The organism is Hymenobacter sp. YC55 (assembly GCF_029433095.1).
In the GTDB taxonomy this organism is placed as follows: domain Bacteria; phylum Bacteroidota; class Bacteroidia; order Cytophagales; family Hymenobacteraceae; genus Hymenobacter.
The window spans coordinates 57138-287823 of sequence record NZ_JARNTX010000003.1; the positions used below are offsets into that span (position 1 = coordinate 57138).

A 230686-nucleotide genomic window follows, 5' to 3' on the forward strand; every position below is an offset into this window, starting at 1 on the left:
ACCACGTAGCGAGCGGTAGCACCCTGGCCTTTCAGCGCGGAAAAGTACCGCTCACTCTGAATCGGGAAAGTGCCTTGGTTGTTGTCGGCTTCGCCGTGAATGAGCAGCAGGGGGGTCTTCATTTTGTCGGCGTAGTTGAACGGCGACATGGCGTTGTACACCTCGGGCACCTGCCAGTAGCTGCGCTCTTCGCCCTGGAAACCATAGGGCGTGAGGGTCCGGTTGTAGGCGCCGCTGCGAGCAATACCCGCTTTAAACAAGTTGGAGTGCGACAGCAGGTTGGCCGTCATGAAAGCCCCGTAGCTGTGGCCCATCACGCCTACCCGGTCGGCATCCACTACGCCCAGGCGCGCCCCTTCGTCGATGGCGGCTTTGGCGCTGCTCACCAGTTGCTCGATGTAGGTATCGTTGGGGTCTTTGCTGCCCTCCCCTACTATCGGCACGCTGGCATTTTCCAATACGGCGTAGCCCTGGGTAACCCAAAATACCGGCGAGCCCCCACCCAGGCGGGTGAAGGTGTACGGGGAGCCACTCACCTGGCCGGCCGTGTTTTTATCTTTGAATTCCAACGGATAAGCCGACATGAGCGTGGGCAGCGGGCCGTCGCTTTTCTTGTAGTTCGGGGGCAAATAAAGGTTGGCCGTCAAGTCCACCCCGTCGGCGCGCTTGTACTTCAGCACCTGTTTGGGAAAGCTGCCGCCGAACGCCGCGTACGGGTTCGGGAATTTGGTTACGGCCGTGAGCTTGTCTTTTTTGGTGGCGTCGCGCAGGTAGTAGTTCGGCGATTGGGTGAGCGACTCGCGGCGGGTGAGCAGCTGTCGGTTTTTGCCGCTGGCATCGATAATGGCCACGGGCACCTCGTACACGGGGGCTTGGGACCGCCACCAGCGGATGGTTTTCTTGCTGCTTAAATCCAGCTCGTCCACGAAAGGCCGGTCGCCTTCGGGCGAAGCCCCCGCGCCCAGCAGATACAGGCTCTGGCCCGTGGGCCCGCCCGTAAGCAGCACCGATTTGCCCTGGCCATTGCGGTGCTCGTACGGCGTGCCCGGGTCCTTATATTTATCTTCCGACGAGCCCTCGAACAGCACGGTAAGCGGCGCAGTGGGCTTGCTAGGATTCAACTGCCAGGTGGTTTCGTGGCGGTCGGCCCAGCGGTAGCCGCCCACCAAAGCCAGCTGGCTGGTGCCCCAACTCAGGCCACCAAAGCGCAGGGGTAAAGCCGCCAGTTCCTGGGGAGCGCCCGTAAACGGTGCCTCCAAAGTGTAGAGCTTGTCGCGGATGTCGGCTTTGGTTTTGGGGTTGCCGCCGTCCTGGGCCTCCACGTAGTACAGCGTAGCCGGCACATCGGCCCGCCACGCGTGATTACGCGGACCGGTGGGCGCCGCATCGTTGCCGATGGGCACGGCGTCGGCCAAGGGCAAGTCAACCACCGATTTCACCGCCGCGCCGGTGGTTAGGTCCAGCACGTCGATGCGCTGCGGAAACCGGCTGATGGGCAGCGTGTAGGAATACGGCCGGTGGCGAGTGCGCAGCAGTACGTACTTGCCATCGGGCGAGGGCGAGGCCGTTTGAATCAGGCCGGGCTGGCCCAGGGGCTGGGTGTTGCCATCGGCTACGTTCACTTTCACGAGCTGGGAAGTGGCGTAGTAGTCGAACAGCTTTTCGTCGGCGGGGTTTTTCAGCAAATCCGGGTAGGTACGGGCCGCCGTTTTTATGCCGCCGCCGCTTTCCTGCACCGCCGGGCCGGTGGGCGCTGCATCGGCAGCGGGGGCAGTTCCCCGGCCGGCGGGTACGGTGCAAGCCAAAATCGTCTTGCTATCGGAAACCCAATCAAAGGAGTTGCCAAAGGCGTCGTTGAGGGGCGTAGCCAGCAGGCGGCGGGCCGTAGCCCCGGCCACATCGGCCACCCAAAGTTCCACGCGGCCGTCGGTGCCGGAGCCGGGCACGGTCAGCGCGAAGGCAATGGTCTTGTTATCGGGCGACCAGTTCACGTCGCTGATGCGCGCCTGGGCTGGCAAACCTTTCACTTCGATTTCGGCACCGTTTGGCAAGGTTTTCAGCTTGATGCCCACGGCGTAGCTCACCCGGCTCTGCCCGTTGGTGCGCGGATTTATGCGCAGGCCGGCAAGGCGCAACTCGGGCTGCGCCAGCTCGGCCACGGTAGGATAATCCTGCACTTGCAGCAGGGCCATGGTACGCCCATCCGACGCGAGGCTGACGCGAGGGGTGAGCGGCGCCAAGAGCAGATCCTGCAGGGCTTTAGGGGGGGTCTGGTACTTGAAATCCTGGCCCTCAGACGCGACAGCAACAAGTAACAATGTGGTGGAAAGAAGAAGTTTTTTCATACGCCGAAGTGGAAAGGAAGCTATTGTGGCACGCTGCCATGACTGGTAAGGTAACAAGGAAACAAATTCCGAACCGTGCCGGGCCAGAAAATAAAGGCGATGGTCGAGGTAATTTAGTGCCTAGCAACTAGGCGCATAGCCCTTGCTTAGGTGTTGCCCAACTCGGCGCAGTGCCTGCGCCGAGGCAGTCCTGTGCTCGTGAAAAAGTTGAATCAATGGCTTTGTTAACGCAGTACCGGTTGCGCGGCAAGCCCGCCTGCCTGCCACACGCAAAGTGCTTGCGTTGGCGCCGTATTCAAGTACGTTAAGTAGTAGCATTAACATTGGCAAGAGCAACCCCGCAGCCAGCCGGTGGGGTTGCTAAAGGCTGGCCTAGAAGTAGTTCTATGGCCAGCCAGTAGTAAACACCAATAGTAGCAGAGCCTCTGAAACGCGGCTGGCCTCCTGGCTCCGCAGCGGCGTCCTAGGTAGGAGCTTGCAACTAAAGCCTAAATGCGGTGGCGCTCCACGGCCTCCCGGAAACTTTTGGCGTAGGTGGTGCTCACGGGCAGATACCGCTCGCCAATCTGGACCTTGTCTTTGTGCACCACGTCTATGGCATCCAGGGCCACAATGCAGGAGTGGTGAATGCGCACAAACCGGTCGGCGGGCAGTTGCTGGGTGAGGGATTTGAGTTGCTGCAGGGTGACGATTTTGCGCTGCCGGGTGTGGAGGGTGACGTAATCGCGCAGGCCTTCCACGTACAACACGTCGGCCCACCAAACTTTAATGAGCTGGACGCCGTCCTTCACGAACAGGTAAGCGGGGTCAGCGGGTTTAACCGGGGTAGCGCTGGCAACGCTGGCGGGTTCCCAGCGGGCGTAGGCTTTGTGCACGGCCCGCAAAAACCGGTCGAGGGTGATGGGCTTAAGCAGGTAATCTATTACGTCGAGGTCGTAGCTTTCCAGGGCGTATTCGGAGTAGGCGGTGGTCAGAATAACTAGCGGCTTGCGCGGCAGCAGGCGCAGAAAAGTTAGCCCGGTCATCTCCGGCATCTGCACGTCGAGAAATAGCACGTCCACCGGGTGTTTGGCCAGGGCCGCAAACGCGGCGGTGGGGGTGGCGCAGGCGTCGATTAGCTGGAGGTAAGGCACTTGGCCGACGTAGTCGGTCAGCAGCTGGCGGGCCAGGGGCTCGTCCTCGACTAGCAGGCAGGAAAGCTGGTTCATAAGGTCAGGCGTAAGCAAATACGATACTCGTCGGGCAAGTCTTCCACGTGCAGCTCGTGCCGGTTGGGGTAGCTCAGGGCTAGGCGGCGGCGAACGTTGGGCAGGCCCGCGCCGGCGGGCCCCGGCGGCGGGGCGGCAGCGGGCAGCTTGCTGTTGGCCACGGTGAAGCAGCAGTCCGGGCCGACCAAATCGAAATGCACCCGCACCCAGGCGGTGCTCGTGGTGGTGCTCACGCCGTGCTTGAAGGCATTTTCCAGGAACGCCATGAAAATAAGCGGGGCCACCAGCCGGCCGGCCGGCTGCCCGGCCACGGTCAGGGTGATGGGAATGGGGTGATTGAGGCGCAGCTTTTCGAGCTGGATGTAGCTGCTCAGGTAGTCGATTTCGCGGCTTAGCGCCACGGCCGGCCGGTTGGCTTCTTCCAGCATGTAGCGCATCATTTGGGCCAGGGTGGCGACCACCTCGGGGGTGCGCTCCGAGCGGCTATAAGCCAGATAATAGAGGTTGTTGAGCGTGTTGAAAAGGAAGTGGGGGTTGAGCTGCGCCTTGAGGTAGCGCAGTTCGGCGGTCAGGTTCTCGTTTTCCAGGGCCTTGGCGCGGGCTTCGAGGGCAAACCAGTGGACAGCGAAATAAAGCAGGGCCACGAAGGCCGTGACAAACAGAACCCCAATTGCTACCGACCAGGTGTGGGCCGTGGAATACAAGTAACGGTGGTTGACGGCCGTGGCTAGCAGGTGGCGGTCGGCCACGACACGCAAGGCGACCACGGCCGCGTAAGGGCCGGCAAAAAGCAACAAATAGCGGCCCACCCGGCGATTACGCAGTAGGCGGGGCAGCAAGTAAAAATAGTGCAGGTACGCCAGTGCGGCGTTCAGTACGAGCGCCGCCAGCAGCCCCAGCACCACTTGCCGCCGCGGATACTCTTGCCCGAACTGATAAAGAAAAAAGGAAAAGTAGATACTCCAGTACGAGAGGTGCAGTGCCGCGGCTCGGTAGCGAGGAAAAACAGATTTCATGGCCAGGTAGTAAGCAACGGCTCGCTGGGCAAGCAAAGAAAATGGCGTGGGCAACCCCTTGGCTTGGTATTACCCGCGGCGACGTTTCGACGCGGCCCGCCCTGCAAATGGCCGCTGCTGAAAAAGTAAACATACCGGTTTGCAACCGGCCTTCCGGCACGGCTGGGGCTTTTTTCGACCGTCCGGGCTGATTTTTCGACCATCGTCGAAAATTCCGCTAAACAGCAACGGCCGATAAACCACCTCGGGTGGCCGAAAAAAGCCCGGCAAGCGTCTAATAACTCCACAAGGATGAGGCAGCGGACCTTGCTTTGCCGGCATTCTCCTTCCTTCACTGCTCTTGCTTATGGCCCTCTTTCACAAAGCTCTTGGGTTAGTCCGGCACCTCGCTACCCACCCAGCCACCCAACCCAGCCGAACCCGCAGTCTAACGGGTAGCCTTTGGCGCGCCTTGCTCGGCGGGCCGGGGCTGGCCGCCCTGCTCCTGGTCCAGCCCGCCGCCGCTCAGCAAACCGATACCATTCGGGTGGGCGACCGGCGCCTGCGAACGGCCCGTGTCAAACCGGGCACCCGACAGTACCTGGTGTATTTTCTGAATCCGGCCCAGCCCAAGATGCTGGGCTTCTGGCTGTGGCGGCGCGAGCTGCAAATTACCCAGCTGCGCGGCGAACCGGCGTTTCAAATTAGCCAGCACTGGTACGGCAGCGACACGAGCAGCTACCGCGAAGTTTGCTCGCTGGTACGGGCCGCCGACTTTGCGCCGCTCTACCACGCCGAAACGGTGAAGGGCCGGCGCAAAGTCTACAATTGGAGCCCCACCGGGGTGGCGGGGGCCGACAGCGTGCCGGGCAACTCGGCGCAGGCGTACCAACTGGCGTTCCGGCACCCCGCCTTCAACTGGAACCTCGATATTGAAACCTTCGAGCTGCTGCCCCTGGCGGCCGGCAAGCGCTTTGCCATCCCCTTCCACGACGCGGGCAGCAACCCACCCACCTACGTGGTGTACACCGTGACGGGCTGGGAGGAGCTGGCCGTGCCAGGCGGCCGGCCGGTGGCTTGCTGGAAACTGGTAACGCAAGGGCTTACCCCGGCCGGAGCTCCCTACACGCAAACGTTCTGGCTCAGCCAGCGCGACCAGGAATTTCTAAAAGAGGAAGACCACTACCCCGGTGGGCTCTTTCGCTACAAAATCAAGACCGGCACCGTGCCCGGCACTTTTCCCAAACGCAACCTGCGTGGGACACCGTAGCTGGTGGTTTTTCTCGCCTAGCTCGGGGCCGCTACGGGCTAAGACTCGCCTAACTGACCGGAGCGCCGGCTCGGTTTACTTAGCGTAGAAGGCAAGTAGTTATTGGACTCAATGGCTCATCGAAGTCCACTGCTCAAATCAACAGCAGCGAAAACAGTTGCCAACGTATCACCTGACCTACAAGCACTTAATAAAGCAACTGTAGCAAACCGCTCTGAATCAAGTTTTAGCGGCCATTCCAGTCAAGAAAGCAACTATATGCAACCGTTGAACCTGGTCACGAATGCTGCTCGAATGCTGCTCGGCTATAAGGCCTCCTTTCCTAGCTAAATGTTAGCTGGTTGAAGGTAATGGTTCGTGGGGGCCTGGCAGTAGCTGATTATTCTCTCTATTTTATATTACATATCTTTGATAAACACTGTCATCGTTTCAGGCTTAGGAGGATAATGCAAGGGCTTGACTGAGAATATTCTAAACAGATTACTATGGTGCCTGGCACCTCTCATCCTACTAAGTGCCTGTAGTGGGCCAACCAAACCCCGTACTTACCGCATTGGCTTCTAGCAGTGCAGCACGGACGGCACTTGGCGGCAGGCCGTCACGGCGGGCATGGATCGGGAGCTGAGCTTCCACCCCGAGCTGCAGCTGCGCATGACGGACGCACGCAGCAGTAGCCAGCTACAGCAGCAGCAAATTCGAGAGCTGCTGCGCGAGAACATTGACCTGCTCATTGTCTCGCCGCAGGAAGCAAGCACCCTGACCCCGGTCGTGGCGGAGGCCTACCAGCGCGGCATCCCGGTGGTGCTGCTCGACCGGCGGATTGCCTCAACCCAATACACCGCTTTTGTGGGAGGCGACAACTTGCAAACTGGCAAAACCGCCGCCCGCTACGCCGCCCGCTTGCTTAAAGAGCGCGGCAGTTTGCTGGAGATTCTCGGCACGGCCGAGTCGCCGGCTACTAAAAACCGGCACCTAGGCTTCAGCCAAGGCTTGGCCGAGTTTCCCAACCTGCACCTGGTAGCCACGGTGAATGGCAACTGGAGCCGAACGGCGGTGCAACCGCCCCTCACGGCGGCCCTGAAAGCGCATCCCGAGGTGTCGCTCATTTTTGCGCACAACGACGCCATGGGCCGGGGGGCCGCCGCCGTGCTGCAGCAAATGGGCCGCACCCGGCAAGTGCGCATCATTGGTGTCGACGGGCTGGACCCGGTACTAATCCAGCGGGGCGAGCTGACGGCTTCGCTGCTGTACCCGACCGCGGGCGAAGATGCTATTCGCTTGGCAGCTAGGATTCTAACCAAGCAGCCCTTCAAGCGGGAAAATGTCTTAGCTACACTAGTCGTCGACTCGACCAACGCGGCTACAATACGGCAGCAGACCGATAAAACGGTCAGACAGCAGCGCGATATCGAGCGGCAGCAGGGCATCATGCAGCAGCTACAGGACGCCTACACCGCGCAGCACCGGGCCGTGTTCGGGTTGCTGGCCTCGCTGGTGGTGGCGCTTGCCCTAGGGGCCTTGGCGTGGCATTCAGCCCGCAAGAACCGGCAGATAAACCGGCAGCTGGCCCTGCAAAACGCGGAAAACGATAAAATCAACAAGGAGCTGACCAGCCGCAACGAGGAGAACGACCGCATCAACCGCGAGCTGGCCAGCCAGAACGAGGAAATTATGATGCAGCGCAATCAGCTGGAGGCCCTGGCCCAGCAAGCGCGCGCCGATATGGAAGCGAAGCTGCGGTTTTTCACCAACCTTTCGCACGAGCTGCGCACCCCGCTCACCCTGCTGATGGGGCCGGTAGAAGAGCTGCTTACCAGCGGCTCCACGCTGACCAAGGACCAACGGCAGGATTTGACGTTGATGCGCCGCAACACCCGGCGGCTGCTCCAGTTGGTCAATCAGCTCCTGGATTTTCGAAAAATTGAAGTGGGCAAAATGGCCGTGCGGGCCACCCGGGGCGACTTGGTGGCCTTCGTGCGCGAGATTGTGGAAGTGTTCGAGAAGCCGGCGCAGCTGCGCGGCATCGAGCTGCAACTGCTGAGCCCCGAGCCCGAGTTGCTGGCTTCCTTCGATACCAATCTGCTCGACAAGGTGTTCTTCAACTTGCTTGCCAACGCGGTGAAGTTCACGCCCGACCGGGGCACGATTACCATCAGCCTGCAACCTGCCGACGAGGGGCGGTCCGTGCAGGTTAGCATCGCCGATACGGGGCGCGGCATCTCGGAGCAGGACCGGGCGCACATTTTTGAGTGGTTTTACCAGGGCGACCAAAGCGGGCTAGGAACCGAAACCAAGGGCTCCGGCATTGGCCTGGCGCTGGCCCATGGGCTGGTGCGCCTGCACCAGGGCGAGCTCACCTTCAGTAGTTTGGCGGGGCGGGGTAGCACATTCACCGTAACGCTGCCGCGCGAGTTGCCGGTCGAGCTGCTGGCCACTGATGCCGGGGAGGAGCCGGCGGCCGGCTGGCTCGAGGAGCCGGAAGGCATGCTGCACGACTTGGCGCCCGAGGCCGAGGTAGCAGCCAACGCCGACAGCGAAACGTTGGTGCTCGTGATTGAAGACAATCCGGAGGTTAATGGCTTTTTGACGCGCAAGCTGAACACCGATTTTCAGGTGCAGAGCGCTACTGATGGTCACACCGGCTTCCGCTTGGCCACCGACCTGGTGCCGGACCTCATTGTGTGCGATGTGATGATGCCGGGCCTCAGCGGCTTGGAAGTTGTCACGAAGCTGCGGGCCGACTGGCGCACCTCGCACATCCCGGTGGTGCTGCTCACGGCCCGCGGGGCGGCCGAGCAGCAGGTGGAAGGCGTGCAAGCCGGCGCCGACCTCTACCTGACCAAGCCCTTCAATCCCGCGCTGCTGCTCGAAAGCGTGCGCACTCTGCTGGCCAACCGTGCCCGCCAGCGCGCGCATTTCCGCCGCGAGTTTCGCTTGGACGAAGCCGCGCTGACGCCCGACCAGCAGTTCGTGGCCAACCTCACGGCCACCGTAGAGGCGCACTTGAGCGACACCAACCTGAGCGTGGAGGACGTGGCCCGCCACTTGAACCTAACGCGCATGCAGCTCTACCGCAAAGTGAAAGCGGTGCTAGGCATGGGCGTCACGGAGTTCATTCAGGGCCTGCGCCTGACCAAGGCCGGCGAGCTGTTGCGCGACGAGTCCCGCACCATCACCGACGTGGCCTACGAGCTAGGCTATTCGACGCCGTCTTACTTTTCCAGCAGCTTCCGGGCCCGCTATCAAGTCTCGCCCTCCGAGTATCGGGCGCAGTACGCACCCCACTAAAACTATTGTAACAGTGGTGTTTGAAAATTGAAACCGAGCCCTACGCAGGCTCGGTTTTTTTATTCACAAATACTTGATTGTCAATACAAAATCAAAAAATCATGCAATGAACACGTTTTGTCGAAAATCAGACAAAGCAGCGGCCTAGCTGCGCAGACTTTTGCACTGTTCAGGCTTGCCACGAGGCGCCTGGCAGCGGCGCAGTAGTGGCCGCCATCACCTAGCCACAAGCAGGCTGGCGGCACCGTGCTGCTAGCCTGTAACACCCGCCGCACCTAGGTTTTTCCACCCCTGCTCACGGCACAGCCTGTCACCAACACCCCCCCAGAGGGGGTAGGCGAAACGTCTGGAGGTCTCTGTTCTAACCACAACACCCCTGACTCCATGCTAACGAAGCAACATACGTCTGCCGACCCACCAAGCCGCCTTCCGCCGAGCGCTTAGCGAGTACGTTACGAACGCGCTCAACTCGGCCGGCAACGTCATGGCCCAAGCCTACACCGAGCTTGACAAACCCGACGTGTTTTGGCTGATGGAGCGGTGGCGCAACCAAGCGCAGCGGGAGGACCACCAAAAAAGCAGCCCAGCCACCGCCGTGGCTGGCCGGGCTGGACCGCCTCTGGTTTACACCAACACGCTACGGGGGGCAAGAACGGCTGCCCATCTACCGGGTGCGCACCCTGGTCGGCATCGTGCCCCCGCTCAATTCGCACCTGAGTTTGGTGCTCAACACCGAGCCCTTCGTGTACCGCGCTGATGCCTGGCTGCAGGAGGTCCGCTCGCAAGCCGGCTTGCAATTCGCCTCTAGGTCGGGTATCACGGCGCAGGCGCTCTACTGGAACTGGTGGGCAGGCTATGAGCCGCGGCGCGTGCGCTGGCAGCATACGGTGCTGCTCACGGCCACCTTTCACCTTAACAAAATGCCAGTGCACGAACATCGCCAGTAATTGGCTACAGCTTGAGTTACAAGCTAAGAAAGCCTTACTAGTTCGAGCACCTGGTAAGCTCAACGCCTTTTCGGAGCACTCCCAAGAGCTGACGTGCTCCTGTGGTAGCCCGCTAACCCCTTGTGCCACGGGGGCTTTCTACTCTCAACTATCTGCCAAGTAGTTGGAGTCTCGAATTTACTTTCCACTGACCAGTTAGGCTGGTCGTAAATTCATTTCTGTTGAAGCCACTTACTCTCCTGCGCTCCGTCGGCGCAGTACTCGGCGCCGCGAGCATACTCGCGGCTTGCCAAGCCAACTCCTCTACTACTCCAGGCACTGCGGCCACTACCAGCGGCTATTTCACATCCCGTAGCACGGGCGTGCAAACGGGCGGCGTGCAGGTTGTTCCCATCACCACACCCAAGGGCACGTTCAACGTCTGGACCAAGCGCTTCGGCAACAACCCACGCCTCAAGGTGCTGCTACTCAACGGCGGCCCCGGCGCCACGCACGAGTACTTCGAGTGCCTGGAAAGCTTTCTGCCCCAAGAGGGTATCGAGTTCATCTACTACGACCAGCTCGGCTGCGGCAACTCCGACAACCCCAAGGACACCGCTATGTGGAGCCTGCCGCGCTACGTAGAGGAAGTCGAGCAGGTGCGCAAAGCCTTGAACCTGAACAAGGATAACTTCTACCTGCTCGGGCACTCCTGGGGTGGCATTCTAGCGGCCGAATACGCCTTCAAGTACCAGCGAAACCTGAAAGGTCTCGTCATCTCGAATATGATGATGAGCGGCCCGGCCTACGGCAAGTACGCCAACGAAGTGCTGGCCAAGCAGATGAAGCCCGAAGTACTAACTGAAATCCGGCAGCTAGAAGCCAAAAAGGATTTTGGAAATCCGCGCTACATGGAGTTGCTGCTGCCTAATTTTTACCAGGAGCATATCTGCCGCATTCCCCTGGCCAAGTGGCCTGAGCCGCTGAACCGTTCTCTGGGAAAAATCAATCAGTCGCTCTACGTGACCATGCAGGGGCCTAGTGAATTTGGGCTAGCCGGCAAATTGACGCATTGGGACCGTACCCGCGACCTAGCTCAGCTCACCGTGCCGGTGCTCACTATCGGTGGCAAGTACGACACCATGGACCCCGAGCATATGGCCTGGATTGCCACGCAGGTTCAGCAAGGCACTTCGCTTATATGCCCCAACGGCAGCCACATGAGCCTCTACGACGACCAGCAAACCTACATGGCCGGCCTAATCAAGTACCTGAAAGCAGTGGACAACGGCTCATTCCAGTCCGGCACCAAATTGTAGTCCTCTCTCCTACTGGCGGCTGCTCCCCCTCTTCTCTTTTCCCTTTATCAGCTTAGTGAAGCGTGCTATTTTCAATCCAGTTCAGCAGGACACGCTCACCTTTGTGCGAACAACGGCCGAGACGGCCGGGCAACTTAGCGAGCTGGAAATCACCCTACTACCCGGCGGCGGTAACGCCTTGCACTACCACACCACCTACACCGAAACCTTTACTGCCATCACTGGAACGCTAGGGCTCGAACTTGACAAGAAACGCAAGTTCTTATTGGCTCCCGGCGAATCCTACATGGTCAAGCTCGGGGAGGCACACCGTTTTTTCAACCCCGGCGATACGCCTATCACCTTTTAAAACCTTGTGCTACCAGGGCACGAGGGATTTGAAAACACCTTACGCATTCTCTATGGCCTAGCCGTCGACGGCCTCTACAACGACAAGGGTTTGCCAAAAAGCCTTGTTCATCTGGCCGTGTGCGCTATCATGAGCGACACGCGCCTACCAGGGCTGGGGAACCTACTCACGCCCGTGTTTCAATTGCTAGCTGTTTTCGCCCGTCGGCAGGGCATCGAGGCGCAATTGCTGAACCGGTATTGCCACTGCGCCCAAGTTCTTCCCGTTGGCCATAGTTGAAAGGTTGATTTAAAAGTTAGTTGACCTTGGCGCAGCGGCAAGCCACCATCATTGCTCTGCTTACCACCACACTGCTGGTCAAGGACTTATACTGCATCCAGCGCCTACCCATTACCGGCATACTCGACAAGCTCCTCACGATGAAAAAAATGCGTTCAATCCTCGACCACTATTTTCCTTCGGCGCAAGGCAGAGCCTAGCCAGCACTCATCAACTGCTAGCCGCTCACGGGCGGCGGTACTTTACGCTTAACCGATAAGGGAAGGTTGCTCGGCAAGAAATGTGACTGGAGAGGCCCGCCTTACGCGCCGAGTTCAAAACGAGTAACTATCAGTTCGTAGATAAGCCAACAAAAAAGCGTCTTCTGCTAAGACAGAAGACGCTTTACCACGGAGTTACTATTGGCTTACGGGTTTACCACCACGCGAATTGATTCGTATTGTCCGCCTACCGAAAGCTGACAGTGATACACTCCCGCAGCCAACGAACGCGAGTTAAGTGGCAACTCGTACAATTTTTGCGGCTGCACCACGCCCTCGTAGAGCGTGGCAACGAGTTGGCCGAGTTGATTGTACACGCGCACTTGCGCGGAACCACCGCGAACCGGGCGGAACCGAAGGGTGGCCCGGTCAGTGACCGGATTCGGAAACACGGCCAACTCCGCTGCCACGCTGCCGCGCGGGGTCTGGGTGGCCATCACCGAAGTCGGACTGTATTTGACGGTGGCATAGTCCAAGCCCGTTCCAAGGCCCGGCGAGCCACCCGTTACGTACACGTTGCGGGCCGCATCGACCACCACCTTTGTGGCTTGATCGTAACTATTAGCGGGTCCATTATAGCGCGCTTCCCATACCCGCTGGCCCGTAGGCGAATACTGCAGCGTCGTGTAGTCCGCATTAGTTTCACGGCCCGTCGAGATGCCCGTAACTATCACATTGCCCGCCACATCGACAGCCAAGCTAGTGGCTGCATTATAACTTAACTCCGGCCTAGTATACAAATCAAACCACAGTGGCTGTCCTCCTGCTGCAGAGTATTTGAGCGTCAAGTATTGGGAGCTAGTTACCACAAATAAACCTGTCACGAATACATTGCCTATCGCGTCCATCCCAATGTCGCTAGAGCGGAACTGCATATCCGACGAATTCCCAAAAAAGGCTTGCCAGAGTGTCTCTCCCGCTGGCGAATACTTGAGCGTGACGATTCCGGCGCTGTTAATACCCACCACGTTCACGCCGGTTACTGCCACGTTGCCCGCCGCATCCACGGCCAAGCCCCGTGCCTCTACATCGCGAATTAGGTCGTAAGTGACCACCCAGAGTTGTTGACCGGTAGTGGAGAATTTAAGCGTGGCTATGTCCGACGTGTTGCCGTTGATGACGCTGCCCGTCACGTAGACGTTGCCGGCCGCATCCACGGCCATATCCGCCACCCCAGACCCACTGCGGAAGCCCGTGCCGCGGTAGCGCGCTTCCCACACCCGCTGGCCTGTACTGCCTGCGTACTTGAGAACGACGTACTGGCTGCTATTAAGATCCGGGGGCGAGCCGGCCACATATACCTCACCCGCCGCATCTACGCCCACAAAGGCCCGGCCCGCCAGCGCGAAACTGGCTTGCCAGCGGAGCTGACCGTTGCGGCCGTCGTACTTGGTGGTCCGCCCACTCCCGGTTACAACGACGTCGCCCGTGGCATCAACTGCCAGTGCAGTGCCCCCGGGCGCCGACCAGAGCAGCTGCCCGCTGGGCGCATACTTGAGCGTGCGAGAACCGGTGACATACACGTTGCCGCTGGCGTCCACGGCCAAGTCCGTGGCCTGCTCATCGGCGGCGGGTCCGTTGTAGCGGGCGCTCCAGCGCGACTGCCCGCTCGCCCCGGCGTATACCAGGGTAGCGTAATCGGTCTGACCCTCGCTGTCGGCGGCGTACCCGGTAACGATGACGTTGCCCGCCGCGTCCACAGCCAGGGCCGCGGCGGCCTGATCCCCAACGGCGGCATTGGGCGAGCGGCTCGCCCACAGGGCTTGGCCGCTGGCGGCCGCGTACTTGAGCGTGGTGTATTCGCTGCGGCCGTCTCTGGTGTAGGAGCGGCCCGTTACGTAGGCGTTGCCTTGGCTGTCCACGGCCACGTCCCGTGCTTCCTCGAAGCCATTGGCCGGCCCGTTGTAGCGCGCGCTCCAAAGCGTTTGCCCGCTTAGCGCGGCATACTTGAACGTGACGTAATCCCAGTTTTCGGCGCCGGCATCGGCATACCCCGTTACCAGCACGTTGCCGGCCGCGTCCAGGGTTAGGGCCGTGGCCTCGTCGTAGCCGTCGCCCGGGCCGTTGTAGCGGCTTGTCCACTGCACTTCTCCTAGGGGCGAGTAGCGCAGGGTCGCGTAGTCGTAGCTGCGCGCCGTCTCACTCGTGCCGGTCACTGCCACGTTGCCGGCCGCATCAACGGCTAGATCCCGCGCCAGCTCATAGCCGTTGGCGGGACCATTGTAGCGCCTCTCCCATTGCAGCTGCCCACTCGACGTGTACTTGAGCGTAGCATAGTCACTCTGGCCGTTCGCATACGAGGAGCCCGTTACGTACACGTTGCCGATTTCATCCACGGCTGCGGCCGCGGGCAGCTCATCTCCCCCCGCAACCATGCCACCGTAGCGCGCCTCCCAGCGGATTTGGCCATTGCTGCCGTCGTAGACCAGGGTGCTGTAGTCGTAGCCGTTTTGCGCGTTCTGGTAGGCGGTACCCGTTACCACGACTTGGCCCTGGGCGCCCAGGGCCAGAGTCGCGGCCAGGGCGTCGCTGCTAACCGGGCCGTCGTAGCGCGTGGCCCAGAGTTGCTGCCCGCTAACCGAATACTTGAGCGTGGCGTAATCGTAACTGCCGTCTAGCCCCCGGGAAGAACCGGTCACGTACACATTACCGGTTGCGTCCACGGCCACTGTGGTTGGGACGTCATCACCGGTAGAGGTGCCAGTGTAGCGGGCCTCCCAGGCAAGTTGACCAGTGGCCGTGTACTTGACCGTAACGTAATCGTAGCCGCTGTTGCCGAGCGAATAGCCCGTTACATACGCGTTGCCCGCCGCGTCGAGTACGACGTCCACCGCCGCGTCGAAGCTTGCGTTGTAGCGAGCAACCCACGCTTCCTGCACGGGGCCGGAGGTGCTGGCCGGGCGCGCGGCGCTAGTAGCGGACTGCCTGGGGTGGGCGGGCAAGGGGCGCGCTGGCCCCGCCGGGATACTACGACTGGCCGTTGCCCCACTCAGCGCGGGTAGGTCGTGCACTACAGGCCGCGCCCCGGCCGGCAGCAGCATCTGAGGTGGCAAAAGCGGGAGGGTGCGCGGCTGCGGGGAATTGGTTTGAGCCGTAGCCGACGGGAGTTGCAGCAACCCGGTGGCTACCAAGGAGAATACTAGCGTAAACGTTTGTTTCATAGGTACCTGGAAGAGAACAGATAAGGTAACAGAGCCTATTGGCTTATAAACCGACCGGGGGAGCAGCAATACTTGCCATTTGCTGTTTCCCTCCCCTCCTGTCGGCAGCCCGAATTTATCAGTAAGAAGCAATAAAAAACTGAAATACTTCTATTATCAATTTGTTGTATTGCCGTCGCGCTTCCTTGCCAGTGTGCGCTGATCTTACCTGGGTTTTAAAATTCTCTGCGCAAGAGCTTCAACTTTTTCTGGTTGGTCTTTTGCGCAGAAGTACTCGGCTTATTCGCAACGGCAACGTACTTCCTCGGCATCATTGCTTACTTCTCCCGGCCATTTCCTTTGCGGCCCCCTGCCACTGCGCAGCCGATACTATTATTACTCTGACGCTGGGATGGCCCGTTTGCCGGACCAGTAAGGCGTAGGCTCGCGCCGTGCAGCATTCAAAGGAAAGTGCTGAAAATCGCACGTTGCTATGTAACGAAGTGTTCGACGCCTGCCCTTGCACGAAGCGCACGGTAAGCACCTTGCCAACAGGGTAACCTCCCAACGGCGAAACCCCAACCGTTGGCTCGGTCGGGGTTTCAAGAAGTAAGTCGGCAAGCCCCTGTACTTTCCAGCCATAAAAGGGCGAGCACGAGCGCAACGTATTGCCGTATTGGCAGCATCGAGTGATTCAGGATTTCTCTGGAGTTGCATAAGACGGCGCTAGCGGGGGCAATTCGGGCGGTACGCGCCCACGGGCTCGGATAGCCGGAAAGAAAGTGGCGGTTAGGGCTTAGGCGCAGGTTAGTTGCTCAGGGAACTAGGTAAGGGCGGCCACGTTTCCACTGCACTTCTACCCGCGACAGGTACCAGGTCCGGCCCTGATCGTTGTTGCCTTGGTAGAAGAGGTAGGTGCGGCCGCTAACGGGGTCCTCGAAGATGGCCGGGTGACCCGACTCGCTGCTGTTCCAGCTTCCGGCCGGGCCGTTGGGCAGCAACGGCTGCGTGGCTAGTCGCTGCCAGCGCAGCCCGTCGCGGCTGCGCGCTACGCCGATTTGTTGCGGCTCGTTGTTATAGGCCCCGGCGTAAAACAGGTATAAGTACTTGCCCCGCCGCACACACGAAGCGCCTTCCACGCAGTTCTTCTCCCAGGGCAAGCTCGGCACCAAGATGGGCCCCTGACCTTGCTGCTGCCAGGCGCTTTGGCCAAAGCTGGTCGTGAGCGGGGCCGTGGCCGCGCCCTGTAACTGCACTTTGTAACTCGGGTCGCGGGTGGCATAGTACAACCAGTACTGGTCTTTAAAGGCAACCACTTCGGCATCGATGGCGCGGCCCACGGTCCAGGCGCCGGTGGGGCGAAAGATGGGGTTGGACGCATCACGGCGAAAGTGCACGCCGTCGGTTGAGACGGCGTGACAGAGCGCATCTTTGGGGCCGTTGCCGTAGGTTTGATAGAACAGATGCACCGTGTCGCCGCGCACCAGGGCCCCCGGAGCGCACAGCCCTTTTTGCTCGTAGGAAGCGGCGGGCGTGAGTTCGCCCACCTTTTGCCAATGAATCAGGTCGGTGGAAGCTGCGATGCCAATGCCCCAGCCGGTAGTCTGGTTTTCGGGAATGGAATAGTAGAGCAGGTACTGATTGTGGAAGCGCACCACGCACGGGTTTTTGGCCACGGGCCGCCCTAGCCGGGAGGAATCGCTGAAATACATGGCTGGCCGGGGCTGGGCGTGACCCGCGGAAGCAAGGGCCAGGAAAAGCAAGACAAGCTGCAGAATACGCATGGCAGGGAACAGGTGGGTGAAAGAGCGAATGGGCTGGCCTAATCCAAGGAGAAAACAACGCGCCGGTTCGAGCGGCAGTTGTTCGCAGCAGGCGCCCCTCAGAAGCGAATGTTACCTGAAATCGGTGGATTGGTTTTCCCTTTTCGAATGATCAATCTGCTACCGAACGGCGCTAAGACGTACTGATCAGGTGAATTGCCAAGGAGTAGATGCTGGCGATGGGCCACCGAAACTGAACCATTTACTTTCTCGGTCTCTCCTCCCGATGGTGAAGAAACAAAATCTCGCCGGCATGCTCATCACTGAGCTTCTAATGGCGGCTCGATTTTCCTTTTGGAAGTGCTTGCTAAAACGATTTACCTTATCTTAATTATTGGCTTTTTTCGGGTCTCCCCCCGTGAAGGGGTGTCTAGGTTCTGCCCCGTAGCCTTATTCCTACCTCTTCTAGTCCGGCACTTCTGTTTCTCCTCCTCAAACGCCATGCTTCAGACAACCCCCACGGCTCTGGCTACGCAGACCACTCCTTATTTTGATGTCTTGGATGGCTTGCGCGGCATTGCGGCCATTGCGGTGGTGCTCTTCCACTTCATGGAATTCGCCGTTCCCGATTACGCGGATAATTTTATTGCCCATGCCTATTTAGCGGTCGACTTCTTTTTCTGCCTTTCCGGCTTTGTCATTGCCAGTGCGTACGACACGCGCTTGGCGAAAATAGGGATCCGCTCTTTTCTGCAGCGCCGTTTAATTCGCCTCCATCCCCTAGTGCTCATTGGTTCCGTGCTCGGGTGGCTGAGTTTTCGGTTCGACCCCTTTAGCGACTTGTATAGAGCGTACGCCGATAAAAGCTTCCTGCTCTTTTTGACTTCGTGTTTGCTGATTCCGTACCCGCTCGTGCCCGAACGCTACTTCAATCTCTTTCACTTGAATCCGCCTACCTGGTCTTTGTTCTGGGAGTATGTGGCCAATCTGGTGTACGCGCTCGTCTTGGTGCGGGTGCGCCTGCCCCTACTCGCCTTCTTAACGGGGCTGGCGGCCATCGCCCTCTGCTACGAGGCCCGCACGGCCACTTTCCTTGGGGTGGGCTTTGGTGGGGATACGTTCGGGGCCGGCGCGATTCGCATGAGCTACTCCTTTCTGATTGGAATCGGGATTTACCGGGCCCGGTGGATACACTACTCCCGCCTTGGGTTTCCAGTGATGGGGCTGCTGCTGGCTGCGGCCTTCGTTTTGCCTTTCTCCAAGCAAGTGAACTGGCTTACGGATTCGGTGGTCGTGCTTTTCTATTTTCCTTTTCTGGTCGGGCTGGGCGCCGGGGCGCAGCTTACGACGCGCTATGCCTTGCTTTGCCGCTTTCTAGGAAAACTCTCGTATCCGCTCTATATGGTGCACTACCCCTTCTTATGGGTGTTTCTGAGCTACGTAGAAAAATACAAACCTTCTCTGAGTACGTTCGCCTTCCTCATTCCAATCGGTATGTTCTGCTTGCTGCTGCTGGCCTATGGCACACTCGTGCTGGTGGACAGTCCGCTGCGGGCCTACTTGAGCAGCAAACTAAGGAGTGGAAAGCCGCTCGAATAAAGGGATTTGGGGGAGGTTAGCTACCTGTAGCCCGAATAGGGTCTTGATATTTTGCTTGCTTTCGTCTATGTTCAACCGCAACCTCATTTTATTGAAAACCAGCCTATTGGGCCTGACGAAGGCACGCTTTAGTAGGTAGCTTTTTCGTTGTAGAGCTAGCCCCAGGTATTTGGCCGGCGCATAGCTGAGCATTTCCGTTACGACGGCCGCGTTAGCGCCTGATGAATAGCCACGGCAGTGGGCAAATTAGCTAAGAAGGGCCCAGGCGTCGGAGTCAATTGATACTCGGGCCGACCAATCGGGCTCATGCCGACTTACTAGAAAATCAGCGTGAGGTTTTGCGGCCGAGCTAGATCAAGCCAACCAACAGCGAAAAACGCTGCAACTAAGCGGCTCGGTTGCGAAAGTGTCACCACCGCTTTCTTGCGCCACCGTCGCCGACGCGCTGGGGCTTTTGATTATTTGATAAGCACCCTAGCGGTGCTGCTGATCGTAATAGTCATTATCGTAATAACGATTACGCTGGTAACGAATTTTTGATTTAGAAGTAATGCCCCCCAGCCAACCAAGAGCTGCAAGAAGCAAACCCCAGTTGGCAAGATATTGGCCCCAGGTAGGAGCCCAAGAGCTATGCAGGAAGAAGAATAAAGCACCGAGGACAAGGAATGTACGCATAAGAGTAATAGTTAGTATGCTTCACAATATAGAACAAGCTATGCCCTTGCTACGCAAACAGCTTGCCTTTTTGTTGCAGTTTCTACAACATTATTGCACGGCATTTGGCAGATAAACAAGCAGATAGTTTCAAAGTGCAGTATTGAGGAAGTAGAAAACTTCCTTGTTAGCGATAGTGCCAGCCATCTACGCGCCACCAGTTACTGACTGCGCTACAACACCCAACGGTACACGTTGAGTAGGCTAGTCTGGTATTGCTATCGTCAGGATGGCCTTGATTTCGGCATCGCTGCCTTCTTGACCCTTTACATGATAGCTGCAAGCCTACCTGCTGCTCGGCCTACTCTCGTCACTTTTCTCAACCCCACGAGCGCGGCCTTCACCGTACACGGCCCACTCGGCACCCCCGTACTATTTACTCAACCACCTCGGCCACATGGTGCGTACTGGCCAGGTTTCGCCCCAACTGCTGGACGTACATACGTTGCCGGTTGGCCTATACTGGCTGCGCGACCTGACGAGTGGCCGTATCACGAAGCTGGTGAAAGAATAAGAGGGCAGCTTGCTCTTTACCACTAGTCTAGACATGTCCTAGTAAGTCAGCAACGCCATACTTTTGAGAGCGTTGATTTCATGGACGACACATTTGGACGAGCATATGCTTGGAACTCGATAATTAGACGGGTAGCCATAAGCTATTTTTCCTTCCCATATAACGCTCGAATAGTGGGGCGGACAAGACACCGAGCGCGCTGCACTAACAGCTGGCCTCCTCTCATCCCGGGCACTTCCCTGCTTTGCTCGGGCGCCTAGCCGGCCCATGGTCGTGTCAGAACGCAAAATAGCCCTTTGTCTAAGACACCCTCACGCGCACGCTCCTTTAAGATGGTCGTTTCTATTTAGTAACGATCACCGGCGGCAAGTTACTAGTGCCGGTCGCGGCCGGGCAGATGCGCGAAGATACGTTCCAAGGGCAGCAAGTAGAAGGCTGCGATAAAGGCCAGCGCCACTTCTTGACGGTCTCGCTTAATAACCATATCGACAATGACATCGAGTGGAGGAGAGGGGCTATGATTCTTTGGCCAACACGCTGAGCTATCGGTGAGAAAGTGAGCTGATTCCGAGCCGCAAGCAGCACAAACGGGTGGTAACGCTGCTCGATTCGGATCGCTATAGGGAAATATAGTACGACCAGCACTGTGGGCAGACGGTGAAGCGTCGCGGGTTGCGCTACAGCCGCGTCAACCAAAGAACAAATGGGCCGACCAGGTAGCCGCTGATTCTTAATTAGCTTGCGCACGGGCAGGGAGCCAAGTGAAAAGATGCTACAAGCAGCCGGACCTATAACCGGATAAGTAGCCCCGTAATCAAGTGCTTAAGGCGGCGGCACTAAAACAAGTTACTAAAGCGAGCGCACCGGTCCCTTCCCTTGTCGGGTAGCTCCCCAGCCTCAACGCTAGTGTTGATGGACTCATCGATTCACGCGATTAGTCACCTGCGTGCAAGCGGGGTTTAAGCACCATCGTTATCTAGAACTGCCAGTGCGGCTAGGCCTTCCTGGTATAGTCCGATAACCCATCCGCCAGGCAGTTGCAGGTGACAATAGCGTAAACCTGAGCATACCTCCTCGGGCCCCGCAACTACGTGCAGCCCAGCCACCTGGGCCTGTTCTACCGCCAGCTTCAGGTTGGCAACCGGAAAGCTCGCTACTAGGGGGCTGTGCTCAAATAAGTGGGGCGGGTAGCAGGCGCCGGGGCCGTAGAGTTCGAGCAGGCTGCCACTGGGCAGCTGGCAAGCGGCTAGGCCGGGCTCCTCATGCACTCTCTGTGCCCCAAGGACTGTCGTTACGAAGGCTTGAAGGCAGTCCAGGTCAGGACGGCTTCCGTGAAAGGCTAGCTTGTAGGGTATGGAATGAGGCATGGCTAAAAAGTGAGGGTAGGGCCGCCGCTGCCAGTAGTAGACTCCTATGGTAGCAGACTACATTTTTCGCCGAACGCGGCTCAGCGTTTCCGTTGTCATGCCCAGGTAAGAAGCGACCATATGCTGGGGAATACGCAGGGCGAAAGCAGGATATTTTTGCAGAAAATCACGGTATTTTTCCTCGGCTGAGTAGCTGATGGCCGCGTGAATCCGACTTTGCGAAGTCAAAAAGCTGTTTTGCAGAATCGTGTTGACCACTTCATTGAGCGTGGGTATGCCGTGCAGGAGCTGGTTGAAGTCTTCGTGCTTAATGAGCAGCACCGTTGCGTCCTCCACCGCGTCGATGTTATAGGTGGAGGGCTGGCCGGAGGTCAGGCTCTGGCGGTCGCCAATCCACCAGTTCTCCACGGCGAAGTTGAGGATGTGCTCGGCTCCTTTGGCGTCAAGGGTATAGGTACGCAAGCACCCACTGGTCACAAACGCATGGTAAGCCCAAACTTCGCCAGCGCGTAGTAGAAACTGGCGCTTGGGCAGGCTTTTGAGGACGCTTACGGCCTGGATTTGCTGGATTTCGGCACGGGTAAAAGTTGCCTTACTACCTAGATACTCTTCAAATGCAGCAAACATAGATTCGGAATTGAAACGGGAATGGCGCAAAGTAACGCCTTCTATCACCGTAGTTCCAGGTTTATTTAGCCGCCTGAGTTACCTCTCCATCCACCAAGCCGTACAGTGTTTGCCCCTTTCCCTAGTGTTTAGTCAGGTGTCGCCGGTGTGGCCGGTCGGCGTTTGTACCTAGCGAAAGATGAAAGCCCACGGCGACTCCCTACCAGTCGCTTTACCTGCAGAGGGGAGCTAACGCGGGCGCGGCAAAAATGCTTTGGCCGGGGTTGCGTTAGCGCTTCACTAAAACCAGCTGACCACCGTGGTGAAATAAGTGGCCGGTGCGGCTCAGCAACAGGTTGAGCTTGTTGCGGTGCGGCTCGCGGGCAAAGTCCTCGTCGCTGACATAGGCATGCTTCGTAAGCCAATCGGCCACGGTCAAGGTGGCGAAGCCCGCCCCGAGCTCGGCGTTGACTTGTTGCCAAGCTCCCAGCAACTCCTGGTAGGCGGGATACGTCGAGCCATTTTGCTGCGGCGCCAAAAACAGGCTGTCCCACTCCGGGTGCAGCCGTTCGCCTAAACTCAACCCTTCCAGCAGCTTATCGTGCACGGCTACCAAGTGGCCCAGCAGGTAGCCGACGGTATTACGGTCCGGGGCCACTGGTAGCTGGGCAGCCTCGGCCCCCAGGGTAGTAAATACGGCACTGGTTTGCTGCACTTTGCCTTCGAATTGATTTACAACCAAGTCGACAATCGTTTTTTCGTGGTTCATGAGTAAGGTAGCCGTAAGAAGCTACTAATTAGATTTATACCTGATTGTTAGAATCGTCGATTAACACAATCGTTCTTTCTATATTTTTAAGGCTAACTGCTAGTGCGTTTGCCGCCGGCTATCAGGTAAACTTCGGATTAACAAACACATACAAGGCGGCGATTTGACCCTCTCGCTCGATGATGACATCGAGGCCGGTATAGGCGGGGGCCTCTTTACTCGGGCCCGAACCCCACGCCAGGATGCCGCCGTTGTGCAGCGCCTGTGCTTCGCCGTGGGGGGTATAGGCGAAGTGCGGATGGGTAGCGCGCAACTCGCCGGCGAATTGGTCGAGCGCCTCCCGGCCCACGAAGATGCCCGGGGGGACGTAGAGAACGCAGTCTTCCGTATAGAGCTCGGCAATGGCTGCCCGACGGCGAGTGGCATCGCCCTCGCCGAAGACCTCCTGCAGGTTGCGATAAAGCAGGTCGTTGATGGGGTCAGTTGGCATGGTGATGGTTTATAGGTGAGGAATTAAATTATTAAGTAAGCCAGACCAGGGTATCGACAGGTGTCGACAGGTGTCCGTGAAGCGTTGGTAGCGGGCCCGAATTGGCGAGCCTTACTGAAAGCACAAAGGTTCAGCCCGGGGCCGTGCCGAACCTTTGACATTTATCAAAAAATAAAAGGGTTTAGCTAGGCAGCGCTGCCCGCGCCCTACAGAGGTGGTCTGGGCTAGACGGACAGAGGCAGCACGTATAGTTCCGGAGCTACGCCCCCCCAAAACAGTAAATCCACGCCAGCGAAACGGCTCAGCTACGACGTTGCTTTCCAAGCTGAGCTGCTGCGCTTGGCCTCGCCATGCTTACTACCGGCCTTCTGCTCTTTACGCGTCCCCCGCTTCGCCGCGTGCAGGCCGCAGTGTTGCCCAAGAGAACTTTCGTAGCCGGGGCTAGCGCTGCCATACCGGCCTGTACTAAGCAAGACGTGGGGGCGCACTTACCGGAATTTAACTTCTACCTCACGCGCCCCAGGGAGCACGTTTTTTGACAAATATCAAAGGAGCGAGAGGGAGTGGGGCGAGACCTTTGTAGAGGTAGATGAGGCTAGCCAATCGGCTGCTTTCTCGCTCGCAAATTCTCCACCCCTTTTTTCAATGAAAAAGCCCCTATTTTCCCTGCTGTTTGCTACTACGCTGCTAGTAGTTCCCACTTACGCCATAGTTTCCGGCGCACCTTTTCCTCGTTCGGCTGCTTCCAAAGCGGCTACGCCTTATAAGCTGCAGCCCCAGCTAAGCACCCTCGGCTGGGAGGCCAAAGCCGTCACCCACGGCCACAACGGCACGGCGCAATTCAGCGCTGGCGAGCTGCTAGTAACTGATACGCAGCTAGTGGGCGGCACCGTGACGGTGGACATGAAAACAATTAAAGCCACCGATATCACCGATGCGGAAACGTATGGCAAGTTCATGGGTCACCTCACGTCCGACGACTTTTTCGCCACGGCCAAGCATACGACGGCCAGCTTCAACATCACGCGTGTGACGCCCATCAAAGGCGCCGCGGCCACGGCCAACAATGCCACCATTACGGGCGAGTTGACCATCAAAGGCATTACCAAGCCGCTGAGCTTCCCGGCCAAAGTAGGCGTGAAAAACGGCGTGGTCGCCGCTACGGGTACAGCCACCGTCAATCGCACGCAGTACGATATCAAGTACGGCTCGAAGTCCTTCTTTGATAACATCGGCGACAAAGCCATCTACGACGATTTTACGCTTAGCTTCAACGTGATAGCGAAGCAGTAAGCGCTCAGTAGCCCCACGCGACTTACCGAATGCCTAGGGCAATTTCTAGAATTGTCTTAGCGAGAGCGTCCCACCGCCAGGACAACTGCGCCCATACCGGCTATAGCACCAACCTCACTCCTTCACGCAAAAAGGAAAAGCTGCGATGGTCCGCACAAGAAATGCGGTGTGCACCAGTGTCCCGGCAGGGCAAACTCGAGGCTGCTACCCTGCTCCAGCCTACGCGCTTGGCTTTAAACGCTACTTTTTTCTCTTTCCCCAACTTGTTTTTTGCTGCTTACTATCATGAGCAATTCCTTGCAGATTCCACCCACTGAGGGCGTACGCAAAGTAGGTCGCGGCGCCGGCGAACATTTCGAGATAGCCAATTCCCACTTTACCTGGAAAGCGAAGACCGCTGATACGGGGTATGATTTTGCCATTTACGAGCTGCCGCTGGAGCCCACCAAGGGGGTGCCGCTGCATGCGCATCCCTACGCGGAAGTATTCTACATCCTGGAAGGTCAAGTGGATTTTATGCGCCTAGTGCAGGGCCAACTGGAGTGGGTGAGTTGCACGTCGGGCGATATGCTTATCGTGCCGCCAAATGCTTTCCACGGCTTTGCCAATCGGACCAAACACCCGGCCCGGCTGCTGAGTACAGCCAATGGACTGCATCAGGCTTATTTCGAAGAGGCTGCCCGCACGGTAGTGGCGTCAGACCCCCTGCCGACTGGCGAGCCGGATATGAACGAGCTCATGCGCGCCCTGAGTTTGGCCCCCAAATACAACCTGTTTTTCGCGCCACCAGCAACTGAAACGTCTGCGTAGTCAGCTCGCAACTGCTTTAGCAATAACTAGTGCGGCTCGGCTTTGTCTCTTATTTCCACTAAGCATCAGTTGTATGAGCAAGTAGGGTCGCTGAAGAAGCGGTAGACCTAGTTGATTCATCCCGGCAGTAAGTCTGCTTTTATCATGGTGGCTATCTCTCGTTCGGGAATAGGTCTCTCTATCCGCTGGCCGTTAGCCGAAGGGTGCTAGGGACCAGCAGATAGAGAAAATTAGGCTTGTACAAATAAAAATCTCATGGACTTTACGAATAAAACCGTGCTTCTCACTGGGGGAGGCACCGGGATTGGCTTGGCCTTGGCGCAGCTACTCGTTAAGCAGCGCAATCGGGTAATTATCATCGGCCGCCGGCTGGACAAACTACAGGAAGCCCAACGGCTAGTGCCTGCTTTACAAATAATTCAGTGCGACGTAGCCCAGCCAGAAGCCATCGACGCGCTGTTTACTGCCCTGCACTCGCAAGGCATCGTGCTCGATGCACTGGTCAATAATGCGGCCGTGCTGGAAATGTGGGACATCCTGAAGCAGACTATCCCATCGACCGAAATTTTCAACCGCCTGAGCATCAACCTGGCAGGCCCTATTTGCCTGACACAATGCTTCCTCCGGCAGGCTGACTTGAAACGAAAAAACTACATAATCAACGTCACGACCGAAGCCGCCATCATGCCGGTGCCCATTTTGCCGCTGTATTCCGCGTCCAAAAAAGGATTGAGTGTGTTCACGCAGAGCCTGCGGGTGCAACTCAAAAACCAGCCATTTGTAGTGATGGAGGTGATGCCACCGCCCGTGGAAAGCCCCATGACAACGCAAGACTTGCGCAACTCGGGCCCCTTAGTGCTGGCCGCCGATTTTGCCGCGGGGCTAGTGAAAGAAATAGAGGCCGGCAAACACTACTATGCCCCCGGCGCCAACGCCTGGCAGTTACGCCTAATTCGCCGCCTAGCCCCCAACAGGGGCCTGCACTTGGTGGATAAGCTTAGCCGCCAGCAGCTGCACGCGGTGTAGCCACGCGCGCCTCGCCTGGCATAATGCGGCACGCAAAGGCCCTGCCTTACAAAACGAGGCGGCCACGGTGTGCAGCCTTTTATTCGACTTAAGGCCGGTCAGTAAGCGGATTAACTACGGCCCGCCTTTGCACTTTTTAGGGCCTGACATTTCCTACTATGCTGCGCCCCCTAGATGCAGCAGTCCGCGCCAGCACGCTTCTTAAGTCCTGCCAGTTTACGCCGGCTACTAGTCCAACTTAGTCTATCGAGATAAGCCAGCGCGCGTACTTCACGCCTCCACGGTGAACTTACAGACGGACTGCGTCCAACTCATTCCGATAACAATTCCCAATGACAAGTTCAACGTCTGGACCAGGCGTATCAGCAATAACCTGAAAAGGAAGGTGTTGCTGCCCAGCGGTGGACCGGGGCCCTTGCACGAATATGTTGCAGATAGGCAAGGCTATCTGCCGCAAGAGCGGTAGACTTTAAATAGTCAGTAACATAAGTGTATTCAGCGGGTATTTGTCGGCCAGTTTTTTTGACAAATATCAAAGGAGCGAGAGGGAGTGGGGCGAGACCTTTGTAGAGGTAGATGAGGCTAGCTAAACGGCTGCTTCCTCGCTCCCTGAGCCGGCGAAACCCGCCACCCTGATTTACCCGTCAAACCCATTTTTCGCTCTTTGTTATGAGTAACAACCAGAAATTAGCCGGTAAAGTAGCCCTGATTACGGGCGGTACCACGGGCATTGGCTTGGGCGCCGCCCAGCGCTTTGTGGCCGAAGGCGCCTATGTCTTCATCACCGGCCGTCGGCAAGCCGAACTGGATGCCGCCGTGCAGCAGCTCGGCACCAACGTTCGAGGCATCCGCAGCGACGTGACCAGTCAAGCCGATCTTGACCAGCTTTTTGCCACCATCCAGGCCGAAAAGGGCCACTTGGATGTCCTGTTCACGAACGCGGGGGGCGGCGAGTTTAGCGCCATAGGCGGCATCACGGAAATGCACTTCGACAACACCTTCAACCTGAACGTGAAAGCTACGCTGTTTACGGTGCAGAAGGCCCTGCCCTTGCTGCGCGATGGCGCCTCAATTATCCTAATGTCGTCCACGGCCGGGTCGCAGGGGGGCGCCAATTTCAGCGTGTATAGTGCCTCCAAGGCTGCCGTGCGCTCCTTTGCGCGCACCTGGACGGCTGACTTAAAAGACCGCAAAATCCGGGTGAATGCTATCAGCCCCGGCCCCATTGACACCCCCGGCCTGAGCGGCCTCGCCGCCGATGCCGCTCAGGCCGAGCAAATCAAGAACTACTTGGCCAGCACCGTGCCCCTGGGTCGCCTGGGCACACCGGATGAAATCGGGAAGGCCCTGGTGTTCCTGGCTTCCGACGACAGCAGCTTTGTCACTGGTACGGAGCTGTTTGTAGATGGGGGTGCTGCACAGGTGTAACGCGGCTGTTTCCGGCCGAGCTGCCCTAGTTACCGGTGGCGTGCGAGGACGTGGGCACCGACATCAGCTGCGAACTTGCGGCGCTCGGTGCCCACGTAAGCGGGGAGTTCGGGACGAGCGAAAAGCGAAAGAGGCCGCTGCTGGATTGCGTGATCCGAATCCTGCTGCCTAGAGGTTGCAACTCGACGTCACGAGACACAAAGACCGGCAAGCCTCCTGGTTGTCGGTCGCCCAAGCACAGGCAGGTTGGACACCTCGGCTAACAGCGCCGGCACGCTAGGAAAGCCTAGTATCTATTAGCAACTACATGAAACGTTCCGACTTCCTTCGAAAAGGGTTAGTGCTGGGCATAGCGGCCCTAGCACCTTATGCATTTAGAATCAACAAAACCGCTGCCCAACCCATTGACCTAAACAAGAGCAACACCATGAGCGCTACCAACACTGCAAAAGAATTACTACTGGGGTATTTGGAAAACATCCATGACCCAAGTAAGGCAATTGAATTATTTGCTGATGATGCCACGATTGAGCTACCCTACCTCGCTAGCTTAGGGTTGCCTTGGCAATGGCAGGGCAAAGAAACTATCCATAAGTTTTTGGTGAATCTGCCGAAAACTTTTCCTGGATTTGGATTCAGTAATATCAGCATACATATCGATACCCCCGACCAAGCATTTGGAGAGTATGATGCCCATTGTAAAGTGGCATCCACTGGCCGTGCTTACAATCAGACGTACATGGGGCGTCTGGTAGCGGAGAATGGAAAAATCAAGTTGCTGCGTGAGGCACTAGATATGGCCCAAGTAGCAAAAAGCATGTTCCCGAACGGCGTAGCTGATTTAGGGGAGAAAAAGGATTAAGTGGAATAAATCAGGAGCTCTAATTATAGTATAATAGGTTAAAAGAAGGTCAACATAACCAAGGTTGTCCTGAAATAAGTAAACCACTTGCTACCGCTAGCTTAATGCAGGACGGACGGATTAATTTAGTGGTCCTGAACAAGTTGGTTTTGGATGAGCTGGACCAGAAGGACACCATGGAGTTGCCGCATTGCACTGTTGCCAGTTGACATGCGCCTGCTATTTCGATAGCCAACCTACTGGCGTATCAATTACCCTCAATAAGGGGCCCTTATCACAGCTCTAAGCTTGCTCAGGCATCATACAGAGCAAATTTGGAAACTGTTCCGGGCTCTTACTTGCGCAACAGGCAGCCTACGGTGAACGCAGTCGTAAAAAAGCTCCCAACCGAAATGGGACTTCTCATACTAAAAACCGATTTCTTTGCTGTTCGCCCCCATTCCCACGGTTGTCTTACCTTGCGAAACGTCCACCCCTCGTTCGTAATGCCGCTGTTTCCCCTTTCCGCATCTGGCCAAGAAGTGCTGCACGTCCATGGCGCCATGCTCCTGCTCTTGGGCGCAATCTATGGGGGTAGTTGGCTGTTGCAGAGTGTAATGCTCTCCTTCCTCTTGGTTGCCGTGGCCCTACTTTGGGGCTTGTTGGACCTTATGCTCATGGGGCGCGCGCTGGCCATTGGCCAGCTACGGCTAGCCCTGGTATACGGCATTTTGACCTTGGGTATTGCTTATGGGGATTGGTGGCTCTTACAGCAGTTTCAGTAACGCTATGTGTGCCGTTCCAAAAAGCTCCCTATTTCGAACACTTTTCGCCCCCGGCCTTACGCCTTCGAAAACGCAGTTTTCCGGGGTAGTTTTCGATAGGTAATTCGAACACCTGCTTTTACCTTGTTCTGGTAAACACAATTCGACTTGTCGGACATGATGATGATCCACAAAGTATGGGGGCTTGGACTGCTTTGCATTTCGCCGCTTTACCTGCGTGCCCAGTCCACTTTTCCGGAGGGGCAGATTCGCTACCAAGCCGATACCGTGCGCCGACTCGAACCGCACCCGGCTGCCTATATCGCTACCCAACTCGTGGTGTATCGCAAAGCTGGGGCTACGCGCTTGGAAGTATGGCGGGTAAATCGACATAATGCCGCCGATACACAAAAAGAGATTCAGGTGCGCAACCTGGCCGGCACCTACACGTGGGTTGACTACTCGGATCGCACCCGGGCGGCCCAAGGCAACTTCGTCCTCTTTGTCAGTTATCAAGAAGAACAGCAGCTGCAACAGGCCCCGGCGCTGGCCCGGTCGAGAGGCGGGTATCAGGCGGCGAATGTGCTGCAGCAGCTGCACTGGTTGGGCTTGCCAGCGGAACGAATCGCGCTAGCCGAAAGTCCCCACAATGGATCGGAGGTCGTGGTGACGAAGGCGATTGACTTATCCTTGGAGGCCTTCTTTCCGGCTTTTCATTCGCTACCAGGTACCGCCTTGCAGTTTACGTATGGCGAAAGAGGCTGGCTGACCCACTACACCGCGAAGGCCCTCACGGCCCAACCCGTGGCTGATGCGCTTTTTACTGTAGATCCGCGCTTACAAGTGACCAGCCTAGCCGAAATAGGAAAGCTACTTTCTAATTTTGAGTAGGCCTTCAGTAAAGTATAAACTGCTCAATTAAAACCCTTTGTGATAAGGGTAGAGATTCTTGGTTTTATCACTCAACGTAATGCGACATATCGGATAGGGGGTGAAGCATCATATTATGTTTCTAGGCGTCTTTTAGAACAAGACACATGAACAGGTGGGAATGGACGGGCCATCTCCCACTCGGTGTGCTCTGCGCCGGCTTATACTTTTACCTACCTGTCTCCTCGTCCTGACCCTTGTCGCAGGGGCCGTCGTCGGTACACCTGTTCCGAGTCAGGCACAACCGAGCCCGACGCCAGAGCCACTCTATCAGTTTTCGTACGTGATCCGGCAACGGCTCCAGGCACCTGCTTCGGCCCAACCTGCTCAGGCCCAGGAGGCGGCCGTCGCGGCCTCGTTCATCGGCGATTATGCCCTGGCCCTAGAGTGCATGGATAGCTTCGCAACGCCGCTGCCGCGCCTGTCGCCCGCCGATAGCCTCTACTTCCGGCGCTTTGCGCCGCGCAGCGCCCACGCGTATATCATCGAGCGGGCCCGACACGAGCGCATCGTCCTGCTCAACGAAGCGCATCATGTACCGCTGCATCGCGTCTTTACTTTGTCCTTGTTAGCCGACTTGTATGCGCAGGGCTATCGCTACTTCGGGGCTGAAACGCTGAATGGGGACGATCGGACGCTCATGCGGCGGGGCTATGCCGCCACGACACTAACTGACTACTATCTCAATACGGGCTATTACAGCGCCGAGCCCCAATACGGTAACCTGATCCACGAGGCCCTGCGCCTAGGCTTTACGGTCTTCGCCTACGAGGCCCAGTTTAATGCCCAAACGCCCCTTTCCGCCCGGGAGCGCGAAATGCAGCAAGCGCGGCACATCCAGCAAATTCTAGCCGCCGATCCAACGGCGAAAGTGGTACTTCAGGCCGGCTATGACCATATCCGGGAAGATTCGGTGGAGGGCTGGGGCAGAGCCATGGCCGGGCGCGTGCGTGAGTTCACGGGGATCAACCCGTTCACCATCAATCAGGAAAAACTAACGGAGAAAAGTGCGCCTCGCTGGGAGAATCCCTACTACCGGCTCGTGCTTGCCCAAGAGCCGAGCGTGTTGGTTGATGCGCAGGGACAGGCCTTTTCCGGTCCGCCCGGCACGGCCTATTTTGATGTGCGGGTGTATCACCCGCCCACGCGCTATGAATACGGCCGCCCGCACTGGCTGCAACTCGCAGGCCGACGCAAGCCCTATTTCTTGAAGCGCCTACCCCCTTCCCTAACCTACCCGTGTTTGGTGTTTGCCTACCGCGCCCAAGAAGACGCGCGGCTTGCGGTGGCCGCTGATATCATAGAACTAAACACGGCAACGGAAGGCAAAGCCTTGCTCTTAGAACCGGGCCCGTATCGGCTCCGCCTACAGAGTAGCAACGGCACCAGCACCTACCAAAAGATAAGAGTTAAGTAACTAGGTAGCCGATAGAATGATTGGATTTACTTGTTCTCACCCATAAAGTAATTGCCTGCTCAATTCTTAGATAAGTTGCTTTACATAATCCTTATTATACCAGCACTCTTGGAAAAGTGGTAGTTTAACATTCACTAATCTCGGCCTAAAATTATGGTACTTTGATGGAGCCACTATTGCTTCTAACAAACTCATGCTTTGACTTTCTAGGAGCAAATTGAGGGCTTGCTACTAGCTTCCTACTAGTTTGACGAAAGGAGGATAACATTATCCACGTAATCCAAGGGCGGAGTATGCGTCTCATAACTGTTTGCCTGGTAGGAGCCGTCGCAACCATGAATTCCCTCACCTCTTGGGGGCAGCCTCCCCCAACCTTTGCTGCCTATCCCGCCCCGGCAGTGTATACAGGTCGACGTCATCCCCCGAAGTTGTACCCCCACACCGCTGCCTGGAGGTTTCGAACCCGCATCCGGGAAGTGGCGCAGCAACGCCCCAATTTTGCGGGTCATTACGTTTTGGCCACGTGGGGCTGTGGGGCGGAATGTTTAAGCTACGTAATTGTGGATGTCACCTCGGGCCACGTGTATTTCAACGATGTCACCGTTTGTTGCTGGGGCGGCCTGGTGCCTGACTCGTTTCAACCCATCCGTTTTCGCCTCACGAGCCAGCTGATCATCTTCCAGGGACTCTTAGGAGAAGAAGGCAGTCAAGGGCCACACTATTACAAATTTCACAAAGGTCGCCTGATTGCCTTATCTTAACCTCTACCTACCAGAGCGCTCACCTAAATCTCTCAGGTAGAAGCTTGTCACTTTACTTCAACCAACTAGCAAGAAAAGTGACAAGCACTACATTTCGAAATGGATCTGTTAGTTAATGTTAGTGTGTGGGTTTTTCACGGCATGGGTGGCCGATTTACAACGGGGGTCTTTACGAGTCGGCAACAAGCGGAGCAATGGATTCAACAGCATCGACTGAGCGGAATGCTAACCAATTACCCATTAAATAGGGGGGTGTATGACTGGGCAGTGCAGCAAGAGTTCTTTCGTATTACCAAAGAAGAACAGACAACAGCAGAGTTTATTCAACGGTTTACGAGTGCTAGCCAAGAACACTACCACTACGAAAACGGGGAGCTGGATTAGCTCCGTCAACCTTAGTTAGAATTCTATAATTGACGCTACCTAGCCCAGTAATATCCGTTGAACGGAGCTCTATCAGACGTTAAGGGCTGGTTGGAAAGTTGTTAAATGCTCAATTAGGAGACGTTGTGAGCCAATTGTCATTATACAAGAGCCGTTCATAAAATGACAATTAGTATAGTATATTTTTAATATATAGCCTGTAAACCAAGTCTTCCCCTAAGCAAAGAGGTTTCTAGTGCCGTAGAGTCAGCGTTATGAGGCTGTCTTTTCGGTTGCCTAGCGTATCCCGCAAGTGAAGGCGTACGTGCTGGTCGGTGGTGCTAGATGCTACCAGCTTGGTATAGCCGGGAAAGAACCCGACTACTACTTCTTGGCCCGCTCGCACTTCGCGGACTTGAATGCCGTTCGGCACGGTGGCGTTTGAGGCAATCGTATAGAGGGTGAAGCGCTGCTGTGTCTTGGGAAGATCGACCTGCCTCAGCAACTGCGGAGGGTTGGTATCAAAAATGGAAAAAGTGGCCAGCTGGTAGACAAGTACGCCCAAGAGAACGAGGAGCGAGGCAACGAAGAAAACTGCTTTTCTTTTCATGGCTTGCTTTCTTTGACGGACCGTTCGTAAAATGCCAATTGTGTAGGAATGCCTACTGAAGGGCCGTTCAACAACTGTTACGGAACTCTTAATCCCGTATTGTAGATCCTCTATGCCAGTCCTACTTCCATTGTGGGGTTAATCTCGCTGCAGAATCTGCTCCAACAGATCCAGCCAGCTACTGCGTGGGTCTTTCTGGGGAGGCAGAGACTGTTCTTCTGGTAATCTTTCCAGCTCAGGAATTTCCGCTTGCCGTTGATCATCCCGAATATGGTAAGATTTGCCACTATATGGCAAGTAGACGAGAATATAGTAACCCATCTGATGGGAGCTACCGGAACGAAAGGCTGGTGTTGCGGATAAGGTATCGAGCCGGTAGCGCGTATAAAAGCTAAACAATGTATCCAAGGAAAGTCCATCGCGTGCCTTGCTCGGTAGTAGTTCACATCCTTGGTAGGCGCGCAGGTGCCGCTGTCCTGCATGCTGCCACACCACATAGGAGCGGGCGGTGGGGAGCGTGCCATTATCGTAATCGTAGCGGAAGCTCAGCACGCTATCCACTCCTTGTTGGCGTAACTGCGTTAGCCAACTGGCAGCGTCCAAACAGACCCGTTTTCCTGTGGCCGCTCCTTTATTTTTTAGGCGTTGTCCTACGACTGGTTGCGTCAAACAGAGGCTAAGCGCAAGAAGCCGAAAGAACAGTCGCATAGAGAGGTAGCCTTTACTTAGAACAGGCATGTAGACAAGTAAAATACTACTTGATTTGCTTTGCGATAATACGCTGCCGATTAGAATTTTTCCTAGAGGTGTCCGAGAATAATTTATTATGTTTATCAACTATTCCTAGAATCAATGCTAACTCCATAGAGGCATTAAGACTAGATTTTGTCTAACTCATAAAGGTGCAAGGCATAGTGTTTGACTGGTGTAATCTATGGCTAAAAATCAACTAGTACAGTTGCTCTATACGTGGATTCTGCCGTCCTTTTTGGTGGTAAATTGTCTGTTTTACTTCTCTATACAAGCTCAGTCAACCTCGAGCACTATGCAACCTGATACCTCTCATTGGCTCACCCGTCGGGAGGTGCTAGAACTATGGAGCTTACCAGTTCTTGTTTTAGGTGGCAGTGGGGTAGTTTTTGCATATAGGAAAAGAAATTCGTTGTTGCTGCTAACCTATACGCTATTGCTAATCGCCACCAGTTGGCTACTTCTTGTCCTCATTGTCACAGAAGTATTCAGTGGCTTTGAGGGAATGTGGACGAACTAATAAGTGCAGTCATTTACTGATTAGCTCTTTGAATTAATTAATCGCATACTTGACTTTCACCGGTTTGTAGCTTGTCCGAGAAGTCGTTTTTATGTTAAACAACCTATCCACTTTAACTGGCGTAGGCCACTGATTACCCACGCTTAATTTTTTATTGCGTCCCGTTGCAGTCGGCGTTGCCTCAACACCATGTCGAACTGTTCTTCGCGCTCGCGCTCGGCCTGGATAAATCCCGGCTCTCGGTAGAACGCATTACTTTGCTGAGGTTGATAGCGATGATACTCAATGGGGTCGTCGAGCAACGCGTCGACGTGCTGCAGGTCCAACTCGATGCGCTGGGGCTCCCCGTTATACTTGGTTAGCAACACCAACTGATTGTCTTCTACCTGTATATCGGTTAGGTACGGCCCACCATACGCTTGAAACAGGGTCTTTTCGCGGGTCCCAAACCAGCCCGGGTAGTGAGCCGTCACCGTCCAGGAAAAGCTGGTGGTCGCGCCCCCATCGGAGACGGCCAGTTGGAAGGTGTAGTCGTGCCAGCGAATTTGTTTGACCGGTTTGGTTACCCAACACGAACAGGTCAGCAAGCAGAGAAGAAAGAGGCTGAACCCGACGAGAGGCTTCACAAAGAAAGGTTGGTAATGAGATTCTGCTTACCCGAGCAAGGTAAAAGAAGGCGTTCGGATTACCTACCGAATAATACCTTGGAAAAACCGCGTTTTCGGGGGTATAAGAGGAAGTACTAGAACCGTTCGAAATAGGGATAGGGATTTCTTTGGGACAGTAAATTAGTGCTTCACTGGATCGCACTCATGACAGCAAATCCTCGCCCCGATCACCTGCTCTTCGCGCCCTTGCCCACGTCGTGCACTAAACAACCAGCTAAGTGACCAAGCACTGCTTCGCAGCACCGTCGGCTGCTGTTAGCGTTTGCGGAGGGTGCCGCGGGAGAGCAAAGCTCCTTCGCAGGAGCACGGGTTGGCTTCCTCTTCCGGACCGACGTCCTTATGGGAACAGGTGAGCCAAGTCGGTCAGCAAAAGCGGATCGCGCGGTCGGGCGGCATCTAAGGAAACCGCCTGCCCCTGCTGATCCAGCAAGACGTAGCGCGGAATCGGGGGCACTTGTAAGAACGTAGCGAGCGGAGAGTCCGGGGCAAGAAGATAGTGCTGGGTGTTGGGCCGAACCAGTTGCTGCGCTCTCAAGGCTTGACGCCACTTCACGGAATCTCTATCAAGCGACACATACACGAACTGCACGGGCTGGCCGCGCAACTGGGTTTGCAGCTGGGCAGAAGCCGGCATTTCGGCTAGGCACGGGCCACACCAGCTGGCCCACAGGTCCAGGTAAACGACACGGCCGCGGTTGTTGGCGACCAGTTGTCGCCATGTCAGCGTGTCGCCGGTGGGGGCTCGGCGTAAAGACGTGTTGAGTAGAGCAGGCAGCTGAGCGAGCAGCGTTGGCCGACGGCACACACTATCCAGATACTGCCGGTAGGCGGGGGTAGCGCAGTCGCCTTGAAAGCGTGCCGAATAGGTGGAAAAGGAGGGTAGCAGCTTGCCGACCTGCTGCTTGAGCAGCGCAAACAAAACGTAATCCCGGGTTTTTCCGCGTAGCAGCGTACACGCCAGCTGATACAAAGTCGTCAGTTCGTCGGCCGTGCCCAAGGCCGCGCGTCCCCGGTAGCGCACATACCCCACGGCACAAGCCCGGTATACCTGGGAAGTTTGCACCAGCGTGTCCGAGGTCAGGAACGCGGCGGGCTCGGCCGCCTCCACCACGCGAGAATAGGACCCCGGGAGCTCGGTATAGCCCCCGGCTGGATCGTAGTAGGGGCCGAGCAGGGCGGCTAGGTACTGAGCCTGAATCTGCTGGCGGGCAAAGGTGAAAAAGGCGGCCGACAAAGGCAGTGAATCGTGATAGCGGTGCAACAGTGCCAAGCGCTGGTCGCGCTTGGCTCGTAGTCGAGGTAGCTGCAAGGGATAGCGGGCATTGACAAACAACCCCATCGCGTCGGGCAACCCCAGGCCCAAGCCTTGTTGCTTGAGCCGATTGAAAAAGGCGAGTTCCGCCTGGTGAACGCCCGCGCGGGACCGGGCGTGAAAGGAATAATAGAGGGGCTGGCGGGGGTGGGTCTGCACGTACAACGTATCGCCGGGCCGCGCGTAGACGGTGTACTGGTCCAGCCCGTTACTCCATTGCAGCCACAGCGGGTGCGTGGTAGCCAGACGTACGGGTTGCCAGCGGCCCGTTACCGAATCGACTTGGAAACGCACTGGCACGTGGTCTTGAAACTCGTTGAGGTAGTAGGCGGCCACGAAGTGTTGCGGCGACCCTTCCGCGAGGAGCGTCACCTGCTGCGCGGGCACTGGAACGGCACTCGTTGCTACTAAACTAACGAGCAGCACGCTCCACAAAACTTTTCTTCGTAGCGACATGCGGGCACTGGGAGAACGTAGGGGACTCAGAGACGGCTTCACCCGGAATTTCGGTGCTAAGCGCTTGCCGGCTGGTTGATCGCGGGTCGGTGGCAACTGCTTTAGTCGGGGAGTACTCGGCCCTGCAAATCAAAGAGGACGGTATACCGCGCTGGACCTTGGACCACGTGCACCCGATAGGCGAGTTGGCCAGTAGTCAGATCCCGGGCCTGGGTGACGGCGCTCACCTGGCTGCCGACATACTGCGCGTCCAGGTAGGTGGTGATGTAGTCCACGGCGGGAGCCGCCAACTCCGCGAACAGAACGAGTTGTTCCCCATCCGGCCCTATCCCTCCGGAGCCGGTGCGAAATGGGTCCCAAAGGGGAGCCTTCCGCTGCAGGCGGTCATTAAACGCCACGACGGCCGGATCGGCTTTTCGGGCCTTGGTCGTAATACTAATAACGCACCCATTGGGTGCCGACTGGCCCGTAAGCGGCTGGATCTGGGTCCAGTGCAGGGTTTGCTGATGATCAACAACTTCAGGCAGCAGGGGTTGGCGCTTGAGGGCCACGTTGTCGACCAGCTGGCCATCGACATAATAGCGAAAGGCAGGTCGTGGGGGCGCTGCGTTCTTGGCCGGCGTAGTCCGGGTCCGCGCGGGGGGCGTGACCGACGCAGCCAGGGGTTGCCAGTGGGCGTCAAATTCCAGCCAGTGCGTCTGCTGGCCCTGCCGCACACCGACTTGATTGTAGTAGCGAATCGTGCGCGCTTGGGAGTCGAAAAACTCCGTCCAGCCAGTCGTGATGGGCTGGGCGCCGGGATAGCGGTGCGCGATAAAGGTGCGCACGGTGTTGGGCAGGTGAGGCCAGCGGCTGCTCGATGGCTCCTGCTCTACGGTAGGAGCCACGCGCGGGCCGACTGAGCGTACCGGGTTCGAGGCCGCCGACAAACTCAGCGTTAGGGCGAGTATACCCAAAGAGGCCAGCGCGTAGCGCCCGCGCTGAGCGGGAGCGGAAGCCGGCAGCTGCAACATGCGCAGCCGTTGTTTGAGGGAAGAGAAAGCAAAGGCCGAGCCGAGCGCCGGTCTGGCCGGGCCGTGGCTGAGACGGAGCAGGCTGTATTGGTAGCCGGTCCGGTCCAGGCCCGTTTGCAGCGCGGCTTGGTCGGCCAAGTATTCGAGATTGTCGAGCAGGGCGCGGCGCAGCAGCCACACGGCCGGGTTGCACCAGGCGGCGGCGAGCGCTAGTTGCCCGAGCAGCACATCCAGCGTGTGCCCCTGCTGCACATGCGCCTGCTCATGGCGCAGCACCGCTAGCGACTCGGCCGGGGCGTGGCGGGACGGGTTGAGGTAGATGGTGGCCCCAAACGAAAAAGGCGTGCGCAGGCCCGCTACCGTGCGCACCAGTTGCCCCTGCACTAGGGTTGGTTCCGACTGGCGGTGCAGCTGCCACAACGAGAGCAACTGGCCCAGCAGGCGGGCGAGCAGGGCGGCTGTTCCCACGGCGTACAGCAGCAGGCCGATCGCGAGCCAGTCGAGCGGGGCCTCTACGGGCCGGGGAACGGCGCGGGTGGCGCGTGGTGGAAGGGGGAGCGGGATAGGTGGGGCGAGTGCCGGTGGGGCGGCAGGTAAGAAAACCGCTGCCGGGTCTCGTGATAGCGGAGGGGCGCTAGCGCGCGGCAACACCGCAGAGAGCGGGGACCAGGCGGGGACCGGCAGGGCGGGGTACAGGGCTGAAAAGAGCAGCGCCAGCAGCAAAAACCACCGGTTCAGGGAGAAAAAAGTGAGGCGGCGCAGCAAGCCGAAATAGGCAGCGGCAAACAGAAGTAGCGCGGTATGGGCTTGGAGCAGGTACAGCAGCAGTGGCGTCATGGCGAGAGAATATTGCGCGTTTCGGTAAAACAAAAGGCTATACCAGTCCCGTAGCTCATTATGGCCTGCGACAACCAGCGTGGGGGAATCTCAAGCGGTTCGAGCCCCCCTGCTTCCAGGACAGCAGGCCCTGGCAAACCAGCCATCAGCGTTAACTACGAGATTATCGTAATACTACGAAACTTTCGTAGAAATAGCTAGGGGGTTGATCTAAAATCTTGCGCCAAGCTTCGCAACTCTTTTCTCTCTACCACGATGGCATCAACAGCCCCTGTTTTTGGTGTCCTCTTGCTTCCTTTTTATGCCTACCTCCTACCCCATTTTGATTTACTAGGCGCTCAAGAACAGATCACAAGTAAATAATTAACTAGTAAACAATTGGGCGTGATTGCCTTATAGCTCGTTGTCCTACACACTCCTTCTACCCGTGCACAATCTGATTACACTCTAGCCTTTAGTTCGGCAAGTTGTGAACAAGGTTGTTGCCTGCCCCCAGACAACTTTGCTTTTTTAGGCTGACAGGTGTACTATGTGTCTTGTCCGTTCTTTTATTGGAGCCTTTTTTTAGACGACACAATAGCTTTACCGTCCAAGAAATGCTTCTGTTATCCTTCTTATTTTTCGGCGGTTGCTTCACCGCCTGTGTTTTTCGCCATGTCCATTCGTCGTCGACTACGTTACCGCGTCCGGGTCGCGCCCCCTTGGTTAATGCTCCTCATTGTGCTTGTTTTTGCGCTATTGTGGATAACGAACCAGTGAGTGTTTCGCGACCCTACCGCAAAGAATCCTGATTTCTAGGTACTACTTGAGTGTACCATCCTTCTTTCCAGAAAGGACTGGGATCAGGTGCTACAAATGAACCACTTACAGTATTCTCCTGCACGGACGAGTGTGGTCAGAAGGGCGTACCCCTCGCTCCGGCTCGTTGTCACGATCTCAGTCTTATAATGCTGGCCTACAGTACCTCGGCCACGGAGTATTAGCCACCCGCTATACCGGCCGCAACTGTTCCGTCAGTGAGCGCGTGTTGGCTGTTACGACCTCGCCTGTATGCAAGGTTTGCTTTTTCTCCAGCAGCATGATATGACATTCCTGCTCGGCGACGGGGTTGTTGCGCACCCCCTTCGGGACGACGTAGAGCGAGCCGGTCGGCAACTCAACTACGCCACCGTGCTCCAACTCAATACGCAGATGCCCTTTGAGCACAAAAAAGAGCTCGTCCTCCTGCGCATGGCTATGCCAGGTAAGCGAGCCCAACAGCTTGGCGACCTTCACATAAGAGTCTTCAATTTCGGCCACCACCCGCGGCGACCAATACTCAGTTAGCGAAGCGGCCAACTCGGCCAGGGGAAGGCTAGGAAGCATAGTGAACAGGGAAAAAAGGTGAAAAACGAAACGTATAAAACGGGCCAGGACGCTACCCCGCCGAGCAGTACCCCTCAACCCACAAGCTACCCACTTACGCGGCAGGAATAACACAAAGGCGAGCTGCTTAACGGGCGCCGAAGGTGCAAGATAACCACCTCAAGCCCGTATAACTGTGATAAGGGCCCCTTATCGAGGCTAATTGATTCGGCTGTTGAAACAACTAGCGCACGTCAACGGGAGATAGTGCCGGGTGACAATTCCATGGTGTCCTTGTGGGTCGCCTTATTCAGGCCCAACCACTTGGTCTTGTACGTCCTGAAGTAAGGTAGCCGTAACAACTGGTCAACTTATTCTAGGACAAGACAAGTCGAATTATTCGAGTTAATCTGTTTGAAGGAAATTGCGGTCAATGAATTCCTTAAACGACTTGCGATAGGAGTCACTGACGGGCAAAAACCGCTCGCCAACCTGCACTTTGTCTTTGTGAATGGCTTGAATGCCTTCCAAGCTAACGATAAACGATTGGTGGATACGCACGAACTGCTCGGAGGGTAGCTGCTGCTCCAGCACTTTAAGCCGCTGGAGGCTCACGATTTTCCGCTCCCGCGTGTGGATGGCGACGTAGTCGCGTAGGCCTTCGACGTAGAGGATGTCGGCCCAGCGCACTTTCACCAGCTTTACGCCATCTTTCACAAACAGAAACGGGGAGCCACTACCACGCGCCGAGGTGGCCTCGGGCTCGGCAAGCTGCGCGCGGGCCCGCACCTTTTCTACGGCCCGCAGAAAACGCTCTAGGGTAAAGGGCTTGAGCAGGTAGTCAACCGTATCGAACTCGTAACTTTCCAAGGCATACCGGGAGTAGGCCGTGGTGAGCACTACCAGCGGCTTGCGCGGCAGCAGGCGGAGCAGTTCCAAGCCGCTGAGGTCGGGCATCTGCACGTCTAAAAACAACACGTCGATGGAGCTTGTCCGCAGCACCTCCATTGCCTCCAGAGCACTGGCGCAGGTGGCCTGCACGTGCAGCAGCGGCACCTTTTTAATGAACTCCACCAGCAACTCGCGGGCCAGCGGTTCGTCGTCGAGAATCAAACAAGTAAGTTTCATGACAGGGTCAACCGTAAGTAAACCCGGTATTCCTCGGGCAATTCATCAATCTGCAGCGAGTGGCGGTCGGGGTAGCTCAGGGCTAGGCGGCGGCGAACGTTTTGCAGCCCCGCGCCGGAGTATTTTTTTGGCGGGGATAGCGACGGGGGCCGGCTGTTGACTACCGTGTAGTCACAGCAACTGCCCTGCAGCTCGACCCGGACCCGAACCCAGCCGTTGCCGTGGGTAGCTAGGCCGTGTTTGAACGCGTTTTCCAAGAAGCTCACTAAAATTAGCGGCGCAATTTGCTGCGCTCCAATAGGGCCGGCTACTTCAAAGGTAATAGCGTTGGCATGGTTGAGACGCAGCTGTTCGAGGCTGATATAGTTCTCTAGGTACTCCAACTCTTCACTCAGGGCCACTTCGGGATGGTTGGAATCGTAAATCATGTAGCGCATCATCTGCCCCAGCTTGGCAATACCCTCCGGCGTGTTCGGCGACTGCATATAGGCCAAGTACTGCAGGTTGTTGAGCGTATTGAACAGAAAGTGCGGGTTTATCTGGGCCTTGAGCAGTTGGAGCTCGGCCGTCAGCTGGGCATTCTCCAGCGTTTTGGCTTTGGCTTCCAGCTCGAACCAGCCCACGGCAAACCGCAGCATGCTCAGAAAAGCCACGATGAAGAGCATGCTGACGCCCAGCCCCAGCACGTAAAGCGACGAGTAGAGGTAGCTGGTGGGCACATTGGCCGGGGCAAAGTGCCAGAGTACGTAAACCCGCAACGCCAGGGCGGGTAGAAAAGCCGCCGCAAATTCGAGCAGGTAGCGGCCGGTGCGCTGGTGGCGCAGCCAGCGCGGCAGCAGCCTGAAGTAGTTGAAATACACCAGCGGCAGATAAAGCACAATGGACAGCACCGTGTACCACACCGAGGCCAGCCAGCTGTACTCAGCCTGCAGTTGGTAGACGTACCACGAGAAGTACAGCCCCCAAAATGAGACGTGCAGTAGCACGACCCGGTGACGCCGAAGAAAGTTAAGCATAGGTAGCGGGGTGGATTGAATCCGCTTAAAAGTACCGGCTGGGCGCGGCCTTTTGAGAAAGTCACTAGGTTTTTTCGACACCTGCGCTGAGATATTCGACAAGCCGCCCAATCCCAAATTTTCGCCTTGGGGCCCCACGTGTCGAATATATCCGGCCACGTGTCGAACGCTGCGCCGGGGCAGTAAGCGGTGATTTTCTTTTGGTGACGGTTAGCAAAGCGGGTGCCTCAACTGCCTGGCTGGCGAAGCATGGAGGTCACCATCTGGCCCAAACAAACCCATACCTCTTACTCCATTCCGATGAAAGCGCTGCTTTTGCTGCTGCTCTGGGGCGGCGCAGGTCTTTGCCAGACCCAAACACCTCAACAAATTCGCGCAGTACCGCGGCGAGCAGACCGTGCGCCTGAGTTCACGCTACAAGTTGGCCCGGGGCGAAAAGTTTGACAGCAAGTGTCGTGCCACCGACCTAGGCGAGGTGAACCGGGCCGGCCGGTAGGCAGCCGCTACCCCGAGCGCGGCTTACCGGGTGCCCATCACAAGCCCAATTTCTTTGCAGCCACATCCTTCGGTGTCCGTCGGCTGCTTTCACCAAACAGCTTTAGGTTCATTTATTTCCCATTAAACCGGTGGAATTACAAATTCGCAACGTGTCCAAATGCTACGCCAACGGCGTGCAGGCCTTGCACAATGTGTCGCTGACTATACCGGCGGGCATGTACGGCCTGCTTGGGCCAAACGGGGCCGGCAAGTCCACCCTCATGCGCACGCTGGCCACGCTGCAGGAGCCTGACGCCGGGCAGATACTACTGGGCGACTTGGACGTGCTCCGCCAGCCTGATGCGGTGCGCCAAACCCTAGGCTACCTCCCTCAGGAATTTGGCGTGTACCCCCGGGCCCGCGCCGAGGACCTGCTCGATTACTTTGCCGTCCTCAAAGGTTTCCCCAGCCGGCGGGCGCGCCAAGCAGTCGTGGAAGGCTTGCTTCGGCAAACCAACTTGTGGGACGTGCGCCGGCAACGGCTGGGGGGCTACTCCGGCGGCATGCGGCAGCGCTTTGGCGTGGCCGTGGCGCTGCTGGGCAACCCCCGGCTGCTGATTGTGGACGAGCCCACCGCCGGCCTAGACCCTGCCGAGCGGGTGCGCTTCCTCAACCTGCTTAGCGAACTGGGCGAGAACAGCGTGGTCATTCTTTCCACGCATATCGTGGAAGACGTTTCGGAACTGTGCACCAACATGGCCATCATCAACCAAGGGCGCATTCTGCTCGAAGCCGAGCCGCAGCGGGCCATCGACAGGCTACACGGGAAAATATGGCGAAGCGTGGTCGATAAGTCGGCCCTGCCCGCGTTGGAGCAAGCGCAGGCCGTTATCTCGACCAAGCTGCTTGGCGGGCGCACCGTGGTGCGGGTGTACGGCGAGGCGGCGCCAGGAGCGGACTTCGAATCCGTGGCTCCCGACCTGGAAGATGTCTACTTCACTACCATGACCGGGCACTACAGGCTACACCCTGCCCCTAAAGGAAGAGAAGTGGCATGAAGAAGCTGTGGGAAGTGTCTCGTTTTGAATTCGTTTACCAATCGAGCCGGGTTTCGACCTGGTTTTATTTCCTGCTCCTTGGGGGGCTCACCTTTCTGCTGGCCCGGCAGGTGTTCGTGAACGAGGCGCAGGTGGGCGGCTACTTTCTCAACGCGCCGTTCGCGGTGGCGCAAGTCACGCTCGTGGCGTGCCTGCTGGGACTGCTGCCGCTGGCGGCGGTTGCGGGCGGGGCCGCGGCTCGCGACGTGGAAACGCGCATGTACCCGATTCTGTACACCGCACCCATCGGCAAGGGCGCCTACTTCGGCGGGCGGCTGCTCGCCGCCTTCGCCCTCAGCGCCCTGATGATGAGCGCCATTCCGGCGGGCCTCCTAACAGCGGCGTTCCTGCCGGGCCAGCACGCTGACCTCATCGGGCCGATGCAGCCGGCCGCGTACTTGAGTGCGTATTTCCTGCTCGCGTTGCCAAACGCTTTTACTGCCGTAGCCTTCATGTTTTGCGCGGCAGCTTTCGGGCGGCGCGGCGTGGTGAGCTACCTAGGGGGCCTATTTGTCTTGTTTACCGCGCTGACCAGCTGGCAATTCGTGGCCGTGCACCAGGGACACTGGGCGCTCGGGAAGCTGATGGACCCGCTGGGGTTTACAGTGCAGGATGAGTTGGCGAATCTTTGGGTGGCCGGCAAAAAGAACACGCTCCTGGTTGGGTTGCAACCGTCGATGCTCGCCAACCGCTTGGTGTGGCTGGGCGTCGCGCTGGGTTTGTTGGCACTCACGTATTCTCGCTTCCAACTCGCGCACCTGGCCGAGGGCCGCCAACGAGGCCGCGCGGCCCAAAGCCTCCAAGTGCCGGCCGGAGCGGTAATTGCGAAGAGTCCCTTGATTACCGCTCCGACGGTCCGGCCGGCGTTCGGACCCTGGCTCCGCGTGGCCCAGGTGTCTACCATCGCGCAGGAATCGTTCCAGCTAATCGGGGCAGGTTGGGGCGGCATTGGGGCGGCCATTCTCGCGGCTTTCGTATTCCTAACCGGCCCCCTGTGGTTCTCTGAATACTACGATGTTCCCACGCTTCCTACCACCGGGCAGTGGGTAAACAATCTGGAAAACAACAGCACCCACGGCCTGTGGCTGGTTGTTCCGCTGCTCATTGTCTACTACGCCGGCGAGTTGGTGTGGCGGGAGCGCGAAGCCGGCCTGGGCGGGATAGCCGGGGCGGCTCCCGTGCCGGGGTGGGCTTCCTTCGCCGGCAAGTTTACGGGGCTGGCCCTGGCGCTCGTCGCCGTACAGGCACTGCTGATTGCTACCGCAATGCTCGTGCAGGTGCGCCTAGGATACTACCACTTTGAGATGGGGCTGTACGCGCAAATTCTGCTAGGCATCCGGCTCACCGATTACCTCTTGTTTGCCATGCTCGCCTTCGCGATCCATGTACTGGTTGACCAGAAGTACGTGGCCCATCTGCTCGCCATACTCGCCTACGTGGTCGTGGCCTTTGGTTCGCAACTCGGGATAGAGCCGGGACTGTTAACCTACGGCTCGGACCTCGGGTGGTCGTATTCGGATATTCGGGGGCTGGAACCGTTCCTCGGACCGTGGCTGCTCTTCAAGGGGTATTGGGCTGCATGGGCCCTGCTGCTCGCGGTTCTGGCCCAGCTATTCTGGTCCCGCGGCCCAGAGCGAGCTCTGGGGCGACGACTCCGCGTGGCGCACCGCCGTCTCAGCCACCGCCCCGCCGCGACCCTCGCCGTAGCCGCTGCGCTCGGTCTGATTTGGGGCGGCCGGCTTGCCTACAACCTGCATACGCTCGGCACCAGCCCAGCCACCTCCGATACGGAGGCGTGGCGAGCCGATTACGAGCGGAAATACGGTCGGTACGCCGGCATCGCGCAGCCTCGTACGACCGTTATCCGCCTGCGCGTCGAGATGTATCCCAAGCGCCGGGTGGTGGGGGCCCGCGGCACCTATGGCCTGGTAAATCACACCCACTCCGCCATTGACTCTATTCACGTGGCCACGGCACCGGGCGTAGAAACACGTTCGGTGAGCTTCGATTTGCCGGCGCGCCCCGGGACCGTAGACGATGCCCTGGGCCACCGCATCTACGTGCTCGACAAGCCCTTGTTGCCGGGCGATTCCTTACAGCTCGCGTTCGAAGTGCGCTTGGCTCCGCTAGGCTTCAGCCCCACTCAACTAGACGCGTCAGTGGTGCCGAACGGCACGTACTTCGAAGGCTGGTGGCTGCCTAGCGTGGGCTATCAGCGCAACCGCGAGTTTCGGGATGCCCGGCAACGGCGTGCTCACGGGCTGGCTCTGCGCCCGGAGGTAACGCCCCTGGATGACCCGATGGCACTTCGGGACGTGGCCGGGCAAGAACAGATTAGGTTTGAGGCCGTTGTGGGCACCGACGAGGGGCAAACCGCCGTGGCCCCCGGCTCGCTGCGTAGGACGTGGGCGCGCGGTGCGCGGCGCTACTTTCACTACGTCACCGACGCGCCGATTAAAAATAACTGCGCCTTCTTCTCCGCCGCTTACGCCGTGCGCAAGGGGAAGTGGCAGGACACGGAAATCCAAATCCTGCACCATCCAGGACACACCCTGAACGTGGAGCGCATGCTGCGTGGGGCCCAGGCTTCGCTCGGCTACCTATCCCGGCAGTTTGGCGCCTATCCGCACCGCCAGCTTCGACTCGTAGAGGTGCCCGGCGACCGTAAAACCCTGGTTGCCCACCCAACCACCATTTCGTATGAGGAAGGCTTTGCTCTGCTCAACGCCAATAAAGACTTGCGCGGGGTGGATGTACCGTCCGCAACGATCGCGCACGAGGTAGCGCACCACTGGTGGGGCCATCAGCTGGCACCGGCCCAAGTGGGGGGCGCGGCACTGCTCACCGAGAGCCTGGCTTGGTACTCGGCTCTGGAAGTGGTGGAAGCCGCCCAAGGGCGGGCCCACTTCCGCCAGCTCCTAGGCATGATGCGCGAAGATTTCCTGGCCCCGCGCGCCCGGGCCACCGACCCGCTGCTGCGGGCCATTGACCCCGTGCAATACTACCGCAAGGGCCCGCTGGCCCTGTACACACTGCGGGAGTATGCGGGCAAAGGAACGGTGAACACCGCCCTGCGCCAACTGCTCGAAAAACAAGGATTGGGTAAGCCCCCGCTGCCAACCCCGCTCGACCTCTACCGGGAGTTGCGAGCGGCCACCCCAGATTCGCTGGACTACCTGCTGCACGACTTATTTGCCGCAAACACCTTCTGGGTGCTTGAAACAAAGAACGTCACTGCCAGAAAGAGTAAAGCAGGCAACTGGCAGGTGACGCTGGACGTGCAGGCGCGCAAACTGGTCATCGATGCCCAAGGAATTGAGACCGAAATACCCATGAACGACTGGGTGCAGATTGGCTTATTTGCTCCTGCCAGGCAAAAAAGCGAGTTAGCGGGCTTGCTCTACCTGCGCCAGCACCGCATCCACTCCGGCCGGCAGAAGATTACCGTGACAACGCAACAGCAACCCGCTCGTGCCGGCATCGACCCCAATTACCTGCTATTTGATTGGAAAATGGACGATAATTCAGCTGACGTGCAGGCTGAAAACTAAGGACGTGTATAAGCGCAATGAAACCAAACACCAGCCGCCAGCTGGTCCAGGCGTGACCAACGGATTTTGCTTCCGAGCTGACGGCCACCGAAAAAGACTTTTTTGCGGAAATCGTGTTTCTGCTGCGCACCTTTTTCTTTGTCTACGTGGGCATTTCCATCGTGCTCGACAACTGGTACCTGCTGGCCCTGGGCGCGGGGCTGACCGGACTGCTGTTTTTGGCGCGCATTCCCGTGGTGCTGGCCACCGCCGCCCGGCAGACGCCCCAGTTTGATATGGCTTTTATGAGCATAATGATCCCCAAGGGACTGGGGGCGGCCGTCCTGGCCACACTGCCCGCCCAGCGGGGCGTGCCGGGCGGGGCCACCATCCAAACCATCACGTTCGCCGTCATCATGGCCACTACCTTGTTCAGCACGGGGCTGTTCTTTCTGGTGGAGAAGCGCCGTATCCTGGGCTTTTACGCGCTTTTTTTCGGCCGGGATCGTCCGCTGGTGGCCCCGCCCCTTCCTGGTCAACCCCACCGTAAAATTGAGGCCCCTACGCGCGCCCAGGCAGCCTTGGCTAACACAGCTACATAACTAGGAGGGGAACTGGCCCTCGATCGGGCACTTTGTATAACGTCGGTGCTGGCTTCCCGCGCAGGACTAGGCGCCGCAGTTTGTCTTGGGCACTTGCCCCATTCCTGGCACCATGGGCGCCCCGGGCTCGTCTGGCCCGGGCGTGCAAAGTTTTCTGATGTAACCTAGCCTGCTAGAGCTTGTTGGACGCCCGCTACAAGCCTGCCTAGCGAGAGACGATACCTTACCCTGGTGGGTAATCCATCCTAAAACGACTGAGAACCCGGGCCCGCCCAGGCAGGCCAACAAACAAATTTTTCTGTTGGCGCCTTGCTTTGAGCCTTAAGAGCGAGTTTAAGTCGATGCTGCCAAGAACATTCTGTCAAGGAGTCTACATCAAGCAACTAGCCACTGCTCGGGCAGGTTGTCGCCCTGCTCGTTTCGCCACTCATGCCACTCTTCATACAGGTGGTCGATATCCCGGTACAGGGTTGTGTACGCCAACGACTCCAGGCGCATAATCCCCGTCGGCTCGCGATTCTTGTTTTCCAGGGCCTGAATGCTGTACTGCCCTGGGCTATGGGCTACGGCCGTCACCCGGATCTTATAGGTGTGCCCCGGATTGTAGCGCGTTAGCTTGCCTTTGTAGGTGGCGTACACCGCGGCGGGCAGGACCGGTAACGCAGTGCTCGGCTGCAAGTGATCTGTCATAGGGTGTGGTAGTGAAGTGGCGCCGAAACTTCTGACCCCCGCATTGTTAGAAGAGTTAACTTTGTTTTCCCGAGTGCACTCGGGGTTGGCCGCTCAACCCGGGGGGGTGTTGGCCGGCGGGCTGCTCAGGGGCTAATTTGCCGGCTGAATAAGTAACGCGAAAAAGCATTGCCAGTTGCTAAAAGCCCAAACCTGCCATTGCTTGCGCTGGCCCCAACCCGCGTCAGGGAGTGCCGGGTTAAGCGTTTCCGATATAGTCTTCTGGTTTAGAACCCAACTTCTTCACCCAGCGGCGGGTGGCGTGGCCGTTAGCCGGGGAAAGCCCGCTTCGCCCTTGCAGTATCATGCCCGGCAAGCAAGCGTAGCGCGTCCGGCTAGGCTCTTACTTCCGCAGAAGCAGCAGGGTCTGGAAGTGAAACGCAGCCGGCAAAACCAAGGGAATCCGGATTATCCAGCTCGGTGAGTTCTTTTTTATGAGCGTTTATACCGGTTCGGCTAGCGCAGGCGAAAACAGCCGTTACGCCCACGCCAAGTCCCTTTATGCTTGACAATCTTTAAATAAAGCCAATAATTTCTTGCTTATATTTTAAATTATTTGTGCCAAACCGGGAGAGGAAGCGTAAACCATAGTCGTTAGTCTTTTTCTATTCACCTTTCCCCCCGCCCATGACCACTCGTTGTTTCACCTTCGGATTTTACTTATTGGTTGGCACCACTTTAGGCAGTTGTTCGCTCGGCAACTCGGTGTCCAGAGACGTCAACTCCAGCAACCCGGCCGTGGCTGCCCAGGCGCAAAAGGTGCAGATTTTAGAGCAGCAAGTCAACGACCAAAAAGTTGTTGCCGAGGCCGAAAAAACCAAGCTCGCTGGGCTGGAGCAGCAGTTGGAAGGCGCCCAGCAAAACCTGAAGGGCGTCAAGCAGGAAGCGAAGGCTTTGTAGGGCCGGATAGCTATTCCGCCTTACTACCGCAGTTTGACTTTAAAGCAAGTCGACCCTTGCGCTTGCCAAGTTAGGGATTAGCTATCGCAGTGACCAGGCCCAGCCCGAGCCGCCAAGACCAAGACCTTTAAATCTCTTGCGGCATAACCGGAACCAGGATGGAGCAGATTTTTTTTACGAGTTGGAGTTCACTGGCGCGCACGCTTTTTATTGGCGTGGCAGCTTATGCCAGTTTGATCGTGTTGCTGCGCGTCTCCGGCAAACGCACGCTCTCCAAGATGAATGCGTTTGATTTGATTGTCACCGTGGCCCTGGGCTCCACCCTGGCCACCGTGCTGCTCACCAAGAGCGTGGCCCTGGCCGATGGGCTGCTAGCGTTTGCCTTGCTGATCTTTCTGCAATTCGCCCTGACCTGGCTGGCCGTCCGGTTCAAGGCCGTCAGCCAGCTAATCAAGGCGCAACCCACGCTGCTGGTCTACCAGGGGCAGTTTCTGCCCGCGGCGTTGAAGGCCGAGCGCATCACTGAAGACGAAGTCCTGGCCAGCTTGCGGGAGCACGGCGTCAGTGATCTTACCCAAGTTGCGGCCGTGGTGCTGGAAACCGAGGGCAGCTTGAGTGTTTTGCAGCAGGCCGCAACGGGGACCCCATCCGCGTTGCGGGACGTACCCATACCAGTTGCCGTAACTCCGCGGCCAGCAACCTTCTTGGCTGATTAGCCCGGAAATAGGGCGCCGCGGCAAGCGCGCTCCCACCCCCGCCCCGCTTTCGCAGTTCCACCTTTGCTTGTCGTTTTATGAAAACCGCTGCCCGGAAAGCCACCCTTGGCTAGTTGTTCTTGAATCTGATCTTCGTTGGTTGTCAGTCTCGCCCAAACGCCGAGACGGTGGCCGCTGACCTTAATTCTACCAATCCGGCCCTGGCCGCCCAGGCCCAGAAAGTGCAGCAACTCCAGGGCCAACTTGAACAACAGGAAGCGGTGATAGAGGCGGAGAAAAGAAAGCTGGCAGCCTTGAAACTGCAGCTGGAAGGGGCCGAGCAAAACTTGGAGGGTGTCCGGCGGCAGTCCCAAGCCACGCCTTAACTGCATTATGACTGATCCCGCGCGTAAACCAAAGGGATTTAATACAATAAGCTGCCACTAACTACCCGGGCTTGCTTGCCACTGAGGTTCCAACTCCTGGTACAGGGCCTGAACGGCTTGCTTTTCGTATTCCGTAGCCAGCGTCTGCTCGGCGTAGCGCCGTACTAGTTCGGCTTGGCCGGCTATCAACATTTTCCGGTCTCCCGAGGAGGTTGCCTCCCCGGCCAACGCCAAGGCCCGCAGCAAGCGCCGCAGCACCGCGTGGTTGCTGCGGGAATTGAGGCGTACCAAGTCAAAGGTTAACCGCAGATAACCGGCGAAATCCAGGGCTGATACCAGCAGCCGGGGTTGCTGTCCATCCGAGCGCAAGGCAGCCGGGAACGGGCGGCTTGCCAACCGCTGAAAAGCCAAGCCCAGGTAGTCGACGGCCATAATGGCCGTGGTGGTATCGTTGACCCCGGGCGACAGCGCCCGGAGGGCAATATCTACCAGTTGCTGTAAGCCAAAGGCCACATCCTGCTCGCTGTTGCGGTGGCGGGCGATAACTACGCGGCGCAGTAAATCCTGCGCGGCCGTGGCCGCTAACTCTTGGTTGGCAGCCGCCCCGGACGCGGGGCGGACGCGAAAAAGTAGGCTCTGTTCCCCGATAAAGGCGCCCACGGGCTGCTCCACCCGCAGGAGCGCGTGGTGCTGCCGGGCCCAGCACAGCAGCCCGTCGGCGTCCACGCGCTGTACGTAGCCGCCTTGGGGGGCGCGAATGAGTTGCCAGCCGGCCGCGGCGCCGCTAAACTCCTCTGCGCGAGCTTCTAGCTGAGGGACGGCGGCCGGCTCTCCCACCCGGGTGGGAAACAGCTGGTCGATGGTGCGTAGCGTTTCCTGGCTGATGCGCCGCAAGATGGTGCCCGTTTGGAGCGACTCGGCAATATGGTGAATGAAGTAAATCAGCGCGACCACGCCGCCCAGGGCCAGCCCTAGCCCCGCCACTACAGCGGTAGAAGGCACAAACTTTTGCTCGTCGGTGCCCCGAATGGTGCCTAGCACCAGCAGGCAGTACACGAACACGCTCACGAAGTAGCCCATCACTACCTGGTTGCCCCGGTCGCGCATAAAGTTACGCAGCACCCGGGGCGAATACTGGCTGCTTACCTGCGAGATGGTAGCCAGCGTGAGCGAAAACACCAGCGCGGCCACCGTGAGCATGGAGCCGGCAATGGCCGTGAGCATGCCCCGGGAGCCCTCCGCGCTGGCCCCGAACAAGAGGGGAAAGCGCTTGGCTCCATCGAAGGAAGTGCGCGCATCAAATTCAACCAGCCCGTACGCCAGTCCGGTGGCCAGCAACACCAACACGCTGGGCACGAACCACAACGATTCCCGCAATTGCTGCCAGTAGTAGAGAAAGCGAGTAGGCATGAGCAGTTGCGATTGAATTGTTGTGAAAGGAAATGCCACACAAGGGTACGGCTCCTACCGGTTCGGCCCGGTAAGCTCCCGGCGTTAGGGCCCGCCGCACCAATTAAGGTGGTTTTAAAAGCCAAGGTTGCCTGGGCGGGCCGCTTCAATAAGTTGACGGCAAGTGGTTGCGCGCCAAACGGCTGGGGCGCAACCCCAAGTCTTAGAGCCTTTTCGTTGGTGCTACGACTACGGCTGGGCTCTGGTCGTAAAATTCTGCGTCCTCTGGGCTTGCCCTACGTAAGAACTGCTGGTACCGTACGCCCGGCCGGGGGTCCACCCGGCCTTATTTCGCTGATTGTTTCCGGCATGCTTCCTACTTTTTCCTTTTATGCCCGGGCCCTGGCCTGGCTGGACCGGCGCTTGCTGCGGCGCTGGTACACCGACCGGGTCCGGCGCTTGATCCTGCGAAGCTTCCCGTTCTGGTTTGCCTCCATCGTGACGGGCTTTGTGGCCGTGGGCTACGAAAGTTGTTCGTCTGGGCTGAGCAAGTAAGCTTTACCTGGCTGGCCCGCGAGCTGCTGCTCGCTTTTGGGCTTACGCCCCTGGCTTTTCTCGTTTCCTGGGGCCTAGTGCAGCGCTGGGCGCCCGCTGCCCGCCGCCCGCGGGATTCCGCAGGTGATGGCCGCCATTGAATTGTCGAGTCCCGCCCACCACCGCCGTACCGGGTATCTGCTCGGCTTGCGGATGGCCTTGGTGAAGGTGCTTAGCAGCTTAGCCTTGCTGCTAGGGGGCGGCGTGATTGGCCGCGAGGGACCTATTACCCAAATCGCGGCCGCTATCTTTCGGGCCATCAACCGCCTGCAGCCGGCGGGCTGGCCCCAGCTCTCGCGCCAGATTGCCCTGGTGACGGGCGGGGCGGCCAGGCTGGCGGCGGCCTTCAACACCCCGCTCGGCGGCATTGTGTTCGTGGTCGAAGAACTCACGCAGATGCCCATGGCCCGCTTCCGCATGGCCGTTTTCTCGACCGTAATTGTAGCCGGGTTGACGGCCCAGTCGCTGCTGGGCTCCTACCTCTACCTGGGCTTTCCCAAAGTCACGGCACCCGCGGGCTGGTTTCTGGCCACGGTGGCGTTGGTGGCCGTGGTGTGCGGGTTAACGGGAGCCGTCTTTGCCAAGACGCTACTTTGGCTGGGGGCCTACCGCCAGCGGTTCACTTCCTGGCGCCAGCAGGCGAGCTGGGTAGTGGGCTGCGGGTTGCTACTGGCCGCGCTGGCGTACGCGGTGGGGCCGGAGGGCGCGGGTACGGGCAAGCCCATTATCAACCGGCTGCTGTTTGCCAACGACGGGCAGACGCCCTGGTACTTGTTTGCGGTGCGCTACGCGGGCATGGCCCTGAGTTACAGCGGCGGGGGCGCGGGCGGCATCTTCGCCACGTCGCTGAGCGCGGGCGCGGTGCTCGGCGACGCGCTCTGCCGCCTCGGGCACGTGCCCGCGCAAGACCGTAACTTGCTGATCCTGGTGAGCATGGTAGAGTTTTTGACCGGGGTGGTGCGTTCCCCCTTCACGGCCGCCATCCTGGTGCTGGAAATGATGGACCGCCACTCGGCTATTTTTCAGTTGCTGCTCAGCGGTATGATGGCCCAGGCCGTGGCCTCGCTGGTTGATCCGCACTCGTTCTACGAACACTTGAAGGCCGGTTTCCTGCGCGAAACCCTCACTCGGCCCGCCCCGCCGGCCGGCCCGCCCCGGCCAACTCACCCGGCTTAACGATCAGGCAAGCACCCAGCCGGCATAACCGGTCTGGAAACGCGGCGCGGCAACTTAATCCAGCGGGCGCGGTAGTTTCAAACTTAGCTGCTCCCGCAAAACCGGCGCCAGGTCGAGCGTGCGCACAGGAAAAGGAATAACGATGTCGGCTTGGTCGAACGCGCGCTTGATGCGCATAATGGCCTCGCTTTTCGCTTCCACGTAGTCCACTTGCCGCTGGTAGGGAATCCAGAAGCGCAGGGTGAAAGTAATGGCGCTGTCGGCAAAACCCGTGAACATCACTTCCGGGGCGCGGTCGGTGAGCAGCTTGGGAAAGTTTTGCATGGCCGCCAGCACCACCGCTCGTACCTGCTCTAAATCCGAGTCGTACGCCACCCCGCACTCCACGTCCACGCGGCGGCGCGTGGTAACCGAAAAGTTGATCACCGCACTCTCGAACACCTTGCGGTTGGGCACGCGCACCAACTCGCCGGTCACCTGGCGCAGGTCCAGGGTGCGCAGGTTGACGCTCTCAATGGTGCCGAAAAACGAGTCGGTTTGAATGACGTCGCCCACCGAGAAGGGCCGCTGGATGGCAATGATGATGCCGCTGATAAAGTTGGCCGCGATGTCCTGGAAGGCAAAGCCCAAAGCCAGGCCCACGATACCCACCCCGGCCAGCAGGGAGGCCACCGTCTTGTTGAGGCCCAGCACTTCGAGCGTGAAAAATACGCCTAGCAACATCACCCCCGCATACGTGATGGTGCCAATCAGATTGTTGAGCGTGGGGTGGTGCGAGATACGGGGCAGAAACCGCCCGGTTAGCCGCCGCACCAAGCGGGCAACGAAAAAGGTGGCCCCTAAAATCAGCAGGGCGATGAGCAGGTTGGGCAGCAGCAACACCAGCTGCTGCAGCCAGCGCACCAGCTTGCCGGAGAGGAGGTGAAAAGCACGTTGAAGATCGGTAGCAGCGAACATAGACAAGCAGTAAGTACGCTCGTTTATACGCACCCCCGGGGCGATTTGGCCGAAGGGCGCAGGTGCGGCACCCGACTTTCCGGAGCCTGGCTACCGGCTATTTGCCTCCACCAACAGCTGCACGGCGCGCTGGCCGCCCGCCCGCAAGCGCAGCCACTGACTTAACCGCTGCTGCTCGGCGGCCGGCAGTGGGCGCTGAACGCGCACCGCTACCACTACGGTGGTATCGGCGGCCAGCGAATCAACGGCGGGCTGCACGAGGCGGCTCAAGCCAAGCTGCACCACGCTGGGATGCTCGACCTGTACTTCCGCCAGCAGGGCGGGAGCGGCGGGCAGGCCCGTCACGGCGGGATTGTCGGCCTGGGTGAGCAGTTGCTGCAGCTGGGTGAAGCGGGCCTGGGTTTGCTCGTGGTGGCTGCGCATATCCTCCAGCAAACTGCTGCGCAGGGTTTGGGCATCCGTCGAATCTAGCTGGGTCAGCCCCTGGCGCACCACCAGGTGGACGTCCGGCAAGCGGTAGCGCGGCAGTTGGGCCTGGGCAGCGCGCAAGCGGGCCGCCGACAGGGGCTGACCTACCAACAGCACTTTGATGGTGCGGGTGGCGGGCTCGAGGCGGCGCGTTACCACGTACGTGCCGGGGGGGGTGAGCTGCTCGTCAACGAACTGCTGGGCGTTGTGCTGAAACGTGGTGCGGCGCACAATGCCGGTGGCCAGGTACACGCTCGGCACGGCCGTTACCACCGCCAACAGCCAGATGCTCAGCTGCACCTTACGAGCCCGGCGCCGGCTGGCGAACTGGTGGTGCGGCAGCGGTAGAAGCTGGGCCACCAGAAAGGTGGAAAGGCTAATGAACATGGAGTTGATGCAGAACAAGTACAGCGCCCCGAACAGATAGGCCCAGTGCGCGGTGGCCAGCCCGTAGCCGGCCGTGCACAGCGGCGGCATCAAGGCCGTGGCAATGGCCACCCCCGGCAACACGTTGCCGCGGGAGCGGCGGGTGAGGCCCACCGCCCCGGCGGCCCCGCCGAACAAGGCAATGAACACGTCCCAGGTGGTGGGCTGGGTGCGGGCCAGCAATTCCGAGCCCGCATCGGTAAGCGGGGTAAGCCGGAAGTATAAAGCCGAGACCAGCAAACTGATGCCGGCGGCCATGAGCAGGTTTTTCACGCCCCGCTGGATAAGTTCCACTTCCCCGGTCGCAGCCCCGAAGCCGATGCCCACGATGGGCCCCATCAGGGGCGAAATAAGCATGGCCCCAATAATAACGGCCGGCGAGTTGACATTAAGCCCCACCGAGGCCACGAGGATGGCAAAGATGAGCACCCAGAGGTTGGTGCCGCGAAAGGTGATGCCCCCTTCCACGTACGCCATGATGGCAGCTGGCTCGGCCATGTCGTGGACTAGATCGAAACGCTGGCGCAGCCAAGTCGAAAGCGAAAAGTTCATGGGCGCAGAGGCACTTAAAGAAGAAGAGTTGGGCAAGAATACAACTCTGCTCGTCAATTGTACTCGGTTAGCAAGCCCCGGGGTGGGTCCGGTTTTCTGCTGGTTGCTCCCGCCCGGGTGCAACTCCCCGCCGCTTGAAATGACACCGATCACTTGCCGGGCGCGTATTAACAGAGACGGAAGCGGTACCCTAGCGCTCGGTTTCCCCCTCGGCCTTGGTTGCTTCCCGCCTTTACTCCTTACCTTCCGTTGCCTATGGCGCGCCCGCTCATCGTCTCCAACCGTCTGCTCACCAAAGGTTTGCGTACCAACCAAAGCCGTTCTTTCCAGCTGAGCGAAGGCGGGCGGCCGACGGCCCCCGGGGCGACTTCCCGGCAAAGCAACAACGGGTGGCGAGGCTGGCCGGGTTGGTTCGGGCCCCATGAGGTGGGAGAACTGATGTGCACGCAGTTGGCTGCCGACTGCATGATCCCGGTATTTTTAATATAAAGGCCGAAGCCCCCACGTCAACCTTACCTGCGCTTGCTCGTTTTTTGCATGAATCTACCTCAACTTATCCGGCCCCTAGTTCGTCCGTTTGCCGAGTTTTTCCGCCGCGAAGCCGCGGGGAGCATTATGCTGCTGCTCAGCGCCGGCCTGGCGCTATTGCTGGCCAACACCACTTGGGGCCCAGCGCGCTACTTTCCTGCCCTTTGGGACGAGCACCTCGTGTTTCGCCTTAACGGGATAGTGCTCGATAAAAGTTTGCTGCACTGGGTTAATGATGGGCTGATGACGGTCTTTTTCCTGATTGTAGGCATGGAAATCAAGCGCGAAGTGCTGGACGGCGAACTCGCTTCCCTCCGCCAAGCGACCCTGCCCCTTGCCGGCGCGCTCGGGGGTATGGTCGTACCCGCCCTCGTGTTTGCGGCTTTCAACCACCGGACGCCCACGGCCGGCGCGTGGGGCATTCCCATGGCGACCGATATCGCCTTTGCCTTGGCCGCGCTTCACTTGCTGGGTTCACGGGTGCCGCTGGGGTTGAAGGTGTTTCTGACGGCCCTGGCCATTGTCGATGACCTCGGGGCGGTGCTGGTTATCGCCGGTTTTTACACTCAGCAATTGCACCTGTCGGCTTTGCTGCTGGCCGGGGCCACCTGGGTTGTGCTGCTGGCTTTGAACGCGGTGGGCGTGCGCAGCCAGTGGCCTTATCTATTGTTGGGAGTGGTGCTCTGGTACTACACGCTCGAATCCGGCGTGCATGCCACGCTAGCCGGAGTCCTGCTGGCCGTGGCCATCCCCGCCCGCATCCGGCATTCCCGCCCCGCGCTGCTGCGCTTGGTGGCCGCGCGGTTGCAGTTGCTTCGGCACCAGGCGCAAGGCAAGGAAGCCGATCCACGCACCATCAGCGAGGAACTCGAACACCTAGCAGAAACCATCAGTTCTCCGGCCCAGAAGCTCGAGCAGCGCTTGCACTCGGTGGTGGCCCTGGGCATCGTGCCGCTGTTTGCTTTCGCCAATACCAGCCTCACCATCGACGCCTCGGTGGTCAGCGAGTTGCGGTCCCCGCTGAGCTTGGGTATCCTGGCGGGCTTGGTGGTGGGCAAGCCCCTCGGCATTGGGCTGCTGTCCTGGGGCTGTATCCGCTTGGGCTGGGCGACGCTGCCGGCCGGGGTTTCTTGGTCTCACCTGTGGGGAGCGGGCCTGCTCGGCGGCATCGGCTTTACCATGTCACTGTTCGTAACCCTGCTGGCGCTGGGTGGCAATACCGAGCAAGAAGCAGTGGCTAAACTAGCCATTCTGCTCGCTTCGCTGGTGGCGGGTGCGCTAGGTTTTTTGGTGCTGCGCTCGGCGGCGGGGCCAGCACCGGTTGTGGAAACGTAAGCGCACCCCGACCCGTCTTTTTTGGCCGCGGCCGGCACCTCTACTGGGGCAGCCGCGCCGGACCTGCCAAGCAACTTAGGTGGGCGCACCCCACAACCTATGAACAAAAAGCAAAGCTGGATCGGGTTGATATTAGGCGCGGCGCTTGTCTTGCTGTGGGTGGTAAGCACCCTCATCTATTCCCCTCCTCAGAAGCCCCCCGCCACTTCCCTAAGGCTGATCGACCAACCCACCAGCGCCCTGCTGGCCACCCTGCAAGCGTACGGGTTGCATCCCGAGCTGCTCGAGCAACTCCACCCCCGGATGCCGACCGATAGCTTTTCAACCAGTTGCTCGCTGTGGCCCGCCTACGACCAGCAGATTGTGGCCGCCCTCCCGGGAACGCACAGCCAGGGCACCATCTTGCTGTTTGCCCAGTATTCCCGCCCGGCCGTGGCGGGTGCTAGAATAGGGGGCAACGGGGCCGCGGCGCTGCTGCGCTTAGTTGACTCCCTAACCCAAGGCCCCCCGTTGCCCAACGATATCACCGTGTTCTTTTCCACCGCCGCGCGCGAGCAGGAAGGAGAAGCGAGCAGTTTCCGGAACCGGTTTGCCTTGGCCCAGTCGCCGGACGTGGTCCTGGAACTCGAACACCAAGACCCAAGCGGGGATGTGCTCTTGTTTTACGCCAGTAAATACCATTATCGGCTGGTGGAAGACTACGTGCGACTTGCCCAGCGTTCGGCGCGGGGTGGGACCAGCGCGCGCGCGCTGGTCCCACCCCGCGCCGACAACGCGCTGGACTTCGTGCGCTACCTGGGCACCCAGCCGCTGGCCGACAAAACCGACGCGGCCGCGCCGGCCGTGTCCGTGCTCGTGCATCCCCAAACGGGGCGTTACGAGCCCGCCCTCCAGCCCCTGGATGACGCCGTTCAAGCTTTTTTGCAGAAGTGGCGCATTCCCGGGGGCGCCGTCGCCCTCACCAAGGACGGCCGGCTGGTGTACGCCCGCGGGTTTGGCCTGGCCCACCGCAAAGCGCAGACGCTGGTGCAGCCCACCCATCAGTTTCGGATTGCCAGCCTCTCCAAGCCCATCACGGCTGCGGCCATCATGTTGCTGGTCGAGTCCCAGCGACTACAGCTGGATTCGCCCGTGTTTGGTCCCCGGGGCATTTTAGCCGACAGCTCCTACGGCACCCTCGCCGACGAGCGCATGGCGCAGATCACCATCCGCCACTTGCTGGAACACTCGGCCGGTTGGGACCGGGAGGTGAGCACCGACGTGATGTTTGATCCCGTCGAGATTGCCCGGCTCATGGACGTGTATCCCCCGGCCGGCCCTAAAAGCATCATTCGCTACGCCCTGAACCGCTCCCTGGATTTCGCGCCCGGCACCCGCTACGCCTACTCCAACGTGGGGTACTGCGTGCTGGGCCGGGTGATCGAGCAGCTCACCCATCAGCCCTACGAAGACTACGTGCAAACCCACTTGTTGGCCCCGCTTGGCATCACGGCCATGCGCATCGGGGCCAGTATTCCAACGAACCCGGAAACCGAGGAGGTGCGCTACTATGCCGCCCTGGGCAGCCACTTGGTGCCCTCGATTTTCAGCCGCTCGATTCGGGTGCCCTTCGCCTACGGCGGGTTTTACTTGGAAGCGATGGATGCGCACGGGGGCTGGATAGCCTCGGCCCCGGATCTGCTGCGGTTTCTGGTGGCCGTCGATGGCTTTGCCACCAAGCCCGACCTGCTCTCCCCCGCCACGCTCCAGCAAATGACCACGCCCAACCCGGACCTGCACTCGGGTTACGGGCTCGGGTGGTGGGTCAACGCGGAAAACAGTTGGTGCCACACGGGGTCGTTACCGGGCAGCTCCGCGCTGCTCGAGCGCACCAGCACCGGGTATACCTGGGTGATATTACTGAACAGCCGGGCCAACAACGCGGCGTATTTCCCGGAGCTAGGCGCGTTGATCCGCGATAAGATCAAGCATATTACTAGCTGGCCAACCTATGATTTATTTGACGGGCCAGCGGCCGTTACGGTAACCCCGGCAACGGCAACGGACACCTCGTTTCACACCCCGCTGCTTAGAGACAGTGCCGCCGGGCGCTAATTCAACGGCGCATTTCTGCTCGTTAACCCGTAAACACCTGGTAAGTCCTCATTACTTAGTCAGAATAAAGCCGCCCGTAGTTGGCAGCCGGCTTGTGGTACGACGCGAGCCTGGGCGCAGCCTATGCAAGCGGGCCAGCTTGGTAAACCGGTTCGCTTGCTTAGGCTGCGCCCGGACCAGGCAAACAAACTACTTCTTGTTAAATCAACCAGTGGACTATGAAGCCCTTACCCCTGAAAAAGCTAGCCACCCTACTGCAATTAGCCAGCGCCGGCTTTATGCGCGATAAAGTACCCAAGCTCAGTGCTTCGCTGGCCTATTACACCCTCTTCTCGCTTGGTCCGATGCTGATGGTGGTTATTTTCTGCTCCAACTTGTTGTGGCGGGCAGCCGCCCTTGAGGGCCGGATCTTCAGCCTCATCCAACAATTAGTTGGACCGGCTACGGCCACGCAAATTCAGCAGATTATGGCGCACGCGGCCATTGACGGTAATAACCCGCTGCGGGCCACGATCGGGCTCGTCACCCTGGTCGTAGCGGCCACGTCGGTGTTCACGGAGATGCAGGATTCCCTCAACAGCATCTGGCAGCTCAAAATCCGGCCCGATGCCGGCTGGTTTAAAATGCTTTGAACCCGGCTGGTGTCCTTTTCGCTGGTCATCAGCTTGGGCTTGCTGCTGTTGATTTCCTTGCTCGTAAACGGGGTGCTGGAAGGATTGCTAGAACGGCTCCAACAAATTTTTCCGGGTACCACCGTGGGGCTGGTGTACGTCAGCAACCTGCTCCTCACCCTGCTTATAACCGCGGCCTTGTTTGGCATCATCTACAAAGTGCTGCCCGACGCTCATATCGATTGGAAAGACGTCGCCGTAGGAGCGGTTTTTACGGCTCTTCTATTCATGGTGGGCAAGTTTGGCATCACCTTTTACCTGCAGACCAGCGACGTCGGCAGCGCCTACGGTACGGCGAGCTCAGTGGTGGTGCTTCTGTGGGTGTACTATTCCGCCCTGATTCTGTATTTCGGGGCCGAGTTCACCAAATACTACGCCCTGGAATACGGCTCGGAGATTCAAGCGGACCGCTACGCCATGATCGTGCAAACGGTGCAGGTGGCAAGCCGGCAGAACAGTTTGCAAGCCAACGAAAAAAACGGCAACAAACCGCGCATGAACTGCAAAATATCGAGGACCACCAGCAAGTAAGGTAAAGCCGACGGGGCGCTGTGGCTTAACCTGGGCGGTTGCGAGTGGATCGGCGCCAGCGAACACGGCCGGACGGCCGCGGTAGCGGCACCAGGCATGTAATTCTGCCGCTTGGCGTTAGCCACCACCCTTACCAACCGACCGGCTTCCGGCACTTGTTCCAAGCTAAACAGGTAGCTGACAAGCGAAGCAACTGTGCAAGAAATAGTTACGCGCAACTAACTTTTTGCGCTGCCAGGGGGTAAACCTAGAGGTTATTGATTTCCCCTCGTAAAAGCTTAAGCTCATGCCTCAGTTAAACCAACCATTGCTCGACGCTCTACAGGCCTGCGTGGCCGCCTGTGAGCAGTGTGCCTCTGCCTGCCTGCGGGAAGACGATGTGCAGATGATGGTGCCTTGCATCACCCTTGACCGGGACTGCGCCGATATCTGTGCGCTTGCCGCTCGGCTGCTGGCGCGTAATTCCCCCCACGCAACGCATTTACTCGGGGAGTGCGCGGAAATCTGCCGCCTTTGCGGCGCCGAATGTGCTCAGCACGCGGCCCCGCACTGCCAGGAGTGCGCCGCGGCCTGCCGCCGCGGCGAAGAAGCCTGCCGTCAGGCCATGGCCGCCTAGGCAGGCTGGTTCCGGCACCGCCGTTAAGCGCTGCCCGATCAGCGGGTAGACGAATTGAACCCGCCCGACGGTAATCGACCGGGGTGCATTGGCCAGACCGAAAAGTTAACCAAGCACGCGGCCAAGGCTGGCACAACAGTTAAAGCCTCCTCCATAATTCTCAGAAATGCCAGCCCGGACGAGTTGCCTGGGTAACCAAGGAGCCCTGGCATATTTAGTTGGGATCTAATTTAAAGACGAAGGAGGACTGTAAAGTAGCCCTGTTAGTGCCTTACCAAACCCGACTATGGATTTTTCGATTGCGTGGCAGAAACTCAACCAAATCGGCCGGGACCTGATGGCCGCCTTGCCCAACCTGGTCTTCGGGGTAGTGGTGCTAGGACTGTTCGTGCTGCTGGCGCGGGGGGTACGAACCGTCGTGCAGCGAGTTACGCAGTCGAAACGCCGCAGTCAGAGTTTGTCGCTCCTGCTGAGCCGGCTGGCCTTCGTCGCCGTGCTGGTGCTCGGCGTGCTCGTGACGGTAACCATTGTCTTGCCGGGCTTCACCCCCGCCAGCTTGATCAGCGCCCTCGGCGTGGGCGGCATTGCCATCGGCTTTGCCTTCAAGGACATCTTTCAGAACTTTCTGGCCGGCCTGCTGCTGCTGCTCACCGAGCCCTTCAAGATCGGCGACCAAATCAAGTATAAAGACTTCGAGGGCACGGTCGAAGACATTCAAACCCGCGCCACGACCATCAAAACCTACGACGGCCGCCGCGTCATTATTCCCAACGCCGAGCTCTTCACCAACGCCGTCACGGTCAACACGGCCTACGAAACCCGCCGCCTGCAGTACGACGTGGGCATCGGCTACGGCGACGACATTACCCGGGCCCGGGAATTGATGCTCGAAGCCATGCGAGAAGTGGAAGGGGTGCTGCCGGATCCGGCGCCCGAAGCGCTGGTGATGGACCTGGCGGAAAGCAGCGTCAACATCCGGGCCCGGTGGTGGATCAACCCGCCCCGGCAAGCCGACGTGCTCGATGCCCAGGACAAAGTACTGGAAGCCATCAAAAACAAGCTCGTCGCCGCGGGGATAGATTTGCCGTTCCCCACCCGGCAGATCCTCTGGCACGACCAAACCGAAGTTACCGACGGCAACCGCCAGCGCCAGCGCGAAGGCTGGCCCGCGGGGCCCAACGAAGTACCGGTTGCCCGGGCGGCACCGGCATTGCCGGCCTCTAACTAGCAACCTAGCCCCCTTACCCAGCCTTAATCATTTACATACCCCCGTGCCTACCCAAAGCCCAAGCTTGGACCCTAGGCAACGCAGGTTTTTAAATGCTCCACCTCCCGCCCCTCTTGTCTTTACCCTCGCCCATCATGCCAAAATTTATTTCTTCATTGCTCTGGACAGTCCCTTTGCTGGTACACCTTACCAGCGGTTGTACCAGCAAGGAAAGTCAGGCGCAGACCCCGCACAGCAACGATCAGCCGAACCGCCCGGCGGCCCGTATTGGAGACAACAGCCCGGCGGGGGCTTCCCCTGCTTCCCCGAGCCAAGCACCCAACCGCATCGGGGACTTTGTGGTGGCCGCCAAAGCCGCCACTCCCGCCGTTGTGCACATCAAAACCACCTACAACGCCCCAACTGGCTACGGTCAGGCAGCGGGCCAGGGGTATGGGCCTTCAACTGGGCGGGGCACGGCCATGGGTTCCGGATCCGGCATTATCGTTTCCCCCGACGGTTATATCGCCACCAACAACCACGTAGTGGAAAATGCCAGCGGCATGCAGGTGGTACTGCCCAACAAGCAAACGTACCCGGCGGAACTGGTCGGCCGGGACCCGAATACCGACCTGGCCCTGCTCAAAATCAAGGCTGCTAATCTGCCGGCCATTCAATTTGGCAACTCCGATAGCGTGCAGGTCGGCGAATGGGTGGTGGCCGTGGGGTACCCCTTTTCCCTGAACACCACGGTGACGGCGGGCATCGTCAGTGCCAAAGCCCGCAGCATCGGTATTATTAATCGCCCGAGCCGCGGCGAAGCGTACGGAGCCGCCGGGTCCGCGGGCAATACGGGCGTGGAATCGTTTATTCAAACCGACGCCGCCATCAATCCCGGCAACAGCGGCGGGGCTTTGGTCAATACCGCCGGTGAATTAGTGGGCGTTAACTCGGCTATTGCTTCGCAGACCGGCAGCTACGCCGGCTACGCGTTCGCTATTCCGGTGAACCTGGCCAAAAAGATCCTCAACGATTTAAAAGAGTACGGGGCCGTGCGCCGGGGCGTGCTCGGGGTTGCCTTTCCCGCGCCCGCGGCCGAAGATCAGTATTTGCTGCAGCAGGGCCTCAAACCCGGGGCGGTGCCGGGCGTATACATCACCGGAGTGCAACCCAACAGCGCGGCGGCGGCGGCCGGGTTGCGGGAAGGCGACATCATTCAACGCCTCGATGGCGTCGCGCTAACTTCCTCGGCCGAATTTTCCGAGTTGATTGCCCGGCACGCGCCCGGCGACGCGCTCAAGCTCGCTTATCAGCGGCAAGGCAAAACCAACACGGTGACCGTGACCTTGAAGGCCGAGCCCGCTGCCCGCCCGGCGGCAGAAGGCCCGGCCACCCTGGGCAACATCTACGATAAGCTCGGGGCGCGCTTCGCGCCCGTCCCGAACGCGCTCAAGCAGCAATTCCGTTTGAATTCGGGCGTATTGGTAACGGACGTTCGCCAGGGCGGCTTTTTTCACCAGATTGGTGTTCCCAGCAATACGATTATCGCCTTTATCAATGGTCAACCGATTGGTACCGTCAAGGACATCGAGGCCGCTCTGCTCTCGGCGCAGCGGGGGATGATTCAAATGCTGGCCATTGCGCCCGATGGCTCGCGGGTGGTATTTGATTTCTCGCTCGGCACCTGACGCCTGCCGCGGCAAGGATTGCGGCCTCGGGAAACTTCCGTCTCCACCCAAAAAACAAGACGGCCCGAGGCAGGCCGTCCTGTTTAGCTTATGAAAAAGGTTTTGTTGTCTTGGCTGACCGGGAGGCGCGCTTACTCTTGCTTGTCGTCTTTGCCGTGGAAGACCTCTTTGACGGCGCCGCCTACTTTCTTGCCGACCTTGGCCGCGCCCTGGCCAACCTCCTGGCCGGTTTCTTTGGTCCCGTGGCCGATATCCTTCCCGGTCTGTTTCGCGTCTTGGGCTAGGCGCCCGGCATCGGCACGCACGTTTTTGGCAGTCTGCTTGAGGTGCACGCCCCCGCCTTTGGCTTTCGCTTCCGTGGGGTTGCCACTTACCACGTCGCCGGCCTGCGAAACGCGGCCTTTCGCTTTATCAAACGACTTAAACGCGGCGTACTTTAGTTTCTCTTTGGCAATCTCCGCTTTGTCGTTGCCGCTTACGTTGTCCTTGATTTGATCGTACTGTTGGTCTAAGGCCCGCCAATCGGCGTTGACGGCCCGCCAGTCCCCGAGGTCGTAGTGGTCTTCGTTGGCTTGCACGTGCTGAACGAAGGCCTCGTAGGTCTGACGCGCATTGGCCGCCGTCAGGGCCGCGGCCGAAGTTCTGGTTTTGTAGCGCGGCGCCGGGGCTTCCCGCGCCGTTGCTGCCGCCACGGGGGCAGCCGCTGCGGCAACCGGATCGGCACTAGTCGGCGCCGGGCTGCTTAAGCTGGCGCGCTGCGCTTGGTGGTAGCGCGCTGCCAAGCGTCGGATTTGGGTTTGCTGGGTTGTATCGCCGGGGGTGGCGTACTGCTGGGCGGCCGTCAAGCGGGTGGCAAACGAGTCGGGCAAAGCCCGCGCGGGGTTGGTCTCCACCGCACTCACGTAGGTTTCCAAGCGGTCAATGGCCCGCCGGCCGAGGAGCGACCCCTCCGTTAGTTTGTCGGAAGAGCAACTCGTCAGGGTCAGCGAGCTGGCGCTCGCCAGCAGGACTGTAGTTAGCAACAGGTAAGGAACGGGAAACAAATGCATAGGCGGGGATGGCAAATAAAGTAAGTAACTCCTTGTCTTTCAACGAGTAGCTGAAAGCGAAGTTAGATAACGGCAATTTCCTTAGATTCGTAAGGCCTTGATTGTGAATAGGATAACCTTGGTAAATAAAGTTACGCTCGGAGGAGGGCGGCCCGTAAGCGGCTGGCCGACGCGGCCAAACCCTTGCGCTTACCCGTTACCGAATTGGGCGGCGGACTCTGCTAATGGGATCACCTAAAAGTGCCCTCCGTTCGTATAGCAGCGCAACCATTCCTGCTTTGCGCGTGCTGCCAACGTATGGCTATTTCTCGAACGCTGGGGGGCTCGGTTGCCTACGGGCCCCAAGCCTACAGGCAGCTGCCCTGGTCGGGCGCCCCCCTGACCAGCCTCGAATTCCGGGCCCTGTACGGACACCTGCGCAATTTGCTGCGGCGCTTTCAGTTGCCGGCCGTGGTGGCGGATCACCACGCCATGCCCGAGGCACCGGCCGAGGTTGACCAGCAGTGGCTGCTGAATACCTGGCTGCCCCAAACCGTAGCCGAAACGCCGTTAATCCGCTACGCCGTGGTGCCCGCCCCGGATCCCCACCACCGCCTGCACACCGCAGGCGTGCTGCGCAATTTAAGTGCTTACCTCACGGTGCGCGTGTTCGAGAGTTTACCGCCCGCCAGTGGCTGGACGCGGCCACCTAGTTCGAAGTCGCTTCAGCCGAGAGCGGAATCGCGCGCCCCCAGGCAGCAGGTGCAACGGCCCGGTATCGGGCGCTTCGGCTATTCGTTGGCCGTCCCCTACCGTTTGGTGGCGCGTGGCCATCGGCACTTGCTCTTAGCCAGTTTAGTGGTCGTCAGGGGCAGTGGGTTCGACGGTGCTCAACCCCAGTTTGCGGACCAGCGCCCCGATACTGAGCCCCTGCACGATGATGCTGAACACCACCACCACGTAGGTGACCCCCACGATCAGATCCCGGGGCATGTCCTTGGCCAACGACAAGGCCAGCGCCACCGAAATGCCCCCCCGCAGCCCGCCCCAGGTCAGCACCCGCAGTGTGGCCCGGTCAAAAGACACCCGGCCGCGCAGCAGCGCCAAGGGCACGGCCAGCGACACCCAGCGGGCCGCCAGCACGAGCCCGATGGCCACCCCGCCCACCAGCAGGGTGGTGCGGCTGATGTCGAGCACGAGCATTTCCAGGCCGATGAGCACGAACAGCACCGCGTTGAGAATCTCGTCGAGCACTTCCCAAAACTTGTCGAGGTACTCCCGGGTCTGATCCGACATGCCCAGCGCCCGGCCCTTATCGCCCACGATCAGCCCGGCCACCACGATGGCCAGCGGGCCGGACGTGTGCAGGGCCGTGGCCAAGGCCGTGCCGCCCATCACCAGGGCCAGGGTCAGCAGCACTTCCACTTTGTAGTTGTCGATCGAGCGCAGGGCCCAGTACGTGAGGTAGCCGAGCGCGGCGCCGAGCACGATGCCGCCCACCGCTTCCCGCAGAAACAGCTGCCCGATTACGCCCGGCGTGGCGCGTTCGGCCCCGAAGCGGGCAATCTCAAACAAGCTCACGAACACGACCACGGCGATGCCGTCGTTGAAGAGCGACTCGCCCACAATCCGGATTTCCAGCCGCTTGTCGATGCGGGCCTGCTTGAGAATGCCGAGCACGGCAATCGGGTCGGTGGGGGAAATCAAGGCCCCGAACAGCAAACAGTAGATAAAGGCGGTGGGCAAGCCAAACAGGGGCAGCAGATAGTAGCAGGCGGTACCCACCAGGCCGGTGGAAAGCAGCGTGCCCGCCGTGGCCATGGCCCCCACCGCCGCGCGCTCCTGCCCCAGGGCGCGCACATCCACGTGCAGGGCGCCGGCAAAGAGCAGAAAGCTGAGCATGACTTGCATGAGCACGGTGTGAAAGTCGATGCTGCGCACGAGTGCACTCACGGTCAGCACCCCGGCCACGCCCAGCCGCCCCAGCCCAATGGCCAGCAGCGAGGAAACCAGGGCCAGAATCATCAAGCCGATTGTGCCGGGCAAACGCAGAAAGCGGTGGTTGAGATAAGCAAACACCGCCGCCACGACCATCAGCAGAGCCAGCGTATTGTAGAGGTCCATCACAGCAGGGGTTAGGCAAGGTATGCTTGGTAGACGGATTTAACGCCCGATAGTTGAAGTAAGCGTCTACGCTCCTAAGCAAAATGTCAGCTCCGCCGCTATCCTGCTACCAATCCGAGTCCTCTAATTGGAAAATTCCATCAACCGTTACCTGCAAGACCTGCGCAATTTTAAATGCCAGCAAGGTAGAAGGGATAAATTTACTGGTCTCAATAGCATTAATGGTTTGCCGGGAAACGTTGACTCTATCGGCTAACTCGGCTTGGGTCAGGTTATGGCGCGCGCGTTCCAGTTTAATCAGGTTTTTCATTACCCGCTACTCTCGGTGCTTGAGATAGTGAAAGGTCGCTAGCGCCAGTAGCAGGACGATGACCAGCGCTTGATAAGCCGAAAGAGATTGAATTAACTTGCTGGAATCAGGTTCTGGCAAACTTAACACCAAGTAATTAATAAGGTGGGTAATGCCAAGCCCTACCGGAAGGGCCCAGGTAAGAGCCTTAAATTTAAGTTGGTGCACGCGTTCGTCATCTATCTTTTCCTTGGAAAAAAAGAGAAAGGTCAACCCCCAACAGCCTAGTCCGGTGAGCAGATTAAGATCGAAGAGTTGATAACGCCAATACTTGGAAAAAAAGGCGTAAAAGCCCCAAAGGATACAAACTATACCCACCATTTTCATCTTATGGGAATAAGGAAACACCTTGCGTGCCGTGTTCATAACCAGTGAAGCTTGTATACTTTAAAGTAAAGTAAACTTTACTAAAAGACAAGTTTATAAGCCATTATTGTAAGGCGCATAAATCAAACGACGAGCTCGGATTTGTTTGCCTTTGCCATAAGACTACAAGGGGGTGCCCAGCTGACTCATCGTTTATAGTCTATTAGCCCTTTTCAAACGGTGAAAGTGTTATTAACCTAGGAATTAAGGATACAGGAGGAGCAGAGACACAGAATAATCAACTTAGTTACCTAATGAGGCAGGTAAAATTCTTGGCCGAGCAAGCAGTATGGCCCGGCATGTTATCTTAGTTCTAAAAGTAGTACCCGTACATCGGGGTTCGGATTGCCATCGGTGGGTACGTAGCGCTGCCGCACGGTTCCGATCTGCTGCAGGTGCTTGGTGAGCTGTTCGACGCCGTAGCCCTCGCGGAAATCGTGGCCCTGATAGTACCAGGCGGGCTGCCCGCCGTAATCGCCCTGGTTCATGTCCACGCCACTGTAAATCACCCACACGCGCTTTGGGTTGGGCGCGGAGTAGAGATCGGCATCCACCCGGGCGAAGTAGGCGGGGTAATTGTCAAGCTCGTAGCGCCGGTCCGGATCCACTACCGCCGAGAAAGGAAGCGCGTCCGCTGCTTTATAGAACGTGTAACCGGCCGCCGCATTCCAGTACACGTAGACGCCATCCCCGGCCCGGTAGTGCTGGCGTACGAACTGCAGGGCGTCGCGGTAATACGACATTTTGTAGCCGCTCAGCAGGTAAGGAGACAACGTCTGCGCTACGGCATTCTTCAAGGCGCCAGCCAGCAGCAACACGGTCAACCCATAGCCGGCATAGCGGAGGAAGGTTGATTTATGGCGCAGATACTCACTGCCGGCGGCCAGTAGCAGGATGACGAAGGGAGCCAGGAAAACTACCATGCGTTCGTAGAACGGGTAGCGGTGCAGGGCCGAGGCCGCCACGACGAGCAGCAGGCTGCCAGCGAGTAGAACGAGATACCGCTTATCGGCTCGCCAGAAATAAAGCATGCCCGCCCCCGCGAGCAGCACCGGCACGAGGGTCATGCGCTGCACAAAGCGCCGCAGATAGGCATTTTCCACCAGCTCATCCCACCACGTTAAGCCCAGGGGGGTATGAAAAAACACCACTGCTTTCTTGAGCAGCCATACCGCGCCCGCCACGGGTTGCAGGGGCACGTAGCCATCATACTTATAGAAGAAGAACACCAGCCAGCCCGCTTCCGACCCCGGCTTGGCATAAAGAAAGTAACTCAGGGCAAAGCTTACCAGCCACATACTAAACGGCAAACTCACGCGCCGAAGGGCCGACCCCTGCCGCTTGAGCAGGTACTCCCCACCGACCACCAGGGCCATGCCAGCCAAGACAAAGATGCTCGGGTACGAAAACCAGACGGCCAGGCTGCCGCCCAGGCCCCAGCGCAGCAAGTCAGCCCAACTCGTAGCATAGCGGTAGCGCCCGTAGAGCCAGAGCAGCAGCAGGGTCACCATCAAATCCGTGCCATAGGGTTTGGCTTCGACCGCGTGGTAGATGAGGGGAGTGGCCAAGGCGAGCAGCGCCAGGGCCACGAGCGCGCCGAAGGGCCGTAAAAAGTAGCGGGTGACGGGCACCAACAAGAACAAGGAAGCAATACCGGTCAGCAGCGAAAACAGGCGTAAAGCCAGTTCCGAGTTGCCAAAGAGAACGACGAACAGATGAGAGCTCAATAAGTAGCCGAGGGGGGCTTTCTGCAGATACGGCAGGGGCTTGCCCTGCAACAGTTCTTGAAAGCTCAGGTCCACGATGCCGGCATTGAGGTAGATCTCATCGGTCCACAGCGAACGATTGTAGAAGTAATGAAATAGCCTCAGGCCAATGCCTACCAAGAGCAGTAAACCGGTGGCTAAAGCATAACCAGCAGAGGGGGTGCGCGTTGGCACAACCAGGGTATCCGATCGGAGTTGAGCGAGCATAAGTTGAAAGTAGAGTCATAGTAGTTCCGCTTGCCTGACAAGCGGGACTAACCGATAGGCAACCGAGCAGCGGTAGCAACCAGCACGAGCGCGCAAGGATAGCTTACCGGAGGTAAGGAGGGAATTAACGAGGGAAGAAGGAGCAACTTGCCGAGTTGACACGGCATGCAGGCAAGCGCTCGATCCCGGCACCTAGCACACCACTAAGCGGGAAAGGGGACAGGGGAGGGTGGCCCGAGAGCAAAGAATGGGGCGCACGAGCTCGTCTACGGGGTGGTGCCGCAGGGACATAAGAGGAGAGCTCCGGTGCACGCAAGGTGGACCGGCCGAGGGAATCGGCTCGAGCAGAGGAAAGGCTTACGACCGTGCGGCTAAAATCACATTGGAGTAGAAGGGAACTAGTGGCAAGCAAAGATGAACGCCAGCGCTTACTAATCCAAGATTTTAATACTTATTTAATAATAGATTTAACTATTCAAGTGCATATATGCGAAGTAGAGCCGAAAGCTAATTCGGTTTAGCACGCTAATAGGTCTTTAAACTGTCCAATCCACCTGTCCCTAGGGTAAGCAGGTAAGTAGGTAAGCCTTTTTGTCAAGTAGGGGCGACGATACTTCGCTATTGACCTCCCGTAAAAGCTATTGGCACTTATTGCTCCCTTACCTGACCTCTTGTTGGGTAGCAAAAGAAATGAGCTTATTTAAAAATATTGTGATTATGTTATACTTTTGCTTGTAATAATGCAGGGCCTCAGCCGTACTTTATTTTTTACTCCCCCGTGACCTAACGGTTGGGGAGGTTGCCCGGACTGATAGATTTTCAGTCTTGGGGTAACTACGCATTCCCTTTATCCAAGGGGGCTGGCAACTCAGTGGACTATCTTTTCTGGCAAGCGGCTTCGCTGCAAGGCTACTGTTCTTGGGTCGGACCGTTTGGTTGGCCGCTGCATGTTCACTAAACAGGAAGAGTTACCTGCTCTGGTTGCCGCAACTGCGGCGCGACCGGCACTTCCGTGACCGCGTGTACGCCGGCCCCCCTCCTTGCTTGCCCTTCCCTGTTAAACTTCGTCCTGCACCACCTAGATTAAGTTCAGAGGGGAGGAAGACTATTTGTTGGTAGCTCATATTGCTTTTTACCCTCGTATGCTGACCGAGCAAACCCTGGACATCGTGCCCATACTTCAGGCCGAGATTACCGCTACCGAAGCGCAGATTGCGCAGCTTCAAGCTAAACGCGTCTTTGTGCCTCCTAAAAAGGAAACCAATCGCCGTTCGCGGCTCGAAGCCATCAATCAGCGACAACTACAGGAGGCGGCTTTGCGCCAAGCCATTAACCGGCTTCCGCAGTTGCAGCAATTGCTGAGCACGTTCTCCTTGCTTGGGGAGGTACGCTGCAGCCGCTGCGAACAAGCGATTCCGCTACGTCGCCTGTTGCTGCTGCCGCAGACGCGTTTGTGCGCCCCGTGTGCCCGCTGAGCCGTTTAGCCCGCCGTGCACCATTGTTGTATTGAAGGGGTTTCCATTGCAATAAAGAAGAGCCTGCTCGTCAGCTCTCGCAGGCTCTTGCAAGAAATATTCATCTCCCTGCTGGTTATGGCTTCGTTGAAACCGTGGATTTTTCAGTCTTTATTCCCCTGGCACTCGTTGTTCCAAACTGCTTTCCCGGACCGACCCTGGCAAAGACCAGCGCCGAGGGACTACCGGGGTTGGCGCGTGATTTGGCCCACCCCCCTTATTGCGGTTGATTGGGTTACTTGGCGACAGGCAGGCCTGCTTCCCCGTGCCTTGCAAACTGTTTGAAGCCAGACCCCGTCCTAGTGTAAGTATACACCCCGGCCTCTAACTGAAAAGCGACGAGGCGAGGCGAAGCAGGTACCCAAGTGAGGTACTGTTGAAAACCTTATGCCGAAATTGGTTTTTTCAGGGAAAACGAGTTTACCTCAACAACAGACTCCAGCATGGTAATCAACAACTAATGAACAAGCTACTTCCTTTTTTTATAGAAACTTGTTTATCTTATTTTAGCTTTAACCTGTTTTACTAATTGAATAATTCAACTACAATTAAATAGTTTAATTATTACTTGACTTGGAAGTAGTAAAATTCCATCTTTGTTGAACACTACCCCCTCCTCTACTCCAATGTGATTTTAGCCGCACGGTCGTAAGCCTTTCCTCTGCTCGAGCCGATACTCTCGGCCGGTCCACTTTGCGTGCACCGGAGCTCTCCTCTTATGTCCCTGCGGCACCACCCCGTAGATGAGCGCGCGCGCCTTGCCTCCCGGCTCAGGCTGCCTCTCCCTACTCCTTCCTCCTGATCGGTATGCGCTAGGCGCTTCCCGCCTACGCGGGTCAGCCCTTCCGAGCACGCCGTGTCCCCTCGGCTTGTTGTTCTTCCGCTTTCGGCAGGAAACGACGCGTCATGCCCTTGCTTTCCGGACGAACCGGGCTTTTAATAGCCCTGATCGGGTAGCCTTATGCCGTACCAGCCCGACCGCATTGCCCACTGCGCGCTGTTCCCCGCTCTCCCACCCCCTCTGTTCCACACCTGTTATGCTAGCCCAAGATTCTACCCCCTCGCACGTCAATAATTTCGACTTTTTACGCCTGCTCTTCGCCACCTTCGTCATCACGGGCCATTCCTACTACTTAGCCGGCGTACCGGAGCACGACTCGTTGTGGCTGTTCTCGCACGGGCAAGAAAAGTTCTCGAAGCTAGGCTTGTGGGGCTTTTTCGCCATTTCCGGCTATCTGATTACCAAAAGCCTGTTGCGCAGCCCTTCCTTGCCCGACTACTACTTCAAGCGGATGATCCGCGTTTTCCCCGCCCTGTGGGTGATGGTGGGCCTCACGCTGCTCGGGGTCTACTACTTGTTTGATTCCCGCCTCGGCTCGTACTGGCAAAATCACGCCGTGCCCCTGTACGGGTTGAACCTGGTGCTGCGCCTGCACACGAGCATTCCCGGCGTGTTCGCCCACAACCCCGTGCCCCACGTGCTTAACGGCTCGCTGTGGACCGTGCCCTACGAAGTGTTCTTTTACTTGCTGATTACCCCGCTCTTTTTTCTGCGCCACCACCTGGTGTGGTTGCGCGGCGTGGTGCTGGCAACTTTCGGCCTGCTGCTGGCCCTGCAGCTGACGGGGAACGTGTACTATCCCACCTATAAATTAGGCCTCATCGCCGACCAGATCATTTTCCTGGGTCTCTTCTTCTCGGCCGGGGCCCTGCTGGCGCTGTTTCCGGCCTGGGTGCGCAACGCGCAGTGGCGCCAGCGCACCGTGATCGTCACGGGCCTACTGCTGCTAACATTGCTCTACGGAGGTGGCTACACTTCTGCCCGGTTCGTGCTGATTCCGCTGTTCGTGATTGCCTTGGGCGAGAGCAACTACCCGGTCCTGAGCTGGATCCGCCGCTACGGCGACATCAGCTACGGCGTCTATATCTGGGGCTGGCCCCTGCAGCAGGTGCTCGTGCACGTGCTGCACCCCTCCCAACCCGTGCTCGCGGTGCTGAGTGTACTGCTGGCCTGGGGCGTGGGTGCCTTGTCGTGGCACCTGATCGAAAAGCCCGCCCTGCAGCTCAAGTGGCGCCGGGCGGTACTGCCCCTTCCCGCGGTGGCAGTTAGCGAATGGCCCCGGGCGGTAGTTAGCCCTTTCATCGGTATCGCCCCCGCGCCGGTGCCGTCTTTGCGCGAGCGCCAACCCGTGGCCCACGACTAGCTTAGGCCGCTCTCTTTCTTGCGCGTCAGGGCACCCTCGCCTCACGTGCAAAATGCCCCTGCGCTCAACTACCCCCTTGGGCAGGGCTGCTGACGCATCCTGCCCAAGGGTAACCCTTGCCCTGTTATACCGCTCGTTTATTCGCTCTCCCGTTATGTTTTTCCAACAAATCCAGATCGACAATACGGCCATCTCCCTGGTCAAAGGCTTTTTACCGCAAGCCCGTGAATACCGGCACGTGTTTGCTTTACGCGAGCCCCAGCCCCTTATCCGCGTTTTAGAAGGGTCCGTGCTGCGCCGGGAATACCGGCTCGAGACGCGAACAACTAATCCCGACCTGACCGGGCAGTATCTGCACGCCAGCATTCGCTTATCGTCTGCGGGAATTCTGCAAATCGAGGGGATCCTGTCTCCTGATCCGCACCGCTACCCCACGTGGCAAGACCCCGGGTTTGAGGCGATCCGGCTCCAGCCTTGCTTTCTTCGGGCCCCGCAGGACGAAAGCTTACGGCTGCCCGGGGCCGGCCTTTTGCAGCGCGGACTGCACTACAGAGACCAGCTTACGCCCGCAAAACTGCGCTGCGTCTGCGTCTGCGACCACTGCCAGCAGAGCTTTAGTGTGCAGCACCTGCATGCTGGCCAGGCGCGGGGACTGTATTTCTATTCCGATGATAGTCACCAGACGCTCTTCGTGCCCACTAGTCGGTTGGTGCCGCTGCCCTCCCCTAGCCAACTTCGCGCGCAGCCCGCGTTCCTGCGGCAGCTAGAAGCGCAACTCCCGGTGCCTACGTACGGGAGCGGCGCCTACCGCTACTACAATCCGTTTCGGTGCCCACATTGTCGCGCTCTTTTCGTGGACTTCCTCGGCAACCCCTTTCGCCGGGCCCAAGAGCAATACGGCTGTTACCTTTTGAATCACACCGTGCAGACCCTCGGCGAAGAAGACGAAGTCGCGTTCCAGCCAAGCCGTAACAGCGAGGTGTTCGCTGCCTAGGGATAAGACGCTCTTTTACCGAAACAGACAAACGATTAAAAAAATAGTACTACTTTCATCCCCCCCACGGTACCAGACCCCCTCAGGGCCGCGGGCGTTGCTTTTTCGCCCCTGCCCACCACACACCGCTTCTAATGGAAACTGCATTACTCGTTTTACTCGTCCTGCTTTTGGGCTTAGCGACCTTCGTAGGTTTCTCGATCCGCCGCCACGCCCACGAAGTGGCGCGCAATCTGCGGGCCCACCAAGCCTACCAAGTCCAGCAAGCCACGGAACAAGTAAAAGAAAAAGAACCGGCCTAAGCCGGCCAGCGACTCGCCTTCTTCCCTCTTAGTAGAGGGTAATTCGGTTATAGGCTGATCCCCCCTTTTCCGACGACCGGTAGCTAGGTTAACTACATCGGCTGGCGCTACCCTACCCACGTGGCTTTTGCGGGTTGTTCATCCCTCGCCTCGTTTACGGCTACCGGCCGGGCGCCAGCCAGGGTCCGACCGACAAGGGCCAGGCAGTGGCCAGCAAGCCGACCACCAAGGCAAACAGCAACGCGACGGCCAGCCACCACTGCAAGCGCTGGTACGGACCGGTGGGGCGGGGCCACCAGAGCAGCCCCGGCAACAGCAACGGCACGAGGCTGCGGCCGGGCCCGAGGCCGGCGAACCGCAGCCCCACGCACGTCAGCAGGGCCAGCAACGTACCCGCGAGCAGCAGATACTGCTGCCAGCGGGGAATCTGGGGAACGGGAACCATCGGAGCCTGGCCGTTAGTAGCGCTGGTTGGCGCCCGCTACCTGGTAGAGGGGATCTTCCACGACGTTGACCTCGATCAGGGCGTGGGCCTTGCCCAGCAGCCGGCGGCAATCGGGGCTCAGGTATCTCAGGTGCACGGTTTTGCCCGCCCGGTGGTAGCGCTCGGTGAGCTTGTGGAGCGCTTCGAGGGCGGACATGTCCGCCACCCGGCTGTGCTGAAAGTCGATAATCACCTGCGCCGGGTCCCCCACTACGTCGAATTTCTCGCTGAAGGCCTGCACCGAGCCGAAGAAGAGCGGCCCAAAGATTTCGTAGTGCCGCACCCCCGCCGCGTCGACATACTTGCGGGCCCGGATGCGCTTGGCATTCTCCCAGGCGAACACCAAGGCCGCGACAACCACGCCGATGAGCACGGCCAGCGCCAGATTATGTAGCAACACCGTGATGCCGGTCACCAGCACCATCACCACCAGATCGGCCACGGGCATCTTGCCGAAGGTCTTGAGCGAGGCCCACTCGAACGTGCCCACGGCCACCATCATCATCAGCCCGGTGAGCGCGGCCATGGGCACGCGCTCGATCAGCGGGGCCCCGAACATAATAAAAACCAGCAGCATGAGGGCCGCTAGGATGCCCGAGAGCCGGGCCCGGGCCCCCGAGGAAATGTTGATCAAACTCTGGCCAATCATGGCGCAGCCACCCATGCCAAAAAACAAGCCCGAGAGCACATTGGCCGTGCCCTGCGCCACGCATTCGCGGTTGGTCTGGCCCCGAGTTTCGGTGATCTCGTCAATCAAATTAAGGGTGAGCAAGCTCTCGATCAGCCCCACCCCGGCCACGATGGCCGCGTAGGGAAAGATAACCCCGAGCGTCACGAGCGTGAGCGGCACGGCCGGGATATGAAAAGGTGGGAAGCCGCCTTTGATGGCGGCAATGTCCCCGACCGTTTTCGTATCGATGCCCAAACCGATGACCAGCGCGGATACCACGACGATGGCCGCCAGCGAAGCCGGCACGGCCTTGGTCAGGCGCGGCAAGCCCACGATGATGGCCATGGTAAGGCCCACGAGTCCAAGCATCGTATACAGGGCAGTCCCCGTCAGCCAGTGGCTAATGCCCGCCGCGTCTAGGGTCTGAAACTGCACCAGCTGCGAGAGAAAAATGATGATGGCCAGCCCATTGACAAACCCAAACATAACCGAGTGGGGCACCAGGCGAATAAACTTGCCTAGCTGCAACAAGCCCGCGGCGATTTGCAGCAGCCCGGCCAGGATCACGGTGGCGAAGATGTATTCCACGCCGTGGCTTTTCGTTAGCGCCACCAGCACCACGGCCACGGCGCCGGTGGCGCCCGAGATCATACCGGGCCGCCCGCCCAGCAGGGAGGTCACCAAGCCCATCATAAAGGCGGCGTACAAACCGACTAGGGGGGAAACCTTCGCAATCAAGGAAAAGGCCACGGCTTCCGGCACCAGGGCCAAGGCCACCGTCAGGCCGGAGAGAACTTCGTTTTTATAGTTGACTTGGTACTGCGTGAAGTAGGCGAGAATGTGTTGCATAAAGACGCACCGAGACGAGCAAAAGAAAAGGCTGCCGCCGGCAAGCCCCCGCATACGCATGGGCACCCGCGACTGGCCGGCAGCAGCTGAGAAGAAAGAAAAAGGAAGACAAGCAGCGTCTCTCTGTCGAGGAGACGAGCTACGCGCCGGTAGCCCGGAGGGCCACGAAAAGCCGCGCGGGCCGTTTCGGCTAGCGGCAAAGAATTAGGGTGCCAGACAGAGTGCCGCCCCCTCGAAAAGGGCCGGGGCTACCGAGCAAGACGAGCAAAATCGCTTACCTGCGCTAGGCGGGCACTACCCTCACGGGGGCGTAAAGAAGGGGAGGTGGCTGAGAGGCTGGGCCATAAGAAGGCCTAAAGGTACGTCGTTTTCTTTGGCGGCCTACTCGGCCGTTGCTTCTCATAAGCTACCCGGGGTCCTGCTACCCGGGTCCTGGCTTCGCTGAGGCCTGCCGAAAGCGCCAGGGTCACGGGGGCGCGTCGGTACCTTAAGGGAGCAGCCTCCAAAAAACAGACAGCGTCAGTTGACCAGATAAACTCTGATCCGCTGACGCTGTCCGTAACAACAAGCAGGTGGTTTTTGGGCAAGGAGTAACGTGGGCAGCTCGTTTCCGAACGCGTCCGCTTAACCGACCCGCACGCTTAGTTTCGCTGCACTTTCACCCGGGCTCGCAGTCCCTTGCCTTCCAGCAGGAGGTAGTAGAGGCCGGGTTGGCGGAGCTCCCGCGTCAAATCAAAGGCCAGAGTGGTCGTAAGCGAAGGCAGTTGCCGTTTCCCGGTTGTTACTTGCGCGCCGGTCGCCGAGAGGAGCGTGTAAGTGAGCTCGCCAGCATACCCGGGCGCGAGCAACACGCGGAAGCGCCCGTCTAGGGTTGGATTGGGGGAGAGCTGCAGTTCGTGCTCGACCGGAGCTAACGCGGGGGCCACAGCCGCTAGCAGGCGGGCCTGGTTACTGGTGGCGCCGGTAGTCAGTACTTCAATCGCTGCTACTTTGGGCTCATCTTCCCCACTAGTACCCGGGGCAAAGACCAGGGTGAGTTGGCCGTCGGCCACGTTGACGGTGAAGGTTTCGACAACGGCGGTGTTGGGTCCGGCTTTGCGCACAATGTCGTAGGCACTGAGCACCTTGGTCCCCTCGGCTGTTACGTCGAAGACGCGCTGGCCGGGGTCACTAAAGTAGACTTCGGCGAAGTGGAGTTTGACGGTGTAGGTGCCATTGCTTAGGGGTAGGTTGTAGCTCATCGAACCCCACCGCTCGGTCTGGTACAGCACGTCGTCCAAAGTGCCGGCAATGGCCGCGCCACCCCCGGAGGGGAAGCCGCCGCTGACATACGGCTGATCGGCCGCGAAGGCCAGGCCCGAGGTAGTAAGCGCGGGCCCGCCCGCGTTGAGGCGGTAAAGAGCCGTTACGCCCCCGCTAGAAGGGGCATTGACCAGCACGCTTACTTGATCCGCGGCACTCGCCAGGCCCGTATTGTCTTTCACGACTAAGCTGAAGACGTAGGTACCCGCCACCAAGCTGTTCACGGTGGGAATGGCTGCGGTTTTGCTGGTGAAAACGGCCGTATTGGGGCCGCTCACTTGCGTCCAGGCATAGCTGGCAATCGTACCATCGACATCCGTACCCGAGCCGTTCAAGGTCGTGCTACTGGTCGGCAGCGTCAGGATCTGATCTGCCCCCGCGTTGGCAAGCGGGGTTTGGTTGCCCGTGGCGCTGGCCGCCAACACTTCGATGGCTGACACTTTGGGCTCGTCTGCGCCAGCAGAACCCGGGGCAAAGACCAAGGTGAGTTGGCCGTCGGCCACGTTGACGGTGAAGGTTTCGACAACGGCGGTGTTGGGTCCGGCTTTGCGCACAATGTCGTAGGCACTGAGCACCTTGGTCCCCTCGGCTGTTACGTCGAAGACGCGCTGGCCGGGGTCACTAAAGTAGACTTCGGCGAAGTGGAGCTTAATGGTGTACGTGCCATTGCTCACCGGCAGCGCATACGTCATCGAACCCCACCGCTCGGTTTGGTACAAGACGTCGTCCACGGTACCCGCGATGGGGTTGGAACTGTCGGCTTCATTGCCCCCGCTTACGTACTGGTCGGCCGCGAAGGCTAGGCCCGAGGTAGTAAGCGCGGGGCCACCGGCGTTGAGGCGGTAGACGGCGGAGCCCCCCCCCGTCGGGGCCGCGTTGACAAGTACGCTCACCTGATCGGCCACGCTCGGCGCGCCGGCATTATCGGTCACCACTAAGCTGAACACGTACGGGCCCGCGACCAACCCGCTCAGGGTCGGCTGCGCTACGGTTTTGCTGGAGAAGACGGCCGTGTTGGGGCCACTGACTTGCGTCCAGGCGTAGCTGGCCACGTTGCCATCCGGGTCGGTGCCCGTACCCGTTAGGCGGGTGCTGCTCGTGGGCAGGGCAAACGACTGGTCGGCGCCCGCATTGGCCACGGGGGGCTGGTTGCCGGTGGAGTTGAACGTGAAGACCTCGATGGCCGAAACCTTCGGCTCGTCGGCGCCGGCGGGACCGGGGGCAAAGGCCAGCGTCAGCTGCCCATCGGTGACGGTGACGGCGAAGGTCTCGCTGGTGGCCGTGTTCGGGCCCACCTTCATGAGAATATCGTAAGCGCTGAGCACCGTGGTGCCTTCGGCCGTCACGTCGAAGACGCGCTGGCCGGGCGCGCTCCAATAGATTTCGGCGAAGTGCAGCTTAACGGTGTAGGTGCCATTGGCTACCGGCAGGTTGTAGCTCATCGACCCCCAGCGCTCGGTCTGGTACAAGGCGTCATCGGTCGTGCCCGCAATGGGGCTGGCGGTGTCGGCGGCATTGCCCCCCGCGGCGTATTGGTCGGCGGCGAAGGTCCCGCTCGAGGCCGTAACGGCCAAGCCCCCCGCGTTAAGCCGGTAACGAGGAGCTGAAGAGCCGTTGATGGTCACGGTAACTTGATCGGGCGCACTGCGCAGACCAGCATTGTCAGTTACCACCAAGCTGAAGACGTACGTGCCCCCCACAAAACCGCTGACCGTCGGCGACGCTACCGTCTGACTGGAGAAGGTCACCGGGGCCGGGCCACTAACCTGGGTCCAAGCGTAGCCTACCACCGTGCCGTCAGCATCCGTCCCGGACCCATTGAGCACGGTATTGTTGGTGGGGCCCACGGGCATAATCAGCTGCTGGTCCGGGCCCGCGTTGGCAACGGGTGGCGTCTGCCCCCCCGGCGCCCCAAGCAGCGCTTGCAGGGCCGCGTACCAGCGCGCGGCCATCTTTTCCTCGCCGCCCTGGTTGAGGTGAATGTTATCGTAGAGGTCGGTAGCGGCATTAAAGCCCGTATTCATGTCCACCAGCACCACGGGCGAGAGCGCCGAGTTCTTCTGCTGGGCCAGGGCGGGTAGCAGCGCGTTGAGCAGGTTGATGTCGTTGTTGGGCGTGGGCGGGGCCGTAACCAGGGGAATGAGCTGGGCGAGCAGGATCTTGACGGTCGGCCGGGCCGCCCGCAGCCGGTCAATTACCTCGCTTAACTCGTCGCGGGTGCTCTCCGGGGTTTGCCGCTGCAGTACGTCGTTGGTGCCCGCGTGCAGCAGCACGATGTCGGGCTGGGCGTCGCGGGCAAACTGCTGGGCGTAGTCCCGGATCTGTTCGGTTCGCCAGCCAGCCTGGCCTTGGTGGTCGGGGTCGAAATCCGGGTTGGGCGGCGGCCCCCCGTAGTTTTCGTGCTCCGAGCCCACAAAGTCTACGCTGTAGCCCCCGGCTTGCAGCTTATGCCAGAGCGCGCGGCGGTAGGTGTTGTAGTAGATGGTGCCGTGGGTGTGCGAATCGCCCAGGGGCATAATCCGGGTTTGCGCCGAAGCGAGCACGGGCGAGAGCAGCAACCAGAGCAACCCGCTGAAAAGCACCGCTCGCTTGGCGCGGTAGGCACGCGGCGTCGCGGCGGCCGGGTAAAAAGAGGGCATGAGAACAGGTGTGAAGGAATGGAAGCAGAAAACGAAGCCCGACAGTCCAACAACACGATTCAAATATAAGTATACAAACTTAAAATATCACCATTAGCAAGAAAACGGCGTTTCAATCTTGACATTCCTCTACCTTCTAATCTGATAATAGCGGCCGTTATGTCCTATTGTAAATTGAATATCAGCTACTTGTGTTAACACATTCAACTACATAAATTGTAGGTTTTATTGGAAGAAATGACTTGCTCTTATCTCTACCTGCAGTTCTTACGTAGGATTCCGGATCAATAAGAAGCTTATAGGTCGACTATCGAGGTCAAAAACGTGTTCGGGGGACACCTCGGCCTAGCAGTCAGCCAGCTGGAACGGTGCCAATACTGCATGAAGTAGCAGTAGTTCTTCCGCGTATTTAAGCGCTTATACCCACATTGAGGGCACGGCATTGGGCTGTTATGCTCAAACTCATAGTGGGAATACCACTAACAGAACTCCTTTTCCTTCTCCTTCCAAATCTGACCTTAGAAGTCTGCATAGTTCGGTGGCTTACATAGTAGGCGGTGAGGCGGATATGGCAACACTGAACGCAAAGCATGATTTTAGCCGCATTGAGAAGGTTCTGGCTCCGTGAGCCTTGTATGACTTCTCGGCTGAGGCAAAGAAAACCGGCAGCAAAATAGATGGTCATTACCCAGCTGCCTACCAAGAACCGCATGAGGGTGACTTTAGTAAAGTTGGACGTGCTTGGTTGCAATGGCAGTTGAGAGGAGATAACACTGCCGCAAAAATGTTTCAGGGACCGAATTGTGGCCTTTGTGCTGACAAGAAATGGTCCGTGCAGAAAAAGAACATCGATTAACGTGGACTCTACACCCTGAAAATCACTTGATTTTGCCCGGCACCTACACGGCCAGGGTATAAGCGGCACCTAGCTGCTGGGTCCGGGCACTCGTCAGGCTACTTGCTGCTAGTGCTGCCATTACCAACAAGTAGCCTGACCGATTACGCAGCCCTGTGTTCTTGTTGGGGTAGCGTGAGAGCAGGAACAGAAAACCCCGCTAAGGAGGGTCAGCTGCTGTAAACAAGTGGAAGTTAGCATTGCTAAACCGGCAAGCTGAATTCCGTTCTTCACAACAGCTCAGGTACCCGCCTCCCAAGTACCCCAGCCAAGGCCCTTATCTGGTAACCAGTGCGTATGCTTAACCGGTTACTTTCGCTTACGATGCATTTTCTCCCCGGCCCTATTCCTACGCAAGCTATGTTTCGCCACCCCAGCGAGCGTGCCCGGCTGGTCACTGTTCGCCACAGCGACAGCTTACTCGACCAGCGTAAAAGCTGGCTGTTACCGCACCGCAAGCAGTACTACCTGCTCCTGCTCTTAACGACGGGCAGCGGCCGGTACTGGGTTGACACGGTGCCGTATGAGTTCCGGGCCGATTCGCTGTTCTTTTCCACCCCTGAGCAGGTGCACGCCAAGGAAGAGGTCCGGACCTCGGGCACAGCCATTTGCCTCACGCCCGAGTTCTTTGCGCTGGCCACCAACGCCGACCTGCGCCAACTGCCCTTTGTGCAGCACCCCCACCTGAGCCACGCGCTCCGGCTCGCGCCCGCCGATTGGGCAGAGCTGCGCTCCCTTTGCCAGCGCCTCGTGCAGGAGTATGAGCAGCCGGCCGACCTGCACGACGAGCTGCTGTATGCCTACCTGCGGGTGCTGCTCCTCACCCTCGGTCGTCGCTGCTACCAACAGCTCGGTGGGGCCGTGCCGGGGCCAGCGTCCCCAAGCCTCTCCGCCCGCCTGCAAGCGGGTATCGAGCACCATTACAAAACGCTCCGCGATGTAGCGGCCTACGCCCGGCTGCTGCACCTCTCCGCCAATCACCTCAACACGGTGATAAAAGCGCAGAGCGGCAAGACGGTGCTCCAGCACCTACACGAGCGCCAACTGCTCGAAGCCAAGCGCTTGCTGTACCATACCGAGCGGTCGGTGAAGGAAATTGCTTTCGAGCTCGGCTTTCAGGATGCCGCCTACTTTACCCGCTTCTTCAAGCGCCTAACGGGCGTTACGCCCCTGCATTACCGCACGGCCAGTGAATAGTACCAGCCTTCCCACCGGATGTACTGGTGAAAGCCCCTGCTACTCCTGACTTGACCGGGTAATTTGCGGTTGTACTAGCACCTACCGACGACGACCACCGTGGTCGCCCAAAAAAAGAACGAATGGAAAATACCAAACTACCGCTGCCGGCGAAGAACGCCGAAGGCATCAATGGAAAAATGCGGGCCGACCACGTGGCCTTGCGCACGCTTGACTTCGCGGGTACGATCGGCTGGTACACGGAAAAGCTAGGGTTTCGCCTACTCAAGCAGGTTACGTTGGGCGACTTGCAGCTCGCCTTCCTGGCTCCGGCTAACGACGACAACTTCTGGGTGGAAGTGTTGAGCAACGGCCCAGCCAGGGAGCCTCAGGCCACCCCGCCGCCCATCACCTCCGGCTTTCAACACTTGTGTCTCACAGTCGAAAACGTCGAGGAGACGCTCGCCGCCCTGCGCGAGCGCGGTGTCGAGGTTACCCGGGAGCCGTTCGATGTGCCGCCCCTGGGTAAGCGCTGCGGCTTTGTGGCCGACTTGCACGGCAACACGCTGGAGTTCATTCAAAATATTGACTGAAAGGCCCCAATAGCCCAGTAGGGTCGACAACCCGTCTGGTGGCCAGCCAGACCTGCTGAGCGGCGGAGGTTTACCCTTCCTCAGGCTACCTGCCTGCCTGGCCCGCCGGATAACGCGCGCCTCAACTTCACGGTCGAGGTGCGCTCCGCCCACTTTCTACGCTCCTACTCTCGGTTGCCCCAGCGTGTGAACCAGAAGCACAGGGCCTCCTTTCTGGGCATCACCCCCGAGTTCTTGAGCATGCTGCGCAGAAAGCGCGCAGGAGAGCGTTCTGAAAGTAGTTCAAGTAACAGCCGGTGGTTGTCCTGCCCCTTTGCCTGCTGAATACGCTAAACGCAGGAAATCCCTCATACCGGCTTTTGAAAGCCGATACGAGGGATTTGAACAGTCCGTCAACAGGTTGCGGACTGGCTTTGCTATCTGCCTGGTTGGTGCTTGTGGGGCTTCAAGCCAGGGTGCTTCGGCTGGTATTCTAGGGTAACCCTTCTTCTTCTGTCGGGTGTGTCTAGTGGCTGTTGCAGAACTCTCAACGGGCAACCGGATGGGCAGTAAGAGTTGATCAACCGGGCTAAAAAGTCTGTATTCAGCTACTGAGTGCAGCCAATGAGGACTGCAAGAAAGCTTTACCAGAATAGAGACCGGGTTCTGCAACAGCCACCCCGTGCCTACCCAAAGCCCAAGCTTGGACCCTAGGCAACGCAGGTTTTTAAATGATTTACCTCCCGCAACTCTCGTCTTTAGCCTCGACTATCATGCCAAAATTTATTTCTTCATTGATCATATAGGGTTCGTTTATCACTTGTGCAGGCCGTCCTTTCCTTTAAATGACGGTTAGTTTAAGATGGCTGACAAGCTATTCAACGATCGTTTATCACTATTCTTGAGTGACAAAGCAGGTGTGAAGTCATAGGTGTCTTCGCTACCGCTGTTTCACAGGGAGGGTAAGCTGGCCGCGCGTCCCTTCCCGGGAGCTGACCTGACGGACCTGGTCACCCAAGCGCACCCTAGCAATACGTTTCGCCACAGCACCGAACTTGTTTTGTTACGGCGACGGGTATTTCGCGCAGTTCTTGAAAGGCTCGGAAGTTGCAGCTCCCAAGCTTTATGCCACGATCCGGCAAGACCCGCGCCATGACCAGATCGTCCCCCTTAGTGACGGGGCCGGCCCTACGCGCTGGTTTGTCAACTGGCGCATGGCCCTCACGTTCCCGCCGGCTAGTGCTTTTCACCGGTTGCTGAGCCCCCTCGAAGCCCGGCAGCATACGCTCTACAGCCCCAGATTCCCATTGCAGATTCACCCTTGCAAACCTCGCCGCCAGCCTTCACTACCTTGGGAGTCACTCGCGAGGGGGCTGTGCAGAGTGATCCGTGCTGTTCGCTGAGTGCCGGAGCACCTGCGGCTAGGTTCGATTAGAGGCTAGGAAAGGGGTGGCCCGTCGTTGTTCGCTATACGCTAGCGCGGGTAGCGGATCCAGACACCACAGAAAAGGCCCGCCTGTTCGGGCGGGCCTTGGGTCTGAGGACCGGAAATTTTTTAGAGACGCGCAATCGGATCGGCAGTACCGTCCGGATCACTTTTACGGTGCCGCTGAGCGGGATGCTTTTGCCACGCAGCAGCACGCCCGCCATGTGGGGCGTGGCCACGGATGTGCCACTGATAAGTAGGTTACTTTCCTGCTACAAGAGCAAGCAGCAGAAAAGCCAGGTAAGCGCGGCGAAAGGCCACCTCAACGCGTCTGCCTTCAATAGCGTTGGAGGAGTACTATCTTTGACGCTATGCCCACCCCGCCTACCACCGAAAGCTCATCGTCCTTCCGGCCCCTGGTCCCGGGGCCGGTTATTGCGCTGGCCTGGTTGCTGTTCAGCGGATTCATGGTGCTGCTGATCTTTGCGCAGAACCTTTCGGCCGGCACGCCCACCCACTGGGGTGAAACCCTGGGTGGCCGCCTGCTGCACGGCCTGCTCTGGGGCTTGCTCACGCCGGTGGTGTTTGCCCTAGCCACGCGCTTCGACCTGACCGAGCGCCGCCGCCTGCTGCCCAACCTGCTGGTGCACGCGGCCGCCAGCTACGGCCTGACCCTCCTGTACCGCCTGGTCTACGCTGGCCTGATGTCCGTGCTGGGGGTGCTGCCCGGTACCCTCTCGCTCACCACCGTGGTGGCCAATGCCAATACCTGGGTACCCATTTACTGGATGCTGCTGTGCATGGCCTACGCCGTGCAATACCGGGAGCGGTTTCGCCAGGGTCAGGTGCAGGCGGCCCAACTGGAAACCCAGCTCGTGCAGGCCCAGCTGCAAGCCCTGAAAATGCAGCTCCAGCCCCACTTTCTGTTCAACTCCCTGAACGCCGTCTCGGCCCTGATGGGCACCGACGTGAAGGCGGCCCGGCGCATGCTGGCGCAGCTCAGCCAGTTTCTGCGCCTCGTGCTCGAGGGTAGCGACACCCAGGAAGTGACCCTGGCCCAGGAGCTGCACCTGACCCGCCTCTACCTGGCAATCGAGCAGACCCGCTTCCCCGACCGCCTGGCCGTGGCCTACGACATTGCCCCCGGCACGGAAGTCGCCATCCTACCCGCCCTGCTGTTGCAGCCGGTGGTGGAAAACGCGGTGCGCCACGGCCTGGCTCCGCAGGCGGGGGTCGGCCAACTGGCCATCAGCGCCCAACAGGAGGCCGACCGGCTTGTTGTGCAGGTGCAGGACAACGGCCAAGGCAGCGCCAATACCGCCGTGCGGGGCCTGGGGCTGCGCAACCTCGAAAGCCGGCTGGCTACCCGCTACGGCACCGACTACGCCGTGCGCGTCGAAACCGCGCCCGGCCAAGGCTACTGCCTGCGCTTGTCGCTGCCCTTCCAGGCGGCTCCTGCGCCCGGCCCCGCACCCCTCGCCGCATGAGCACGCCGATCCGCACCCTGCTGGTTGACGATGAGCCGCTGGCCCGCGGCCTGGTGCGAGAGCTGCTCGCCGACTTTCCGCGCCTGACCGTCGCGGGCGAGTGCCAGAATGGCACCGAGGCCCTCGCGGCCCTGCAAGCCGGGGCGTACGACGTGGTCTTTCTGGACGTGCAAATGCCTGACCTCGACGGCGTGCAGGTGCTGCAACGCCTACGGGCCGCGGGCCATCCGCTCCCGCTGGTGGTGTTCGTGACGGCCTACGACCAGTACGCCGTGGCGGCTTTCGGGCTGCACGCCGTGGATTACTTGCTGAAGCCCCTCGACCCCGACCGGTTCACCGAGTGCGTGGACCGGGTACAGCAGCAGGTTACGCAGCGCCAGACCCAGACCCTCAATGCCGACCTGGCGGCCCTGCTCCAGGCCTGGCCGGGCCGGCCCGGTTCGGCCCCGCCGCCCGAGTACCAGGACCGGTTTGTGGTCAAGCAACCCGAGCGGCAGTTCTTCGTGCCCGCGACCGAGGTGTGCTATCTCGAAGCCACGGGCAGCGGCGTGCTGCTGCACACGGCCCGCGCCACCCACCCCGTGCGGGCCACGCTGGGCCAGCTCGCCGAGCGGCTCGACCCCGCTCACTTTCTGCGCATCCACCGCTCCTACGTCATCAATACCAGCCACATCGTGGAGTTTAAATCGTGGACCCACGGCGAATATCTGTTTCGCATGACCAACGGGCAGCACGTCAGCTCGGCGCGCAGCTACAACGCGGGCATCCAGCAGTTTTTGAAGCGCTTCGCCTAGCCCCCAGCAACCAAAAAAGCCAACTCAGGGCCGAATAAGGCCAGCTGGCCGCCGGACCCTGGCAGGGGCTGACGGCTACTCGTACGTTTGCTTGTCAATCAATAAGCCGTTGGCTACCAGACAATCATGAGAACCCGATTCCTGTTAACCGGCCTGCTGCTCGGGGCCGTACCGGCCGCTCAGGCCCAGCACCAGCACCAGATGGCCACCATGAGCCACGCCCCCAGGGCGGGTCTGCCCATGGGCCCGACCGCGGCGCCGGGCAGCCCAGTAGCCGCCTTCCAGCACGGCATGGACTCGGTCATGCTGGTAATGGACGAGGGCATGCGCCGCATGGATGGGGCGAGTCCCACCGACCTCGACGCCAGTTTCGCGGCCATGATGGTGCCCCACCACCAGGGGGCCGTGGACATGGCCCGCCTGCAGCTGCTCTATGGCAAAGACCCGGCGCTGCGCCGGCTGGCCCAGAGCATCATCGCCGAGCAGCAGGTCGAGATTCAGCAAATGCAGGCCTGGCTGCGTCAGCACCCCGTGGCTTCTCCCACGCACTAACTACCGCCGGGTTTTAGCCATGCAATACCTTCTCTTTCCGGGCCTGCTGCTGGCCGCCAGCGTAGCCCAGGCCCAAGCCGTGAGCCACCGCGACCGGGTGTATACCGCCGATCAGATTTCCAATACGGTGTCGGTTATCGACCCCGCCGACAATCATCTTGTGGGCCAGGTGATCCTAGGCAAGCCGCAGCCCGACCTGGTGTCGGCCCTCTACCGGGGACAGGCCCTGGTGCACGGCCTGGGGGCCTCGCCCGACCACCGGCTGCTGGCCGTGGTGTCGGTGGGTTCGAACAATGTGACCTTTCTGGAAACGGCCACCAACGCCATCAAAGGCAGCGTGTACGTGGGCCGGGCCCCGCACGAGCCTACCTTCCGGCCCGACGGCCGGGAGGTATGGGTGACGGTGCGCGGCGAGGACTACGTATCGGTGATCAGCACGGCCACGCTGCGCGAAACCCGCCGCATTCAGGTCGCCAACGGGCCCGGTCAGGTGGCGTTCAGTCCGGACGGCAAGCGGGCCTTCGTGTGCTCCAGCTTTTCCCCCGAGCTGGCCGTGATCGATGTGGCAACCTATAAAATCATCAAGCGCCTTCCCGTGGCTAGCCCGTTCTCGCCTAACATCTTTCCAACCCAGGATGGTCAGCAGATCTGGTTTACGCACAAAGACGTGGGCAAAGTCTCGGTTCTGGACACGAAGACGCTCACCATTAGCGGGGTGCTTACTACGGGGCCCATCACCAACCACGTCGCGGCGGTGGACCTGCCCACCGGCAAGATGGCCTACGTCACGGTGGGCGGCGAAGACGTGGTGAAGGTGTACAGCCGCGAGCCGGGCTTTCGGCAGCTGGCGACCATTCCGGTGGGCGCTAACCCGCACGGAATCTGGCCCTCGGGCGACGCCAGCCGGGTGTACGTGGGCCTGGAAAACGGCGACTCGGCGGTGGCCATCAACACAACTACCAACCGGGTGCTGGGCAAAATCAAGGTTGGTCAGGCCCCCATGGCCTTGCTGTACGTGCCGGGCGCCGTGCCCTCCGGCGTACTCAGCACGGCCAACCTCGGCCAGCAGTTACTCGACAAGCCCACGCTGGTGCGAAACCTGAGGCCGCTTACCACTGGTTCGGCCGCAGGCACCATGAACCTGCGCTCGGAAGGTTTAGTGGACCTGGCCACGTTTACCCTGCGCGCACTGTCCCCCAACACGGACTATGACATCTACCTAACCAATTCAACTCAGCCCCCTTACGCCCGCGACTATGCTTTGACCACGGTGCACACCGATGCCAAAGGCAACGCCATGGGCCAGGCCCTCGGGCCCGTGCAGCGCATTGCCAGTGGCGACCTGCACCCGGCGGGCCGAGCCTTTGACCGCGTCGTCGTCGCCCCCAGAGCCGCTGGCAGTTCACCCGCGTTGGTAAGCAAATAAGCATCAGGTTGTTCCTGCCTAAAAGGACAGGCGTCTGCTCAGCGGCCCAAAGGCTGGCGCATTACCTCGCTCTTGGCTCTGCCCGTTTCCACCTACTCCGAGGTCGGGTCACTGAGCTAGGAGGGCGGACACCGGTTTTTCCTTCACCTATTTCTTCCGGTCGGGGCCTTACTGCCGGCCGCGCTGGTGGGCATGCAGGAGGTACATCCGCCGCCTAGAGAACTCGACCGGAATTGGGGGCGGCCAGGCGAAGTGCTGGCTTAGCGCCCTTTTTCCTGGCCGTAGCCGCCCGTGTTATTGCTTTTCTCTCCCTCAACTTCTTACCGACCACGCAGTAGGGGTCTTTACTTTCTTCCCATGATACTAGTAACTGGCGCCACCGGTGGCTTAGGCCACGAAACCATCAACTGCTTGCTCGCGACCACCCCGGCCGCCGAAATCGCTGCCCTGGTGCGCGACGTGCGCAAAGCCACCGACCTGGCGGCGCGGGGCGTGAACGTGCGGCCCGCCGACTACTTCAACTATGCCGCCCTGGTGCATGCTTTTCGGGGCGTCGAGAAGGTGCTGCTCGTGTCCGCTGTGGCCTTCACCGACCGGGTGCGCCAGCACCGCAACGTCATCGACGCCGCGAAGGAAGCCGGGGTCAAGCACTTGTTCTACACCAGCATCCAGCGCGATACCGATTTTGTGCTGCCCGAAGTCACGGACAGCGACCTGGCCACGGAAGCCTACCTTAAAGCGTCGGGGCTGGTGTACACCATATTGCGCAACGGCTACTACTTCGAAGGCCTGGCGTACCTGATAGGCCGCGAGGTGCCGGAGGCGGAGATCCGCTTCCCGGCGGGAGAAGGCCAGATCGCCTTCGTGAAGCGGACCGAGTTGGCCGCCGCCACGGCGACCCTGCTCACCAGCGAAGGCCATGGCAACCAGGAGTATACCTTGACCGGGAGCGTAGCTTATTCGTTTCACGAGGTCGCCCGGGAACTCGCCGCGCTAGCGGGTCGGCCCATCACCTACCGCAGCAGCGAGCCGGCACCCTACATCGCGCAGCAAGTAGCGGCCGGCTTGCCCGAACCCGTCGCCAACTTCTTTGCCCAGTGGGGGGCGGCCGCCGAGCACGGCATGCTGGCGGGCACCCACGACACGGTCGCGCGGCTGCTGGGCCGCCAGCCCACGGCGCTGCGGGAGTACCTAAAAGCAGCGTATTTCCCGGTCTAGCCCCCGGCGGCCCCAAAAGCCTCCGCCGGGCTGACTTAGGTTAGCTGGCCGCCGAGGCCTAGTAGCGGCTTGGTGCGGCCCGTAAGGTTGGGTAGCAAGTTGGTAGCCCTTGACTGCCTGGTGACGGCGCTAATGCTACTTGTTTTTTCCAAGGGTAGCACCCACCTCATTCTTTCCTCATGTAGGGTTGCCCATTTTGCAGCGGGCAACAGTAGGAGCGCAGACGCTTTGGCCTATACATCCTGATTTCCCATTTTTCACTTATACCTTATCATGAGTAGCACTTCCTTGCTGATTCCGCCCACCGAGGGCGTTCGTAAAATAGGCGCCGGCGAAGGCGAGCACTTCGATATCGCCGATTCGCGCTTCACCTGGAAAGCCAAGGCGGCCGACACCGGCTACGCCTTTGCCATCTACGAGTTGCCACTCGACCCGGGCAAAGGCGTGCCGCTGCATAGCCACCCCTATGCCGAAGTGTTTTACATCCTCGACGGGCGGGTCGATTTCATGCGCCTCACCAATGGTCAACAGGACTGGGTCAGCGGCGAGCGGGGCGAAACGCTCATCGTGCCCCCCAATGCCTTCCATGGCTTTGCCAACCGCAGCGGGGCCCCCGCCCGGCTGCTGAGCACGGCCAACCTGCTGCACCAGGCTTTCTTCGACGAGGCCTCGCGTCCCGCCCTGGCCTCCGACCCGCTTCCGGCCAGCCCACCCGATATGGCCGAGCTGCAGCGCGCCCTAGGCTTGGCCCCGAAGTACAACATGTTCTTCGCCCCGCCGCCCGCCAGCGAGCCTAGCCCGGCGGCCAACGACCCCCGCCCCGACTAAGCGCCTCTGCGCGCAACGTGTATATGGTAGAGGTAAGCAAGCACCGAACGGCGCCAGTTTATCCCTTTTTCGTGGGAGATGTTAAAGGCTATATCGTCTCGGACGGCACCCTGGCGCTGGGGGCTCCCGAGAAGGTCTTCCTGGGCGAAACAACGCAGAAGGTGGAACAGGCACTGACCAGAAACTTTTTGCCAACCGAGCAAATCATTGTGGAGCAAAATATCCTGTTCTTTTCGCTGGGTAACACGAACGTATTGGTGGAAACGGGGGTGGGTTCCTTCCGAGGGTTCGGCGAAGGCGCCGGCCAGCTAGTCGACAATCTGCGCGCCGCCGGCATTGATCCCGCCCGTATTGATGCCATTCTTTGCTCGCATCCGCATCCCGATCACGTGGGCGGACTGTGCGATACGGCCGGCCAACCTACCTTCCCCCATGCGTCGATCTACCTGGCTGAACACGACTTTGCCTACTGGACCGACGAAGCACTGCTAGACAGCTGGGCCGCGGTCGCCGTTCGCGTCGCGCGCGCCAATCTTTTGCCCCTGCGGGAACGCCTGGTTTTCATCCGTGCTGGGGAGGAGTTTCTGCCCGGCGTGACGGCGCACTCCACGCCGGGACACACGGCCGAACATATCTGCTTCGAAATCAGCGCGGGCACTGACTCGTTGTTCTTGCTAGGTGACTTAGCCCATCATGCCGTGCTATCGCTCGAAAACCCGCTCCTGCATTTTGCGGCCGATCTGGACCCCTCCACGGCCGCGAAAACTCGGACCCGGGTTTTTTCAACTTTGGCCGCCGAGCGAACGCGCGTGTTGGGGTATCATTTTCCCTGGCCGGGTTTAGGTCACCTGGCGAAACAGGGAGACGGGTTTCGGTTTGTGCCCGAGCCGATTCGCTGGTAGCCGCTGTTTTAAGTAGCGCCGGCCGAAAGGTTACTGCGCCCAGCTTGCCTGCTGCGCATCCGCGCAGGGTTTTATCTTGCCCCCGGCCGGAAGCAGGGTGAACACGATCAGCAGGTAATCATTCGCCTGAACGCCTGCCGATCGGCGGCTAAGGGGAGCTAGCCGGGAGAGCGGCACGAGCAAAGTGAGTAGCTCGACCGCATACGTTTTGCCCGCTACGGTGTACTTATTACGTTACCCTTCAATTCCTTGGCCAGTACTTTCTATGAGCCGCCTGGCCCCGGGGGTACTGCTCAAGCAAATGAGTAAGGGCGTAACCGAAGCGTTTACCCCGCCCCGGGTGAAGGCCTAAGCGCGCTACGTTTTCTCCCCTAACATTTGGTCATGGATGATAGCTAGAAGCGAAACGCGTAGCGGACGGGGACCTAGACGATGGTTTCCGGTGCCGTGCGGGTCTGCGCCATGTGCCAGAAATGCTCGGCCATGACGGCGGACGAATAGGCCGGATTGCCCTGATCAACCCCTTGCTTAATCGTCAGTAGCCCCGCGTAAACGCCTTCCGGCTGCAAGCACTGGTGCAGCTGCCCGGCCAGATTGCGCAGCCCGGCCTTGCCAATGGAGAGCGACCCAAAGGCGGGGTGTGGGTGCGTGCCCAGGCCCCCGCCGGTCAACAGCACGGCCCCGCCGTTTTGTTTGAGCTCTTCCAACACCGCTTGCACGCTGCTCAGGGCCCCCACCACGTTAACGTTGAAATCTTGCACGAGGTCGTCGGCGGCTAAACGCAGGATATCGCCGGGCTTTTTCACCGCGGCATTGTAGAGCAGGACCCGGACGCTCCCGAGCTTGGCCGACAGGCGACGCAAGGCGGCCTGCAAGTCGGCGGTATTGCCGGCGTCGGCCGCTTCAAAGGCCACGGGGATGCCTTGGGCAGCTAGTTGCGCTACCAGCGCCTCGCTATGCGGCGGGGTACGGCCGATGAGGCCCACGGCGTAGCCTTCCGCGCCGAAGCGGTGCGCCACCGCCGCGCTGATGCCGGGGCCGGCCCCGATGATGATGATGGTGTTTGCCATAGGGTTTACGAGTATGGGCCGACGCCGCTGGTCTGGTTGTTCAGGAGTAGGAAATAAAAAGCAGGGCCCCGTAGGGCGAGGCGCTGGCGGTACGCAACAGCAGTTGCTACCGCCGGGCGTTAAGGAGGTGGCTGAGCGCCGGGCTACCAAGCGTTCGTCCCGCTTGTGCGCCCGCTGCGCCACCTGCGCGGGGATCTGGCGGGCTTGTGCACCCGCCCCCACCGGCGGATAAGCTAAGCACTGAGCGCTCGGCGCGCGGGTCGGGGGGCGGCTCATTAGGCCTGGATACTGCCCGGGTCCTGGCCGATCGGGTTCACGTTCTCTAACCCGAGCTGGCGTACCAGCGGCCGAACATCCTCGGCCAGCAGGTGCACTTCGTCGCCCACTTCGGGCTTGTCGCTCTGGCCACAGCTTCTCGACTCTGGCGCGAGGAGGGTGTAGTGGGCCGTCAAGGCGGGCAGCAGCTGTCGCCCCGCGAAAGAGGTTGGGGGCGAGCAGGCAGCAGCAGGGCGAGCCCGCGGCCGCCTATGCGCTAATGCAGGCGGATGCCGCTGAGGGGTTGCGCGTTATTTTCCAGGTTCTGCCGGTCGTTGTGGTCGGCCCCTGCTGGAGCTGGTAGTCAGAACCATAGAAGATCTTTTGTGCCTTATGGCCGCGTGGAACAGGATTACGATGGCGGAGGCGCTGGCCGCCGGCAGCGCGCGGCCATTGGCTTCCTGGCTCATTCCTTCTGCGCAACACCTTTCGGGCGCGCGTAGTCAAGCAAAGCCAGCGTGCCCCGGGGCCTACCTGCTGGCCATCGGCGGGGCCAGAGAGCGAGTTCGCGTCGGCTTAACCGATGGACAGTTCCTCCCGCTTGGCAGCGGGGTAGTTGGTATAGCCGTCGGCAAAGCCGCCGGGACCGGGGGCGTAGTACGTAGCGGGGTCGGAAGGAGCTAGCGGCACCTGGTGTTGCAGGCGCGCCACCAGGTCGGGGTTCGAGATGTAGGGTCGGCCTAAAGAAACTAAGTCGGCGAGCCCGCTGTTCAGGGCCTCGTCAATGGCTTCCACCGTGGCGAGGCCCCCATTGAGAATGAGGGCGCCCGTGAAGTGCTGGCGGATGGTTTGCACGGTCCGGGCCGCGGCCGCGCCCAGGTACGAGGGATTAACCAGGTGCAGGTAGGCCAAGCCCATTTTCTGCAGCTCCTGCGCCAGATAGGCGTAGGTTTCGTCGATCTCGGGGTAATTAGGCTGGTCGTTGAACGTGCCCCAGGGCGAGAGGCGAATGCCCGTGCGCGCGGCCCCGACAGCTGTGGCGATGGCCCGAATGGTTTCGAGCATAAAGCGGGCCCGGTTCGCCACGCTGCCGCCGTACGCGTCGGTGCGCTGGTTGGAGGCCGGGTTGAGAAACTGCTCCGGCAGGTAGCCATTGGCCCCGTGCAGCTCCACGCCGTCGAAGCCGGCTTCCAACGCTAGGTGGGCGGCCTGGGCGTACTCCTGCACGGTAACTTGCACTTCGGTGGTAGTCAGGGCCCGGGGAGTGGGCTGATCCTGCAGTTGCTGCTGGTCGGTCCACATCTGACCGGCGGCGGCCACGGCGGAGGGGGCCACGCCCTCGGCGCCGGCCGGCAGGTTGAGCGGGTGGAAGATACGGCCCGTGTGCATGAGCTGCACGAAAATCCGGCCGCCTTGCGCGTGCACGGCCTCGGTAACCCTTTTCCAGCCCGCTACTTGGGCCGGGGTGTAGAGGCCGGGCGTGCGGGCATAGCCCAAGCCATTCGGGGAGGGCGAAGTGCCTTCGGCGATAATGAGGCCCGCCGTAGCGCGCTGGCGGTAGTACTCGGCCATAAGCTCGTTGGGAATGCCGTTCAGGGCGCGACTGCGCGTCATGGGAGCCATGACGATGGCATTGGCCAGGGAAAGGGAAGCCAGCTTAGTGGGCTTGAAAGCAGTGGAGAACATAAGTAAGGTGGTGAAAGGGTTAGTGAGGATACAGGAGAGCCCACGGGCGGGTAAAAGCTTGCGACGCTTAGAAATTAAAAGGGGCAGCCGGTAGCGGGGGACCTTAGTCTATCAGCAGCCCGGGGTGGCCAGGCCTTCGGGAGGCGGGTACTGACGAGCCAGTTAGCGACCGGTTTTGCTTTTACAAACGTAAGCTGCGTACCTTGTATTCGGTAACTAACCCACCCAAAGTGCGATACACACAAAAATGTAAGTAATGACCAGCATCAAGGAAAACTCGACGAATAGCTTGAACCGGAAACTGCTAACCGACTGCAACCTGACCTATGCGGTGCAGTTGATGGGCGGGCGGTGGAAATTGCTGCTCTTGATGCGGCTCGAACCCGGCCGGCAGCGCTTTGGGGAACTCAAGAAAAACATCCCCAACATCACCGAGCGCATGCTCACCCTGCAACTGCGGGAACTGGAGGCTGACGGGCTCGTGACCCGGCACGTATTTGCTGAAGTGCCGCCCCGCGTGGAATACGAGTTGACTCCAATCGGCCGGGAATTGGTGCCGATCTGTGGCACTTTACATGCCTGGGGTGGTCGTCACCGGTATCAGCATACCGGCACCGAGTCCACTTTTTCGCACGAGAATACGCCCGAAATCTGGAGTACCCCGTAAGGTGCCTATTGCAACTTAGTAAGGTACTCCAGGTAAACTGTAGAGTTAATACGTTATAAGTCGGTCAGATACAATTCGGCCTCAGGTCGCGCACGGTTTCGGGCGAGATACCGACAACGTCGGAGGGAGCCAGGAGCCCGTAGCTGATGAAGCCCCCCAGCGCGATGCCGAGTACGAACCCCAAGTTCCAGCTTTCGGCCCGCCAGGTATAGGTGAGAAAAGAATGCCAGCCGGCGCGCAGGCCGCACACTTATGGCGTAGCGAAGAGCTGGTGCCCTGGGGCCTTGTTGCCCACGAGTAGCGAGGCGGGCATCGACAGGCCATTGAGGGGCCTGCCACGTATCAGGCCAGGGTTGTTGCAGGAGTTCAAGCATGAAACGGGGCCAGGGAGCCAGTCGCCTTCGCGCTGGGTGCCGGGGTGGAACCACCTAGGGTTTCATCATAATTTACTGGATATTAATGCTTTATCTTTGCGTAAACAGTGGCTTAAGAATGCCGTGTTATGCGTGGGATCCTTGTTAGGTTCGTTGCGCCGCCGAAACGCTACGGGGTCCGCGTTAAGCGGTGGACTAGTTCGTCTGTTGCCGATTCCCACGCGAACGAGCCCGGCGTTTCTCCATGGCCTAGAAGCCCAACTTCTATTTAGGAGACGAGTACAACAAGGTAAGCCGAATCGAACGATTCGGCTTGTGGTGGCGCTCTGCTACTGCTTTCTCCGCGCACGGCCCTATCGGTGCCAACGAGGGTTAGGAAGGCGCAAGTGCCCACCACACTCCTAGCCTAAGTTGCTTTTTCATGAGGGAAACACCAGCCAGGCTAGTAGTACCCCATCCGGGCAGTTGGCATTATACGCTAGGCGGCGGCATCTCGCCCGTCGGAGCGGCTACTATTACGGGCGAGGCGTTGTGCCAGGCAACCAGTTGGTCGATGATGGGCAGCAGCGCCTGCCCGTACTCGGTGAGCGAGTACTCGACCCTGGGCGGCAACTCGGCAAAAGCTTCGCGGCGCACAATGCCGTCTTCCTCTAACTCGCGCAACTGCTCGGTAAGCACCTTGCGCGAGATGAGCGCTGAGCGCTGCACCAACTGCCCAAAGCGGCGGCGCTGCCTCAGATAGGAAATAATAATGAGTTTCCACTTGCCGCCCAGCACGCCCATGGTGCGGGTGACGTTGCAGGAAGAAGAACAAAAAGTGGCGTCACGCATAAGAAAAGGGTCTAAAAGACTCGAGAAGCAGAATGCGCTTGCTTCGACAAGCGCAGCAGGAGCTTAGCCGCCGTTAGTTACGAGCAGGTAACCAGTTTGTGAGGCGAAATGATTAGCAATAGTAACTCCTGGTGACTTAAGTTAGTTTCTTTGTGAAACCAATACAGCAAACTGTTTCAACATGGAACCTTCTTGAAAACTTGCCCTCGTCACGGGTGATACCACCGGCATCAGCTCAGCCACGGCCGGCTATCCTATCTCCTCTCGGGTGCCAGTTTGCATCGTTCAATCTGGAAGCGCCCGCTTATGAGGACCCGAATACGAAACCATCCCTGGGTATAGGCAATTTGAACCCCGGTTACCCTGTTTTGCTGAAATTGAATGATTGGGCCAAGGCGTTAGGCGCAAGTGCGTAATAAAAATTCCTTACTAAGAGTAGTACGCAGAAGTCATTGCCGCCATAGAGCTGAGTTGCCGCGACTTTTCACATTTTCCTTAGAATAAAACCAGATGAACAAAACAATCCTTATCACGGGCACGTCATCCGGTCTCGGGCGCGCCGTAGCAAAGCTTTTTCAGCGCCACGGTTGGAATGTCATCGCAACGATGCGCAATCCGGCCAACGAAACCGAATTGACAACGCTCGACCGCGTGCTCGTCACGCGCCTGGACGTAGAGGATGCGAGTTCAATCGGTCAGGCAATGGACGCCGGCATCGCTAGGTTCGGCCACATCGATGTGCTAGTGAACAATGCGGGCTTCGGTACTTTCGGCCCGCTTGAAGCCACCCCGATTGAAACAATCCGGCGCCAGTTTGAAGTGAACCTGATGGGGGTGTTGCAGTCGATGCAGGCCATCCTGCCCCATTTCCGCACGCAGCGCGCGGGCGTTATCCTCAACGTCACCTCCACGAGCGGCCGTATGACTCTTCCCTTCGGTTCCCTCTATCACGGGTCGAAATTTGCCGTCGAGGGTGTTACGGAAGCGCTGCAGTATGAATTAGCGCCACTCGGCATTAGGGTAAAGCTCGTCGAGCCTGGTGCAATTAAGACGGACTTCGCGGGCCGCTCAATGGCGTTCAACAACGAGCTTGGGTTAACAGAGTACCAGCCGCTCCTCGAATCGGCCATGGCAGCGTATGGCAAGCTCATGGGCACAAGTTCGGAACCAGAGCGGATTGCCGAGGTGGTTTACGCGGCCGCGACGGACGAAACAGACACGCTACGCTACATTGCGGGCGAAGATGCCCTGCAGATGCTGGCAGCACGTGCCGCTGCCAGCGACGAGGAGTATTTTGCCCAGGTCAGGACCCAGTTCGGTCTGGCTACCTAAGCTTAACGCTTTAGATGAAGGGGAACTGAAAGGTCTATAAAGTGAGACGGAAAAGGCCGTGGCCTTCCTTTAAGGTGGTCTAGCTAGGCCGCACAGAGTTGGGACGTAGTTTGAAATTGGGTTTCGAAGGGGTTAGGGGCGAGATAACCGAGCGCCGAATGCCGGCGTTCCGCGTTGTAATAGGCGATGTAATGGCTGATTTCCAAGCGTGCTTCGATCAGGCCAGCAAAGCTCCCGCCGTCGAGCAGCTCGGTTTTCAGGCGGCTCTAAAACGATTCGGCGTGCGCGTTGTCGTAGCAGTTGCCGCGCCGGCTCCTGCTCTGCTAAGCCCCGTGCCGCGCCAACAGGTTCTGAAAGCGGGTGGCCGTGTACTGGCTGTCTTGGTCGGAGTGGATATGAGCCCGGCCGGGGGTCAGCGCACGACTAGTGGCCGGCACAGAACTTCGCTCACGAGGTCTTCAGGCATGGTCTCGCGCACATTCCAACCGACAATTTTGCGGGAGCAGCGGTCGAGCCACGTGGCTAGGTAAAGCCAGCTGCCTTGTTTGGGCAAGTAGGTGATATCGCCGACCCACACGCGGTTGGGGCCGGCTGGCCCAGCAAGCGGTTGGGCGCGGCGCGCGGCCGGGTTGAGCTCGGTGGTGCGCGGCATGAAGGAACGGGGTTGTTGGGCCCGCAAACCGGACTGGGCCAGCGTACGACAAATACGCCAGCGGCCTACTGCGTGGCCTTTGGCGTGCAATTCGGCGGGTGCCATAGCGTTGCCCGTGCCGGGCAAAGGCTTGACGAACTGCCGCTTGCCAAGCCGGTGACCAACTCAAGCAGATAGAAGTAAATGGCAGTAGCTTTAGCATGATTGGCAATTTTTCTTTATTCTAGACTACGCTTTAAGCTAATCTTTAACTTGTGGCAACTTGGGAACCCTTAGGTGAGCGGTACAGTGCTGCACGTCCGCGCAAGCTACTAGCGCTCGACGGCGGGGGAATACGCGGCATAATTACGTTGAAGATCCTAGGGGAGCTTGAGCAGCAGCTTCGACATACTGTGGGAGAGAACAATCCTGAATTTCGCCTTTGTCATTACTTCGACTACATCGCGGGAACAAGCACCGGTGCTATCATTGCCGCTGGCTTGGCGCTAGGTATGTCGGTAGCTGAATTGCTTGATTTCTACCTGCATAAGGGCAAGAACATGTTTAATAAGGCTTTCTTGTTAAAGCAGTGGAAGTCTTTGTATGAGGCAGGGCCCTTATTGGACATGCTGAAAGAAACCTTTGGGAGTGAGACCACCCTCGATTTACGGGAAGGCAAGCTTCAGTGCTTGCTGCTCGTGGTTACAATGAATCGGAGCACCGATTCGCCCTGGCCCATCACGAACAATCCATTTGCTACGTACAACGCCTTACACCGGCCAGACTGCAACTTGCATATCAAGCTGCACCAGCTGGTACGCGCCAGCACAGCGGCACCCGTTTTTTTTCCCCCCGAAACGCTACAATGGGATAAGCATGATCCAACCAAAACGTTTGTATTCGTAGATGGGGGGGTTACGCCCTACAATAACCCGGCTTTTCTTTTATATCGGATGGCTACTCAACCGGCATATAAGCTAAATTGGCCCGTAGGGGAAGACAAGCTTCTGCTAGTTTCGGTTGGTGCGGGCTCGGCACCCACCGTGGGTAGCTACGCTAATTTGCTGGACACGGGCAAGAAGCTTTTAGGCGACCTCATGTATACCGTCAACGTGGACCAAGACATCAACTGCCGCACCATTGGTCGCTGCAGCTACGGGGCACCCATTGACCGCGAGCTACATGATATGGTCCCGATGGATGAGGAAGGGCACGTGGAGAATCTAGCACAGAAAACGCCCAGGCATTTCCGCTACGTTCGCTACAATGCCGACCTTTCCGCTTCCGGGCTGAAACAACACGGCCTCGACCACCTTCGGCCGGAAGACGTTCAGAAGATGGACTCAGTCCACTATGTAAAGGAGTTGGCGCAAGTTGGAGAGGCCGCCGCTCGCCAAGTATGCATTTCTCATCTAGGCCCTTTCGGCAGGAAGCTCACCGACTAGCTTCGGCAAGAATAGGGACCGCTCCTTGCTTGTCGCACTAGCTGGTCGGCGTATCAAATCCAAGTCGACACGCGGTAGTAGAAAGTAGGAACCGGCGCCGTAACTGCTATGATTAATGCCTACGCCGAATCGTTCTGGAGTCCACTCAAACCCGAACTATGAGGTGGTCTAGCTAAGCCGGATAGAGGAAGGTGTCTGGTCCATCCGATTATTGGAGCCTTTTTTGAGACAAGACCAATGCATGACCCGTCCCAAAAAAGGCTGGTTTTATTAGGTACTTCCTTTCTGCCATTCTTCTCCCTGCCTACAATAAAGGTACGTGCGCTTCGCTTGCCGCCAATAGCAAAGTCAAGACGCCAGGTAAGCAGTTGGGTACGTCAGCTAACCTAACAGAGGAAGTACAAGCGCAGGGCTTAGCGACCCGGCCACAGAATACGCATACCCACGAGGCCAACCGTTAGGCTAGGGCGTTGATCGTGGCTCGTCGGGCGCGAGGACAAGGCAAAAACCAGATTGCCCACGAGTTGGAGGAGTTGGGCTTTTGCACCCGTCGCGGCTGCCGCTTCACTCCCAAACAGGTCCAGCGCTTGGCTCACCGGGCGGTAGAGGTAGCAGTATCCGTGTTTTATTCGCCTGTTCAGCGGGAAACGATGCCCCCTCTTTTATTCCTGCGCTGGTACAAGGGCCAGTAAGTGCCCCTGCCCCACAATGCGGCCTGGATGCCCAAATAAAAAGAGGGTGTGTAGATGGCGTTCCGATACCCTGGTCGAGTCCAGCAGTCGCACACGTAGGCGCGCTAGCGCAGTTGCTCGCGCTGACCCCGACACTTCTTCGACGTGAATAAACTCACACGGCATTTGGTAGCCGGGCTCCTGCTCCGCCCAGAGGGATGTTCGAAGCCCAGGGCGCAGGCGAACTTCCGATAGCCGCGCTGTATACGCGAACACGAGGTCATACATAGGAGCAGCAAGTCAGGATGGCCATGGCACAAGATAGACATAGGCCGCCCAGCGCATCGCCAAGGCTGGTGCCCCCAAGCAGCGTCATGCCTGGGCTGATACTGGTCACGCGCAAGAGGCGGGGCGCGTTGTTCTCTGACTCGCAGCTCGCCACCCAGAAAGCCAGCAGTAAGAGACCACCAACAGATACGTTGTTGTTCATAGCGGGTAACAGGATAGGATACGAAACAAGATAGTACTTTATGTTTCAACGAATTACTTAGGCGCACACCTTTTAGAAAAAAGGTCTACTTAACATAAGCGGTAGTGGCTGTTGCAAAAGTAAAGCAAGGCCCAACGAAATTGATCGGGTAATGGCAGTGCCACCACATTATCGGCTTGCTGCTGTGGGGTGGTGCGCAGATACTTCTTTAGATTGTAGGCCATTGCGGCCAGGTACAGCACCTTAGCCGCCCCTACTTGGTGGCAAATAGCGCTACTCACGCGCCACTTAAACAAGTTAGCGCAATATCTGCACGACTTTAGTTCTTCGAAACAAGAAAGCGGCTAAGCGTTTGTACTTCCTCCAATGAGGAACAAACGAACTAGTTTGTCCAAGAAGTCGAATTATCCTATGTTTCCTATCCCTGAGTTGGATTTTGCTGTTTCATCCTTTTTTCACTAAGCCGAGGTAAGGCAAAATAGATGTATAACAATAAAACAGGGATGATACTAAAAGGTACGCTCCACAAGCAAATGAGTAAGGCAGCAAGGTGCAGCGCAGGGGCAATGGCATATTCTTTTGTAAGTAGCCGAATGAGCCTTTTGTCTATATCGTCCTCCATAAGTTCACTGTTTCTAATTGCGTACCACCAGAGACAATTGTAAAAAAATGTCATTAACACCAATGTGCCATGGTATATCAGTGCTGCCGTTCGTTCGTCTGGTTTGCCTACATGAATTGCCAATAGGCCTGTGGTAAAGGATTGAAGTGTAACGAACAGCAAAAACAAGATATTTAATATAAGCAGGTACTGATCCGTCTTCTTAATGTAAATAAACATATTGTGATGGTTGGACCAGGCAATGCATATAAACAGGAAAGACGCAGCGAATGCCGCATAATGAGGCCATTGTTTCACAATCTCTTGCAACAAGCCCGTTTCGGTTTCAGGTTTAGGCAGTTCGGTAGCAAGCAGTGTTGCCGCTATAGCTAAAACGGCATCGCTAAAATATTCGAGCCGATCCGTTGGTCGATGATTGTGCATAAGAACGGTTTAAAATTCAACAGTACTATTCCCACAACATCTTCATTGGTTTCTTCTCCTTTCCGGATTTGACTCATGGCAGTTACCATAGAGTTCCTGCTTGCAAAGCTTGTAGGAACTCTATGGTACTGTTATAGGCCACCAGTGCTCATAACCTGGGAGAAAAGCATTCTAAACTCTCTGCTTAAATAAAATACTGACTTACTTCATCCGGCCGGAGCAAATACCGAACGCATGTTATTGTTTGCTTTTTCTTTAAACATCATATACCCTTCCTGTCCCTGATCCAGAGATAATTTGTGGGTGAGCAAATAGGCTGGGTCTACTTCTCCGCGGGCTACAATATCCAGCAGTTTAGGAATGTATCGTTGGCCGAACTGCTGACCCATCCGGAAAGTCAGGCCTTTGTTCATGGCCGCTCCCATCGGGAATTTATCAATAAAGCCTCCGTATACCCCAATAATAGATAATGTTCCGCCTTTGCGGCACGCCATAATTGCCTGCCGGAGCACGGCAGGTCTGTCGTTCTGCAGCCGGGCATATTGCTTGGCATAATCATACACCTTTTCAATTCCGGTACTGTTAGCTTCCATGCCCACGCAATCAATGCAGCGGTCCGGACCACGGCCACCGGTCATTTCTTTCAAGGCCTCCAATACATCCACTTCTTTGAAGTTTAGCACTTCGGCCTTTGCCCTCGTACGCGCTTGCTCCAGCCGATACGGATACTGGTCAATAGCGATTACCCGGCCGGCTCCCAGCAGCCAGGCGCTATGCATGGCCATCAGGCCAACGCCGCCGCAACCCCATACCACCACGGTGTCGCCCGGTTCAATACCAGCGAAATCAGCGGCCATATACCCAGTAGGGAAGGCATCAGAAGTAAATAAGGCGGATTCGTTACGTACCCCGTCTGGCACTTTAAAACAAGTATTTTCGGCAAAAGGGACCCGGGTATACTCCGCGTGGCTGCCGGCGTAACCTCCCAAAGCGTGAGAATAACCAAAAATGCCGGCTACCGGGTAGCCGTACGCTTTCTCGCTCCATTCGGGTTCGGCATTTGAATTATCACACAACGAGTATTCCTCACGATGACAGAACTCACACCCTCCGCAAGCTAAAACGGAGCACACCACCACCCGGTCGCCTTTCTTCAGATTTTTTACTTCCGGGCCAACTTCTACGATTTCGCCCATAAACTCATGGCCAATAATATCGCCGGACCGCATGGCGGGTATATAGCCCCCCAGCAGGTGCAAATCGGAGCCGCATACCGACGATAAAATAACGCGCACAATAGCGTCACGAGGATTCAAAATAGTAGGATCGGGCACCCGCTCCGTACTCACTTTGTTAATCCCTTCCCAGCAGATTGCTTTCATCGTTTGCTTATTTAGGGTTAGAAAATTTATTTCTAGTAGTTCTCCTCTTTGCGACCGGAGGGTTGGCCAATAATGGTTGGGATTTCTCCTGCTTCCAGCAGACGCTTAAATCGGCGAAGATCCTGTTTAACCAATTCCTTAAATGCTGGATTCAGGAATTTGGCGGCTAGCTTCCCGGCAGCTCCTGCTGGCGGTTGGTAAGAAATGGTAGCTTGCACCACGGTGCCCCGGTTGGAGGGAGCATCCGTAAAACGGACTTCACCGGAATTTTCAACTTCAGAGTTAGGCAGGGAGCGCCAGGCTATCAGGCTATTTTCCTTCTCCCGGTCGATTTCGGCCTCCCACTCTATTGTACTGAGCTTCTCTTTGTAGATAATATTTTTGGGAATCTTGGCTACCCAATGTGAACGTCTGGGACCTGTTTGCTTCACATCTTCCAGGTATTGCATAAACCTGGGTAGGTTTTCGAGCTGGCGCCAAAATTGGTACACCTCCTGGCGTGGTTTCAGTATGGTAACGCTTGAAGTGACTTCGAATCCTTCAGTTTTAGGTGGAGCCGTATCTAGGTGCAGGGCCTTATTAACCAGGCAGAAACCAGAAGCTCCCCGCAGTACCAGGTAACCGCCCGCGGTGGTTAAGCTTTTTCCGAGAGGAGATTGTTTTCTACTCCATCCGTAATAGGTTAAAGCCGCACCACCCAAAACCGATAGCACTCTGCCAGTTGTTCCTACATTGGTAAAGTCCTTCGCTTGCCGCTGCCTGACAGATTTGTTTGAATTTGGCGGAACTAAGGTTTTAAGTGCATTAGCCATGGTGTTTTAAAATTTAACATGATTTAAAAACTGTCAGAAGACGATTAAAAAAGAGGGGCCAGTAATCAGCCTTGAGTGGATGCCGTTAAAGCTGATATTATTGTAAAGCTTACTGCTTGACTGCCTCCGCCGACTTAGGATTGATATTTCTTTTGGCTAATTCATTCAACCGGGTATCGGTGGCTTTTTCTTCCGCCAGAGTTTGCCGGAGTAAATCGGCTATCGATTGCAAGCCTAATTCCTCAGCATAATAAGCAGCTGCACCGTATCCTGCTATTTCGTAATGCTCCACCTTTTGTACACCCGCAATAATGGCGGCATCCAGGGTGTCTGGATGGCTATCTTTATGAAAAACCTTTTCCCCTTCAGCGATTAAGCCCTTCAAGCTAGGATTACCATCTCCTTCGGGCGAAATATTGAGCAGCCGGGCCGCTTGCTCCAGGCGTTGTTTTTGGATCTGAGTTTCTTCCAGGTGCTGGCTAAGAGCCGCCTTTAAAGCTTCATTAGTAGACTTCTGAATTATTCGGGGCAGAGCGGCAATAATAAGTTTTTCCCCTTCGTGCAAAACTTGTATTTCATGGCCCAGTAAATCGGACAAATCTTTTAACTCTTTCATGGATTTAAAATTAAAACCGTGAAATAAGCATGCTTCTCTGGCACAAATAATTAACAGCAGGCACTGCCTCATTCTTCTATTTAATTGGTAGAGAGGCTCTCATTTTTAGAGCGCGCTTCTCTACCAATCAAATGGAAGAATCTGGTATTCTGTTAACCTAAAAGAAGTGGTTGCTTAACCTTAAATGAAAATGGTATTTAATACCTGACAGCTGTGGACTGTGGGCCACCGACCATGAAGGAACCCCTAGGGCTTCAGTACTACCTTCACGCAGTTGTCTTCTTTATCGTTAAAAATCTGGTACATCCGGGCGGCCTCGCTGAGCGGGACCCGGTGGGTGATTACGTCATCCAGGGTTACTTTGCCTTCGGCTACCAGGGTAATCAGGTGGTCAATATATTTTTGTACCCAGGCCTGACCGCCCCGAAGCGTAAAGTTCTTTTCCCACCATTTCTGCACGGGGAATTTATCATACGGGTAGCCATAGGCACCTACTACTGATACCTTGCCGCCTCGCCGTACGGCATCAATACAATTTTCCAGCACCTTGTCGCTGCCTTTTTGGGCATGTAATACATTGGCCGCTTTTTCCAGCGTGGTTCTATCTGCTTCCATGCCTACGGCATCAATACATACGTCGGCGCCATAGCCACCGGTCATTTCCACAATGGCTTTTACCGCGTCTACACTATGCGCATTGATGGTTTCGGAACCAGCGGTTTCGCGGGCTTTCGCCAGCCGGTAATCATAAATATCCACTCCAATTACCCGCTTAGCGCCATGAAGCCAGGCCGCTTTTTGGGCCATTATACCTACCGGACCACAACCAAATACTACTACTGTTTCGCCAGGCGACACGTTTGCCCACTCGCAGGCAGCCCAACCCGTAGAGAAAATATCGGTTAGGAAAAGTATTTTTTCGTCCGGAATACCATCCGGAACTATCCGCGGATTGTAATCGGCGTAACGTACCCGGGCAAATTCAGCCTGGCCACCGTTTTTATCGCCGTAGGTGGCGGTGAAACCATATAACTGGCCGCCGCCGTGCGCTTTGGCCAAATTACCATCCTGGCTATAGTTCGTTTCGTTGGAGTTTTCACAGTGGGTGGCTAAATCATGCTGGCAAAACATGCAATGCCCGCAACCAATAGGAAACGGTACAATTACCCGGTCGCCTTTTTTTAATTTGGACACACTGCTGCCTACTTCTTCCACAATACCCATAAACTCGTGGCCAAGAACTAAATCATGCGGTTGGGGCATGAAGCCGTTGTAAATGTGGAGATCCGAACCACAAATGGCCGTAGAAGTTATGCGAACGATGGCATCGGTTGGTTCCTCAATCTTAGGATCCTCAACATTATCGACACTAACATCTTTGGGTTTGTGAAATACCAAGGCTTTCATAGGTAGATGGGTTAAGAATGAAACCAGTAAGGAGGAGATGATAGGGAAGGAAACGCTGGAAAAGTTTGGAGCGTTTTACTGATTTATTCTCTATGAAAACACGGAGAAATGGCAGAAACCACTTAAAGCCGGGAGGAATGCACGGATATTTGCACCAGAAATGGCACTATTTAAAGTATAATTTACTTAAAATGGTATTAGGCAAACTTATTCAAAGCTTGCATTGATAAGCAATTTTAGGATTGTTGCGGGTTATACTTATAAGCAACCCCTAACTTTTATAGCCTAAAAAATATGGATTTTAGATTACTAGTCAGGTTATTTAAGTAAATGATGGGTTGCTGCGTAAGCAATAAGAGAAGCGGTATTTTTGGAATCAGTTTTTTCGAGCAAATGCTGACGGTGACTTTCGATAGTCCGTTTACTAGTGAAAAGTTTTTCCGCCATTTGGGTAGTGGTTAAACCCTGAGCAATTAGGCTAAGGATTTCCAGCTCCCGCTTAGTGAGATTACTTTCTGGTGTTTCCTCGGGCATGGGCATCTTACTACCCCCCAATGGTAATTTCCCGAGTAGCTTTAAGGAAATGTGAGTACCTATATACACCTCGCCCCCAGCCGTTATTTGAATTGCCCGAACCAGCTCTTTGCGGCTTACTGTTTTAGTCAGGTACCCGTTTGCTCCCGCTTGTATGGCTTCCACTACAAACCGTTCATCTTCCAGCATTGAAAGGATGAGTACTTTCACCAACGGGTGCTGCTGCTTGAGTTGACGTGTGGCTTGTAAACCATCCATATCCGGCATACTTATATCCATTAGCACTACATCTACCTCTACTTCGCTAAGAAGCTGAACCAAATCAGTTCCTGATTCCACCTCGCCTACCAGGCTTATACCGGCCTCCGGAGAATGATTCAGCATAGTTCTTAAACCTTCTCTTACCAAAGGGTGATCATCGGCAACAGCTACTCTTATCATAAGGAGTACAATTTTAAATATTCCTGAAAATCACCATGTAGTAAGTGCTAGGCAGTAAGGTACAAGTATTAACAAGGCATTAGATGTGACCAGTAATTAACTCGCAGAAAACAGGCGTGCTAACGGGTCTTTTCTTGGTCACGGTAATGCATAAAATTAGGTGCCTTCCGTTACTCAACTACTGCCTTTTATGATTTACGATGCTGCTAAATACTAGCCCTCTTATTTTAAATACATTTTATTAAACACCTTCTAATTTATGTGCTCCAGGATGGTTATTTCTATTGGGTAATTCAATAGAAATGGTTGTTCCGGGGCCTGAAGATTGAATTTGTAAAGTTCCGTTTAATAGTTTCACCCGGTCACCGATTCCTATTAAACCCATTCCCTTACCTGAAAGTGGGTTCGCCTTAAATCCTTTACCGTTGTCCTGAGATAATATTAAAATGCCACTATTTTCTTCCAACACTGTTATAGATGCAATGGTAGCATGTGCATGTTTAACAATGTTATTAAGCAGTTCCTGAACAATCCGGTAAATAGCCGTTTGGAAGTGTCTTTCTAAAACCGATTTAATTTCAACTTGGCAATTCACCAGGAAGTTTTTACAACTTAATTGTTTGCATATATCCACCAGAACAGCAGATAATCCAAAAGTTTCCAGCACGGTTGGGGTAAGTTCGTGGGAGATGGTTTGGGTAAGTTCAATGGCATTAGTCAATAACTGATCTGTTCTTTGCCAGAAGGCCATTGTTTGGGCAGCACTGGATAAAGACTCTTCTGGGTTGAGCAGGTCTAATTGCATCTTAACGGCAAAAAGGACTTGCCCTAAGCCATTATGCAAACTTTCGGCTATCCGTTTTTTCTCTCTTTCTTCCGCTTCTAAAATGGCATGCAGCAATTCTTGTTGGTTCTGGAGTTCCCATTGCAGGCGTTGCTCTTCCAGTTTTTTGCGTTCTGTAATATCTTGGAAAGTTAGTACTACACCATCCCCCATTTTTACAACTATAAAATGGAACCAATGGTGGAAATCTTCATAAGGATACCAAACTTCAAACTGAGTGGTTTGTCCACTTTCGTTCACTTGTTTCATCTTGTCAAAGATCCCAGCTGGTTCCGTTCCCGGATATTCATCTGTTAGTCGCTTGCCCACCAGATCTTTTTTCCGTAGAAAGTTATCGGTTACCTGATTTGTAAGAATCCACTCAAAATCTAAAAGCTGGTTTTCCTCATCGCGTATGGCTTTAAAAGCCTGGATGCCATTGATGGAAGCATCAACAACAGCTTTGAGCAGCTGCCTGTTCGCTAGTAACCCTTGTTCGGCAATAACCTTTTCGTGGATGTCCGTTACCGTACCTGCCCAAAAAGTGATGTTGCCGGTGTGGTCTCTTACGGGTTGGGCAATGACCAACTGCCAGTGATAGGCGCCATCCCAACGGCGCATAAGAGACTGTTTCCGGTATTCTTTCTCTGAGGCAATGGCTGTTTTCCATTCCAGTTCTACCTGGGCACGTTCCGCCTCCTGATAGATCTGCTTCCAACCATAAGCTTTCATCTGCTTGAAAGTAAGCCCGGTATAATCGTAGGTTCTTTGGTTATAGTAGGTACTGCTCCCATCAATTGAGGCAATCCAAGCCATCTGAGGCAGCGAATCAATAAATTTCCGTAACCGTTCTTCGCTCTCCCGCCGTTCAACTTCAGCTCTTTTGATGGGAGTTATATCAGTGTTCCAAATCAGGATACCATCGTTTATTTTCTCGTAGTGCTGCTCAAACCAGCCATCTACATCATCGGCATGGTATTCTTCCAATTGTTGAACAGTTTCACCGGTTTCCATCACCCGGAGTAAACACTCCCACACACTTGTATTTTTTATAGAAGGAAACAAGGCAAGAACCGTGTTACCTACCATTTGCTCCTTCGAGATATTAGCGTACCTGGCCTGTACCGGATTAACTATGAGGTAACGAAAATCAGTAAGCTGTTCCTCTTCGTCCCGAATAGCCGCTAGTAGCGCCATGCCGCCAAAAGCCGTATCTACAATGGTTTGCAGTAATGCAGCTTTTCCGGTTAATTCCGCTTCCGCTTTTTTCCGGTTGGTTATATCCGTCCAGGTGACAATTAGCCCATCCCTAAACGGCACCGCCATGGTTTGAAACCAGGCAGCAAAATCTTTATACTGATCAAAGTGCTCATAATCCAAAATTTGCCTGGTCTCTACTACTTTCCTGAACTGGTCAAACATGCCGGTTTGTTTAAGCTCCGGGTAAGTGGCTAGCCAGTTATGCCCCCGCAAGTCCGTTCGCCCGGCGTAACGCGCCGTGGTATGATTCACTAGTAACCATTCAAAGTCTGTTATTTCCCCGGTGTCATTTCGCACCGTTTGGAATACTTCTATGCCGTTTAGCGAAGCATTGAAGGTAGCTTCCAGTAAATCTTTGGTTTTCTGTATTTCTTTTTCTGCCCGTTTCTTTTCAGTGATGTCCTGGACCGTTCCTATTATTTTGATGGCATTACCGGCTTCATCACAAACTATCTTTCCATTACTAAAAATGTAGCGCATCTCACCATCAGGCCGGTAAATTCGACGCGTGTATTGGTAGGGTTGTTTCACCTGAACAGCCTTATCAATTATTGCCCGTATCTGGGCGGTATCTGCCGGATGGGATATTGAATCCAAAAAATTCAGATCCGGGACAAGGCTTTGCGGTTCCAGCCCAAGTAACTGGTACATATTATCCGAAAATCGGAATTTCATGGTAGCCAAATCTCCTTCATAACCACCCGTTTGCCCTATTGCTTCGGCTTCCCGTAACAAGGCTTCGCTAGCCTGGATTTTTTCCTGAGCCATCACCTGGCTGGTAATATCCTGAATGGTTCCGTATACTTTCAGCGGCTTCCCTTGGGCATCGGGGGTTAAAATGGTTCTCCGGTGAACGTGACGAACGGTGCCATTACGCCAAATTATCCGGTGAATTAAGTCTAAGGGTTCCTGGAAGGTTTGTGCCTGCCAAATGCGTTGCCGTACAATATCCTGCTCTTCCGGATGCGAAAAGGCAATTAACTTTTCAACTGTTATTTCCTCACTCTGAGGTTCTAAACCGTGAATACGATAAAATTCATCCGAACAATTAATAATTTCTTCACTATAATTCCGCTCAAAGCTGCCGATATGCCCCAGAGACTGTGCTTCTTTTAACTTACGGTGTTCTTCTTCCAGTTTTTCGTAAGCCAGTTTAACTTTCTCCTGCTCATGGTACCACAACAGTTGACTTTCATTAGCAATTGCTTTGGTGTCTTCTTCCTGCTTGGTCAGGGTTTCCAGTTTGTGGCGTTGCTGGATTAATTCAGTAACATCTTCTACCTTATGTAAAACATAAAGCACTTCTCCCTTCTCATTTAGTACCGGAGTGTTTAAGGGGTTCCAGTAACGTTCCAGCTTTAGATTAGGCTTCTCCGGAACTGTTAAGGCGAAGCGCTGCACTGGCATTCTATCTGGCTTTTTCGTTTTCAGTACCCTTTGAAGAGATTGTTTTAGATGCCGGAGAGTTTCCGCTTCCGGCTGACCATCCTGGCCGGTAAATACTTCAAAAAGAAGGTTACCCACTAACTGTTCTCTGCTTGTAAGGGTAGATGTGATAAAGCCATCCGTAACGGCTTGGATAACAAAGCTTGGGGACAATACTAGGTAGCAGTCCGGCAGGGCTTCGAAAACCTGAGGCAGGTTCAAAGAAAAATCGGAAGAGGAATGCATAGGAGCATTTTTAGAGCTGATTCACAACAAGTAGTCAGACTAAGAATAAACGCAATTACTTGAAGCATAGCCAAGTTCTAAATGGGCGTTCTGGCGCGAATTGGCTGTGTGAACAAATGGCCACTCTATTGCATGAGTACCAAGCTACCAAGCCTGCCTTTACCTATGAGCAGGCCATTGAGAACCCAAAATGCCCCCAGCGAGCTAATCTCCCCCAACATGCATGGCCTACGCGTTGTCACAACGCCGAGCTATTATCGCCAGCAAGTGCAGGAAAGGTCAGATAATAAATTAGTTAATCTCTCGAAATTAATTCCCAGCATCGTGCTGGATATCCGCTACGCCACAACTGCTAACCTGTTAGGCAGGCCTTTATGCCAACAGCCCATTGCGTATCTGCGCCGACCAGCGACAGTCGGTTGGGGTGTGGACCGTCTCCACGTGCCACTGCGTGGCCCCGTTGTCGAAGAAGGCGGCGCGCCCGGCCAGCAAGGCCACTGCTCTACGAGTTCCTCCAGCTCCTTGGCCGCCGCTAAGTACGTGGCATACCCATGCAAGCGGTACAAGAGGTAGGCCGAACGGGTGGGGTCACCTCGGAACCTCTTCACTGGGCAAAGGTGCCGCTGCATCTATCTTTTACGGGCACCTGTCATTCCCTGTTTGTTTAATCATAGCCCCGAACTCAACAAAACCGAGCTGATGTGGCCCCGCTGCAAGCACTAGTGGCTCACGCCCGCTGATTACGCCTACGGCGGCCGCACCTTGCACCAGCGGGCCGCCCACGTATTCGCCCGGGTCGGCACCAAATGCACCATTGCTATTAGCTGACTACTTAACGAGATACTCGCTCAATTACCGCGCAAACAACAGGCCCAAATCTGGGCCGGATGCGCTGCACTAAGTAGGCTGAGGGCGCCAGCCGTTGCTGCCCCCCTTGCCTTCTGCCTTAATCGGTAATGGCAACTTCCTAGCATGTTAGAATGGCCTTCGATCAGCTTTTGACTGCAACAAAAGACGTTTTGGCTAAACATGTTTTTTAGGGTCGCGGCAACTTTGTATCAACCAATAAGGCAACAAAAATGAAACTCAGAAACAGCACAGCCCTCATTACCGGCGGCACCAGCGGAATTGGCTTGGAGTTGGTAAAGCAACTCTCCGAGCAAGGCGTAACCCTCATCGTTACCGGGCGGAGCCTCGACGCATTACACAAAACCCAAAAGCAGTTTCCCGGAATTCACATCATTCAGAGCGATGTTAGTAACTCCCAAGACATCGTTCAACTCTATGAGGAAGTAACGCGAAGATTTCCTGCGCTGAACATGATTGTCAATAACGCGGGCCTTATGAGGCTGCTTGATCTACACGACACGACCGACAGTATAGACGATGTTGTTCAGGAAATTACAACCAACCTATCGGGTACCATCCAGATGGTGCAACAGTTCATGCCGCATTTGAAAAAACAAGCGTCGGCCGCCATTGTAAACGTGTCATCGGCCATAGCTTTTATGCCTTACTCTTCAGCGCCTATTTACAGCGCCTCAAAAGCAGGGGTGCACGCTTATACTCAGGCGCTCCGCTTGCAGCTGCAGCAAACAAATATTAAGGTATTCGAAGTAATTCCGCCCGGCGTCAGCACGAATCTGCAAAACAACTGGGTTGTGCAACCCAATCCTGCCCAAATGATGAGCGTGGTGAAGATGGTGGACGTTATTGTAAAAGGCCTGCTGAAAGATGCGTTGGAAATAAAGCCCGCACTGGTGTCGGTAATCAAGGCGCTAAGCCGGGTTGTGCCTGGATTGCTGATGAATTTCGGGCACAATGAGTTTAGTAAATTCAAGAAATTAGCTGCTAGTCACTAGCCCAGCACTATAATTCGCCATGGCAAACGCGCAACCCCTCCGCATCCAGTCGATTTCCGAGATACACCGCATAATGGGCCTGCCGAAGCCTCATCATCCGCTCATCGGGGTAATCGATTTGGCGGGCTTACAGAATACGACGGATGCAACGTCAGTCATATTCGATTTGTTTGTTGTGTCGTTGAAGCGAGGATGCGACAAACTTTTCTATGGGCAGCAGAAATATGATTTCGATGAGGGCCTGATGGGCTTCATGTCGCCTGGGCAAGTACTGCGCGGCGAATCCAATGGCGTGCCTTCCAATCTAGGAGGCTGGATGCTATTCATCCATCCGGATTTCTTATGGAATACGCCCCTGGCTAAGAAAATAAAGCAGTATGATTTTTTTGACTATTCAACGCATGAGGCGCTGTTTCTTTCTGAAAAAGAAGAGCTAATTATAGACGGGATAGTGGATAATATTAAAAGTGAGTATCATTCAAACATTGATAAGTTTAGCAAGCAGATTATTATTTCACATATAGAAAATTTGCTTAGCTACGCCGAACGGTTTTATGGCCGTCAGTTTATTACACGAGAGAAAAATAACCATTATATACTTGAAAAATTGGAGGCGGTATTGTCTGATCATTTCAGTGACAATGATATGTCTGTGCAGCAGTTGCCGACAGTCCACTATATTTCCGATAAGCTGAACGTTTCGCCCGGTTACCTAAGAACACTGCTGAAGAACCTGACTGGAAAAACGACGCAGCAGCACATACATGATAAGTTGGTTGAGAAGGCCAAAGAAAAGCTTTCTACTACCAGTCTATCTGTGAGTGAAATTGCTTTTTGCCTGGGCTTTGAGCATCATCAGTCGTTTAGCAAGCTTTTTAAGTCGAAAACAAAACAATCCCCTTTGGAATTCAGGCAGTCGTTTAACTGAGTTTCAAAAAATGCCATGAAGCCCTTGCTTTTGCGGCGGAATCATGGTAGGCGTTATGGCCTGCAGGTTGTGGGCCTGGACAAATGTGGGCAAGAGTTCTGGAGCTGAACTAGTAGTACGGCGCTACCGCAGCCAGACTCATGACCCGAACACAAATGCGGCTCTAAGCCCGCGCAGCTTCAGGGCTTAGGGCAGGCCGTTTAGTCCGGATTTTACCTGCTGCTAGCCCTACCAGCCGCCCACGGCTAAGCTACGCGAGTGCAAATCATACCCGGTAAGAACACGGGCAATCCGGTGTAAATAGCCCTTTGCCAAGGGGCTGGAGAAAGGGTATGGCGGGGACACTTAGCCCGCTTTTCATCGGTAAAACCGTTATGATAATGGGCAACAACCGGATAAGGCATCAAACGATGCTTTTGGCGGCCCTGTTGTGGCTGCTAGTCCCGCGTCTGAGCCGGGCGCAGCACATACTCCGCGGCACGGTGCGCGACGTCACCGGCACGGCCCTGCCCGCCGCCACCGCTGCGGTGCCGGCTTTGGGCCTAGGTACCGCTACCACTACCGACCGGCGCTACCAGTTGACCTTGCCCGCCGGGCCGCAGCAGGTCACTATGTCGTTCGTGAGCTACGTGCCGCAGACCTTCCCGTGGAACCCCAGCCTGGGCCCGCAGCCCGACGCCACGCTGGCCGCTAATACCAGCGGCTGCGCCGAATGCTGACCCAGAGCCGCGTGGTGTTGAGGCCGGATACCTTGCCCCTGGCGCCGCACGCCTGGTTCTTTGGCACCTAGCGGGTGACGGTGAATGAATTATATGTCAAAATAACGGGCCGGAAACCAGCAAAACCAGCCCGTTGATTTTTTCTTCTTTTTAACGGTACCGAACCACTATGAAAATTATCAGCGGCCTACTGCTGCTCGTTTCCGTCTACCTGAGCTTCCAGCACGGCTGGGCCGGACTTGCCCAAAACTTCACGCCCGAGCAAGCCAACCTGATGGCGGAGCTAGGCATCAACAAGCCGCTGTTGACCGTCACCAGTAGCGTCAGCCTCGCGGTGGGCGTGCTGCTGCTGTTTCCGCAGACCTTTCTCGTGGGCAATCTGCTCAGCGCGGCCGGGGTCCTGCTGCTGATGGGGCTGGCGCTGAATACCGGCAACCTGCGCCTGGCCGCCATCGAGGTTCCCTTCCTGCTCTTACCCCTGGCCCTGATCTGGCTGAAGCACCCGCTGGCCCGCTAGCCCGGCCAGTCACGTCCTCACCTTTTTTCTTCAACGCAATGAAATACAACCTCCTGGGCCGTACGGGCCTTAAAGTATCCGAATTCTGCCTCGGCACCATGACCTTCGGCACCGTTGGCGGGCGCTTCGGCCCCATGAGCGGCGTGGATCAGGCCGCGGCCAACGCGCTGCTGCAACGCGCCGTGGAGGCCGGCGTCAACTTCATCGATACGGCCAACGTGTATTCCGAGGGGCAGTCGGAGGAAATAACCGGCCAGGCTATCCGCGACCTGGGGCTGCGGCGCGACTCGCTCATCCTAGCCACCAAGGTGCGCGGCGCGATGGGCAGCGGCCCCAACGACGCGGGCCTTAGCCGCAAGCACATCCTAGAGCAGGTAGAAGGCAGCCTGCGCCGCCTGCAGACCGACTACCTCGACCTATACCAGACGCACAGCTTCGACCCGCTCACGCCCCTGGATGAAACCCTGCGCGCCCTCGACGACCTAGTGCGCAGCGGCAAGGTGCGCTACATCGGGGCCAGCAACGTAGCGGCCTGGCAGCTCACCCGCGCCCTCGACATCGCCCACTACGAGCACCTGACCCGCTTTCAGAGCCTACAGGCCTACTATACTATTGCCGGCCGCGAGCTGGAACGGGAGCTGGTGCCGCTGCTGCTCGACCAACAAGTGGGGCTGATGGTGTGGAGCCCGTTGGCCGGCGGCTTCCTTTCGGGCAAGTACACCCGCGAACAGCCCAACGGGGAAGGCCGCCGTAGCGGCAGCTTTGACTTCCCGCCCGTCAACAAAGACAGGGCCTTCGCCATTCTCGACAAACTCCGCCCGAAAGCCGAAGCCAAGGGGCATACCGTAGCGGCCTTGGCCCTGGGCTGGCTGCTGCACCAGCCCGTGGTGAGCAGCGTCATCATCGGCGCCAAGCAGCTAAACCAGCTCAACGATAACCTGCGGGCCGTAGACGTGCAGTTTACGCCCGACGAGTTGCAGGAACTAGACCAAGTAAGCGCGCTTGCGCCCGAGTACCCGGGCTGGATGCTGGCCGCAACGGGCGGCGACCGGCGGGCTTAAGCGCTACTGTACGTCGGGCGCGCGAGTAACACCATCTGGGTGCATGCTGGTCCCCAGGCCGGCGTACTCTTGCGGGCCCTGCTCAACGGCGAGAGCTTGGCGCGCAAAACGGCCAGCTTCATAGGTATAGACCACGTTGCCGTGCTGGGCATGGTGGCGCAGCAAGGGCCGATACGGATGGCGGTCGGCAAACCCTAAGCACGGGGAAACTCTTCGCCGCCGACGCAGGACCCGGGTTCGTGGCCGAGCGTTGCCAAACGCCAACCTCTAGCACTACCTGTTCCAGCTTTACGTGGGGGTATGACGGCCTGCCCTACTCGGCAGTTATATGCTGCGGTGTGCTTTTAAGCCTTTAGTCAGGGCGCGTAGCAAGTGCCCGCCCACCAGATGGTTGACTCGCTCAAAGGCCCGGCATTGGCAATAAGAAGTGCTCTTAAGTTGGTGGCCTACTCGATTACGATAGAGCGCTTTGCGAAGACCGAGGCCAAGCGGTGTTTCGCCACCAGGTCGAAAATCTTGTTTATACCGCCGAAGCTGCCCCTCTTTGCAAAGCCGCCCTACCCAACTGGTGGCTACCAATGACCATCTCTCAATCCGGGCAATATAGTGCTTATTCGAGGCTGCCGCTTATTCGAAGCGTAGCCCATTTCTAACCCCGCCGCATTTCCTATGCCTAGCCCCCTACACTATTATCCGGCTGACCTGGCGGTGGCGTTGCAACAGCACTGGCCTCCCGACGCCCCCCCGCTACCGGCTACAACGGTGCTCACCGCCTTTCTCTCCACGCTCTACCAAGCGAGTATGCTGGCCGAGGAGGGCCGCCCCGTTGTCTGCCACCTCGTGCTGGCGACCCAAGCCGAGCTGGCGGCTCAGGCCGAGACGCTCACCGATTTTCACTTGCTGCGCTTTGCCGAGCCCCGCAGCTACTCCGAGCAGGAACTGCGCCGGCTTAGTCCCGCCGTGCAGCAGGCCAGCAGTCTGTTGGCCGTCGCCCCCACCCCGCAAGGGGACTTATACCTCTGGGGGATGCTTTTCAGTGAGCATGAGTGGGATCAGTTCGTAGACCGCCCCCGCCTGAGTACGGCGCGCCCGCCGCGCGCGCTGCTGGTGCAGGTAAATGGGCCGGGGAACCTGGTGTTCTACGATGGGGCGCACCGCATCCTCACGCTGCAACGGGGCCGGGTTGATGGGCATGGCTTTTTGTCGTTTCCCTTGGCCTGGATCCAGGGGCGAATTGTGATCAGTCAGCGGCAGGCGGGCCAGGATCTGTTGCCGGAAGAGCGGGAGCTGTTCCGCCACCTAATCTTGCAGCTCCAGCGGCGGACCCTGACCCGGATTCGGGCCAGTGGTCATGGCGCGCTCATCGTGATGGTGCCCGCCGACCGCATCGCTGCCCTGACGGCCCCTGGCGGGGTCTTGTGCCCTAAGTACCCGGTGCTGCTCGGCAAGGGAACGAGTGCACGCTTTCCGGCGCTGGTACAAGCCGTGATTCGCCGCTTGGCTGCGCTTGGGGAAGTGAGTTGGGCGCACTATCAGCGGACGCATGATGCCGACCTTCTGGCCCTCTCTGCCGAAATCGAGCACCTGGCCGACTACCTGGCCGGGCTCGCTGCCGTTGATGGAGCCTTGGTGCTCACCCAACTACTCGATCTGGTAGGCTTCGGGGTGGAAATACAAGCCACGCAGGTGTCGCTGGAACGGGTCTACCGGGCGCTTGACCTGGAGGCCCAAGAGCGGCAGGCGGTGGCTGTTGACCACGGGGGCACCCGCCACCGCGCCGCCTACCGGCTCTGCCTGGCCGCGCCTGAATGTTTGGCAATCATCGTCTCGCAGGACGGAGGGGTGCAGTTTGTGGGAGAGCAGGCCGGGCAGGTAGTGGTCTGGGACCAGCTTACCTACTAGGCAGCGCACGCACTAGGTAGGCTGTTGCCGTTAGCCCGGGTGGCCTCGCTCATGCTTAGCGGGAAGGCGTAGTATACCGGCTCCATGTAATACATCGTAGCCGTCATCGTGTTGCCGGGCGCGAAGCAGTAAGTCGTGGGGGCCAGTCCATGCTATACCGTCTCCTTATTTTAGCGACTTCATGGTATCTGCTAACCTTTGCAGCTGTCTTTATTGGCATCACGCTGCTGAATTTATGTCTGCTGAGGCCGCACATAGTCAAGGCTAAAAGAGGCTCGTTGAATGCAGTCAGAACGGCGCTCCTGATGGCGTGTTTCCAGTTGGCTATACAGCCGCTCTTTTGACTCGCGATGTTTATTTCAAATAAAACATCGCGAGGCCTGTTGCCAAACAGCTAGTCACTTGCTTAAAAGCGAGGTAGTCGGGCCAGTCCATAGCGTATGTCACTTTATTAGCCCACTCATTCAAAAACGTTATTCTACCCATCACGTGAGGGCGAGCAGCCATGACGTCTTCTAGAACACCCTCAAAAAGTGACAACGGGCTCGTGACGTCTACTCGAGCACTATCTATCACCTGTTACCAGCCCAAGAAGGTCGTTTGCAGCTGTCAAAACCGTCACTACCCAAGCATGCTAGGATGGCAGTAGGGGTACTACTGAGGTGGTCGAGTAAATCTGGACAGACTAGGGTCTACTCTTTCGAACGTCATGAAAGCCAGCCCCCTACCCACCAAACGTCGACGCTATGACGCCGCCTTCCGCACGGAAGCTCTGCGCCTGGCCAGCGAAAGCCGCTCGACGCAGGCGGCCGCCCGCGCCCTTAATACCAGTCCCAAGCTGCTCTACAAGTGGCAAAAGCAAGCGCTTACCCCCGTAGCCGCCGCCCAGGGCCCCGCGCTGGACCCGGCGACAGCGGCCGAACTGCAGGCCATCAATCAGCGGCAGGCCCAGAAGTTAGAGATTTTAAAAAAAAAGCCATCGCCAGTTGCCTGCTGTAAGCGCAGGCTCTCGCAGACGCCGGACCAATGAGCCGCTACCGCTTTATTGAGGCGCACCGCAAGCACTACCCAGTGCGCCTGCTCTGCCAAGTGCTTGGCGTCGTGGCTTGCAGCTATTACACCTGGCAACAAGCTCATCAGCAAGCAGTAACTAATGGGGTGCCCGCTTGGGAAATGGCACTGGTGAAGGTCTTTGGTTGGCATAAACGCCGCTACGGCACCCGCCGGCCCACGTGGTGGCCTTGCGCCACAAGGGCCACCACGTGGGCCGCCAGCGCTGACGGCTATTTTGAGTACTACAATTACGAGCGGCTGCACTCCAGTATTGACTACCAGCCGCCCTGTCATGCTCATCAACAGCCTATTCCACTTAACGCCCTAAACTGTCCAGCGTAACTAGACCACCTCACCTGCTCCCTTTTGCTGGCTCCTGCTTTACTTTTGCAACAGCCCCGTAGGTTAGAATAAGACAAGTTTTGGTTGGGTATTCGCTTAACCGGTAGGGTGCGGTAGCCGGACCTTTGTCGGGTTCACCACTTTCTACTCCCCCCGATGCTAGCTGTTAAAGGATACGCCGCGCACGATGCGCAAACCGATTTAGCTCCCTGGACGTTCGAGCGCCGCGACCTGGCGCCCCACGACGTGCAAATTGAAATTCTGTACTGTGGCGTGTGCCACACCGACTGGCACCTGCTGCGCAACGAATGGGGACACAGCCAATTTCCCCTAGTGCCCGGCCACGAAATGGTGGGTCGCGTGGTGGCCGTAGGGGCGCACGCCCGCAAGTTCAAGGTCGGCGATTTAGCCGGCGTCGGCGTGATGGTCGACTCGTGCCGCCACTGCCCCGACTGCGAGAACGGCCAGGAGCAATTCTGCCAAGTAAGCCCCGTGCAAACCTATAACAGTACCGGACACGACGGGTTGCCCACCTACGGCGGCTACAGTAACCACAACGTGGTGCACGAGGACTTCGCGCACCGCATTTCCGACAAGCTGGACTTAGCCGCTGTGGCCCCACTGCTGTGCGCCGGTATCACGACCTACTCGCCTCTGCGCCGCTGGAAAGTGGGTGCCGGCCACCGGCTGGCCATCGTGGGCCTAGGCGGCCTGGGGCACATGGGCGTCAAATTCGGCGTGGCCTTCGGGGCTGATGTGACCGTGCTCAGCACCTCGGAAACCAAGCGAGAAGATGCCAAAGCCTTGGGCGCACACCACTTTATTGTGACCAAAAACCCAGAGGAGGTAGCCGCCGCCACGGGCCGGTTCGACTTCATCCTCGATACGGTGGCCGCCGACCACGACATCAACCTCTACCTGCCAATGCTACGCACCAACGGCACCTACATCAACGTGGGCATGCCGCTGGCCCCGCTGCAAGTATCGTCCTTCAGCCTGGCCAACGGCAACAAAACGGTGACCGGCTCGGGCGCGGGTGGCCTGCCCGAAACGCAGGAAATGTTAGACTTCTGCGCCGAGCACAACATCGTGTCCGACATCGAACTCATTGACATCAAAGACATTCATCCGGCCTTCGAGCGCATGTTGAAGGGTGACGTGCGCTACCGCTTCGTGATTGATATGGCTACGTTATAAGTTCTTATGCGGACGGTTACCCATGGAGCCATATTCGCTTGTGGTCAAGCACATTTGTGCTTTCGCGCGCTGCTAGCGTGGACATCTCGTGCGGAGTACTCCCAGTGCGTCGGGCAATGGGCCGGCCTATTAATCAAAACGGCTACCCGCCGTGCGGCATGACGCGCTCATAATCAAGTACTGGCGTGCCCATTTATTTACGCTGTTTTATGGCTGCTCCTGAGTCGCTGATTGATTTTCACCGTCTATAGGTTACAGTATGGCCCTGGTGAACGAGTTCCTTGGTTAGGAGTTGACTGATGTTCCCGAGGGAACCGGTGACGATGATTTTCATAGGGCAAAGTTCAATTACCCGTCCAGGACACTTGTAACCGAATCTGTGCTTGTTGTAACCGAATCCAGGAGGGTAGCCAGCGCGGAAAGAAATAGCCTGGTGGCCAAGCCTCACACTCCCTTCCCCGCCGTGCCTTTGTTCGCGACCGTCACCCCCAGGCAGGTCAACTAAAAACTAGCTGGCCATAGCCGGCGGCCGCGGGCTCTACGGCACTTATTAGGCGAACAAAGAGAGAGAACTTTAAGTGAAATCGGCCTGGGCAGCACATTCTGGGACGGGAATGGCTTGGCCCGTACCCGTTATCAGTTGACCAAAACAGTTGAAGGCGACCAGATGCTAGTACGTCTTATTGGCCCTGACCGCCCGCCGCTTGAGGTAGTAGGGCAACGAGCGCGGGCTTCACCTAGGGGAGGGATAGCCCATCCGACAAATAAGTAAACCGATAAAAAGCAACGCCTCGCAAGTTCAGGCTGAATTCGGGATTATAGCGCGCAAATTCTTTGAACACTCCTTCCGCTAAAATGAAGGGCTTCTTACTGAGGATTCTCCCATCCTGCGCCCAACCTAAATGATTGATAAACAAAATGAAAACCAGTAAAGGGCTAGCTATTTTCTTTTTCAGGTTTGTTGTTTAGCACACAACTAGTGGATCGATATTTTATCGCTACTCGGGATGGGTCTTAAAAAACACTCTTTCAGCGCTTCACTTAGAGCTGTTCAGAAAGGCTCACTTTGCTGCTCCCTATCTTACCAAGACTGCGCTCACCGTGACTGGGTAGCCGGCAAGTTGCGGGGCAAAAAACGTTTGTCAGTTAGCGCCAGCAGAAAGCTCTCGAGGTCTTGCTTTTCCTGCTTGGTCAATCCGAGTGGTTTGGCTAACAGCGGATCGCGATTGAGCGCATTCGGGACTACTATGCTCGGATCATTGTAAAAGTCCAAGACCTGCCCTAGGGTCTTGAACATGCCGTTGTGCATGTAAGGCGCCGTCAAGGCCACGTTGCGTAAGGGACCGATCTTGAACTTGCCCAAGTCAGCGGCCTTCTTTGTCAGGACGGCGCGCCCACTGTCGGCCAGCGCTTGGCCGTCGTACAAGCCAATGTTGCGGAACTCAGCACTATTGAAATCGGGGCCAAAGTGGCACTGCACACACCGAGCCTTGCCCTCAAAGAGAGCAAACCCGCGCTTGGCGGCGGCACTTACCGCCACTTCGTTGTCGTTGAGGCGCCACTCGTCGAGCGGCGACTGGTTGGTTTCTAGGGTTCGTTCAAATTCTGCCAAGGCCCTAGCCAGATTCTGTTGCGTGGGGGCTTCGCCAAATACCCGCTCAAAAAAGGTGCGGTACTGGCGACTATCGTTGAGCCGCTTCACGGCCTGCCCCAGGGGTAAGTCCATTTCCGTCGGATTCGCAATGGGTAGCAGGGCCTGTTCTTCCAACGTCGCGGCCCGCCCATCCCAGAAGAAGTTGGCCTGCAGGCGTACATTCATGGCCGAGGGGGTATTGCGCTTGCCCAGACGCCCCCGTTCGCCCCGGCTTACGGCCGAAGTGTCGGCAAAGGCAAAAGCCGGCTGGTGACAACTCGCGCAGCTGATGGTGCGCGAGCGGGACAGAATCGGATCGAAAAACAGTCGTTCACCTAACGCCGCTTGATCCGCGCGCGGGACCGGGACGGGCACAAAGGCGGTGCTGCCTAGTCCAAGCGCCATCCCGATCATGAGCAGCCGCCCGGCCCACCGGCTCATGGCTTAGCCGGGGTGAGTCGACCGAAGACGCTTTGATTGGTTCCCCGGCGCCGTTGTTCACACGAGTCTTGGATGGCGGTAAACCGCACCGAGTCTTCGGCAAAAAAAGTTAGTTGGTAATGCCCGTACATCCGGCATCCCGTATCGTTCAAGGCCAGGGTGTCCTGGCGCACGGCGTAGCGGCCCCGCACAAAGGCCTTGCCATCCACAAACGCCTCGTAGGAGCCATCAGGTCGGAAATTGGCCAATAAGATCGCCCCATTGGCCCAGCGCTGTTGCCAGCGCCCCACCAAGGAACGAGGCGCATTGCGGAAAGCGAGGCTACTGCCGAGCAGGAGCACTAGCGAGAAAAGGAACCCGTTTTTCATGACCGGATAGGCTTAGTGGGTGAAGAAGTCGTGCGAGCACCTACTCCCAGCCGCGCGTTCCCGCCGCGCCGTGCACGGCATATTGCTTGCCGAAAGAGGGGCGTTCAAAGCACCTGACAAAACAAGCAACTACTGCTCTAACCCGCATTGTGGTACGTTGCAAAGGCATTGGAAAACGTTGCAAACCAGGAAATTTAGACGGCCATGCTGTGCTTGCGGCTAAATTTTATTGTTGGTTCGCGCCAGGCTTGCTTCACCGGGGCGCGCCGGTTTTATTGCGCACCTCACTAGGGGCATACCCGAAGTGACGGGAAAAACTGGTGGAAAAGGTGGACGGATTGCTGAACCCGACCAAGTAGGTTACTTCGGCCACGGTGCCGACGTTGGCCGCCAGCAGCTCCCGGGCCCGTTGCAGGCGCACGAGCCGGATGAAGTCGCCGGGCGCTTGGTTAAGTACGGCTTTGAGCTTGCGGTGCAGCTGCGTGCGGCTCAAGCCCACTTCGCGGCCGAGCATTTCCACGCTGAAGGTTTCCTCGGCCAGGTGCTGGGCCACGACCTGCTCGACCCGCCTGATAAAGGCCTGTTCCATGGACGGCAAGCCCGCGCTGGCCGACACGACGTAGCCGCGGCGGTAGCTTTCCCGCAGCAGGTGCCGGCTGCGCAGCAGGTTGGCCAGGGTGGCCAGCAGTTCCGCCGTCTGGAAGGGCTTGACCAGGTAAGCATCGGCGCCGGTGTGCAAGCCTTCCAGCTTGCTGTCCAGGCCGGCCTTGGCCGTGAGCATCACCACCGGAATGTGGCTGGTGCGCTCGTCGGCGCGCAAGGCCTGGCACACGCCGTAGCCGTCGAGGCGGGGCATCATCACGTCGGTGAGCACCAGGTCGGGCACTTGCTCGCGGGCCAGGGCTACCCCTTCTTCGCCGTGCACGGCTTCCAGCACCCGGTAGTGCGCCGCCAGCGTGGTGCAAAGGAAGGCGCGCACGTCGGCATTGTCTTCAATAACGAGCACTTGGGTGGCCTCAGCGGGTGAAGCAACCGGCAGAAGCTGTAACGGTGCAGTATCGGCTAGGGGTAAGCGCCCGGACGTACCAGCCGAAGCCGCCTCTTGGCGGACGGGCAAGCGGACCGTCACCGTGGTGCCGTAGCCTAGTTCACTCACTAGCGTAATGGTGCCGCCGTGCAAGTCCACCAGCTCTTTGGCCAGGGCCAAGCCGATACCGGTCCCTTCCTGTTCGCGCGTGGCGGAGCTATCGGCCTGGTAGAAGCGGTCGAACAGGTGCGCTTGCTGCGCGGCGGCAATGCCGCAGCCTGTATCGCCTACTACCAACTCTATCCAGGCCGCCCTCGCCGGCGTACCTTTCACTTGCTGCACACTCAGCGAGACGTGGCCGCCGCGGGGCGTGAACTTGAAGGCGTTGGCGAGCAGATTAGACACGATTTTCTCCAGCTTGTCGGGATCAAAATCCGTGACTATTTCCGCTTCACTGGTGGTAAAGGCCGTGGTGATCTGCTGCTGCTGGGCCAACGAGTCGAACGAGCCGAACAGGCCCCGAACAAATCGCACCAGGTCGTCGGACACAAAGCTGAGCGCCAGCTGGCCGGCTTCGAGCTTGCTTAAATCCAGCAATTGGTTGATCAGGCGCAGCAGGCGGTGGGCGCTGCGCTGCACTAGGCGGGCGTGCTGGCGCGTGGCGGGCTCCTGCGACTCGGCCAGGATTTGCTCGGCCGGGCCGAGCAACAGCGTGAGCGGGGTGCGAAACTCGTGGGTGATGTTGGTGAAGAAGCGCGTCTTAGCCTGATCGAGTGCTTGCAGCTTGTCGGCCTGCTCGCTGATCGCGGCTTTTTGGGTGGCCAGCACCGTGTTCTGGTGGCGGATTTCCTCGGTCCGCCTCTGCACGGTGCTTTCCAGCTCTTCATTTTGGGCCCGAATTAGTTGCTGGCGTTCCGCTTCCTGCCGCCGCGTTTGCTCGGAAAGCGCCTGCACCTGCTGCAGCTGCCTTTCCAGGTGGCGCCGGGTGGTGGCAAAGTCGCGGGCTAGGTACACCGACATGCAGATCGGCAGCAGCAACAAACACAGCTGCAGCACCACTTGCTGAAGTGCATCAAACGGACCGGTCCACGTGTTCAACACGCCGCTGGCAATAAAGGGGATTAGCAGCGTGCCAAATGCGCCGAGGGCGACCAACCAAATACCGGGTTGGTGCTGGCGCATCGCCCGGATCATCACCCGAAACATATCTAGCCACATAACCAAGCTCAGGCCTAACGTGACCACCACCCGATCCGACCACGCCCACGCTGGCCACACCAGCCACCCCACGAGCAGAGCCGCTTGCAAGCAAACGACCAGGGTTAGCCAGCGCCCCGAGATGGGGGTTTGGCAGACCGCATACACAAAGCGGAGCAGCGCGATGATGCTTAGTCCCGAGCAAAGCAGAAAGCCAAAACTAGCCCACCAGTGCGCCGACATGTCAGTGGCCCCCCACCGCAGGTACACCATTAGACTGGTTGCCGACGCCAGCGTCATATAGAGGCTGAAGTAGAGATTAGCGCGCTGGGGGCGGTAGAAGAGGAACAGAAAGCCGTGGAGCAGTGCCAGTACTGCCGTACCTGCCAGAGAGAGAAAGTTGAGGTCGCCGAGCCGTACCTGCGCCGTGTTTTGGGTGATAAGCCGCTCGGCGGTTGTCACCCGGAGCGTAAAGCCGCCTTGGGGCGGCGGCCACAGGGCAAATTTGGCGTACCGAATGGCCAGCAGGTGGGGGCCGGCCGTGGTGCATTGGAACACCAGGGGCCGGAAACGGACCCGCTGGTGCTGCGTGGAGGCGGCCGAAGTACCCACCTTACCGTAGCCGCCGAGCCAATGACCATCCAAGTATACCTCCATGCCTCCCCCTTGCAGTACCTGTACGCCTAGCGGGCGATTCACCAGGGCGGAATCCAGCATGAAGCGGAGGCGAAAACAGCCCGTACCGCGCCAGCCCGGTGGGCCCTCGCCAAAGGAAAAAACGGCCGTAGTCAACAGCCAGGTGCGGTCATCGGTGGTGGGGCTAGCCCACCCTGCCGGCGTGCCGGGTTGGAAGCGCCAAACAGGCCCGCGGCCCAGGCGCTGCATCGTGTCGGAGTCCACGCCGGGCGCGGTAAGGCGCACCAGGTTCAGGTCCTGGTCTTGGGCCCAACTCGTCAGCGCCCAATGCCAGCAAGCACAGAGCAGGCAGATAAAACGGACTGTTTTCATGCCGATAATAAAATCCAACACCTGCCCTGCGTAAGGTCCCAGCAGGGCTCAGCCGGGTTCGCCAGCCGCCGACCGATTAGAAGTAACCATTGACTGCTAACGCTTTAGCAAGACAATATAGAGAATTTGCAATTCCTGGTTACCACCCCGCCAGTGGGCTGTTTCGCCTGGCAGCTCACGGCTGTCACTCGTTGCCGAGCGTTACAAGCGAAGACTGCCTGTGCCGCAAGCTCATGCCGAAGCTTGGTTTCTCGGGCCGGCAGCTAGCCGGACGAGGAAGCTGACAACCGGCGGTAAACGAAGATTTCGCTCCCTGTGCAACTCCAGCAAACGCTTTTGCAACACCCGAAAGGCTTGGTGTTACCCAAAGCAACAAGTTTGCAACAACCTCAGATGCCGGCCGGCCAGGGGGCCGCTTCCTTTGCAACGTTCGATTGTTAACACCTTCACGCTGTTGCTTTTACCATGAAATCTTCCCCCCATTTCCTGCTCACCGGGGCGTTGCTGCTAGCCACTGCCCTCCCGACCCGCGCCCAATCCCCGGGTGCAACTACCTCGGACCTCGACTTAAAAGCTTATAAACCGCAAGTCACCTGGTGCGACCCCAGCGCCGAGTATCTGGATCCTACTTTAAAGTACCTGTTTGGCAAGTACCAGGCGATGACCCTACCCCCTACCCCGGAGCCGCAGCAGTTGCTTTCAGCGGAAAACCAACAGTTGGCGCTGGACTACCGCATCGGTTTGCTGCAAGCGCAGGTGGAGTTGCTAAGCCGGCGGCTGGCGGCCCTGGAAGCAACTCCCACCACCTCTGCTACCGAAGGCCACAGCGGCCAACCGCGTTAAGTTGGAACGCGACGGACGGGTTATTACGCCCCCGCGCGGCCAACCTCTTGGCAACGACAGCCCCTTGCCAAGCCCCCAGCCAATCAACTGCTTTCGGCCACGCGGCTTCACTTTTCCACTGCTTCTGCTACCCACTTTTTACCTCATGAAACCCTTCCTTACGACCCTCGCCTTTCTGTTGGGGCTGGCGTTGCTCGGCACTGCCCAGCCCATGCCGGGAACCGCCAGCGTTGTTGAAGAGCAAACCTTTACGGCGCTGCTAACCCAGGTGGCCACTGCGTCACAAAAGCAGGATACCGCCGCCTTAAGCCGCCTCTTCGCCTCAGAATACCGGCACAACGCGCCCGATAACCAGGTCGTGAACCGCAAATCGGAGTTGGCTTACATCGGCTCCAAGAACTGGCCCTTCACCACCGTTGCGCTCGGGAGCCCAGTGACGGTAAACGTCTACGGCCCCACGGCCGTGACGGTGGCGAATTTGAAACTTGGAAACCAGAGCAACAACGGCCCGGCGTTTACTACGACCCTGCAAATGCTGGCCGTGTGGGTGCAGCGCGACGGCCGCTGGCAGATTGCCGTGCTTCACAGCAAAAAGCTGCCAACCTCGAAACCCACGAAAAGCTAACCGTGATGAAATCCTGTTTTCTCTGCGAACCCGGGTGGGATGATCCGACTTGGCCCACCCCAGCGAAAGGCAAGTTCTTAACTACAGCCTTCATAATCAGACTACTTCTTCTCTTCCTAGGATGGGCAGCCCCTAATCGGGGATTCGCGCAGGTCGCGTTGCCGGCCTCACCCCTGGCCCAGGTGCAGGCCCTGCACCTGCCTGCGGCCCTCGACCAGCCGGTGGCCGTGTACTACGTGCCCGGCTACGAGACGCGGGCCCTGGCCTTGCGCCACCTGATGCAGGAGGTGAAAACGTTCTACCAGCAGCAGTTGCAGCTCGACGTGCCATTCAGTCTGGCGGTGCTGGACTCCGCCCGGTGGACGAGCATCTACTCCGAGCAGGGACGACCGTTCTACGGCGTTCCGTGGGTGTCCAAGAAGCCGTACGTAGCGTTTTTGCCGGCGACCGGCGGCCGCATCAACGAGCAGCTAGCGGCGGTCGAGGAAAAGCGACGGGCTAATCCAAAAAAGCCGGTGGATTCCCGCAGGTTCGCGTATGGCGGTACAAAGCTAGGCGTACCGGATTTGATTGGTATTCACGAGCTCGGTCATGCCTATACCGACGCTTACGGCATCAACCTGCAAGTAGCGTGGCTGCGGGAATTGGTGGCAACTTATTTCTGCTACGCTTATCTGCGGCAACAGCTGCCGCCGCAGGCCGCCGGGTGGGAAGCAGCCAACCACCTGTTCTACCGCAACGTGAAGCCTACCTACACGTCGCTGGCCGACTTCGATCGTCTCTATTTCGGGGTGGGTCCCGACAATTACGGCTGGTACCAAGCCTATTTTCAGCAGCAGGTCGAGCACGTGTATCGAGAGCAAGGCCTCGGCTTTCTGCGGGCCCTGCCCCACGCTTTCCCCATGAGCGAACCGCCCGTGACCGACGGGGAGGAAGCCCTGACCCGAGTAGAGAAAATCTGCCCGGGTTTCCGGGCTTGGGCCGCGGCCGGCAAGGGCGCGGCCCCGCAAACCGGTAAAAACTAAGTGTGCTGAAAGCCGCTCTTCTATTACTGCTTGGGTGAGGCAGCGCCGTCCGCGCCCACTTTCCGGCGCTGCCGGCCGCCGCTTACGGCGCGAGCACGCGCTCGAGCAGGGGGTCGCGGCCCGCCAGATAGTCTTGCGCCCGCAGCAGCACAGGAACTGTGGGGGTTAGGTCCGGGACAGCAAGATCAAGCCAGACCTGCGCGGGGGGGACCTCGGGGTGGGGCGCGGCCGAATAGCTGTGGAACCGGTCGGCATAGTGCAGCATCAGGCCTGAGTGGGGCAAGACCCAGTTGCCGCCTTCGGCCCAGTAGTCCAGGCTATCCCCGGCTGGCTCGCCCACCAGCGTGGCGCCGGCCAGGCGCAGCTGCGCCAGGTGGTACAAGCCGGCCGAGAAGGTGGCGCGCCCCACCAGCCCGTAGAGCTGGGCTCCGCACTGCTGCGTGGCCTTGCCCAACGCCTCGAAAAAGGCCTGGCCCACCTCGAGATTGCCCCCCGTGTTGAAACGCAGGTCCACCACCACTTTCCGGACCGGCCGCGTGCGCAGCTGCCGCAAGATCTGCCGGCCTACGGAGTCTACGGGAGGCTGCCCCGGGAGATTGCCGGCGCGGTTGTAGTGCACATACAGCGTCTGCTCGGTCGGCAGATACTGCTGCCAGAAGCCCTGCTGCGGCCGGCGCAGATACAGCGGCAGCTTCGTAGTGTCAGCGGGGAGCACGCTTTGCCACCGAGCTCCCCGGCCGGGATGGGTCGGGGCCAGATCCCACCACGCCTCGGTGGGCTGATTGGTGGGCGCAAAGGGCAAGGGCGATAGCTGGACCGTGCGCACGCCCCCCCCGCGCATTCGCACCCGCACCCGGAGCGGGTCCTGCTGCCCGAGCAGGCGCAGCCCCTGCAAGATCTCGGGGCTGGTCAGCGAATACGTGCTCATGTAGCGGGCCCACGTCGGGCTGCCGGCAAAAAGGGGCGTGACCCACTGGTGCAGCTTCTCGGGGTCGTGCCCGGCCAGCTGTTCTACTTTGGCGCCGAGCAGCTCGGCGTACGCGGGTGTTGTTTTAACAATGTAGAGCCCTTCGGCAAACCACCACACCCGGATCGGGTAGCGCCGCAGGGCCGTGCGGTTGCGGACAAGATAGAGGCGGGTATGGGCATTGCCACTCAGGGCCATCGCCCGGGCCAGTCCCACGATCAGCTCCGGCGTCGTTTTTAGCGCCACCGAGTCGCGCAGCGCCGTAATACGGCTGCGAAAGGCCGCCGCTTCGGCGGGACGGAAGGAGCGGTCCTTCTGCAGCAGCGAGTCGAGGGTGGCTTGCAGATCCTGGCGCCACTGGGCGGGCGTGAGTGTGGGCTGGGCCCGGCCCGCGAGGGGCAGCAGGCTCCAGCAACTCAGCAGCAGAAATCGAAGTAGATACAGCATACGCGAGAGGCAGGGGCATGATAAGGAGAGAACGTGCCCCGAGTACCTGCTTTTAAGCCATTCGTTACCGCCCCAGGGCTGTTTAATTAGTTTCCGCTCCAAGGCAGCTGCTAAAAGCCAGCCAGCACCAGGACTAAGAAACGAAACCAGTGTCGATTCCGGCGCCGGTCTACGGGCCGGTGCGTGAAGGCGCACGGGCCAGGGAGTAGTCATTAGTGAAGGAGCAAGGCGGTTGCTGCCCCGATTTCCCTGCTAGGAAAGCCTTTAAGAGCCGAGAAGAGCGGCCCTTGCCGGAATTGTCGCTTGTCTTGTTTACGGTTGCTCGCCCGGCGAACTACGACGCCATACCCTGCAACAGCCACACGAGCATTTGTTTGGACGGTCCCGCTATTGTGTCGTCCATGAAAACGCTCCAATAAAGAGACAAACAAAGCAACCGTTAACTTTTTTTGCCCAAGACCATCCTGGTCGTGCTGGTCCATACATTAAGAGCAGATGCTGTACTCTGCCTGGAAGTTAGGAGAAGGTCCTGGCCGAATTCAACCTAAAGACATGATGGCCCGCCACAACGAAGAAGGTCACCGCCGATACGCTCTACAACAATGCCGAGGTGCAGTTGTACTTTATCTACTTCGATGAGTAGCAGATGCTTTTGGCTCGCCTCGAACTCATGAATGGTTTTCGCTACTACACCTTGGCCACAGAACTTGCCAAGGTATTGCACGACCAACATACCTACTTTGCAACCAAAAAATAGCTGCTTTACCTACTTCAAAAAAAAGACAATTCTATACACGGGAATTGATAAATGAGGAATGCGTGATAGTAGCCTTTAGAAAGGATTGAACCGGTCATGCGGATTGAAAGGTCCTTTGGAAGGAGGTGTTACGCGACTTGACAAGCCCCAAAATTTGGATAGCCCAAAGAGCACTAAACCCCACGTCGCCAAGCTGCTACCCCAGCTAGGGGCCCAGGAAGAATACAAGAAAGCAATTACCGCGAGGAATAGTAAAAAGCTTTTCATAGAAGTAAGTACGTAAAATTTTATAACTGTTTGTTACTAAGCACCTAATACTTTGCTATACTGATAAATTGATGAAGCTAGGCAATAGTAAAATTAAGAAACCTTATTTATAGACTCGAGGCGCGCGATGCACTACCAAGTAAACGAAGATGATACTAGTGAAGTAGAACCTCTATTTTTCATTAAAAGCTTGTCAAGGAATTAAATATACAGAAATGGCTTGAGCATTCTGGCCACTGCCGTTCTTAGTTTCGACAGATTTTCCATCAATCAAAACTTCGGACTTCACACTCGAGGAAGCAGTACCATTTCTCACAAATACCCCGCAGCTTACAACGTCGGCCTGCTTCATCGTCCGCTTAAAAGAATAGGTCTTAGGTAGGTTTACGGGTTCATCGACTACTTCCGTACCCGTGGCATCTCGGTAAATAATTTGTGCAGTAACGGCATTGGTGCCAGTTATACGATATTCTACTGCATATTCTTTCGGTCCTATAGGTTTGGGATCAGGAGTGGAATCGGAATCATCTGATGAACAACCGTTTACCACTAGTAAGGGTAACAGCAATAAGGTCAATAGTTTCATTTTCATAGGATGGTGATGACACAAGCGGTGAAGTAAATTTTCCCCGTTCAGGACAGACACTATTTGAAGCACTGGACAAGTCGGCCAGGTTTTGTGTTTGTTAAAAGCGCTTACCAAGTTAGTCTTGGCGAAGCAGCAGGGTCATTCTGGAATGTGAGAGACCTAGCCTCTCACTTACCCTCTAGTTGGGCATTATCCTACATCTTGGGCGACGTCCAGTATCAATACAACGACAAAGAGACTCACAGCAATTATCCAGAACGAGCGTAGCAAGTTTGCCTTGAAAAGCCGGGACGAGGCCAGAAAAGTAAGTAGCATAACGAAGTGAGTTGACGCTCCAGGCTTTTCACTGGTAAAGACAAAGATCAAACCGGCTATTAAAGCAATTGCTGCTAAAACTGCATAGTTGGCACTGGGCTCATTGAATAGAATAGCGGCCAACGTCTCACGAGCAGATTGAAGCTTTTTCATACGGGAGGGCAGTTTGGTTGTAAACTACCTCCTGTAACGCACGGGCTTTTAGAAGGTCTATATCGTTATGGTTAGGCTTGGTCTGTGGGGCCTCGCTTACCTGGACCCAACAGAGCCAGCTGCGACTGCACTAGCTATGCCTTTGAAAGTATGCGCCTTCAGCAAATCTGAATTGGCAAGGGTAAGTTTGATATTGCGCCCCCCGCCCTTTTCGTAAAGCTCGATAACCAATTGCTTTTTATCGGGGATAGTAAACTTTTTGAAGATGAATACCTTCTCTAGCTTTCCCTGCGCGTCCACCTTTTTTTGCGCTCCATTGTAGACATAGATCGGCGCAATTTCAAGTGCTTGTTCGGCTGTGCGCTTAGCTACCTTTTTGTCCTGGATATAGAACTTGACAAAGTCTATGTCATACGTCACGTTGGACTTGTTAGCAATGTGAAGAGGAAAGAACAAGGTTTCGTTTTGATAGCCTACCGATCCAGCTCGCAAACTGAGTTGGTTGGCACTCTTGCTATCCGCCGTGCCCTTGCTGGTTAATGCTTCAACCGAATAGCCATCTAGGTTGCCCTGAGGAATTGGTGAATTAGATAGAATGGCCTCGTTGATAACAGGCGAAGTAGAAGCAATAGCCGGTGAGCCAGCACTCCGTACTGCTGTCGTGCCCGCTCCCAAATTCAGGGAAAGAATTTTGGGGTCACGAGCATAATTAACCACAAACGAGTAAAGCTTTCCATCGGAAGTAAGCACCGTCATGTTGGTTTCGGCAAACCGTTGCCCCGCTGCTTTCACGCGAACAATGTTCTCTGCTCCGGTGGCCTTAGCAGCAATCAGGCCCGCGCTACCCAAATCGACATAGGTTACGGGAAATGGGAAAACCAAGTGCGTAGTCTTTTGGTCGCTGACAAACAGCGGATAGGAAGCCATTTTATTTGACTCCGAGTAAGTAAGCATCTTGGGAGCCTCTTGTTGATCCTGGTTATCGGGCACATCAACGTATTGACCTTTCGGCTGACGCATGGACGCAGCGCGGGCCGCACGGCCTTGAGGTGTATTAGCTTGGCCTAGCACGGACGAGGCATTGAGCACAGCCAGCACAAGGGCAGCACTTACGGAAAGAAACGGCTTATGCATAGTAAGGAAAGAGTGGGTTAATCTTCTTTGTCAACTTTCAATAGGATGTTGTACCCGGCTTTCAGGCGCACCTTGACCAACCGAATCTTTTTTTGGCCTAAACTTTTCACTGCCGTAACCGCCACACCCGCCGCAGCCGTAGTGGGGTCCGCGCTCATAGTCATCATATCCGCCGCGCCCATGGCGTCGGCACCCGCTTGCTTAGAGGCATCCCGCGTAATCGTACCGGGAATGTGTAAGCCTTCTAATCCATCTACATCGTACACCTCTAGAGAAGCCGGGAAGATGCTACCCCCCGATTTGAGTGTTTCAATTGCGATGGTCAAACGTTCCCCGGCCAAGCTGCACTTGCCGTAGATAAAGGTATTTGCTGCTAACTGGTGCCCATTCACGACGGCAGGTTCGGTGAGCCGCATTTTCACCAAAGAGCCACTAACTACTTCCTGAGATTCGTGGATGACTGCAGGGAGTGTATTAGCATCCACTGCATCGGCGCTGCCGCTATCATCAAGTCCTTGAAAGGAAACGGTGCGTTTGGTGCTGCCAGCACCGAGGCGAGAGACAATCGCATTATCATCAACTATAAGAGCTTTGGTTGCCGGTTTCTTAGATACCGATTTAGCAACCGGGGCCACTGCCACTGGCTTAGGAGCATCCCGCTCGTCTGATTCGCGCAGTAGCCGCGCAATTTCAGCTTTAGCCCGTGCTTCCTCTATTTTCCGCTCCCGCTCACTACGATCCAGCTCTCGCTGTTCTTGAGGCGTGAGGGCGCCTGGTACCGTAGTTGGCGTAGCATTAATCGATGCTGCTTGCTGAGCTTGCTGCGCATCCAAAAGTTGCTGCTGAGCTGCTGCTACGGTTTTATCGGCCGAGGCATTCGGGCCTGTTTCCCCGTTGGGACCAACTGCGTAAGAAAGATTGTTGTTCGTAGATGCAGTATCTAACTGGCCAGACACTAAGCCCCGATTCCGCAGGGAATCGACGGGCGCCGAGTAGGCTTCAATCTTGCTGGTAGTAATATCCGTATTACCTGCCACTCCGGGCAAGTTGGTATTAAAGCCCGCCGGAACTACTTGTGCGTCGGCTGGAGTACCCCCTCCCCCACCTCCCAGATAGAACATAACCGCTAGAAAAGGTACGCCAACCACGGGCAGAAACGTTGCCATTTTGCGGGTTCGAATAAACTGGGGGTCTTTTGGTTTCGTCGCCATAGGGGCAGTGCTTAGCGGGGCGTAGTTGTGAGGTCGTTGTTTTGTAGCACTCGCCAATTCTCCATGATGAAGCCATGCGGATTGTTCTCTGAGCGCGTTACGTCGCGCAATGAGCATTCAGAAACAAAATCGCGGGTAGTAACCGATGTGGCACGAATAACACGTTGATGGCCAAAGCAACGCGCCGTAATAGGTCGCTGTGTGGAAAGCTGCACACTATCGACAATCATTTCGATACTGATATTGGCAGCGATTAAGTCGTTGTAAAATCCCTTTTCCTTGAAGTTTTCGTACTGTTTCTTCGCCGAGTTATCAGCCAAATACAGCGCCTTGTTTACATTACCCTGAATAGCTTTTTGGTCAGGATCCAGCGTGAAGAATAGTTCATGGAAGCGGCTAACGTGGCTACGCGCTTCAATGGGTCGATTCGCTTTGGAATCTCGTGCGCCAGCAGTTAGTAGAGCGCCATTTTCCAGCACATAAATGCGTTGAGAAGCTGCCTGAGAGGATTGAAAAGCGAAATAGGCAATAGTGCCCGCCAGCGTGAAAGCCGCCACAATAAAGAGCAAGGCCAGAGTCTTAACCTGCTGGAAAGCAGAATCAATAGTTTTAAGAGATGCGAACATTTCGATTTGGAATTGGAAGGTGATAGAACAACCAGCTCGGTTAGCCACGCAAGCGGTTAACTAAGCTTTGAGCTCTTTCGCGCACTGCCGTTCCTGCACGATGCCCTATTTGTTCGCCGCGCGTCATACTTCCCCCGCTATTTCCACCCAACAATCCTTGGCCAGCACCAACCGCAGCGCCTAATCCGGTTGCACCATTGGAAACTATAGAACCAGCCCCACGCAGGCTAGCGCCTCCTGCTGCGCCAGCCACTGCTGCACCACCTGTCATAGCCGATTGCATGGCCCGTCCAGCCTGCGCAGCACCTGTTGCGGAAATCATCATTTCCGTGACGAAGGGAATAATCAGATAGCCGGTAATAGCAATACAGAGAAACACCAAGTAGCCAAAGTCAGCGGACTCTAACCCCCCATTAGGACTTTGCAGGCGGGTAATATCTGCCCGCAGCATCATGATTTGAAACTGCCCCATAATGGCACCGAAAATATTAGCTACGGGCACCCATAAGCTAATCGTAATGAAGTTGCCTAACCATTTGGGAATAGTTTCGGTGAAGCCCGGAAAAATTGAAATGCCAAAGCTTAGCGGGCCTAACACAGACAGTACCACTAGCAGAAAAGTCGCCAACACATTAATTAAGAGGCGGGCCGCACAATGGAACAGTTCCAGAACGTTCTTCATCCACTCCCGGAAATTTTGATTCACATCATACTTCAGCTTGTTGAACGTTAAAGCGGTTTGTTGGCCCAGGTTGCCCATGCCCGTAACTCCGCCCAGCTCCTTCAACTTTGCTTCATAAGCCTCATCGGTTGCAAAGTCTTGATAGGCGGGTAGCCGCGCCATGATATCTTTTTTCTGCTGTTGAAGGCGCGCTATTTCCTGCGTTTCGGTGATTCGCACCGAATCAGTGCTTCGCGCAATCGCACCGGTTATACCTCGCAACCCACCAAGCAACTGAGGGAAAAGCAAAATAGCCAAGCCAATCAGGAACGGCCGCATTAGCGGGTAGATATCGATGGGTTCAGCACGTGCGATGTGGCCCCACACGCGTGAACTGATGAAGATTAATGCTCCAATGCAGCCAACTGCTCGACCTAAGGTTACGAACTGAGCCACCAACGGCATCATGGAATCGTACAGACGGCCGAGCATCTGCTCCATTTGGAGCATAGCAACGGTAAGGGTATTCATGTCCATAGGGGCAGCAGAATTGAAAGCTGGCTACTTGAAAAGGAAAGGATACAGACTGGAATCCAGGCTTACTGAGGGGCTCCGATAAGGGCCATGAGCGTAGCCTGATCTTGTTTCTCTTGCTGTTGCTTCTGAGCCAGCGCCCGGCATTTGCTGGTATGATAAGTCATGACGTTCTTTTGCGCCACCATCTTGTCGGCAATCTTATTGATGAACTTGACACGTTGCGGGTCGGTCATTTGAGCCTTGTTTGCGGCTAGAATAGTAGCCAGCTCTGAAATCAGGGAGATGTTTTCTTGCAGCAAAGCTTGGTAAGTGCCCGCCGCTTCATTAACCTGAACAGGCGTGAGACCACGCGTACGCAGTTCGGAAACGCCACTGGAGAACTGCGAAATCATAGCCGTTTGCGCATCGTAGATTTCCTGCACCCGACGATAATTGCGCACCCCAGGACTAATGTTGAGTAAGCTACTGTACCATTGTGCGTGAAGAGCCTGCGTTTGATCGGTAATACCCTTTATCACACCACTGACTTTGGTCATGCTGTTAGCCAAAGATTTGCCGGTTGCTAGCAGAGTAGCCGAAACACCTTGGTGGACGATTTGCTTGCGCGAAATCTTCTCCGAAATAGGCGCCGAAATCACAGCGGGCAGCTGGGCGTAGGCTTGATGCGCCCAAAGGGTCAAGCCCAGCAGAATTAGCTTGGAAATAACTTTCATGCGTCAGCAGTTATTGAGCGCCAATAAAGGAGTAGAGTGTTTTCGTATCCTGGTCGATCTGTTGGGCTGTTTGAAGCAGCATCATGTTTCGCCGCGTGTAGTAACTCACCAGATTTAAATGCTCCGTTATCTTGGCATCCAGTTGGTCGATGAATTCCATGCGCTCGGCATCCGTCATTTTCAGCATAGCTGGGCTTGTGATAGTGCCTAAGTCGGAAACCGTGTTAGCCCCCTCCGCCAGTAGCTTAGAGTACATTGAGGTCATTTCCGTGAGCTGAGTGGCGGTGATATAGCGCGACGTGCGGAACACGTTGATAGCCGTCGAGTAGGTGGAAATGATAGCCGTTTGCTTGGCATAAATCGCCCGCACTCGACGATAGTCACGCACTACTCCCGATACCTTCATCAGCCCGTCGTACCACTCCTTATGCTGCGTAAGGTTTTTCAGCGAATAAGTTTTGGTTAGCTCTTGCTCCTTTACTCCCAAGGCTACCAGCTTATTGGCGGCAGCCTCTAAGCCCTTCATTGTTTTTTGGAGGCCAGTTTGCACGCCGCTTTGCACTTCCAATACAGGTGCCGTTACAACCAATTGAGCGGACGCCGGAAAAGCACTAAAGGCACAGAATGCGAGGCCAAGTAATTGAAGCTTAGCTTTCATATATAGAGGTACAAGGGTGGTGTAGGGCTACAAATTCCGGGTCTGAGGATATTTCAGGTACTTCATGTGGCGCTGGGCCGCGAAGAGCACACTTCCATAGCCGGATTCGACATTTATCAGCGTAAGCAAAGCCTCCGAAGCGGTGACTTCCGGTTCTTCTGTTAGGGGTAGCAGAATCTTTGTCACCTCGTCAAGCTGAGGGGTGAAATCATTCCAGGTCTTATCATCCTCCGGCTTTACCCGCTTCATGCCCCGAGAGCTTACAACCAAGCGCAAAGCATTCCGATAACGGTTCCAAGCGCTTTCTGCTACAGGATGTCGCTTGACCGATGGTTTTAGGTTGCTTGCTTGCCAAGTGGTTACTGCTTGAGCATATCTGCGTGCAGCTTCTACGTCTGCTTTTTCTGCTTTAGGTAAAGCCGCAATACTATCAGCAAAGGCTAGTGCTGCTGTTACTTCTGGGCTAGCGCTAGATCCCGCAGGCGCCGGTGCAGGGGCCGCTCCGGGTGTAGCAGCTGTGTTGGTAGTAGCTTGCTCGGAACCGCAGTTCGCCAGGAAGGCCAGAATAATAATAGGCCACAGAGAGAGTTTCATGATTTTCTCTTTTTGATGAAATGTTATTATACCTGCACTTCTCTCAGTTCTGCTGCAAATAATTTAATAGCTGTGGGCATATCCCCAGTTTGTTTAAGCTTTTCAAACAGCTTCACTTTCTCGGTTTCTTCAGTTGTATAAGTTACATATTCTTCCTTTGACACCTCAATTGCGTATACTTTAGAAACTGTACCACCTAGTGAAATAAATACTTCTGTATATCTACCGCGGCTAGCTTTATTATCTCGATTAATAGATAATACTAAATCCTTTTCTTTAGGGGTAAGCGAAAGCAACGCCTGGATTTCATCAAACCGATTAATGAATTTTCTTTGATCTAATAAAATCTTGCAATCCGAATTATTAATAATAGCATCCTTAACTATTTCATTGCCAATTATGTCATCTATTTCTTGTGTAACTACAATGGCTTCACCGAAGAATTTTCGCACGGTTTTGAACAGATATTTGATATAAGCCGCCATACCGGGCGTGGTAAGAGCTTTCCACGCTTCTTCAATCAAAATCATTTTGCGGACACCTTTCAACTTCCGCATCTTAGATATAAATGTTTCCATAATAATTAAAGTCACCACTGGAAATAAGATAGGATGGTCTTTAATATTATCTAATTCAAACACAATGAACGGCGCTTGCACTAAATCTAACTCCTTGTTTGAATTAAGTAAATAATCATACTCACCTCCCTTATAATAAGGCTTTAAAACATAAATAAAATTATCTATATCGAAATCTTTCTCTCTTACTTTATCTTCAGCAAGTAATTGACGATAGGGACCTTTTACAAAATCATAGAAAGTATTAAAGCTTGGCTTGATTGCTGAATTTTCTTCCAGCATGACATAGTACAGGCTTACCGCAGTGGAAAGCGAAACATATTCCGATTGCGAAATTGATTCGTCATCTTTTTTCCATAAGGCTTGTAATAGGGTTTTTATTGACTCCTTCTTTTCAACGTCAAGCTTACCCGAGATTAGAAATGGGTTGAATGCAATAGGATCATCTTCTTCGTAAGTGAAATACACCCCTCCCACTAACTCGCATAGGCCTTTGTATGAATTACCTGTATCAACCAACAGGACGTGCGCGCCTTGCTCGTAGTATTGGCGTACCATGTGGTTTGTGAAAAACGATTTGCCCGAACCTGAGGGACCAAGCACGAACTTGTTGCGGTTGAAGATGATTTGCCGTTTCATCGGCTCATCCGAGATATCCACGAGCACCGGTTTGCCGGTGAGGCGGTCAGAAAGTTTGATGCCTTTTGTAGCCCCTGTGCTTCGATAGTTGGTTTCCGATGCCCAGAAACAAACCGCTTGCTCGATGAAAGTGTAGAAGGTTTCTTCGCTAGGAAAGTCGCCAGCGTTACCGGGAATGCCTCCCCAGTAGAGTGCGGCAATATCCACGGTGTTTTGCCGCGGCTTGCAATTCATCGAATTGAAAGACGCATTAACCAGCTTACGCACTTCTGTTAGCTGATCCTCGTTCTGTGCCCATGTAAGCACGTTGACATGGACCCGTACCGGCCGGCGCTTAAACGCAATCAGTTCGTTCAGGTACTGGTTATAGTACTCGAAATTGATAGAGTTCTCGCGGGAGTAAAGTGAAAGCGAATTAAGTCGGTCCTTTTTCTGCTCAAAGGTTTTGACGGTCTTTTGGGTGTTATCCAAAAACACATATTGGTTAAGGATATGATTCGTACCAAGTAGTAGACCAAGAGGAGCCGCGAAGCTGATTGGAAAATCACTTTGCTCTGTGCTGTACTGCTCGTAGCGAATATCGCTCTCAACTGATGTGGGTAGATCGTCCAGATTAGCGACCGAGAACATATTGCAGAAGTTGGCGCCAATCTTTAAGCCGCTGGTCATATCCAAGTCTACTTGTTGGGCCTGGTCAGACAGGTCCAAAGACAAGTATTTTTCCAGCAGCCCCGCAGCTTTTTCCGTACCTGCCAACTCATCAGAGGTAAGTCGGTAGCTTTTGATGTAGGGTGCATTGGTTGGGCCTACTCCTTCCAGCGTCCGAACGAACTGCCCTACGTTGTCGAAAAAGCTTTCTAATACTTTCGTGTCCAGCATTTCTTTGGGCACGATGTTGCGCCGCGCCAAGAGGCCAGAAGTACTACCCCAATCCGGACGCTCCGATGAGCACTTCGTGATAAAGAGGTAGCAATAGTGATTTAGGTAGGGACGCTCGAAAAAGTGTCGCTCATACGAAGACGAAAGCAACGTTCTTTCCGCTTCAAAGCCAGGAGCATAACGGTCTTCTACATACCAGTCCTGCTTGTGAATCACGCAATGGTCAGGAAGTAGCCGTACTGCCTTAATGAAAGCCGACTGCAACTGCGCGTAGTCCTCCCGCGAAAGGGTAAAAATTTCAGGCAGGTTTAAGCGAAATGCTACGGTCACGTCCGCATTCTTCGAAATCAGGCAATCCTTCTCAACCTTATAAATAGGTTGTTTGGACTCTAGGGATACAGAAGGAAGGACTTTATTGCTCATGGAAGGAAGAAGTCAAAACCAGGCGCTAAGAGCGCCCGACTTTGTCCGCATTGAGATTTTGGAATAAGCGACTTTTCCGATTAGTGATGTATTTGGGAGAGGCACGACGAGCCGAGGCTTTCATGAGGCCATGTTCTCCATACTTGCGATTCAGCGCGAACACGCCCGCCCACATACCTCCGCCAGCACTGAGTGTTATAATCACCGTCAGAACCAGCGGTATTCCCCCTAGATATAAGGTTATGAACAACCCGAATACCAGACCAATGCCGGCCACTAGGAAATAGATATTGTTTCCCACCAAACCCTTAAACTCCACTGGTTTGTTGATGCCACGGTTTAGATCGTAGATGGGCATTACCGCAGGCCTAGAGGAAGAAGGAGCGAATAACAGTTGCAACGATGACTAGGAAAATCATCGAGCCAAACCAAGAAACAGCAGTTTTCTGCGTGTCTTGATCACCTGAATTCCACTTGCCATACACTTTGATGGCCCCCACGAGACCTAGCACGGCACCAATTGCATACATAAGGTTGGTGAGAGGGGTAAAGTAACTCGTTACTTGAGTTGTGGCATCCGTGATACCAGCTGTGCCATTCCCCCCTTGACCATACATAATCTGCGAGGTCAGAAGCAGACCAGTTGTTACTAGTAAACGAGCAATACTCTTCTGCTTACGAGGTAATCCTGTAGTGTTTTTCATAGGTAATAGGTTGAAAAAAGAGTGAAAGGTGTAATCGGTTAATACTTATTAAGCTTCTTCGCCGAACAAGAGGGTTAGCTCATGGGCACTCTCAGCAGTGAGTAGAATTAATTGTGCTTCCAAGGTGGTACCATCAAGGGCCATTGGTACCGGTAGCTTCACGCCAGCCTGTATTTGAGCGAGGTAATCAGCAAGAGATTCGGCTTCAACTAGCGGCTCTTCCTCTACTTGAGTGATATCGAGCATAGAAGCCATCGGCTCCGTGAAGTCGGCCAATGGTTCAGAAGCAACTTCATGGGTTATTTCATAGGCTACCTCAGCACAATCCAGATCAATAGATGCTTCATGGGCCCGCTGCCGAATTATAGCCGCTAATTGCTCGTTTGCGTGGTCTTCTTCCTCAGTGCGTTCAGCGTCGAGTTCCTGCTCTTCATGAGTAGCAGTATCTACCGCTGCCTCATTTACTGTATCTGTAGCATCCGCACTGTTATCGAAGCCTATAATCGTTGCAGTAGAGTTAGGTAGCTTCCCTCCTACCAGCTGCTCGGACGGGGTAGGCAGATTTTGAACAGCCCCATTTTCGGGTTCCTCTTCATTGGTGGGGATATCAGTAATTGATTTGGGGCCTCTATTTTCCTCTTGGCGAAAAGCGGACGTGGGACGTACCAAAGCCGGTGGGGCTGGTTGAGCAGCATCAGCTGTTTGCCCCTTCATTCCCTTCTTACCTGGCGTTAGCAACGAGCTTAGTTCGTCCCGATAGTAGATGAAGCCTACTACCATATAATAAAGCACTACCAGTAGTAAAATGAAAAGCCCGAACTGACCCCAAGTATAGTGGCTGAGCATAAAGGAACCATTAGAAATGACTGGTTTTGTCGATCCTGTCAGGGCCTGCAAGCAGATTTCCAACCGTAGTCGACTTTGCTAAACTAGGTCACGCCCCAGGTCCTTTTCCGATAATTTGACGAGTGGTTGAAATTGGGTGGTGAGGTGCCGCTATAACACACGAACGGCACGGGACTAAGGTGGTAAAACCTGGTCCCGTGCCGTTCTTGCTAGCTGACTGCCGTATTAGCCCAGTAGGTGAATGCGACTTTTTAGTTCGTCTTTGCAGCTTCTACTTACAGGAACGTATTCCTTACCCAGCAGGACGCAGCCTTCCTCGTAGGCTTGTACGTGGTCGAGATTGACAATGTGCGAACGGTGCGTTTTAAAGAAGTGCGACGGTAATTGCTGCTCTAATTCCTTGAGCGTGGAGTCGAACACGTAGCTTTCAGTGGCGGTATGCATGCGCACGTAATTCTGCAGCGCCTCGAAGTAGAGGATCTCGTCGGTCAGCACCTTAACGTGGCCGGAGCCTTTGCGTACAAAAAAGTACTTGGGTGCCTGTTGCGGCGGGCCCGGAGTTGCTTCGCCAGCCAGAGCGGCCAGCGCCGCCCGCGGAGGCGGCGTTTGGTTGGCGTTATAGAGGGCCACCTCTATCTGGGCCCGTAGGGACTCTTCCGTAAAGGGCTTAATTAAATACCCGTATGGTTGGGTTAGTTTGGCCCGGTTCAGGGTAGCCGAGTCCGAGCGGGCCGTTAGAAAGACCACCGGGACGGCAAACTGCCGACGCACCAGTAGGGCCGTGGCAATTCCATCACAGTCACCAGCAATATTGATGTCCATGAGCACTAGCTCGACTGGGTGCTGGGCGAGGGCGCTCAGCGCATCATCGCTGTTATCCACGGGCTCGAGCGGCGCGTGCCCAAGACGGGTTAACATGCGCTCTATCTCGGCGGCAATCAATAATTCGTCCTCGACAATGAGTATGGAAGCCATAAAAGGCAAGAAAAATTAAGGTGGGAAGGTTAAGCGCGGGTAACCTCAATGCAGGTACCGGTAGGATGATGCGGGGTGGCGGTGATAGTGGCGCGCAGTTGCTTAACCAGGGTTTTAACTAAATTCATGCCCAGCGATTTTGGCTTGGCCTCGATTCCGGTGGCGGGCAGGCCCTTACCATTGTCGATGACTTGTAGTTTAAAGCCGTCCGGACAATTCACTTTAGCGAGGGAAATGTGCAGCTCCCCGCCATCTTGCTCGCTGAACGCATGCTTGTAGGCATTGGTCACGAGCTCGTTGACCAGCAAACCAAAGGCACTGGCGTCCTTGGCTTCCATGACGACCGCCTCGAGCTCGGCACTGACTTGAATAGGCCTTTGAGGCGTGCTAAACGATTCGTGCAAGGATTTGAGCAGTTCAGCCAGGTAAGAATCGAGGCGAACTTGCGAAAGGTTGTCGGCCCGGTAAAGAAACTCGTGCACCATGGCCATGCTTTGAATCCGCGCCTGACTGCCAGCGAGCACCGCCACTAGCGCCGGCTCAGGCAAACTGCTGCTTTGCCAGCCGAGTAAACTACTAACGAGTTGCAGATTGTTTTTCACCCGGTGATGAATTTCCTGCAGCAGCACTTCCTTTTCCGCCGCGGAAGCGCGGTTCACTTCGTTGGCTTGCGCTAGCAAGGCGCTTTGCCGGCGCAAGCGCCAGTAGAGCAGCCCGCCCGCCAGTAACCCTAACCCAAGGACGCACAGCCAAATGGTAAGCGTGCGCCGGCCGGCCTCTTGTTCTTCGTCCTGCTGGGTGAGCAACTGCAGGCGGGCCTTTTGGGTTTGCGTCTGGGCGGCCGCCACGCGGTTCTGCTCGGCCAGCAGCTCCAAGCTGGTGCGCTGCACCTGGGCCCGCGCTTCGGCCGCGTGGTTTTTTTGGGTGAGCAGTTGCACCCGCGCCCGCTCGGCCTGCGTCTGGGCCTCGGCCACGCGGTTTTGTTCGAGAGCCACGCGTTTTTGCTGCTGAGCAATGCGGTTCTGCTGCTGGAGCAGCGTGAGCTGCTGGCGTTGCTGCTGCACGTCGTATTTAACTTGCAGCTGCGCCAGGGCCTCCGATTTTTCCGAGTTGAAGAGCGAGTCGCGTAAATTCTTGGCTTGCGCGTCATACTCGTAGGCACCCATTGCATTGCCCTGGTCGGCGTACGCCCACGCCAGCGAGGCCAGCGCATCGGCCTTGTACTGACGTAAGTTTTTTTGATTGGCCAGCTGCAAAGCTAAATCCGCCATTTTCTCTGATTCAACCGGCTTGCCGTGTAAACGGTACTGGTCGGCCAAGGTTAAGGCCGCCGAGGCGGCAAACGACGCGTAGTCTTCTTTGGTCCTGAAGATTGCCAGTGCCCGGCGCAGGTGGAAAGTGGCCGAATCCAGAGTGGCCGCTGTTTGAGGCCGAATTTTGTGGTACACCTCGCCCTGAAACTGGTGAATGTAACCCACGCCGCGCTCGTCGTTTATTTGCTGCAAGTAAGGCAAGGCCCGGCGGGCGTAGAAAAGTACGGAATCGTACTGCCGCACGGAAAGAAACGTGTTAGCTATATTCACCCGCAGGGTGCCCTTCTCGCGCGGGGTAACCCCCTTGGTAGCTTTCTGCGTTGCCAATGCCTTGCGCATGTAGGCTAGCCCCCCACTGAAGTCCTTGGTATCCGCCGTAGCAACCCCCATGAGCTGATAGAAAGCCCAGGTACCGGTTGGGTAGTAGCTCTGACAGAACTCCAAGCCCTGCTGGGCGTACTTCAACGTGGATACGTAGTCGCCCATACGTTCGGAGAAGAGCACCTGATTGAAAAGGAACTGGTAGGCTTGCTCCCATTCCTTAAGCTTTAGCGCCAAGGCCACCGCCTGGTCTCCTACCCGGAGTGCTTCGGAGTTCCCGGCTTGCCCCAGCAGGTAACCCAACTCGTGTAACACTTTCAGGCGCTCCTGCGGGGCTACATCCCGCCGCTTGAGCATCCAGCGCAGCGAATCCTGATAGGTTTTAGGTTGGTCGGCTGCCCGGCCTCGCGACGAAGCGCTAGGCCGGGTCTGCGAGAACACGCTCGTGCTTGCACTCACCCACACACAAAGGACAAGCAAAAGATATTTGGGGCTGGGCATGACGAGCGTAATACGCATTAGCTTTTAAGCATCTGGCGCAGCTGCTTTTGCATGGCCTTTTGCACTTGGGCACCATGCTCGGCTCTCCACTGGGTAAGGATGTTGTGCACCACGTCGGGAACGGAAGCACCATTTCCTAGAATCATTCCGATTTGCTGAAAATACTGGTGCATGGCGGGGGTGATGCGAAACATCACGGTCTTCTTATCCTTAGTCGGCACGAAGAGCGAGTGCACATCGTAGCTGGCTCCGGCGGTCAGCACGGGTGCAGCAGTGGGCTCTGGTGGCGTCTGCTCGGCTAGTTCGTCGTCATCTACCTCTTCTGCTGCCACCGGGGCAGCACTGGCTAGAGGTTCTGCTGGCGGCGCTGGTTGGGGGGGGGCTTGCAACGGGGCACTTTTCTTTTTGGCCCCTCCCCTATCGCTGGCCACCGGCTCTGCGGTCGGTAACTGGTCGGCGGCTAAAGGCGCAGGTACCGCAGCGGGAGGCGCTGGCGACGCGGGGGCAAAGGTTTCGCTTACGGCGGGCTTCGTGGGGGAAACGGACGGAGCACTAGCTGGTGAGGCTGGCACGCTCGCGGCCGGTTGAACAGCGTTTGGCGTTAATCGAATCGGAGACACGTCGCCCATCATGGCAGCGAGTTCGGCTGCTTGCTCCTCCGGGGTTTTCTCTTTTTTTTTAGTTGGCAGTTTAGCCATGACGCATTGAAATTACGAGGTGGTGATCGGCAAGGGGTTGAAAGCTAGTTGGACTCTGTCGTAGAGTTACCGGTTGACTCCGGCACGGTGTCCACGGGCCTTTCCGGGGCGACGAAGTTGATGGTGTGTCCGGAAGGCGTAACTGCTCCGGTCCCTAGTACCAAGGACAAAACTTCCATGAAGAGTTGACCCATTCCCAACCGGTTCAGCTCTTTTTCCGGCAAGGGGAACATAGTGGACCGATTTTCTTTGTAGGTGATGAGATTCTCCACTCGGCTTTGCAGCATAGGCAACCCCTTTTCCTGGAAAAGCTCTTCGGTTTTATCGTAAATAGCTTTGCGCTCGGCCTTGAGGTACTTGTTCCAGAAAGCATAGTAGCCGACCAGGTTGGAATCAGGGTCGCTCTGCTTGGTGAAGGCCGGCAGCAAACCCATAAAAGCCATGGTAGAAGCAATCGAACCTTTGTCGGGTTCCACTGGCAAAAAGATATAGTCAATCAGGCGCAGCAAGTCCGGCAAGCCCATTACGTTCACCGTACCCGGCGTATCAATTAAAATAAAGTCGTAGTCCTGCTCGAATAAAGCCGTGATGGAAGAAGACGCTTCTTGCACGCTGGATATGTAAACCGGATAAGGTCTTCTCCCCTGCTTAAGCAAACGCTGACGAAAAGCTTCCTCGTTTTGCACGCGGGTTTGCTCGTCGATTCGATACGCGTGCAGAGAATGTTGGGGATGGTCGCAGTCCATGACAGCTACCTTGTAACCGTAGAGGTAATAGAGAGCCGAAGCCAAGTGAGTTGTAATAGTTGACTTGCCTGCCCCACCCTTCTGGGTAGCAAAAGCAATTATGTTGGGCTGATTCATTTTTCTGAAACAAGGTTGGTGACGATCACAATTTATGCATCAATGATACCTACATCATTTGATACAATTTATCATTGCTGCTTAGCATCTTGGCGGCAATGATACGATGATACTTTAAAATATCAACACAAAATCTCATTAGCGCTCTGTATCGTAGTATTATTGTGTCTTTGTATCAATTTATCAGAGCATCTAGTTATCATGCATACAATGTATCATTGTTTATGGGTATTAATGTATCAACCTGAATAATGTATCAATGTTACCTTGTATTGAGGTATCACTGTATTTTAGATACATTGTATACAGTATGTATAATTACAAAGCATCATTATATCTTTGCAGCGATATTTCTTAGAAGCATTGATATATTAATACATTGTATCAATGAGTTTGCATCTACATGATATGTAAATACGACGCATCAAAGTACCTTAGCACTTTAGATACATAGAATTTTTTAATCATTGATACATACTGTATTATGATACAACGTATTTATCTAATATAGATACATTGTATCATAGTATGCTTACAACATAGATACTATGTTACCCTGTTACGTATGTAACCATGCCTTATACATTAATACAATATGATACAATGTATTAATAATACTTTTTATCAATGCATCTTAGATACATAGTAACTAACCATATTCCAAACATCCGGCTGATGTTATTTTATATTGTTTTAGCATCTATGTATCTTAGATGCATTGATACAACTTGAGCAAACCAACCTGTTGTTATATTACTGTTTTAAAACAAGCATGAGCCTAAATTACTTCAATATAAGTATCAAAGTATCATTAATACACTGATACTATGTAACGTATAATTATCTTTTATTGCCTTAAAACGTGGTCTAGCTTCTCACGCGGTTAATTACACAGCAAGCCATGTCATTGTCCGGACAAACTTAAATTTTTCCGTTTTCTCATTCAGTTAAGCATAGCGCCTAAAGCGCTAATAGACGTACTAATTTTAGCTTATACATTAGCTTCACCACCAGCGTTAATACAAACCATATTCTGTTGATGAAACCCGATCAAGATATTAGCACACCAGCTACTACAGCTCGCACCTTACGGATTGATGTTCGCGTAAGTCCTAACGAGAAAAAAGAACTTCAAGAGAAAGCAAAGGCAGCAGGCTATAAGAAAGTGTCAGCTTATTTGCGCGAAGTTGGACGTGGAACCGAGATCAAGGAAAGCGTTCCTGCTGAGCTTCATCGGCAGTTGGTAGCAATAGGAACCGACTTACACCAGCTAACAGAATTAGCGCAATCAGGCAAGGCTTTCAGTAACCATCAAGCCCAGTTGGCACAAGTATTATCTCTTATCCATAGCTGCCTGATATGATCGCCAAAACTACTACGGGTTCTGACTTTGAGGGAGCTCTCACCTATGGCGCGGGCAAACGTGAAGGCAAGAAAAAAGAGCCTGATCAAGCCTCTCTTTTGATTGCGATCAATATTATTCCTGGCAACCCAAGGAGCATGGCTCAGCAGATGCAGGCAACGGCGAATCTGAGTGTGAAGATTCAGAAACCGGTGTGGCACACCATTCTATCTTGGAAGGCTGGAGAGGCAGTTACTTTCGAGCAAAAAATAGCCGCCGCCAAGCGATATTGCGAGCTAATAGGCGCCCCCGTTAAGCGGCACCAGGTGGTGGTTTATGAGCATCTGGACAAGCGGCATGCCCACCTACATCTGTACCTTAACCGGGTGCCAATTGATAGCGGGCCAGCCTTAAGAACCGACAACAATTTCTACCGCCAGCCTGCAATAATCAGACAAATAAGCCAGGAACTTGGGATGCTGCCGCTACCCGAACGGCGGCATAGCATCAAAGATTTAAACCCCGCAAGAGAGGCCGCTAGAGTGCGGTTAGTGCAAGCTTTGCAGTGCATCCTGAAGGCTGAGCAGCGGGGAGGTATCGACTGGTTCACCCAGCAACTGGCAAAAGAGCGTATCGCTGTTCGCTTCACCCATGATAGGGGAGGGGTTCTACGAGGAGTGAGTTTTGAAGTTAATGGGGTGGCGCTGAAGGGGCGGGAAGTAGGCTACAAGGCAGCTGAATTGCGCCAAGCTTTTACCGTCCGCTCGCTTAAATCTGTTCAAGCACTAGGGTTAGAACTTGATGCGGGCCTAGCTGCTACTAAGCCAAGTAGGGGAGGGGAGGGGGTGCCCCCGCTAGCGGCAGGCAAAACCAAGGCTGCGAAAAAGTTAGGTCATTCGTAGCGTAACTGCCTAGCAGACTTAGTGTCTCGGGTACCAACAGTAAGCCACGCTTGTTTGCAATGGTGAGCGTCGGCAAGGCTTGCCTCACGCCCACTAGGTAGCCCGTTCGTGTACTGGAATTGCATTTCACCTCCTATCTTCTGCTGCTCGTCAATTTTTCTAAAATAGGGGCAACCAGCCCGACTAGTTTGCGCTTTATCAACCACTTTTTTAAAGCGCCTAGTCGGATGGAGGATGAAAAAGCATTGCGGAAAATAATGGAGTTTATGCGCCTGTTTGCCATTGTGCTGCTAGGCATCAATATCTATTACTACTGTTTCGGGTATTTTCAAGTTTTGGGCTGGGCCCCGGCCGTGGTGGAGCGCTTACTGGCTAATTTAACCAAGAACTCGTTTCTCTTTCAAGCTAGTTGGGTCAGTAAATCGCTAGCGGTGATTTTTCTAGCCTTGAGTTGCCTAGGTACTCGGGGGCGGAAAGATGAAACAGTTAAAGGTCTTTCCGTAGCTGGCTACGGTCTGATCGGGCTAGTCCTGTTGTATGGGTCCGACCTTGCGCGGGCCCTACCCATGGCTGCAGGCTTGGCAACTGCCTTGTATGCCTTACTCAATGCCGTTGGGTTTCTTTTGTTGTTGAGCGCCGGAACCTGGCTCAGCCGGTTATTCAACAACAACTTGATGAAGGATATTTTCAACAAAGCCAACGAGTCATTTCCTCAGCAGGAGCGTCTGATGGAAAACGAGTACTCAGTGAATTTGCGCACCGAGTATCAACTGCGGGGCAAGCTGCGGCCGGGCTGGCTGAACGTAGTCAATCCCTTTCGGGCAACCATGGTACTGGGTACCCCCGGCTCGGGTAAGTCGTACGCCATTATCAATGAATTTATCCGGCAGCACCTGGCCAAGGGTTTTTGCATGTACATCTACGACTACAAGTTCGACGACTTAAGCCGCATCTGCTACAATACCCTGCTCCGGCACCAAGACAAGTTTGACAAGCCCGTCGGTTTTTATGTCATCAATTTCGATAACCCCCGCAAAAGTCACCGTTGCAACCCGCTCTTACCCGAGCTCATGACCGATATCGTGGACGCTTACGAAAGCGCCTCCACCATCATGCTGAACCTTAACAAGAGCTGGATCCAGAAGCAGGGCGACTTCTTCGTGGAAAGCCCGATCAACTTTGTGGCCGCCATCATCTGGTTTCTTAAGCTGTTCGAGCAAGGCAAGTACTGCACCTTTCCCCACGTCATCGAGTTTCTGAGCCGCGATTACGAGGAAATCTTTCCCGTGCTCGCGTCCTACCCCGAAATCGAGAACTTGGTGAAACCCTTTGTGTCGGCGTTTCAGAAAGATGCCATCGAGCAGCTGGAAGGCCAGATTGCCAGCGCCCGGATTCCGTTGGGCCGCCTGGCCAGCCCGCAACTCTACTGGGTGATGAGCGGCAACGATTTCACGCTCGACATCAACAGCCAGGAAGAACCCAAGGTGTTGTGCGTGGGCAATAATCCCGACCGGCAGGCCATCTACGGAGCGGCCTTAGGCCTCTATAATGCCCGCTTGGTGAAGCTGGTTAATCAGAAAGGCAAGCGCAAATCCTCGCTTATCATCGACGAGTTGCCCACCATCTACTTCAAGGGCCTTGATAATTTAATTGCCACGGCCCGCAGCAACAAGGTTTCCACGTGCTTGGGCTTCCAGGACTTTTCGCAGCTCGAGCGCGACTACGGCCAAAAAGAGGCCGAAGTAATCAAGAACACCGTTGGCAACGTGTTCAGCGGCCAGGTATCGGGTAATAGTGGTAAGTGGCTGAGTGAGCGGTTCGGCAAGATCCTGCAGCAGCGCCAAAGTGTAAGCATCAACATGCGCGAAACCAGCACGAGCTTATCAACCCAAATGGACAGCATGATTCCGGCCAGCACCATAGCCAACTTAACGCAGGGGAATTTTGTGGGTGCCGTGGCCGATAATTTCGGCGAGGAAATCGAGCAGAAAGTGTTTCACGCCAAGATTAAAGTGGACGTGAAAGCAGTGGCCGCCGAAGCCAAGACCTATCAACCCATTCCCGATATCACCAGCTTTATCAATCCGGCCACCGGCCGAGACGAAACGGAAGAAACAATCAAAAACAACTTCAACCAGATAAAGCTTGACGTGAAAGCGATTTGCGAACGGGAATTGCTTCGCATCGGCAAGGACCCACTGCTAAAGCATCTGCTTAAAGAGAAAGTAGCGCCGTAGGTCCTCGAGCCTTACTGGCAAATCAAGTTGGCGCAACTCACGCCGGTTCTTACAAACGGCACGAAACCAGGATGCGCTTCTTGGCTTCGTGCCGTTCGTGTGTTGTAGCGGCACCTCACCACCCATTTCCGACCACTCATCAAATTTCTCGCGGGGCCGGCCTCGCCCCGCCTAGTTTAGTACCGGCTACTTCCCGTTCAACTTACTTGAGTCGACCAAGCAAGGGGTAGCTATGCTCGATAGGCCTTGGTCGGGGCCCCTTCCAACCACTTACCTCTACCCCCTAATGGCCGCGCAAAACGAAGTGCCTACCCCGGTGACGCTACCGCCTACCCCAGCTGTGCCCCAGGTAATCTATTTGAATGGATTACCGGCTCCCGACGGCGTGGTTGACTCCCAATTGCTAAGCAATCGTCCCACCGGCTACAGCATTCTGCAACTGAAAATTGACCCCACCAATCCCGACCGGGCCGAGGGCATCACCGCCCCAGGGTCAGACCCTCAGTTAATCAACGGCTATCATGCGACCCTGCGCCCTTTGTTTAAGTTAAACAGCACTCCTCAAGCCGGGCAGGAGTACATCCATACCGAACTTCCCGCCCAATTCGAGCGCCAAGGCACTCACTGGAAGCTAACGGTCCCGGGCCAGATTAGCTTCAGTAACCAGCCCCCGCTAATACAGGCAACGACTAATGGAGTAGAGCAGGCTCAGCAAACCATACTTAGCCGTACCCACGGCGAAGCAAACCAGGCATCGCCTGTTTCCTCGCCTAGCCTTACTGCCCCGGCTGGGCCCGAAAAGGTTGTAAGCAATAGTGGGCCGCCGCTAGAACCGAAAAACGCAACCGCCGCGGCCCAGCAGCCCGCCATAGCTGAACAACCAACCAACCCCGGTGAGTTACAAATCAGGTGGCAGCAGCAGGGTGAGGCGGTAGCCCCCCTGCTGGAAATGCGGGCCTACTTCGACCAACTTAAAGAGGCTGGAGTAGCCGTTGGAGCCCTCAGGTTCGAGAAAAAACCGGACGGAAAACTCAGCGGCAACTTCAGCTTGAGCTATGATCCGGCTAGCGCTGAATTACCTAAGCTAGAAGGCATCATTCAAGGTTTAAAACGGGTAGGCAACGGGCTTGAAGTTGTCGAACAGCCAGAGCAAGTTGTTGCTCGTCGGCAGAACATAGGGGTGCAAGGCCAAGACCAGGCAACCGACTTAGGCTACAGCGTTAAGGAAGCCTTCGGAATCAAGCAGTGGGATGCCTTGAGCGCCCACCTTAGCCAGGTGCCCAAGCAGGCGCTTACCGGTCCTGAGTTAATGCAGCAAGCAGCCGGTGAAGTCCGGGTCGAACAGCTAGCCCAGCGGCAAGGCAAAATCACCGAACAGGTTGTTAAGGAAGGAAAAAGCCTGCTTGACATCGATACCAGTGGTAACCCGGTGTCAGCCTTCTTGAAAAACTTCTACGAGCATCTGAATGGGGCCCCGCAAACCCGGCAGCACCTGGAAGTGGATTATGAAAAGACCCGTCAAGCCTTGCAAGCCCGGCTGCTGCAGGTCGCCGGCAACGCTGACCCAAACGAGCACCGCCAGCAGGCAGGTCGCGTCGAGTTGGCGGCCCCGCGGACAACTCAGACGTTAGCGACGGCCGCGGCGGCAACCGACGTGGCAGCAGGCCAGCAAGGCGCCACCCAAACGGCAAAGTTCGCGGTTGCTGACCTGCCACAAAGGGTACTGACCACTATGGGATTGACAGTAGATAGGCTGGCTGCCCAGGGGCAACTCCAGAAGCTGCTAAACGGAGATAAAACTGATTTACTGACCCTGCAGGCCGGGGGAGGACCAGACCAAGAGCTGGTGCCATTCCAAGCAAAGATGGTTTTGCACCGCGAAGCGAACGGGTCGGCCACACTGAAAATGGAGCTCCCCAAACGGGAGCTTACTATTCCCAACGAGATAGGTGGCCAAACCTTCACGGCTGAGCAGCGCCAACGCCTCGCAACGGAAGGTACCGCTGGCTTGGTGCGCGGCCTCAAAGACGCCCAGGGCAACCCCTACAACGGCTACGTTGGAGTTGACAAGCAAATGAACAAGGTGGTCGTGCTACCCGAAAACAAGGTGCAATTCAAGGATACAATTGCCGGGGTAAAGCTGTCGCCCGAGCAAAGCCACGACCTGCGCGAAGGCAAAGCCGTGCCGTTAGCCCAAATGCAACAGCCTAACGGCGGCAAGCCCTTTGATGGGATTGTTCGAATCCACGCGGCCAAAGCCGGGGTGGAAGTGAAGCCGGCAGCATACGAGCTGTCGCCACAGCCTGCCGCCAAAATCACGCGGCCGCTCGGGCAAAGCATAGCTGTGAAAGCACCACCCAAGGTGCGGGGACGGGGTCCCCGAGAGTGAAGCAATTACTGTTCGGCTACAAAGCAGATCATCTTTTTTGTGCTCGCCCGAACGGGTTGGCTTGGTAGCACCTTGAATTAAGCAGGAAAGTCTGGCGGCCTCGCTTGCCGGCTTACTAGTCCCCCATGTATGATAGAACCCGAGCTCACATTTCAGCAGATAAAGGAGCGCGTCGAGCTTCCCCAATTACTGGCCCATTACGGTTACGTGCGGCAGCAAGACGAAGAGCTAGGAAAAGGTAAATGGCACGTGTTCGAGGGGCCCGAACAACTAATCGTGTTTAAGGGCAGGGGAGGAGACTGGCTCTACTTCAACAGCCAGGACGAGCGAGACAAGGGCAACGTAGTGGATTGGATGAAAAACCAAGTGAGTACGGGCCGCATTGCCGGCCTCGAGCAAGAGCCCGGCCGCAACTTATGGCAGAGCGTAAAAGACCACTTCCAATCGTATCTGAACTTGCCCCAGGCCGAGCGGTCCCGGCTCCCGTTGCCCGCCATCAGAGAAATTGCCCCCGGCGAAAAATTTCCTAGCATTCATACCAAAGACTGCGGCCCGCTAGCGAATACAACGTACTTGGAAAGCCGTGGTATTGTTAAATCCACGCTGGAAAACCCACAGTTTGCTGGGCGTATTCTCACCCAGCTTGCTGCCGGAGCGTCCCAAGCGCCCGTGAACACTGTTTTTCCCCAGTACTGCGAAGGCCGAATTGTGGGCCTAGAAAAGGCCAGCGAGCAAATCAAAGAGCCAGTAGCTGAAAAACAGCTGGCGCGCGCCCTGTGGCTAAGTAAGTTGCCTGCTGGGCAAGCGCCAGCTCACCTCGTTGTAAGTGATTCAGCGCTGGCTACAATTTCCTACGCGCAACTGCACCCCGGCGAACAAGCCTTGTATGCGTCCACCGCGGGCTCCCTAACTGAAAACCAAATTTTCGAACTCAAGCGACAGCTAAAGGAAGAGCAAATTCTGGGCGTCAAAGCTGCTTTTGCCAACGACCCGCGGGGACATTGCTGTGATACGCGGCTGCTGGTGGGATTTGCTGGTGAGCACAACCCGATGAAGCTAGTGCGGGAGCACGCCCACGTGCTGACCGTTGAAGTTCACACGACCAGCCCAGCTAACGTTCAGGCCATAAACGAGCAACTTAAAGGCTTTAATCGCAACCTAACCGAGCAATACCAGCAAGAAAGCGGCGAACCTAACTCACCCGCTACGGCGCAAACGCTGCGCAACGAGTTGATTAGCTCGGCCCGGCTCGGCCCCAACAGCTACCAGTTTCATGTTCCCGTGAATGTGGCGGCGTTAAGTTCGTTTAATCAAGCCATCGTTCAGAACTTGCAGTTCAGTCACAAAATCGAATTAGTTAAAAGCAAAGGCCGGAATTGGAACGAAGACGTGCAGCAGAAGCAGCTAGGGCAGCAGCAAGCAAAGGCTGTTCAGGCAGATCCGCACGCGCTTAACCTAACTCGCGCAGGCAAGCCCACTCTAGAACAGGTTGATTTACTAACTCAGCGGCAGAACCCAATCCTCTCGGAAGCCCAGGCCCGCGGAGAGCGCCGACTGGTAGTGGAATTCCGCGAGAGCCGCGACCAAATATCACAGTTGCCCACCTTGCGGGAGAACTTAGAGAAAGTAGGCTTAATTATCGACCACGGCAAGAGTTTACCCGCGCGGGAACTGCGGGAAGTTGGTATGGAGCTGACGCTTTGCTACCGACTTGATTCGCCGCAGCTGCCTGCTATCAGCCAAGTGCTAGATGCGCTAACCACCAACACAAAAGTCACCGTTATTGAGCCGGTGCAAGATGCGGCAGAACGCCGGCAGCTGGCCGCGGCCCAGGAACAAACCCAAAACCAGTTGCGGCAAGCCAGTGCGCAGGTCCAGCCTAGCAGTTCCCCTCTCCATGATCAGGCCCGATTGTCGTTTATTGCAGTGGCGGGGCCCCTGGCCAAGCAACTACGGGAAGCCGGCGCTGGCTTAGACGCGGCTCGCTTGCAGGAGCTAAGCAAGTTTCTAGTTAAGCAGCCGGAGCTACGCGCAATTGACAAAGAAAACCTAACCAAGGTGCTAGCGCTCGTCGATAAGTCGCCCGCTTTGAGTGCCAGCCCGGCGGTACAGCAGTTACGCCAAGCTATTCAGGTTTTGGAAACACCCGCCGTGGCTCCGAATCCACAAATGCCGCAGAAGTTGGAACCACCTGCTCTAGATGCGCGCAAGCGTAATGCCCGGCTCTAGCTAGTTGATCCGGAAAGCCAGAATCTTATTCACCTATGCAGCGCTGGTATGTGCTTGAGTACCAACGGTAGAAGCTCTACGGTTAATTTCTATAGGCAAATTTTCAATCGTCCAAATCATGTATATACATGATTCGCCCCAGTTTTAAGTTTTGCGCTCATACTTAGAGGCTAGCAGACCAGAAATTTTCGAGTAGTCGGCTACTTAACTTAAAGTCCAACTTTTTCCGCAGCTAATATTTTATTGACTTACAGTATTTTATGATTATGATACAATATTTTTGAGATAGTTCTGAGTAGGAAGCCGTTACCTCTGAGATAGGAGCCCGTTACCTTCTGAGATAACTCGAAATAGGAAGCCGTTACCTTTGAGATAATATGAAGTAGGAGGCTGTTACCTCTGAGATAGTTTTAAGTAGGAGGCCGTTACCTCTGTGAGATAATTTCCAAGTAGGAAGACTTTACCTTTTGAGATAGTTTTTTATCTCACCTATACCTTTCAAAAACCTTGAGCCTTATTCAAACTTTATTTATTAAATCTATTAATATATTAAGGGCTGCATAACCTAATGTAAGTCAACTATATATAAGCTCTAAATTGGAAGCCATTACCCTTGAGATAAGAAGCCGTTACCTCTGAGATAGGAGCCCGTTACCTCTGAGATAGGAAGCCGTTACCTTTGAGATAGGAGATTGTTACCTCTGAGATAATTGAAATAGGAAGCCGTTACCTTTGAGATAGGAGAAGAGATAAATTTTATTACTATCTGAATTTTATATCTATATCTTAGCCTTTGGTTATGTCTTACAACCTATGGCTAAAAATCAATATCCGGGTACGACCTTCGAAAAGACCCGCAACCGCTGGAAAGCGCAAGTGCGCGTCAACGGCAAAACCAAAAGCGTCGGCTACTTCAACACCCAGCCCGAGGCTTACGCCGCCGTACTGGCTGCCAAGCGCGATATGGCCCCGGCCGTCGAGCCCGAACAACTGATGGTGCAGTCGGAAAGCGAAACGTACCGCCTTGAAATCCAGGACAGCCGCCGCACCACCACGGTGGCCCAAAGCAACGTGCTGATCGAGCACCCCTGGGCCATGACCTTACTCGAAGCTCGCATCTTCGTACTCTTGCTGCGGGGACTGCGGCGCGATGAGGCCGATAGTAAGCGCATCGTTATTCCCTTGTCGGACTTGGTGGGCGACCAGCCCATTGGTGGGCGCGGCTACCAGTACTTGCACGTGGCCATGGACGGGCTCGACGCCATTCGCATCGACCTACCTATGCCCAACCGCAAGAAAGACTATCACAAGGTGCCGCTGGTTCACTCCTTGAAGCTCGACAGCGGGCAGGGAACCATCTCCGGCTACTTCTCCAACGATGTAATTCCCTATCTCACCAACCTAACCGAGAACTTCACCCTCGGGCAGGTTGCTGATCTGCTTAGCATCAAGAGCCCCAACACCCATAAGTTCTACTGGATTATGCAGATGTGGAAGTTCAAGAGTCCACACACGGTCGACGTTGACACGCTGCGCGAGCTGACGACGGGGGAGGCCTACCCCCAGTTTGCCGACTACCGCAAGTATGTGCTGAAGCCGTCCTTGGAAGAATTGAACACGCTCAACTTCGATATCTCCTACACCGAGAAGAAAAAAGGGCGCAGCGTAAATTCCATCGAGTTTCACATCAACTACAACGGTCCTAGCAAGCTCCAGCCCAAGCAGCTCCAGCTGCAGCTCGGGGAAGCTACGCTCCCCGTGCCAGCTCCCGAACCGCTTCAGTCCACAGTACCAGTACCTGGGGTGGCCCTCGACTTTCGCAGCCGTGTGGCCGGGCGCATGCGCAAGTTTAAACTCGAAGACTACCAGATCGAGCGCATTCTCTCGCTCACCGATGCCGAGCTGCAAAAGCTGATGAAGGACACGCACCAATTGCTGAAAGAGTACGAGGCAGGGGCTAAAGTTTTCGACAATATAGCCGCCACGGCAATGAGCAAAATCAATGGTATGTTTCCCCGCCTTTATCCCAAACCCAAAGCCAGTGTGTAATTCGTGAGCGGCGCTTCGTTGGCATATCATCCGCAACGGTTATGCGCGCTGGTAGCTATCCGAGCCGGAGGGTAGTAGCAAGTGCCAGAGCACTTCGCTGTTTGCCAAGCAACAGGGGAGAGTTACACCCAAATCAACCGGGCTAAGCTGAAGAAAGTAGGCCAATAAGCTGGGCAAGTCGGTTGGCGTGGCAACAACAGAATTGCTCGGGGAATTCGTGAACTTACCGGCGCCGCACTAGCTCTTTTTTCCCGCTTTATGAACGTCTGCTCACTTCTTCGCGTCGTGTTTCTCAGTGCTGTGCTTGCCGTTGGTGTGCGCCCCCGTGCCTCGGCCCAGGCGCCACCGGTCCGCACCTTTACCAATCCCTTGCGGGATGAGGGCCCCGATCCGTGGGTCACGCAGCACGGCGGATTTTATTATTACACCAACACCACGGGCAAAAACATCACGCTCTGGAAAACCAAGGCCGTGAGTGAAGTGCACGAGGCACCGGCCACCATCGTTTGGACGCCGCCCGCCACGGGCCCCAACTCCACCCAGATCTGGGCTCCGGAACTACATCGGCTCGATGGCAAGTGGTATCTCTACTACACGGCCACCGACAAGGCCAACCCGGGCGACCAGAGCCGGCATGTGTTCGTGCTCGAAAACGCGGGTGCCGACCCCACCACCGGCACCTGGGTCGACCGGGGCCAAGTCAACACCCGCTACCCGGGCCTCGATGGCTCGGTATTTCAACAAGGAGGGCAGCGCTACTTCCTGTACTCGGCCTACGTGGGGCCGCAAAGCGTGCTTGCCATTGCCCCCATGCAAACCCCCTGGGCGCTAGCGGCCGGTAAAGAAGTTATCATTGCCCAGCCCACGCTAGCTTGGGAAAAGGGCGGGGGCCGCCAGATTTTGGAAGGTCCCGAGTTTCTGGCCGGGCAGCAAGGCCAGCTCTTGGTGATATATTCGGCCAGTGCCTGCTGGGACGACAACTACTGCTTGGGTATGCTCACGGCACCGAAGGGAAGTGACCCCCTCAACCCCGCCTCCTGGACGAAAGCAACGGCCCCCGTTTTTCAGCCTTCGGCAAAAAATGGCGTGTGGGGCACCGGGCATAATTGCTTCACTAAGTCGCCGGATGGACGCCAGGATTGGATTGTCTACCACGCCAAAGCGGCGGCGGATGGCAAGTGCGAAGGCCGCAGCGCGCGCATGCAGCGCTTCAGTTGGAATGCGGACGGTACGCCCCGTTTCGGGGAGCCAGTGCCGCTGACCGAGCGCCAACCCGCACCCTCGGGTGAGTAAGCGCAGACCAGCTGATGATGGGCTTTAGTAGGATGTGCCTGAACATTTGTGTGTCAAACACTTATGGAATTTTTATTTTGGCTCAGCGGAGCACCTTTCGTACCTTTTTATTTGCCTCTCACTCCTCCCTTGCAGCTTGGGCCGACTGGTTTGCGTTGTGCGCACGCGCGTGCGCACAACGCAAACCAGTCGGCAGTATTCGCGCGCCGAGTTGGTATTGAACCCAAGCAGACGGGCGCCCGCCGCACTTATTCTTGTAGTAGGTACTGTGCCGTATAGCGGGGGCGGTAGCCTAGCATCCGCTGCGCCTTCTCGATTCGATACACCCGGTCAATACTGCTCGGGAAGGTCCAGCCTCGTTGTTGATAAATGTGCGTAGCTTCCGGTAAACGGCGGCCAATGACGGCGGTGGGGTCGTGCTTTAGAAGGGGTAAATCGGCTTGCTCGAACGGGCTGCCCGCCGCAATGTTGAAAACCTCGAAGCTGGAAAACGGGTGTTCTAAGGCAAGCACATGGCCCAGCGCGCCGTCGCGCGCATCTAGGCCCCGGTAAAGGCGGTGGTTGGCGGCCAGGTTGGGCGATTCGGGCAAAAAGCGGCCGACTCGGAGCACCGTAGTTTCCAGGCCTTCTTTCTCGAAGAAATCCCGGCAGAGGGCTTCGGCGGCCTGTTTGGTGATGTCGTAGATGTCGCGAGGTTGCGGGGGCAATTCCTCGTCGACCCAGACGGCTTGGTGGGGATTTACTAGCGCTTGGCCGTAGATGGACGTGGTGCTTGTGTAAACAAACTTTTGGATCTGGTGCGCTACGCAGGCATCAAGCAAATGCAGCGTGCCTTCTACGTTGGTATAAACGAATTCCAACCGGGGTATTTGCAGGTCATAATGCTTGCCGTGCAAGGCGGCGGTATGAATCACGGCCCCGCAACCCCGGGTTGCTTCCAGAACAGCTTCCCTGTTGCGGATATCGAGCAGAATATCCGTGGTAGGAGCAAGCACCAAATCAGCCCCTATGACTCGGTAGCCCCGCTGACGCAGCAATAATACCACTTCCTGACCTAGCCGGCCCGCAGAACCAGTAACGAAAATCGGTGCGGTGAAACGCATTGTAAAAGCATTCAAGCAAGTGACAATCAGGTACAAGGCAAAACCTCACCCTAAGACCCGGCAAGCCAAACCTTGCCTTCAAAAATACCACTACAAAGAAAAGTACAAGTATAACCAACCCCGGACGGAAGTTAAAATCTGTACTTAGTTCGAGAACGATCTGGAAAGCTGCCTAGATACAAGCGTAGAAAAAGAGGAGAATAGAAATAAAAAGCAGCACCTTTCGGGAGGAGAATAGAAATAAAAAGCAGCACCTTTCGGGTAGCTACTTATGATCTTACTACATGCTCTCCGGCTTTGCCGAGCCGTTTCATGTTTTCCTGAGACCAGTAGAAGGCACTCCTGCGTAGCGTGATCTGAAGATAGCCTATGCTATGCAAATCCCGTATCGAGCGGCTCCCTTATCACCTTGCTTATGCATGCAAAAAAAGTTACTCTCGCTTTTGCCTTATTAGCTGCCACTAGTGCCCGGCCGGTGGGTGCCCAAGAGCAAGGTATTCACCCGCAATCCACTCAGTACGAAGCTCCCACCGACCCCCTGGTAAAGCAAAAGCTGGAACGCTGGCGCGACCAAAAATTCGGGTTGATACTGCACTGGGGGTTGTATGCCGTGCCGGGCATCATCGAGTCGTGGCAGTTGTGCTCGGAAGACTGGATAGAGCGTGACAGCACCGTAGCCTACGAGGACTACAAAAAGTGGTACTGGGGATTAAGTCAGCAGTTCAACCCGGTGAAGTTCAACCCCGACCAGTGGGCGGCCGTCGCGAAAAAGGCCGGCATGCGCTATTTGGTGTTTACCACCAAGCACCACGACGGCTTCAGCATGTTTGACACCAAGCAATCAGACTTCAAGATTACCAACGGGCCGTTTCGCGACAATGCGCGAGCCAACGTGGCCAAATACGTGTTCGAGGCGTTTCGCCGGGAAGGTTTTATGATCGGGGCCTACTTCTCGAAGCCCGACTGGCACTCGCCGCAGTTCTGGTGGCCGAAGTACGCCACTCCCAACCGCAACGTCAACTACGATATCAGGAAGTACCCCTGGCGCTGGCAGCAGTACAAAAGCTTTACCTACAACCAAATCAGCGAGCTGATGCACGACTACGGCCGGATGGATATTCTGTGGCTCGACGGCGGCTGGGTGCGGCCCCGCGAAACCGTGAATGCGGAAGTGCGCTCCTGGGGCGCGCCCATTCCTGAGTTCAGCCAGGACGTAGACATGCCGCGCATTGCGGCCATGGCGCGGCAGGCCCAGCCCGGTTTGCTGCTGGTCGACCGCACCGTGCACGGCCCCTACGAAAACTACCAGACGCCCGAGCAGCGCGTGCCCGAGTTGCCGCTCGCTACCCCCTGGGAAAGCTGCCTGACTTTGGCCAACAACTGGGGCTACGTACCCAACGACACCTACAAGTCGCCCACCAAGATCATCCATTCGCTGGTGGAGGTGGTAGCCAAAGGTGGCAGCTTGCTGCTTGGCGTTGGCCCCAAGCCCGACGGCACCCTGGCCGACGAAGCCGTGACGCGGCTAGCGGTTATTGGCAAGTGGCTGGACGTGAACGGCGAGGCTATTTACAACACCCGCGCTACCGCCCGATTTCAGGACGGCCGCACCTATTTCACCCAAGGCAAAAAGGGAACCCGCTACGCTATTGTGTGCCTACCCGAAAACCAGCCGCCGCCCGCCACCCTGGAATGGACTGGTAACCTACCCGCAAAAGGCAGCCAGCTAAAACTCCTACAAACCGGCAAAGCCGTGCAGTGGACCCGCGAAGGCAACAAAGTCAAGCTCACCCTGCCCCCTGACCTAACCCAACAGGCGGGTGCTTACCCGGCGCTGGTCTTTGCCTTTGTAGCCGAATAACCTCGGTTTCCGCTGTTTTACTGCTTCACTATGTTTCGTATCACTACCCTTCTAACGCTCGGGCTGTGCTGGCTTAGTTTCACTACCGCTACGGCCCAGCAGCGCAAGCCCCTCTACCAAGACCCGCGCGCGCCCACCGAAGCCAGAGTGCAGGACCTGCTAGCGCGCATGACGGTGGCGGAAAAAGTAGGACAGCTTTCAACGCTGCTCGGCTGGGAGATGTACCAGAAAGAAGGGCCGCGGGTCGGGGTCAGTGCGGCGTACAAGAAAGCAGTAGACGAGCGCCACATCGGGGCGCTATGGGCCACGCTGCGCGCCGACCCGTGGACTAAGAAGACGCTGAAAACCGGCCTGAACCCTACGCAGGCAGCCGAGGCCACCAACGCCTTGCAGAAGTACGCCGTCGAGCACACGCGGCTGCATATTCCGCTGCTGCTGGCCGAGGAGTGCCCGCACGGCCACATGGCCATCGGCACCACGGTGTTCCCGACTTCCATCGGGCAGAGCAGCACCTGGAACCCGGCCCTTATTCAGCGCATGGCGGCCGCCATTGCCAGTGAAGCGCGGGTGCAGGGCGCCCATATCGGCTACGGCCCGGTCTTGGACTTGGCCCGCGAGCCGCGCTGGTCGCGGGTCGAGGAAACGTACGGCGAAGATCCGGTGCTTAACGGGCAGATGGGAGCTGCGATGGTGCAGGGCTTCCAGGGAAATAGCCTGAAAAGCGGGCTGAACGTGGTGTCGACCCTTAAGCACTTCACGGCCTACGGCGTGCCGGAAGGGGGCCACAACGGGGGCAGCATCAGCACCGGTACTCGCGAACTGTACCAGAGCTATTTGCCGCCGTTTCGGGCAGCGGTAAAAGCGGGAGCCTTATCCGTTATGACGGCCTACAACTCCATCGATGGAGTGCCTTGCTCGGCCAGCGAGTGGTTGCTAACCGATGTGCTGCGGAAGCAATGGGGGTTTCAAGGCTTCACGGTATCGGATTTAGGCAGCATCTCGGGGCTGGTAGGTAGCCACCACGTGGCCGCTACCCCAACCGAGGCAGCGGCCCTAGCACTCAACGCCGGCCTCGATGCCGACCTAAGCGGCTACGGTTACGACAAAGAACTGCTAACCGCCATTGAGCAAAAGCTGGTTTCCCCCGAGGCGCTCGACCGCGCCGTGGGCCGGGTGCTGCAAGTGAAGTTCGAGATGGGGTTATTTGAGAATCCCTACGTGGAGCCTAAAAAAGCAACGAAGCTGGTGAAAAACTTGGCTCACGTGCACCTGGCCCGGCAGGTGGCGCAGGAGTCAATCGTGCTGTTGAAAAACGACCAAGATGTGCTGCCGCTCGCCAAGACCCTGCAACGCATAGCCGTAATCGGCCCCAATGCCGACAACCTGTACAACCAACTTGGCGACTACACCGCGCCCCAACCGGAAAGCAACGTCGTGACGGTGCTCGAAGGCATCCGCGCAAAAGTGTCGCCGGTCACGCAGGTGCTCTACGCCCAAGGCTGCGCCATTCGGGATACAACCAACGCCAACATCGCCGAGGCCGTAGCAGCGGCCCGTCAGGCGCAGGTGGCGGTGGTGGTGCTCGGGGGCTCCAGTGCCCGCGACTTCAAAACCGAATATCAGAGCACGGGGGCGGCCACGGTCACGGCCACCGCAGGCGGGCAACTTCTCAGCGACATGGAAAGCGGCGAGGGCTACGACCGAGCCACGCTCGACTTACTTGGCCGGCAGCAGGAACTGCTCCGGGCCGTAGTAGCGACTGGCACCCCGGTAGTAGTCGTGCTCATTAAGGGCCGCCCGCTCAACCTGAATTGGATGGCCACCCACGTGCCGGCTATTGTGGATGCGTGGTATCCCGGCCAGGAAGGCGGCCACGCCGTAGCCGACGTGCTGTTTGGCGACTATAACCCCGCCGGCCGCCTACCCATCTCGGTGCCCCGGCACGTAGGGCAACTCCCGGTTTACTACAACGCCAAGCGCCCCATCAAGCACGATTACGTTGAAACCAGCGCCAAACCGCTCTACAGCTTCGGACATGGCCTGAGCTACAGTAAGTTCGAGTACTCGGGCTTGCAGGTTAAGGCGGCCGAAAATCCGGGGGCGGTGCGGGTAACGGTGCGCTTCACCGTGAAAAACACCAGTACCCGTGCTGGCGACGAAGTCGCGCAGCTTTACCTGCGCGACGAGGTGAGTTCGGTCGTCACCCCGGCCCGGCAGTTGAAAAAGTTTCAGCGGCTCACGCTGGCAGCTGGCCAGCAGCGGGAAGTGGCATTTGAGCTAACGGCCGAAGACCTGATGTTACTAAATACGAATCTGCAATGGGTGGTAGAGCCGGGCACCTTTACCGTGCTGGTCGGCGCTTCATCGGAAGATATTCGGCTTGAAGCGCAGTTCAATGTAAATCAGGCGGTAAAGAACGTACAGTAGCGGCAGAGGAATCTAGCGGAAACCATTTAAGCTCAAGCCGAATGAACCCAATCCCACTCGCATAGCTACAACTGCGGAGCGGGGCCTATACGCCAACGGTGGGGCTTACTCATCTTTGAATCGGGTGCTTAAGACCAGCAAAGGAATAGCGGAACTTGAAATTGCGGACGCATTACTTGCAAAGCCTTTTCGTGAATATATTCCACTCTTAACCCCTGAATTTGACTATCCTCCTAAACTAAGTAACATGCTTGTGCCCTCACCGCTTACCGTAGTTGCTATAAAGCAAATAACCCAAGGGATTGACCGCTACCAAAACATTCCGCTTTCGTTGGTGAACGACCACGTCGTGCGGCTTAGTGTCATGACGGAGCCGTACGTTTGGCACTTTCATCCCAACAGCGACGAAGTGTTTCTAGTTGTGGAGGGCGTGGTGTGCATCGACTTAGAAGAGCGAACCGTGGAGCTAGCCCCCGGCCAACTGTTCACTGTTCCGGCCAACGTGCGCCACCGTACCCGGCCCCAAGGTTCCCGGTCGGTAAACCTGACGTTTGAACTGGCCGGCATGGAAACCATTCTGAGTTAGCCGCGCTAGAAATAGAGGGGCTGCCCCGTTTGGCAAATTACTATTGCCCGTCATTGCCAGCATGGACTGCTGGAAGTAGACTCGGCTGAGAAATCAGCGTCGTTATTAGGACATACGCTCTTTATCCTGCTCAATTGTATTCAGCGCTTGATTATCTACCCTTACTCCAGCCGGCAGGACCTGGCCAGCATGCTCCTGGTCAGGCGCTTCCGGGCCTTAGTGGAAGAGTATTTTCGCGCGCCGCATAGCCTTTCGTTTTACGCCGAGCAGTTGGCGCTTACGGTGCACCGGGTCAACGAGGTGTGCAAGTACATGACGGGCAAGCCAGCCGGCGACGTTCTGCGCAACCGACGGTTGCTGGAAGCCAAGCAGCAGCTCGTGCACAGCGACGTCCCTATCGGCTAACTTGCCGAAGATTTAAGATTTCAACACTTCGCTTACTTTTTCCAGTAGTTCAAAAAGAACACCCAAATTGGGCTCACCGCCTACCGGTGGGCGATGCACGAGAAGTACCACCGTGCAACTTTTGCCTCATTAGCGGCTGCTCGGCAGCTTTGGGTAGGGGTACTAGCCCATCAGCCCAATAGTCGCTGAAGGCTTACTTTCCTAACAGCTTAAACTTGTTCGCCAATAGCTTCGCGCTGCTTATTCCAGGCGGTTGGTCGGTACTGGCTGCTACAGGAAAGTAGCAAGCAGCGGCAGTTAGCGGCAAAACAACAATCAGCTTTCCTTCTATGCCTCGTTTGATTGACCTCTCCAAGCCCATTCGCTACAACGCCAACGACCCGTGGTACATGCGCGTCAAAATCAAGCACAAAGCGCATCGGCAAGCGCGCTGGTTGATTCGCTTTCTGGGCTTGCCCTTTCGGCTTTTCCCGAAGCAGTTTGTTGGCTGGGCCGATGATACGATACAATCGATGGGCGTGCACGCTACCACCCACCTAGACGCGCCTTGGCACTACGGCCCAACGGTGGCCGGGCAGCCCGCCAAAACCATCGACCAGATTCCGCTCGACTGGTGTTACGGGCCAGGGGCCGTGATTGACATAAGCCATAAAGCTGATTTCGACCCTATTACCGTGTCGGATTTGCAAGGAGCGCTGCGCCAGTCGGGCGTGGTCCTGCAGCCCGGCATGATTGTGCTTATCCGCACGGGCCGCGACAAGCTCAATGGCACCAAAAAATTTGCCGAGGTAGGCACCGGTATGACGGCGGAGAGCACCCGTTGGTTGATTGAACAAGGCATCAAGGTGATGGGTATTGACCAGTGGGGCTGGGACTTGCCGTTGCCCTACCTGGTGCAACAAGCCAAGCAACACAACGACCCCAACCTGTTCTGGCAAGCGCACCTAGTGGGCTTGGAACTGGAGTATTGTCATATTGAGCAGCTAGTAAACCTGGAGTCGTTGCCGCCAACCGGTTTCAAGGTGTGTGTATTTCCGCTCAAGATTGTGGGCGCGTCGGCAGCGCCGGCCCGTGTGGTGGCTATTCTAGATTAAGCAGCAGTCCACGCAGCCGTACATGGGCTCAAATCAAGCTAATGACAGCACTTGGATTTGAGCTGCGTGCGGCAGCGTAGTGGCTTTCTGATAACAAGACAAAATTTCTAGCGGCTCCTAACTGCCGGGAGCCATCGGTTGAGCTTAGGTGTTTACCGACGGCGTGCTTTCTAACAGCCGCTGGTGCTGTGAGCCCCAGTCGCGCAGCATAAAGATGATGGGGTCCAGGGTTTCGGCGTACGGCAGCACGGCGTAGGTAACGGCAACGGGCGGGCCCGCATGCACGATGCGCTGCAGAAGCCGGTGGTCTTCGAGGTCTTTCAATTCCTTGGCCAGCACCTTGCCCGAAATGCCCGGCACGCTGCGTTCGATTTCGCCGAAGCGGCTGCTGCCGGCCCGGATGGCCATCAGGATGGGGAGCTTCCATTTGCCATTGAGCACCGTCAACGCCTGACGCAATGCTGGCATAGCGCTCAAACAGTGGGTATGCGAATGAATTTCCATGGGAAAAAGGATTTGCTACTCACTAAAAGTACGCAAAAAATGAAAAACACTTACCTAAAGGTAACTACTTTCTTTTTATTAATTACCAACATTTTGTGACCTACTTACTTTATGTAAGTAAAATCTTTTACATTTGCTTCGCTTTCACACGGAAAGCCTTTTCCAATCCCTTACGTTATCTATCATGCAGATTCTGCAAATCCTCTCCATCCCCCGGGGGGCTGCTTCGTACAGCACCCAGCTAGCAAATGGCGTAGTTGAAAAATTAGTAGCTGCCTATCCTGGCAGCTCCGTAAAGGTCCACGACCTAACCAATAAGCCTTTCCCCCATTTAGAGGAAGCGCACTTGCAGTCCTTCTTCACGCCCGCCGAAGGTCGCTCAGTGGAGCAGCAAGCCGCCGTGCGCCATTCCGATGAGGCCATTGCTGAAATAATGGCGGCCGATACCATCGTTATTGGCGCTCCACTCTACAACTTTGGCATTGCCTCGACCCTGAAGGCGTGGATTGACCACATTGCTCGCGCTGGCCTCACCTTCCGCTACACGGCTGAAGGCCCCGAAGGCCTAGTGAAAGGCAAGAAGATATACATCGCCATGTCGAGTGGCGGCGTTTACTCCGAAGGCCCCATGACTTCCTACGACTTTGTCGTGCCCTACCTGAAGGCCGTGCTCGGTTTCCTAGGTATGACCGACGTAACGGTGTTCCGCGTGGAGGGCACCAGTATTCCCACGCTGCAAGCGGAGGCGCTGCCAAAAGCGCTTGCTAGCATCAACTTTCAAGGCGCTTTTGCTTCCTAAGGAAAAGCTTGTCAGGCCGGGCATACCAATACCGGCCTGACAAGCTTTCCCACAGTCCTCTTTCAGGTACGCAGCAACTCCTAGGTGGTACCAGAAATTGGATCTTGACGCTGCCCTCCGCTAGGGAATGGTTTCATAACTCCCATTCGTGGCTTTAGGTGGGCAGTTAAAAACGCCACCACGTTCTTATGATCAGCTAAGCTGGTCCCTGTTTTCCTGCATTAATTATTATGTTACCCGCATCCAGAAGTCTTTCACTTCGGGCGCGTAAGAGTCGTTACCAACGGCCCACCCGGCCGCATTCTTCTCTCGCAGCCACCACTCAACCCGCGCTGCGGCCCACCAGCGGTTTTAGCAAATGGGGTAGCTTGCTGGCCAAGCTACTCGACGACCTAACGGGCATACCCGGTTTTCTTGATGGCGTGCTATGGGGCATCATGCTATTTCCCAAGGTGGAATCCGTGTTCCGTTGCGCGGCAAAAGAACTTGCTGCCAAGGTTCATGCCTGGCCAGCAGGCTCCTCGCAACAGCGCCCCCCACATGCTAGCCCTTGCTAAGTGCGGCTCGCCACGCATACGGCCGTCATCAACCGCACGCACCACGACATCAAATACGGCTCGAAGCTCTCTTTCAAAGGCATCGACGGCAAAGCCATCGACGACGATTTCACGCTTAGCTTCAGTGGTATAGCCTAGTGATAGGCGCTTAGATGCCGTAGAGGCTCACCCGCTGCACTTGCTAGCACAGTCATCTGAAATTTATACCTAGCCAGATAGAATCATGGCACTCAAAAGGAAAGTAGTACGCATAAATACCCCCGCGGGCCACCCGGGCTTTATGGGGCCTGAGCACATTGCGCGTTCGGTCATTGGCGGCAACTACGCGCAAAGCGACCCTTTCATCGTTTTGATGGACGATAGGCTAGACAAGAAAGATACGACCCCGGTGGGCGGCCCCCATCCGCACGCTGGCTTCGAAACCGTGTCGTTGCTGCTGGAAGGGGAAATGGGGGACGAGGCTTACCGGCTGAAAAGCGGTGACTTTCAGATGATGACCGCCGGCAGTGGGGTGGTGCATACCGAAACCATTGATAAAATAGCCAGGATGCGCCTGCTGCAATTGTGGGTGAATCTGCCGAAGAAAGACCGGTGGGTAACCCCCAGAGTGCAGGACCTGCCGCTGGAGCACGTGCCCACGTTGCAGCAGAATGACGTCGAGATAAAGCTATACAGTGGCACGTTGGCCGGGCTAACCTCGCCGGTTGAAAACTACGTTCCCATCATTATTGCCGATATCCGCATCGCCGCCCACGTAACCACTACGTTGCAACTGCCGGCCAACTTCAACACGCTCTTGTACGTGCTGCAGGGCAGCGCCAAGGTGGGACAAGAAGAAAGCTTGCTGCAAGTCGACCGGGTGGGCTGGCTGGATTTGTCAACCCAAGACGAGCTAAGTGAACTGCAGATAACGGCCGGCGAAGCAGGTACCCGGTTTGTGCTGTATGCCGGCAAGCCAACCGGGGAAAGCATGATTTCTCACGGGCCCTTTATCGGGGATAGTGCCGACGACATCAACCGGCTATATTACAACTACCGGCAAGGCCGGCTGAAGCACATTGAAACGTTGCCCTGCAGCCAAAGAATCCTGCTGTAAGAGGCGACACCATGCTTTGCTGGTCCACCCCCAAGCCTACTCTGATTCCATACCCAGCCTGCTTCTAAGCAGGCACACCAATTAAGTCAAGACGATAAAGCCGGAAAGCTGCCGGATGAGGGTGATACAATTGCCCTCATCCGGCATGTCCGTTGTTGAGGACGCGTGTCGACGTGCCGACAAGGCTCAGCTTAATTATATGATTTGAAGGGATGCCAGCTCTCATCAAAACGGCGAATACAAGGGTTGCCGTAAACGTTTACGGAAATTATTTTTGACTTAAGCTTGAGTTTTTTGACTAATTAGTTGATATACACACTGAATTCACTTAGGTAATCTTAGTTTATACCTATATGAACAGGTTGTCAACCGACCAACGAGCGTTATAAGCGCTTCCTATCCAGCAAGGAGTATTATTCTGTTATTGTATTTTTTAAATGAAGCCCCAGGGTTTTATACTGTTCTCTTTTCGAGTTTCCGCTGGCCTATTCCCACCCACTCCATTACCCCGCTTCATGATTCGAAAAACTACGCTTTTATGGTTTTTGCTTGTACTCGCGGCCCCTGTTTACGCTCAAAAGCAGCTCGACGTACAGAAGGAATTTGCCTTCGCCGCTCAGCAGTACAAGCGGCTGCTCGATACCCACCCCGATAAAAGCCGGTTTCCGCACTCCACCAACCCCGATGGCTCCCTGCGCGACAAACCGTCGGAGTGGTGGTGCAGTGGGTTTTTTGGCGGCTCGCTGTGGTATCTCTACGAGTTTACCAAAGACGAGAAATGGAAAACTGCCGCGGACAACTGGACGATGGCAATGGCCAAAGAGCAAACCAACACCGGTACCCACGACCTGGGATTTATGCTCTACTGTCCGTTCGGCAACGGCTACCGGCTCACCCAAAACCCGGCGTATCGGCCCGTGCTGCTCACCGGCGCGCAGTCGCTGAGTACCCGCTTCGACCCGACCATTGGCGTAATCAAGTCTTGGAACTCGCTAGGCGAGTACACGTATCCGGTCATCATCGACAATATGATGAATTTGGAGCTCCTGTTTTGGGCGGCCCGGCAGTCGGGCGACAAGCGGCTCTACAACGTGGCTATCTCGCACGCTGATAGCACCCTCAAAAACCATTTCCGGCCCGATCAGAGCTCGTACCATGTGGTGTGCTACGCGCCGGGGGGTAAGGTGCTCAAGCGCCAGACGCACCAGGGTGCGGCCGACGAGTCGGCCTGGGCGCGGGGGCAAGCCTGGGGCCTCTACGGCTACACGGTCATGTACCGCGAAACCAAAGACCCCAAGTACCTGGCCCAGGCCCAGCGCATCGCCGACTTCTACCTCAACCACCCCAACCTGCCCGCCGACAAGGTGCCGTATTGGGATTTCAACGCTCCCAATATTCCGAACGAGGAGCGCGATGCCTCCGCGGCCGCCATTACCGCCGCCGCTTTATTGGAACTATGCACGTACGGTGGCGCCTCCAGCCAGCCTTACTACCGGGCCGCCGTGCAGATGCTGCAAAGCCTAGCCAGCCCAGCTTACAAGGCTAAGCTAGGTGAGAACAACAATTTTCTGCTCAAACACAGCGTGGGCGCAAAGCCCCTCAAGAGCGAGATAAACGTGCCTTTGGTGTACGCTGACTATTACTACCTCGAAGCGCTGCTGCGCTACGACGCCCTCCGCAAGCAGCCCGCCTACCGGCTCTAGCGGCAGCCCTTGCGCAACGGCCTGCCCGGTCGGTTACTGTATTCCGCTTTTTTCCCGTGTCCTTTTTTCCGCACTAGCGGCTAGGCTTTCCTTTTCGGGCAAGCTGCCTGCTGCATAGTATCGGCCGAGTTGGCCCAGGGCGCGCTATTCCTACTCAAACCCACTCCCTTATACCCTATGAAACATTCTCAGCCATGGCGTAAAGCCATTTTGTTTCTGCCGCTGCTTGCCCACCCGCGCGCGGCGTACTTGCAGCCCCTGACTGAAAGTCGGTCGGGCGCCTTGGCGGTCAGTAGTGTCGCGTCCGGGCTTTTCTTTGGTTTGGGCGAGAAAAACGGCCCGGCCGTAGTGGATCGGACGGTTACGGGCGTGGTGCGGGATGAAGCGGGCCAAGGCTTGCCGGGCGTGGTGGTAGTGGTGAAGGGCACTAGCCAAGGCACCACCCAAGGCACGGCTACCGGCCCCGACGGCCGCTACCAGCTTACCGTGCCCGACGGGGCCGTAACGCTGGTGTTCAGCTTCGTGGGCTTTGCGCCTCAGGAAGTTGCCCTAGGTCAGCGCTCCGTGGTGGACATCACCCTCCGGACCGATACCAAGCAGCTCGACGACGTGGTGGTGGTAGGCTACGGCACCCAGCGCAAAAGCGACGTTACCGGCTCCATCGCCTCTGTTTCGGCCCAGGAAATCAAGGCTGTGCCCGTGACCGGCGTGGGCCAGGCCCTGCAAGGAAGGGCGCCGGGCGTGTTTGTGACGCAGGCGTCCAACGCGCCCGGAGGTGGGGTGTCTATTCGGATTCGGGGGGGCAATTCCATCAATGCGGGCAATGAACCGCTCTACGTCATCGATGGCTTTCCGGTCTACAACGAGAATGGCTCCAGCCTGAATCCCAACGACATTGAAAGTATTGAGGTGCTGAAAGATGCCTCCGCCACGGCTATTTACGGTTCGCGGGGGGCCAATGGCGTGGTGCTCGTGACAACCCGCCGCGGCAAAGCCGGGCAAAGCCGGGTTGATTTCGAGATGTACTACGGCATGCAACAGGTCCGCAAAAAGCTTCCCCTGCTCAACGCCACCGAGTACGCGGAACTGGTAAACGAGGCCCAGGTGAATGCCAACCGGCCACGCGTATTTACCGACGAGCAGATTGCCGGCTACGGGGCGGGCACAGATTGGCAGGACGAAATTTTCCGCGAAGCGCCCATGCAGAACTACCAGATAACGGCCTCGGGCGGCAGCGATAAAACCCGCTACGCCCTATCGGCCAACTACCTCGATCAGGAAGGCATCATTCTTAATTCCAGCTTCGACCGGGCTTCGTTTCGCTTTAATTTCGACCACAAAATCAACGACAAATTCAGCATCGGCAACAGCCTGAGCGTGGTGCGCAGCCGCAACCAGGCCGTGCCCACCGATACGGATGGTGGCAATGGCGGCGCGGTGGTGTACGGGGCGCTGAATTTCTCGCCTATTCAGCCCGTTTACAATCCCGATGGAACCTTGGTGGTGTTCAACACGCCCGGCCGAATTCAGATTGGCAGCCCGGTGGCCCAGGCCCTGGGCACCGACAACCTCACGGTTCGCAGCCGGCTGATTGGCAACGTGTTCGTGGACTACAAAATCCGGCCCGAGCTAACGTTCCGCACCAGCTTCGGGGCCGACGCCAACTACAGTAAAAACAGCTTCTATATCTCTCGCAACACGGCCGCGGGCATTCAGCTGGGCGGCCAGGGAGCAATTACCAACGACCAGTCCACTTCCTGGCTGAATGAAAACACGCTGTCCTATGTAAAAACGTTCGGCGAAGTGCACAACCTCACTTTTCTGGCGGGCTTTACCATGCAGGGCAGCCGCTTCGAGACCTCGCGGGCGGCGGCCCAGGGGTTTGCCAACGACATTCTTTCCTACGATAACCTCGGGGGCGCTTCCACGGCCCTCGTGCCCACTTCATCGGCCAATGAGTGGCAGCTAAACTCGTTTATCGGCCGGGCCAACTACGACTATGCCGGCCGGTACCTGCTCACGGCCACCGTACGGGCCGATGGCTCCTCGCGGTTTGGGGAGGGCAACAAGTACGCCGTCTTTCCTTCGGCCTCGCTGGCTTGGCGCTTGTCGGAAGAGCGGTTTTTGCAAGACAATCCGGTTATCGCCGACCTGAAGCTGCGGGCCAGCTACGGCCTAAGCGGCAACCAGGAAATCGGGCAGTACCAGTCGCTGGCGGCGCTGGCCACCCAGAACGCCAACTTCAACAACACCGTTGCCATCGGCATCGGGCCGGTGCGGGTGGCCAACCCCGACTTGCGCTGGGAAACCACTGCCCAGGCTGACCTCGGCTTCGACCTTGGCCTGTGGAACAACCGCATTACCCTAACGGCCGATTACTACAACAAGAAGACCACCGACCTGCTCTTGCAGGTGCCGTTGCCGTACATCTCGGGCTACGCATCGGCCTTGCAAAACTTGGGCAGCATTCGCAACCGGGGCATTGAAGCCGGCCTCAATACCAACAACCTGACCGGCAAGTTCACTTGGTCGACCTCGTTCAATATTGCGGCCAACCGCAACAAAGTGCTCGATTTGGGCGGCCAGCGGGAATTTGCGGCGGGGGACGCCAGCGGCCATTTGCAACTCCCTAACTCCGGAATAGTGCGCGTGGGCGAGCAGATCGGGACTTTTTTCGGCTACCAAACCAACGGCATTTTTCAAACTCAGGACGAGGTAGCCAGCTCCGCCCAGCCCACGGCCCGGCCCGGCGATCGGCGCTACATAGATCAGGACGGCAACAACGTTATCAACGCCAACGACCGGGTGATTCTGGGCTACGCCCAGCCCAAGCTGTACGGGGGGCTAACCAATACGTTTGCCTACAAAGGCTTCGAGCTCAGCATCTTTATGCAAGGCACGTCGGGCAACAACATTTTCAACATCAACCGCTTTGAATTGGAGTCGCTGACGGGGGTTAGCAATCAGAGCCGCGAGGTGCTGAACCGCTGGACGCCCACCAACCCGACCAACACCATCCCGCGCGCCAATGCCGTGGGCAACGCCTACGTCATCTCCGACCGCCAGGTTGAAGACGGCTCGTATCTGCGGGTTCGCAACATCAACTTGGGGTATACGCTGCCCAAGGAACTGGTAAAAAAAGCGCGCCTGACCAACGTGCGCGTGTACGTGAGCCTGCAGAACTGGATAACCTTCACCAACTACAGTGGCTACGACCCGGAAGTGAACCGGTTCGGGCAGAGCGCCCTGAGCCAGGGCATCGACTACGGCAGCTATCCCGGTAGCAAAACCATTCTGGGGGGCCTCAACCTCAGCTTGTAGTTCCACGCCACTAAACGCTTCGCGCATCCCAACCATGAAACTAACTCATACGCTGCTACTCGTAGCCCTAACCCTGGGCAGCGGAGCCTGCTCCTTGGAGGAAGTACCACCTTCGTCGCTGGCTCCCCAGAACTTTTACACCAACGCCGGTGATGCCATAGCCGCCGTCAATGCCGTTTATGACGTTGCCAACCAGCTTGGCGACCAAAGCCGCAACCTGATTATCATGGGCGACATTCCGTCCGACGATATGGATTTGCTGGCTAACAATGCCGACCGGATTCAGATTTGGAGCTTTCAAACCATTCCGACCAACGGCATCATTGCCCAGACCTGGCAAGGTCTTTATCAGGGCATCAACCGGGCCAATGCGGCCATTGAGCGCATTCCGGGCATTGCAATGGACGAGGCGCTCAAGAGCCGGCTGGTGGGCGAGGCGCGGTTTATGCGGGCCTTCTACTACTTCTACCTGGTGCGCTGGTACGGGGGCGTACCGCTGATCGTAACCGAAACCAAGTCGTTAGCCGATGGGCGCAACGTACCGAAGGCCACGGCCGACGAGGTGTACGCCCAAATCATAGCCGACTTTACGGCGGCCGAAACTGCGCTGCCGGATAAGTTCACCGGCGCGGATCTGGGTCGGGCCACGGCGGGCGCGGCCAAGGCTTTTCTGGCCAAAGTGTATTTGACGCGCAAGGAATACGCCCCGGCCCGCGACAAAGCCAAGGAAATCATCGACAACGCCGGTCGTTACGGCTACGGCTTGTTTGAGCGCTACGCCGACGTGTTTGCCATAGCCAACAAAAACGGCCGGGAGTCTGTGTTCGAGCTGCAATTTGTGGGCGGCGGCGTTGGGCAGGGCAGCGGCATGATTACGTATTTCGCCCCCGAAAATTCGCTTATCACGGGGCGGGGCTTTGGGTCGTTTTACCCCACGCCCGAGCTCTACAACAGTTTCCAGAACGGCGACAAGCGCAAAGAGCTGTTCATTAATTCTTTTGTTAATGCAGCCGGTCAGACCGTCCAAACCTTTCAGCACTTCAACAAATACCAGGACCCATCGGCGCGCGCCTTTGGCGAAGCCAACAACAACTTCCCCATCATCCGGTACGCCGACGTGCTGCTGATGTTTGCCGAGGCCGAAAACGAATTGAGCGGTCCTACGGCGGCCGTGCTCAACGCCGCCAACCCCATCCGGCGCCGGGCCTACGGTAACTCCCTAACGGCCCCCTCGCCGGTGGACTTCACGGCTGCCCTCGGAAAAGACGGGTTTCGCCAACGGCTCTGGGACGAGCGGCGCTGGGAATTACACGCCGAAGGGCACCGCTGGTTTGACCTGGTGCGGACCAATCGGCTGGTGAGCGTGCTGAAGCCCAAAGGCAAAACAAACGTAGACGAAAACGACAACCTGTTTCCTATTCCCCAGCGGGAAATAGATTTAAATCCTAGCCTAGTGCAAAACCCCGGGTATTAAGCAAGGTCAGCACGTGCCAAACCGGTAACGGGCTTACTGAGATAATAAAAGATAAACTGTGGCCCGACAACTCAACTGCCCACCCCGCATTAGCAGAGTGGGCAGTTAAGTTGTCGGGCTTACGTCGGCGTTTAATTAACGGTTACTGGCAGATGCACCCGGTCTAAAATGCGCCGCAGATCCTGCTCTTCAAGTGAAGTTAGGGGTTGAAGCGGTGCGCGTAACTCACCGGCTTCTTGGCCTTGCAGTTGCAGTCCGGCCTTGATGGCCCGGGGAAGGCCTTTGGCGACGATAAACTGGAGTAACTCAAACTGCTGGTAGAAGAGGTGCCGAGCTTCGGCCAGGTCTTGGCGCTGCACGGCCCCGTACAAGCCTAGGTTCAGTTCGGGAATGAGGTTAGGAGCAGCCGTGCACCAGCCCGTGGCGCCGGCCGCAAAAGCAGCCAGAGCGAGGGGGTTGGAGCCGTTGTAGAAAGCCACGTCTTCGCCGAGCAGTTGGCGCAGGGCCTGCATGCGCTGCACGTCGCCGCTGCTTTCCTTGATCATAGTCACGTTCGGAATTTCCAGCAGGCGCTTGAGTAACGTCGGCGACATATCCAGACCCCCAGTGGCGGGGTTGTTGTAGGCCATGATGGGTACCGACAGGGCGCTGGCTACCCGGTCGAAATGCCGGAAAATCTCGTCGTCGGTGAGCTTCCAGTAGCTCATCGGGATAACCATGACCGCGGCGGCCCCGGCCTGCTCGGCAAAGCGGGCGTGGCGTACCACCCCGGCCGTGGTGAGGTGCGAAACGCCGACTAAAACCGGCAAGCGGCCGGCTACTTGCTGCAAGGTTGCTTCGGTTACGGCGTCGCGCTCCTCGTCCGTGAGGTAGGGGAGCACGCCGGTGCTACCGAGTGGGGCAATGCCGTGCGAGCCGCTAACTATGAGGCGCTCCAACAGGTGGCGGTAAGTGGGCAGGTCCACCGCATTATCAGGGGTGAAGGGAGTGATGGGGTAGGCAATGATGCCGCGCAAAGGGACGTTCGAATTCATAATAGAAGACTTTTTAAAGTGCTGAACTACAAGTCGCGGCCGCGCTCTTCGCGCAGGGCTACGCCGAGGTTTTGCAGCAGGGGCGCATTCTCGCAGGCGATGTAGCGGGCGCCGATAGTTTCGCTGCGGTTGCCGTGGTTGTGCCAGGCCCAAATGGGGATGTAGATGGCGTCGCCGGCCTTCCATTCCACGAGGCGGTCCTCAATTTGGGTGTAGCCCTCGCCTTCGATGACGTAAATCACGGTTTCGTAGGTGTGGCGGTGCTGGTTGGTGACTTGGCCCGGCAGCAGCCCGCCGATGGTCATGCTCAGCACCACGGTGGGCAGGTCCACGAAGAAGACGGGGTGCTTGCGCTCGGTCGAGAACTGGTCGTGGGCGCCGGCTTGCTCCACGTTGGCGTGGTGCAGTTTCTCGGGCATCCGGACTTCGGGCCGGGCGTAGGTGCGGTGAAAATCGGCAGACTGAAACTTGTCCGTGGGCTTGGTTGGGGTGTTGCTGACGAGGGTGTCCATGAGAAGAATTGATAAAGAGGTGAAACCGTAATGCGGCGCTGGCAACACCCTGTTTGTAGTCCCGGGTCAGGGCGGGTACCAGCTTCCGACTCTGCAAAAGTGTGCGTAGATTGGCCCCGCTAATTCATCCAGTTTATCTAAAGCGAAGGGTCCAGTTATGCTACGCGCCTGGGATACCAATTTTCACCCAACCTTCGCGGCGGGCCGCGCCGTGTATCTGCAAATCAGCGAGCTGATAGCCACCGAAATCCGCCGCGGCCGGCTGCAACCTGGCACGGCCCTGCCCGGCACCCGGGAGCTGGCCAAGCAATTGGGCGTGAACCGCAAAACGGCGGTGCTGGCCTACGAGGAGCTGCTGGCCCAAGGCTGGCTGGAGGCGCAAACCACCCGCGGCACCTTCGTGTCGAGCCGGCTACCCGAGAGCAACCCGACGGCCTTTGCGCCCGCTGCAGGTAGCCCGCTTGAAGCGCCGGGCTTTCAATGGCAAGACCCGTTTGAGCTGGAGCAACCGCCTATGGCACCGCCGGGCGCGCTGGTGTTCAACGACGGCACGCCCGATGCCCGGCTCGCGCCCGTCGCCACGCTGGCCAGCGCCTACCGCCGGGTGATGCAGGGCCGCGGCCGCCGCAATCAGCTGGGCTACGACAGCCCCCTGGGCAGCCAACCTCTGCGCGAAGCCTTGTCGCGCATGCTCAACCAGGACCGGGGCCTGAGCACCACCCCGGCCAGCATCTGCCTGACGCGTGGCACCCAAATGGCCCTCTACCTCACGGCCCACCTGCTCATCCGGCCCGGCGACGTGGTGGCCGTGGAAAATCCCGGCTACCCGCCGGCGTGGCAAACCTTCCGCCTGCTCGGGGCCGAGCTAGCGCCGGTGCCGGTGGACGAAGAAGGCCTGTGCGTAGATGAGTTGGAAAGGTTATGCCAGCGCCAAACGGTGCGGGCCTTGTACCTAACGCCCCACCACCAGTTCCCGACCACCGTGACGCTGAAAGCGGCGCGGCGCGTGCAGCTGCTCGCCCTGGCCGCCCGCTACGGCGTGGCCATCATCGAAGACGACTACGACCACGAGTTTCACTTCCACTACCAACCCATGCTGCCGCTGGCCTCGGCCGACCCACACGGCGTAGTCATCTATATCAGCTCGCTCTCCAAGCTGATTGCGCCGGCTTTGCGTATCGGCTACGTCACCGGGCCGGCGGCCTTCATTACGGCCCTAGGCCGGCTGCGGACGCTGATTGACCGGCAGGGCGACACCGTACTGGAGCAGGCCGTAGCTGACCTTATTGACGAGGGCGAAATCAAGCGGCACACGCGCCGGGCCCACGCCGAGTACCACGCCCGCCGCGACGCGCTGGCCGATTCCTTGCGCCAGCTACCGGGCAAATACGTGGATTTTGTGTTGCCCGCCGGCGGCATGGCTCTGTGGGTGAAGTTTAGGGAAGACGTAGACCTAGAACTGGTTACCGAAGAGCTGGTGCGTCGCAAAGTGGTGATTACGCCCGGCAGCCGCTACTATTTGGCCGGGCCGGACGCCAACGCCGTGCGCATGGGCTACGCCGCTCTTACGCCCGCCGAGCTGGCCTACGGCGTAGAACAGCTCGGGGCCGTACTACGTCAGCACAGAAGCTGAGAAGCTCGGCCAGCAGCAAGAAAGCCAAGGTGCAGAAAGCGTAAACGCAAACGCCGCGCTACCAAAGCGCGGCGTCATGCTCCGGGCAATCAATGCGGAGCTGGGAGCCTTCGAGCGGGATGTTGAGCAAGTGGCAGAAGTGTTGGCCAGGGCTCCGCCCGTAGTACCGGCAGCTAAAGCACATGCGCTGCACCGGAATGGTACCGGCCTGCTGCAACTCGTGCAGCATCGTCAGCAAGCTCACATACAGGCCTAGCTTTTGCCGGGCGGGTAGGCCAGCTACGGGTGAGTTGAGCGGCGCGGCAAAGCGGCTGGCCTGGTCGGCTAGCTGCTCGCCAGCGGGGGTAAGCTGGAGCGAATGACTCCGCAAATCGGCCGGGTCGGTGTGGCGGCTTACCAGCGCTTTTTGGGCGAGGGTCTTCACCGCGTCGCTGATGGTGGCGCGGCTCACCTGGTACTCGCGGGCTAGGTTGCTGACGGTGCCCTGGCCCGGCGCGTGAAAGCGCAGAAACACGACCACTTGCAACTGCAACGGGCTCAGCCCGCTATGAGTGGCTTCTTGCCAGAGCAAGTGGCGAAACACGCCGCTCAGCCGTTCGAGCGAGGCCACAATCTTGTGGTCGAGGTCCGGCGGATGATTTTGCCGGTGGGGGTCGAACGGGCTGGCGGCGGAATCAGCAGTCACAGGTGAAATCGAGGTAGTGGCGAAAGGGCGGCGCAAAGGTGCCGTTCACGTTCACCACCCGGTCGAGACGGATACGCTCGCCGGTATCGAGTACCACGTATTCGGCGAGGCCCTCCGCGTTCCGCTCGCTAACCAGGTTTTTGAGCAGACCCGTGACGGTGGTGAACTCCCAAAGGTCCGTGAAATATTGCAGGTGCGTGTACGTGCGCAGCGTAATAGTGGCTTCCAGCAAATCGTGAAAGCCGCAATCAATGGGTTTATAGGCAGTTGGGGCCATGGCGGGGGTAAGAAAAGTGGGGCGCTACTGGCACCCCTGCATTTCAATGATGTAATAGCCTTGGGCATTGATAACGTCCACCACTTCCTGAGTGGGCTCCTCGATGTGGCAAAACCGACATTCCTTGGCCGCCAGGGGCTGGCCCTGCTGGCCTTTCGTGGCGAGGTACTGGCGGCCAAACTGGTAGACCTGCTCCTTGCTGGCTACCTCATCCGATACCAGAATATCAAAGTGCATAACCGAACCGTCTTTCTTCGAGACGTAGGTGTCATAAACGGCAACTTCCATGATTGTAAGAATTTGAGAATTAGATAATTATTTGAAAATAAACCACGTGTCATGCTTGATCTGACGTCCACTTGTCGAAGCATCTCTACCGCGGACTAACTTCAGGTAGGAGGCCGAGGCAGTAGAGATGCTTTCGCAAGCGCAGCATGACGCGAAATGGAATCAGAACTGTCCTTCCTTTACGTAGGGGTAGGACCAGAGCGTGGCCGTGAGCGTGACGGCCTTGAACCAGGCTGCGTGCATGGCTTCCACCTCGGCATCTGAGTGCCCGCCGCGCTGCAAAAACGGCTTGATGGTCGCCGTCAGCGGCACGATAAAGGCGGTGAGGTAACGCAAGTGAATCAGCGGCTCGGCCGCGGCTGCGTCGGTCACGTTCTTTTTGGGGCTGGTGTGCCGTAGGCCGATTTCGTGCTGATAATCAAGCCAAGCCTGGTCGTAGGGACGAGTGCACACATCCAGAATCCACTGCCCAAAGCGGGCCCGGACGCGGGCTAGGTAGTCGCCATCGGGCTGCCCGTGCAGGGAGAAGTAGCGCAGCAGGTGCGGGTGCGCCCCCACAAAGCCGTACCACACGTCGAGAATGGCATCGGTCTGGGGCGCCAGCACCTGGCCGGCTTGCGCCAGAGCCGCCACGTCAGCGGCCGAAAAAAGGACCGTTTGCTTGAGCAATTCCAGCTCGTCGAGGGTGACCGGGGAGCGGCTGACCTGCCCGTAGGCGTAGCCAGGAATCGAGGAATGTTCCATAAGGTAGGAGAAGTGAAAAGTGATGGAAGAAAGGCAAAGCAGTGGCTAGCCAGGCAGAAATACTGGCTACCGTTTGTGTCCGAAAGAGAGGAGGTCAGCGAGCTTCCGGCCGCTCGCGCCAGTAGTTGTTGGCGGCGGCAATGGTCGCAAATTCAGCGGCGACCGTCTGGCCGATGCTAATGAGCATCATGGGGTTATCCGCGTAGATGGCACGCTGCTGGCGGCGCTTTTCGTCGTCGGGCTGGGTGAGCTTGATAACAAGGCGGGCGAGCTTGACGGCGAGCTGGCGCCCTTCTTCCGGGGTAGCCGTGAGCAGGCTGTTGCCGGGTACGAGTTGTAAGTCAGACATAGTACAGAGGTTAATTGGTGAATGCCACCGTGTAGGGCAGCGAGAGATTACCGGATAGCACCCCGTACACCTGGTACACGCCGAGCATGGGCCGCTTTTTGTCGGAGGCGTTGACTTCCATGTAGCAGGTCACGAGGTCGAATTTGAAGTCCCGCCGGCGGTTGATGCGGTCGAGCGGCACCACCACGCGGCCGGTGTGGCCTTGCATCGTGACGGTGAAGCCGGGCGAGTCCATGTATATGTGCATGCCGGACGCGCTGGTAGGCGGCAGCTTGGGCGCGGCGCCCATGTGGTCGAATTCCTTCACCGAGAAACCGCCCGCTACCCGGTTGTCTTTGATAAGCACCACCCAATGGGCGTGCCACACCAGCCCGTCGTTGGTGTAGTTGCCGTCGCCGTTCTCGTCCCACAGCGGGGTGTCCTCGAAGTCGGGGTGCGAGGTGAGGGCCATGGCTACGATGCCGTCGGTGGCGCCCATGCCAATGTCGGTGGACTTGAGCGTGGTCGGGAAGACGTAGCCGAGCACCGGCGCGCCGTCGGTTTTGCCGGCGGGCCTGGGCTGAGTCTTGCCGGCATTGCCTGCTACCTGAAACTCAAAGACCAGCGTTTCCAGCTCGGGCAAAAACTTGATGGCAGCCTTCTTCGGGACGTAGTCGGCGTTCTGGTAGGCCGCGCCCGAAGACTGCGCGAAACTACTGCCCGTCAGGGCACTAAGCAGTGCCAGGGTAAGCAAGGGCTTTTTCATGAGAGGCATAACTTGTGGTTGGAGAACGAGGCAAAAGTAGTTGGCAGTCCTAACCAGATAGGCGCGTTTCGCCACTGGACCAGGCAGCATATAAATACTGGCCCGGTAGGGCAGCCACCGGCCGCAAGGCACGAGAAATATTATACAGGATAAATTTGTCCGGTATTAATTCGTGCCCTAGCTTTGCCAGCAAAACCACCAGTTATGTTCTCCAAGGCGTGTGAGTATGGGATTCGGGCCTCGATTTATATCGGGCAGCAGTCGGCCAATGGCCGCCGCGTGGGCCTGAAGGACATTGCCGCCGAAATCGATTCGCCCGAAGCCTTCACGGCTAAGATTTTGCAGCAGTTGGTGCGCGCGCAGTTGGTTGCTTCCGTGAAGGGCCCCGCCGGCGGCTTCGAGCTTACGCCTGAGCAGCTGCGCACCGTCACACTCCGCCAGATAGTGGTGGCCATCGACGGCGGGGCTATGCTGCAAGGCTGCGCCCTCGGTCTGCCGCAGTGCTCGGCCAAACAGCCCTGCCCCATGCACTACCAGTTTCTCCCCATCCGCGACCAGCTCAACGAGCTGCTGCGCACTCACACCATCGGGGAACTGGCCAGTAAGGTGCACGAAGGGCTCGGTTTTTTAAAGCAATTCAGTTGAACCCCTTTTTTTATTTACATACCGGACAAATTTGTCCTTTAATTTTCAATTTATGACTTCCGAGCAAAAAGCCCTCGTCACGGCCACCGTTGGCACCCTTAGAGCGCACGGCGTAGCACTGACCACGCACTTTTACCGCCGCCTATTCGAGCATAACCCCGAGCTGAAGAACGTCTTCAACGTGGGCAACCAGCAAACCGGCAAGCAGCAGACGGCGCTGGCCATGGCCGTGCTGGCCTACGCCGAGAACATTGAGGACCCCTCGGTGCTGGTGCATGCCGTCACCAAAATCGGCCACAAGCACGTTAGCCTCGACATCCGGCCCGAGCACTACGCCATTGTGGGCCGGCACCTGATTGCCTCCATCGGTGAAGTGCTAGGCGAAGCCGCCACGCCCGCGCTGCTCGACGCTTGGGCCATGGCCTACCAGCAACTAGCCGCCCTGATGAGTGGCATAGAGAGTGGGCTGTACCAAAAAGCCGTGAGCCAGGAAGGTGGCTGGACGGGCTGGCGGCCCTTCACCGTGAAGCAGAAGGTAGCCGAGTCCACGGAAGTTACCTCCTTCTATTTGTACCCCGCCGATGGGGGCAAAGTAGCCGACTTTCTGCCCGGTCAGTACGTGAGTGTGCGCCTGTTTCTGCCCGAGCTGAATCTATTTCAACCCCGCCAATACAGCCTTTCCAGCGCGCCCAATGGCGAGTACTACCGCATTTCGGTGAAGAAGGAAGTGGGCAGCCAGCACCCCAACGGCATGATTAGCAACCGCCTCCACGACTTCGTACGCGAGGGCGACACCGTGGAGCTAGCCGCCCCGGCCGGTGACTTCACCCTGGAAACCACCAAGCAAACCCCCGTGGTGCTGGTGAGCGGCGGCGTAGGCCAGACCCCACTACTGAGCATGCTCGACTACCTCACCCTAACCAACAGCCCCCGCCAAGTGGTGTGGGTGCACGGTAGCCGCAATGCCCAAGTGCACGCTTTCCAGGAGCCAGTAGCTGACCTGATTGCCGGTTACGAGAACGTCGAGCAGCACATTTTCTACGATACGCTCACTCCTGATGTAGAAAGAGCGAATCACTATGCCGGCATCGTTGACCTGCAACAGCTCAACGGTGGCACGCTGCTGCCCGAGGCTGACTACTACGTGTGCGGCCCGGCTCCTTTTATCCGCAAGCAAGTGCAGGACTTAGCAGCCCTGGGTATACCGCGCGAAGCCATTCACTTCGAGGAGTTTGGGCCAGCAACGTTGAGCGTGTAGACCGGGCAAGTGGTACTTCCCACAAAACGATTCTATCTTCCCGCGCTATGAACTCATTTTGTGACCAATTAGGCCTGACGTATCCGTTGATTCAGGCCCCTATGGCCGGCGTATCCACCCCTGCCTTGGCCGTGGCTGTATCGGAGGCGGGCGCTCTTGGCTCATTGGCCGCGGCTGCCTTGACTGATCCAGACGTGCTGGCCCGCCAGCTAGCCGAGTTAGCGGCGGCTACGGAACGGCCCATTAACGTGAATCTGTTCTGCCACGCACCGAGCCCAACGGACCCGGCACACGACGCGCAGTGGCTCGCCTACTTAGCGCCGGTCTTTGCCAGCCTAGGCAGTGTGCCCCCCGCGCAGTTGCAGGAAATCTATCCTAGCTTTCGCACCAGCGACGCGCTGCTGGCCGTGCTGATGCAGGCCCGGCCCCGCGTGATTAGCTTTCACTTCGGGTTGCCCACGGCCGCGCAGCTCGCGGCTCTGCGGCAGACGGGGGCCCTGCTGTTGGCTTGCGTCACCTGCCCCGCGGAAGCCCGGGTGGCGGAAGCCGCCGGCGTGGATATACTCGTGGCCCAGGGCGTGGAAGCGGGCGGGCACCGGGGCACGTACGACCCCGCCACCGAGCCCAACATTGCGACGCTGGAACTTACGCGGCAACTTGTGCAACAAACTCGCCTGCCGGTTGTCGCGGCCGGGGGCCTGATGGACGGCGCGGACCTGGCCGCCGTGCTGCGGGCCGGGGCAGTTGCCGGGCAATTGGGAACGGCCTTCGTGGCTTGTCCTGAGTCGGCCGCTTCCGCTGCCTACCGGGCGGCGCTGCTGCACCAGCCACCGCTGCCCACAGCGCTGACCGCCGTTATTTCTGGCCGTCCGGCGCGCGGGCTCGTGAACCGGTTCATGCTCGAAATCGACCAGCCGGGCCGCCCACCCGTCGCCGCGTACTCGCGCGCCTATCACGCTGGCAAAGCCTTGATTGCCGCCGCGCAGCAGGCCGGTGACTCGGGTTTTGCCGTGCAGTGGGCAGGCACTGGGGCCGGCCGGGTCCGGGCGCTGCCGGCGGCCGAGCTGGTTCGCTCCATAGGTGCGGAGCTACGACAAGCCTTAACTTAAGGCTTAATTTGAGCATGCTTTTTCTTGGCTATTTGTTTAATCGCCGACCGTCAGGCTCGACCTGGTCCCGGAGCCTGGGCCCGCCAATAAGCGTAGAACTTGTTGTTCTTACTGCTAGTTTCCTGTGTTTACGCCCCGTATGCCGCCTTTCTCTTTACAACCCGTCTTACACTCCCCAGCCGTTTCGTTGGTTCCATTGCAGCCCGCCGATTTTGACGCGCTGTATGCCGTGGCAGCGGACCCTCAGGTATGGGAGCAGCATCCCAACAAAGACCGGTGGCAGCGCGCCGTATTCACGACTTTTTTCGAGGGCGCCATTCAGAGTGGGGGCGCTTTTAAGGTGGTGGACAACACCACGGGAGCCATTTTGGGCAGCACTCGCCTCTACGACTACACCCCCGAAGAGAACAGCATACTCATTGGCTACACGTTCTACGGCCGGCAGTCGTGGGGCCGGGGCATCAACCTGGCTGTAAAAGCCTTGCTGCTCGACTACCTGTTTCAGTTTGTAGATACGGTGCGGTTTCACATCGGGACCGGTAATGTGCGCTCCCAAATCGCCATTCAGCGGCTAGGTGCCACGAAAGTGGCCGAGCAGGAAGTTGCCTATTACGGGGAGCCTTCCAACCTCAACTTTGTATTTGAAATCAACCAGCAGAGCTGGGCTGCACGGACCACGTAAGTTGTTGCATCGTGTGCTGACGGCTTCTTTGAGCATTATCAGGACGTGGCCTACAATACAAGAACAGTCAATTAGCTGAACTGAGCTAATAAAGCCTCGTTGTGGACTTGCTTGTGCAGTTCAACAGTTTACTCGATGATTACCAATAATACGAGAACCGGCGTGCAAGCTTAATGAGGTGCACTTGATAGCAGGGTCTTAGTAGACCAGACTCAGGAATCGATTTACGAGATGAACATCTCGAGCAGCACGCTGTTTGGAGCCATGGTCACAGTTGAAAAGCAACTAACGGCCCTCCCTCATGCGCAACATATTAGAAACGGTGTTTCCCTTGCCGGAAGATATTCCTGCCGCTTACCAGTGGACCGGCCCGTTGCACCAGCACGACTATTTACTTAACGGGTCGCTGGAAACCTGGTCCGGGCCTTTCTCGCCGGTGCATTCCCCGGTGCACGTGCGCGGAGGCACCGACGCCCGCCCAGTGGAGCTAGGGAGCTACCCGTTGTTTTCGCAAGCTCAGGCCCTGCAAGCCCTCCAGGGCGCCGTGGAAGCCTATCAGGGGGGGCAGGGCCGCTGGCCGCGCATGTCGGTGGCCGAGCGCATTCGCCAGGTCGAGCTGTTCACGCAGCGCCTGCAAGACCGTCGGGCCGACGTAATCCAGTTGCTGCTCTGGGAAATTGCCATGCCCCTGGCCGAGGCCGAGCGCGAATTCGACCGCACCGTGGATTACATTCAGGCCACGATAGCCGAACTAAAAGCCGCCGAGCGCATCGAAGCCCGCCCCTTTCTGGCCGAGCAGCACGTGGCCCAGGTGCGGCGCGTGCCGCTGGGCGTGACCTTGTGCATGGGGCCTTTCAACCACCCCTTGAGTGAAACGTTCCGGCTGCTGATTCCGGCCTTGCTGATGGGTAATACCGTGCTTTTCAAGCCCTCGCAGCACGGGACGCTGGTATTTCAGCCGCTGCTAACGGCTTTCCAGGCGGCGTTTCCGGCGGGCGTAGTCAACACGCTCTACGGCCGGGGCCACGACATTATTCCGGCCCTGATGCAGTCGGGGCAGGTGAGCGTGCTGGCCCTGGTAGGAGCCAGCCACCTGGCCGACCGCCTCAAAAAGCTTCACCCCAACGTGAACCGCTTGCGCGCCGTGCTGAGCTTGGACTCGAAGAATGCCGGCATTGTACTCGCCGATGCCCACTTGCCCACGGCGGTAGAAGAATGCTTGGCCGGGGCCTTCTGCTTTAACGGGCAACGGGGGCCCGCCCTCAAAATCTTGTTTGTGCACCGCGCTATTGTCACGCAATTCATTCAGCGGCTGTGCGACCGGCTCAAGCAAGCTAAAATTGGTATGCCCTGGGAAACCGACGTCGTCTTTACGCCCCTGACCGAGCCCAACAAGCCCGATTACCTGGAAGACTGCCTCGACGACGCCCTCGAGCTCGGCGCGGCCATCATGAACGTCAACGGGGGGGTGCGCTTCCACTCGCTGTTCTACCCGGCCGTTGTCTACCCGGTGACCGAACACATGAAGCTGTACCGCGAAGAGCAATTCGGACCCTTGCTGCCCATCGTCCCCTTCGACGAGCTGGACGAACCCATCCGGTACATAGCCGAATCCAGCCACGGCCAGCAGGTGAGCTTGTTTGGCCAAGACCCCGACCGGATGGCGTACCTGCTCGACGCGCTGGTGCATCAGGTCAGCCGCATCAACCTCAACGGCCAGAGCCAGCGCGAGCCCGACAGCCTGCCCTTCACCGGCCGCAAAGACTCGGCCGAAGGCACCTTGTCGGTGGCCGACACGCTGGATGCCTTTTCCATCCGGGCCGTGGTGACGGCCCCGCAAACCCTGGCCAATCAGGAACTGGTGCAGCACATTCTGCACGGCCACAAGTCGCGCTTCCTGGCCACGGACTTCATTTTTTAACAACGGCCCTCTGAGCTTGGCACCCTGTGGGGCAATGGTTTTCCGTTGGCCCACAGGGTGCCGCCCGTATAACGGCAGTTTAGGTGCCAACACAAAGTTTGAGAGACTAAGAAGCCCGCGCCTTAAGTCAGGCCACTAAAGCTGTGGGTAGCCCACACTAGACCACTGCAATTTCATACTCCAGTGCTCTTGGTAAGGTCGGCGCTTATTGTCATCCGACGACTATCGTTTCCTCGGTAATAATTCTTTCGGCCTTCGCCACATCAAGGAAGTTCGGGTGGTCAGGGTCAACTTTGGTTCGGAAATTCTCGGAGAGGTATAACGCCTGCAAGTCGTCCAAGCTGTCAAACCAGGCTTCGACGACTGCATCGTAGCTCGGCTCGGGGAAGCCTGGTGCCGGAATGGGATAGGAGACAACGAAGCGGCGGATGTACTGCGCTTCCGGAATCGAAAACAGAAGTGGCGCGTGCACGTCCCGGCGATAGTCTTTGAATTCCTGAAAGCTCATTCCGACGCGGCGCTTCAGCGTGATCAACATTTTAATCATGACATATTTTATGCTCCCGCACTCGCGGGTGTTGTTCAACCAAAAAGAGAATGTTGCGCGCCAGCGATAGCACAACGCCCGTTTTCAGGAGAGGGCGGGCAAGCAGGCTAGCTGGCAACAACCGGGTGGAGGCGAGGATAGACATTCTTCCTGGCCTTCTGGCAAGTGCGTTAAGGAGGCATGTGCTAGCAGGGATGTAGTGTAGGCGCCGCGCAAACGGCGTTTTATATGACCACAAAGGTCGGCCGCTACCTCACCCCTGCGTTACCGGATTCAACGGGATGCTTACCAAATTCAAAGACGCCGAAAAGCGGAGGGCGCGAGGCCGGTTTGCTTTTTAAAAAAGTAATTGAAATGCGCTGGCTCATCGAACCCGAGGCTGTAGCCCACCTCAGCAATATTCCAATTTGTGTGGCGGAGCAGGCCTTTGGCTTCGCTGCTTAGGCGGGCAGCAATGTGGTCGGTGGTCGTTTTGCCGGTTGTGGCGCGCACGCAGTAGTTAAGGTGGTTGACGTGCACGGCCAGCTGCCGGGCAAAGTCGCGGGCCGAGCGCAAGGCAAACCGCCGGGTGGGGGACTCAATGGGAAACTGCCGTTCGAGCAACTCCAAGAACACGCCCGTTAGCCGCGATTTGGCGTCGGGGTGCTGGTAGGCGGTATCAACGGGCCGCAGCTTGAGCGCATAATGGATCAGCTCGGCGGTGTAGTTGCGCAACAAGTCGTACTTGCGCAGGTAATCGGAATGAAGTTCGGTCAGCATTTTCTCGAACAAGGCGCTGACTTCTTCTTCCTGAGAAGCTGTGAGAGGATAGGTTGGCAAGCTTCCGGGGCGAAAGAAAGGCTGCTCGGTGAGGTTTATTCCGGCCCGTCCGCGAAAGAACTCTTCGCGAAAAATGCAAAAAAAGCCGGTCGTCTCATCGGAGAGCAGTTGCCGGGTGTAGGGCACCTGCGGATTGAAAAACAGCAGGGTTGGGCCGGTGGCCTCCAGGCTTTGATTGGCGTAGTGGTAGGCACTGTGGCCACGGCGCAGGAGGGCGATTTTATAGAAGTCCCGGCGGCTAAACTGCACCGGCTCCGTGCTCAGCGTTAGCGACTCTTCCAGCCGAAACACGTTAACCTGCCCAAGGTCGGTTGGGCGGGTGTCCGGGGCTTTCTGGAATTGGTGCTGATAAAATTCGAATAGGCTTTCCAGCTTTGGCATAAAGCAAAAGTATAGAACACACTTTTACTCTTTTGTGGTTGATGGTCTGGTTAAGTTGCTTGTCTTCCGAAGTATAGCCGCTAAGCAAGCGCGCTGTGCTATGAGTGGCGCGCGGGTAATAATGCTTACTGTTTACAATTTCCAGCTAGTCAGCTTAACGAAGAGCCGAGGATTGTGGAGATAGTAGACCGAACCAGCAGCTGGGTCACTAAATGCAAACAACCTTGCAAGCCCGACCAACAATGCTTGCCACTTAGTTGGAACAGCGCGGCCATAGCTGGACAGGCAAGGGAGCGTAATGCTTAAAAGGATGCAACGAGTTTTCCTAAGTGCCGCACGGTTTCCTCCCCGTAGCCATGGGCCCGCAACTCATTAAACACAGCAGCAGAAAGTATTATTTCCCCAATCAGAAACTTGTTTTCTTCTGTGGTTTGCTCGGAAGCCAACGTCAAATTCGTCCACCCAGAAAGACGGCATCCGGGATGAGCGGTGCGCTGGAGCATGGCGTTCAGGTTTTGAATGGCTTTGTGATAATGACTGATTAAGTGCTCCAGCATCAGGGCTAGCGTTGAACGCTGATCTTCTGCGGGCAGCGGTTGTTGCTGATTCAATGCGTACAACAACCGGAATGCTTCGCGCATCTGCTCCAGCGACCACCATGCCGAGGACCAAAGCTGATTGGTTACTCGGCCCTCCGTGTACCAAGTGCCTACCACTTCACAGAAGGGGCGCACCGAGAGAATGGTGGAACCGGCGTAGCCAGTGTACGCCCAAACGGTGGAAGCGTCTAGGGGCTTGTCGGCTATTAGACCAGGCCACTGGCAGCGGTGCCGCTCACTCTGTAGACGTGCCAACCAAGCCTCGGCCTGCGCGGGATTGTTGGGGACGGGCAGTAGCTGCAGTGCAATTAGGCTATACTGCGCGAAAATCAAGGACGCGTGGGTTTGCTGTTGCTTGTCCGCCGTGCGGGCCAACTGATCCAGCCCGTCCATCAACCCGGCCAACACGGTGTGGCGCATCGTTCGCCGGTCTGTAGGTGACCCCGGGAGTTGATCGAGGGTGGCGCGCACAATTCGCATGGTCGCCCGCCGCGCATAGATGTCCTCGAGACGGTGAGGAGCCCCGTAAATTTCGGCAAACAGCGTCAGAAGCCCCCCAAGGGGGTAGGGTTGCCCATCCAAGCGCTCACGCAGCCGCTGCTGCGGGCGGTAGCTGCCTAGCAGCCGGGGCAAGAGCCCACTCCATTCCGGCTCGTGCAAGTCGCCCCGGATCAGAGCCGCCAAGATCTGAGGCAGCTCACGCGTGGGCTCACAAGTGGCCACCTGCTTCAGCCAAGAAGTTAAATCAAGTTGGGCCGCGAACAGCGTTAACGAAGCCAGCAGCAGATCCCAGTCGGCGGGTGTGGTAACAGGTGCGGCAGGCGCGGTAAACACGAGTCGCGGCTCCGACCCATCGAACCCGAGCGAACTGCCGTAAGCGGCGAGCACAGGTTCTACATCGAAGAGTTGGGGCCGGGGTGGGGGAACAACCGGCACCGGTTCGGGAAACAGCTGGGCCACTAGGCGCTGCGTAAAGCCGGGGTATCGGGGCTCAAGAACTTGGTAGGCTTTGTGGGCGTAGCCGGCCACTAGAACGCGCAGAGGTTCCCCACGCAGGTCAGCGAACTGACCAGCCGCTAACTCCGGGGCAAAGGCCTCGAACTCGAGGTGCTCCGCATCACAGATCATCCAGTTACCTAGATGGTAGTTCATCCTGATATCGTTCAGGAAGCCTGGGTGCACTAGCACCCGTACCCAATTGGTAACGGCTAATAGCTCGCCGGCAAGGAACCCGGTGTCCAGATCGGAAGGAATGTCGAGTTCCCCGAGAGTAGGACGGGGGGAAACGTCGCCGATTGGTTCTGTAGGAACTTCGCCTCTTTCTTTGGCAGCCGGTTGCTGTCGGTACAGGCGAGGGCCCTGCGCGTAGTGTTTCTCACTTAGGGAAAGCTCGACAGCAGAGCCTTCTTCTTCAACGGTTCCGACTAGGTTTACCTGCCGGCCGCCGTCGCTATCAACCGTAATTTGAGATACGGAAACAACGGAAAATTTACAGACGCCTCTTAGTGAATCGTCGGTCTGCAGTAGCTTCTCGCCGGGCCGAAGTTGGCTTACTTGCTCGAATGTGAGCTGTTTACCGCTTCCTCTCTGCATCATAGCTGTTCGTGTATAGACTTTAGGGCCTTCTCCTAACGAGCAGAGTAGTCATATTTCCACCTGTTTCACCCGGCTATCTGCTAGTACCTGAAGGAACATAAGCACCCTAAGCAGTGGGGAATTGCAAGAAAGCAACCCTCCCAAGGTTCACTTTCCAGTGCGGACAAGCATCCGTGGCAGCACTGAATTCATCTGCGAGTATTTAGGAAGGCGAACATGCCAGGCGCCCTCACTCTTGCGGTTTTAGTTATGTCGCAGGTCCTTGTAGTGATTTGGCGAAAGTGGAAAGCCGCTTTTGTCAGGCGGTTAAGGACCGGTTATGCACTCAACCGTTGTCGGTTACCTCCCGAATGCTTACCCGTTGGTAACAATTTCTTCACGGGGCTTGCGTGGCGTCTATTGTTCCGGTTACGTTGGAGAAGCTACTGCTTGTTTCCTTGGGTGGTTGTCGTGTATGGGCTCTTCTATTCTTTCCATTAGCTTGCTGGCAGTTAGCGGGTTAGTGCTATTTCTGTACGCCGTGAGTCGGCTCGCCTTGGCGTTGCGCCAGGTGGCCGGCGACCGGGTAAAGAACGTGCTGGACCGCTTCACCAAAACCGTCCCGCTGGCCATCCTTACCGGCACGGTGGTTACCACCCTGCTGGATTCTTCCTCGGTGGTCATCATTCTGGCTATTGCGCTGGTTAGTGCCGGGGCGCTGCCGTTTCGCAACTCGCTAGGCGTGGTACTAGGAGCCAATATCGGCACCACAATTTCCAGCCAGCTGTTCGCCTTCGATCTGGGGCAGTACGCGGTGGTAGCCATGCTGCCGGGGTTGCTGTTGTTGTCGCTCAGCAAAAAGCGCCGGGGCCGTACGATCGGGCGGGCTCTGTTTTGTTTCGGTTTGCTGTTTTTTAGCTTGTTTCTGATTGGGGAGGCCGCCGCTCCGCTCAAAGACTACAAAGGCGTGCAGGACTGGCTGCTGAAGCTGGAAAACCCGGTGCGTGGCGCCGGCGCCGGTGCCCTGCTGACGTTGTTGATTCAGTCGTCGTCGGCCACTTTGGGAATGGTTATCAAGCTGGCGGACAAGGGGCTGCTCTCGCTGCCCGCTGGCATTGCCGTGATGCTAGGCGCCGAGCTGGGCACCTGCTCGGATACGCTGCTGGCAACTGTGGGCCGGGGGCGGCCAGCGCTTCGCACGGGCCTGTTTCACCTTGGCTTCAACGTGCTGTCCATCACGCTGGGTCTGCTGCTCATTAGTCCTTTTACGGCGCTGGTGCTGCGCCTGGCCGGCCACGCCGATGTAGCCCGCCAGATTGCCCACGCCCACGTGCTGTTCAACGTGGCGGGGGTGCTGCTATTTGCCCCGCTGCTGCCGCTGTGCCAGCGCCTGCTCGAAGCCTGGCTGCCCGACCAGCCGCAAACTGCCCCGGCACTAAAGCCCCAACTAACTTGAATTGGATTGAGCAGATGCATGATTCACTTGCGTTTGCCGCTGGCCAGTAACGCCATTTTTCCGTCGCTGCTGCTCACCAGCACGCCGCGCCGGCCCAATACGCGCGGCGTATTAACCATGTCGGAGCCTAACGCATAGACCCACCGCACTCGTTGAGTAGGTAAGTCTACGGCGTATACTTTGCCGAAGGTGGTGCCGAAAAAAGCCAGCTTGCCCATGAACACCGGCATAGAGGCGGAAAAATCTTCCCCGAATCCGGCATCGAGTTGCAGATAGGGCTGGGGCAGCTGGCCGGGTCTGGTTTGCCAGGCCACCACACTGTCGCGCATGGTTTTACTTAAAAGGATTTTGCCCGATAAGTCGCCGCCCAATGATTCGCGCACCCGCCAGCGCTGGTCTTCCACTACGGGCTGCCCGGTGTGCAGCGCCAAGCCGTGCAGCTTTTCGTCGGGCGCCACCACGTACACCACGCCGTGCTGCACCACGGGCGTGCACATGGCCGGCGAGTAGTAGACGCTGCGCTGGTCGTTGCGCCACTGCCAGGCCAGGGTGCCGTCGGCGGCGTTGAGGGCGTAAAGCGTTTGGCCCCAAGTTCCGAACACCACCTTGCCCTCGGCCAGGGTCGGCGTGCCGGGCGGAAACCCCGCCAGATGGGTGTACGCCCACCGCACTCGGCCCGTAGCCAAGTCCAGGGCTCGGAACGTACGGTCACTGCTGCCAATGTATACCACCCCCCGTTCGATGAGCGGGGAGGCCAGTACCGGGCCCCCGGTTTTCACTTGCCACAAAACGCGCCCGGTGCGGGTGTGCAGGCAGTAGATGCTGCTATCGGCCGAGCCGAATACCACGCGGCGGCCAGCTACGGCGGGTGAGGAGTAAAGCGGTTGGCGGCTGCGGAAGGTCCATTTCACTCGCCCATCACGCAGCGCCAAAGCCTGGAACTCACCGAGCAAATCACCCACCAGCGCCGTGTGGCGCCACAGGGCTGGCGTCGCTACGATGTTGCCGCGGCCTTGCTGCTGCCAAACAACTTGGCCGGCCGGGTAGGGGGTGGCTGTCGGAAGGGTTTTGGCAACCAGCGTATCAACAACGGGCGGACGGCCAGCTGCCAACCGCGCCCAGGGGGCGGTGGCCGGCTGGCCGGGGCGCACCATCCGCAACGCCACCGAATCAGCGCTGACGGTGACCGTGGTGTAAGCCACGGTGCCTTCGCGGCGTTGGGCGGTGCGGGTCATGATGCCGGGTAGTCCGCCGAAGTTGAACACCTGGTTGACGTGGCCGTGGCCGCAGAAAACGGATTGGGTCCGGAACCGGTGCAGGGCGCTGATAACGGCGGCCGAGTTGCTTAGCTGGTCGTTGAGAGGATAATGAGTGAAAAAGAGCACCGGCTGGGTGGCCGGGGTTGCGCGGGCCAAACTGTCGAGCCACCGCAGCTGCTCTTGCGGCACGTAGCCGCGGCTCATGCGGCCGTAGGGTCCCGTACTCACGCCCACGCACCGCACGCCCTGGATATCGGCCACAAATTTCTGGTCGCGCCAAAGCTTGCTGAATTGCAGACCTCCGCTTTCCGACCAGCCCGTGTCGTGGTTGCCCGGTAGGCAGTAATACGGTTTGTTTAGTTGGTCGAGCAACTGCTTGGCTTGCTGTAGTTGCGGGGTGGTGCCGAAGTCGGTTACGTCGCCCGTCACCACCACGAAGGATAGGTGAGGATTGCGGTTGATGTCGGCCACGATGGTAGACAGGCCGGTGTCGTTGCCGGGCTTGCCGATGTGGGTGTCGGTAATAAGGGCGAAACGCAGGGTGTCGAACCGGGTTGGTTGACCTGCCACCGCCCACGGAAGCAGCCCGGCAACCACGAGGGCCAGAAATAAACGCAGGCGTACCATAGTCAACGGTCATAAAAAGACGGGCCCCGACTGCCAGGAACCCGTCTTCAGAGTAAATATTAAAATCAGTCAGTCCCGAATCCTGTGAGGTGCTAGTTGGTGGTTACGCTCAACTCGGCCACCACGGGGCGGTGGTCGGAGGCGTAAGTTTCGGCTACCACCTGGTGGCTTACCACCCGGAAACGGTCGGTGGGCGCGAAGGTGATAAAGTCAATGGCCTTGGTGGGCGTTACCACCGGAATAGTGGGCGCGCAGGGCTGGCAGGTGCGCTTGAAACGGCTATCGAGCTGCTGCACCACCGGCGAATCCGCCTCGGCATTGAAGTCGCCCGCTAGCAGGAAGGGCAACGTTTCGGTGGCAGCCAGCCGCACAATTTCGGCGGCTTGCAACTGGCGGTTTACATCGGGGCGCTGGGCGTCGAGGTGGGTGCAGCCGAGGCGCACCTGCTGGCCCGAAGGCAGCGTGATGGTGGCCACGGCCAATATACGCGGCTCGCCGTTGGTGCCAGCCTGGGTGGGCAGGCGGTGCACCAGCGTGTCGCGCAGCGGGTAGCGCGAGAGCAGGGCCACGCCGTAGGCGCCACCGTCGTGAGGAATGGCCCGGCCGAAGTAGCCGTGCATTTGCAGCTGGGTTGCTAGCTCGCGGGCTTGGTGCAAGTCGGCGCCCGAGCGGCCGGTGTACACGTCGATTTCCTGGAGCATCACCACGTCGGGGCGCTGCTCTCGAATGGTGCGCACGATGGCCGGCACGTCGATTACGCCGGGCCGGCTAGGCGGGCTGCAATGGTGCACGTTGTAGCTCATCACCCGGAGCGTGGTAGCTGGGGCGGCAGGAGTGGCCTCGCTGGTAGCCGGCGCCGGGTCGGCGGGTTTGGCGGTGCTGCACGCCAGCAGCAAAGGCAGCAGAAAAAAGCAGTAGTTCATAGCAGTAGGTTACCAGCCAGGATTCTGGCCGAGGTTGAAGTTGCGCTCTAGTTGCACCAGCGGAACCGGCCAGAGGTAGTTGCGCGCCGGTGCAAACGAGCGGTTGCGGTACACCAGCAGAAAGCCGTTGGCATCGGTGGGCAGCCCGGCCACGTCGGCGGGGGCGTACGCCCAGGATTTCTTCATGCCCTTCACGTCCTCGGCCAGCAAGCTGCCTTGCTGCCAGCGCAGTATATCGAAGTAGCGCTGCCCTTCCAGGGCCAGCTCCACCCGCCGCTCGCGCCGGATTTCGGTGCGCACATCCAAGTTGCGGCTGGCTAGCTCGGTCAGCACCATGGTGCGCATGCCCACGCGCTGGCGCAGGCGGTTGATGGTTAAATCCACATCGGCCTGCGTGAGCTTGCCTTGCTCGAAACGGGATTCGGCGTACGTAAGCAGCACTTCCGCCAGCCGAATCAGGTGAATGTCGTTGGCGTCGCGGCTGACCTGGGCCACCGTGCTTGGCTCCACGTACTTGGTGAAGTAGTAGCCGGTGATGGTCACGGAGCCGCGCCGGTCGGAGCGAAACTTGGGCGTGGTATAAATGGCCGGGTTGGTGTTGGTCGGGTTGCCGTCGAAGCGCCCGCCCCAGGCGGCGCCGGGCTGCAACACCGTTTGCACCAGCCGCGGGTCGCGGTTCAAAAACACGTCGGCGTAGCTGTTGTCGCGGTAGAGCGGCGACTGGCTGATGGGCAACCCGTCGGTGCACAGGTAGCTGTCCACCAACGACTTGGTGGGGTTCCAGCGGGCGTTTTGGTCGGGCACCTGAATCTCGCGACTCAGGTTGTGCATCGATATATCGGCCAGGTGCGGGCGGGCCAGAATGGTTTCGCGGTTGGTGCCGCCGGCTAGCTTGCCGGCGTAAGTGAACAGGTTGCGGTAGGCGTTGGTGGTTCCGCCGGTGGTGTAGAGCTGATACACGTTCAGGTCCATCACGGCTTTGGCGGCCGCTTCGGCCACGTCGTAGCGCTTTTCCTGCAAGGCAATCCGGGCTTTGAGGGCCAGCGCCGCGCCCTTGCTGATGCGGCCCAGGTTGGTGCCCGTCGGAATGGCAGCGGGCAGGTTGGCAGCCGCTTCGTCTAGCTCTTGCAGCATGAAGTTGACCACTTCGGCGCGCGGGGTGCGGGTGCCGTACACGGCCGGGTCGCTTATTTCCAGCGGCGCAGTTATTAGCTGCACGTCCCCGAAAAACGCGGTGAGGTAGCTGTACAGGTAGGCCCGGATTACGCGCACCTCGGCGGCCAGGGCTTCCTTGCGGGCGGGGTCGGCCACCTGCGCGCGCTGGTAGTTGGCCAGAAACGCGTTGCAGCGCCGAATGCCGTCGTAGTCCGTCGTCCACTCGGTGTTGATTTCGCTTACGTCGTTGCTAAAATTGCCGCTAGCAATGCGTTGGTAGCCAGTCACGGACGGCCAGAGCGTGTTGTCGCCCAGGTTTTCCATGTCCACGGTGTTTTTGGCTTTCAAAAAAGCATAGCAGCCGTTGGCGGCCAGCCGCAGTTGGTCTTCGTTTTCCCAGAAGGTTTCATCTACCAGCGCTTCCAGGGGCACGCGGTCCAGGTAGTCTTTTTCGCACGCGCTGGTAAGCAGCGTTAGCCCCAGCAGGCCGCAGAAAAGGGAACGTTTCATCTTATGCTTGTTGATTGCGGATGGGTGATAGTTGAGGGATAGTTGTTGGGTGCTGATTCGTAGCAATTGCTTGGTATGGACTGGTATAGTTTTTCACAGCCAACCATCGGCAATCAACCCGCAACACCTATCCGTCAACTCTATTTCAGCGTGACGTTGAGGCCGAAGACCACGGTTTTAACCTGCGGGTAGAAGCCGCCCCGGCTCACCGGCGACTCGGGGTCGTAGGCGTAAAAGAAATCCGAGCGGGTCCAGAGGTTGTCGGCCGAGGCGTAGAGGCGCAGGCGGCTCAGGCGCACCCGCTCGGTGAGCGTAGCGGGCAGGGTGTAGCCGAGCTGCACGTTTTTGAGGCGCAAATAGCTGGCGTCTTCCAGCCAGTACGTGGACAGGCGCTGGTTGTGGTTTTGCTGGTAGGTGAGGCGCGGGTAGCTGCCGCCGGTGTTGTCGGGCGTCCAGCGGTCCAGGTGAATTTGCTGCGGCAAACTGCCCTCACTGATGTAGGCGTGGCGGGCGGCCCCTTCAATGTAGCCGTTCACTTCGCCCACGCCCTGCAAAAACACGGCGGCATCGAAGCCGTGCCAGCCCACGTTGGCGCGCAGGCCGTAGGTGTAGCGCGGAATGGCGCTGCCAATCACCTTGCGGTCCTGGTCCAGCGAAATCACGCCGTCGCCATTCAAATCCTTGTAAATCAGGTCGCCGGGCTGCACCGGGTCGCCAGCAATGATGGGGAAGTTGGGCGTGTAGCGGTTGGCCGCATCCACGCTGAAGTCGGCGACCTGCGCAATCCGGTCGGCTACCAGCCCGTAGAAGGCGTCAATCGGCTCGCCAAGAAAGCGCACTCGGTCGCCGAAGGTAGGGGGCACGCCGCCCAGGCTGACCACCTGGTTGCGCACGTCGCTCAGGTTGGCGCTTAGCCCGTACGTGAAAGCACCCGCTTGGTCTTTCCAGTCGGCCTGCAATTCCCAGCCTTTGTTTTCCACTTTGCCAGCGTTTTGCGAGGGCTCGGTGGCGCCCAGCACGTCGGGCAGCGTCACGCGCAGCAGAATGTCGTTGGTGCGGTTGACGAAATAGTCGCCGCTGAGCGTGAGCCGGTTCTGCAGCAATTGAAAATCCACCCCCACGTTGGCTTTGCGCACCGATTCCCAGGTCAGGCGCCGGTTGGGCAATTCGGTTTGGGCGTAGCCTAGCGTCTGTTGGTTGCCAATGGGCATGGTGCCCACCGGCCCAATGGTGGCTTGGTACGGGTAGTTGTCACCCACCTGGTCGTTGCCCTGGGTGCCGTACGAGGCTCGTATCTTGGCCACGGGCACCACGCCGCGCAGGCCATCGAAAAAACTTTCCTCCGAGAAAATCCAGCCCACCGAACCCGAGCCGAACAGGTTCCAGCGCACATCGCGCGAGAACCGCGACGACCCATCGTAGCGGAAGTTGCCTTCCAGCAAGTAGCGGTTATTGAACACGTAGTTTGCCCGCCCAAACACCGATCGCAGGGCGTTTTCGGTGGCGCTGCCGTTGTTGAGTTGGTTTTCGGTGCCCAGGTTGATGGCCCCCACGTCCTGGGTCGGCAACGACTGGCGGGAGGCCGAAAAGTCTTCGTAGTGCGTAGCTTCTTGCGAGGCGGCCAGCAACAACTTCACCTCGTGCTTTTCGGCGAAGCGCTTCTCGTACTCCGCCATTCCGATAAAGGTCTGGTAGGTGTTGAGGTAGTTGCGGGCGTCGAGGGTGTTCTTGGCGTTGGTCTGGTAGATCAGCGAATTATCGAGCGGGCTGTAGTAGTTGATGGTTTTCGAGAAGATGGTGCGCTTGGAATTGTAGCTCACCAGCCCGTACTGCCCGCGCAGCCGAAATCCGTCGAACAAGCGCAGCGTGCCGCTTATATTGGCCGTTACTTCCTGCGAGCGAAAGTCGTTGGTGCCCCCGTCGGTGGTGACGGCTACCGGGTTGCGCTGGCCCCCGATGTAGCCCCAGCCGCCGGTGGTGAAGCGCACCGGTACCAGCGGCAGAATCTGTAAGGCCGCGTACAAGGGGCCGGAATCCCCTAGGTTCGAGGTTACGCTTTCCGACGAGCCCTGGTAGTCGCGGTTGATGTAGCCGAGGTTGGCGTCCAGGTCGAGGCGGTCGGCGAGGGTGGTGCTCAGGCGCAGGCGGGCGTTGTTGCGGCGCGACTGGTAGTTGTCGCCCGTAATGAGGCCACCTTCGCGCAAATGGCCGTAGGAAAGGTAGTAGGTCAGGTTTTTGGCCCCGCCGTTCAAGCTCACGTTGTGGTTTTGCTGCGTGCCGTGCTTCTTGTATATCTCGTCGATCCAGTTGGTGTTGGCGAAATAGTTGGGGTCGGCGCCGGTGCGAGCCGTTTCAATTTCGGCGTCGGTGTAGGTGGGCACCCGCCCCACGTTGCGCTGCGACTCGTTGAGCAGCTGCATGTAATCGACCGAGCCGAGCACCTTGGGCAGGGCGGTGGGCGTTTGGAAGCCGAAATAGTTGCTGTAGGTGAGAGAAGGCGCGGCGCCTTCCTTGCCTTTCTTGGTCGTTACCACAATTACGCCGTTGGCCCCGCGCACCCCGTAAATCGACGACGAAGCTGCGTCCTTAAGCACCGATATGGTTTCGATGTCGTTGGGGTTCAAGATGTTCAGGTCGCCGCCCGGCACGCCGTCAATCACTACCAGTGGGTTGGAGTTGCCGAGCGTGCCCACGCCCCGCACCCGAATGGTGCCGCCGTTCTGGCCCGGCAACCCCGTGGAGTTGATAACCGTGACGCCCGGCATCAGGCCCTGCAGGGCCGCCGTGGGGTTGGTGATGGGGCGGCTTTCCAGGTCGGCGGCCGCAATAGAGCTGACGGCCCCGGTTAGGTTCACTTTTTTCTGGGTGCCGTAGCCAACCACCACTACTTCGTCGAGGCTTTTGGTATCGGCCACCAGCCGCACGGCAATGGTGGTTTTGCCGTCCAGAGGCACTTCCTGGCTGAGGTAGCCCACAAACGAGTAGACCAGCGTGGTAGCGCCCTCGGGTACGGAAAGTTGGTAGCGGCCTTCGGCATCCGTCACGGTACCCACGCTGGTGCCTTTCACGACTACGTTCACGCCCGGCAGGCCGCCACCGGTCTGCGCATCAAGTACGGTGCCCTGCACGGTGGCCGCGCGCGAAGCCTCGGCGGGTTTAACTGGCGCGGGCTCGATGATAATGCGCTCGGCCACGAGGCGGTACTGGAGCTGTAGCGGGCGCAACACCCGCAGCAGCACGTCGTCGAGGTCTTCGTTGGTGGCTTGCACGCTGATTTTGCGGTCCAGCGGCAGGGTATTGGCGTAAGCAAACGGCACGTTCGCTTGGGCGCTGAGCTTTTGGAGCACCTGGCGCAGCGTTTTCTGCTTGAGCTGCAAGCTAACCTTCTGCTGCAGATTCACTTGGGCCTGGCCGGGCGGGGTCCAGGCCGCGAGCGTGAGGGTGAGCAAGCCCAGGTAGCCGGGGCGCAAGAGTGCCCGCCCGGCCGCTCCGGGCAGCGAGTAAAGCGTTTTCAACATACATTTAAGCGGTTTAAGTTGAAATTCCGCGGGGCTATGTCCAGTAGCCACCGAGGCAAACCAGGAGCCGGGGTGTTTGCAGCACTTCCGGCTCTTTTAATTGAAGCGTGAGGGGTAGCAGTAACTGCACAGGGCGCGGGGCGTTAGCAGCCCGGCCCCGTCAGGATGATGTGCTGTTGTTGTTGGGTATAGGTGCTGCCCGTCAGGGCGGAAAGTACTTCCAGGACCTGCGCCAACGATTCCTGCCCGAATTCCACGGTCAGGCGGCAGTGTTGCAGTTGCGCATTATTGAGGGTGATGTGCACTCCGTAGCGCAAGGCCAACTTATCGGCGATGGTGGGCAGCGGCGCCTGATCGAAACTCAGCTTGCCTTGCTGCCAGGCCAAACTTAGGCGCGGATTGGGGGCCAACTCCCGGCTGAGCGTGGCGGTGGCGGGCGTCAGCACCGCTTGTTGCGCGGGTTGCAGCGTTACGGCCCGTTGGCTTGCCGAGTCCGTTACCACCACGCGGCCGGTTAGCACGGTCACTTCCAGCTGTTGCGCCTGCGGGTAGGCATACACGTTGAAGCTGGTGCCAACCACCCGCGTTTGCAGCCGCCCGCTGTGTATCAAGAAGGGATGCGCCGGGTCTTTGGCCACCTCGAAGTACGCCTCGCCACGGAGGTACACTTCGCGCGCCGGCCCCCCGAAAGCCACGGGATACGAGAGGTAGCTGTTGCGGTTGAGATGCACCACGCTACCGTCCGGCAAAGTCAGCCGGGTGGTTTGGTTGGGGCCGGTTTGCTGCTGCCGGTAAGCCACCGCTGGCGACCAAGCGCCTGGCAGCAGCAGGTACACGCCCACGCTTATAAGCAGCGCCACCGAGGCGGCCACTGCCAGCCGCCAGCGGCGGGGCGCGGCGGGTTGGTCCTGGGTTGGTAACGCGTCCAAACGGGCTTCCAACGCGGCAACCGTTTCCGGGGGTGGGGCGGCCGTTAGCTGGTAACGTTGCAGCTCGGCGTAACGGTCGAGGGCGGCCTGCACCTGCTCGGGGGGCGCTTGCAGCAGCCACTGCCGAAATGCCTGGTGCTCCGATTCGGCGTACTGGCCGGCAGCATAGCGTTCAAGAAAATCGTGGTAGTTCTCCGCGTCCATAGAGCTGATTTCGCCCTTAAGACGAACAACTCCGGCCCGCGGCCCCCTGGTCACAAAAACGTAACAAACCGCTCGAATGCCTGCCCTGCGGGCCCTACGACTACCAACTAGCCACCGATGCTTTGCAACACAAGCCACAGCACGCCTACCGGAACGCTGGCCTGGCTGGTGGGGAGCAACCGTTTTTTCATGAACTCCAGGGCTGCATACAGCTGCTTCTTCACCACCGACTTGGAAATAGTGAGCTGTGTTGCAATTTCATCCAACGACAACTCTTCCTGGGTGCGCAACAGAAAAATCTCGCGTCGCTTGACCGGAAGCTGGCTAATGAGCGCCTGGGCTTGCTCTTGGTATTGCTGGCTGATTAGCTCGCTGTCGGCGGAGCTTGCCGGGGAAGGAGCGGCGGCGTGTAGTTCCGCGTACGCGCTGGCTTGGCGCTGCTGGCGCCGAACCTCGTCGAAAACCAAGTTTTTAGCTGCGCGGTACAGGTAGGCCCGCAAGTGCGTGACGCCGGTTAGGTGTTGGCGTCGTTCCCAGAGGCCGATGAATACCTGTTGGGTTAGCTCCTGTGCTAGTTCCTCGGAGTGAGTGAAGAGAAAAATATAGCGCTGTAAGCCCGTCAGGTAGGCGCTGTACAACTCGGTAAATGCGCGTCGGTCACTGGCTGCCACAGCAGCCAGTAGCTGGCTTTCGTCCGGTGTCGGCTTCATGTCCGTAGTTTTTACGAAGGTACATGGCCCGAAATAGTCCAGCTGATTATTTAATTGTTACCAGGTTTATAAAAACAATGTAGCTGTAATACAATTCAGTACTTGCTCACGGTCTAGAGCAGCTAATAGAATGTACTCAACTGGCACCTTCCCACTTTGCTGCCAGAATAAGATACGAGCCGGATACAGTTTTCAGGTACTACCGCTGAGCGCGAATTCCACTTACAAGGGTCGCCAGTAGAGCTAACCGGCTGTGATTTTTAAAGAAAACATAGCACTAAGGTAATAGTAGGGCAATTTGCCAGCGCGTCCTTTGGCTCCTATCAATCTTTTGGCCTCAGCGCATGCACGCAAAACTGTACCCTTTTTTCCGAGTGCTTGGGGGAGTGCTCGTAAGTAGTGCTTTACTAAGCGGCTGCAGTGACGACGATGAGTCGGGCACAATTTCGTATCCGGCGTATGCGGAAGCGAGTACGCCCGCGGTCCTGGCTACCGCGCCCAACGGCACCGTGCTCTACAACGGCGGCTTTGGCTCCTCCCTGGCGCAGGACCCGCACGATCCGAACGTGTTCTACCTGCTCACCGACCGGGGACCGAACGCCGCCGGTACAACTCCCAACTCCATTATTTTCGGGAAAGCCGATTTCACGCCGCAGATCGGCAAGTTCCGGTTGCGGGGCCAGCAACTCGTGCTCGAACAAACCATTTTGCTCCGAAATGCGGCGGGCCAGGTGCTGACGGGTTTACCGAACCCTATTGGCCAGGGCAATACCGGCGAAATCGCGCTGGATTTGAACGGCCAGCTCTTGGCCCCCGACGCCGATGGCATCGATTCCGAAGGCTTGGTGCTGGCCCCGGACGGCACCTTTTGGATCAGCGACGAATACGGCCCGCACCTCGCCCATTTCGACGCCAATGGCCGCACGCTCGAGCGGATCAATCCTTTCGGTAGTGGCACGGGCGGCCGGCGGCTCCCGGCGGTGTTGGCCCGGCGGCGGCCCAACCGCGGCATGGAAGGCCTCACGCTTACGCCCGATGGCAAGACGCTAGTCGGGCTCATGCAGTCCCCGCTCTATAATCCAAGTGCGGCTACCGTTACGGGTTCGACGGTGATTCGAATTCTGACGTTTGACCTAGCCACCGGCGCTACCAAGCAGTACGTGTACTTAATGGAAAACGCGAGTTTGACGGGCTGCAGTGAGATTGTCGCCGTTACCAACACCACGTTCCTGGCCTTGGAGCGCGACGGTTTGTACGGCGGCCACCCCACGGCTCCGGCCACCTTCAAGCGGATCTACCACTTCGACCTGGCAGGGGCAACCGACATTTCGGACCCCACCAATGCGGCCACCGGCAAGTTGTACGGCGGGCTAACAGTGGAGCAATTAAAAGACCGTGCCGGACTGAGCGCTGCCGGTATTGTACCCGTTACCAAAACGTTGGTGCTGGATCTGCTCACGGATATTTCGCCAGTTTATCCGCACGATAAAGCCGAGGGTCTCGCGCTGATCGGCAACGACCGGGTGGCAATTGCCAACGACGACGATTTCGGAGTGCTCGACAACGGGTTGAACGGGTTTGCACCCAAACTTCTGCCCGCAACCAATCAAGTAGATCGAAACCGAATTTACTTTGTGCCGCTGAAAACACCAGTTAGATAAATAGCAGTCGGCCGAACACCAGCGAGGCTTTCTGCTAATCAGCAGAAAGCCTCGCTGGTGTTCGGCTTACCAAGCGGCCCCTGGCCTTAACAGCTGAGGCGGCTTTTTAGCTTGAGGCGCTGATCCGGCCCGAATTCAGTTACTATACCTCACCGCTCTTTTGTTTACGCCCTGCACCCCCAAGTGCGCAACCCAGGCTTTGGGGTTAGGAACAAGGCAGCGAGAGGTGGTCAGCATACGCGTCTAAGCGCGCACTAATCGGCAGCGAGCGAGTCCGCAGCACGGTCGGGCCGCTGGGCTCGTAGTACACTTCCACCAGAAAAGGTGGCAGCGAATAGAGCGCCACCACTTGCGGGCCCAGGTGACGCGCAGCCAAAAACAAGCCGCTGAGCCATACCAGCGGCAGTTGTTTTTTCAAGGGTAACAAGCTAAAAGCAAGCTGAGAAAGGGCCATTGGACAACAAAGCAGCGTGCCAGCCAAGGTTAGTGGCCAGCGGTTGGCCGAGCAAGCGGGAGTGGCGGTGGGAACGTGGCCGCCACGGAGGCGAGCAAGGTGTCGAGCAAGCCTTGCCAGGAAGCGGGCTCGGCGAGCTCACCTTCCGGCACCGTGGCGTACACCTGCTCGATAACCATTACCTGCCGCAGGAGCTGATGCTGCGCCTCGGAAAGCTGATCGGGATATGATTGAAATAAAATCGTTACGGTAGCGCCTAAGAGCGAGCTAAGTTCTTGCTGGGCAGACGGCGAAGCGCCCGACCGGGGCAAGCGCTGCAGTTGCCGCCAGGTGTGGCGCAGCCTATAAGAGAGCATGAAAGACATAAGCAGCTAAGCAGCGAACAACGATTAAGCGCAGATATATATCCCTGCCAAGCATAGCCTTATCCGCAATTGAAATGCAAGCGAGCCGCAGCGTGATGCCTACAGGAGACATGGGCAGGTGCGTTTCCGCTCCGCGAGCAGGTAGCAAGAGGTGGGTAAAGGCGTGGTGGTTGGCAGCTTGAACTAGAAAAGAGGCGTTAGCAAACGAGTAAGCAAAGCGAAGTAGATACTTCGTATTTAAAATAAGAACCCCGATGTTGCAGCACCGGGGTTGGCCACCACTAAGCCACGCGGCCTCACCACACCGGCAGCAACAAGAGGCGCACAAAGATGGGGTAGGGGTCTTACCGGCAAGTCACGCAACGGTTATCATTTTGTGAACCCGGTAGCTGTTCCGCTAAACACTATAGGTCGTAATTGGGCGCTTGAGTGGCATGCTTTCGCCACTACTTATAAGGCCGCTGAATCCTGATCTGCCGACCCTAAGTTGCTCGAAATGGGCGCAAAAGCGCGGCAAATCTTGTTTGTGGAAAAACTTAACATGAAAAAGTAACACCAAAAGTAGTCCGCAAAAGCACGACAGTTAACTTTGCGGTAATATGGAACCTTCAACTACCCCCTCACGCGACGACATAGTTATGGCGTTGTTCATGAGCAGCTTGGTGCTGCTTGCCACCTTCTATTTCTTGCTCACTTAGTTAACACGGTCTAGGCGAGGAGTGGTCCTGCCTTTTGCGCAGGCACCACTTCTTACCTGGGCTGTTACCAACACCCTGCCTCTGCCCACGTATTTAGGTTTACATACCTTAAACGACCATGGCCAAAGACAAAAAGAATTCCAGCCCCAAGCCCACCGACAAAAAAAGTAAAAAAGAAAAAAAGGGCTCAAAGAACCAAGCCGCACCTGAGGGCTTGACGGGAATGCTCGGTCAGTTGCAGACTGTCAGTGACCTGCGCCGCCAAGTAGGCCAACTCAGTCCCGGACAAGTAGTGGTGGGTGGCGTGGCCCTGCTGGCCGCCGGCCTGACTTACTGGGCCAAGCAACGCACCAAAACGGTAACACCAGTTAGCGTTACCCCTCCAGTTTCCCCAGCTTCCGTCGCGGCGGCTCCAAGTGCGACTGAGGGAGCAGAGCAAGGTCCGACGGAATCAGATGCCCCGGCCATTGCCCCCAAGAAGAAGGCGAAACCCCGCAAGAAAACTGTATAAGCAATTTCCTGTTTGCGCGCTTTGGCCCATTCCTACCGGCCTTGGCTGATGGGGCCGGTATGCGCGTCTACCACGTTATTCTACTGCCCAAACTCTCTACGAGCAAGTACTTTCCCGAACCCACGGGCCGTTAAGTACGCGCCCGTTGGGTTGAGGCCACCTACGGCAATGTCTGGCAGATAACGCCGTAAGCAGAGGCCCTGATGTGGCGGGGGATGACCCAGTCGGACGCAGGAGCGAGTAGCAGAAGTGACGGTTGTTTAGTGCAGCATCCAGTGCCAAATCCAAATTAGGCCGAGCGCTAGATAGTAGTAGACGTACAGCAGTACGCAGATACCGCCGAGCAGCAAACTCGGCACCAACTCATCAAGGTTATAGCGGGTCATCTAACTAAGCGTGTTCTCTTTTTGTGGTTTGCTACGCGGCACTACGCGACTTTGCACCCACGTCTTTGTCTTGTTTACCGACGGGAAGTAGCCGCGGGCTGGGCAGCGGCCGAAAAATCTTTTCTGCGCCAGACACTTACTTGTCCGGGCTGCATCACCCAAATTCGGTGCCGCGCATCCACGTGCAGCAAATCAGGCACCGCCGCAGGCCCTGGCAGCGTTACGGGCACAAGCGCAGCTCGATTTTGCACCTGGTCGGTAGCCGCGGGTGCTTGGTTGCGCACTTCACTTGCCGGCTCGGTCGGCAACAACAGCAACCCCAGCGCCGTGGCAAAGAGGTAGCCCTGGCCCGGAAGCTGAGCCACGCTGTATACTTCATTGCCGGGCCGCCCCAAGTATTTCACCGTGGACAGCGGCGGCTCGGAAGCTGCGGTGGACGCGGCCCAGGCAAAGCAGCTAAGTCCTTCCGACATGAGCACCCACATGTTGCCCCCGCCGTCGGGCAGCAGCTTCTCAACCAAGTTATCGGGTATTTCGTGGTTGGCTACGCCCTCTTCGTTGTAGCGCGTCCATTGCTGGTGCTGCCACTGGTACAAGCCGATATTGGTGGCAATCCACACGGCGCTGTCGGCCGTTGCCAGCCCCGCGTTCAAAGTCGGAATGTTCAACTGGGCCTGCCACGCTCCCTGACGCTGCTGGTACACTCCGTAGCCAGCCATACCCACCCACACGGCCCCCGTGGCATCCTGTAGCAGCGCCGTGACTGGGGCCACTATGCCCGGTCCTGCCGGGTTGAGCGGCTGCGCCTGCCCGCTGCGGGTGCTTACCTGCAGTAAGCCTTGCTGAGTGCCCAGCCACAGGGTGGTATCCGTCAGTAAAGCGCAGCGGATGGGGGCCGCACTGTGGTAGACAGGTGCAAATTGCCGCCCCCGGCGCCGCAATACGGTTTTCTCGGTTACTAGGTAGGTAGCCTTGCCCCCGGTGAGCAGCGCCACAGCCTTTTCTTGCCCGGCTACCCGGTAGCGCACGGGCGAGCCTCCGCCAAGGGCGGAAGCCCGGCTTACTAGCAGCAAGCCCAAGGTTAGAAAGAACAACAAGACGGGAAACGCAGATTTCATAGGGTAAACAAGGCAGCGCCAAGCAGAATTAAGGTCTTGGCCAAAGATAGCAGTGACCACCTAGCTGCTTTGTAACCATTATGTTATCAAACTGGCGCCCGGCCGCTTTTTTGGTAATGCAGGCTTGATGCCCCCGTAACCCCATCGTCATGTAGCAGCGGCATTTTTACGGCCTACTAACGGGGTTTGTGCCCTTTCTTTTCTCCTTTTTTCCAGATGCTATGAAGCTTACACGTTTACTTTGCGCGGGAGTGATGCTCTCAGCTATGGGCAGCGGGCACGTACAGGCCCAAACTTCGAATACCAACGTCATTATGTACATCGGGGACGGGTTCGGGCTGGCCCCCAAAACGGCGGCCCGCATGGCAATGGGCCAGGGACGAGATGGCAAGCGCTTCAACACCGACCCTAATTTCCAGGTGCTGGCCCTCGACAAGCTTAAATACAACGCCACGGTAACCACCCACTCGCTTAACTCCTGGATTACCGACTCGGCCCCTGGGGCGTCGGTGTACGCCTGCGGTAAGCGCGGCAAGCAAGACAACGAAGTGATTTCGCTGGATCCAGCCACCGGGCAATCCATCGAAACCATTCTCGAAGCCGCTAAAAAGCAAGGGTACGCTGTTGGGTTGGTAAGCACGGCCCGCATCACGCACGCCACGCCCGCGGCATTTGCCAGTCACATCTGGTTTCGCGACCTGGAAGACTACATTGCCGCGCAGTATATCGCCTCTACCCAGCCCCAGTACGAGGCTATCTTCAATGCTAGCCCTACGGCCTCGTTTCGCTATTCAGCGGGGCGCGACTGGGTGCTGCCCACCACTAAAGTAGGAGTGGAGCTAGACGTAATTCTGGGCGGCGGCTCCCGCCACTTCTTGCCCCGTAACGTGGCGAGCCCCTACGAAATTATCCGGGATGCCGCCGGCAACACCATCACCGACCCGGCCACCAGCGCACCAGCCACCCTCACGCGGGGCCGCCGCGCCGACGATGTGGACCTGGTAGGCTACGCCGTAACGCAGCGTAACTACGGCTTTGTTAACAGCCGCGACGCGCTCAACAACCTGAACCTGGCCGATTACACGGGCCCCAACGGCAAAAAGCTGCTAGGCTTGTTTCATGCCTCGCACGTCAACTTCGAGCAGGATCGGCAAACCAGCGCGCCCTGGGAACCCTCACTAGCGGAAATGACCCAGGCTGCTATTCGGGTGTTGCAAGCCAAGAGCAATGGCAAAGGCTTTTTCCTGATAGTTGAATCCGGGCGCATCGACCACTTAGAGCACGCCAACACGGGCGGCATCACCGTAGTGGCCGGTTCCAACGGCAACCAGTACACCGTTGAGACCGACCGGCCCGCTTATGTTGGCGGGGGCGAAGCCAACTATGTGGCTACGCCTGCCACCCCGCGCACCAGCAACGTATACGCCTCGGACTACATGATCAAGGAAGTGCTGGCTTTCGACTACGCCATTGCCGAAGGCCGTGCCTTCCTTAATACGGCTTCCAACGGCCGGACCCTGCTCTTCAGCACGTCCGACCACGAGTGCGGGGGCTTTGCCGTTACAGGGTTGCACGACGAAGCCGATGCCCAACAGAACGGCACCAAAATCCGCACTTACTCCGGCCAAATCACCAAGTCGGTTGCGGCGGAAGCCGGCTACGCCACGCCCACCAACCTCGTGCGCGGCGACGGTGGCGCCGGCGGCTGGTTTCCGGAGTACGTAATGACTACGTTCCAAGGCAAAACGTATCCCACCCCGGCGTCGGCTACGGGCAAGCGCATTGTGGTGGCCTATGGCTCTAACCCCCTCACCAACGGCAACGGCACCCGCGCCAGCACCGGGGTGGGCAGCAACCAGGGCGGTACCCCCGGCAACCACACTCCCCAGGACATCTGGGTGGGCGCTGAAGACAACACCAACAGTTCACACGCGGGCCGCATCAGCGGCCAGGGCCTGCTCGACAACACGGCGCTGACCACCATCATGGCCAACTTCATGAACTTGAACATGTTCGAGCAAACCCTGTCGGCGCGCGGCGGCCAAAACGTGCCGGAGCCGACGGTAGGGGTTTTCCCAACCCCGTTCAACAACCACTTGACGGTTTCGTTTGAGGTGACGACGGCCGCCCCCGTAAGCGTGGAACTCTTCAACGAACTAGGCCAGAAAGTGGCCACGCTGGTCGACAACAAGCTTTACCGGGCAGGTACATTCACGGTGCCCGTTGATGCCCAGCGCCTAGGCAGCGGCCTCTACGTCGCCACCGTTACTATCGCGGGACAAGTAGTTTCCAAAAAAACCGTCAAGCTGTAGCATCAGTACGTGGCAAAACCTGCCTGAAAGCGGCCTTTAAATAACCGTATAGCGTAGTAATTGAAGCGTTGAGTCCTTGGGCAACAAGGGTGGGGTAGCTACCTCACCTTTGTTGCCCAAGGACTTATTGCATTGAGGTGTTTCTCGAAACTGCTGGTCGAGGGCGTCGCAAACTGCCCGTAGTGCCCCAAGCCGATCTTTCCTAGGTACGAGCAGGTGAGCATGCAAACGCCGCAATGATTTAGGCTGGCCTCAACCAGCCTGAGCGGGCTATGGAAGCAAGGCTAGTTTACTGCCAACTTGCTATTTGTTTTCTGCGGGGCCATTCGGTTTCAGTCGGCATCCAGGTACTGGTTTAGCAGCAACAGCAGCAGTTGCCGCCCTTGGGCGAGTTCAACCTGAGGTATTGGCCCGGGCAGCAAGTGGAGCAGCGGATCAACTAAGTGCAGCAAATGCAGCCACTCGGCGGGCGGGACCTGAGTGAAGTAGCCTTCCGGAAACACGGTCTGCCGCAATTGGTGCAGAACTACGTGCTGGAGGGCGGGAGAGAGCAAGCAAAACCGTTGGGTTCGGGGCCGGGTAAGACAACAGGAAGGTTCTGCCGGAGGCATAGCGGGCAATACTCTGCTTTTTTAAACAACTACCGAGCAGATGAACCGCAAAAGTACCGGGCCGCTCCAAATGAGCTTGCTCCTGACAAGTTATCTTTCTGTGATACCTGAAAGGTTACCGGGCCCGCCAACTCACCGCTCAACTAGCTTCCCGATACTTGCGCCCATAGGGTGCAGCTGTACTGCGAGTACCTGGCCCGCCCAACTCCCGTTTGAAATTTGATGCCCGGGAGGACTGATACATAACTAAACCAAGGCGCTACCCGTCCAGAACCTGGATTAACAACGTTGCCTTAACGCAGCAGTAACCTTGCTGCAATATTGGGCGGGTAGTTTTGCGGGGTAAAATCATGGTCAATAGTCGACTCATACCTCCGGCCTACTTGTGTTGTGCTAGGCGCCAGTTCTGACGCTGGGGTACGCCCCACCGTCTTGTTCTCCTTGTTGGACACCATTCCATTCGCTCATTTTCTCATCCGACTTTCCGCTGCTGGCTGGAGCTGTATGCCCGGCCCGTTAGGTAGCGCGCATCATTTCTTGCCCTTTACAGCCTACTAGCCACCTCACACCTTTTATGAAGCAATTGTATTTCACCGTTCTGCTGCTGCTGCTGACTGTAGTTGGTTTGCGTGCGCAAGTAACGACGAGCACCATGACTGGGCTCATTAAAGACGCCGCCGGCGAAGCCTCGATTGGGGCTACCGTGCAGGCCACTCACCTACCGAGCGGCACCAACTACGGTACTGCCACCAACAGCGAGGGGCGTTTCACCATTCAGAACATGCGCATTGGCGGACCTTACCGGGTTGTAATCAGCTACATCGGCTCGAAAACCCAAACCCAAGACAACGTTTCGCTGGAATTGGGCCAGCCCTACGTGCTCAACGCCACGCTAACGGCAGAAAACACCGAGCTGGCGGGCGTCACGGTAACCGGCACCGACCCACGCTCCACCCTCAATTCCGACCGCACTGGCTCAGTTACCAACATCAGCCGCACCGAGCTGCAGCGGCTGCCTTCCATCAACCGCAACCTCAACGACTTCACCCGCCTCACGCCCCAGGCCAATGGCACTAGTATTGGCGGGGGCAGCAACCGCTCCAACTACTTCAGCGTCGACGGGTCGGACTTCAACAACAACTTCGGCATCGGCGGCAACTTGCCGGCCGGCGGAGCGCCCATTTCGCTGGACGCCATCGAGGCTATTTCGGTGAACGTGACGCCCTACGACGTGCGGCAGTCGGGCTTTGTGGGGGCGGCCATCAACGCCGTCACCCGGGCGGGCACCAACGACTTTTCCGGTTCGGCCTACGGCTACTACAACAACCAAAACTACCGGGGCGACAAGGTGGGCGACGAGCGGGTGGTGCTTCAGGATCAGCGCTTCTACCAGTACGGCTTTCGGCTGGGCGGGCCCATCCTCAAAGACAAGTTGTTTTTCTTCGCCAACTTCGAAGACGAAGAAGACCGCACGCCTGGTCAGCAGCGCGTAGCAGCCACTCCCGAGGCGCCTTTTGGCAGCGGCACCAACATCTCCCGCCCCACGGCAGCTGAGCTCGACCAGATCAGCTCTTACTTGCGCGACACCTACGGCTACGAAACGGGGCCTTACCAAGGCTATAGCTTCACGGCGCCCCGCACCAAAATCCTGGGCCGCCTCGACTGGAACATCAACGCCAAGCACCGTTTCAACGTGCGCTACAGCCAAGTGGAAGGCAAGAGCCCGGCGTTTCCGAGCACCTCGCGCAGTCCGTTTGGGGGCTACACCAACGGCAGCGGCAACCGCCAGCAGAACACCGCCCTGTTTTTCCGCAACGCGGGCTACTTCAGCGAAAGCAACTTCTACTCGTTGGCCGCCGAGCTAAATTCCAGCTTCGGCAACAACATGGCCAACACGCTGCGGGCCACCTACACCCGCCAGAACGACCCGCGCAGCTCGACGAGCAGTTTGTTTCCGTTCGTTGACATCCTCAAGGACGGTACCCCGTTCACCTCGTTCGGCTACGAGCCCTTCACCTACGGCAACCTGCGCGACGTGAAAATTTACTCGTTCAAGGACGACTTCACCTGGACCCTGGGCCGCCACAACCTAACCTTGGGCGCGCAGGTTGATTTGAGTGAAACCAAGAACGGCTTCCAGCGCTTCGGCACTGGCTACTACACGTTCAACTCCTGGGAAGATTTCGTGAATGGCCGTTTGCCCCAGGACTACGGCATCACCTACTCGCTGGCGCCTGGCTTTGCGCAGGCTTTCCCGAGCTTCGAATACGGCCAGTACTCGGTGTACGCCCAAGACGAAATTGCCTTAACCGACCGGCTGCGTATTACGCCCGGACTGCGGGTGGACTTAACGTCTTACCCCAACAAGCTGCAGGAGCACCCGCTGATTTCGCCGCTCACCTTCGCCAACGACGAGAAAATCAACGTGGCCAACTTGCCTAAGTCGCAGGTGCTGTGGTCGCCGCGGGTGGGCTTCAACTACGACGTGCTTGGTGACCGGAGCTTGCAGCTGCGGGGCGGCACGGGCATCTTCACGGGCCGCGTGCCTTACGTGTGGATCGTGAGCCAGGCCGGCGACGCAGGTCTGCTGCAAGTCACGCAACTGTACTCGGGCAGCCAAGTACCGGGCCCGTTCAACCCTGATCCTGCTTATTATCGTCCTGATACCCCCCCTACGCCCGGCACCATTATTCCGAGCACCACTACCTCGCTGGCGAGAGACTTCCGTTTCCCGCAAACGTGGAAAAGCTCGCTGGCTGTGGACGCCAAGCTGCCCCTGGGCATCGTTGGTACCCTGGAAGGCATTGTCAACCGGGACCTGAACGCGGCTGTATTTCGCAATGCCAACCTGATCAACCCGGTGAATGCCGCTCTCAACAGCACTGGCAGCTACCCCGACCACCGGGTTATGTACCCCGCGGCCAACACCAATAAGTTCGTGAACCCAATTACCACGGCTGGTTTGCCGGTAGCCAATGGCACAATGGGCAGTAACATCGGGCCTTACAACGCCATTGTGCTCGACAACGCCTCTAAGGGCTACTACTTCTCGCTGACTGGCAAGCTTGACAAGAAGTTCAGCGACAACTTGTTCGGCTCGGTGGCTTACACCTACACCGATGCCAAAAACCTCTACGACGGGGGCGGCGACCAGCCGCTGTCGGCCTGGCAGGGCACAGCTACCATTAACGGGGCCAATAACCTCTCGCTGGACTACAACGGCAACACCCTGCCTCATCGGGTAGTGGCCTCGCTTTCGTACCGCCGCGAGTACCTCGGGCACCTGGGTACCACCGTTTCCTTGTTCTACGAAGGTGCCAGCCAGGGCCGCTATTCCTACCTCTACAGCTCCGACTTCAACCGGGACGGCGCCAACGCCGACTTGATTTACATTCCGCGGGACGCGTCGGAAATCGACTTTGTGCCGGTAACTGTAGGTTCGGGCGCGACGGCCGTTACGTATTCGGGCCAGCAGCAGTCGGATGCCTTCTTTGCCTTCATCGAGCAAGATGATTACCTGCGCAAGCATAAGGGCGAGTACGCCCGGCGCAACGGAGCCACGTTTCCTTGGCGCAACCAGTTCGACGTGAAAATCCTGCAAGACGTGTTCACCAATATCGGCGACAAGCGCAACACCTTGCAGCTAAGCCTGGACATCTTCAACGTGGGCAACCTGCTCAACAACGAGTGGGGCCGCCAGCAGCAGCGCACGGTCAACAACTCTGCTATCCTCGAGCCAGTTAATACAGCGAGCTTGAACCCCACGCTGGCGCCTAATGGCGTCCGGCCCACGTTCCGCCTGGTGCGCGACAACATCACCAGCCAGTTGGTATCCAGCACCTACCGCGACGCGGTAAGTCTTAGCTCCACCTACTACATGCAGATCGGGCTGCGCTACATCTTCAACTAACCTTTTGCGCTTAAGCCAACGCCTGCAGGTCCCGCCCGCAGGCGTTGGTTTTTATAATCTCTCATACCCTCTTTTTCTCGATGCTTAAAAAGTACTGCTTGCTCGCGCTGTTTTTTGGTTTGCCTTTCGCAGGGTTTGCTTGGGGCGTAGTGGGGCACCGCGCCATCGGCAAAGTGGCCGACAACCATCTCAACGGCAAAGCCCGCAGGGAAATCACCCGGCTGCTCGGCCACGAAACGCTAGCGTTGGTAAGCACCTACCCCGACGAAATTCGGCCGTATCCCGACTTTGCTTACACCTCGCCCTGGCACTACGTGAACACGGCCGTGGGCCTCACGCAACCTCAGTACGAAAGCCAGCTGAAGAGCATCACCGAGCCAACGGCTTACAACAGCTTGCTAACCCAAATCAAAACCCTGCGCGACCCGGCGGCCACGCGCGAGCAAAAGGTGTTTGCCCTCAAGTTCGTAGTGCACATCATCGGCGACGTGCACCAGCCCCTGCACACGGGCACCGCCGAAACCCGGGGCGGCAACAAGATTCTGGTGAAGTTTCGGGGCAAGGACACCAACCTGCACGGGCTCTGGGACAGTGGCCTGATCGACTACACGGGCCTGACGTACCTGGAACTGGCCGCCACCGTGGATCATGCCGACCGGACGCAAATCCGGCAATGGCAGCAAGATGAACCCGCCACCTGGCTCTACGAGTCTTATCAGCTCAGTCAGCCCCTGGCCGTGGAAGCCCAGCAGCAGCCCGAACTGGATTACCGCTACTACCCCAAGTACGCTGCCGTAATGGAGCAGCGGCTGTTGCAGGCCGGCATCCGCTTGGCCGGCGTGCTCAACGACGTATTCTCTTAAGGGAAGAAAGCGGAACCCTGTGTCACGCTTAGAACTAACGGCCACCAGTAGCGTGTAACGCTAAGCAGTTGTCCAGCAAGCGAGTAGGGTATATTTCAGTTGGTAATCGCGGGGCGTCTGCTTTATGTTTGTATGAAGCTGTGCGAGCTAGCTTGCGGGCGAGGCGGCAAATCCGGTGCTTTGCCCAGCGTACTCTTCTGAAGTAGGAGGCGCGGAGGGGAGGGGCTCACGGCAGAGTTTCTCCCCTCGTCTATTCAGCGCTTGCCTTGCTGCTAGGCCGGCGAGTAAGTTAAACGGGTTCGGACTGTCTCCGCCGGCCCGGAAATGTCGCCAAGCTCAGCTGAGCTTTGCTGTTCACTTTCCCCACCAAGATTTAGGTTGCCTGCTTTAGGTGATTCCGCCGTAGGCTCGGCGGTTGAAGGCGCCTACCCCAGTAACTCACTTCGTTTTGTCTTACATGATCAACTTCTCCCGAAACCTAGCGCAGCTAGTCGGCCTCGTGTGCTTTATTGGGCTGTTCGCTATAATGGGCTGCCACCGCAATTCGGGGATGCAGTCCGCAAGCTCGCGCAAGTTGTCGGCTCCTTCCGGGGACCCGCTGCCAGTAGCTAGCCTAACCCAAGGAGTGTGGCTCAAGGGGGATTTGCACGTTCATTCCCGGCACAGCAAAGAGTCCAGCAACAATCCCATTGCCAAGATTTTAGCCTTTTCCAGCAAGGTGGGCATGGACTATATCTGCATCACCGACCACGACAATCACGTCGATGGCGATGTAGCCCATCATACCTGGGCCGACCCCGAGTTTACATCAGATTCGCTGCTGCTGCTCTACGGCGCGGAATGGACCACCACGCGTGGGCACGGCAACATCTTCTCGGCCAAGCCCTATGATCATAAGCGCTTGTTTGAGGTGCGGGACCAGCGCGACGTGGTGGTTGGCGAAGTGAAAAACAAGCTCGGCATTCACCTCTCGGCCAACCACCCGAGCGGCAAAGACCACTTCGGTTACTCGTACGATATGCTGGAGTCGCTGGAAGTCTGGAATTCGGTGCTCTGGTCCAACAATGCCAACGCCATTATGATTTGGGACGATATGCTTTCCTCGGGCCGTAAGCTAACGGGTAGGGGAGGCAGCGACGCGCACCACGGCCTGCCAGACACTCCCGAGTTAGCCACCAAAAACAGCCCGCAAGCGAAAGCCAACTACGTAGGCACCCCCACCACCTGGGTGTTCGCCACTGCCCGAACCTCCCAAGCCGTAGTCGAGGCTCTTACCAACGGCCGGGTCTCGGTTAGCGCGAATCCGTTTGCCCCGCGCGTAGAATTCTACGCCGATTCAAACCAGGATGGCACCATGGATATGATGATGGGCGACAATACCAAGGCCGTGGGCAAGCCCGTCACGTTCCGGGTTAAGCTAACCGGAAACACTGTGGCAAAAGAGCCTTACACGATTAGCGTGGTGAAAAATGGTGGCCTCTTCGGCACCTTCCAAGCCAGCGGCCCAACCCCCACCGCCGAGTTTACGGACACCCCGCCATCCACAGGTCGGACCTACTACCGAGTGGTTGTGGAAGGTCCGGCAACCGCTTACCCCCAGGTGCCCGAGTCAGCGGCGCTGAGCGGCAAGATGGTGGGTTTGTCCAACCCGATTTATTTTAATTTCGACCCCAATTTCTGAGCAAATAACTCAGAGCAACTTGCCTAGCGCCCGGCCGTGTTGCCGCGGCGCAACAAAACACGGCTTTTTCCAGCTGTTTTTCGGGGCTCTCTTACAGCTTACCGAAACAAGGAAAGCAGCCACCGCCACGCTTGAAAGGCGCCCCAACCCATGCTCAGCAATATGAGCGTGGCAATCAGGCGGGCCAGATGTTCTTTTAGGAATTCTCTGTTTTCGTGGAAATACCGCATTTCACTTATTCCTTTCAGACCAGGCGTTGGTTGGACTTTCCACTTTTGCTTAACTGGCCTTAACAAGATAAGGCTCTTCGAAGAATTGGCCTAGTACTGCTTATTATCAATTGTTTACCTTGTCGAAGCCCGGTGTTAGACTGAGTTGTGTTAACGAGTGCGACAGGCAAATTTGCGCTTTAGGGTGCTCTTTGGTTTCTCGCTAGGTAACCGCATTTTCTTACCATCCTGCGCAGGAGGTACAATAGAACGTTTAGTATAGTATGCGCCGGTTTAGCGCAACATACTAAGTGTAGGCGGTCGTCACCGGAGCGCACTCAACCCGCCTTGCCGCATGTGGTGGCGGAAAGTACAACAAGGTAATTATTCTGATTCTTGCCTCTCCCAAACCCTGTTCTGGGTCCAGTGGCAGTAAAGCTTGGGTGGAAGAAGTAAGCGGCAAAGGCCTTGCCCCTGAATAACGTGTTGAAAGCAAACAAGTTGATTCGGTAATATGGCTATAACAATGCGGTAATACGCGTTGGCTACCTTCGCAGAGCTTAGCTTAATAGTCATACTATGGCGTTGAAAAATACTAAAAATCTCAGTCGGCGGTCGTTTCTCAAAAACACCGCGTTGGTTTCCGGGGGAGTTACCTTGCTGCCCACCTTGCTGGTCAGCTGCGAGGATGATAGTGATGCCCCTGGTTTTCCGGTGCCATTTGGCTTTCTGGAAGGAGTAGCCAGCTTTGATCCGACGCAAACCAGTGTGCTGCTCTGGACCCGTTATGTACCCATAAGCCGCGAGATAGGCGCGGCGTCTCTGCAGTGGGAACTCGCCGATAACAACCGCTTTGCGCCCGTGCTGCAAAGCGGCACAGTCACCCCAACGGCTGAGCGCGACTATACCGTCGCCGTGGACGTGGCAGGCTTGACGCCCAACAAAAAATACTACTACCGTTTTTCCAATACCCTAACCAAGGCCAAGTCGGTGGTAGGCGAAACGCGCACGCTGCCCGCGGCGGGTCAGGTCGGCAGCGTGAAGCTGGCCGTCGTGTCGTGCGCCAACTACCAAGCCGGCCTTTTCAACGTGTACGGCGCGGTGGCCGAATCCGAGGCCGACGTGGTAGTGCATCTCGGCGACTATATCTACGAGTATGGCGCGGGACAGTACGGCACCAACCCTACTACGCTGGCCTTGAACCGGCTTCACATGCCAGCCACCGAAGTTTTGAGCCTCAGTGATTACCGCACCCGCTACCAGCAGTACCGCCGCGACAAGCAGCTGCAGAAAGCCCACCAGCTCAAGCCCTTTATTTGCGTCTGGGACGACCACGAACTAGCCAACGATGCCTATGTGGACGGGGCCGAAAACCACCAGCCCAACGAAGGCAGCTTTGTTCAGCGCCGACAAATTGCCCAGCAAGTCTGGCACGAATACCTGCCAGCGCGCGTGGCCAGCCGGGAAAAGATTTACCGCAACTTCGACCTGGGTGGGTTCGCCAATTTGCTTATGCTCGACACGCGCATGGTCGGCCGCGACAAGCAGCTAGCTTACGCCGACTACTTCAGCGAAAACGGCACGTTCAACCAAGCGGCCTTCGGGGCGGCCTGGCTGAACCCGAACCGCACTATACTAGGCGCCGAGCAGCGCGAGTGGCTCACCTCCCAGTTAACCAGCAGTTCCGCCAAATGGCAAGTGCTTGGTTCGCAAGTGCTCATGGGCAAAATGTACGTGCCCGCCGAACTGCTCGTGTTGATTGCCCAGCTGGCTTCGACGGGGGCCACGCCCGAAATACTGGCGCAGTACACGGCCCTGACCACGCAGTTGGTGGGCATCAAGCTCCGGCTTCAGCAGGGTGATCCGACCGTGACGGCGGCCGAGCGCGCCCGCGTCGAAACGGTACTGCCCTACAACCTGGATGCCTGGGACGGCTATCCAGCCGAGCGCGAAAAGATCTTCGCGGCGGTCGGCAGCAAGAAACTGATTTCCTTGGCCGGTGACACCCACAATGCCTGGTACAACGACTTGACCACGGCCAGCGGCCGCAAAATTGGCGCTGAATTCGCCTGTTCTTCGGTTTCTTCACCGGGCTTCGAGAGCCTTTTTGGCGGCAATGCGGCCGCCCTACAAGGTTTCACACAGTCCACCCAGCTACTAATCGATGATCTGCTTTACCTCGACGCCTCCGAGCGCGGATATGTGCTAGCCGAATTCGGCGCTACCAACGCTACCTCGCAGTGGCGCTACGTGGCAAGCCTTTCCACTCCCACCACGGCCACCACAACCAACAAGACGGTAACCGAGTCGTAAGAAAGTTTAGCTGAGGTACCGCTTGCCTGGTATTTTGGTATCTGGGAGGCGGCATAAAGCGAATCGGCAGCACACTGAGGTGTACTGCCGATTCGCTTTATGCCAGGGTCTAGTGCTTAGAGTCACGCACTCGAATTTCTTGCTAGGCCGCGTAGCGTAGTGCAGGGCAAAGAATTTTCGTGTTAGCAGCTGACTCTCTGCTCCGCATTCTGTGACGGCTGCGCGTGGCCTTTAGAGGCCAATAAGTGCGCGGGAGAGTACCCGAATTGCTTTTTGAAGGCGTAAGAAAAATGCGAGAGGTTTTCAAAGCCGGTTTCGTAGCACACGTCGGTTGGCTTTCTGCGCTGCTCCGATAAGTGGTAATGCGCTAATTCCAGCCGCTTGTGCGTAAGCCAGCGCTGCGGGGTGGTGTTGAATGCCTTTTTAAAGTCTCGTTTAAACGTAGTTAGGCTGCGGCCCGTCAGCTGGCTAAAGGTTTCAGCGGGCATGTTGAACATGTAGTTTTTTTCCATGAAGCTGATGAGATCAACTTTATGGGGATCATCGAAATTGGCCAACAGATCGTCCAAATCCGGCTCGATGGTGCGCAAAATGCTAATGGCCTCCGTGATTTTCAGGGCGGCTAATTCCGGGGGAAAAGGCCCTTCCACGGCGAAGTAGGGCACCAAGGAAGCCAAGCAACTCTCCAGGAGCGGATGCCGACGAAAACTGCGAATCTTCGGGGCGGCCGGCCCTAGCGCTTGCACCGCCAGCCGACTGTAATAAGTGCGGAGCATGTCGGTGGTCAGCGTCATAACCACGGTTTTGTGCGGCAAACCGTCTTTGGGGTAATTGAGGATGGTAGCCGGCTGGTTGCGGGGAATCAGAAAGATGTCGCCGGTTTGGAAGTAGTGCACGCCTTCGGCCTGCACAATTTTGGTTTGCCCGGAAATAAACCAGATCAGCATGTGGTGGTCGAAAACCACGTCTGATTTAAAGAAGTGGTCTTCGTAGCAAGACAGCTTGATTTCCGGGGTCAGGTAGGTTGATACGTGTTCCATATAACTCGTGCCATCAGAGTTGGAAGTTAACTGCTCATAGCCGCAGCCTGTAACTACACTTCACGGGTGCGCAGTTCGGAAGGGGCTGATGGCCGCAGACATAACCCGCCTTGGCCAATATAATCTTTCTGTTACTTGAGCGTCCCAGCCAGCAGCTAAAGCCCAGTGCTATTGGCGCCCGAGGGTGTAGGGCTAGCCTTAGTTGGCGGGGAAAGTGATGCCGGTGAGTTGCTCGCTCAGGATCCACAACCGCTCGGCGCTGGTCTGGTCCAAGGAATAAGGCTGCACGCCTCGGGCCGTAGACGGGTCGTCGTGGCGGTGTTCGATTTGCCCTTCGTCCAGTTCGGCCACGTCGGCATCTTCGCAATACACGCCGCCCATGGTGTCGAGTAGGGGGCTGGTTGCACACCACACCGTGGTTGCCGCGCCCTGGGGAACGGTCTTTAGCTTGGCGGCCACCTCGGGCAGCACATTACCTTGCGCATCACAAAATCCCATTTGCTGAAACAACTCGAGGGGTGCTTCGCGCCCAAGCTCGGTGCCGTTGATGGAGCCCGGGTGAACGGCGTAAGCCCGGACGCCCACGGCCTGACCCCGCTGGTCTAGCGCCACGGTAAACAAGTTGCTGGCGGTTTTGGATTGGCCGTAGCCTTCGAGCGTGTGGTATTCGCGCTGCTCGAAATTAGGGTCTTCGAAGTTGAACGGCGCCATCTGGTGTCCAAACGAAGACACGTTGACGACCCGGGCGCCCTGGGCTTGTTTGAGGGCTGGCCACAGGCGAGCCACCAACTGAAACTGCCCCAAATAATTAGTCGCCAGCTGCGACTCGATGCCCCGGTGGTCGCGGCGCAACGGCACCCACATAATACCGGCGTTGTTGATGAGCAGATGCAGGGGCCGGCCCGAAGCCAAAAACCTTTCGGCAAACGCATCAATGGATGCGGGGTCGATTAGGTCCATCGTTTCCAGCTCCACATTGGCAATGCCTTGCAGATTGTGTTTGGCTTTTTCCACGTCGCGGGCCGGAACTATGACATGGGCGCCGGCCGCCGCTAGCACCCGGGTGGTTTCCAACCCGATGCCTGCGTTGCCCCCGGTTACAATGGCAATTTTGCCAGTCAAGTTGATGCCCTTGATGACGTCGGTGGCAGTGGTGGTGGCATCAAAACCCGAGCGCAGGGCTTTTTGCAGGGCTCCTTGAAAATTAGCTTGTCTCACGGCTAAGAAATTAGTGGTTGGCGTTGAGACAAAGGTCGAGGGCCTGTCGACGGCGGGCTTTGTTTAGAAGACCTATTTTGTTTGTTTAAAAGACCACTTCAAGCAGCAACAAGCAGATGTGAAATTTCTTAGCTGCAACCCCGTAGCTGCGTCAAAGCGGATTTACAGACGGCAATACAACGCGCCGCAAACCAAACCAGGTTTCTAGCTTTGGTCTACAGCCGGGTGTAGAAAGTGCTTCGATATGCGTCGCCAACAGGGATGATGATGGGGGCACCTGGCGCTGTCCGAATAAAAATTCGGCTGCGCTCCACGGTATGCACGTGCGCCAGGGCCACCGGGCAGTAAGCACGTTCCTTTACCTACGGGCTACTGCCCGGTTGCGTGGCATGGACTGCTCGACCTACTGCTTGAATATTTTTTGGTGGTGGGCAATGCCCCACTCCGTCAAGTTCTGGATTATGGTCTGCAGCGTCAGGCCGTGCTCGGTTAGTTCGTACTGCACCGTAATGGGCTGCGTGCTCAAAACGGTGCGCCGCACGAGTTGATTGATTTCTAGCTCTTTAAGTTCCTTGCTGAGCATCTTGTTGGAGATGCCCGAGACGTCGGCGAGAATGTCGGAGAAGCGGCGCTGGTTGTAGTAGCACAGCGAGGAGATGATAGAAATCTTCCATTTACCGCTGAGCACGTCCATCGAGTCCTGGACGGCGCGCATTTCCTTTCGGTGTTGGTCATTGAGGCGAGGGGGGCAGGACATAAGGGGCGAGGTTACCTGGAGGTTACTGTTACTTTTGGATACAAAGTTGCGAAAAGAAACAATGCGCTTCTACCTTTGGCGCTCTGAATTTCAACTAACTGAGAACATGAGCAAGCTTAAAAACAAAGTCGCCGTGGTAACGGGCGGCAATAGTGGCATCGGCTTCGGCATTGCCGAAGCGCTCCAACACGAAGGGGCCGTCGGCACCATCACCGGTAGAAACCCGGCAACCCTCGACCAAGCCGTTCAGCAGCTTGGCCCCAACTTTATCGGCCTCCAAGCCGACGTAACCAAGATGGAAGACTTGGAACGGGTTTTCAAAGACACTTTCGAGCGGTTCGGCCAGATTGATACGGTGGTGGTGAATGCGGGCGGTATCGTCGACGGCAGCCCCATGGCCGCCATCGACGATGTTACGGAAGACAACTACGACGGGTACATGGACTTGAATTTGAAGAGTTCCTACTTCACCGTTCAAAAAGCCTTGCCTTACCTAAGCGAGGGAGCTTCCATCATCCTTATTGGTTCGAGCGCCGCCCACCGGGCCGCACCAGGCATGACAATCTACGCCGCGGCCAAAGCGGCAGTTATTTCGTTGGCCAAAGGCTTATCGCTGGATTTGCTGGAGCGTAAAATCAGAGTCAACACCTTGTCGCCCGGCTCCATTGATACCCCGGTATTCGGTAAGATAGTGCCGCAGGAGCAGCTAGAACAAGTTAAGCAGGTCTGGAAAGACATCATTCCCGTGGGCCGGATGGGACTACCCTCCGAAATGGGAAAAGCAGCGGTTTTCCTGGCCTCGGACGACTCCTCGTTTGTTGTCGGAACGGAAATTCTGGCCGACGGCGGAATGACCAACATCAGCTTAATGAAATAAGCGCAACCAACCGGGAGAAGTAGGTATGCGCGCTACCTGCTCTTTACCGGCTGAGGCAAGTCTTTCATCTGGTAACTGAATTTTTAGATACAGGAGCCAGGGTTTTTGTGGCAACTTTTTCGCATAAAATAATGGAACAGACAAATGATAACGGCGCCTTGCAAGCGCCCCTAGGCTCGGGCTTTACGGCCACTTCCACGGCCAGCGAAGTCATCAAAGGAATAAATCTGGCCGGCAAAGTAGTTATCGTCACGGGCGGCTACACCGGCATTGGCCTGGAAACCACCAAAGTCCTGGCCGCCGCGGGCGCCACCGTAGTTGTGCCTGCCCGCAGCCCGGAAAAGGCCCGGGAAAATCTGGCGGGCGTAGCCAACATAGAGTTGGCCGAACTCGACCTGATGCAGCCAGATTCGGTTGACGCCTTTGCGGCCTCGTTCTTGGCTTCGGGCCGGCCCTTGCATCTGCTCATCCACAACGCCGGCATCATGTTCGTGCCCTTGCGCCGCGACAGCCGGGGCAGCGAGTCGCAGCTGGCCACCAACTATCTAGCCCCTTTTCAGCTCACGGCCCGCTTGTGGCCAGCGTTGCAGCAAGCCCAGGGCGCCCGCGTAGTCAGCGTGTCCTCACTTGGGCACCAGTTTGCCCCGTTCAATTTCGAAGATCCCAACTTCGAGCACCGCGACTATGATACCATGGCTGCCTACGGGCAGTCCAAATCGGCGCTCAACCTGTTTTCCTTGGAGCTGGACAAGCGGGGCCACGCGGCGGGCATCCGGGCATACTCCCTACACCCGGGCAATATCTGGGGAACCGAGTTGCTCAGAGAAGCGCCGATGGACATATTGCAGCAGTTCGGCTTCTATGACAAGCAAGGCAAGGAAGTGCCGGAAGTCATTGGCTCGCTCAAATCCATCCCGCAAGGCGCTGCCACCACCATCTGGTGTGCAACTAGTCCGCTGCTGAACACTATTGGGGGCGTGTACTGTGAGGATAGCGACGTTGCCCGCCTAGCCTCCGGCGAGGGCTTTGCAAACGGGGTAGAGTCGGCCGGGGTGATGGCCTATTCGGTGGATGCGGCCACTGCCACCCGCTTATGGCACTTGACCGAAAAGCTGACCGGTATTTCCTTCAACCCCGCCGGATAGTTCTGGACCAAGCCCGTGGAAGTGCTGCAAGCGCCTTGGCAGTTGCCATTAATTCGGCCTTGCTTCGGCGGAATCTGTGCTTCGTTACGGGCACGGACGATGAAAAGTAACCCTGTGCACTGCTTGCTTAGGTATCTACTTACAGCCTAGGTCTCTGTTAAGTAATGCTGCGTCTTGCATAAGCAGTTCCTTCGCTCGCCGCGCGTGAGCTGCCTCATCCCTAGTACTGGCCGTAAGCCGTTTCTGCAACGCAGAAACGGCTTACGGCCAGTACTTGCTTTATAAAAAGCGTGTTGGCCAGGCTCCAAACGGTGATAGGGTTTAGTAAGTTAATCTTGGTATTCGAGGTAAGAACCTTAGGCTAGTAACCGATGCGTACGTGAACTTCTCGCTACGCGTAGCCTTAGCTCGCCTCGACGATATCTGCTATTGGCTAGCACGAATTCACGCTACCACTACCCCGGTTCCACTCCCAGAAAAGAACGCTTGTTTAGGGGAGGCATAGTCTTATACCCGGCGACGCCTTAGCCGGCGGCATGACCAAGGGAAAGACAGCCGTTCATCAGACAGTGAACGGCGGCGGCCACCCAAGTCGAGCCCGTGCGCTCGCGCACCCACAGGAAAAACGTGCCCATCCCCAGTTGGAAAAGCACGGTGTGGAGCGGGAAATGGGTCGGCGACCACCAGGCCCGCATGTAGCGCCAAAAGTCGGCGCCGAAGCCCAGCTCGAACAGCCGGCTCGGGTAGCCTAGGCCGTGGCCGAGGGTGAAGAGCAGCACCCCCACCACCCCACCCCAACTCGTGCGCGTGCCGGGCAAGGGCAGGGTGCGGGGCAAGCCGGGGGCCAGTAGCCCTAGCAGGGCGCCGCGGTAAAACACCTCTTCATCTAGGCCGGGCAAGGTCAGATAGTAAAGGTGCTGGACAGCGGTTAAGGGCAGAAAGGAATAACGCGAAGCGTAGGCTTCCACCAGCAGGCCAACGGCCACGACCAGCACGGCCGGCGTGATGGCCCGTACTGACCCGGGGGCCGGGCGAACCAGCCCGGCCGCGACGGGTGTGGTTCGCCGCCAAGCGTAGACCCAGCTTAAAGAACACAGCACTCCGATGCTCTTGCCAAGCCAGTTCAAGGGCGCTGGCCAGGCCATTTCCCGCAGCCACGTGACGGGCACCAAGCCGAGCCAGTACGCCCACACGGTCCAGGGGGGCACCAGCCACAAGGTGTATAGGTGCACGACGCACGCCAGCGCCGCCCAGCCTAGCAGACGAGGCGCCGCGCGCCAAGGGCCGAAACACAACCCGACACAGAAGCCAGCCCACAACAGGCCCCAAAACACGATAGTAGCCCCACTAACAGGCGACATAGAAGGATAAAGAATAGAAGATCACGCCACAACAACGCCGAATGCCTTGCCACTGGTATAGCGTCTTCCGTAGATCTTGTCACCCTTTTACTACCATCTGCTTTACATCAATTTTCAGCGTTTTTCTTTGGTCGATCAAGCGAAAAATTGAGGTAACGCTACCGTCCGGGTAGTCGCTTAAGGCTAGATTTCAAGTAGTGTGCTCGGCTGGCGGAGGCTGGTTGGATGCGGCCTCGAATTGCAGCAGTTGATAGGTTTCTTCTCCTTGGCCGCCACTACCCAATTCTCGCCAGCCGTGCTTGGCGTAGAAGGCCAGCGCGCGGGTATTTCGGGTCCAGCATTTGAGCGTGTACGGCAAAGGCAACCAAGCGCGCAGGCTAGCCAGCAAGCGCGAGCCAATTCCTTGCCCTGATAAGAAGGTGCCACAAAGAGGTGATGCAGAAAGCGGGTAGGTACCCATACGGAAACAAAACCAACGAGCGGCCCCTCAGGAAGGGTAGCCACCCAGATGGTTTCGTCCCTCGTTTGCTCTTCGAAGTCGGCTAATTGAAATTGTGTTGGTTCCAGCCAGGAAAACGCCGCCCGGCGGCTTTGTAGAAATAGGGTGGCCAAGGCCGCTAAGTCGGTAGGTTGGACGGGGCGGATAATAATCATAGCACTCTACCTCAGAAGTCGGCTTAGGGCAAACTATTCAGAAACCACTTCTTCATTGATCTTCTCTTTTGCGGCGGGTGCCTCCTACTGCCTTATTCGGCCCCAGGGCTTGTTATTGCTTGCGAAACACCTTTTTAAACAACACCACTAGTTTTTCAACCACAAAACCAATAAGTATCCCGGCAATAGCACAAGCCAGCGCCTTAGCCAGCCAGGCCACAGCCGGTATATCAGCTAAAGCATGTTCCAACTCGTGCAGTAAATGACTGGTAACCGGAATGCCGTGGGCTATGATTTCGGCTCCTACCCACAGCATGGCTGCCGTACCCACATAACTCAAAATGTTCAGGAAGCGGGGCATAAATTTCACGATGCCACGCCCCAGTTTTCGAGTTAAAGGAGGGTATTTATCTTGGGTGAGGTGTACTCCAATATCGTCGGCTTTAACCAGCAAGCCCACAAAGCCATATACCGCCACGGTGATAAAAATGGCCACTGCCACCATGACGGCAATCTGATTTACCACTTTCTGGTCGGCTACCTGGCTATAAGCAATGGCTATGATTTCGGCCGATAGAATAATGTCGGTGCGCACGGCCCCTGCCACCCGTTCCTTTTCCAGCTCCTCGGGCGTAATCGTTTTTACCTGCTCGCTTTCAACATCTACTGCGTGGGATTTGCTAAACAGGGAATGCACTTTTTCGTACCCTTCGAAGCACAAGTACGCCCCGCCAAACATCAAAATGGGCGTAATGGCCCAAGGAGCAAAATACCCGAGCAACAAGGCGGCGGGAGTCAGGATAAATAATTTATTTATAAGTGATTTTTTCGCTATTTGATAGATAATCGATAATTCACGGGAAGGGTCGAGGCCCACAACATACTTGGGCGTAACGGCCGTATCGTCGATAACAATGCCGGAAACCTTGCCGGTGGTCTTGGTTACCTGGGCGGGTATGTCATCTAAACTAGCCGCGCTTGCTTTTACCAAAGCAGATATGTCATCTAAGAGGGCAAAAAAACCTGAAGCCATGCTTTGGGTGTTAGTAACTGGATTTGCGTTTTCAAGGGAGTAAGCGTTTTACCCCGTTGGGCAGCAAGTTATAGCGGTTTGGTGAACGGTGCATTTCTTTCTTGGTAAAAGCGGGTTGCTTGACCCACTGGAGAAAAAATATACTTGAGTGGATCGGCTGGCGGCTAGCCGTCGAAGACTGGGAACCATCTTATTTGGAACAGGGCAAGAGTAAACCCTAATCGAGGCCCTATACAGGCAGGGGGCGGGTTGGCTGATACGGGCTCGCCTAGGT

At 57.3% G+C, this 230686-nt stretch carries 194 protein-coding genes and 2 pseudogenes (1 of these 196 running past the window's edge); 99 read left to right on the top strand and 97 right to left on the bottom strand.

Translation table 11 applies throughout. The features are described 5' to 3' along the window. The 3 genes from P1X16_RS20555 to P1X16_RS20565 form a co-directional block, all read right to left on the bottom strand. Window positions 1–2345 carry the 5' portion of a prolyl oligopeptidase family serine peptidase gene (locus P1X16_RS20555; RefSeq protein WP_277233150.1) on the bottom strand. It extends 112 nt beyond the left edge of the window, so the window shows 2345 of its 2457 coding nt (coding positions 1–2345); the start codon lies at window positions 2343–2345; the stop codon falls past the left edge of the window. Between the two features lie 488 nt (window positions 2346–2833). Beyond that, on the bottom strand, window positions 2834–3553 hold the full coding sequence (locus tag P1X16_RS20560; protein WP_277233153.1) for a LytTR family DNA-binding domain-containing protein: 720 nt from the start codon (window positions 3551–3553) through the stop codon (window positions 2834–2836). Continuing rightward, on the bottom strand, window positions 3550–4569 hold the full coding sequence (locus P1X16_RS20565) for a sensor histidine kinase (protein WP_277233156.1): 1020 nt from the start codon (window positions 4567–4569) through the stop codon (window positions 3550–3552). Before P1X16_RS20565 ends, P1X16_RS20560 begins: the two co-directional genes overlap by 4 nt. Window positions 4570–4610: 41 nt before the next feature. On the opposite strand from P1X16_RS20565, the gene P1X16_RS20570 reads away from it, so the two are divergent. From P1X16_RS20570 to P1X16_RS20610, 9 genes and pseudogenes are all read left to right on the top strand, one after another. Beyond that, complete coding sequence (locus P1X16_RS20570; protein ID WP_277233159.1) at window positions 4611–4760, top strand: hypothetical protein; 150 nt, start codon at window positions 4611–4613, stop codon at window positions 4758–4760. Window positions 4761–4915: 155 nt separating this feature from the next. Next, complete coding sequence (locus tag P1X16_RS20575; protein WP_277233162.1) at window positions 4916–5818, top strand: hypothetical protein; 903 nt, start codon at window positions 4916–4918, stop codon at window positions 5816–5818. 585 nt (window positions 5819–6403) lie between these two features. Next, window positions 6404–7732: pseudogene (locus P1X16_RS20580) on the top strand (substrate-binding domain-containing protein); the annotation flags it as partial. Window positions 7733–7753: 21 nt separating this feature from the next. Next, a complete protein-coding gene (locus P1X16_RS31335) occupies window positions 7754–9106 on the top strand; it encodes an ATP-binding protein (RefSeq protein ID WP_346771259.1) in 1353 nt (450 codons plus the stop codon). A gap of 671 nt (window positions 9107–9777) precedes the next feature. Next, window positions 9778–10053, top strand: a complete 276-nt coding sequence (locus P1X16_RS20590; protein ID WP_277233164.1) for a hypothetical protein — start codon at window positions 9778–9780, stop codon at window positions 10051–10053. Window positions 10054–10274: 221 nt separating this feature from the next. After that, the gene (locus P1X16_RS20595; protein ID WP_277233167.1) at window positions 10275–11351 is read left to right on the top strand and encodes a proline iminopeptidase-family hydrolase; all 1077 of its coding nucleotides are present in this window, start codon (window positions 10275–10277) and stop codon (window positions 11349–11351) included. Window positions 11352–11406: 55 nt separating this feature from the next. Then, the gene (locus P1X16_RS20600) at window positions 11407–11700 is read left to right on the top strand and encodes a cupin domain-containing protein (protein ID WP_277233170.1); all 294 of its coding nucleotides are present in this window, start codon (window positions 11407–11409) and stop codon (window positions 11698–11700) included. Between the two features lie 6 nt (window positions 11701–11706). Beyond that, window positions 11707–11979, top strand: a complete 273-nt coding sequence (locus tag P1X16_RS20605) for a hypothetical protein (protein ID WP_277233172.1) — start codon at window positions 11707–11709, stop codon at window positions 11977–11979. A gap of 26 nt (window positions 11980–12005) precedes the next feature. Beyond that, window positions 12006–12179 carry a hypothetical protein gene (locus P1X16_RS20610; protein WP_277233174.1) on the top strand — a complete coding sequence of 58 codons (174 nt, stop codon included), beginning with the start codon at window positions 12006–12008 and terminating at the stop codon, window positions 12177–12179. A 206-nt stretch (window positions 12180–12385) separates the two neighbouring features. Here the strand turns inward: P1X16_RS20610 and P1X16_RS20615 are convergent, their stop codons facing one another. Together P1X16_RS20615 and P1X16_RS20620 are read right to left on the bottom strand one after the other, a co-directional pair. Next, window positions 12386–15400, bottom strand: a complete 3015-nt coding sequence (locus tag P1X16_RS20615) for an SBBP repeat-containing protein (protein WP_277233176.1) — start codon at window positions 15398–15400, stop codon at window positions 12386–12388. A 794-nt stretch (window positions 15401–16194) separates the two neighbouring features. After that, window positions 16195–17163: a family 43 glycosylhydrolase gene (locus tag P1X16_RS20620; protein WP_277233179.1), complete on the bottom strand. Its 969-nt coding sequence runs from the start codon at window positions 17161–17163 to the stop codon at window positions 16195–16197. 480 nt (window positions 17164–17643) lie between these two features. Here P1X16_RS20620 and P1X16_RS20625 point away from each other — a divergent pair, with 480 nt between their 5' ends. Next, the gene (locus P1X16_RS20625) at window positions 17644–18741 is read left to right on the top strand and encodes an acyltransferase (protein ID WP_277233182.1); all 1098 of its coding nucleotides are present in this window, start codon (window positions 17644–17646) and stop codon (window positions 18739–18741) included. Window positions 18742–19215: 474 nt separating this feature from the next. On the opposite strand, the gene P1X16_RS20630 is transcribed toward P1X16_RS20625, so the two are convergent. The 5 genes from P1X16_RS20630 to P1X16_RS20650 all read right to left on the bottom strand — a co-directional run bounded on the left by P1X16_RS20630 (window position 19216) and on the right by P1X16_RS20650 (window position 23201). Continuing rightward, window positions 19216–19416 carry a hypothetical protein gene (locus P1X16_RS20630; protein ID WP_277233184.1) on the bottom strand — a complete coding sequence of 67 codons (201 nt, stop codon included), beginning with the start codon at window positions 19414–19416 and terminating at the stop codon, window positions 19216–19218. A 1512-nt stretch (window positions 19417–20928) separates the two neighbouring features. Beyond that, window positions 20929–21336 (bottom strand): VOC family protein, encoded by a 408-nt coding sequence (locus P1X16_RS20635; RefSeq protein WP_277233186.1) that lies wholly within the window; start codon window positions 21334–21336, stop codon window positions 20929–20931. Window positions 21337–21393: 57 nt separating this feature from the next. Beyond that, complete coding sequence (locus P1X16_RS20640) at window positions 21394–21963, bottom strand: Crp/Fnr family transcriptional regulator (protein WP_277233189.1); 570 nt, start codon at window positions 21961–21963, stop codon at window positions 21394–21396. 268 nt (window positions 21964–22231) lie between these two features. After that, window positions 22232–22711: a DinB family protein gene (locus P1X16_RS20645; protein ID WP_277233191.1), complete on the bottom strand. Its 480-nt coding sequence runs from the start codon at window positions 22709–22711 to the stop codon at window positions 22232–22234. A gap of 121 nt (window positions 22712–22832) precedes the next feature. After that, complete coding sequence (locus P1X16_RS20650; protein ID WP_277233193.1) at window positions 22833–23201, bottom strand: nuclear transport factor 2 family protein; 369 nt, start codon at window positions 23199–23201, stop codon at window positions 22833–22835. Window positions 23202–23846: 645 nt separating this feature from the next. On the opposite strand from P1X16_RS20650, the gene P1X16_RS20655 reads away from it, so the two are divergent. The 10 genes from P1X16_RS20655 to P1X16_RS20700 all read left to right on the top strand — a co-directional run bounded on the left by P1X16_RS20655 (window position 23847) and on the right by P1X16_RS20700 (window position 32855). Then, the gene (locus tag P1X16_RS20655; protein WP_277233195.1) at window positions 23847–24494 is read left to right on the top strand and encodes a YceI family protein; all 648 of its coding nucleotides are present in this window, start codon (window positions 23847–23849) and stop codon (window positions 24492–24494) included. A 285-nt stretch (window positions 24495–24779) separates the two neighbouring features. Beyond that, window positions 24780–25304, top strand: coding sequence for a cupin domain-containing protein (locus tag P1X16_RS20660; protein ID WP_277233198.1), 525 nt, complete (start codon window positions 24780–24782; stop codon window positions 25302–25304). 255 nt (window positions 25305–25559) lie between these two features. Then, window positions 25560–26330: an SDR family NAD(P)-dependent oxidoreductase gene (locus P1X16_RS20665; RefSeq protein ID WP_277233202.1), complete on the top strand. Its 771-nt coding sequence runs from the start codon at window positions 25560–25562 to the stop codon at window positions 26328–26330. A gap of 669 nt (window positions 26331–26999) precedes the next feature. Beyond that, window positions 27000–27758 carry an SDR family oxidoreductase gene (locus P1X16_RS20670; protein WP_277233204.1) on the top strand — a complete coding sequence of 253 codons (759 nt, stop codon included), beginning with the start codon at window positions 27000–27002 and terminating at the stop codon, window positions 27756–27758. A gap of 307 nt (window positions 27759–28065) precedes the next feature. Continuing rightward, on the top strand, window positions 28066–28620 hold the full coding sequence (locus tag P1X16_RS20675) for a nuclear transport factor 2 family protein (RefSeq protein ID WP_277233207.1): 555 nt from the start codon (window positions 28066–28068) through the stop codon (window positions 28618–28620). Between the two features lie 485 nt (window positions 28621–29105). Then, window positions 29106–29384, top strand: a complete 279-nt coding sequence (locus P1X16_RS20680) for a hypothetical protein (RefSeq protein WP_277233209.1) — start codon at window positions 29106–29108, stop codon at window positions 29382–29384. A gap of 156 nt (window positions 29385–29540) precedes the next feature. After that, a complete protein-coding gene (locus P1X16_RS20685) occupies window positions 29541–30254 on the top strand; it encodes a hypothetical protein (RefSeq protein ID WP_277233212.1) in 714 nt (237 codons plus the stop codon). A gap of 322 nt (window positions 30255–30576) precedes the next feature. Further along, entirely contained in the window at window positions 30577–31710 is a 1134-nt protein-coding gene (locus tag P1X16_RS20690; protein WP_277233214.1) for a hypothetical protein, read from the top strand. Window positions 31711–32045: 335 nt separating this feature from the next. Then, window positions 32046–32471 (top strand): hypothetical protein, encoded by a 426-nt coding sequence (locus P1X16_RS20695; RefSeq protein ID WP_277233216.1) that lies wholly within the window; start codon window positions 32046–32048, stop codon window positions 32469–32471. A gap of 99 nt (window positions 32472–32570) precedes the next feature. Next, the gene (locus tag P1X16_RS20700; RefSeq protein WP_277233218.1) at window positions 32571–32855 is read left to right on the top strand and encodes a hypothetical protein; all 285 of its coding nucleotides are present in this window, start codon (window positions 32571–32573) and stop codon (window positions 32853–32855) included. Between the two features lie 232 nt (window positions 32856–33087). On the opposite strand, the gene P1X16_RS20705 is transcribed toward P1X16_RS20700, so the two are convergent. The 8 genes from P1X16_RS20705 to P1X16_RS20740 form a co-directional block, all read right to left on the bottom strand. Continuing rightward, entirely contained in the window at window positions 33088–33444 is a 357-nt protein-coding gene (locus P1X16_RS20705) for a hypothetical protein (protein ID WP_277233220.1), read from the bottom strand. A 138-nt stretch (window positions 33445–33582) separates the two neighbouring features. Further along, complete coding sequence (locus P1X16_RS20710) at window positions 33583–34047, bottom strand: hypothetical protein (protein WP_277233222.1); 465 nt, start codon at window positions 34045–34047, stop codon at window positions 33583–33585. An 810-nt stretch (window positions 34048–34857) separates the two neighbouring features. Next, a complete protein-coding gene (locus tag P1X16_RS20715) occupies window positions 34858–35340 on the bottom strand; it encodes a hypothetical protein (protein ID WP_277233224.1) in 483 nt (160 codons plus the stop codon). 379 nt (window positions 35341–35719) lie between these two features. Beyond that, the gene (locus P1X16_RS20720) at window positions 35720–37150 is read right to left on the bottom strand and encodes a TlpA family protein disulfide reductase (protein WP_277233227.1); all 1431 of its coding nucleotides are present in this window, start codon (window positions 37148–37150) and stop codon (window positions 35720–35722) included. A 101-nt stretch (window positions 37151–37251) separates the two neighbouring features. Then, on the bottom strand, window positions 37252–39000 hold the full coding sequence (locus P1X16_RS20725) for a M56 family metallopeptidase (protein WP_277233230.1): 1749 nt from the start codon (window positions 38998–39000) through the stop codon (window positions 37252–37254). A gap of 990 nt (window positions 39001–39990) precedes the next feature. Further along, window positions 39991–40365: a cupin domain-containing protein gene (locus tag P1X16_RS20730; RefSeq protein ID WP_277233233.1), complete on the bottom strand. Its 375-nt coding sequence runs from the start codon at window positions 40363–40365 to the stop codon at window positions 39991–39993. Window positions 40366–40749: 384 nt separating this feature from the next. Beyond that, a complete protein-coding gene (locus P1X16_RS20735; protein ID WP_277233236.1) occupies window positions 40750–41472 on the bottom strand; it encodes a LytTR family DNA-binding domain-containing protein in 723 nt (240 codons plus the stop codon). Beyond that, window positions 41469–42488, bottom strand: a complete 1020-nt coding sequence (locus P1X16_RS20740; protein ID WP_277233238.1) for a histidine kinase — start codon at window positions 42486–42488, stop codon at window positions 41469–41471. The genes P1X16_RS20735 and P1X16_RS20740 overlap by 4 nt, the downstream gene beginning before the upstream one ends. Window positions 42489–43114: 626 nt before the next feature. Between P1X16_RS20740 and P1X16_RS20745 the strand changes: the two genes are divergently transcribed. From P1X16_RS20745 to P1X16_RS20755, 3 genes are all read left to right on the top strand, one after another. Beyond that, a complete protein-coding gene (locus P1X16_RS20745; RefSeq protein WP_277233241.1) occupies window positions 43115–44023 on the top strand; it encodes an ABC transporter ATP-binding protein in 909 nt (302 codons plus the stop codon). Between the two features lie 14 nt (window positions 44024–44037). Continuing rightward, window positions 44038–47613 (top strand): ABC transporter permease, encoded by a 3576-nt coding sequence (locus P1X16_RS20750; RefSeq protein WP_277233244.1) that lies wholly within the window; start codon window positions 44038–44040, stop codon window positions 47611–47613. Between the two features lie 77 nt (window positions 47614–47690). Continuing rightward, window positions 47691–48194: a cation:proton antiporter gene (locus tag P1X16_RS20755; protein WP_277234102.1), complete on the top strand. Its 504-nt coding sequence runs from the start codon at window positions 47691–47693 to the stop codon at window positions 48192–48194. 375 nt (window positions 48195–48569) lie between these two features. Here P1X16_RS20755 and P1X16_RS20760 read toward each other — a convergent pair whose 3' ends face one another. Continuing rightward, window positions 48570–48884 carry a hypothetical protein gene (locus tag P1X16_RS20760; RefSeq protein WP_277233247.1) on the bottom strand — a complete coding sequence of 105 codons (315 nt, stop codon included), beginning with the start codon at window positions 48882–48884 and terminating at the stop codon, window positions 48570–48572. Between the two features lie 666 nt (window positions 48885–49550). Here P1X16_RS20760 and P1X16_RS20765 point away from each other — a divergent pair. The 3 genes from P1X16_RS20765 (at window position 49551) to P1X16_RS20775 (ending at window position 50904) form a co-directional block, all read left to right on the top strand. Further along, the gene (locus tag P1X16_RS20765; protein ID WP_277233249.1) at window positions 49551–49823 is read left to right on the top strand and encodes a hypothetical protein; all 273 of its coding nucleotides are present in this window, start codon (window positions 49551–49553) and stop codon (window positions 49821–49823) included. A 158-nt stretch (window positions 49824–49981) separates the two neighbouring features. Beyond that, window positions 49982–50539 (top strand): YetF domain-containing protein, encoded by a 558-nt coding sequence (locus P1X16_RS20770; RefSeq protein ID WP_277233251.1) that lies wholly within the window; start codon window positions 49982–49984, stop codon window positions 50537–50539. A 119-nt stretch (window positions 50540–50658) separates the two neighbouring features. Further along, window positions 50659–50904 (top strand): hypothetical protein, encoded by a 246-nt coding sequence (locus tag P1X16_RS20775; protein ID WP_277233253.1) that lies wholly within the window; start codon window positions 50659–50661, stop codon window positions 50902–50904. A 57-nt stretch (window positions 50905–50961) separates the two neighbouring features. Here the strand turns inward: P1X16_RS20775 and P1X16_RS20780 are convergent, their stop codons facing one another. Beyond that, complete coding sequence (locus P1X16_RS20780; RefSeq protein ID WP_277233255.1) at window positions 50962–52314, bottom strand: DUF2254 domain-containing protein; 1353 nt, start codon at window positions 52312–52314, stop codon at window positions 50962–50964. 348 nt (window positions 52315–52662) lie between these two features. Between P1X16_RS20780 and P1X16_RS20785 the strand changes: the two genes are divergently transcribed. Next, the gene (locus P1X16_RS20785; RefSeq protein ID WP_277233258.1) at window positions 52663–52848 is read left to right on the top strand and encodes a hypothetical protein; all 186 of its coding nucleotides are present in this window, start codon (window positions 52663–52665) and stop codon (window positions 52846–52848) included. 114 nt (window positions 52849–52962) lie between these two features. Further along, complete coding sequence (locus P1X16_RS20790; protein ID WP_277234105.1) at window positions 52963–54063, top strand: chloride channel protein; 1101 nt, start codon at window positions 52963–52965, stop codon at window positions 54061–54063. 54 nt (window positions 54064–54117) lie between these two features. Here P1X16_RS20790 and P1X16_RS20795 read toward each other — a convergent pair whose 3' ends face one another. Next, window positions 54118–55020 carry a mechanosensitive ion channel family protein gene (locus P1X16_RS20795; protein WP_277233262.1) on the bottom strand — a complete coding sequence of 301 codons (903 nt, stop codon included), beginning with the start codon at window positions 55018–55020 and terminating at the stop codon, window positions 54118–54120. A 90-nt stretch (window positions 55021–55110) separates the two neighbouring features. Beyond that, window positions 55111–56466: a DUF389 domain-containing protein gene (locus P1X16_RS20800; RefSeq protein WP_277233265.1), complete on the bottom strand. Its 1356-nt coding sequence runs from the start codon at window positions 56464–56466 to the stop codon at window positions 55111–55113. Between the two features lie 255 nt (window positions 56467–56721). Here P1X16_RS20800 and P1X16_RS20805 point away from each other — a divergent pair, with 255 nt between their 5' ends. From P1X16_RS20805 to P1X16_RS20835, 7 genes and pseudogenes are all read left to right on the top strand, one after another. Continuing rightward, window positions 56722–56955, top strand: a complete 234-nt coding sequence (locus tag P1X16_RS20805; protein WP_277233268.1) for a hypothetical protein — start codon at window positions 56722–56724, stop codon at window positions 56953–56955. Window positions 56956–57003: 48 nt separating this feature from the next. Continuing rightward, on the top strand, window positions 57004–58329 hold the full coding sequence (gene nhaA / locus P1X16_RS20810; protein ID WP_277233270.1) for a Na+/H+ antiporter NhaA: 1326 nt from the start codon (window positions 57004–57006) through the stop codon (window positions 58327–58329). A gap of 99 nt (window positions 58330–58428) precedes the next feature. Then, window positions 58429–60423 (top strand): serine hydrolase, encoded by a 1995-nt coding sequence (locus P1X16_RS20815; RefSeq protein WP_277233273.1) that lies wholly within the window; start codon window positions 58429–58431, stop codon window positions 60421–60423. Between the two features lie 278 nt (window positions 60424–60701). After that, window positions 60702–61625: pseudogene (locus P1X16_RS20820) on the top strand (YihY/virulence factor BrkB family protein). Between the two features lie 286 nt (window positions 61626–61911). After that, window positions 61912–62241, top strand: coding sequence for a four-helix bundle copper-binding protein (locus tag P1X16_RS20825; RefSeq protein ID WP_277233276.1), 330 nt, complete (start codon window positions 61912–61914; stop codon window positions 62239–62241). A 286-nt stretch (window positions 62242–62527) separates the two neighbouring features. Continuing rightward, window positions 62528–63469, top strand: a complete 942-nt coding sequence (locus P1X16_RS20830) for a mechanosensitive ion channel family protein (protein WP_277233279.1) — start codon at window positions 62528–62530, stop codon at window positions 63467–63469. A 134-nt stretch (window positions 63470–63603) separates the two neighbouring features. After that, a complete protein-coding gene (locus P1X16_RS20835; protein ID WP_277233281.1) occupies window positions 63604–65136 on the top strand; it encodes a trypsin-like peptidase domain-containing protein in 1533 nt (510 codons plus the stop codon). A gap of 131 nt (window positions 65137–65267) precedes the next feature. On the opposite strand, the gene P1X16_RS20840 is transcribed toward P1X16_RS20835, so the two are convergent. The 5 genes from P1X16_RS20840 to P1X16_RS20860 form a co-directional block, all read right to left on the bottom strand. Further along, window positions 65268–66185: a DUF6565 domain-containing protein gene (locus tag P1X16_RS20840; RefSeq protein WP_277233284.1), complete on the bottom strand. Its 918-nt coding sequence runs from the start codon at window positions 66183–66185 to the stop codon at window positions 65268–65270. A gap of 834 nt (window positions 66186–67019) precedes the next feature. Continuing rightward, window positions 67020–68288: a sodium:proton antiporter gene (locus P1X16_RS20845; protein ID WP_277233287.1), complete on the bottom strand. Its 1269-nt coding sequence runs from the start codon at window positions 68286–68288 to the stop codon at window positions 67020–67022. Window positions 68289–68394: 106 nt separating this feature from the next. Continuing rightward, entirely contained in the window at window positions 68395–68598 is a 204-nt protein-coding gene (locus P1X16_RS20850; protein WP_277233291.1) for a helix-turn-helix transcriptional regulator, read from the bottom strand. A gap of 6 nt (window positions 68599–68604) precedes the next feature. Further along, complete coding sequence (locus P1X16_RS20855) at window positions 68605–69003, bottom strand: hypothetical protein (RefSeq protein WP_277233294.1); 399 nt, start codon at window positions 69001–69003, stop codon at window positions 68605–68607. 302 nt (window positions 69004–69305) lie between these two features. Continuing rightward, window positions 69306–70976 (bottom strand): glycosyltransferase family 39 protein, encoded by a 1671-nt coding sequence (locus tag P1X16_RS20860; RefSeq protein WP_277233296.1) that lies wholly within the window; start codon window positions 70974–70976, stop codon window positions 69306–69308. 1142 nt (window positions 70977–72118) lie between these two features. On the opposite strand from P1X16_RS20860, the gene P1X16_RS20865 reads away from it, so the two are divergent. The 4 genes from P1X16_RS20865 to P1X16_RS20880 all read left to right on the top strand — a co-directional run bounded on the left by P1X16_RS20865 (window position 72119) and on the right by P1X16_RS20880 (window position 75990). Continuing rightward, window positions 72119–72451 (top strand): TraR/DksA C4-type zinc finger protein, encoded by a 333-nt coding sequence (locus P1X16_RS20865; RefSeq protein WP_277233299.1) that lies wholly within the window; start codon window positions 72119–72121, stop codon window positions 72449–72451. Between the two features lie 1076 nt (window positions 72452–73527). Beyond that, complete coding sequence (locus P1X16_RS20870; RefSeq protein WP_277233302.1) at window positions 73528–74694, top strand: acyltransferase; 1167 nt, start codon at window positions 73528–73530, stop codon at window positions 74692–74694. A 154-nt stretch (window positions 74695–74848) separates the two neighbouring features. Next, window positions 74849–75688: a hypothetical protein gene (locus P1X16_RS20875; protein ID WP_277233305.1), complete on the top strand. Its 840-nt coding sequence runs from the start codon at window positions 74849–74851 to the stop codon at window positions 75686–75688. 134 nt (window positions 75689–75822) lie between these two features. Further along, window positions 75823–75990 carry a hypothetical protein gene (locus P1X16_RS20880; protein WP_277233308.1) on the top strand — a complete coding sequence of 56 codons (168 nt, stop codon included), beginning with the start codon at window positions 75823–75825 and terminating at the stop codon, window positions 75988–75990. Window positions 75991–76150: 160 nt separating this feature from the next. On the opposite strand, the gene P1X16_RS20885 is transcribed toward P1X16_RS20880, so the two are convergent. The 3 genes from P1X16_RS20885 to P1X16_RS20895 all read right to left on the bottom strand — a co-directional run bounded on the left by P1X16_RS20885 (window position 76151) and on the right by P1X16_RS20895 (window position 81934). Then, window positions 76151–76315 carry a hypothetical protein gene (locus P1X16_RS20885; RefSeq protein ID WP_277233311.1) on the bottom strand — a complete coding sequence of 55 codons (165 nt, stop codon included), beginning with the start codon at window positions 76313–76315 and terminating at the stop codon, window positions 76151–76153. A 133-nt stretch (window positions 76316–76448) separates the two neighbouring features. Next, on the bottom strand, window positions 76449–77993 hold the full coding sequence (locus P1X16_RS20890) for a SulP family inorganic anion transporter (protein WP_277233314.1): 1545 nt from the start codon (window positions 77991–77993) through the stop codon (window positions 76449–76451). Between the two features lie 641 nt (window positions 77994–78634). Continuing rightward, complete coding sequence (locus tag P1X16_RS20895) at window positions 78635–81934, bottom strand: malectin domain-containing carbohydrate-binding protein (protein WP_277233316.1); 3300 nt, start codon at window positions 81932–81934, stop codon at window positions 78635–78637. A gap of 1219 nt (window positions 81935–83153) precedes the next feature. Between P1X16_RS20895 and P1X16_RS20900 the strand changes: the two genes are divergently transcribed. The 9 genes from P1X16_RS20900 to P1X16_RS20940 all read left to right on the top strand — a co-directional run bounded on the left by P1X16_RS20900 (window position 83154) and on the right by P1X16_RS20940 (window position 93210). Beyond that, window positions 83154–84026: an AraC family transcriptional regulator gene (locus tag P1X16_RS20900; RefSeq protein WP_277233320.1), complete on the top strand. Its 873-nt coding sequence runs from the start codon at window positions 83154–83156 to the stop codon at window positions 84024–84026. A 122-nt stretch (window positions 84027–84148) separates the two neighbouring features. Then, window positions 84149–84598, top strand: a complete 450-nt coding sequence (locus P1X16_RS20905) for a VOC family protein (RefSeq protein ID WP_277233323.1) — start codon at window positions 84149–84151, stop codon at window positions 84596–84598. Between the two features lie 1776 nt (window positions 84599–86374). Then, entirely contained in the window at window positions 86375–87490 is a 1116-nt protein-coding gene (locus P1X16_RS20910) for a histidine kinase (RefSeq protein WP_277233327.1), read from the top strand. Then, the gene (locus P1X16_RS20915) at window positions 87487–88284 is read left to right on the top strand and encodes a LytTR family DNA-binding domain-containing protein (protein WP_277233330.1); all 798 of its coding nucleotides are present in this window, start codon (window positions 87487–87489) and stop codon (window positions 88282–88284) included. The genes P1X16_RS20910 and P1X16_RS20915 overlap by 4 nt, the downstream gene beginning before the upstream one ends. Window positions 88285–88410: 126 nt before the next feature. Continuing rightward, window positions 88411–88836 carry a DUF305 domain-containing protein gene (locus tag P1X16_RS20920; protein ID WP_277233333.1) on the top strand — a complete coding sequence of 142 codons (426 nt, stop codon included), beginning with the start codon at window positions 88411–88413 and terminating at the stop codon, window positions 88834–88836. 19 nt (window positions 88837–88855) lie between these two features. After that, window positions 88856–90262 (top strand): beta-propeller fold lactonase family protein, encoded by a 1407-nt coding sequence (locus P1X16_RS20925; RefSeq protein WP_277233336.1) that lies wholly within the window; start codon window positions 88856–88858, stop codon window positions 90260–90262. A gap of 357 nt (window positions 90263–90619) precedes the next feature. After that, window positions 90620–91480: an SDR family oxidoreductase gene (locus tag P1X16_RS20930; RefSeq protein WP_277233339.1), complete on the top strand. Its 861-nt coding sequence runs from the start codon at window positions 90620–90622 to the stop codon at window positions 91478–91480. Between the two features lie 273 nt (window positions 91481–91753). Next, window positions 91754–92308: a cupin domain-containing protein gene (locus tag P1X16_RS20935; protein ID WP_277233342.1), complete on the top strand. Its 555-nt coding sequence runs from the start codon at window positions 91754–91756 to the stop codon at window positions 92306–92308. A 71-nt stretch (window positions 92309–92379) separates the two neighbouring features. Then, window positions 92380–93210 (top strand): MBL fold metallo-hydrolase, encoded by an 831-nt coding sequence (locus tag P1X16_RS20940; RefSeq protein ID WP_277233345.1) that lies wholly within the window; start codon window positions 92380–92382, stop codon window positions 93208–93210. Window positions 93211–93635: 425 nt separating this feature from the next. On the opposite strand, the gene P1X16_RS20945 is transcribed toward P1X16_RS20940, so the two are convergent. From P1X16_RS20945 to P1X16_RS20955, 3 genes are all read right to left on the bottom strand, one after another. Then, window positions 93636–94556 carry an SDR family NAD(P)-dependent oxidoreductase gene (locus tag P1X16_RS20945; RefSeq protein ID WP_277233349.1) on the bottom strand — a complete coding sequence of 307 codons (921 nt, stop codon included), beginning with the start codon at window positions 94554–94556 and terminating at the stop codon, window positions 93636–93638. Then, a complete protein-coding gene (locus tag P1X16_RS20950) occupies window positions 94556–94744 on the bottom strand; it encodes an alpha/beta fold hydrolase (RefSeq protein ID WP_346771260.1) in 189 nt (62 codons plus the stop codon). Before P1X16_RS20950 ends, P1X16_RS20945 begins: the two co-directional genes overlap by 1 nt. Before the next feature lie 367 nt (window positions 94745–95111). Then, a complete protein-coding gene (locus P1X16_RS20955; protein ID WP_277233354.1) occupies window positions 95112–96221 on the bottom strand; it encodes an alkene reductase in 1110 nt (369 codons plus the stop codon). 256 nt (window positions 96222–96477) lie between these two features. Between P1X16_RS20955 and P1X16_RS20960 the strand changes: the two genes are divergently transcribed. Continuing rightward, a complete protein-coding gene (locus tag P1X16_RS20960) occupies window positions 96478–96888 on the top strand; it encodes a helix-turn-helix domain-containing protein (protein ID WP_277233357.1) in 411 nt (136 codons plus the stop codon). Window positions 96889–97733: 845 nt separating this feature from the next. Here the strand turns inward: P1X16_RS20960 and P1X16_RS20965 are convergent. Continuing rightward, window positions 97734–98093 (bottom strand): helix-turn-helix domain-containing protein, encoded by a 360-nt coding sequence (locus P1X16_RS20965; protein WP_277233360.1) that lies wholly within the window; start codon window positions 98091–98093, stop codon window positions 97734–97736. A gap of 510 nt (window positions 98094–98603) precedes the next feature. On the opposite strand from P1X16_RS20965, the gene P1X16_RS20970 reads away from it, so the two are divergent. After that, on the top strand, window positions 98604–99425 hold the full coding sequence (locus tag P1X16_RS20970; RefSeq protein WP_277233363.1) for an SDR family oxidoreductase: 822 nt from the start codon (window positions 98604–98606) through the stop codon (window positions 99423–99425). Window positions 99426–99837: 412 nt separating this feature from the next. Here the strand turns inward: P1X16_RS20970 and P1X16_RS20975 are convergent, their stop codons facing one another. After that, a complete protein-coding gene (locus P1X16_RS20975; RefSeq protein WP_277233366.1) occupies window positions 99838–100182 on the bottom strand; it encodes a DDE-type integrase/transposase/recombinase in 345 nt (114 codons plus the stop codon). 149 nt (window positions 100183–100331) lie between these two features. Between P1X16_RS20975 and P1X16_RS20980 the strand changes: the two genes are divergently transcribed. Continuing rightward, complete coding sequence (locus P1X16_RS20980) at window positions 100332–101501, top strand: patatin-like phospholipase family protein (protein WP_277233369.1); 1170 nt, start codon at window positions 100332–100334, stop codon at window positions 101499–101501. 413 nt (window positions 101502–101914) lie between these two features. Here the strand turns inward: P1X16_RS20980 and P1X16_RS20985 are convergent, their stop codons facing one another. The 10 genes from P1X16_RS20985 to P1X16_RS21030 all read right to left on the bottom strand — a co-directional run bounded on the left by P1X16_RS20985 (window position 101915) and on the right by P1X16_RS21030 (window position 112653). Continuing rightward, window positions 101915–102097 carry a hypothetical protein gene (locus P1X16_RS20985; protein WP_277233372.1) on the bottom strand — a complete coding sequence of 61 codons (183 nt, stop codon included), beginning with the start codon at window positions 102095–102097 and terminating at the stop codon, window positions 101915–101917. A gap of 355 nt (window positions 102098–102452) precedes the next feature. Beyond that, on the bottom strand, window positions 102453–102662 hold the full coding sequence (locus P1X16_RS20990; protein ID WP_277233375.1) for a hypothetical protein: 210 nt from the start codon (window positions 102660–102662) through the stop codon (window positions 102453–102455). A gap of 89 nt (window positions 102663–102751) precedes the next feature. Further along, on the bottom strand, window positions 102752–102943 hold the full coding sequence (locus P1X16_RS20995; RefSeq protein ID WP_277233377.1) for a hypothetical protein: 192 nt from the start codon (window positions 102941–102943) through the stop codon (window positions 102752–102754). 137 nt (window positions 102944–103080) lie between these two features. Beyond that, window positions 103081–103707 carry a TMEM175 family protein gene (locus P1X16_RS21000; protein ID WP_277233379.1) on the bottom strand — a complete coding sequence of 209 codons (627 nt, stop codon included), beginning with the start codon at window positions 103705–103707 and terminating at the stop codon, window positions 103081–103083. Window positions 103708–103913: 206 nt separating this feature from the next. After that, window positions 103914–105089, bottom strand: coding sequence for a zinc-dependent alcohol dehydrogenase (locus tag P1X16_RS21005; protein ID WP_277233382.1), 1176 nt, complete (start codon window positions 105087–105089; stop codon window positions 103914–103916). Window positions 105090–105121: 32 nt separating this feature from the next. Further along, window positions 105122–105901, bottom strand: coding sequence for an SRPBCC family protein (locus P1X16_RS21010; protein WP_277233385.1), 780 nt, complete (start codon window positions 105899–105901; stop codon window positions 105122–105124). 109 nt (window positions 105902–106010) lie between these two features. Further along, the gene (locus tag P1X16_RS21015) at window positions 106011–106517 is read right to left on the bottom strand and encodes a DUF892 family protein (RefSeq protein ID WP_277233388.1); all 507 of its coding nucleotides are present in this window, start codon (window positions 106515–106517) and stop codon (window positions 106011–106013) included. 246 nt (window positions 106518–106763) lie between these two features. Beyond that, the gene (locus P1X16_RS21020) at window positions 106764–107924 is read right to left on the bottom strand and encodes a zinc-dependent alcohol dehydrogenase (protein WP_277233391.1); all 1161 of its coding nucleotides are present in this window, start codon (window positions 107922–107924) and stop codon (window positions 106764–106766) included. 318 nt (window positions 107925–108242) lie between these two features. Next, a complete protein-coding gene (locus tag P1X16_RS21025; RefSeq protein WP_277233394.1) occupies window positions 108243–108899 on the bottom strand; it encodes a response regulator transcription factor in 657 nt (218 codons plus the stop codon). A 241-nt stretch (window positions 108900–109140) separates the two neighbouring features. Then, complete coding sequence (locus P1X16_RS21030) at window positions 109141–112653, bottom strand: PAS domain-containing protein (protein WP_277233397.1); 3513 nt, start codon at window positions 112651–112653, stop codon at window positions 109141–109143. A 1079-nt stretch (window positions 112654–113732) separates the two neighbouring features. Here P1X16_RS21030 and P1X16_RS21035 point away from each other — a divergent pair. The 10 genes from P1X16_RS21035 (at window position 113733) to P1X16_RS21080 (ending at window position 122234) form a co-directional block, all read left to right on the top strand. Further along, window positions 113733–114515, top strand: coding sequence for an SDR family NAD(P)-dependent oxidoreductase (locus P1X16_RS21035; protein ID WP_277233400.1), 783 nt, complete (start codon window positions 113733–113735; stop codon window positions 114513–114515). 19 nt (window positions 114516–114534) lie between these two features. Continuing rightward, on the top strand, window positions 114535–115443 hold the full coding sequence (locus P1X16_RS21040) for a response regulator transcription factor (RefSeq protein WP_277233402.1): 909 nt from the start codon (window positions 114535–114537) through the stop codon (window positions 115441–115443). A 332-nt stretch (window positions 115444–115775) separates the two neighbouring features. After that, complete coding sequence (locus P1X16_RS21045) at window positions 115776–116162, top strand: hypothetical protein (RefSeq protein ID WP_277233405.1); 387 nt, start codon at window positions 115776–115778, stop codon at window positions 116160–116162. 169 nt (window positions 116163–116331) lie between these two features. After that, window positions 116332–116679 carry a hypothetical protein gene (locus P1X16_RS21050; protein WP_277233407.1) on the top strand — a complete coding sequence of 116 codons (348 nt, stop codon included), beginning with the start codon at window positions 116332–116334 and terminating at the stop codon, window positions 116677–116679. Between the two features lie 38 nt (window positions 116680–116717). Next, complete coding sequence (locus P1X16_RS21055) at window positions 116718–117740, top strand: aldo/keto reductase (protein ID WP_277233409.1); 1023 nt, start codon at window positions 116718–116720, stop codon at window positions 117738–117740. A gap of 39 nt (window positions 117741–117779) precedes the next feature. Then, window positions 117780–117938, top strand: coding sequence for a hypothetical protein (locus P1X16_RS21060; RefSeq protein ID WP_277233411.1), 159 nt, complete (start codon window positions 117780–117782; stop codon window positions 117936–117938). Window positions 117939–118409: 471 nt separating this feature from the next. Continuing rightward, complete coding sequence (locus P1X16_RS21065; protein WP_277233414.1) at window positions 118410–119642, top strand: putative sensor domain DACNV-containing protein; 1233 nt, start codon at window positions 118410–118412, stop codon at window positions 119640–119642. Between the two features lie 709 nt (window positions 119643–120351). Further along, the gene (locus P1X16_RS21070) at window positions 120352–120672 is read left to right on the top strand and encodes a transposase (RefSeq protein WP_277233417.1); all 321 of its coding nucleotides are present in this window, start codon (window positions 120352–120354) and stop codon (window positions 120670–120672) included. Beyond that, window positions 120669–121037 (top strand): hypothetical protein, encoded by a 369-nt coding sequence (locus P1X16_RS21075; RefSeq protein ID WP_277233420.1) that lies wholly within the window; start codon window positions 120669–120671, stop codon window positions 121035–121037. Before P1X16_RS21070 ends, P1X16_RS21075 begins: the two co-directional genes overlap by 4 nt. A gap of 156 nt (window positions 121038–121193) precedes the next feature. Next, entirely contained in the window at window positions 121194–122234 is a 1041-nt protein-coding gene (locus tag P1X16_RS21080) for an NAD(P)-dependent alcohol dehydrogenase (RefSeq protein WP_277233423.1), read from the top strand. Between the two features lie 1096 nt (window positions 122235–123330). Here P1X16_RS21080 and P1X16_RS21085 read toward each other — a convergent pair. The 3 genes from P1X16_RS21085 to P1X16_RS21095 all read right to left on the bottom strand — a co-directional run bounded on the left by P1X16_RS21085 (window position 123331) and on the right by P1X16_RS21095 (window position 127908). After that, window positions 123331–124308 (bottom strand): cytochrome c peroxidase, encoded by a 978-nt coding sequence (locus P1X16_RS21085; RefSeq protein ID WP_277233425.1) that lies wholly within the window; start codon window positions 124306–124308, stop codon window positions 123331–123333. Next, entirely contained in the window at window positions 124305–124676 is a 372-nt protein-coding gene (locus P1X16_RS21090; RefSeq protein WP_277233427.1) for a hypothetical protein, read from the bottom strand. The genes P1X16_RS21085 and P1X16_RS21090 overlap by 4 nt, the downstream gene beginning before the upstream one ends. A 253-nt stretch (window positions 124677–124929) precedes the next feature. After that, complete coding sequence (locus tag P1X16_RS21095) at window positions 124930–127908, bottom strand: ATP-binding protein (RefSeq protein ID WP_277233431.1); 2979 nt, start codon at window positions 127906–127908, stop codon at window positions 124930–124932. Window positions 127909–128373: 465 nt separating this feature from the next. Between P1X16_RS21095 and P1X16_RS21100 the strand changes: the two genes are divergently transcribed. The 3 genes from P1X16_RS21100 to P1X16_RS21110 all read left to right on the top strand — a co-directional run bounded on the left by P1X16_RS21100 (window position 128374) and on the right by P1X16_RS21110 (window position 130401). Continuing rightward, window positions 128374–128751, top strand: a complete 378-nt coding sequence (locus tag P1X16_RS21100) for a hypothetical protein (protein ID WP_277233433.1) — start codon at window positions 128374–128376, stop codon at window positions 128749–128751. A gap of 145 nt (window positions 128752–128896) precedes the next feature. After that, window positions 128897–129376: a nuclear transport factor 2 family protein gene (locus P1X16_RS21105; RefSeq protein ID WP_277233436.1), complete on the top strand. Its 480-nt coding sequence runs from the start codon at window positions 128897–128899 to the stop codon at window positions 129374–129376. Window positions 129377–129381: 5 nt separating this feature from the next. Then, window positions 129382–130401 carry a hypothetical protein gene (locus tag P1X16_RS21110; protein WP_277233439.1) on the top strand — a complete coding sequence of 340 codons (1020 nt, stop codon included), beginning with the start codon at window positions 129382–129384 and terminating at the stop codon, window positions 130399–130401. An 82-nt stretch (window positions 130402–130483) separates the two neighbouring features. On the opposite strand, the gene P1X16_RS21115 is transcribed toward P1X16_RS21110, so the two are convergent. From P1X16_RS21115 to P1X16_RS21205, 19 genes are all read right to left on the bottom strand, one after another. Continuing rightward, window positions 130484–132028: a hypothetical protein gene (locus P1X16_RS21115; RefSeq protein ID WP_277233441.1), complete on the bottom strand. Its 1545-nt coding sequence runs from the start codon at window positions 132026–132028 to the stop codon at window positions 130484–130486. Next, entirely contained in the window at window positions 132028–132297 is a 270-nt protein-coding gene (locus tag P1X16_RS21120) for a hypothetical protein (protein ID WP_277233444.1), read from the bottom strand. Before P1X16_RS21120 ends, P1X16_RS21115 begins: the two co-directional genes overlap by 1 nt. Before the next feature lie 735 nt (window positions 132298–133032). After that, window positions 133033–133431, bottom strand: a complete 399-nt coding sequence (locus P1X16_RS21125; protein WP_277233447.1) for a hypothetical protein — start codon at window positions 133429–133431, stop codon at window positions 133033–133035. Window positions 133432–133617: 186 nt separating this feature from the next. Then, on the bottom strand, window positions 133618–133896 hold the full coding sequence (locus tag P1X16_RS21130) for a hypothetical protein (RefSeq protein ID WP_277233449.1): 279 nt from the start codon (window positions 133894–133896) through the stop codon (window positions 133618–133620). Window positions 133897–133992: 96 nt separating this feature from the next. After that, window positions 133993–135030, bottom strand: a complete 1038-nt coding sequence (gene traN, locus P1X16_RS21135; protein ID WP_277233452.1) for a conjugative transposon protein TraN — start codon at window positions 135028–135030, stop codon at window positions 133993–133995. Window positions 135031–135047: 17 nt separating this feature from the next. Continuing rightward, window positions 135048–136241 carry a conjugative transposon protein TraM gene (traM, locus tag P1X16_RS21140; RefSeq protein WP_277233455.1) on the bottom strand — a complete coding sequence of 398 codons (1194 nt, stop codon included), beginning with the start codon at window positions 136239–136241 and terminating at the stop codon, window positions 135048–135050. An 11-nt stretch (window positions 136242–136252) separates the two neighbouring features. After that, entirely contained in the window at window positions 136253–136867 is a 615-nt protein-coding gene (gene traK, locus P1X16_RS21145) for a conjugative transposon protein TraK (RefSeq protein ID WP_277233459.1), read from the bottom strand. A gap of 40 nt (window positions 136868–136907) precedes the next feature. Continuing rightward, window positions 136908–138029: a conjugative transposon protein TraJ gene (traJ, locus tag P1X16_RS21150; RefSeq protein ID WP_277233463.1), complete on the bottom strand. Its 1122-nt coding sequence runs from the start codon at window positions 138027–138029 to the stop codon at window positions 136908–136910. Between the two features lie 98 nt (window positions 138030–138127). After that, window positions 138128–138778 (bottom strand): hypothetical protein, encoded by a 651-nt coding sequence (locus P1X16_RS21155; protein WP_277233465.1) that lies wholly within the window; start codon window positions 138776–138778, stop codon window positions 138128–138130. A gap of 10 nt (window positions 138779–138788) precedes the next feature. Beyond that, window positions 138789–139436: a hypothetical protein gene (locus tag P1X16_RS21160; RefSeq protein ID WP_277233467.1), complete on the bottom strand. Its 648-nt coding sequence runs from the start codon at window positions 139434–139436 to the stop codon at window positions 138789–138791. 27 nt (window positions 139437–139463) lie between these two features. Continuing rightward, window positions 139464–140030 carry a hypothetical protein gene (locus P1X16_RS21165; protein ID WP_277233470.1) on the bottom strand — a complete coding sequence of 189 codons (567 nt, stop codon included), beginning with the start codon at window positions 140028–140030 and terminating at the stop codon, window positions 139464–139466. Window positions 140031–140056: 26 nt separating this feature from the next. Beyond that, entirely contained in the window at window positions 140057–142549 is a 2493-nt protein-coding gene (locus tag P1X16_RS21170; protein WP_277233473.1) for a TraG family conjugative transposon ATPase, read from the bottom strand. Between the two features lie 25 nt (window positions 142550–142574). After that, window positions 142575–142907, bottom strand: a complete 333-nt coding sequence (locus tag P1X16_RS21175; protein WP_277233475.1) for a DUF4133 domain-containing protein — start codon at window positions 142905–142907, stop codon at window positions 142575–142577. A gap of 10 nt (window positions 142908–142917) precedes the next feature. Continuing rightward, window positions 142918–143253: a DUF4134 domain-containing protein gene (locus P1X16_RS21180; RefSeq protein WP_277233479.1), complete on the bottom strand. Its 336-nt coding sequence runs from the start codon at window positions 143251–143253 to the stop codon at window positions 142918–142920. Window positions 143254–143301: 48 nt separating this feature from the next. Continuing rightward, window positions 143302–144162: a hypothetical protein gene (locus P1X16_RS21185; RefSeq protein ID WP_277233480.1), complete on the bottom strand. Its 861-nt coding sequence runs from the start codon at window positions 144160–144162 to the stop codon at window positions 143302–143304. A gap of 162 nt (window positions 144163–144324) precedes the next feature. Further along, window positions 144325–145074: a LytTR family transcriptional regulator DNA-binding domain-containing protein gene (locus P1X16_RS21190; protein WP_277233481.1), complete on the bottom strand. Its 750-nt coding sequence runs from the start codon at window positions 145072–145074 to the stop codon at window positions 144325–144327. 29 nt (window positions 145075–145103) lie between these two features. Continuing rightward, a complete protein-coding gene (locus P1X16_RS21195) occupies window positions 145104–147188 on the bottom strand; it encodes a sensor histidine kinase (protein WP_277233486.1) in 2085 nt (694 codons plus the stop codon). A 38-nt stretch (window positions 147189–147226) separates the two neighbouring features. Next, a complete protein-coding gene (locus tag P1X16_RS21200) occupies window positions 147227–147907 on the bottom strand; it encodes a hypothetical protein (protein WP_277233488.1) in 681 nt (226 codons plus the stop codon). A 44-nt stretch (window positions 147908–147951) separates the two neighbouring features. Continuing rightward, window positions 147952–148770, bottom strand: coding sequence for a ParA family protein (locus P1X16_RS21205; protein WP_277233492.1), 819 nt, complete (start codon window positions 148768–148770; stop codon window positions 147952–147954). Window positions 148771–149809: 1039 nt separating this feature from the next. Between P1X16_RS21205 and P1X16_RS21210 the strand changes: the two genes are divergently transcribed. The 7 genes from P1X16_RS21210 (at window position 149810) to P1X16_RS21240 (ending at window position 161211) form a co-directional block, all read left to right on the top strand. Continuing rightward, window positions 149810–150133 carry a hypothetical protein gene (locus tag P1X16_RS21210; RefSeq protein ID WP_277233495.1) on the top strand — a complete coding sequence of 108 codons (324 nt, stop codon included), beginning with the start codon at window positions 149810–149812 and terminating at the stop codon, window positions 150131–150133. Continuing rightward, window positions 150130–151014: a relaxase/mobilization nuclease domain-containing protein gene (locus tag P1X16_RS21215; RefSeq protein ID WP_277233498.1), complete on the top strand. Its 885-nt coding sequence runs from the start codon at window positions 150130–150132 to the stop codon at window positions 151012–151014. Before P1X16_RS21210 ends, P1X16_RS21215 begins: the two co-directional genes overlap by 4 nt. Window positions 151015–151241: 227 nt before the next feature. After that, window positions 151242–153251 carry a conjugal transfer protein MobC gene (gene mobC / locus P1X16_RS21220; RefSeq protein ID WP_277234107.1) on the top strand — a complete coding sequence of 670 codons (2010 nt, stop codon included), beginning with the start codon at window positions 151242–151244 and terminating at the stop codon, window positions 153249–153251. Between the two features lie 232 nt (window positions 153252–153483). Beyond that, window positions 153484–155640, top strand: coding sequence for a DUF3945 domain-containing protein (locus P1X16_RS21225; protein ID WP_277233499.1), 2157 nt, complete (start codon window positions 153484–153486; stop codon window positions 155638–155640). Window positions 155641–155769: 129 nt separating this feature from the next. Then, a complete protein-coding gene (locus tag P1X16_RS21230; RefSeq protein WP_277233503.1) occupies window positions 155770–157869 on the top strand; it encodes a hypothetical protein in 2100 nt (699 codons plus the stop codon). A gap of 813 nt (window positions 157870–158682) precedes the next feature. Then, window positions 158683–159918 (top strand): RepB family plasmid replication initiator protein, encoded by a 1236-nt coding sequence (locus P1X16_RS21235; protein WP_277233505.1) that lies wholly within the window; start codon window positions 158683–158685, stop codon window positions 159916–159918. Window positions 159919–160176: 258 nt separating this feature from the next. Then, window positions 160177–161211: a glycoside hydrolase family 43 protein gene (locus P1X16_RS21240; protein ID WP_277233508.1), complete on the top strand. Its 1035-nt coding sequence runs from the start codon at window positions 160177–160179 to the stop codon at window positions 161209–161211. A 248-nt stretch (window positions 161212–161459) separates the two neighbouring features. Here the strand turns inward: P1X16_RS21240 and P1X16_RS21245 are convergent, their stop codons facing one another. Then, window positions 161460–162314, bottom strand: coding sequence for an NAD(P)-dependent oxidoreductase (locus tag P1X16_RS21245; protein ID WP_277233510.1), 855 nt, complete (start codon window positions 162312–162314; stop codon window positions 161460–161462). Window positions 162315–162729: 415 nt separating this feature from the next. On the opposite strand from P1X16_RS21245, the gene P1X16_RS21250 reads away from it, so the two are divergent. The 5 genes from P1X16_RS21250 (at window position 162730) to P1X16_RS21270 (ending at window position 168687) form a co-directional block, all read left to right on the top strand. Beyond that, window positions 162730–164175 carry an alpha-L-fucosidase gene (locus tag P1X16_RS21250; RefSeq protein WP_277233513.1) on the top strand — a complete coding sequence of 482 codons (1446 nt, stop codon included), beginning with the start codon at window positions 162730–162732 and terminating at the stop codon, window positions 164173–164175. 30 nt (window positions 164176–164205) lie between these two features. Further along, window positions 164206–166602 carry a glycoside hydrolase family 3 N-terminal domain-containing protein gene (locus P1X16_RS21255; protein WP_277233515.1) on the top strand — a complete coding sequence of 799 codons (2397 nt, stop codon included), beginning with the start codon at window positions 164206–164208 and terminating at the stop codon, window positions 166600–166602. Between the two features lie 247 nt (window positions 166603–166849). Next, window positions 166850–167188 (top strand): cupin domain-containing protein, encoded by a 339-nt coding sequence (locus tag P1X16_RS21260; RefSeq protein ID WP_277233518.1) that lies wholly within the window; start codon window positions 166850–166852, stop codon window positions 167186–167188. 147 nt (window positions 167189–167335) lie between these two features. Continuing rightward, complete coding sequence (locus P1X16_RS21265; protein WP_277233520.1) at window positions 167336–167593, top strand: hypothetical protein; 258 nt, start codon at window positions 167336–167338, stop codon at window positions 167591–167593. 329 nt (window positions 167594–167922) lie between these two features. Next, the gene (locus P1X16_RS21270) at window positions 167923–168687 is read left to right on the top strand and encodes a cyclase family protein (protein ID WP_277233523.1); all 765 of its coding nucleotides are present in this window, start codon (window positions 167923–167925) and stop codon (window positions 168685–168687) included. Between the two features lie 144 nt (window positions 168688–168831). Here P1X16_RS21270 and P1X16_RS21275 read toward each other — a convergent pair whose 3' ends face one another. Then, a complete protein-coding gene (locus tag P1X16_RS21275) occupies window positions 168832–169191 on the bottom strand; it encodes a helix-turn-helix domain-containing protein (protein ID WP_277233526.1) in 360 nt (119 codons plus the stop codon). A 184-nt stretch (window positions 169192–169375) separates the two neighbouring features. Here P1X16_RS21275 and P1X16_RS21280 point away from each other — a divergent pair, with 184 nt between their 5' ends. From P1X16_RS21280 to P1X16_RS21310, 7 genes are all read left to right on the top strand, one after another. Next, a complete protein-coding gene (locus P1X16_RS21280; protein WP_277233527.1) occupies window positions 169376–169990 on the top strand; it encodes an NAD(P)H-dependent oxidoreductase in 615 nt (204 codons plus the stop codon). A gap of 230 nt (window positions 169991–170220) precedes the next feature. Then, complete coding sequence (locus P1X16_RS21285) at window positions 170221–170547, top strand: hypothetical protein (RefSeq protein WP_277233530.1); 327 nt, start codon at window positions 170221–170223, stop codon at window positions 170545–170547. Further along, on the top strand, window positions 170548–170685 hold the full coding sequence (locus P1X16_RS21290) for a hypothetical protein (RefSeq protein WP_277233532.1): 138 nt from the start codon (window positions 170548–170550) through the stop codon (window positions 170683–170685). 85 nt (window positions 170686–170770) lie between these two features. Beyond that, entirely contained in the window at window positions 170771–171643 is an 873-nt protein-coding gene (locus P1X16_RS21295; protein ID WP_277233535.1) for a pirin-like C-terminal cupin domain-containing protein, read from the top strand. 515 nt (window positions 171644–172158) lie between these two features. After that, a complete protein-coding gene (locus tag P1X16_RS21300; protein ID WP_277233539.1) occupies window positions 172159–173346 on the top strand; it encodes a glycoside hydrolase family 88 protein in 1188 nt (395 codons plus the stop codon). Between the two features lie 177 nt (window positions 173347–173523). Continuing rightward, entirely contained in the window at window positions 173524–176667 is a 3144-nt protein-coding gene (locus tag P1X16_RS21305; RefSeq protein WP_277233542.1) for a TonB-dependent receptor, read from the top strand. A gap of 34 nt (window positions 176668–176701) precedes the next feature. After that, a complete protein-coding gene (locus P1X16_RS21310; RefSeq protein ID WP_277233544.1) occupies window positions 176702–178141 on the top strand; it encodes a RagB/SusD family nutrient uptake outer membrane protein in 1440 nt (479 codons plus the stop codon). Window positions 178142–178272: 131 nt separating this feature from the next. On the opposite strand, the gene P1X16_RS21315 is transcribed toward P1X16_RS21310, so the two are convergent. Both P1X16_RS21315 and P1X16_RS21320 read right to left on the bottom strand, forming a co-directional pair. After that, window positions 178273–179175, bottom strand: a complete 903-nt coding sequence (locus tag P1X16_RS21315) for a dihydrodipicolinate synthase family protein (protein WP_277233547.1) — start codon at window positions 179173–179175, stop codon at window positions 178273–178275. Window positions 179176–179201: 26 nt separating this feature from the next. Continuing rightward, complete coding sequence (locus P1X16_RS21320; protein WP_277233550.1) at window positions 179202–179687, bottom strand: cupin domain-containing protein; 486 nt, start codon at window positions 179685–179687, stop codon at window positions 179202–179204. Between the two features lie 157 nt (window positions 179688–179844). On the opposite strand from P1X16_RS21320, the gene P1X16_RS21325 reads away from it, so the two are divergent. Continuing rightward, entirely contained in the window at window positions 179845–181320 is a 1476-nt protein-coding gene (locus P1X16_RS21325) for a PLP-dependent aminotransferase family protein (RefSeq protein WP_277233553.1), read from the top strand. 58 nt (window positions 181321–181378) lie between these two features. Here the strand turns inward: P1X16_RS21325 and P1X16_RS21330 are convergent, their stop codons facing one another. The 6 genes from P1X16_RS21330 to P1X16_RS21355 all read right to left on the bottom strand — a co-directional run bounded on the left by P1X16_RS21330 (window position 181379) and on the right by P1X16_RS21355 (window position 184408). Continuing rightward, on the bottom strand, window positions 181379–182005 hold the full coding sequence (locus P1X16_RS21330) for a MarR family winged helix-turn-helix transcriptional regulator (RefSeq protein WP_277233556.1): 627 nt from the start codon (window positions 182003–182005) through the stop codon (window positions 181379–181381). Continuing rightward, window positions 181995–182282 carry a hypothetical protein gene (locus P1X16_RS21335; protein ID WP_277233559.1) on the bottom strand — a complete coding sequence of 96 codons (288 nt, stop codon included), beginning with the start codon at window positions 182280–182282 and terminating at the stop codon, window positions 181995–181997. Before P1X16_RS21335 ends, P1X16_RS21330 begins: the two co-directional genes overlap by 11 nt. Window positions 182283–182306: 24 nt before the next feature. Next, window positions 182307–182570 carry a DUF2024 family protein gene (locus tag P1X16_RS21340; RefSeq protein ID WP_277233562.1) on the bottom strand — a complete coding sequence of 88 codons (264 nt, stop codon included), beginning with the start codon at window positions 182568–182570 and terminating at the stop codon, window positions 182307–182309. Between the two features lie 162 nt (window positions 182571–182732). Further along, a complete protein-coding gene (locus tag P1X16_RS21345; protein ID WP_277233565.1) occupies window positions 182733–183314 on the bottom strand; it encodes a protoglobin domain-containing protein in 582 nt (193 codons plus the stop codon). Window positions 183315–183408: 94 nt separating this feature from the next. Next, on the bottom strand, window positions 183409–183663 hold the full coding sequence (locus P1X16_RS21350) for a hexameric tyrosine-coordinated heme protein (RefSeq protein ID WP_277233569.1): 255 nt from the start codon (window positions 183661–183663) through the stop codon (window positions 183409–183411). Window positions 183664–183673: 10 nt separating this feature from the next. Further along, window positions 183674–184408, bottom strand: coding sequence for a hypothetical protein (locus tag P1X16_RS21355; RefSeq protein ID WP_277233572.1), 735 nt, complete (start codon window positions 184406–184408; stop codon window positions 183674–183676). A gap of 204 nt (window positions 184409–184612) precedes the next feature. Between P1X16_RS21355 and P1X16_RS21360 the strand changes: the two genes are divergently transcribed. From P1X16_RS21360 to P1X16_RS21380, 5 genes are all read left to right on the top strand, one after another. Beyond that, window positions 184613–185053, top strand: a complete 441-nt coding sequence (locus tag P1X16_RS21360) for an Rrf2 family transcriptional regulator (protein WP_277233575.1) — start codon at window positions 184613–184615, stop codon at window positions 185051–185053. 52 nt (window positions 185054–185105) lie between these two features. Beyond that, entirely contained in the window at window positions 185106–186311 is a 1206-nt protein-coding gene (gene hmpA / locus P1X16_RS21365; protein ID WP_277233578.1) for an NO-inducible flavohemoprotein, read from the top strand. A 47-nt stretch (window positions 186312–186358) separates the two neighbouring features. Further along, window positions 186359–187420, top strand: coding sequence for a nitronate monooxygenase family protein (locus P1X16_RS21370; protein ID WP_277233581.1), 1062 nt, complete (start codon window positions 186359–186361; stop codon window positions 187418–187420). A gap of 139 nt (window positions 187421–187559) precedes the next feature. After that, on the top strand, window positions 187560–188102 hold the full coding sequence (locus P1X16_RS21375) for a GNAT family N-acetyltransferase (protein WP_277233584.1): 543 nt from the start codon (window positions 187560–187562) through the stop codon (window positions 188100–188102). A gap of 301 nt (window positions 188103–188403) precedes the next feature. After that, on the top strand, window positions 188404–190023 hold the full coding sequence (locus P1X16_RS21380) for an aldehyde dehydrogenase family protein (RefSeq protein ID WP_277233587.1): 1620 nt from the start codon (window positions 188404–188406) through the stop codon (window positions 190021–190023). Window positions 190024–190234: 211 nt separating this feature from the next. On the opposite strand, the gene P1X16_RS21385 is transcribed toward P1X16_RS21380, so the two are convergent. The 3 genes from P1X16_RS21385 to P1X16_RS21395 form a co-directional block, all read right to left on the bottom strand. Next, window positions 190235–190570: an EthD domain-containing protein gene (locus tag P1X16_RS21385; RefSeq protein ID WP_277233590.1), complete on the bottom strand. Its 336-nt coding sequence runs from the start codon at window positions 190568–190570 to the stop codon at window positions 190235–190237. 294 nt (window positions 190571–190864) lie between these two features. Continuing rightward, window positions 190865–191770 carry a helix-turn-helix transcriptional regulator gene (locus tag P1X16_RS21390; RefSeq protein WP_277233593.1) on the bottom strand — a complete coding sequence of 302 codons (906 nt, stop codon included), beginning with the start codon at window positions 191768–191770 and terminating at the stop codon, window positions 190865–190867. A 302-nt stretch (window positions 191771–192072) separates the two neighbouring features. Further along, window positions 192073–193965 (bottom strand): hypothetical protein, encoded by a 1893-nt coding sequence (locus tag P1X16_RS21395; protein WP_277233595.1) that lies wholly within the window; start codon window positions 193963–193965, stop codon window positions 192073–192075. A 454-nt stretch (window positions 193966–194419) separates the two neighbouring features. Between P1X16_RS21395 and P1X16_RS21400 the strand changes: the two genes are divergently transcribed. Then, on the top strand, window positions 194420–195400 hold the full coding sequence (locus P1X16_RS21400; RefSeq protein WP_277233598.1) for a Na/Pi symporter: 981 nt from the start codon (window positions 194420–194422) through the stop codon (window positions 195398–195400). A 23-nt stretch (window positions 195401–195423) separates the two neighbouring features. On the opposite strand, the gene P1X16_RS21405 is transcribed toward P1X16_RS21400, so the two are convergent. From P1X16_RS21405 to P1X16_RS21430, 6 genes are all read right to left on the bottom strand, one after another. Continuing rightward, window positions 195424–197286, bottom strand: coding sequence for a PQQ-binding-like beta-propeller repeat protein (locus P1X16_RS21405; protein ID WP_277233601.1), 1863 nt, complete (start codon window positions 197284–197286; stop codon window positions 195424–195426). Between the two features lie 92 nt (window positions 197287–197378). Next, the gene (locus P1X16_RS21410; protein WP_277233603.1) at window positions 197379–198209 is read right to left on the bottom strand and encodes an endonuclease/exonuclease/phosphatase family protein; all 831 of its coding nucleotides are present in this window, start codon (window positions 198207–198209) and stop codon (window positions 197379–197381) included. Between the two features lie 9 nt (window positions 198210–198218). After that, the gene (locus tag P1X16_RS21415; protein ID WP_277233606.1) at window positions 198219–199874 is read right to left on the bottom strand and encodes a RagB/SusD family nutrient uptake outer membrane protein; all 1656 of its coding nucleotides are present in this window, start codon (window positions 199872–199874) and stop codon (window positions 198219–198221) included. A 140-nt stretch (window positions 199875–200014) separates the two neighbouring features. Continuing rightward, window positions 200015–203392: a TonB-dependent receptor gene (locus P1X16_RS21420; protein ID WP_277233609.1), complete on the bottom strand. Its 3378-nt coding sequence runs from the start codon at window positions 203390–203392 to the stop codon at window positions 200015–200017. A 143-nt stretch (window positions 203393–203535) separates the two neighbouring features. Further along, window positions 203536–204525 carry a FecR family protein gene (locus P1X16_RS21425; RefSeq protein WP_277233612.1) on the bottom strand — a complete coding sequence of 330 codons (990 nt, stop codon included), beginning with the start codon at window positions 204523–204525 and terminating at the stop codon, window positions 203536–203538. 107 nt (window positions 204526–204632) lie between these two features. Further along, on the bottom strand, window positions 204633–205235 hold the full coding sequence (locus tag P1X16_RS21430; protein WP_277233615.1) for a sigma-70 family RNA polymerase sigma factor: 603 nt from the start codon (window positions 205233–205235) through the stop codon (window positions 204633–204635). 344 nt (window positions 205236–205579) lie between these two features. Here P1X16_RS21430 and P1X16_RS21435 point away from each other — a divergent pair, with 344 nt between their 5' ends. After that, window positions 205580–206896 (top strand): esterase-like activity of phytase family protein, encoded by a 1317-nt coding sequence (locus tag P1X16_RS21435; protein ID WP_277233617.1) that lies wholly within the window; start codon window positions 205580–205582, stop codon window positions 206894–206896. A gap of 205 nt (window positions 206897–207101) precedes the next feature. Here P1X16_RS21435 and P1X16_RS21440 read toward each other — a convergent pair whose 3' ends face one another. Both P1X16_RS21440 and P1X16_RS21445 read right to left on the bottom strand, forming a co-directional pair. Further along, entirely contained in the window at window positions 207102–207314 is a 213-nt protein-coding gene (locus P1X16_RS21440) for a hypothetical protein (RefSeq protein WP_277233621.1), read from the bottom strand. 65 nt (window positions 207315–207379) lie between these two features. After that, entirely contained in the window at window positions 207380–207715 is a 336-nt protein-coding gene (locus P1X16_RS21445) for a hypothetical protein (RefSeq protein WP_277233624.1), read from the bottom strand. Window positions 207716–208531: 816 nt separating this feature from the next. Here P1X16_RS21445 and P1X16_RS21450 point away from each other — a divergent pair. Continuing rightward, entirely contained in the window at window positions 208532–208924 is a 393-nt protein-coding gene (locus tag P1X16_RS21450) for a hypothetical protein (RefSeq protein WP_277233627.1), read from the top strand. Window positions 208925–209184: 260 nt separating this feature from the next. Here the strand turns inward: P1X16_RS21450 and P1X16_RS21455 are convergent, their stop codons facing one another. Next, a complete protein-coding gene (locus P1X16_RS21455) occupies window positions 209185–209310 on the bottom strand; it encodes a hypothetical protein (protein WP_277233628.1) in 126 nt (41 codons plus the stop codon). A gap of 74 nt (window positions 209311–209384) precedes the next feature. Next, window positions 209385–210428, bottom strand: a complete 1044-nt coding sequence (locus P1X16_RS21460) for a hypothetical protein (protein ID WP_277233630.1) — start codon at window positions 210426–210428, stop codon at window positions 209385–209387. A 254-nt stretch (window positions 210429–210682) separates the two neighbouring features. On the opposite strand from P1X16_RS21460, the gene P1X16_RS21465 reads away from it, so the two are divergent. Beyond that, window positions 210683–212740 carry an alkaline phosphatase gene (locus tag P1X16_RS21465; RefSeq protein ID WP_277234109.1) on the top strand — a complete coding sequence of 686 codons (2058 nt, stop codon included), beginning with the start codon at window positions 210683–210685 and terminating at the stop codon, window positions 212738–212740. Window positions 212741–213072: 332 nt separating this feature from the next. On the opposite strand, the gene P1X16_RS21470 is transcribed toward P1X16_RS21465, so the two are convergent. Further along, window positions 213073–213294 (bottom strand): hypothetical protein, encoded by a 222-nt coding sequence (locus tag P1X16_RS21470; RefSeq protein ID WP_277233632.1) that lies wholly within the window; start codon window positions 213292–213294, stop codon window positions 213073–213075. 631 nt (window positions 213295–213925) lie between these two features. Between P1X16_RS21470 and P1X16_RS21475 the strand changes: the two genes are divergently transcribed. From P1X16_RS21475 to P1X16_RS21490, 4 genes are all read left to right on the top strand, one after another. Next, window positions 213926–217261, top strand: coding sequence for a carboxypeptidase regulatory-like domain-containing protein (locus P1X16_RS21475; RefSeq protein ID WP_277233634.1), 3336 nt, complete (start codon window positions 213926–213928; stop codon window positions 217259–217261). Window positions 217262–217341: 80 nt separating this feature from the next. Beyond that, window positions 217342–218124, top strand: coding sequence for a S1/P1 nuclease (locus P1X16_RS21480; protein ID WP_277233637.1), 783 nt, complete (start codon window positions 217342–217344; stop codon window positions 218122–218124). 457 nt (window positions 218125–218581) lie between these two features. Next, a complete protein-coding gene (locus tag P1X16_RS21485; RefSeq protein ID WP_277234111.1) occupies window positions 218582–219805 on the top strand; it encodes a CehA/McbA family metallohydrolase in 1224 nt (407 codons plus the stop codon). A 788-nt stretch (window positions 219806–220593) separates the two neighbouring features. After that, a complete protein-coding gene (locus P1X16_RS21490) occupies window positions 220594–222327 on the top strand; it encodes an alkaline phosphatase D family protein (protein ID WP_277233639.1) in 1734 nt (577 codons plus the stop codon). A gap of 182 nt (window positions 222328–222509) precedes the next feature. Here P1X16_RS21490 and P1X16_RS21495 read toward each other — a convergent pair whose 3' ends face one another. From P1X16_RS21495 to P1X16_RS21505, 3 genes are all read right to left on the bottom strand, one after another. Next, window positions 222510–223367 (bottom strand): AraC family transcriptional regulator, encoded by an 858-nt coding sequence (locus P1X16_RS21495; RefSeq protein ID WP_277233642.1) that lies wholly within the window; start codon window positions 223365–223367, stop codon window positions 222510–222512. 198 nt (window positions 223368–223565) lie between these two features. Beyond that, window positions 223566–224585, bottom strand: coding sequence for an SDR family NAD(P)-dependent oxidoreductase (locus P1X16_RS21500; RefSeq protein WP_277233646.1), 1020 nt, complete (start codon window positions 224583–224585; stop codon window positions 223566–223568). 403 nt (window positions 224586–224988) lie between these two features. Beyond that, window positions 224989–225342: a helix-turn-helix domain-containing protein gene (locus P1X16_RS21505; protein WP_277233648.1), complete on the bottom strand. Its 354-nt coding sequence runs from the start codon at window positions 225340–225342 to the stop codon at window positions 224989–224991. 106 nt (window positions 225343–225448) lie between these two features. Between P1X16_RS21505 and P1X16_RS21510 the strand changes: the two genes are divergently transcribed. Both P1X16_RS21510 and P1X16_RS21515 read left to right on the top strand, forming a co-directional pair. Next, window positions 225449–226219, top strand: a complete 771-nt coding sequence (locus tag P1X16_RS21510) for an SDR family oxidoreductase (protein WP_277233649.1) — start codon at window positions 225449–225451, stop codon at window positions 226217–226219. Window positions 226220–226350: 131 nt separating this feature from the next. Beyond that, on the top strand, window positions 226351–227364 hold the full coding sequence (locus P1X16_RS21515) for an SDR family NAD(P)-dependent oxidoreductase (protein WP_277233651.1): 1014 nt from the start codon (window positions 226351–226353) through the stop codon (window positions 227362–227364). A 524-nt stretch (window positions 227365–227888) separates the two neighbouring features. Here P1X16_RS21515 and P1X16_RS21520 read toward each other — a convergent pair. From P1X16_RS21520 to P1X16_RS21530, 3 genes are all read right to left on the bottom strand, one after another. Beyond that, a complete protein-coding gene (locus P1X16_RS21520; RefSeq protein ID WP_277233652.1) occupies window positions 227889–228725 on the bottom strand; it encodes a CPBP family glutamic-type intramembrane protease in 837 nt (278 codons plus the stop codon). Window positions 228726–228915: 190 nt separating this feature from the next. Further along, window positions 228916–229185 carry a GNAT family N-acetyltransferase gene (locus P1X16_RS21525; protein ID WP_277233654.1) on the bottom strand — a complete coding sequence of 90 codons (270 nt, stop codon included), beginning with the start codon at window positions 229183–229185 and terminating at the stop codon, window positions 228916–228918. A gap of 306 nt (window positions 229186–229491) precedes the next feature. Continuing rightward, window positions 229492–230412 (bottom strand): DUF808 domain-containing protein, encoded by a 921-nt coding sequence (locus P1X16_RS21530; protein ID WP_277233656.1) that lies wholly within the window; start codon window positions 230410–230412, stop codon window positions 229492–229494. Window positions 230413–230686: the final 274 nt, after the last annotated feature.

What these genes read in the sequence shown, in the direction of transcription:
- P1X16_RS20900 (WP_277233320.1), top strand. Translation starts at nt 83,154, where the DNA reads ATGCATTTTCTCCCCGGCCCTATTCCTACGCAAGCTATGTTTCGCCAC.
- P1X16_RS20770 (WP_277233251.1), top strand. Translation starts at nt 49,982, where the DNA reads ATGGAGCAGATTTTTTTTACGAGTTGGAGTTCACTGGCGCGCACGCTT.
- P1X16_RS21285 (WP_277233530.1), top strand. Translation starts at nt 170,221, where the DNA reads ATGTTACCCGCATCCAGAAGTCTTTCACTTCGGGCGCGTAAGAGTCGT.
- P1X16_RS31335 (WP_346771259.1), top strand. Translation starts at nt 7,754, where the DNA reads ATGGCCGTGCGGGCCACCCGGGGCGACTTGGTGGCCTTCGTGCGCGAG.
- P1X16_RS21280 (WP_277233527.1), top strand. Translation starts at nt 169,376, where the DNA reads ATGCAGATTCTGCAAATCCTCTCCATCCCCCGGGGGGCTGCTTCGTAC.
- P1X16_RS21505 (WP_277233648.1), bottom strand. Translation starts at nt 225,342, where the DNA reads ATGTCCTGCCCCCCTCGCCTCAATGACCAACACCGAAAGGAAATGCGC.
- P1X16_RS21380 (WP_277233587.1), top strand. Translation starts at nt 188,404, where the DNA reads ATGCGCAACATATTAGAAACGGTGTTTCCCTTGCCGGAAGATATTCCT.
- P1X16_RS21445 (WP_277233624.1), bottom strand. Translation starts at nt 207,715, where the DNA reads ATGTCTTTCATGCTCTCTTATAGGCTGCGCCACACCTGGCGGCAACTG.
- P1X16_RS20895 (WP_277233316.1), bottom strand. Translation starts at nt 81,934, where the DNA reads ATGCCCTCTTTTTACCCGGCCGCCGCGACGCCGCGTGCCTACCGCGCC.
- P1X16_RS21235 (WP_277233505.1), top strand. Translation starts at nt 158,683, where the DNA reads ATGGCTAAAAATCAATATCCGGGTACGACCTTCGAAAAGACCCGCAAC.
- P1X16_RS20615 (WP_277233176.1), bottom strand. Translation starts at nt 15,400, where the DNA reads ATGAAACAAACGTTTACGCTAGTATTCTCCTTGGTAGCCACCGGGTTG.
- P1X16_RS21350 (WP_277233569.1), bottom strand. Translation starts at nt 183,663, where the DNA reads ATGTCTGACTTACAACTCGTACCCGGCAACAGCCTGCTCACGGCTACC.
- P1X16_RS20975 (WP_277233366.1), bottom strand. Translation starts at nt 100,182, where the DNA reads ATGGCACCCGCCGAATTGCACGCCAAAGGCCACGCAGTAGGCCGCTGG.
- P1X16_RS21225 (WP_277233499.1), top strand. Translation starts at nt 153,484, where the DNA reads ATGCTCGATAGGCCTTGGTCGGGGCCCCTTCCAACCACTTACCTCTAC.
- P1X16_RS21240 (WP_277233508.1), top strand. Translation starts at nt 160,177, where the DNA reads ATGAACGTCTGCTCACTTCTTCGCGTCGTGTTTCTCAGTGCTGTGCTT.
- P1X16_RS21295 (WP_277233535.1), top strand. Translation starts at nt 170,771, where the DNA reads ATGGCACTCAAAAGGAAAGTAGTACGCATAAATACCCCCGCGGGCCAC.
- P1X16_RS20910 (WP_277233327.1), top strand. Translation starts at nt 86,375, where the DNA reads ATGCCCACCCCGCCTACCACCGAAAGCTCATCGTCCTTCCGGCCCCTG.
- P1X16_RS21130 (WP_277233449.1), bottom strand. Translation starts at nt 133,896, where the DNA reads ATGAAAAAGCTTCAATCTGCTCGTGAGACGTTGGCCGCTATTCTATTC.
- P1X16_RS21485 (WP_277234111.1), top strand. Translation starts at nt 218,582, where the DNA reads ATGATCAACTTCTCCCGAAACCTAGCGCAGCTAGTCGGCCTCGTGTGC.
- P1X16_RS21010 (WP_277233385.1), bottom strand. Translation starts at nt 105,901, where the DNA reads ATGGCTAATGCACTTAAAACCTTAGTTCCGCCAAATTCAAACAAATCT.
- P1X16_RS20845 (WP_277233287.1), bottom strand. Translation starts at nt 68,288, where the DNA reads ATGGACCTCTACAATACGCTGGCTCTGCTGATGGTCGTGGCGGCGGTG.
- P1X16_RS21430 (WP_277233615.1), bottom strand. Translation starts at nt 205,235, where the DNA reads ATGAAGCCGACACCGGACGAAAGCCAGCTACTGGCTGCTGTGGCAGCC.
- P1X16_RS21390 (WP_277233593.1), bottom strand. Translation starts at nt 191,770, where the DNA reads ATGCCAAAGCTGGAAAGCCTATTCGAATTTTATCAGCACCAATTCCAG.
- P1X16_RS21175 (WP_277233475.1), bottom strand. Translation starts at nt 142,907, where the DNA reads ATGCCCATCTACGATCTAAACCGTGGCATCAACAAACCAGTGGAGTTT.
- P1X16_RS21105 (WP_277233436.1), top strand. Translation starts at nt 128,897, where the DNA reads ATGAAACCCTTCCTTACGACCCTCGCCTTTCTGTTGGGGCTGGCGTTG.
- P1X16_RS20730 (WP_277233233.1), bottom strand. Translation starts at nt 40,365, where the DNA reads ATGCTTCCTAGCCTTCCCCTGGCCGAGTTGGCCGCTTCGCTAACTGAG.
- P1X16_RS21325 (WP_277233553.1), top strand. Translation starts at nt 179,845, where the DNA reads ATGCTACGCGCCTGGGATACCAATTTTCACCCAACCTTCGCGGCGGGC.
- P1X16_RS20905 (WP_277233323.1), top strand. Translation starts at nt 84,149, where the DNA reads ATGGAAAATACCAAACTACCGCTGCCGGCGAAGAACGCCGAAGGCATC.
- P1X16_RS20735 (WP_277233236.1), bottom strand. Translation starts at nt 41,472, where the DNA reads ATGAAACTTACTTGTTTGATTCTCGACGACGAACCGCTGGCCCGCGAG.
- P1X16_RS21090 (WP_277233427.1), bottom strand. Translation starts at nt 124,676, where the DNA reads ATGAAAAACGGGTTCCTTTTCTCGCTAGTGCTCCTGCTCGGCAGTAGC.
- P1X16_RS20780 (WP_277233255.1), bottom strand. Translation starts at nt 52,314, where the DNA reads ATGCCTACTCGCTTTCTCTACTACTGGCAGCAATTGCGGGAATCGTTG.
- P1X16_RS20855 (WP_277233294.1), bottom strand. Translation starts at nt 69,003, where the DNA reads ATGAACACGGCACGCAAGGTGTTTCCTTATTCCCATAAGATGAAAATG.
- P1X16_RS21120 (WP_277233444.1), bottom strand. Translation starts at nt 132,297, where the DNA reads ATGGACCAGCACGACCAGGATGGTCTTGGGCAAAAAAAGTTAACGGTT.
- P1X16_RS21300 (WP_277233539.1), top strand. Translation starts at nt 172,159, where the DNA reads ATGATTCGAAAAACTACGCTTTTATGGTTTTTGCTTGTACTCGCGGCC.
- P1X16_RS21230 (WP_277233503.1), top strand. Translation starts at nt 155,770, where the DNA reads ATGATAGAACCCGAGCTCACATTTCAGCAGATAAAGGAGCGCGTCGAG.
- P1X16_RS21160 (WP_277233467.1), bottom strand. Translation starts at nt 139,436, where the DNA reads ATGAAAGCTAAGCTTCAATTACTTGGCCTCGCATTCTGTGCCTTTAGT.
- P1X16_RS21270 (WP_277233523.1), top strand. Translation starts at nt 167,923, where the DNA reads ATGCCTCGTTTGATTGACCTCTCCAAGCCCATTCGCTACAACGCCAAC.
- P1X16_RS20805 (WP_277233268.1), top strand. Translation starts at nt 56,722, where the DNA reads ATGGCGCGCCCGCTCATCGTCTCCAACCGTCTGCTCACCAAAGGTTTG.
- P1X16_RS21165 (WP_277233470.1), bottom strand. Translation starts at nt 140,030, where the DNA reads ATGAAACTCTCTCTGTGGCCTATTATTATTCTGGCCTTCCTGGCGAAC.
- P1X16_RS20685 (WP_277233212.1), top strand. Translation starts at nt 29,541, where the DNA reads ATGATGATGATCCACAAAGTATGGGGGCTTGGACTGCTTTGCATTTCG.
- P1X16_RS20945 (WP_277233349.1), bottom strand. Translation starts at nt 94,556, where the DNA reads ATGAGCCGCCCCCCGACCCGCGCGCCGAGCGCTCAGTGCTTAGCTTAT.
- P1X16_RS21065 (WP_277233414.1), top strand. Translation starts at nt 118,410, where the DNA reads ATGCCTAGCCCCCTACACTATTATCCGGCTGACCTGGCGGTGGCGTTG.
- P1X16_RS21520 (WP_277233652.1), bottom strand. Translation starts at nt 228,725, where the DNA reads ATGTCGCCTGTTAGTGGGGCTACTATCGTGTTTTGGGGCCTGTTGTGG.
- P1X16_RS21510 (WP_277233649.1), top strand. Translation starts at nt 225,449, where the DNA reads ATGAGCAAGCTTAAAAACAAAGTCGCCGTGGTAACGGGCGGCAATAGT.
- P1X16_RS21180 (WP_277233479.1), bottom strand. Translation starts at nt 143,253, where the DNA reads ATGAAAAACACTACAGGATTACCTCGTAAGCAGAAGAGTATTGCTCGT.
- P1X16_RS21040 (WP_277233402.1), top strand. Translation starts at nt 114,535, where the DNA reads ATGGCAAACGCGCAACCCCTCCGCATCCAGTCGATTTCCGAGATACAC.
- P1X16_RS21210 (WP_277233495.1), top strand. Translation starts at nt 149,810, where the DNA reads ATGAAACCCGATCAAGATATTAGCACACCAGCTACTACAGCTCGCACC.
- P1X16_RS21075 (WP_277233420.1), top strand. Translation starts at nt 120,669, where the DNA reads ATGAGCCGCTACCGCTTTATTGAGGCGCACCGCAAGCACTACCCAGTG.
- P1X16_RS20720 (WP_277233227.1), bottom strand. Translation starts at nt 37,150, where the DNA reads ATGTCGCTACGAAGAAAAGTTTTGTGGAGCGTGCTGCTCGTTAGTTTA.
- P1X16_RS20700 (WP_277233218.1), top strand. Translation starts at nt 32,571, where the DNA reads ATGGATCTGTTAGTTAATGTTAGTGTGTGGGTTTTTCACGGCATGGGT.
- P1X16_RS21420 (WP_277233609.1), bottom strand. Translation starts at nt 203,392, where the DNA reads ATGTTGAAAACGCTTTACTCGCTGCCCGGAGCGGCCGGGCGGGCACTC.
- P1X16_RS20920 (WP_277233333.1), top strand. Translation starts at nt 88,411, where the DNA reads ATGAGAACCCGATTCCTGTTAACCGGCCTGCTGCTCGGGGCCGTACCG.
- P1X16_RS20800 (WP_277233265.1), bottom strand. Translation starts at nt 56,466, where the DNA reads ATGAACTTTTCGCTTTCGACTTGGCTGCGCCAGCGTTTCGATCTAGTC.
- P1X16_RS20850 (WP_277233291.1), bottom strand. Translation starts at nt 68,598, where the DNA reads ATGAAAAACCTGATTAAACTGGAACGCGCGCGCCATAACCTGACCCAA.
- P1X16_RS21400 (WP_277233598.1), top strand. Translation starts at nt 194,420, where the DNA reads ATGGGCTCTTCTATTCTTTCCATTAGCTTGCTGGCAGTTAGCGGGTTA.
- P1X16_RS21305 (WP_277233542.1), top strand. Translation starts at nt 173,524, where the DNA reads ATGAAACATTCTCAGCCATGGCGTAAAGCCATTTTGTTTCTGCCGCTG.
- P1X16_RS20960 (WP_277233357.1), top strand. Translation starts at nt 96,478, where the DNA reads ATGACCAGCATCAAGGAAAACTCGACGAATAGCTTGAACCGGAAACTG.
- P1X16_RS20860 (WP_277233296.1), bottom strand. Translation starts at nt 70,976, where the DNA reads ATGCTCGCTCAACTCCGATCGGATACCCTGGTTGTGCCAACGCGCACC.
- P1X16_RS20625 (WP_277233182.1), top strand. Translation starts at nt 17,644, where the DNA reads ATGCTTCAGACAACCCCCACGGCTCTGGCTACGCAGACCACTCCTTAT.
- P1X16_RS20560 (WP_277233153.1), bottom strand. Translation starts at nt 3,553, where the DNA reads ATGAACCAGCTTTCCTGCCTGCTAGTCGAGGACGAGCCCCTGGCCCGC.
- P1X16_RS21045 (WP_277233405.1), top strand. Translation starts at nt 115,776, where the DNA reads ATGGCGGGGACACTTAGCCCGCTTTTCATCGGTAAAACCGTTATGATA.
- traJ (WP_277233463.1), bottom strand. Translation starts at nt 138,029, where the DNA reads ATGGAGCAGATGCTCGGCCGTCTGTACGATTCCATGATGCCGTTGGTG.
- P1X16_RS21335 (WP_277233559.1), bottom strand. Translation starts at nt 182,282, where the DNA reads ATGGCCCCAACTGCCTATAAACCCATTGATTGCGGCTTTCACGATTTG.
- P1X16_RS20795 (WP_277233262.1), bottom strand. Translation starts at nt 55,020, where the DNA reads ATGTTCGCTGCTACCGATCTTCAACGTGCTTTTCACCTCCTCTCCGGC.
- P1X16_RS20955 (WP_277233354.1), bottom strand. Translation starts at nt 96,221, where the DNA reads ATGTTCTCCACTGCTTTCAAGCCCACTAAGCTGGCTTCCCTTTCCCTG.
- P1X16_RS20965 (WP_277233360.1), bottom strand. Translation starts at nt 98,093, where the DNA reads ATGCGTGACGCCACTTTTTGTTCTTCTTCCTGCAACGTCACCCGCACC.
- P1X16_RS20620 (WP_277233179.1), bottom strand. Translation starts at nt 17,163, where the DNA reads ATGCGTATTCTGCAGCTTGTCTTGCTTTTCCTGGCCCTTGCTTCCGCG.
- P1X16_RS21315 (WP_277233547.1), bottom strand. Translation starts at nt 179,175, where the DNA reads ATGAATTCGAACGTCCCTTTGCGCGGCATCATTGCCTACCCCATCACT.
- P1X16_RS21475 (WP_277233634.1), top strand. Translation starts at nt 213,926, where the DNA reads ATGAAGCAATTGTATTTCACCGTTCTGCTGCTGCTGCTGACTGTAGTT.
- P1X16_RS21460 (WP_277233630.1), bottom strand. Translation starts at nt 210,428, where the DNA reads ATGAAATCTGCGTTTCCCGTCTTGTTGTTCTTTCTAACCTTGGGCTTG.
- P1X16_RS20990 (WP_277233375.1), bottom strand. Translation starts at nt 102,662, where the DNA reads ATGAACAACAACGTATCTGTTGGTGGTCTCTTACTGCTGGCTTTCTGG.
- P1X16_RS20635 (WP_277233186.1), bottom strand. Translation starts at nt 21,336, where the DNA reads ATGCCTCATTCCATACCCTACAAGCTAGCCTTTCACGGAAGCCGTCCT.
- P1X16_RS21435 (WP_277233617.1), top strand. Translation starts at nt 205,580, where the DNA reads ATGCACGCAAAACTGTACCCTTTTTTCCGAGTGCTTGGGGGAGTGCTC.
- P1X16_RS21015 (WP_277233388.1), bottom strand. Translation starts at nt 106,517, where the DNA reads ATGAAAGAGTTAAAAGATTTGTCCGATTTACTGGGCCATGAAATACAA.
- P1X16_RS20665 (WP_277233202.1), top strand. Translation starts at nt 25,560, where the DNA reads ATGGACTTTACGAATAAAACCGTGCTTCTCACTGGGGGAGGCACCGGG.
- P1X16_RS21020 (WP_277233391.1), bottom strand. Translation starts at nt 107,924, where the DNA reads ATGAAAGCCTTGGTATTTCACAAACCCAAAGATGTTAGTGTCGATAAT.
- P1X16_RS21170 (WP_277233473.1), bottom strand. Translation starts at nt 142,549, where the DNA reads ATGAGCAATAAAGTCCTTCCTTCTGTATCCCTAGAGTCCAAACAACCT.
- nhaA (WP_277233270.1), top strand. Translation starts at nt 57,004, where the DNA reads ATGAATCTACCTCAACTTATCCGGCCCCTAGTTCGTCCGTTTGCCGAG.
- P1X16_RS20880 (WP_277233308.1), top strand. Translation starts at nt 75,823, where the DNA reads ATGGAAACTGCATTACTCGTTTTACTCGTCCTGCTTTTGGGCTTAGCG.
- P1X16_RS20970 (WP_277233363.1), top strand. Translation starts at nt 98,604, where the DNA reads ATGAACAAAACAATCCTTATCACGGGCACGTCATCCGGTCTCGGGCGC.
- P1X16_RS21215 (WP_277233498.1), top strand. Translation starts at nt 150,130, where the DNA reads ATGATCGCCAAAACTACTACGGGTTCTGACTTTGAGGGAGCTCTCACC.
- P1X16_RS20680 (WP_277233209.1), top strand. Translation starts at nt 29,106, where the DNA reads ATGCCGCTGTTTCCCCTTTCCGCATCTGGCCAAGAAGTGCTGCACGTC.
- P1X16_RS20675 (WP_277233207.1), top strand. Translation starts at nt 28,066, where the DNA reads ATGAAACGTTCCGACTTCCTTCGAAAAGGGTTAGTGCTGGGCATAGCG.
- P1X16_RS21110 (WP_277233439.1), top strand. Translation starts at nt 129,382, where the DNA reads ATGAAATCCTGTTTTCTCTGCGAACCCGGGTGGGATGATCCGACTTGG.
- P1X16_RS21320 (WP_277233550.1), bottom strand. Translation starts at nt 179,687, where the DNA reads ATGGACACCCTCGTCAGCAACACCCCAACCAAGCCCACGGACAAGTTT.
- P1X16_RS21455 (WP_277233628.1), bottom strand. Translation starts at nt 209,310, where the DNA reads ATGACCCGCTATAACCTTGATGAGTTGGTGCCGAGTTTGCTGCTCGGC.
- P1X16_RS20890 (WP_277233314.1), bottom strand. Translation starts at nt 77,993, where the DNA reads ATGCAACACATTCTCGCCTACTTCACGCAGTACCAAGTCAACTATAAA.
- traN (WP_277233452.1), bottom strand. Translation starts at nt 135,030, where the DNA reads ATGCATAAGCCGTTTCTTTCCGTAAGTGCTGCCCTTGTGCTGGCTGTG.
- P1X16_RS21360 (WP_277233575.1), top strand. Translation starts at nt 184,613, where the DNA reads ATGTTCTCCAAGGCGTGTGAGTATGGGATTCGGGCCTCGATTTATATC.
- P1X16_RS20640 (WP_277233189.1), bottom strand. Translation starts at nt 21,963, where the DNA reads ATGTTTGCTGCATTTGAAGAGTATCTAGGTAGTAAGGCAACTTTTACC.
- P1X16_RS21025 (WP_277233394.1), bottom strand. Translation starts at nt 108,899, where the DNA reads ATGATAAGAGTAGCTGTTGCCGATGATCACCCTTTGGTAAGAGAAGGT.
- P1X16_RS20740 (WP_277233238.1), bottom strand. Translation starts at nt 42,488, where the DNA reads ATGCTTAACTTTCTTCGGCGTCACCGGGTCGTGCTACTGCACGTCTCA.
- P1X16_RS20915 (WP_277233330.1), top strand. Translation starts at nt 87,487, where the DNA reads ATGAGCACGCCGATCCGCACCCTGCTGGTTGACGATGAGCCGCTGGCC.
- P1X16_RS21425 (WP_277233612.1), bottom strand. Translation starts at nt 204,525, where the DNA reads ATGGACGCGGAGAACTACCACGATTTTCTTGAACGCTATGCTGCCGGC.
- P1X16_RS20825 (WP_277233276.1), top strand. Translation starts at nt 61,912, where the DNA reads ATGCCTCAGTTAAACCAACCATTGCTCGACGCTCTACAGGCCTGCGTG.
- P1X16_RS20645 (WP_277233191.1), bottom strand. Translation starts at nt 22,711, where the DNA reads ATGAACCACGAAAAAACGATTGTCGACTTGGTTGTAAATCAATTCGAA.
- traM (WP_277233455.1), bottom strand. Translation starts at nt 136,241, where the DNA reads ATGGCGACGAAACCAAAAGACCCCCAGTTTATTCGAACCCGCAAAATG.
- P1X16_RS20930 (WP_277233339.1), top strand. Translation starts at nt 90,620, where the DNA reads ATGATACTAGTAACTGGCGCCACCGGTGGCTTAGGCCACGAAACCATC.
- P1X16_RS21395 (WP_277233595.1), bottom strand. Translation starts at nt 193,965, where the DNA reads ATGATGCAGAGAGGAAGCGGTAAACAGCTCACATTCGAGCAAGTAAGC.
- P1X16_RS20935 (WP_277233342.1), top strand. Translation starts at nt 91,754, where the DNA reads ATGAGTAGCACTTCCTTGCTGATTCCGCCCACCGAGGGCGTTCGTAAA.
- P1X16_RS20765 (WP_277233249.1), top strand. Translation starts at nt 49,551, where the DNA reads ATGACCACTCGTTGTTTCACCTTCGGATTTTACTTATTGGTTGGCACC.
- P1X16_RS21100 (WP_277233433.1), top strand. Translation starts at nt 128,374, where the DNA reads ATGAAATCTTCCCCCCATTTCCTGCTCACCGGGGCGTTGCTGCTAGCC.
- P1X16_RS20695 (WP_277233216.1), top strand. Translation starts at nt 32,046, where the DNA reads ATGAATTCCCTCACCTCTTGGGGGCAGCCTCCCCCAACCTTTGCTGCC.
- P1X16_RS21275 (WP_277233526.1), bottom strand. Translation starts at nt 169,191, where the DNA reads ATGGAAATTCATTCGCATACCCACTGTTTGAGCGCTATGCCAGCATTG.
- P1X16_RS21005 (WP_277233382.1), bottom strand. Translation starts at nt 105,089, where the DNA reads ATGAAAGCAATCTGCTGGGAAGGGATTAACAAAGTGAGTACGGAGCGG.
- P1X16_RS21370 (WP_277233581.1), top strand. Translation starts at nt 186,359, where the DNA reads ATGAACTCATTTTGTGACCAATTAGGCCTGACGTATCCGTTGATTCAG.
- P1X16_RS21030 (WP_277233397.1), bottom strand. Translation starts at nt 112,653, where the DNA reads ATGCATTCCTCTTCCGATTTTTCTTTGAACCTGCCTCAGGTTTTCGAA.
- P1X16_RS20840 (WP_277233284.1), bottom strand. Translation starts at nt 66,185, where the DNA reads ATGCATTTGTTTCCCGTTCCTTACCTGTTGCTAACTACAGTCCTGCTG.
- hmpA (WP_277233578.1), top strand. Translation starts at nt 185,106, where the DNA reads ATGACTTCCGAGCAAAAAGCCCTCGTCACGGCCACCGTTGGCACCCTT.
- P1X16_RS21190 (WP_277233481.1), bottom strand. Translation starts at nt 145,074, where the DNA reads ATGGCTTCCATACTCATTGTCGAGGACGAATTATTGATTGCCGCCGAG.
- P1X16_RS20660 (WP_277233198.1), top strand. Translation starts at nt 24,780, where the DNA reads ATGAGCAATTCCTTGCAGATTCCACCCACTGAGGGCGTACGCAAAGTA.
- P1X16_RS20870 (WP_277233302.1), top strand. Translation starts at nt 73,528, where the DNA reads ATGCTAGCCCAAGATTCTACCCCCTCGCACGTCAATAATTTCGACTTT.
- P1X16_RS21250 (WP_277233513.1), top strand. Translation starts at nt 162,730, where the DNA reads ATGCATGCAAAAAAAGTTACTCTCGCTTTTGCCTTATTAGCTGCCACT.
- P1X16_RS21205 (WP_277233492.1), bottom strand. Translation starts at nt 148,770, where the DNA reads ATGAATCAGCCCAACATAATTGCTTTTGCTACCCAGAAGGGTGGGGCA.
- P1X16_RS21125 (WP_277233447.1), bottom strand. Translation starts at nt 133,431, where the DNA reads ATGAAAATGAAACTATTGACCTTATTGCTGTTACCCTTACTAGTGGTA.
- P1X16_RS21465 (WP_277234109.1), top strand. Translation starts at nt 210,683, where the DNA reads ATGCTCTCAGCTATGGGCAGCGGGCACGTACAGGCCCAAACTTCGAAT.
- traK (WP_277233459.1), bottom strand. Translation starts at nt 136,867, where the DNA reads ATGTTCGCATCTCTTAAAACTATTGATTCTGCTTTCCAGCAGGTTAAG.
- P1X16_RS20925 (WP_277233336.1), top strand. Translation starts at nt 88,856, where the DNA reads ATGCAATACCTTCTCTTTCCGGGCCTGCTGCTGGCCGCCAGCGTAGCC.
- P1X16_RS21200 (WP_277233488.1), bottom strand. Translation starts at nt 147,907, where the DNA reads ATGGCTAAACTGCCAACTAAAAAAAAAGAGAAAACCCCGGAGGAGCAA.
- P1X16_RS21410 (WP_277233603.1), bottom strand. Translation starts at nt 198,209, where the DNA reads ATGAACTACTGCTTTTTTCTGCTGCCTTTGCTGCTGGCGTGCAGCACC.
- P1X16_RS20670 (WP_277233204.1), top strand. Translation starts at nt 27,000, where the DNA reads ATGAGTAACAACCAGAAATTAGCCGGTAAAGTAGCCCTGATTACGGGC.
- P1X16_RS21000 (WP_277233379.1), bottom strand. Translation starts at nt 103,707, where the DNA reads ATGCACAATCATCGACCAACGGATCGGCTCGAATATTTTAGCGATGCC.
- P1X16_RS21155 (WP_277233465.1), bottom strand. Translation starts at nt 138,778, where the DNA reads ATGAAAGTTATTTCCAAGCTAATTCTGCTGGGCTTGACCCTTTGGGCG.
- P1X16_RS21345 (WP_277233565.1), bottom strand. Translation starts at nt 183,314, where the DNA reads ATGGAACATTCCTCGATTCCTGGCTACGCCTACGGGCAGGTCAGCCGC.
- P1X16_RS21530 (WP_277233656.1), bottom strand. Translation starts at nt 230,412, where the DNA reads ATGGCTTCAGGTTTTTTTGCCCTCTTAGATGACATATCTGCTTTGGTA.
- P1X16_RS21085 (WP_277233425.1), bottom strand. Translation starts at nt 124,308, where the DNA reads ATGAGCCGGTGGGCCGGGCGGCTGCTCATGATCGGGATGGCGCTTGGA.
- P1X16_RS20830 (WP_277233279.1), top strand. Translation starts at nt 62,528, where the DNA reads ATGGATTTTTCGATTGCGTGGCAGAAACTCAACCAAATCGGCCGGGAC.
- P1X16_RS20570 (WP_277233159.1), top strand. Translation starts at nt 4,611, where the DNA reads ATGGCGTGGGCAACCCCTTGGCTTGGTATTACCCGCGGCGACGTTTCG.
- P1X16_RS21355 (WP_277233572.1), bottom strand. Translation starts at nt 184,408, where the DNA reads ATGAAAAAGCCCTTGCTTACCCTGGCACTGCTTAGTGCCCTGACGGGC.
- P1X16_RS20875 (WP_277233305.1), top strand. Translation starts at nt 74,849, where the DNA reads ATGTTTTTCCAACAAATCCAGATCGACAATACGGCCATCTCCCTGGTC.
- P1X16_RS21050 (WP_277233407.1), top strand. Translation starts at nt 116,332, where the DNA reads ATGAAAATTATCAGCGGCCTACTGCTGCTCGTTTCCGTCTACCTGAGC.
- P1X16_RS21095 (WP_277233431.1), bottom strand. Translation starts at nt 127,908, where the DNA reads ATGAAAACAGTCCGTTTTATCTGCCTGCTCTGTGCTTGCTGGCATTGG.
- P1X16_RS21260 (WP_277233518.1), top strand. Translation starts at nt 166,850, where the DNA reads ATGCTTGTGCCCTCACCGCTTACCGTAGTTGCTATAAAGCAAATAACC.
- P1X16_RS21405 (WP_277233601.1), bottom strand. Translation starts at nt 197,286, where the DNA reads ATGGTACGCCTGCGTTTATTTCTGGCCCTCGTGGTTGCCGGGCTGCTT.
- P1X16_RS20760 (WP_277233247.1), bottom strand. Translation starts at nt 48,884, where the DNA reads ATGACAGATCACTTGCAGCCGAGCACTGCGTTACCGGTCCTGCCCGCC.
- P1X16_RS21415 (WP_277233606.1), bottom strand. Translation starts at nt 199,874, where the DNA reads ATGAAACGTTCCCTTTTCTGCGGCCTGCTGGGGCTAACGCTGCTTACC.
- P1X16_RS20650 (WP_277233193.1), bottom strand. Translation starts at nt 23,201, where the DNA reads ATGCCAACTGACCCCATCAACGACCTGCTTTATCGCAACCTGCAGGAG.
- P1X16_RS21450 (WP_277233627.1), top strand. Translation starts at nt 208,532, where the DNA reads ATGGCCAAAGACAAAAAGAATTCCAGCCCCAAGCCCACCGACAAAAAA.
- P1X16_RS20630 (WP_277233184.1), bottom strand. Translation starts at nt 19,416, where the DNA reads ATGCGTACATTCCTTGTCCTCGGTGCTTTATTCTTCTTCCTGCATAGC.
- P1X16_RS20655 (WP_277233195.1), top strand. Translation starts at nt 23,847, where the DNA reads ATGAAAAAGCCCCTATTTTCCCTGCTGTTTGCTACTACGCTGCTAGTA.
- P1X16_RS21495 (WP_277233642.1), bottom strand. Translation starts at nt 223,367, where the DNA reads ATGGAACACGTATCAACCTACCTGACCCCGGAAATCAAGCTGTCTTGC.
- P1X16_RS21245 (WP_277233510.1), bottom strand. Translation starts at nt 162,314, where the DNA reads ATGCGTTTCACCGCACCGATTTTCGTTACTGGTTCTGCGGGCCGGCTA.
- P1X16_RS21525 (WP_277233654.1), bottom strand. Translation starts at nt 229,185, where the DNA reads ATGGGTACCTACCCGCTTTCTGCATCACCTCTTTGTGGCACCTTCTTA.
- P1X16_RS20785 (WP_277233258.1), top strand. Translation starts at nt 52,663, where the DNA reads ATGCTTCCTACTTTTTCCTTTTATGCCCGGGCCCTGGCCTGGCTGGAC.
- P1X16_RS20575 (WP_277233162.1), top strand. Translation starts at nt 4,916, where the DNA reads ATGGCCCTCTTTCACAAAGCTCTTGGGTTAGTCCGGCACCTCGCTACC.
- P1X16_RS21055 (WP_277233409.1), top strand. Translation starts at nt 116,718, where the DNA reads ATGAAATACAACCTCCTGGGCCGTACGGGCCTTAAAGTATCCGAATTC.
- P1X16_RS21375 (WP_277233584.1), top strand. Translation starts at nt 187,560, where the DNA reads ATGCCGCCTTTCTCTTTACAACCCGTCTTACACTCCCCAGCCGTTTCG.
- P1X16_RS21385 (WP_277233590.1), bottom strand. Translation starts at nt 190,570, where the DNA reads ATGATTAAAATGTTGATCACGCTGAAGCGCCGCGTCGGAATGAGCTTT.
- P1X16_RS20865 (WP_277233299.1), top strand. Translation starts at nt 72,119, where the DNA reads ATGCTGACCGAGCAAACCCTGGACATCGTGCCCATACTTCAGGCCGAG.
- P1X16_RS21515 (WP_277233651.1), top strand. Translation starts at nt 226,351, where the DNA reads ATGGAACAGACAAATGATAACGGCGCCTTGCAAGCGCCCCTAGGCTCG.
- P1X16_RS20705 (WP_277233220.1), bottom strand. Translation starts at nt 33,444, where the DNA reads ATGAAAAGAAAAGCAGTTTTCTTCGTTGCCTCGCTCCTCGTTCTCTTG.
- P1X16_RS21310 (WP_277233544.1), top strand. Translation starts at nt 176,702, where the DNA reads ATGAAACTAACTCATACGCTGCTACTCGTAGCCCTAACCCTGGGCAGC.
- P1X16_RS21480 (WP_277233637.1), top strand. Translation starts at nt 217,342, where the DNA reads ATGCTTAAAAAGTACTGCTTGCTCGCGCTGTTTTTTGGTTTGCCTTTC.
- mobC (WP_277234107.1), top strand. Translation starts at nt 151,242, where the DNA reads ATGGAGGATGAAAAAGCATTGCGGAAAATAATGGAGTTTATGCGCCTG.
- P1X16_RS21070 (WP_277233417.1), top strand. Translation starts at nt 120,352, where the DNA reads ATGAAAGCCAGCCCCCTACCCACCAAACGTCGACGCTATGACGCCGCC.
- P1X16_RS21035 (WP_277233400.1), top strand. Translation starts at nt 113,733, where the DNA reads ATGAAACTCAGAAACAGCACAGCCCTCATTACCGGCGGCACCAGCGGA.
- P1X16_RS20565 (WP_277233156.1), bottom strand. Translation starts at nt 4,569, where the DNA reads ATGAAATCTGTTTTTCCTCGCTACCGAGCCGCGGCACTGCACCTCTCG.
- P1X16_RS21255 (WP_277233515.1), top strand. Translation starts at nt 164,206, where the DNA reads ATGTTTCGTATCACTACCCTTCTAACGCTCGGGCTGTGCTGGCTTAGT.
- P1X16_RS21490 (WP_277233639.1), top strand. Translation starts at nt 220,594, where the DNA reads ATGGCGTTGAAAAATACTAAAAATCTCAGTCGGCGGTCGTTTCTCAAA.
- P1X16_RS20815 (WP_277233273.1), top strand. Translation starts at nt 58,429, where the DNA reads ATGAACAAAAAGCAAAGCTGGATCGGGTTGATATTAGGCGCGGCGCTT.
- P1X16_RS21080 (WP_277233423.1), top strand. Translation starts at nt 121,194, where the DNA reads ATGCTAGCTGTTAAAGGATACGCCGCGCACGATGCGCAAACCGATTTA.
- P1X16_RS20725 (WP_277233230.1), bottom strand. Translation starts at nt 39,000, where the DNA reads ATGACGCCACTGCTGCTGTACCTGCTCCAAGCCCATACCGCGCTACTT.
- P1X16_RS21340 (WP_277233562.1), bottom strand. Translation starts at nt 182,570, where the DNA reads ATGGAAGTTGCCGTTTATGACACCTACGTCTCGAAGAAAGACGGTTCG.
- P1X16_RS21115 (WP_277233441.1), bottom strand. Translation starts at nt 132,028, where the DNA reads ATGACTACTCCCTGGCCCGTGCGCCTTCACGCACCGGCCCGTAGACCG.
- P1X16_RS20835 (WP_277233281.1), top strand. Translation starts at nt 63,604, where the DNA reads ATGCCAAAATTTATTTCTTCATTGCTCTGGACAGTCCCTTTGCTGGTA.